The organism is Lysinibacillus sp. FW12, assembly GCF_050817245.1.
GTDB classification, from domain to species: Bacteria; Bacillota; Bacilli; order Bacillales_A; family Planococcaceae; genus Lysinibacillus; species Lysinibacillus irui.
In genome coordinates this window covers 4,092,620-4,323,305 of sequence record NZ_CP139094.1, presented here as the reverse complement: position 1 = coordinate 4,323,305, position 230,686 = coordinate 4,092,620, and the positions used below count along the sequence as shown (strand labels likewise).

The 230,686-nt window shown below is 37.5% G+C and carries 208 protein-coding genes, 3 riboswitches and 1 other annotated feature (1 of these 212 only partly in view); of the genes, 160 read left to right on the top strand and 48 right to left on the bottom strand.

Features of this window, described 5'->3' with window-relative positions:
* Positions 1–1,867 carry the 5' portion of an EAL domain-containing protein gene (locus SJW71_RS22085; RefSeq protein ID WP_312505094.1) on the bottom strand. 161 nt of this gene lie to the left of the window's left edge, so only the first 1,867 of its 2,028 coding nucleotides appear in the window; its start codon is at positions 1,865–1,867; its stop codon lies beyond the left edge, outside the window.
* Between the two features lie 186 nt (positions 1,868–2,053).
* Here SJW71_RS22085 and SJW71_RS22080 point away from each other — a divergent pair, with 186 nt between their 5' ends.
* From SJW71_RS22080 to SJW71_RS22065, 4 genes are all read left to right on the top strand, one after another.
* Positions 2,054–2,947, top strand: a complete 894-nt coding sequence (locus SJW71_RS22080) for a DMT family transporter (RefSeq protein ID WP_274795423.1) — start codon at positions 2,054–2,056, stop codon at positions 2,945–2,947.
* A 66-nt stretch (positions 2,948–3,013) separates the two neighbouring features.
* Entirely contained in the window at positions 3,014–4,735 is a 1,722-nt protein-coding gene (locus tag SJW71_RS22075) for an ABC transporter ATP-binding protein (protein ID WP_274795424.1), read from the top strand.
* Complete coding sequence (locus SJW71_RS22070; protein WP_274795425.1) at positions 4,735–6,567, top strand: ABC transporter ATP-binding protein; 1,833 nt, start codon at positions 4,735–4,737, stop codon at positions 6,565–6,567. Before SJW71_RS22075 ends, SJW71_RS22070 begins: the two co-directional genes overlap by 1 nt.
* 438 nt (positions 6,568–7,005) lie before the next feature.
* Positions 7,006–7,872 (top strand): GNAT family N-acetyltransferase, encoded by an 867-nt coding sequence (locus SJW71_RS22065; RefSeq protein ID WP_274795426.1) that lies wholly within the window; start codon positions 7,006–7,008, stop codon positions 7,870–7,872.
* 264 nt (positions 7,873–8,136) lie between these two features.
* On the opposite strand, the gene helD is transcribed toward SJW71_RS22065, so the two are convergent.
* Positions 8,137–10,365: an RNA polymerase recycling motor HelD gene (gene helD / locus SJW71_RS22060; protein ID WP_322611210.1), complete on the bottom strand. Its 2,229-nt coding sequence runs from the start codon at positions 10,363–10,365 to the stop codon at positions 8,137–8,139.
* Positions 10,366–10,535: 170 nt separating this feature from the next.
* On the opposite strand from helD, the gene SJW71_RS22055 reads away from it, so the two are divergent.
* Positions 10,536–11,252: a glycerophosphodiester phosphodiesterase gene (locus SJW71_RS22055; RefSeq protein WP_431811549.1), complete on the top strand. Its 717-nt coding sequence runs from the start codon at positions 10,536–10,538 to the stop codon at positions 11,250–11,252.
* A 94-nt stretch (positions 11,253–11,346) separates the two neighbouring features.
* Here SJW71_RS22055 and SJW71_RS22050 read toward each other — a convergent pair whose 3' ends face one another.
* Entirely contained in the window at positions 11,347–12,369 is a 1,023-nt protein-coding gene (locus SJW71_RS22050) for a DUF2804 domain-containing protein (RefSeq protein WP_274795429.1), read from the bottom strand.
* Between the two features lie 182 nt (positions 12,370–12,551).
* Here SJW71_RS22050 and SJW71_RS22045 point away from each other — a divergent pair, with 182 nt between their 5' ends.
* Positions 12,552–13,046 carry an amidase domain-containing protein gene (locus tag SJW71_RS22045; protein WP_274795430.1) on the top strand — a complete coding sequence of 165 codons (495 nt, stop codon included), beginning with the start codon at positions 12,552–12,554 and terminating at the stop codon, positions 13,044–13,046.
* Between the two features lie 95 nt (positions 13,047–13,141).
* A complete protein-coding gene (locus SJW71_RS22040) occupies positions 13,142–13,714 on the top strand; it encodes a nitroreductase family protein (RefSeq protein ID WP_274795431.1) in 573 nt (190 codons plus the stop codon).
* Between the two features lie 51 nt (positions 13,715–13,765).
* Here SJW71_RS22040 and SJW71_RS22035 read toward each other — a convergent pair whose 3' ends face one another.
* Together SJW71_RS22035 and epsC are read right to left on the bottom strand one after the other, a co-directional pair.
* Positions 13,766–15,148, bottom strand: a complete 1,383-nt coding sequence (locus SJW71_RS22035) for a dipeptidase (protein ID WP_429979694.1) — start codon at positions 15,146–15,148, stop codon at positions 13,766–13,768.
* Positions 15,149–15,412: 264 nt separating this feature from the next.
* Entirely contained in the window at positions 15,413–16,339 is a 927-nt protein-coding gene (epsC, locus tag SJW71_RS22030; protein ID WP_274795433.1) for a serine O-acetyltransferase EpsC, read from the bottom strand.
* 438 nt (positions 16,340–16,777) lie between these two features.
* On the opposite strand from epsC, the gene SJW71_RS22025 reads away from it, so the two are divergent.
* The 3 genes from SJW71_RS22025 to SJW71_RS22015 all read left to right on the top strand — a co-directional run bounded on the left by SJW71_RS22025 (position 16,778) and on the right by SJW71_RS22015 (position 19,591).
* On the top strand, positions 16,778–17,935 hold the full coding sequence (locus SJW71_RS22025) for a M20 aminoacylase family protein (protein WP_322604840.1): 1,158 nt from the start codon (positions 16,778–16,780) through the stop codon (positions 17,933–17,935).
* A 34-nt stretch (positions 17,936–17,969) separates the two neighbouring features.
* Positions 17,970–19,163: a diaminopropionate ammonia-lyase gene (dpaL, locus tag SJW71_RS22020; protein ID WP_322604839.1), complete on the top strand. Its 1,194-nt coding sequence runs from the start codon at positions 17,970–17,972 to the stop codon at positions 19,161–19,163.
* Between the two features lie 110 nt (positions 19,164–19,273).
* A complete protein-coding gene (locus SJW71_RS22015) occupies positions 19,274–19,591 on the top strand; it encodes a Rid family hydrolase (RefSeq protein WP_431811548.1) in 318 nt (105 codons plus the stop codon).
* A gap of 36 nt (positions 19,592–19,627) precedes the next feature.
* Here the strand turns inward: SJW71_RS22015 and SJW71_RS22010 are convergent, their stop codons facing one another.
* From SJW71_RS22010 to SJW71_RS22000, 3 genes are all read right to left on the bottom strand, one after another.
* On the bottom strand, positions 19,628–20,533 hold the full coding sequence (locus SJW71_RS22010) for an AraC family transcriptional regulator (RefSeq protein ID WP_274795436.1): 906 nt from the start codon (positions 20,531–20,533) through the stop codon (positions 19,628–19,630).
* Between the two features lie 138 nt (positions 20,534–20,671).
* On the bottom strand, positions 20,672–21,415 hold the full coding sequence (locus SJW71_RS22005) for an SDR family NAD(P)-dependent oxidoreductase (protein WP_274795437.1): 744 nt from the start codon (positions 21,413–21,415) through the stop codon (positions 20,672–20,674).
* Positions 21,416–21,435: 20 nt separating this feature from the next.
* Positions 21,436–22,191: an SDR family NAD(P)-dependent oxidoreductase gene (locus SJW71_RS22000; RefSeq protein ID WP_274795438.1), complete on the bottom strand. Its 756-nt coding sequence runs from the start codon at positions 22,189–22,191 to the stop codon at positions 21,436–21,438.
* A 190-nt stretch (positions 22,192–22,381) separates the two neighbouring features.
* Here SJW71_RS22000 and SJW71_RS21995 point away from each other — a divergent pair, with 190 nt between their 5' ends.
* Positions 22,382–23,506 (top strand): helix-turn-helix domain-containing protein, encoded by a 1,125-nt coding sequence (locus SJW71_RS21995; protein WP_322604838.1) that lies wholly within the window; start codon positions 22,382–22,384, stop codon positions 23,504–23,506.
* Positions 23,507–23,808: 302 nt separating this feature from the next.
* Positions 23,809–24,357 carry an RNA polymerase sigma factor gene (locus tag SJW71_RS21990; protein WP_155592487.1) on the top strand — a complete coding sequence of 183 codons (549 nt, stop codon included), beginning with the start codon at positions 23,809–23,811 and terminating at the stop codon, positions 24,355–24,357.
* A gap of 474 nt (positions 24,358–24,831) precedes the next feature.
* On the opposite strand, the gene SJW71_RS21985 is transcribed toward SJW71_RS21990, so the two are convergent.
* From SJW71_RS21985 to SJW71_RS21965, 5 genes are all read right to left on the bottom strand, one after another.
* Complete coding sequence (locus tag SJW71_RS21985) at positions 24,832–25,278, bottom strand: MarR family winged helix-turn-helix transcriptional regulator (protein ID WP_274795440.1); 447 nt, start codon at positions 25,276–25,278, stop codon at positions 24,832–24,834.
* Positions 25,279–25,301: 23 nt separating this feature from the next.
* Complete coding sequence (gene spx / locus SJW71_RS21980) at positions 25,302–25,706, bottom strand: transcriptional regulator Spx (protein WP_274795441.1); 405 nt, start codon at positions 25,704–25,706, stop codon at positions 25,302–25,304.
* A 395-nt stretch (positions 25,707–26,101) separates the two neighbouring features.
* Positions 26,102–27,667, bottom strand: coding sequence for an ABC-F family ATP-binding cassette domain-containing protein (locus SJW71_RS21975; RefSeq protein WP_274795442.1), 1,566 nt, complete (start codon positions 27,665–27,667; stop codon positions 26,102–26,104).
* 34 nt (positions 27,668–27,701) lie between these two features.
* A complete protein-coding gene (locus tag SJW71_RS21970) occupies positions 27,702–27,887 on the bottom strand; it encodes an SE1832 family protein (RefSeq protein ID WP_274795443.1) in 186 nt (61 codons plus the stop codon).
* Positions 27,888–28,085: 198 nt separating this feature from the next.
* Positions 28,086–29,132: a PseG/SpsG family protein gene (locus tag SJW71_RS21965; RefSeq protein ID WP_274795444.1), complete on the bottom strand. Its 1,047-nt coding sequence runs from the start codon at positions 29,130–29,132 to the stop codon at positions 28,086–28,088.
* A gap of 231 nt (positions 29,133–29,363) precedes the next feature.
* Here SJW71_RS21965 and SJW71_RS21960 point away from each other — a divergent pair, with 231 nt between their 5' ends.
* The 5 genes from SJW71_RS21960 to SJW71_RS21940 all read left to right on the top strand — a co-directional run bounded on the left by SJW71_RS21960 (position 29,364) and on the right by SJW71_RS21940 (position 36,758).
* Complete coding sequence (locus SJW71_RS21960) at positions 29,364–30,197, top strand: oxidoreductase (protein WP_274795445.1); 834 nt, start codon at positions 29,364–29,366, stop codon at positions 30,195–30,197.
* 125 nt (positions 30,198–30,322) lie between these two features.
* Positions 30,323–30,877, top strand: a complete 555-nt coding sequence (locus SJW71_RS21955; protein WP_274795446.1) for an NADPH-dependent FMN reductase — start codon at positions 30,323–30,325, stop codon at positions 30,875–30,877.
* A 112-nt stretch (positions 30,878–30,989) separates the two neighbouring features.
* Positions 30,990–34,772, top strand: coding sequence for a DEAD/DEAH box helicase (locus SJW71_RS21950; protein WP_431811547.1), 3,783 nt, complete (start codon positions 30,990–30,992; stop codon positions 34,770–34,772).
* A gap of 1 nt (position 34,773) precedes the next feature.
* Positions 34,774–35,529: a hypothetical protein gene (locus tag SJW71_RS21945; protein WP_407132679.1), complete on the top strand. Its 756-nt coding sequence runs from the start codon at positions 34,774–34,776 to the stop codon at positions 35,527–35,529.
* Between the two features lie 158 nt (positions 35,530–35,687).
* Positions 35,688–36,758 (top strand): glycosyltransferase, encoded by a 1,071-nt coding sequence (locus SJW71_RS21940; protein ID WP_431811546.1) that lies wholly within the window; start codon positions 35,688–35,690, stop codon positions 36,756–36,758.
* Between the two features lie 346 nt (positions 36,759–37,104).
* Here SJW71_RS21940 and SJW71_RS21935 read toward each other — a convergent pair whose 3' ends face one another.
* Positions 37,105–39,294 (bottom strand): DNA topoisomerase III, encoded by a 2,190-nt coding sequence (locus tag SJW71_RS21935; protein ID WP_274795450.1) that lies wholly within the window; start codon positions 39,292–39,294, stop codon positions 37,105–37,107.
* 234 nt (positions 39,295–39,528) lie between these two features.
* Here SJW71_RS21935 and SJW71_RS21930 point away from each other — a divergent pair, with 234 nt between their 5' ends.
* The 19 genes from SJW71_RS21930 (at position 39,529) to SJW71_RS21840 (ending at position 58,950) form a co-directional block, all read left to right on the top strand.
* Positions 39,529–40,398 carry a MurR/RpiR family transcriptional regulator gene (locus SJW71_RS21930; RefSeq protein ID WP_274795451.1) on the top strand — a complete coding sequence of 290 codons (870 nt, stop codon included), beginning with the start codon at positions 39,529–39,531 and terminating at the stop codon, positions 40,396–40,398.
* A gap of 5 nt (positions 40,399–40,403) precedes the next feature.
* The gene (locus SJW71_RS21925; RefSeq protein WP_431811545.1) at positions 40,404–41,519 is read left to right on the top strand and encodes a M20 peptidase aminoacylase family protein; all 1,116 of its coding nucleotides are present in this window, start codon (positions 40,404–40,406) and stop codon (positions 41,517–41,519) included.
* 23 nt (positions 41,520–41,542) lie between these two features.
* Positions 41,543–42,355, top strand: a complete 813-nt coding sequence (locus SJW71_RS21920; protein ID WP_322611220.1) for a GNAT family N-acetyltransferase — start codon at positions 41,543–41,545, stop codon at positions 42,353–42,355.
* Between the two features lies 1 nt (position 42,356).
* Complete coding sequence (menC, locus tag SJW71_RS21915) at positions 42,357–43,463, top strand: o-succinylbenzoate synthase (RefSeq protein WP_429979690.1); 1,107 nt, start codon at positions 42,357–42,359, stop codon at positions 43,461–43,463.
* A 38-nt stretch (positions 43,464–43,501) separates the two neighbouring features.
* The gene (locus tag SJW71_RS21910; protein WP_431811544.1) at positions 43,502–44,554 is read left to right on the top strand and encodes a YkvI family membrane protein; all 1,053 of its coding nucleotides are present in this window, start codon (positions 43,502–43,504) and stop codon (positions 44,552–44,554) included.
* 306 nt (positions 44,555–44,860) lie between these two features.
* Positions 44,861–45,478 carry a TetR/AcrR family transcriptional regulator gene (locus SJW71_RS21905; protein ID WP_431811543.1) on the top strand — a complete coding sequence of 206 codons (618 nt, stop codon included), beginning with the start codon at positions 44,861–44,863 and terminating at the stop codon, positions 45,476–45,478.
* 110 nt (positions 45,479–45,588) lie between these two features.
* The gene (locus tag SJW71_RS21900) at positions 45,589–46,731 is read left to right on the top strand and encodes an acyl-CoA dehydrogenase (RefSeq protein WP_274795456.1); all 1,143 of its coding nucleotides are present in this window, start codon (positions 45,589–45,591) and stop codon (positions 46,729–46,731) included.
* A gap of 220 nt (positions 46,732–46,951) precedes the next feature.
* On the top strand, positions 46,952–48,586 hold the full coding sequence (locus SJW71_RS21895; RefSeq protein ID WP_312505052.1) for an AMP-binding protein: 1,635 nt from the start codon (positions 46,952–46,954) through the stop codon (positions 48,584–48,586).
* Positions 48,587–48,601: 15 nt separating this feature from the next.
* Positions 48,602–49,960, top strand: a complete 1,359-nt coding sequence (locus SJW71_RS21890) for an acetyl-CoA carboxylase biotin carboxylase subunit (protein WP_274795458.1) — start codon at positions 48,602–48,604, stop codon at positions 49,958–49,960.
* A gap of 67 nt (positions 49,961–50,027) precedes the next feature.
* A complete protein-coding gene (locus tag SJW71_RS21885) occupies positions 50,028–50,240 on the top strand; it encodes an acetyl-CoA carboxylase biotin carboxyl carrier protein subunit (RefSeq protein ID WP_004225532.1) in 213 nt (70 codons plus the stop codon).
* 14 nt (positions 50,241–50,254) lie between these two features.
* Positions 50,255–51,172, top strand: coding sequence for a hydroxymethylglutaryl-CoA lyase (locus SJW71_RS21880; protein WP_322604830.1), 918 nt, complete (start codon positions 50,255–50,257; stop codon positions 51,170–51,172).
* Positions 51,169–51,951: an enoyl-CoA hydratase gene (locus SJW71_RS21875; RefSeq protein ID WP_431811542.1), complete on the top strand. Its 783-nt coding sequence runs from the start codon at positions 51,169–51,171 to the stop codon at positions 51,949–51,951. Before SJW71_RS21880 ends, SJW71_RS21875 begins: the two co-directional genes overlap by 4 nt.
* A 49-nt stretch (positions 51,952–52,000) precedes the next feature.
* Positions 52,001–53,539 carry an acyl-CoA carboxylase subunit beta gene (locus tag SJW71_RS21870; RefSeq protein ID WP_431811541.1) on the top strand — a complete coding sequence of 513 codons (1,539 nt, stop codon included), beginning with the start codon at positions 52,001–52,003 and terminating at the stop codon, positions 53,537–53,539.
* Between the two features lie 123 nt (positions 53,540–53,662).
* Positions 53,663–54,238, top strand: a complete 576-nt coding sequence (locus tag SJW71_RS21865) for a VanZ family protein (protein WP_322611400.1) — start codon at positions 53,663–53,665, stop codon at positions 54,236–54,238.
* Between the two features lie 278 nt (positions 54,239–54,516).
* The gene (locus SJW71_RS21860; protein WP_322611224.1) at positions 54,517–55,242 is read left to right on the top strand and encodes a hypothetical protein; all 726 of its coding nucleotides are present in this window, start codon (positions 54,517–54,519) and stop codon (positions 55,240–55,242) included.
* A 24-nt stretch (positions 55,243–55,266) separates the two neighbouring features.
* A complete protein-coding gene (gene ybaK, locus SJW71_RS21855) occupies positions 55,267–55,761 on the top strand; it encodes a Cys-tRNA(Pro) deacylase (RefSeq protein WP_274795463.1) in 495 nt (164 codons plus the stop codon).
* A gap of 117 nt (positions 55,762–55,878) precedes the next feature.
* Positions 55,879–56,514, top strand: coding sequence for a YczE/YyaS/YitT family protein (locus tag SJW71_RS21850; protein ID WP_274795464.1), 636 nt, complete (start codon positions 55,879–55,881; stop codon positions 56,512–56,514).
* A gap of 101 nt (positions 56,515–56,615) precedes the next feature.
* A complete protein-coding gene (locus SJW71_RS21845; protein WP_429979685.1) occupies positions 56,616–57,692 on the top strand; it encodes a nucleotide kinase in 1,077 nt (358 codons plus the stop codon).
* A gap of 58 nt (positions 57,693–57,750) precedes the next feature.
* Positions 57,751–58,950 carry a glycine C-acetyltransferase gene (locus SJW71_RS21840; protein WP_274795466.1) on the top strand — a complete coding sequence of 400 codons (1,200 nt, stop codon included), beginning with the start codon at positions 57,751–57,753 and terminating at the stop codon, positions 58,948–58,950.
* A gap of 77 nt (positions 58,951–59,027) precedes the next feature.
* Here SJW71_RS21840 and SJW71_RS21835 read toward each other — a convergent pair whose 3' ends face one another.
* The 6 genes from SJW71_RS21835 to SJW71_RS21810 form a co-directional block, all read right to left on the bottom strand.
* A complete protein-coding gene (locus tag SJW71_RS21835; protein WP_322604822.1) occupies positions 59,028–60,224 on the bottom strand; it encodes a CaiB/BaiF CoA transferase family protein in 1,197 nt (398 codons plus the stop codon).
* The gene (locus SJW71_RS21830; protein WP_431811540.1) at positions 60,221–61,381 is read right to left on the bottom strand and encodes an alpha-hydroxy acid oxidase; all 1,161 of its coding nucleotides are present in this window, start codon (positions 61,379–61,381) and stop codon (positions 60,221–60,223) included. The genes SJW71_RS21835 and SJW71_RS21830 overlap by 4 nt, the downstream gene beginning before the upstream one ends.
* A gap of 14 nt (positions 61,382–61,395) precedes the next feature.
* A complete protein-coding gene (locus SJW71_RS21825) occupies positions 61,396–62,175 on the bottom strand; it encodes an enoyl-CoA hydratase/isomerase family protein (RefSeq protein ID WP_431811539.1) in 780 nt (259 codons plus the stop codon).
* 10 nt (positions 62,176–62,185) lie between these two features.
* Positions 62,186–62,857, bottom strand: a complete 672-nt coding sequence (locus tag SJW71_RS21820; protein WP_274795470.1) for a methionine ABC transporter permease — start codon at positions 62,855–62,857, stop codon at positions 62,186–62,188.
* Positions 62,850–63,875: a methionine ABC transporter ATP-binding protein gene (locus SJW71_RS21815; protein ID WP_312505031.1), complete on the bottom strand. Its 1,026-nt coding sequence runs from the start codon at positions 63,873–63,875 to the stop codon at positions 62,850–62,852. The genes SJW71_RS21820 and SJW71_RS21815 overlap by 8 nt, the downstream gene beginning before the upstream one ends.
* A gap of 92 nt (positions 63,876–63,967) precedes the next feature.
* The gene (locus tag SJW71_RS21810; RefSeq protein ID WP_274795472.1) at positions 63,968–64,798 is read right to left on the bottom strand and encodes a MetQ/NlpA family ABC transporter substrate-binding protein; all 831 of its coding nucleotides are present in this window, start codon (positions 64,796–64,798) and stop codon (positions 63,968–63,970) included.
* 89 nt (positions 64,799–64,887) lie between these two features.
* Positions 64,888–64,993, bottom strand: a riboswitch (SAM riboswitch).
* A 122-nt stretch (positions 64,994–65,115) separates the two neighbouring features.
* Here SJW71_RS21810 and SJW71_RS21805 point away from each other — a divergent pair.
* Positions 65,116–65,619, top strand: a complete 504-nt coding sequence (locus SJW71_RS21805) for a PPC domain-containing DNA-binding protein (protein WP_312505027.1) — start codon at positions 65,116–65,118, stop codon at positions 65,617–65,619.
* A 40-nt stretch (positions 65,620–65,659) separates the two neighbouring features.
* On the opposite strand, the gene SJW71_RS21800 is transcribed toward SJW71_RS21805, so the two are convergent.
* Complete coding sequence (locus SJW71_RS21800; RefSeq protein WP_274795474.1) at positions 65,660–66,829, bottom strand: pyridoxal phosphate-dependent aminotransferase; 1,170 nt, start codon at positions 66,827–66,829, stop codon at positions 65,660–65,662.
* 96 nt (positions 66,830–66,925) lie between these two features.
* Between SJW71_RS21800 and SJW71_RS21795 the strand changes: the two genes are divergently transcribed.
* A complete protein-coding gene (locus SJW71_RS21795; RefSeq protein WP_431811538.1) occupies positions 66,926–67,720 on the top strand; it encodes a carbon-nitrogen family hydrolase in 795 nt (264 codons plus the stop codon).
* 51 nt (positions 67,721–67,771) lie between these two features.
* Here SJW71_RS21795 and SJW71_RS21790 read toward each other — a convergent pair whose 3' ends face one another.
* Entirely contained in the window at positions 67,772–69,340 is a 1,569-nt protein-coding gene (locus SJW71_RS21790; protein ID WP_431811537.1) for a PucR family transcriptional regulator, read from the bottom strand.
* 233 nt (positions 69,341–69,573) lie between these two features.
* On the opposite strand from SJW71_RS21790, the gene SJW71_RS21785 reads away from it, so the two are divergent.
* The 3 genes from SJW71_RS21785 to SJW71_RS21775 are packed head-to-tail and all read left to right on the top strand — an operon-like array spanning position 69,574 to position 73,925.
* Positions 69,574–70,986 carry an amino acid permease gene (locus SJW71_RS21785; RefSeq protein WP_274795478.1) on the top strand — a complete coding sequence of 471 codons (1,413 nt, stop codon included), beginning with the start codon at positions 69,574–69,576 and terminating at the stop codon, positions 70,984–70,986.
* A 23-nt stretch (positions 70,987–71,009) separates the two neighbouring features.
* On the top strand, positions 71,010–72,539 hold the full coding sequence (locus SJW71_RS21780) for a CoA-acylating methylmalonate-semialdehyde dehydrogenase (RefSeq protein WP_274795479.1): 1,530 nt from the start codon (positions 71,010–71,012) through the stop codon (positions 72,537–72,539).
* Positions 72,540–72,572: 33 nt separating this feature from the next.
* Positions 72,573–73,925 carry an aspartate aminotransferase family protein gene (locus SJW71_RS21775; RefSeq protein ID WP_431811536.1) on the top strand — a complete coding sequence of 451 codons (1,353 nt, stop codon included), beginning with the start codon at positions 72,573–72,575 and terminating at the stop codon, positions 73,923–73,925.
* 158 nt (positions 73,926–74,083) lie between these two features.
* On the opposite strand, the gene SJW71_RS21770 is transcribed toward SJW71_RS21775, so the two are convergent.
* On the bottom strand, positions 74,084–75,259 hold the full coding sequence (locus SJW71_RS21770; RefSeq protein ID WP_431811535.1) for an FtsW/RodA/SpoVE family cell cycle protein: 1,176 nt from the start codon (positions 75,257–75,259) through the stop codon (positions 74,084–74,086).
* A gap of 232 nt (positions 75,260–75,491) precedes the next feature.
* Between SJW71_RS21770 and SJW71_RS21765 the strand changes: the two genes are divergently transcribed.
* The gene (locus SJW71_RS21765) at positions 75,492–77,162 is read left to right on the top strand and encodes a HAMP domain-containing methyl-accepting chemotaxis protein (RefSeq protein WP_407132714.1); all 1,671 of its coding nucleotides are present in this window, start codon (positions 75,492–75,494) and stop codon (positions 77,160–77,162) included.
* A 336-nt stretch (positions 77,163–77,498) separates the two neighbouring features.
* Positions 77,499–78,452, top strand: coding sequence for an L-threonine 3-dehydrogenase (locus tag SJW71_RS21760; RefSeq protein WP_274795483.1), 954 nt, complete (start codon positions 77,499–77,501; stop codon positions 78,450–78,452).
* Between the two features lie 117 nt (positions 78,453–78,569).
* Here the strand turns inward: SJW71_RS21760 and trpB are convergent, their stop codons facing one another.
* Positions 78,570–79,733, bottom strand: coding sequence for a tryptophan synthase subunit beta (gene trpB, locus SJW71_RS21755; RefSeq protein WP_322611234.1), 1,164 nt, complete (start codon positions 79,731–79,733; stop codon positions 78,570–78,572).
* A gap of 57 nt (positions 79,734–79,790) precedes the next feature.
* Positions 79,791–79,990, bottom strand: a binding site (T-box leader).
* A 67-nt stretch (positions 79,991–80,057) separates the two neighbouring features.
* The gene (locus SJW71_RS21750) at positions 80,058–80,540 is read right to left on the bottom strand and encodes a QueT transporter family protein (RefSeq protein ID WP_431811534.1); all 483 of its coding nucleotides are present in this window, start codon (positions 80,538–80,540) and stop codon (positions 80,058–80,060) included.
* A 6-nt stretch (positions 80,541–80,546) separates the two neighbouring features.
* A riboswitch (PreQ1 riboswitch) is annotated at positions 80,547–80,591 on the bottom strand.
* A 320-nt stretch (positions 80,592–80,911) separates the two neighbouring features.
* Here SJW71_RS21750 and SJW71_RS21745 point away from each other — a divergent pair.
* The 3 genes from SJW71_RS21745 (at position 80,912) to SJW71_RS21735 (ending at position 83,834) form a co-directional block, all read left to right on the top strand.
* The gene (locus SJW71_RS21745) at positions 80,912–81,934 is read left to right on the top strand and encodes an ABC transporter substrate-binding protein (RefSeq protein WP_322604814.1); all 1,023 of its coding nucleotides are present in this window, start codon (positions 80,912–80,914) and stop codon (positions 81,932–81,934) included.
* 84 nt (positions 81,935–82,018) lie between these two features.
* Positions 82,019–83,047: an ABC transporter permease gene (locus tag SJW71_RS21740; RefSeq protein WP_322604813.1), complete on the top strand. Its 1,029-nt coding sequence runs from the start codon at positions 82,019–82,021 to the stop codon at positions 83,045–83,047.
* Positions 83,040–83,834 carry an ABC transporter ATP-binding protein gene (locus tag SJW71_RS21735; protein WP_322611238.1) on the top strand — a complete coding sequence of 265 codons (795 nt, stop codon included), beginning with the start codon at positions 83,040–83,042 and terminating at the stop codon, positions 83,832–83,834. The genes SJW71_RS21740 and SJW71_RS21735 overlap by 8 nt, the downstream gene beginning before the upstream one ends.
* A gap of 106 nt (positions 83,835–83,940) precedes the next feature.
* On the opposite strand, the gene ilvA is transcribed toward SJW71_RS21735, so the two are convergent.
* Complete coding sequence (gene ilvA, locus SJW71_RS21730) at positions 83,941–85,203, bottom strand: threonine ammonia-lyase IlvA (protein ID WP_322611239.1); 1,263 nt, start codon at positions 85,201–85,203, stop codon at positions 83,941–83,943.
* 201 nt (positions 85,204–85,404) lie between these two features.
* On the opposite strand from ilvA, the gene SJW71_RS21725 reads away from it, so the two are divergent.
* Positions 85,405–86,148, top strand: a complete 744-nt coding sequence (locus SJW71_RS21725) for a TerC family protein (protein ID WP_431811533.1) — start codon at positions 85,405–85,407, stop codon at positions 86,146–86,148.
* Between the two features lie 45 nt (positions 86,149–86,193).
* Here SJW71_RS21725 and bshB2 read toward each other — a convergent pair whose 3' ends face one another.
* The 3 genes from bshB2 to SJW71_RS21710 form a co-directional block, all read right to left on the bottom strand.
* Entirely contained in the window at positions 86,194–86,883 is a 690-nt protein-coding gene (gene bshB2 / locus SJW71_RS21720) for a bacillithiol biosynthesis deacetylase BshB2 (RefSeq protein WP_274795490.1), read from the bottom strand.
* A 13-nt stretch (positions 86,884–86,896) separates the two neighbouring features.
* Entirely contained in the window at positions 86,897–87,247 is a 351-nt protein-coding gene (locus SJW71_RS21715; protein WP_274795491.1) for a YojF family protein, read from the bottom strand.
* 647 nt (positions 87,248–87,894) lie between these two features.
* Positions 87,895–88,176 (bottom strand): hypothetical protein, encoded by a 282-nt coding sequence (locus tag SJW71_RS21710; protein WP_274795492.1) that lies wholly within the window; start codon positions 88,174–88,176, stop codon positions 87,895–87,897.
* A 153-nt stretch (positions 88,177–88,329) separates the two neighbouring features.
* On the opposite strand from SJW71_RS21710, the gene SJW71_RS21705 reads away from it, so the two are divergent.
* The gene (locus tag SJW71_RS21705) at positions 88,330–88,560 is read left to right on the top strand and encodes a hypothetical protein (protein WP_431811532.1); all 231 of its coding nucleotides are present in this window, start codon (positions 88,330–88,332) and stop codon (positions 88,558–88,560) included.
* A 46-nt stretch (positions 88,561–88,606) separates the two neighbouring features.
* On the opposite strand, the gene thiD is transcribed toward SJW71_RS21705, so the two are convergent.
* On the bottom strand, positions 88,607–89,437 hold the full coding sequence (thiD, locus tag SJW71_RS21700; RefSeq protein ID WP_322604810.1) for a bifunctional hydroxymethylpyrimidine kinase/phosphomethylpyrimidine kinase: 831 nt from the start codon (positions 89,435–89,437) through the stop codon (positions 88,607–88,609).
* Between the two features lie 169 nt (positions 89,438–89,606).
* Here thiD and SJW71_RS21695 point away from each other — a divergent pair, with 169 nt between their 5' ends.
* The 5 genes from SJW71_RS21695 to SJW71_RS21675 all read left to right on the top strand — a co-directional run bounded on the left by SJW71_RS21695 (position 89,607) and on the right by SJW71_RS21675 (position 92,547).
* Positions 89,607–90,284 carry a uracil-DNA glycosylase gene (locus SJW71_RS21695; RefSeq protein WP_274795495.1) on the top strand — a complete coding sequence of 226 codons (678 nt, stop codon included), beginning with the start codon at positions 89,607–89,609 and terminating at the stop codon, positions 90,282–90,284.
* Positions 90,285–90,359: 75 nt separating this feature from the next.
* On the top strand, positions 90,360–90,536 hold the full coding sequence (locus tag SJW71_RS21690) for a uracil-DNA glycosylase (RefSeq protein WP_274797261.1): 177 nt from the start codon (positions 90,360–90,362) through the stop codon (positions 90,534–90,536).
* Positions 90,536–90,802 (top strand): YwdI family protein, encoded by a 267-nt coding sequence (locus SJW71_RS21685; RefSeq protein WP_431811531.1) that lies wholly within the window; start codon positions 90,536–90,538, stop codon positions 90,800–90,802. Before SJW71_RS21690 ends, SJW71_RS21685 begins: the two co-directional genes overlap by 1 nt.
* Positions 90,803–90,829: 27 nt before the next feature.
* Positions 90,830–91,210: a DUF423 domain-containing protein gene (locus SJW71_RS21680; protein ID WP_274795497.1), complete on the top strand. Its 381-nt coding sequence runs from the start codon at positions 90,830–90,832 to the stop codon at positions 91,208–91,210.
* A gap of 152 nt (positions 91,211–91,362) precedes the next feature.
* Entirely contained in the window at positions 91,363–92,547 is a 1,185-nt protein-coding gene (locus SJW71_RS21675; RefSeq protein ID WP_431811530.1) for a M20 family metallopeptidase, read from the top strand.
* A 76-nt stretch (positions 92,548–92,623) separates the two neighbouring features.
* Here the strand turns inward: SJW71_RS21675 and gerQ are convergent, their stop codons facing one another.
* Both gerQ and SJW71_RS21665 read right to left on the bottom strand, forming a co-directional pair.
* Positions 92,624–92,959: a spore coat protein GerQ gene (gerQ, locus tag SJW71_RS21670; protein WP_004227629.1), complete on the bottom strand. Its 336-nt coding sequence runs from the start codon at positions 92,957–92,959 to the stop codon at positions 92,624–92,626.
* A 22-nt stretch (positions 92,960–92,981) separates the two neighbouring features.
* Positions 92,982–93,407, bottom strand: coding sequence for a cell wall hydrolase (locus tag SJW71_RS21665; RefSeq protein WP_274795499.1), 426 nt, complete (start codon positions 93,405–93,407; stop codon positions 92,982–92,984).
* A gap of 241 nt (positions 93,408–93,648) precedes the next feature.
* Between SJW71_RS21665 and SJW71_RS21660 the strand changes: the two genes are divergently transcribed.
* Both SJW71_RS21660 and SJW71_RS21655 read left to right on the top strand, forming a co-directional pair.
* The gene (locus SJW71_RS21660; RefSeq protein WP_197278966.1) at positions 93,649–93,819 is read left to right on the top strand and encodes a hypothetical protein; all 171 of its coding nucleotides are present in this window, start codon (positions 93,649–93,651) and stop codon (positions 93,817–93,819) included.
* Positions 93,820–94,035: 216 nt separating this feature from the next.
* A complete protein-coding gene (locus SJW71_RS21655) occupies positions 94,036–94,218 on the top strand; it encodes a hypothetical protein (protein WP_274795500.1) in 183 nt (60 codons plus the stop codon).
* Between the two features lie 41 nt (positions 94,219–94,259).
* On the opposite strand, the gene hemQ is transcribed toward SJW71_RS21655, so the two are convergent.
* On the bottom strand, positions 94,260–95,009 hold the full coding sequence (gene hemQ / locus SJW71_RS21650) for a hydrogen peroxide-dependent heme synthase (protein ID WP_274795501.1): 750 nt from the start codon (positions 95,007–95,009) through the stop codon (positions 94,260–94,262).
* A gap of 155 nt (positions 95,010–95,164) precedes the next feature.
* Here hemQ and SJW71_RS21645 point away from each other — a divergent pair, with 155 nt between their 5' ends.
* Positions 95,165–96,001 carry a lipoate--protein ligase family protein gene (locus SJW71_RS21645; RefSeq protein WP_312505010.1) on the top strand — a complete coding sequence of 279 codons (837 nt, stop codon included), beginning with the start codon at positions 95,165–95,167 and terminating at the stop codon, positions 95,999–96,001.
* Positions 96,002–96,034: 33 nt separating this feature from the next.
* Here SJW71_RS21645 and SJW71_RS21640 read toward each other — a convergent pair whose 3' ends face one another.
* A complete protein-coding gene (locus SJW71_RS21640) occupies positions 96,035–96,685 on the bottom strand; it encodes an RsfA family transcriptional regulator (RefSeq protein WP_274795503.1) in 651 nt (216 codons plus the stop codon).
* Positions 96,686–96,921: 236 nt separating this feature from the next.
* Here SJW71_RS21640 and SJW71_RS21635 point away from each other — a divergent pair, with 236 nt between their 5' ends.
* From SJW71_RS21635 to SJW71_RS21625, 3 genes are all read left to right on the top strand, one after another.
* Positions 96,922–97,146, top strand: coding sequence for a DUF1450 domain-containing protein (locus SJW71_RS21635; protein WP_049667962.1), 225 nt, complete (start codon positions 96,922–96,924; stop codon positions 97,144–97,146).
* A gap of 204 nt (positions 97,147–97,350) precedes the next feature.
* Positions 97,351–98,655 carry an HD domain-containing protein gene (locus SJW71_RS21630; protein ID WP_274795504.1) on the top strand — a complete coding sequence of 435 codons (1,305 nt, stop codon included), beginning with the start codon at positions 97,351–97,353 and terminating at the stop codon, positions 98,653–98,655.
* Between the two features lie 464 nt (positions 98,656–99,119).
* Entirely contained in the window at positions 99,120–104,537 is a 5,418-nt protein-coding gene (locus SJW71_RS21625; protein WP_431811529.1) for a collagen binding domain-containing protein, read from the top strand.
* 46 nt (positions 104,538–104,583) lie between these two features.
* Here SJW71_RS21625 and SJW71_RS21620 read toward each other — a convergent pair whose 3' ends face one another.
* Both SJW71_RS21620 and SJW71_RS21615 read right to left on the bottom strand, forming a co-directional pair.
* Positions 104,584–105,246, bottom strand: a complete 663-nt coding sequence (locus SJW71_RS21620) for a class A sortase (RefSeq protein WP_274795506.1) — start codon at positions 105,244–105,246, stop codon at positions 104,584–104,586.
* A gap of 77 nt (positions 105,247–105,323) precedes the next feature.
* A complete protein-coding gene (locus tag SJW71_RS21615) occupies positions 105,324–105,509 on the bottom strand; it encodes a 2-hydroxymuconate tautomerase (RefSeq protein ID WP_004231516.1) in 186 nt (61 codons plus the stop codon).
* Between the two features lie 167 nt (positions 105,510–105,676).
* Between SJW71_RS21615 and SJW71_RS21610 the strand changes: the two genes are divergently transcribed.
* Positions 105,677–106,195 carry a YwhD family protein gene (locus SJW71_RS21610; RefSeq protein ID WP_431811528.1) on the top strand — a complete coding sequence of 173 codons (519 nt, stop codon included), beginning with the start codon at positions 105,677–105,679 and terminating at the stop codon, positions 106,193–106,195.
* Positions 106,196–106,536: 341 nt separating this feature from the next.
* Here the strand turns inward: SJW71_RS21610 and SJW71_RS21605 are convergent, their stop codons facing one another.
* Complete coding sequence (locus SJW71_RS21605; protein ID WP_431811527.1) at positions 106,537–108,609, bottom strand: transglycosylase domain-containing protein; 2,073 nt, start codon at positions 108,607–108,609, stop codon at positions 106,537–106,539.
* 317 nt (positions 108,610–108,926) lie between these two features.
* Here SJW71_RS21605 and speB point away from each other — a divergent pair, with 317 nt between their 5' ends.
* The 24 genes from speB (at position 108,927) to SJW71_RS21485 (ending at position 136,141) form a co-directional block, all read left to right on the top strand.
* Positions 108,927–109,799, top strand: a complete 873-nt coding sequence (gene speB, locus SJW71_RS21600; RefSeq protein WP_274795509.1) for an agmatinase — start codon at positions 108,927–108,929, stop codon at positions 109,797–109,799.
* 205 nt (positions 109,800–110,004) lie between these two features.
* Complete coding sequence (locus tag SJW71_RS21595) at positions 110,005–110,283, top strand: hypothetical protein (RefSeq protein WP_274795510.1); 279 nt, start codon at positions 110,005–110,007, stop codon at positions 110,281–110,283.
* A 23-nt stretch (positions 110,284–110,306) separates the two neighbouring features.
* The gene (yidC, locus tag SJW71_RS21590; RefSeq protein WP_274795511.1) at positions 110,307–110,939 is read left to right on the top strand and encodes a membrane protein insertase YidC; all 633 of its coding nucleotides are present in this window, start codon (positions 110,307–110,309) and stop codon (positions 110,937–110,939) included.
* Between the two features lie 154 nt (positions 110,940–111,093).
* On the top strand, positions 111,094–111,525 hold the full coding sequence (locus tag SJW71_RS21585) for a DUF1934 domain-containing protein (RefSeq protein ID WP_274795512.1): 432 nt from the start codon (positions 111,094–111,096) through the stop codon (positions 111,523–111,525).
* Complete coding sequence (gene argS / locus SJW71_RS21580) at positions 111,525–113,192, top strand: arginine--tRNA ligase (protein WP_431812226.1); 1,668 nt, start codon at positions 111,525–111,527, stop codon at positions 113,190–113,192. Before SJW71_RS21585 ends, argS begins: the two co-directional genes overlap by 1 nt.
* 44 nt (positions 113,193–113,236) lie before the next feature.
* A complete protein-coding gene (locus SJW71_RS21575) occupies positions 113,237–113,365 on the top strand; it encodes a hypothetical protein (protein WP_322604803.1) in 129 nt (42 codons plus the stop codon).
* A 117-nt stretch (positions 113,366–113,482) separates the two neighbouring features.
* Entirely contained in the window at positions 113,483–113,872 is a 390-nt protein-coding gene (locus tag SJW71_RS21570) for a MerR family transcriptional regulator (RefSeq protein WP_274795514.1), read from the top strand.
* On the top strand, positions 113,865–115,367 hold the full coding sequence (locus SJW71_RS21565) for a class I adenylate-forming enzyme family protein (RefSeq protein ID WP_313471362.1): 1,503 nt from the start codon (positions 113,865–113,867) through the stop codon (positions 115,365–115,367). Before SJW71_RS21570 ends, SJW71_RS21565 begins: the two co-directional genes overlap by 8 nt.
* Before the next feature lies 1 nt (position 115,368).
* On the top strand, positions 115,369–117,036 hold the full coding sequence (locus SJW71_RS21560) for an acyl-CoA dehydrogenase family protein (protein ID WP_407132742.1): 1,668 nt from the start codon (positions 115,369–115,371) through the stop codon (positions 117,034–117,036).
* Between the two features lie 57 nt (positions 117,037–117,093).
* A riboswitch (cobalamin riboswitch) is annotated at positions 117,094–117,277 on the top strand.
* A gap of 142 nt (positions 117,278–117,419) precedes the next feature.
* Complete coding sequence (locus SJW71_RS21555; RefSeq protein ID WP_431811526.1) at positions 117,420–118,388, top strand: ABC transporter substrate-binding protein; 969 nt, start codon at positions 117,420–117,422, stop codon at positions 118,386–118,388.
* Positions 118,385–119,386 carry a FecCD family ABC transporter permease gene (locus tag SJW71_RS21550; protein ID WP_274795518.1) on the top strand — a complete coding sequence of 334 codons (1,002 nt, stop codon included), beginning with the start codon at positions 118,385–118,387 and terminating at the stop codon, positions 119,384–119,386. The genes SJW71_RS21555 and SJW71_RS21550 overlap by 4 nt, the downstream gene beginning before the upstream one ends.
* Positions 119,383–120,843, top strand: coding sequence for an adenosylcobinamide amidohydrolase (locus tag SJW71_RS21545; protein WP_341385542.1), 1,461 nt, complete (start codon positions 119,383–119,385; stop codon positions 120,841–120,843). The genes SJW71_RS21550 and SJW71_RS21545 overlap by 4 nt, the downstream gene beginning before the upstream one ends.
* A 12-nt stretch (positions 120,844–120,855) precedes the next feature.
* Complete coding sequence (locus SJW71_RS21540; protein ID WP_004231536.1) at positions 120,856–121,419, top strand: cob(I)yrinic acid a,c-diamide adenosyltransferase; 564 nt, start codon at positions 120,856–120,858, stop codon at positions 121,417–121,419.
* Positions 121,420–121,688: 269 nt separating this feature from the next.
* Entirely contained in the window at positions 121,689–123,923 is a 2,235-nt protein-coding gene (locus SJW71_RS21535) for a heterodisulfide reductase-related iron-sulfur binding cluster (protein ID WP_313471553.1), read from the top strand.
* Between the two features lie 198 nt (positions 123,924–124,121).
* A complete protein-coding gene (locus SJW71_RS21530; RefSeq protein WP_407132750.1) occupies positions 124,122–125,327 on the top strand; it encodes an acetyl-CoA C-acetyltransferase in 1,206 nt (401 codons plus the stop codon).
* Complete coding sequence (locus SJW71_RS21525; protein ID WP_322604797.1) at positions 125,327–126,178, top strand: 3-hydroxybutyryl-CoA dehydrogenase; 852 nt, start codon at positions 125,327–125,329, stop codon at positions 126,176–126,178. The genes SJW71_RS21530 and SJW71_RS21525 overlap by 1 nt, the downstream gene beginning before the upstream one ends.
* 56 nt (positions 126,179–126,234) lie before the next feature.
* Complete coding sequence (locus tag SJW71_RS21520; RefSeq protein ID WP_274795523.1) at positions 126,235–127,371, top strand: acyl-CoA dehydrogenase; 1,137 nt, start codon at positions 126,235–126,237, stop codon at positions 127,369–127,371.
* 177 nt (positions 127,372–127,548) lie between these two features.
* On the top strand, positions 127,549–127,803 hold the full coding sequence (locus SJW71_RS21515) for a hypothetical protein (RefSeq protein ID WP_431811525.1): 255 nt from the start codon (positions 127,549–127,551) through the stop codon (positions 127,801–127,803).
* A gap of 197 nt (positions 127,804–128,000) precedes the next feature.
* Positions 128,001–129,137: an acyl-CoA dehydrogenase gene (locus SJW71_RS21510; protein WP_431811524.1), complete on the top strand. Its 1,137-nt coding sequence runs from the start codon at positions 128,001–128,003 to the stop codon at positions 129,135–129,137.
* A 3-nt stretch (positions 129,138–129,140) separates the two neighbouring features.
* Positions 129,141–129,773, top strand: coding sequence for a TetR/AcrR family transcriptional regulator (locus SJW71_RS21505; RefSeq protein ID WP_274795526.1), 633 nt, complete (start codon positions 129,141–129,143; stop codon positions 129,771–129,773).
* Between the two features lie 93 nt (positions 129,774–129,866).
* Complete coding sequence (gene icmF / locus SJW71_RS21500; RefSeq protein ID WP_274795527.1) at positions 129,867–133,115, top strand: fused isobutyryl-CoA mutase/GTPase IcmF; 3,249 nt, start codon at positions 129,867–129,869, stop codon at positions 133,113–133,115.
* Positions 133,116–133,256: 141 nt separating this feature from the next.
* Positions 133,257–133,415 carry a hypothetical protein gene (locus SJW71_RS21495; protein WP_274795528.1) on the top strand — a complete coding sequence of 53 codons (159 nt, stop codon included), beginning with the start codon at positions 133,257–133,259 and terminating at the stop codon, positions 133,413–133,415.
* Between the two features lie 153 nt (positions 133,416–133,568).
* Positions 133,569–134,108 carry a DNA-directed RNA polymerase subunit delta gene (gene rpoE / locus SJW71_RS21490; protein ID WP_322604795.1) on the top strand — a complete coding sequence of 180 codons (540 nt, stop codon included), beginning with the start codon at positions 133,569–133,571 and terminating at the stop codon, positions 134,106–134,108.
* 440 nt (positions 134,109–134,548) lie between these two features.
* Positions 134,549–136,141 carry a CTP synthase gene (locus SJW71_RS21485; RefSeq protein ID WP_274795530.1) on the top strand — a complete coding sequence of 531 codons (1,593 nt, stop codon included), beginning with the start codon at positions 134,549–134,551 and terminating at the stop codon, positions 136,139–136,141.
* 51 nt (positions 136,142–136,192) lie between these two features.
* Here the strand turns inward: SJW71_RS21485 and SJW71_RS21480 are convergent, their stop codons facing one another.
* Positions 136,193–136,723, bottom strand: a complete 531-nt coding sequence (locus SJW71_RS21480) for a DUF2529 family protein (protein ID WP_274795531.1) — start codon at positions 136,721–136,723, stop codon at positions 136,193–136,195.
* A 155-nt stretch (positions 136,724–136,878) separates the two neighbouring features.
* Between SJW71_RS21480 and SJW71_RS21475 the strand changes: the two genes are divergently transcribed.
* The 47 genes from SJW71_RS21475 (at position 136,879) to SJW71_RS21245 (ending at position 181,440) form a co-directional block, all read left to right on the top strand.
* Positions 136,879–137,238 carry a response regulator gene (locus SJW71_RS21475; protein ID WP_274795532.1) on the top strand — a complete coding sequence of 120 codons (360 nt, stop codon included), beginning with the start codon at positions 136,879–136,881 and terminating at the stop codon, positions 137,236–137,238.
* A 665-nt stretch (positions 137,239–137,903) separates the two neighbouring features.
* Positions 137,904–138,758 (top strand): class II fructose-bisphosphate aldolase, encoded by an 855-nt coding sequence (locus SJW71_RS21470; RefSeq protein ID WP_274795533.1) that lies wholly within the window; start codon positions 137,904–137,906, stop codon positions 138,756–138,758.
* A 149-nt stretch (positions 138,759–138,907) separates the two neighbouring features.
* Positions 138,908–139,558, top strand: a complete 651-nt coding sequence (gene fsa / locus SJW71_RS21465) for a fructose-6-phosphate aldolase (protein ID WP_274795534.1) — start codon at positions 138,908–138,910, stop codon at positions 139,556–139,558.
* 65 nt (positions 139,559–139,623) lie between these two features.
* Entirely contained in the window at positions 139,624–140,910 is a 1,287-nt protein-coding gene (locus SJW71_RS21460) for a UDP-N-acetylglucosamine 1-carboxyvinyltransferase (RefSeq protein ID WP_274795535.1), read from the top strand.
* A gap of 95 nt (positions 140,911–141,005) precedes the next feature.
* Positions 141,006–141,962: a class II fructose-bisphosphatase gene (glpX, locus tag SJW71_RS21455; protein WP_274795536.1), complete on the top strand. Its 957-nt coding sequence runs from the start codon at positions 141,006–141,008 to the stop codon at positions 141,960–141,962.
* A 228-nt stretch (positions 141,963–142,190) separates the two neighbouring features.
* The gene (rho, locus tag SJW71_RS21450) at positions 142,191–143,474 is read left to right on the top strand and encodes a transcription termination factor Rho (RefSeq protein WP_274795537.1); all 1,284 of its coding nucleotides are present in this window, start codon (positions 142,191–142,193) and stop codon (positions 143,472–143,474) included.
* A gap of 122 nt (positions 143,475–143,596) precedes the next feature.
* Entirely contained in the window at positions 143,597–145,501 is a 1,905-nt protein-coding gene (locus tag SJW71_RS21445) for a helix-turn-helix domain-containing protein (RefSeq protein WP_431811523.1), read from the top strand.
* 85 nt (positions 145,502–145,586) lie between these two features.
* Positions 145,587–147,311 carry an ABC transporter ATP-binding protein gene (locus tag SJW71_RS21440; protein ID WP_407132757.1) on the top strand — a complete coding sequence of 575 codons (1,725 nt, stop codon included), beginning with the start codon at positions 145,587–145,589 and terminating at the stop codon, positions 147,309–147,311.
* A gap of 37 nt (positions 147,312–147,348) precedes the next feature.
* Positions 147,349–148,143: an ABC transporter ATP-binding protein gene (locus tag SJW71_RS21435; protein WP_274795541.1), complete on the top strand. Its 795-nt coding sequence runs from the start codon at positions 147,349–147,351 to the stop codon at positions 148,141–148,143.
* 19 nt (positions 148,144–148,162) lie between these two features.
* Positions 148,163–149,215, top strand: coding sequence for a FecCD family ABC transporter permease (locus SJW71_RS21430; RefSeq protein ID WP_431811522.1), 1,053 nt, complete (start codon positions 148,163–148,165; stop codon positions 149,213–149,215).
* Entirely contained in the window at positions 149,212–150,246 is a 1,035-nt protein-coding gene (locus SJW71_RS21425; RefSeq protein WP_431811521.1) for a FecCD family ABC transporter permease, read from the top strand. Before SJW71_RS21430 ends, SJW71_RS21425 begins: the two co-directional genes overlap by 4 nt.
* A 264-nt stretch (positions 150,247–150,510) precedes the next feature.
* A complete protein-coding gene (gene rpmE, locus SJW71_RS21420) occupies positions 150,511–150,714 on the top strand; it encodes a 50S ribosomal protein L31 (protein WP_004269457.1) in 204 nt (67 codons plus the stop codon).
* A gap of 115 nt (positions 150,715–150,829) precedes the next feature.
* A complete protein-coding gene (locus tag SJW71_RS21415; RefSeq protein WP_274795545.1) occupies positions 150,830–151,402 on the top strand; it encodes a thymidine kinase in 573 nt (190 codons plus the stop codon).
* A 167-nt stretch (positions 151,403–151,569) separates the two neighbouring features.
* The gene (prfA, locus tag SJW71_RS21410) at positions 151,570–152,646 is read left to right on the top strand and encodes a peptide chain release factor 1 (RefSeq protein WP_004269459.1); all 1,077 of its coding nucleotides are present in this window, start codon (positions 151,570–151,572) and stop codon (positions 152,644–152,646) included.
* Positions 152,633–153,493: a peptide chain release factor N(5)-glutamine methyltransferase gene (prmC, locus tag SJW71_RS21405; protein ID WP_322611257.1), complete on the top strand. Its 861-nt coding sequence runs from the start codon at positions 152,633–152,635 to the stop codon at positions 153,491–153,493. The genes prfA and prmC overlap by 14 nt, the downstream gene beginning before the upstream one ends.
* A 44-nt stretch (positions 153,494–153,537) precedes the next feature.
* Complete coding sequence (locus SJW71_RS21400; RefSeq protein WP_274795547.1) at positions 153,538–154,128, top strand: stage II sporulation protein R; 591 nt, start codon at positions 153,538–153,540, stop codon at positions 154,126–154,128.
* 101 nt (positions 154,129–154,229) lie between these two features.
* Positions 154,230–155,267 (top strand): L-threonylcarbamoyladenylate synthase, encoded by a 1,038-nt coding sequence (locus tag SJW71_RS21395; RefSeq protein ID WP_431811520.1) that lies wholly within the window; start codon positions 154,230–154,232, stop codon positions 155,265–155,267.
* Between the two features lie 156 nt (positions 155,268–155,423).
* The gene (locus SJW71_RS21390) at positions 155,424–155,921 is read left to right on the top strand and encodes a manganese efflux pump MntP (RefSeq protein WP_274795549.1); all 498 of its coding nucleotides are present in this window, start codon (positions 155,424–155,426) and stop codon (positions 155,919–155,921) included.
* 22 nt (positions 155,922–155,943) lie between these two features.
* A complete protein-coding gene (locus SJW71_RS21385; RefSeq protein ID WP_322604788.1) occupies positions 155,944–156,384 on the top strand; it encodes a low molecular weight protein arginine phosphatase in 441 nt (146 codons plus the stop codon).
* Positions 156,385–156,392: 8 nt separating this feature from the next.
* Positions 156,393–157,676: a methyl-accepting chemotaxis protein gene (locus tag SJW71_RS21380; RefSeq protein ID WP_274795551.1), complete on the top strand. Its 1,284-nt coding sequence runs from the start codon at positions 156,393–156,395 to the stop codon at positions 157,674–157,676.
* Positions 157,677–158,032: 356 nt separating this feature from the next.
* Positions 158,033–158,470 carry a ribose 5-phosphate isomerase B gene (gene rpiB / locus SJW71_RS21375; RefSeq protein ID WP_274795552.1) on the top strand — a complete coding sequence of 146 codons (438 nt, stop codon included), beginning with the start codon at positions 158,033–158,035 and terminating at the stop codon, positions 158,468–158,470.
* Positions 158,471–158,555: 85 nt separating this feature from the next.
* Positions 158,556–159,098: a TIGR01440 family protein gene (locus SJW71_RS21370; protein WP_274795553.1), complete on the top strand. Its 543-nt coding sequence runs from the start codon at positions 158,556–158,558 to the stop codon at positions 159,096–159,098.
* 55 nt (positions 159,099–159,153) lie between these two features.
* Complete coding sequence (gene glyA / locus SJW71_RS21365) at positions 159,154–160,395, top strand: serine hydroxymethyltransferase (protein WP_274795554.1); 1,242 nt, start codon at positions 159,154–159,156, stop codon at positions 160,393–160,395.
* A 285-nt stretch (positions 160,396–160,680) separates the two neighbouring features.
* Entirely contained in the window at positions 160,681–162,837 is a 2,157-nt protein-coding gene (locus tag SJW71_RS21360; RefSeq protein WP_431811519.1) for an EAL domain-containing protein, read from the top strand.
* 127 nt (positions 162,838–162,964) lie between these two features.
* Positions 162,965–163,594, top strand: a complete 630-nt coding sequence (gene upp, locus SJW71_RS21355) for a uracil phosphoribosyltransferase (protein WP_004269470.1) — start codon at positions 162,965–162,967, stop codon at positions 163,592–163,594.
* 169 nt (positions 163,595–163,763) lie between these two features.
* Complete coding sequence (gene wecB / locus SJW71_RS21350) at positions 163,764–164,885, top strand: non-hydrolyzing UDP-N-acetylglucosamine 2-epimerase (protein ID WP_431811518.1); 1,122 nt, start codon at positions 163,764–163,766, stop codon at positions 164,883–164,885.
* Between the two features lie 536 nt (positions 164,886–165,421).
* Positions 165,422–165,793: an ATP synthase subunit I gene (locus SJW71_RS21345; RefSeq protein ID WP_004269472.1), complete on the top strand. Its 372-nt coding sequence runs from the start codon at positions 165,422–165,424 to the stop codon at positions 165,791–165,793.
* Between the two features lie 36 nt (positions 165,794–165,829).
* A complete protein-coding gene (atpB, locus tag SJW71_RS21340; protein WP_322604785.1) occupies positions 165,830–166,540 on the top strand; it encodes a F0F1 ATP synthase subunit A in 711 nt (236 codons plus the stop codon).
* Between the two features lie 65 nt (positions 166,541–166,605).
* The gene (gene atpE / locus SJW71_RS21335) at positions 166,606–166,830 is read left to right on the top strand and encodes a F0F1 ATP synthase subunit C (RefSeq protein ID WP_004269474.1); all 225 of its coding nucleotides are present in this window, start codon (positions 166,606–166,608) and stop codon (positions 166,828–166,830) included.
* A 172-nt stretch (positions 166,831–167,002) separates the two neighbouring features.
* Positions 167,003–167,521, top strand: coding sequence for a F0F1 ATP synthase subunit B (gene atpF, locus SJW71_RS21330; RefSeq protein ID WP_274795558.1), 519 nt, complete (start codon positions 167,003–167,005; stop codon positions 167,519–167,521).
* Positions 167,518–168,054, top strand: a complete 537-nt coding sequence (locus SJW71_RS21325; RefSeq protein ID WP_274795559.1) for a F0F1 ATP synthase subunit delta — start codon at positions 167,518–167,520, stop codon at positions 168,052–168,054. Before atpF ends, SJW71_RS21325 begins: the two co-directional genes overlap by 4 nt.
* A 28-nt stretch (positions 168,055–168,082) precedes the next feature.
* Positions 168,083–169,591 carry a F0F1 ATP synthase subunit alpha gene (atpA, locus tag SJW71_RS21320; protein ID WP_274795560.1) on the top strand — a complete coding sequence of 503 codons (1,509 nt, stop codon included), beginning with the start codon at positions 168,083–168,085 and terminating at the stop codon, positions 169,589–169,591.
* A 46-nt stretch (positions 169,592–169,637) separates the two neighbouring features.
* On the top strand, positions 169,638–170,495 hold the full coding sequence (gene atpG, locus SJW71_RS21315) for an ATP synthase F1 subunit gamma (RefSeq protein WP_274795561.1): 858 nt from the start codon (positions 169,638–169,640) through the stop codon (positions 170,493–170,495).
* Positions 170,496–170,546: 51 nt separating this feature from the next.
* The gene (gene atpD, locus SJW71_RS21310) at positions 170,547–171,962 is read left to right on the top strand and encodes a F0F1 ATP synthase subunit beta (RefSeq protein ID WP_274795562.1); all 1,416 of its coding nucleotides are present in this window, start codon (positions 170,547–170,549) and stop codon (positions 171,960–171,962) included.
* A gap of 24 nt (positions 171,963–171,986) precedes the next feature.
* Positions 171,987–172,394: a F0F1 ATP synthase subunit epsilon gene (locus tag SJW71_RS21305; protein WP_274795563.1), complete on the top strand. Its 408-nt coding sequence runs from the start codon at positions 171,987–171,989 to the stop codon at positions 172,392–172,394.
* 71 nt (positions 172,395–172,465) lie between these two features.
* A complete protein-coding gene (locus SJW71_RS21300) occupies positions 172,466–172,705 on the top strand; it encodes a DUF1146 family protein (RefSeq protein WP_274795564.1) in 240 nt (79 codons plus the stop codon).
* A gap of 443 nt (positions 172,706–173,148) precedes the next feature.
* On the top strand, positions 173,149–174,459 hold the full coding sequence (gene murA / locus SJW71_RS21295; RefSeq protein ID WP_312504963.1) for a UDP-N-acetylglucosamine 1-carboxyvinyltransferase: 1,311 nt from the start codon (positions 173,149–173,151) through the stop codon (positions 174,457–174,459).
* A gap of 137 nt (positions 174,460–174,596) precedes the next feature.
* Positions 174,597–175,481 (top strand): stage II sporulation protein D, encoded by an 885-nt coding sequence (gene spoIID / locus SJW71_RS21290; RefSeq protein WP_274795567.1) that lies wholly within the window; start codon positions 174,597–174,599, stop codon positions 175,479–175,481.
* 37 nt (positions 175,482–175,518) lie between these two features.
* Positions 175,519–176,196 (top strand): M23 family metallopeptidase, encoded by a 678-nt coding sequence (locus SJW71_RS21285; protein WP_274795568.1) that lies wholly within the window; start codon positions 175,519–175,521, stop codon positions 176,194–176,196.
* Positions 176,197–176,352: 156 nt separating this feature from the next.
* The gene (locus SJW71_RS21280) at positions 176,353–176,613 is read left to right on the top strand and encodes a sporulation transcriptional regulator SpoIIID (RefSeq protein ID WP_004269485.1); all 261 of its coding nucleotides are present in this window, start codon (positions 176,353–176,355) and stop codon (positions 176,611–176,613) included.
* Positions 176,614–176,821: 208 nt separating this feature from the next.
* Positions 176,822–177,817: a rod shape-determining protein gene (locus tag SJW71_RS21275; protein ID WP_274795569.1), complete on the top strand. Its 996-nt coding sequence runs from the start codon at positions 176,822–176,824 to the stop codon at positions 177,815–177,817.
* 21 nt (positions 177,818–177,838) lie between these two features.
* Positions 177,839–178,672, top strand: coding sequence for a flagellar hook-basal body protein (locus SJW71_RS21270; RefSeq protein WP_431811517.1), 834 nt, complete (start codon positions 177,839–177,841; stop codon positions 178,670–178,672).
* A gap of 24 nt (positions 178,673–178,696) precedes the next feature.
* On the top strand, positions 178,697–179,536 hold the full coding sequence (locus SJW71_RS21265; protein WP_431811516.1) for a flagellar hook-basal body protein: 840 nt from the start codon (positions 178,697–178,699) through the stop codon (positions 179,534–179,536).
* Positions 179,537–179,581: 45 nt separating this feature from the next.
* Complete coding sequence (locus SJW71_RS21260) at positions 179,582–179,866, top strand: DNA-directed RNA polymerase subunit beta (RefSeq protein ID WP_274795572.1); 285 nt, start codon at positions 179,582–179,584, stop codon at positions 179,864–179,866.
* Between the two features lie 55 nt (positions 179,867–179,921).
* On the top strand, positions 179,922–180,365 hold the full coding sequence (gene fabZ, locus SJW71_RS21255; RefSeq protein WP_274795574.1) for a 3-hydroxyacyl-ACP dehydratase FabZ: 444 nt from the start codon (positions 179,922–179,924) through the stop codon (positions 180,363–180,365).
* A gap of 154 nt (positions 180,366–180,519) precedes the next feature.
* Complete coding sequence (locus SJW71_RS21250; RefSeq protein ID WP_274795575.1) at positions 180,520–180,903, top strand: hypothetical protein; 384 nt, start codon at positions 180,520–180,522, stop codon at positions 180,901–180,903.
* 108 nt (positions 180,904–181,011) lie between these two features.
* A complete protein-coding gene (locus tag SJW71_RS21245; RefSeq protein WP_274795576.1) occupies positions 181,012–181,440 on the top strand; it encodes a hypothetical protein in 429 nt (142 codons plus the stop codon).
* Between the two features lie 1,346 nt (positions 181,441–182,786).
* On the opposite strand, the gene SJW71_RS21240 is transcribed toward SJW71_RS21245, so the two are convergent.
* The 3 genes from SJW71_RS21240 to SJW71_RS21230 all read right to left on the bottom strand — a co-directional run bounded on the left by SJW71_RS21240 (position 182,787) and on the right by SJW71_RS21230 (position 184,266).
* Positions 182,787–183,548 carry a nuclease-related domain-containing protein gene (locus tag SJW71_RS21240; RefSeq protein WP_431811515.1) on the bottom strand — a complete coding sequence of 254 codons (762 nt, stop codon included), beginning with the start codon at positions 183,546–183,548 and terminating at the stop codon, positions 182,787–182,789.
* Positions 183,549–183,599: 51 nt separating this feature from the next.
* Positions 183,600–183,758 (bottom strand): hypothetical protein, encoded by a 159-nt coding sequence (locus SJW71_RS21235; protein WP_431811514.1) that lies wholly within the window; start codon positions 183,756–183,758, stop codon positions 183,600–183,602.
* An 82-nt stretch (positions 183,759–183,840) separates the two neighbouring features.
* Entirely contained in the window at positions 183,841–184,266 is a 426-nt protein-coding gene (locus SJW71_RS21230) for a YwpF family protein (protein WP_431811513.1), read from the bottom strand.
* Between the two features lie 298 nt (positions 184,267–184,564).
* Between SJW71_RS21230 and SJW71_RS21225 the strand changes: the two genes are divergently transcribed.
* Positions 184,565–184,963, top strand: coding sequence for a single-stranded DNA-binding protein (locus SJW71_RS21225; protein ID WP_431811512.1), 399 nt, complete (start codon positions 184,565–184,567; stop codon positions 184,961–184,963).
* Between the two features lie 245 nt (positions 184,964–185,208).
* Here the strand turns inward: SJW71_RS21225 and SJW71_RS21220 are convergent, their stop codons facing one another.
* Together SJW71_RS21220 and SJW71_RS21215 are read right to left on the bottom strand one after the other, a co-directional pair.
* Complete coding sequence (locus SJW71_RS21220; protein ID WP_431811511.1) at positions 185,209–187,977, bottom strand: DEAD/DEAH box helicase; 2,769 nt, start codon at positions 187,975–187,977, stop codon at positions 185,209–185,211.
* Positions 187,974–189,548, bottom strand: coding sequence for a hypothetical protein (locus tag SJW71_RS21215; protein WP_322611265.1), 1,575 nt, complete (start codon positions 189,546–189,548; stop codon positions 187,974–187,976). Before SJW71_RS21215 ends, SJW71_RS21220 begins: the two co-directional genes overlap by 4 nt.
* Positions 189,549–189,753: 205 nt before the next feature.
* Here SJW71_RS21215 and SJW71_RS21210 point away from each other — a divergent pair, with 205 nt between their 5' ends.
* Positions 189,754–190,230 (top strand): transcriptional regulator, encoded by a 477-nt coding sequence (locus tag SJW71_RS21210; protein ID WP_274795582.1) that lies wholly within the window; start codon positions 189,754–189,756, stop codon positions 190,228–190,230.
* Positions 190,231–190,444: 214 nt separating this feature from the next.
* Positions 190,445–191,275, top strand: a complete 831-nt coding sequence (locus SJW71_RS21205; protein WP_431811510.1) for a flagellin — start codon at positions 190,445–190,447, stop codon at positions 191,273–191,275.
* A 40-nt stretch (positions 191,276–191,315) separates the two neighbouring features.
* On the opposite strand, the gene csaB is transcribed toward SJW71_RS21205, so the two are convergent.
* The 5 genes from csaB to SJW71_RS21180 form a co-directional block, all read right to left on the bottom strand.
* Positions 191,316–192,395, bottom strand: a complete 1,080-nt coding sequence (csaB, locus tag SJW71_RS21200; RefSeq protein ID WP_431811509.1) for a polysaccharide pyruvyl transferase CsaB — start codon at positions 192,393–192,395, stop codon at positions 191,316–191,318.
* On the bottom strand, positions 192,395–194,308 hold the full coding sequence (locus SJW71_RS21195; protein ID WP_431811508.1) for a DUF5693 family protein: 1,914 nt from the start codon (positions 194,306–194,308) through the stop codon (positions 192,395–192,397). The genes csaB and SJW71_RS21195 overlap by 1 nt, the downstream gene beginning before the upstream one ends.
* A gap of 20 nt (positions 194,309–194,328) precedes the next feature.
* Complete coding sequence (locus SJW71_RS21190) at positions 194,329–195,885, bottom strand: putative polysaccharide biosynthesis protein (RefSeq protein ID WP_431811507.1); 1,557 nt, start codon at positions 195,883–195,885, stop codon at positions 194,329–194,331.
* Positions 195,882–196,604 carry a WecB/TagA/CpsF family glycosyltransferase gene (locus SJW71_RS21185; RefSeq protein WP_274797264.1) on the bottom strand — a complete coding sequence of 241 codons (723 nt, stop codon included), beginning with the start codon at positions 196,602–196,604 and terminating at the stop codon, positions 195,882–195,884. The genes SJW71_RS21190 and SJW71_RS21185 overlap by 4 nt, the downstream gene beginning before the upstream one ends.
* A 369-nt stretch (positions 196,605–196,973) precedes the next feature.
* Entirely contained in the window at positions 196,974–198,824 is a 1,851-nt protein-coding gene (locus SJW71_RS21180; protein WP_431811506.1) for an S-layer homology domain-containing protein, read from the bottom strand.
* 621 nt (positions 198,825–199,445) lie between these two features.
* Here SJW71_RS21180 and SJW71_RS21175 point away from each other — a divergent pair.
* The 26 genes from SJW71_RS21175 to SJW71_RS21050 all read left to right on the top strand — a co-directional run bounded on the left by SJW71_RS21175 (position 199,446) and on the right by SJW71_RS21050 (position 230,647).
* Positions 199,446–202,673 carry an S-layer homology domain-containing protein gene (locus SJW71_RS21175; RefSeq protein WP_431811505.1) on the top strand — a complete coding sequence of 1,076 codons (3,228 nt, stop codon included), beginning with the start codon at positions 199,446–199,448 and terminating at the stop codon, positions 202,671–202,673.
* 892 nt (positions 202,674–203,565) lie between these two features.
* Positions 203,566–204,087 carry a tetratricopeptide repeat protein gene (locus SJW71_RS21170; protein WP_431811504.1) on the top strand — a complete coding sequence of 174 codons (522 nt, stop codon included), beginning with the start codon at positions 203,566–203,568 and terminating at the stop codon, positions 204,085–204,087.
* The gene (locus SJW71_RS21165; RefSeq protein WP_431811503.1) at positions 204,080–205,627 is read left to right on the top strand and encodes an O-antigen ligase family protein; all 1,548 of its coding nucleotides are present in this window, start codon (positions 204,080–204,082) and stop codon (positions 205,625–205,627) included. The genes SJW71_RS21170 and SJW71_RS21165 overlap by 8 nt, the downstream gene beginning before the upstream one ends.
* A 5-nt stretch (positions 205,628–205,632) precedes the next feature.
* The gene (locus SJW71_RS21160; protein ID WP_431811502.1) at positions 205,633–206,400 is read left to right on the top strand and encodes an ABC transporter permease; all 768 of its coding nucleotides are present in this window, start codon (positions 205,633–205,635) and stop codon (positions 206,398–206,400) included.
* Between the two features lie 12 nt (positions 206,401–206,412).
* Entirely contained in the window at positions 206,413–207,669 is a 1,257-nt protein-coding gene (locus tag SJW71_RS21155) for an ABC transporter ATP-binding protein (RefSeq protein WP_431811501.1), read from the top strand.
* 31 nt (positions 207,670–207,700) lie between these two features.
* The gene (locus SJW71_RS21150; RefSeq protein WP_431811500.1) at positions 207,701–208,711 is read left to right on the top strand and encodes a methyltransferase domain-containing protein; all 1,011 of its coding nucleotides are present in this window, start codon (positions 207,701–207,703) and stop codon (positions 208,709–208,711) included.
* Between the two features lie 18 nt (positions 208,712–208,729).
* Positions 208,730–211,339 carry a glycosyltransferase gene (locus SJW71_RS21145; protein ID WP_431811499.1) on the top strand — a complete coding sequence of 870 codons (2,610 nt, stop codon included), beginning with the start codon at positions 208,730–208,732 and terminating at the stop codon, positions 211,337–211,339.
* 43 nt (positions 211,340–211,382) lie between these two features.
* A complete protein-coding gene (locus tag SJW71_RS21140) occupies positions 211,383–212,603 on the top strand; it encodes a glycosyltransferase (RefSeq protein WP_431811498.1) in 1,221 nt (406 codons plus the stop codon).
* An 8-nt stretch (positions 212,604–212,611) separates the two neighbouring features.
* Positions 212,612–213,724: a glycosyltransferase gene (locus SJW71_RS21135; protein ID WP_431811497.1), complete on the top strand. Its 1,113-nt coding sequence runs from the start codon at positions 212,612–212,614 to the stop codon at positions 213,722–213,724.
* 22 nt (positions 213,725–213,746) lie between these two features.
* Positions 213,747–215,492, top strand: a complete 1,746-nt coding sequence (locus tag SJW71_RS21130; RefSeq protein ID WP_431811496.1) for a tetratricopeptide repeat protein — start codon at positions 213,747–213,749, stop codon at positions 215,490–215,492.
* A 116-nt stretch (positions 215,493–215,608) separates the two neighbouring features.
* Positions 215,609–216,025: a sugar 3,4-ketoisomerase gene (locus tag SJW71_RS21125; RefSeq protein ID WP_431811495.1), complete on the top strand. Its 417-nt coding sequence runs from the start codon at positions 215,609–215,611 to the stop codon at positions 216,023–216,025.
* 1 nt (position 216,026) lies between these two features.
* Complete coding sequence (locus SJW71_RS21120; RefSeq protein ID WP_258860910.1) at positions 216,027–216,593, top strand: acyltransferase; 567 nt, start codon at positions 216,027–216,029, stop codon at positions 216,591–216,593.
* Between the two features lie 14 nt (positions 216,594–216,607).
* A complete protein-coding gene (locus SJW71_RS21115; RefSeq protein ID WP_431811494.1) occupies positions 216,608–217,696 on the top strand; it encodes a DegT/DnrJ/EryC1/StrS family aminotransferase in 1,089 nt (362 codons plus the stop codon).
* The gene (locus SJW71_RS21110) at positions 217,689–218,618 is read left to right on the top strand and encodes a glycosyltransferase family 2 protein (protein WP_431811493.1); all 930 of its coding nucleotides are present in this window, start codon (positions 217,689–217,691) and stop codon (positions 218,616–218,618) included. Before SJW71_RS21115 ends, SJW71_RS21110 begins: the two co-directional genes overlap by 8 nt.
* Entirely contained in the window at positions 218,602–218,970 is a 369-nt protein-coding gene (locus tag SJW71_RS21105; RefSeq protein ID WP_431811492.1) for a GtrA family protein, read from the top strand. Before SJW71_RS21110 ends, SJW71_RS21105 begins: the two co-directional genes overlap by 17 nt.
* A gap of 22 nt (positions 218,971–218,992) precedes the next feature.
* Positions 218,993–219,865 carry a glucose-1-phosphate thymidylyltransferase RfbA gene (gene rfbA, locus SJW71_RS21100; RefSeq protein WP_431811491.1) on the top strand — a complete coding sequence of 291 codons (873 nt, stop codon included), beginning with the start codon at positions 218,993–218,995 and terminating at the stop codon, positions 219,863–219,865.
* A 10-nt stretch (positions 219,866–219,875) separates the two neighbouring features.
* The gene (gene rfbC / locus SJW71_RS21095) at positions 219,876–220,436 is read left to right on the top strand and encodes a dTDP-4-dehydrorhamnose 3,5-epimerase (protein ID WP_374116341.1); all 561 of its coding nucleotides are present in this window, start codon (positions 219,876–219,878) and stop codon (positions 220,434–220,436) included.
* A gap of 10 nt (positions 220,437–220,446) precedes the next feature.
* Positions 220,447–221,457, top strand: a complete 1,011-nt coding sequence (gene rfbB / locus SJW71_RS21090; protein WP_431811490.1) for a dTDP-glucose 4,6-dehydratase — start codon at positions 220,447–220,449, stop codon at positions 221,455–221,457.
* Entirely contained in the window at positions 221,457–222,308 is an 852-nt protein-coding gene (rfbD, locus tag SJW71_RS21085; protein ID WP_431811489.1) for a dTDP-4-dehydrorhamnose reductase, read from the top strand. The genes rfbB and rfbD overlap by 1 nt, the downstream gene beginning before the upstream one ends.
* A gap of 62 nt (positions 222,309–222,370) precedes the next feature.
* Positions 222,371–223,330, top strand: coding sequence for a glycosyltransferase family 2 protein (locus SJW71_RS21080; RefSeq protein ID WP_431811488.1), 960 nt, complete (start codon positions 222,371–222,373; stop codon positions 223,328–223,330).
* A gap of 8 nt (positions 223,331–223,338) precedes the next feature.
* Positions 223,339–224,205 carry a glycosyltransferase family 2 protein gene (locus SJW71_RS21075; protein WP_431811487.1) on the top strand — a complete coding sequence of 289 codons (867 nt, stop codon included), beginning with the start codon at positions 223,339–223,341 and terminating at the stop codon, positions 224,203–224,205.
* A 25-nt stretch (positions 224,206–224,230) separates the two neighbouring features.
* Positions 224,231–225,622, top strand: coding sequence for an undecaprenyl-phosphate glucose phosphotransferase (locus SJW71_RS21070; RefSeq protein WP_431811486.1), 1,392 nt, complete (start codon positions 224,231–224,233; stop codon positions 225,620–225,622).
* Between the two features lie 87 nt (positions 225,623–225,709).
* On the top strand, positions 225,710–226,594 hold the full coding sequence (galU, locus tag SJW71_RS21065; RefSeq protein WP_431811485.1) for a UTP--glucose-1-phosphate uridylyltransferase GalU: 885 nt from the start codon (positions 225,710–225,712) through the stop codon (positions 226,592–226,594).
* Entirely contained in the window at positions 226,591–227,559 is a 969-nt protein-coding gene (gene galE / locus SJW71_RS21060) for a UDP-glucose 4-epimerase GalE (protein ID WP_431811484.1), read from the top strand. The genes galU and galE overlap by 4 nt, the downstream gene beginning before the upstream one ends.
* A gap of 92 nt (positions 227,560–227,651) precedes the next feature.
* Positions 227,652–228,941, top strand: a complete 1,290-nt coding sequence (locus SJW71_RS21055; RefSeq protein ID WP_431811483.1) for a glucose-6-phosphate isomerase — start codon at positions 227,652–227,654, stop codon at positions 228,939–228,941.
* Complete coding sequence (locus tag SJW71_RS21050) at positions 228,938–230,647, top strand: phospho-sugar mutase (protein ID WP_431811482.1); 1,710 nt, start codon at positions 228,938–228,940, stop codon at positions 230,645–230,647. Before SJW71_RS21055 ends, SJW71_RS21050 begins: the two co-directional genes overlap by 4 nt.
* Positions 230,648–230,686: the final 39 nt, after the last annotated feature.

Below are 230,686 nucleotides of genomic sequence, written 5' to 3'. Positions count from 1 at the left end.
GCTGTACCATACCGTGCATAAGCTTTTGGGTCTTTTCAGATTTTAATAGTGAATTCGTAAATGTTTGATCAATTTTCAAAGTATCTATTGGTAAAATTTGCATATATCTAAATGAACCATAGCCAGTTCCAAAATCATCTAAGATGAAGGAGATGCCTTCGTTTTCAAGCTTGCGCATTTGTTGTGCAATAGAAGTTGCAGCTTCGGCTTCTAAAGCAAATTTTTCGGTAATTTCAATTTGTAGTAGATTTGCCGGACAACCAGTTTTTGTGATCATTTCAAGAATGGATTTAGCCATATTTTTATCACGAAACTCTCGTACAGAAGAGTTAATTGATATTTTTAGATCATGTCCAGCTTTTTTCCAAAGCAATGCCTGCTCACAGGCTTTTTCGAGCATAAAGGAGCCAATGTTGTTAATCAGACCTGTTTCTTCTGCAATAGGAATTAACTCGTCAGGTGAAACAACCCCAATTATCTCGTCTTCCCAGCGTACGAGTGCTTCAACTGCTGTAATTTTCCCAGAATAAACATCAATTTGTGGTTGATAGAGTACCTTTAAATTCTTTTGATCTAGTGCTTGAAGTAAACGCTTTTCAATTAAAGCTTTACGATTTAAAGCTTTATGTGTTGCTGTTGATAAGGAAACAATTTTGTCTCCACCAGCTTCACGCACCGTAGAAATGGTAGCAATAGATGCTTTCATAAGCTGAGAGAATGTTGTTTGATCCTCTGGGTATCTTGTGATGCCACCACTAATAGAAATTGGTACTGCAATATTGCCGCTATAAATAGGATGCTGCTGTAAGTAGGATAAAAAGCCTTGAATAAACCACTCACTTAAAGGTGTGATGACAACAAAATCATTTTCATTTATTCGAGCCATCGTACTATCTTGGAAATACATTTTTATACGATTTGTAAATTCAATAATAAGGCTTTGCTCTATTTGTTGATCATGTAATTCTTTTAGCGTATAGAATTTATCAATACTTAAATAAACAAAAGAAAAGTGTCTTTCGTCATCAATCATAGTGGTAATTACTTTTTCAAGGCGATGCGCATTCATCAACCCTGTTTCTGTATCAATATAAGCGATTTTTTCCAATTGATGTTGGATGGTCTTCGATTTAGTAATATCCTTTTCAATTAAGAAAAATTGTTGTTCATTTGTTTCAAGATTAAAGGTAGGGATAGCTGTTAGCAGTACCCAATAAGATTGTCCCGTTTTTGTAATTTTTTCAACTTCCCCCTGCCACGTATGACCATTGTTTAAATTACGCCAAATAGTATTGCTAACTTTTTCACTTTCATCATTATCAGGGAACAATTGCCAAAATGTTTTACCGATAACACGCTTAGGTGTCCATTGGCTTGTTTTTAGAAATTCATTATTACATTCTAAGATAAAACCATCTTGATCGAGTGTTACAGTCATGAATGTAGCGTCTAAACCTTGCTTGAGATTTACAAATGTAGTGCAATCTGAAACAGCATTTGTCATTAATTCTGGTAGCATAAATATCATTAGAATAAAGCGCTCTCCTTCTTCTATAAAAGGCTTAGTAAGCAAAGCTGTCGTCAGTTCCATATTTGAGGTTGTCTGTACTGTAATTTTATCTAGATACGTGCTGTCCTCATTTTGTAAAATAGATTGAAATGTTTCTACAGGGAGCTGGCGTAGTAGATTTTCGTGTATAGATGGAGTAGTATTTCCTTTAACATCATTTACTGATAATTCAATCAGATGTTCAGCGCTCTTTCCCCAGATAGTCGCTTGTCCATCTTGATTGATGATAATTGCAGGAAAAGGAAGTGAATTTAAATAATGTTCATCAATCGTAAACGATTTATGCATGTGACTCATGATTATTCGATCTCCTTGGGTAATCAATATATACTAATATTATAGATAATTATCGGGAATTAGTCATTATGAATATAATTGTAAATATTTGATGATGAAAAAATATGGGTCTTTTCTCGTGAAATATATGAAAAGATTTGAAGAAAAATAACAGTTTTTAGTACGTTTATAGGAAGCAGGATTGGTATGAAACGGTTAAAAGGAATAGTATTTATTGTCTCGGGAGCTATATTATGGGGAGCAACTGGTCCTTTAATGGAGTGGTTACTTAACCATACACCGTTGACAGTTTCCTTTATGTTAACAATCCGTTTAACGGTTGCAGGTATATTACTACTTACATATTTATTGTTAACTGGAAAAAATATTTTTGGTATTTGGCAGCAAAAACTTTGGGGCAGACAGCTTATTATTTTTGGTATAGCTGGGATGCTAGGTGTACAATTTGCATTTGTTGCAGCAATTAACGAAAGTAATGCTGTACTGGCAACTCTCCTGCAGTTTTTAGCGCCTATATTTGTTGTGGCATATGTCTCTCTTAGTTTAAAGAAGATGCCACCAAAATATCAAGTATTAGGTATTATTGGTACCCTTATAGGGTTATTTTTATTACTAACGAATGCTTCATTTGAGAGTTTGCTAATTAGTCCAAAAGCCTTGCTGTGGGGGATTGCGGTAGGCTTAACATTTGCCTTTTACACATTATACCCTGCACGCTTAATGAAGGAGTGGGGAGTGTTATTAGTAGTTGGTTGGGGAATGCTCGTAGGTGGCTTCACATTAGGCTTAGTAAGCCGTGTTTGGCAGTCCAACCAATGGGGTGTTTTAACAGATTTTAAAATCCTCATATTATTAGCTGCTTTAATCTTTTTTGGAACAGTAGCCTTTATTTTGTTTTTAAGTAGTATGAAATATATTACGGCAGTTGAAACCAGTATTCTCTCCAGTATCGAACCACTAACAGCAATGATTATTTCGGTTATTGTATTCGGCACCTCTTTAGGTTTCTGGCAATTAATTGGAGTATTCGTTATGCTTGTTTGTGTAACTTGGCTTTCAGTAGCGGGTGAAAAAGCATAAATCTATTATGAAGTTAGGAGTTTTTAACTATAATAAAGTTGATTCTTACAACAAGGGGGAAAGAATATGAAAGAAGTTTTTTCCTATGTAAAACCATATAAATGGACAGCCATCTTTGCTTTATTTTTAATGCTTTTAGAATTATTTGTTGAGCTTGTGCAACCCCTCATTATGGCAAAAATTATTGATGAAGGAGTACGGGCTCAAAATCAAGGGATGATTATGCAATGGGGGGCTGTTTTACTTGCTTTATCATTTACTGCCTTTATGGCAGGAATCATCAATTCATATTTTTCATCCCATACAGCTCAAAGCTTTTCTTATGACCTAAGAAATGCCATGTTTGATAAGATACAATCCTTTACGCTAGCAACCTATCAAAAATTTTCTACTGCTTCTCTTATTACAAGATTAACGAATGATGTTACTCAGGTACAAACGGTGCTATTTATGAGCTTACGTATTATGCTCCGAGCACCACTTGCTGTTATAGGCAGCATTATAATGGCATTTGTTGTGAATGCAAAGCTGGCATTATTTTTAGTTATTGGTGCACCCATTATCTTTGTTTTTCTAATTTTTATGGTGGCCAAGGGTGTTTCATATTTTGGACGGGTACAGAAGAGAGTCGACCGTTTAAATAGGGTTTTACAGGAAAACTTACAGGCAATTCGATTAGTGAAGGCTTATTTACGAGGAACGTATGAAGCTACGCGCTTTGATGAGGTTGCTTCTCGCTTAAAAATAGATACTGTAAAAGCGTTAAGAATAATGGAATATATTATGCCCGTACTATTATTCATTATGAACATGAGTCTGCTCGCAGTCTTATGGTTTGGTACAAAGCAAATTGCGTCAGGAACTACACCGCTTGGCGATATTGTAGCTATTGTCAATTATGCGATGCGTATGACTGGCTCATTTTCAATGTTTGCATTTATTATTATTTTTTATGCACGAGCGAAAGCTTCTGCAGAACGAATGGCAGAAGTCCTTTCTATGGAAAATGAAGTAGAAGATACGTCACTTTCTGAGGAGGTAGGTCATCCTTCGCGCTATGGGGAGTTAATGTTTGAACATGTCAGTTTTACTTATCCGGGGGGAGATGCACCTGTCCTGTCAGATGTGAGCTTCCAAGTTAAGTCCGGTGAAAAATTAGCGATTATGGGGGCGACTGGTGCTGGAAAATCAACATTGTTGCAGCTTATTCCTCGTTTTTATGAAGTAACGCACGGAAGAATATTGGTAGAAGGGCAGGATGTTCAACACTGGGAATTGCAAGAGCTACGCGAAATCATTGGCTATGTTCCACAGCAATCGTTATTGTTTACTGGTAGTATTGCTGATAATGTACGTTGGGGAAATGTAGAGGCCGAAATGGATGCTGTATTACAGGCCACTATGCAGGCACAAATACATGCGTCTGTTGAAGATTTTCCAAATGGCTATGATACCAAGGTGGGACAAAAAGGTGTCAATTTATCGGGAGGACAAAAACAAAGGCTATCGATTGCTAGAGCCCTTTTGAGAAAAGGACATATTTTAATGCTTGATGATAGCACAAGTGCCCTAGATGTAAAAACCGAACAATCATTATGGGAAGCATTGAGTGAAGAGAGGGCAACAATGCTTGTTGTCACGCAAAAAATACGTACGGCTAAAGGTGCAGACCGCATTTTACTAATCGATGCGGGAAAAGTAGTTGGATATGGCACACATGAAGAGCTTTTACAAACGTCAACACTCTATAAAAAAATTGCAATCTCTCAACAGGAGGTGGAGGATTAATGGGATTTTTCCAGAAACCTTTTGGCTATGAGCCGATATTGACAAAAGATGATTTGAAGCAGGTTGTGCAGAAAAAAAAGGGACCTCGTGCATCTGATTGGAAAAGTACATTGCTGCGATTATGGAAAATTGTTGATGAACAACGAGCACTCCTCATCGTAGTACTTCTACTAGTGATGATTAGTTCGGTGTTAGCTTTGGCTGGCCCCTATTTAATTGGTCAAATGATCGATCACTATGTTATGCACGGCAAGCTTTCTGGACTAGGAAAGGGGATTGGCTTTTTAATTGGTATTTATGCCTTGTTAGCTGTCTCACTCTTCCTACAAAATTATTGGATGATCGGGATTGCACAGCAAACGATATATAGACTGCGAACAAGTGTATTTGCTCATTTTCAACGATTGCCCATTGCATTCTTTGATCGCCGTCAGCATGGCGAATTAATGAGTCGGATGACAAATGACATTGAAGCTGTTAGCTCCACATTAAACAGTTCTTTTATCCAAGTGTTTTCAAGCATACTTACGCTTGGTGGAACCGTTATTATTATGCTCAGTTTAAGCCCATTGCTGACAGTACTGACGATGACAATTATTCCACTTATGTTTTGGGCCATGCGTTGGATTACACGAAGGACAGCGCCCTTATTTAAAGAGCAGCAAGCCGCTCTTGGAGCCTTGAATGGCATGATAGAAGAAACTATTTCGGGGCAGAGGATTGTTAAAGCTTTCTCACAAGAGGAACGAATGAAAGCGGAGTTCCGTGAAAAAAGCTTGCGTCTAAGAAGAACAGGTTTTTGGGCACAGACTTACTCTGGTTATATCCCAAAGGTGATGAACTTCTTAAACAATATGAGCTTTACCATTGTAGCAGGCATAGGGGGAGTGCTCGCACTATACGGGCATGTATCGATAGGTGTTATTGTTATATTTACTGAATATGCTAGGCAATTTACACGTCCATTGAATGATTTAGCAAACCAATTTAATACGGTACTATCTGCTATTGCAGGCGCAGAACGAGTATTTGCCTTACTTGACGAACAACAAGAAGAGGAAACTGTTTCAGCTCAAAAGCATCAGTTATTGGGGCATGTGGCATTTAAGCATGTGTTCTTTAAATACGAACAAGAAGAGGAAGCTTATACATTAAAGGATGTTGATTTTAAAGTGGAGCCAGGACAATCGGTAGCGCTTGTTGGTGCTACAGGAGCTGGGAAAACGACAATTCTTCAACTTATTGCACGGTTTTATGAGGTAACAAAAGGTGAAGTATTATTTGATGGCATAAATGTGCAGCAAATAGATCGACAATCCTTACGTTCTCAGATGGCTTTTGTTTTGCAGGACCCGTTTTTATTTGAGGCTTCTGTGCGTGAAAACATTCGTTATGGTCGGCTAGATGCCAGTGATGCAGAGATTGAAGAAGCTGCCAAGCGAGCTAACGCCCATGATTTTATCATGAAGCTCAAAGATGGCTATGAAACAGTTCTTGCTGCAGATGGACGCGAGATATCACAAGGTCAAAAGCAATTGCTTTCTATAGCGAGAGCACTTATTGCTGACCCGAAAATTTTGCTATTGGATGAGGCAACAAGTAGTATCGATACTGTAACAGAAATGGCAATACAAGAGGCGCTTGATACATTAATGCAAGGACGCACAAGTTTCGTTATTGCCCATCGTTTAAATACTGTGCATAATGCCGATTTAGTTTTAGTTATGCATAAAGGCAAGTTGGTTGAAGCAGGACCTCAGCAAAAACTGATCGAATCTGGTGGTCTTTATGCACAAATGCTTCATTCATCCTCCCATCATCTTGAAGAATAAGTTAACGTAAATAAATGAATAAAAACAGAAAAACCAAACTATTACGGGACACTAAATTGGACATTTCCCACAATAGTTTGGTTTTTTCTTTAATTTATCCATTTAGCCTCTTGTTAGTTGAATTGCAAATGTTATTAATTTGAATAAATGGTATAATAAATGTAAATTATTATATAGTATGAATGATTGTATAGCTTAAAAGTAACTAAGAAAAAAGATTAAATATCTCTAATTTTGTGAAATAAGTATATTATTTTATATCTATGATTTCTAGTAAATTTCAGTCATTTCATTGAACTTTTATAGTATAAATCCTTTTATTATTCCGGTTTTTGAAGTAAAATTCTGATTAACAGCGGTATTAATATATTTTGTTGCCAGTTTATTTTCATTCTTGCTACAATAGGGCAATAGTCTGACATAGGAACGGAGTTAAAGATGAATATTTCAGTGATGACAGTGTCTTTCCCATTAGATGGAGAAACATTGAAGGAAGTAAAATTATTATGTGAAGAAGCAACAGTTCATGATTATCGAGTATACGAAACCATTATGAATGTGCCTATGGCCAGCTCTTTCGAATCAAAGGGTTTTATGGTATTGGCGTACGAGGATGATAAAGATTTGTTAGTTGGTGCTGCAAGTGCCATTGATTTAATTGGGCTTCATACATACGAATGGTCATTAGTGGTGACACCTGCCTATCGACAAAAAGGTATTGGAACGGCATTAGTTGAGAGTATCCAAGTGGGACTAGAGGAAAGAGGAGCAGAGGGACAATTAGCAGTCGTAATTGATGGCTCTCCTTTTGGGCATACATTCATTGAACAAAAAGGGTTTGCTTACAGTTTTTCAGAAGCAACCTTAGAGACTAAAGCAGAACCAGTAGCGTTACAAAATGATATTAACATTCAACCTTATGATGGTGAGGAGGCAGAACTAATCTCTATTTATGGTGAGGCGTTTGGCGATTTACCGGAAGAATCTAAGGAACTCATTGCTTTTAACACTACTACTAATGGACGAAAACTTTGGGTTGCATATCGAGATGGTGATATGGTTGGAACTGTAACGACAGCTAAGGAAAATGAAATCCAGTGGGTAACTGCTCTTGCTGTTCATCCTAATTATGAAGGACAAGGTATTGGAACGGCACTTCTTTCTTTTTCAAAGGATTATGCGAGTAAAGTTGGCGCAAAATTTGTCATGCTCGACGTAGAAATCGACAATAAAAAAGCACTATCTGTCTATGAAAAGGCTGGTTTTATGAAGGCACAACAAATTGATTATTATGTAAAACAATAGGAAAAAGGGCGATGAGTGTTAGTAAACATCAACTCATCGCTCTTTTTTAGCATAATTACCTACTATCTTCATATAATATTAATAAGCTTTAAGAAAGGAGTCGTGATCATGCGCATGCCAGCATTGCCTAAAAAGAAGTCTCCTCCAAAGGAAGCCCCTAGTTCATGGTGGAAAGTAGTAAAAGCTTATTTATCGAAAGGGAAGTTTTATAGATTACCACCAAGAAATTGATGATCGATAAAAAAGTCGCCTTCTAGCGACTTTTTAATTTTCCAATAAAAATGTATTTTTGGATGGGCCTATTAAGTACAGCTCATGCATTGCTCGTGTAAGTGCTACGTAAAGTAGCTTTCGATCAATTGGCGTATCATAGAAAGGTGTATCAAATGCAGCTACAATCACTGCATCAAATTCAAGTCCTTTAGCTAGATGACTTGGTACAACAAGCAACATTTCCTGATTAATCGATTCGTTTTCAGTTAGGAGCTGTGAGGCAATATCGCTCATTTTTAATGTCTGATACATCGTGATAGCTTCCGCTGTAGTTTTGCAAATTAAAGCGATGGAACGATGACCATTTTGACGAATAGCTTCAAAGATCTCTTTAATTTTTAAAGCATCGAAATGATCAGCTTGAATAAAACTTGGTACATTACCGTGACGAACAACTGGCTCTACCAAAGGAAGCTGTTCACTCATTTGCGCTAATATTTGGTTAGCTACTTCCATAATTTCGATGGTTGTTCGGTAGCTTTTTTGTAATGTTCTGAAACTTGCACGTGGAAACAAGCTTTGGACAGGCTCCCAAGCTGTTAATGAACGATAGCTGTGAATCCCTTGGGCTAAATCACCAACCATTGTAAACATATCTGTATCGAGACCTGTTTTTAAAGCAGCAAGCTGGAATAAACTATAATCTTGTACCTCATCGATAAAGACAACACGCATTTTCCATTCATCTGGGATGCCTTTTAGACGGGCTTGTAAATAGTATAGTGCAGCCAAATCTTCAAGTGCCCAATGTTCTTTCCGGTGTGCCTGTAAAAATTGTTGTTGTTCGAGATAATGCCATTCAGGAGCCAGCTCTGCTAAAAGTTCTGCATCAGTGAGAAGGGTGCGATAGAGTGTCTTGATATTATGTTTAGTAAAACGTCGCATATATGCCGTTGCAGTGGTTTTCGTTTCTTTTTCAATAGCTGGAATACGTTCATCGCGTTCATCGATAAATTTAGTAACAACCCGTCTTCGTTTTTCATCATCCCGAATACCATTTAAAGCTTTACCCAATGCTTCATCATACTTTTTATGAAGTGTTGCTAGGACAACTTGTTTTTTTTGACGGACATGGCTTGTTAACACCTTCTTAATATGGGCAAGGCGTTTTTCGATAGGCATATAAGAAAACTCATATAAAAACAGCTTCTTTAAATGGGAAGCACGCATGATACAGTATTTTTCAATATATACATCTTCAAATTGCTCTGCAATCTCCTGTTCTAGCTTTTGAATGTAACGTTCGATGACATCACGATAATAAAGAGAGCCTTTCATTTCAGCGATCCATGCAGTTGGCTCCTGATTTCCTCCAGCAACAAGCGATTCTAATTGCTCATTCGGATTTTGAAGTTTTAGCTTTAATTTAGTGGCGGAAAGAACGTAGTCTGTAAAAGTAGTTTGGCAAATTTTATCGACACCGAGCTCTGGTAAAACATCTCCGATATAATCAATAAATAACTTATTCGGTGCTAAAATCATGAGCTGCTCTGGATTAAAGTTCTCACCCATTGTGTAGAGGAAGTAAGATATACGGTGTAGAGCGATTGTTGTTTTTCCACTACCTGCTGCACCTTGCACAATAATTGGTTGACGAAGGTGTGCTCGGATAATGTCATTTTGCTCCTTTTGAATTGTCGAGACAATTTCGGTTAGTCGAACATCTGCTTTCCCAGCTAACGCTTCTTGCAGTAGTTCATCGTTTGTTGTTAAGTCAATATCACGTATATCGAGTAATTCGCCATTCTCAATCTTGTATTGTCTTTTAGCATAGAGATGTCCTTTATGAACTTCTCCGCGGACATCATATTCCATATCGCCAAGACGTCCATCATAATAGACATTGGCTACAGGAGAGCGCCAGTCAACAATAATGGGCTCATGGGTTTCGCGATGAAAGAGTGAGGTTTTCCCGATGTAGAGAAATTCCTCTGGATCGCCTGTCTTTTGGAAATGAATTCTAGCAAAGTATGGCTTCTTACGAACAGCTTCTAGGCCTTCCTTTTGGTTACGAGCCATTTCAAAGAATCTGGCATTTGTTAAGATATTTAAATAACTTAAACTTGAATCTAAGTAATCAAGGTCAGCCATAGATTTACGAATATTTTCCTGGGCCGATTGTAAATCTCTTTGTGATTCATTGAGTATTTGCTGCATATATCTTTGGGTATATGCCAACCGCTCTACTTCAGCCTGAAAATCTGGATGTTGTACAGTCATTTTTAGCACCTCCTAGGTACTTACAATTTCAAAGTAGATTATCATACTACTATATATAATATTTACCATCAAGTGAAAGCAGAAAAGTTAATTATGCTACTATTACATTGAGGTTTGGAAAGCTTTATTTTTTTAAGTTTCTTTAAAGGAAATAGAGGAGGTTAATGATTTTGGATATTTTTGCACATAGAGGTGTCTCGGCACACTACCCAGAAAATACAATTGCGGCATTTCAAGCGGCAGCTAAGCTTCCTATTGCGGGAATTGAGCTAGATGTTCATTTAACAGCAGATAAAGAGGTGGTAGTCATACATGATGAAACAATTGATCGTACCTCTAATGGTTCAGGCTATGTGAAAGATTTTACATTACAACAGTTACGTACATTTGACTTTGGTTCGTGGATGTCGCCGAAATTCAGCGGAGAAACGATCCCTACGCTAGGAGAAGTATTGGAGCTGTTTGCAGGTACAAATCATCGAATTAATATCGAGCTGAAGACAGATATTATTTCATACGAAGGAATTGAAGCACTTGTTCTCAAAGAGGTTGCAGCACAGCAAATGACAGAGCGAGTCATTATTTCATCTTTCAACCATGAATCCTTACAAACCGTTTCACAAATTGCGCCATATATCGAAAGTGCAGCATTGTTCGCAGAGGTTTTAGTGGATTTTACGACTTATATTGCTCTCATCCCAGCTAAAGCACTACATGTTAGTCTACCGACAGCCTTTCGCAAATCAGTTAAATTAGCATTAGCTGAAGGGGCAATCGTTCGTGTTTATACAGTTAATGATGAGCGCCATGCCCGATCTTTGCAACAGCTTGGTATACACGCGCTATTTACAGATGATCCTGAGAAAATACTTCTTGCCCTTAGCTAGAGCAATGGGGGTGCTAGGAGACATCAAGCTTCCGTGGAATAACAAGTTATTATAGTAATACCCACGGGAAGCGGCGTCTTCTATAAGATGTGTACTACCATTTAGCGCGATGTTCCTCAATGCCTCCAAGCATCTGTTGAATAACCAGTGTTTCACCATTATCGAGTAAAATGGAGCCATCATAATAACCAAATAGTTGATGTACCTCTGATTTAACCAATTTCGCATTTGTTTGAGCAACACGTTCAAAAAATGGAGAGAATGTTAGTGAGACTTGATTAGAGAATTTTGTTTTTACTTTCCAGCGCTGCATATAATCCTCGGAATCATATTGAAACAATAAATCCTCATGTATTTTTGTCATTTTACCATCCACAAAAATTGCATTTTCAGTCATGCCAGTGCCGTCTGTCCATTTACCTCCTAAATTAAGTCCAATGCGTCGTCCACGAACCCGCTGGGAAGCCATTCCCCAATTCCACAATGCCTCACGGGGCCAAATACCTCGTCCATAATCTAACACTGCAAAATTTTCTTCAGCTGAGAAATTAAAACGTCGAGTACCAATTGTGACAAAACCTGAAGTTGGTAGTATATGATGCTTACCTGTAAACTGAAATGTTTTACGATTCCAAGGGATGACAACATTTAAAGTTTCGTCTGTAGGAGGATGTTGAATAATAAGCTTTGCACGTAAAACGTCTCCATCAAAGTTTGGTATGGAAACCGATAAATGGGTTTCATTTTGAATAAATAATTGATCAATCATCATTTCGCTATTTTTAAAGGAAACGGATTCTAAAACCTGTGAAGGCATTTTTAATTTACCACCGAGGGGAATTGTAATCGTTTTTTCGAAATAGCGCTGTGTTTCATATTCAAGAAAATAAACGAAGCAGACTGCTGCATAATCTAGATGACTAATTGTAGCAGAGAAAAGGATTTCATCACCATAGACACACCAATAGTTCCATTTCTTTTTACGCATGATATGACCGCTTAAATTACTATTAATGAGTGGTTTACGTGCAAATCCGATGGCTGCTGGATTTAAATTACCCTTTTTATCGCATAAAAGAGTTGGCTGCAAAATTTCTTTCTCAGCATGCTGCTTCACATTGAACATCCCTTCTGGTCATTAAATAAAATCTACATTTCTTTAAACCTTATTGTAGCAAAAATGTTCTTGAAAATGGAAAAGAACATGCTGATTATAGCTGTTTTCAGGTAAGAATAAGAGGAAGGACCTAACTAATAGAAATATATAAGTAGACATATGATGGCATGAGGAGGGGATGTATGGCGAAAATGTATAACAGACAGGCTGCTGTTCAGTATGCCAATTTATGGTGGAATAGACGTAATCCTGCGTTTCCTAATTTTGATGTTGATTGCACAAATTATATATCTCAGTGCTTACTAGCAGGCGGCGCACCAATGCGAGGAGCACCTAGCAGAGATAAAGGGTGGTGGATGCAACAAGGGAATTGGAGCTTTAGCTGGTCCGTAGCCCACTCATTAAGATGGTATTTAGAGGGATCTACAACTGGATTAAAAGGCACGCGTGTGCAATATGCTGAGGAATTAGAGCTGGGAGATGTTATCTTTTATGATTTTCAAGGAAATGGAAGGATCGACCACTCTGTGATTGTCACAAGCATTCAAAATGGCATACCTTATGTGAATGCGCATACCTCGGATAGTATTAATCGACCGTATTTTTACGAGGACTCTACAGCCTATACACCGAGCATGACTTACTTTTTCTATCATATAGACGACAGCTTTGCATAGGAAGAGGTAGTGTTAAAGCAATCATTTTATGATAATGTGAAAGATAGAAGAGATAATTTAAATATGTTGTCTTGTGGTAGAAGGAGAATAGATATATGAGCGAACAAATTTTATCTGTTAGAGATGCAATTATGCAACGACGATCCATTAAAAAATTTAATGGTCAGCCTGTAGAGCGTGAAGATTTAATGGCTATTATTGATGATGCAGTATGGGCCCCGAATCACGGTAACCGAGAGCCTTGGCGCTTAGTTGTAGCTTGTGGAAAGGAAATTGTAGATCTGCATCATTTATTACGTGACCTGACTATTCCAAAATGGCAGGAGCTTTCAAGTGAAGATTTAGCAAAGCAAATGATGAAGTTTACATTACCAGGTGGTTATGCCTTTGTTATCGTCCCAGAGGATGCACGTCAAAAAGAGCGTCTAGAAGATTACGCTGCTGCAAGTACCTTCATTCAGAATATACAATTATTGGCGTGGGATAGAGGAATCGGCTCTTGCTGGAAAACACCAGCGTTCTTAGACAATCCAAAATTCCGTGAGGCCCTGAAAGTTCAACCAGGAGAGCGTGTCATTGCCATGCTACAAGTTGGCTATTTTGATGAAGTGCCAAAAGGTAGAGAACGCAAACAGGCTGCTGAAATTGTCACTGTGTTTGGTGAGTAACAAAAAATCCCTTCGCTAAAAAGCGATGGGATTTTTATTTGTTAGAAACTATTATTTTTGTAATTCAGCAACCTCGAATAAATAGTCACTTAAAACACGTAAGCCTTTATCGAAGTTTTCTAGATGGAAGTGCTCGTTTGGTGCGTGGAAGTTTTCACTTGATAGACCAAAGCCCATTAACACCACAGGTAATGCTAAAATTTCATCAAATGCAGCGACGATAGGAATAGAGCCACCACCACGTGTGTAAGCAGTTGGTACATTATACACTTTTTCATAAGAACGTCCTGCTGCTTGGATAAATGGATGGTCGAATGGAGTTAAGAATGGACGACCTTTATCGAATTCAGAAATGTTAATTTCCACACCAGCAGGCTTATGCTTTTCAACATGCGCTTTTAAAAGGGCGACAATTTCATCAGGCTCTTGGTTTGGAACAAGACGACATGTGATTTTAGCGCCAGCTTCAGCAGGTAAAACTGTTTTGATGCCTTCACCAGAGAAACCACCAAATACACCATTCACCTCAAGTGTTGGACGTGCCCAAGTTCGTTCTAAGTATGAAAACCCTTGTTCACCGAATAATTCTTTTACGCCAACTTCCTGTTTAACTGATTCTTCATTAAAGCCAAGTTCAAGGTAAGCTTCACGTTCTTCCTCTGTTAAAGGCAATACTTTATCGTAGAAGCCATCAACTTGAATTGTTCCATGTTCATCACGGAAGGATGCTAAAATTTCAGCTAATGCATGAATGGCATTTTGTACGCCACCACCGTAAAGTCCAGAGTGTAAATCTCCCTTAGCCCCACGAACATCAATTTGAATGCCTGTTAAACCACGTAAGCCATAGCAAACCGCAGGCTTACCAGGACCATAGAGACCTGTATCAGAAATTAAAATTAAATCTGCTTCTAATTTTTCCTTATTTTGCTCTACATAGGCTGGTAGGTGTGGGCTGCCGATTTCTTCTTCGCCTTCATAAATGAATTTAACGTTAACTGGTAAAGTCCCCGTTGTCGCAAATAGTGCCTCAATCATTTTTAAGTGCATAAACACTTGCCCTTTATCATCACTAGCACCACGAGCAAATAATTTATTGTCACGAATTGTAGGATTAAACGGCTCACTATCCCATAAATTTAATGGATCAACCGGTTGCACATCATAGTGGCCGTAAAATAAAATCGTTGGTTTTCCTTCAGCGTGTAGCCAATCTGCATAGACAACAGGGTGCCCAGCTGTTTGGGTAATAGAGATATTTTCAAGATTTAGTTTCTCAAACGCACTAGCTAACCATTGTGCGGCATGTTGGATATCTTCCTTATGTTCAGATAAAGAGCTAATACTTGGAATTCGTAAAAATTCCTTCAATTCATTTAAATGTGCTTCACGATGTTCTACAAAATAAGCATCTAATTGCTGTAAATTAGTCATCTAGCATCCCTCTTTCTAATATTTCGATAATAGAAATAGTATAGCATATCAAAACTCGAAAGTATTGATAGCTGCGATTCTGATTTTATGATTCAGAGGGAGTAATTTTTTCTTTCAGCATAGATGCCTGTTTCATATATAAAAGACACTGTTGGCTCAACAGTGTCTTTGGGAGGATCTTCGCCACCGGGGGTTAATTCGGTTTGGTGGAGATCTTTTATTTGTTAGCTCATCTATGAAATTTGTAGGGAAGATGAGTTTATATTAACTCTTTTTTGTTTTACTGCTACTAATGTTTGGTGATGGTGGTGAGTTGTAGACACGTGAATAGGGTGGGATTGAATTCATTAGCCAAATATTACTGCCTAGCACTGAATCATGGCCGATCGTCGTCTCGCCACCTAAAATTGTTGCACCTGCATAAATAACGACATTATCCTCAATATTAGGATGTCGTTTAATTCCTTTAATTGGATTACCATTTTCATCAAGAGGGAAGCTTAATGCCCCTAATGTAACACTTTGATATATTTTGACGTTATTGCCGATGTTACATGTTTCACCGATAACGACCCCTGTGCCATGGTCGATAAAGAAGGATTCTCCAATTGTTGCCCCTGGATGAATATCGATTCCTGTTAAACTGTGTGCATACTCTGACATAATACGTGGCACAATCGGTACGCCCTGTTCATATAGCTCGTGTGCAATACGGTGAATATATACAGCTACGATTGATGGATAGCTTAATAAAATCTCCTCTGTAGAAAGAGCAGCCGGGTCACCGTTGTATGCTGCCTGAATATCTGTTTGCAAAATTTTACGGATATTCGGGAATTGTGAGATTAACTTCATTACAATACGGTCCGCATCCTCTTGACACGTGCAGTTGTCTGTATCGCTATTATATTCCATATTGTAAATTAATACTTTTTCAATGATATCACGTAAATCTAATGCCGTTTCACGCAGTTTATTACTACTTACAATATTAATTCGAGTATTATCGATCGGTGGAGCCGTATGAATACCTGGGAACAGCACTTCGTGAAAATTATCTAAAATTTTATAAATTTGATTGCGCCCAACAAAGCCTATTGAATTTTCGATATCAACATATTGCCGGTTAATATCGTTTAATGAACTTGTGATTTCTGGAACTTTTTCATTTAGCCAATCATTTAAATTCATAAATAAATCACACCCTTCACTTTCATAATATAAAAATACTGATGTAATAAAAGTATATAGCATTTCATCCATTTATGAGATAGTTATTCAAATTCTTTTAACAAGTATTATTTGAGAAGAAGTGTAATAAGTCTATATACAATATTTATATTTATTTGTAGATTACTTTTTTATTTACCTCTGAAAAACTTGTAATTAAAAGGGATTCTCCTTTTGCTGTCGTTTGTTTATCCCCGCTAAAATGAACATACCTCAATATATTTATAAAATTAAATAATAACCTTATATATTTTAGAATTAACTAAAGATTAAAATGCCTGTAGAGGGAGGAGAGTATACTAAAAGTTCATTTATACAAATCACAAAGTAGGAGGATGGCAGCATGGAATTCCTTGTTGTGATAATCGGAATTATTCGATAAAAATCAGGGGGTATATGATGAGTAACGCAGAATTTAAAAAACAACTACAAGAATGGCGACAACAATTACACAGAATTCCTGAGACTGCTTTCGAGGAAGTAAAAACATCGGCTTATATAGCACAAGAACTCAAAAAGATGGGTTTAGAGGTACATGAAAATATCGGGCGTACAGGTGTTGTAGCAAGCCTTACTATTGGAGAAGGGAACGGGATTATTGGATTACGAGCTGATATGGATGCATTAAATCTAATGGAAGTGAAGAAACTTCCTTATTGCTCAGAACATCAAGGAAAAATGCATGCATGTGGACATGATGGTCACATGACTACTTTATTAGGAGCCGCTAAATTACTTTCTACTCGAAAAAACTTTAATGGTACTGTTCGATTCATCTTTCAACCTGCTGAGGAAATTGGAAAAGGTGCTCAAGCGATGATGGACGATAAATTATTTGAACGCTTCCCAGTTGACGCAATTTACGGCCTGCATAATATGCCGGGATTACCAGTTGGAACGATTCATACTAAGTCAGGTCCGATCATGGCTAGCGAAGATAACTTTGTTATTCGAATTAAAGGAAAAGGCTCACATTCATCAAGTCCACATATGGGTATTGATCCTTTAGTAATAGCAGCAGAAATTATTCTTGCACTTCAAACAGTAGTGTCGAGAAATCTAGATCCGCTTCAAACAGCAGTTGTATCATGTACAGAAATTCATTCAGATGGAATTCGAAATGCAATTCCCTCTAATGTAGAAATTAAAGGAGATACGAGGAGCTTTACTCCAGAAGTTCAAAAACTTTTAGAAGAAAGAATGAGAAGTATTTGTGAAAGTATATGTGCCATGCACGGTGCAGAGTGCGAATTTGAGTATACTCATGAATTTTCACCGACAATTAACTGGGATGAATGCAATGAAACGGCTATCATAGCAGCTAACAATGTTGTTGGTGTAGAAAATACAAACAGTGATTGTGTACCAATCATGGCCTCGGAGGATTTTGGTAAATTTATAGAGGAAATTCCCGGCTGCTTTGTATTCCTTGGAAGTAAAGATGAAGATGAAGAAGTCATTCCACTGCATAACTCCCATTACGATTACAATGACGCAATCTTAGAAACAGGTGCTGAATTCTTTGCTGAAATTATTAAACTATGTCTAGCAAAATAATAGATTGCTTACAGAGAATTGGAGATGATTAAATATGAAGTTAGTAAAGCTTAATAGAAAGAAAAAACCTAGTATTAACATTGATTTTTTAGGCGTAGAGGAAGCTCAAAAAGTGCATACATTTCACAAAAGTTTCCCACAGTATGAACCAACACCTTTAGCTGTTTTAAATAAGTTGGCTCAGGAATTAAATGTTAGCAAAGTATTTGTCAAAGATGAATCATATCGCTTTGGATTGAACGCATTTAAAGCTTTAGGTGGTTCCTATGCGATTGGACAACACTTAGCAAGTCAATTAAATATTGATCCTGCCAATGTATCTTACGACAAGCTTGTTTCACCTGAAGTGAAAGAAAAATTAGGCGAAATAACTTTTATTACTGCAACTGATGGAAATCACGGCAGAGGTGTCGCATGGACAGCAAAAAAATTGGAACAAAAATCTGTTGTGTATATGCCTAAAGGATCTTCTGAGGAAAGATTACAACATATTAAAAACTTAGGAGCTAATGCATCTATTACTTCTGTTAATTATGATGATACGGTTCGTTTAGCTGCTGAACATGCTGAGAAAAATAATTGGGTATTGGTCCAGGACACGGCATGGGAAAACTACGAGGAAATACCAAAGAGAATTATGCAAGGCTATATCACAATGGTGGTAGAAACATATGAGCAGCTTAAGGAGATAGGTGAAAAGCCTACACATATCTTTATTCAAGCTGGTGTTGGCTCACTAGCAGCAACAGTTCAAGGTTTCTTCGCAAACATTTATGGTGAAGAGCGCCCAATTACCGTTGTTGTAGAACCAGACAAGGCAAATTGTATATTTAAAACGGCGGAAGCAAATGATGGTGAACTACACTATGTAAAAGGTGATATGGATACCATTATGGCAGGGTTGGCTTGCGGTGAACCAAGTACATTAGGTTGGGAAATTTTAAAAGATTATGCTGACGCCTTTCTTTCCTGCCCAGACAACATCGCTGCGCAAGGAATGAGAATTTTAGCAGCACCGATTAAGGGTGATGTACAAGTTATTTCAGGTGAATCTGGGGCAGTTGGGGTAGGGGCTGTAAGCGAAATTTTAAGACGAAGCCAGTACGCAGAATTAAAGGAACAATTAAACCTTACTGCAGATTCAAAAATTCTATTCTTTAGCACGGAAGGTGATACGGACGCCACACATTATAAAAAGGTTGTATGGGATGGGGCATATTCAATATAAACCATCCTATAGGAGATAGCATAATGAGTATTGAAAAAGTATCAACAGATAAGGCATCAGCAGCAATTGGTCCTTATTGACAAGCAATTAAAGCTGGAGATTTTTTATTCGTGTCATGGCAGCTTACTATAAACCCTAAAACAGGAGAGTTTCCAGAAGGGGGAGTAAAAGAGCAAGCTCATCAAGGTTTTAAAAACATAAAAAGTATTCTAGCAGATGCAGGGTTTAATTTTACAAATGTAGTGAAAAAAATCATATTATTAAATAACATCAATGATTTTGCCACAGTAAATAAAATTTATATGAAATATTTTGCTGGTGATATTTTACCTGCTCATGCAGTTTATGCAGTGGTGTTTACCAAAAAATGCATTAGTAGAAATAGAGGTGATCGCATACTACAGATAAAATATATTTTCCTAAATTAAAGGTTTAAGTCCGTTGTTTAATAGGACTTAAACCTTTTAATTTGAAGGTCCGTTATTTAAAATCTTTTTTTGATAGGCTAATGGAGTCGTACGCATTATTTCTTTAAATTTGCTAATGTAATAACTCGTACTATTAAATCCTACTTGATAAGCGACTTCCGTAACAGAAAAATCACTTCGCTGTAATAAATATAAGCTTTTTTTAATGCGATAATCGATCACATAATTCAAAGGGCTCATTTTAAAATATCGTTTAAAATATCTACAGCATTCCGATTTACTAAGCTGCCCTGCACGTGCTATATCTGCTAACGTTATCTTTTCCATATAATATTGATGAATCCAACTTAGCATTCCTTTAACTCTATTGTTTTTCAATTCTTCTGATTCTATAAATTGTAATTGAAAACCACTAGCGATTAAATTCCTCCAAATAAACGTTAACTTAATTGATATATCAACCTCATATTTTTGTGGTTTTTGATCAATATATTGATATATTTGATAAATAGCATTTAAGATATTCTTTCCCCAAAGTTCATCCGTATTTATTAGGATATAGGGTAAATTAGTTGCTTCTATATACGGTTTTACATAAATATTATAGAGCTCTTGCGATAAAATATAGTGAGGAGAGACGTTTAAGCAGATAAAAGTGCAACTTGTATTACTTTTTGACATATGCAATCGACCGCTATTTATAAACAAACCATCTCCTTCTTTAAGTTCGATGTATTCCTCATTTACTTGAAAAATTCCTTCACCCTGTAAAACGGAAACAAATTGAATTTCTTCATGCCAATGAAGGGGAACGTAACCATATATATGATTAGAGTTATCGTTTGAGATGACTGATTTATAGCATGCAATGGGCATAACAAAAGTATGATGTTTTGTTAATTCTCTTAAATTTTCATCAGTTGATACAATAATCTTTTGCATAAGTATCACCTCAATACTTTTCTTTTGGATTATTATAATTAATTTTTTCTTTTTTTGTCACTTATGTTAGCTGGTTTTCAAACCTAAAAAAAAGCGCCTGAAATTCGGAAAAAACCGAATTCAGACCCTTTATGTTTATTAATGAGCAGTGTAGCCACCATCGACAAGTAGAGTTGTACCATTGACAAAGCTTGAGTCGTCGCTCGCTAAGAAAAGTACAGCTTTGGCAATTTCTTCTGGTTTACCGAGACGACCTTGAGGATGAAGGGACGCTAAATATTCTTTCTTTTGAGCATCTACTTCAGCAAGTAAGGGTGTATCGATATAGCCAGGACATACTGCATTTACACGAATGCCTTGTTTAGCGTAAGCTGTACATAAATTTTGAGTTAATAATTTTACTCCGCCTTTTGCAGATGAATAGGCTGTAGGATTTGGTAAGGCAACGAAACTATGAATGGAACCAGCATTGACAATAACGCCACCAGTTCCTTGGGCAAGGAATTGTTCAATTGCATATTTATCAGAAAGAAATACACCTGATAAATTAATATCAATGGTTCTTTTCCATTTTTCGAACGATAGCTCATGTGCCGGTGCATCATCTGCTACGCCAGCATTTGCATACATAATATCAAGTTTACCGTATTTATTAACTGTTTCCTTAATCATATTTTGAATGTCTTCTTCGTTTGTTACATCTGTTTTTATGAATAATGTATCAAAACCTGCACCATTTAATTCTTCTGAGATACTTTGACCACGGTCAGAAAAATCGGCAATGACTACTTGGGCACCTTCTTGGACAAAGAGGCGTACTGTAGCCTCACCGATACCACTAGCACCGCCTGTTACGATCGCTACTTTATCTTGTAATTTCATTTTAAAGACCACCTTTATTGTTATTTTGCAGTTGCTCCACCATCAATAACGAATTCAGCACCGGTTGAGAATGAAGATTCATCAGAAGCTAAAAATAGAACGGTTTGCGCTACTTCTTTGACAGAGCCTAAACGACCTAATGGGAACAAGTTTTTCCCTAACTCATCTTTAGAGCTTCCTATTGATGCTGATGCATAATCTGCCATACCTGTATCAATATAGCCAGGATGAATAGAGTTGACGCGTACACCATATGGGGCATATTCCATTGCGGCATCTTTAGTCATAATGCGAACAGCGCCTTTACTAGCTCCATATAATACATGTCCAGCAGCGCCTGTTAGACCAGCAATAGAAGAAGCATTTATAACAGAACCTTTATTTTGTTTAGCCATAAGTGGCATAATGTGCTTCATACCTAGGAAGACACCTGTTACATTAATGGACATTAAACGATTCCAATCAGATAGTTCGATCTCAGCGAGTGGTTTAATAATATAAATACCCGCATTGTTGAATAGGATATCTACTTTGTTAAATGTTTTTATTGTTTCGTCCGCGACTTTTTTCCAGTCATCTTCATTGCTAACATCATGACGAACAAATAATGCTTCTCCGCCAATAGCTTGAATATCTCGGATTGTGTCGTTACCAGATTGTTCATTTATATCAGTAATGACTACTTTTGCTCCTTCTTTAGCAAATAATAGTGCCGTTTCTTTCCCGATTCCTGTACCTCCACCTGTAATAATGGCTACTTTATTTTCCAGTCTCATTGCTAGCACGCACCTTTCATTATTTCGGTTTTATGGTTACCTAAGGATTCAAAAGTATTCGCATTGTTTAGCGATACTTTCATCTTACTCCTTTCAATTTGAAATACTATCCTATAAGATGCTGTATAATATAGTGAGTGAATATCCTCCATTTATAGGGGTATTTTAGTGTGAAGGAGAAGATTTTCCTATGACGCATCCGTTTCAGTCAGTTGAAGAAGTAACACTGCAGGAATTTGTGTTATTTATTAAAATTCATCATAAACAAATTGAAGAGAATACAAATATTTATCTTAATCTAGAACCTTCTATAGCCGAATCTGATCAAAAAAGGGTAGCTATGCTACTAGATTCGTTTTTACGCTTAACGACACATACAAACATTGATGAATTAAATGAAGATGATAAATCATTTTTTACTACGTGGCTTCAATCACAGCTGTCTATTATTGATAAGAAGAGCTTTAATTTATTTCAATTAATTTTTGAGAAAGCATTGATTACCTTTATGATTCAGCAAAAGAGTAGCCGAACGAACGCCATCTTAATGTATGTGCTATCAAAATTTACGTTTCTAGTACAGCTTTACTATGGGGGAGATCACAATGCTAATTATCGATCTACAGATAATCAGAAATTGAAGTATTTACAGTTACTGGATAAGCTTGATAAATTGTTGATTAGTTCCACAGGTTATCAGGACTTAGCCTATATTTTAAAAAAATGCGAAGAGTATTTTAGTTATAAAAGATGCGTTTTTTACGCTTATGTCCCATGGTCCAATCAATTTTATGGAGTTATTGGAGCAGAGCTTTCTAAGGTGCAAAGTATGAAAGGGCAGCTAACTGGGGATAACACGATACTTAGTTCAAAAAAACCCATTTATTTAAAAAACCCTAAAAATTACGTGAAGGAGGAGCATATTCAGTTATTTAATTTATCCTCCATTATTTTTATCCCTATTATGCGACGAGACCAGTTATTTGGATGGCTGACATTCGATCAGCTAGGTGAAGAATTTGATTGTACAAAAGAAGAGTTATTGCTTCTAGAAGAAGTGGGAAATCGTCTAGGGTTATTTTTATCGCGTAAGGGTGAGAAGGTAGAAAAAAATACAGAGCTACATTTAACAGAAAGGGAGTCAATGATACTTGGTTTGCTTGCTGAAGGCTATGACAATAAAAAAATTGGCGGTTTCTTGTTTTTAAGTGAGCATACAGTCAGAGATTATGTAAGTAGTCTAATGACAAAACTCAAAGCGAAAAATCGAACACAGGTCGTTGCCTCTGCTTTTCGTCTAGGACTGTTAAGCTAAACAAACACATGCACTTCTGCTAGGAGTGCATTTTTAGTATGTTGTCTACCTAAAATGTCTCAACACCTTTCTGAAAATAATTATTATTTAAAATATAGTTATGAAAATAGGGAAGTATTGTCATCTAGTTATCCGCTGCAGGGAAAGAAATATAGTAGTAAAACAATTTTTACGAATATTACAAGCAAAAGCGTTTAAGCTTACACGATTGTAATGAAATTGAAAGCCAATGCGATAGAGTGTAATACATTATTTTGCGAGAATGTGTATAGAAGCAAGAACAAGAAGCGGAGGCATACACAATGAATGAAAAATTAGAAGGCGTATACGAGGAGTACAATCGTTATATATATCACTTATGTTTAAAACTAACTCGCAATAATGTAGAAGCTGAGGATTTAATGCAAGAAGTTTGGGTTAAGGTTGTACGCTATGAAGACAGCGTTGCTGAGGTGGAGCATATTAAAGCTTGGCTGACAACTATTACAATGAATACTTTTAGAGACCGCTATCGTAAAAAAGTGCGTCGTAGTAAATATATGATGAACCAACCTGAAACATTAGACGTACCGATTTTAGATTTGGTTCCCAATAATGATATTTCAACAGAAGAAAAAATTGAAAAGGATATTGTCACAAAACTAGTCCAAGATAAAATGGAGCAATTAGATGCCATTTATCGAAAAACTTTATGGTATTTCTACATAGACCAATATTCACTTGCAGAAATCTCTACGATTATGAAAGTTTCCATAGGAACTGTGAAGTCTCGTTTGTTCCGTGCAAAGGCTCGTTTAAAAGAAATGCTCATGTCGGATACAGCTATTGTGGAATCTGTGCTACCAGCGTAATAAAAGCCGATTGGTCGCCTACCACAAGTACTTAGACAGAAGTATTCGTTCGGCTAATCAAAAAAAGATGCATTCGCAAATATTTGCGAATGCATCTTTTCATGTTGTGAAAGAAATGAGGTAACTAATAGAATAAGACCTTTTGACTGGGCTGATTTTCGTTCCGCCAGCTCCCATTTCAGGAGAGAGTCCGATGAGTCATTTCACTTTGTTCGCTCAAGGGTCTCATCTGTGAGGCATATCCCATAGAAGTGACATTGTCTCCTCTCCAATCAACTAAGCTACAAAGGCTTTATGCTCATTATAACTATTTTTAGAGAAAGGAAAGGCTCTCTATAATTAGTCACAATAACAATAAAATGAGTAAACACTTTCATTTTGTATGCGAGACCTTTGCCGAAAAATAACATTTTTTTGCGAAAGGGTAAGCCTTTTTTACCTTTTACAAAAATGCTATAGATTGTTTTGAGTTCTTTATTCTGATCGATTCGTCTCAACATCCAATAGACATTTAGAAAAAATATTTCGTAATGTTTGCAGTTCTTCTGCTGTTAGCATCCCAAACATATTGTTAATAATTTCGCTCACTTGTTGACGAGATTCTTTTAGGATATTTTCTCCTTCAGCAGTTATGACAAGTTGAGAAGCTCGTCGGTCTGTAGCGTGCTGTGTTTTTTCAATAAAGCCTCCATTAATAAGCTTTGTTGTTAACACTGTGACGCCACCAGTGGTTACTTTTAACCGCTCAGCAATAGCAGAAGGGCGTTTTGGGCCCTCCTGCGATAAGTAGTCTAAAATTAAAATATGGGATTTTGAAAAGCCGAGCACATTATGATTATTCCACTCGTTTGCCCACTTACGCTCAATAGATGAAACGACTTCAAACAATGAGGTAATGGCTTTTTGTTTTTCTTGATCCATAGAAGGTCATCTCCAAAACTGTTTTAGCTTTCTTGTGCCAATCTTGTCATCGCATTTAATTCGTATGCACGCACTTTACGTGGGATAAAACGACGGATGTCCATCTCATTGTAACCAACTTGAATACGTTTTTCATCTATTAAAATAGGGCTTCGCAACATTCTTGGGTGTGCCTGGATAATAGCGAATAGCTCTTGAATAGAAAGTTGTTCAATATCGATATTTAAGTTTTTAAAATCATTCGAGTTAGTTGCGATAATTTCATCTGTGCCATCTTCCGTCATACTTAGAATTTCTTTAAATTCTGCAAGAGTAAGAGGGTGAGATGTAATACGTTTTTCTTTATATTCAATGTTGTGATCTTTTAACCATTTAAGTGCTTTTCTGGATGAAGAACAGCTCGCTTGTGAGTAAATTGTAACTGTCATTCTTCATTCCTCGCTTTCTTTTTTAGATTATATTTTACAAATAGCTTATTAGTAAGTTAAGTGGTCTATATATATCTTACTAGTAAGCTATATATAAATCAATAGTTAATTGAAATATTTTCTCAATAGCAAAATATTTTTTTAGTTATATTAAGTATACGAAGCATACAGCAAAAGGTTTCATTTATTCAGCTTACAATGATGTAAGTATAGTGTCTTGGTGTAATGAGTTTTGGGTTACCCACGGGCTTGTCCTAGAGGAGAGAGATTATAAAATATAAATGTAAATTGTTAGTCCACTGATTATATTATGTTTAAAGATGTCTAATTATACATAGTAATTTCAAAAAAATTAAAAGAGCAGCCCCTATAATATGTGGGAACTGCTCTTGATATTAGCTTTGTTGTCCAGAAGTGAACCAATCTTGTACATTCCAAACCTTTGTTACTAGCCCGTCATAGAATTCTGGTTCATGGCTTACTAGTACGATGGTGCCTTTAAATTCTTTCATAGCACGTTTTAGTTCATTTTTTGCATCTACATCTAAATGGTTTGTCGGTTCGTCAAAAAGAAGCCAGTTAGCTTCTTCCATCATTAATTTACATAAACGAACTTTCGCTTGCTCACCACCAGATAATGAATTGAGTGGGCGTGTAATATGGTCCGTTTTTAAACCAGCTCTTGCTAAAGCGGCACGAACCTGCGCTTGTTCCATAGAAGGAAAGGCATTCCACACATCATCAATTGGAGTGATTTTCTCTGCTTTAACCTCTTGCTCAAAGTAAGATGGATAAAGGTAATCACCTCGAACCACTTTCCCACCAAGGGGATTAATTTTCCCTAGCATCGTTTTTAGTAATGTTGATTTACCTACACCATTCATGCCAACTAGCGCGATCTTTTCGCCACGTTCAATGGCAAAAGTTAGTGGAGGAAGCAATGGCTTGTCCTTATCGTAACCTATGACTAAATTTTCAGCCTCTACAACATAGCGGCCAGATGAACGTGCTTCTTTAAAACCAAATTCAGGTTTTACAGCCGTCTCTGGTCGATCAATTCGTTCTAAACGATCGAGCTGCTTAGCACGAGATTTTGCACGTCCAGTAGTAGAATAGCGCGCTTTATTTTTAGCGATAAAGTCCTCTTGTTTCTTGATAAATTCCTGTTGCTTTTCATATGCTTCAATATGCTGGCGTTTATTAATTTCAGCAAGCTCTAGGAATTTTTCATAGGTTGCTGTATACCGCGTTAATTTGGAAAACTCAAGTTGGAAAATAACATCCACTGTCTCGTTCATAAATTCTGTATCATGTGAAATTAAGAGGAATGCATATGGATAGTTTTTTAAATAGTTCTTTAGCCAAGTAATATGTTCCTCATCTAAATAGTTCGTAGGCTCATCTAGTAATAGGACTTTCGGTTTTTCTAATAACAGCTTTGCTAGTAAAACCTTTGTACGTTGTCCACCAGAAAGGGCAGCTACATCACGTTCTAAGCCAATGGCATCAAGACCAAGTCCGCGTGCAACCTCTTCAATTTTCATATCAAGAGAATAGAAATCGCCCGCATCGAGTGCATCTTGAACTTCCGCCATTTGCTCTAGCAGAACCTCTAATTCTTCAGGTGATGCTTCTGCCATTTTCCCTGTAATGTCATTTAGCTCTTCTTCTTTTTTATATAATGGTAAAAAGGCATCGCGTAGCACCTCACGCATTGTTCTGCCAGCAGTTAGTACAGTATGTTGGTCAAGATACCCATAATGTGTACCAGGAAGCCACTCAACTTTTCCTGTATCATGAATTGTTTGCCCCGTTATGATGCCCATTAATGTAGATTTACCTACACCGTTAGCTCCTACGAGTCCAATGTGATCACCTTCTACTAATCGAAACGAAACATCTTTAAAGAGTGTACGATCACCAAAAGAATGACCTAAATTTTCAACTGTTAATATTGCCATATTAGTTCCTCCAACTATCCTTCGTGTTTACATTTTATAGTTCAGCTAATTGTTTATTAAGTTCTGCTAGCTTAGCTTCCATATTAGCAAGGCGTTGCTCTGCTTTTGATACCTGATCGTTGTGCCCAGTAGACTCTAATTTTTCGATATCACCTTGTAAATTCATATAGTCCATTTTTAACTCTTTAATTTGGTATTCAATATCGCTTTTTGTTGGCATGATTATGACTCCTTTATGAGAATGTTTGTATAGCGAATGCGTGTAAAAGCGATGGAGGTTTTTTTGAGCCCCCACCGCTTATAATTTAAATCAATCGGGTTCTGATAATTTTTGAATCTGCCTATGTTCCAACTTTCACAAGAAGAGCTGGAGTGAAAAATTCTTATATATTGTATCATAATCATCTTCGAAGTAGCACTAAGTAGAAGCGATATTATGACGATCATAAGCAAAATCTAAAAGTAAAGCTTGGAGTGTTTCGTTGTTTGCTGCAAGATTGAGTTGTCGCTGCTTTCTTACAGCCCGTTCACTGCGAGCTTCATGTAAAAGGAACTCCATAACAGCATTTTGGATTTGTGATTGCTTCATTTTACGACCAAGTCCAAGATGAATGAAGCCGTTATGCTCCCGAGGGAAAGCATGTAGTAGTTCAGCTTCAGTTTGTGCAAGTGTAATGCAGGGCACACCATAAGAAGCAATTTTATAAGGTGTATAGTTAGCATTACAAATAATGACATCAGCTTTCGGTAATAGTTTAAGGAGTGCGTTTTTATCGCGAAGAATAGCGGTATTGCGACGACTTAGAACCATCATTTGCAAATCATCTGTTGCATGGCGATAGCTATCGTCAATCATAACTGTAATTTGTAGTGGGATTTGTAGTTGAGTTAAGTGTCGAAGTGTTCGGTAGGTTAAATTATGCTCGTCCCCATCTTCGAAAGCAACAACGATATGGGGAGGGTTTTCAGGTGTTTTATTGTCAGGGATGTCGTCAAACTGTTGATAAGCTTCTGGTAGTGCAAAAACAAAACTTCCGCCAATATAATGCGACGGTAAATAATCTTTAACTTCTTGATAGAGTGCTAGTAATACACAATCACAGGCTTGACCACCTTCACCAAAGTCATCGAAGTGAATAATGGTTTTACAGAAAGGTCGTAAATCTTGTACTTGCCAGCTTTCAGAGTTACGCCCATCTCTGACAATTAAATCAGGCTGAATTCCTTTAATTTGCTTAGGCAGTTCGTTAAAATGGTCAAATAAAATAGGAGAAAGACCTTCATTCATTAAAATTTGAATACCTTCATTCGAAGGAGTCTTTACAAATATAAGAACTTTCTCATTAGTAAGTAGCTTAGCTAATGTTGAAACCCGTTCAAAAGGATACAGCCCTTTATCAATACAGCTTTCAATAATGAAAACAATCGTTTTTTTTGGTTCAATTGCTTGCGTTTCTTTTTGCAAATGTATCCCACCCTTTCCTCTGTCTCTTTAAATTATGGCGAAGAAAGAACAAGTATGTGTAAAATTTAGGATTTGGTCACGATGGACTTTAGAGAATCTTCTAAATTGCTATCTTGAAGGACATCATAATTAACTTTTTAATCATCATAAAATTGGTCGATATATATAGTAAGGCCAAGATAAGGAAAGAAACATACGTTAATGTAAATTATGGAGAAGGAGGGGAGAAGCATGAGCATGCGTGCGGCGATTGTTGTAGGGGCAACAGGTTTAACGGGTTCCTCTCTTGTTGAACAACTATGTAACAATAATGAATATGTTTCAGTAACAGTTATTGCACGGAGAAAGCCAACTTTTACACATCCAAAGCTAGAAGTGAAAATTTGTGATTTTGATCAGATAGAAGAACAAGATATTGAATTTGCTCATGAATTGTATTGTTGCTTAGGAACAACTATAAAAAAAGCAGGTTCTCGTGAGATGTTTGAAAAGGTAGATTTTGAATATCCATTAGCAATTGCCTCCTTAGCAAAAAAACGTGGCATTCCTCATTTTATCGTCATCACAGCAATGGGAGCCAATGAAAATTCGCCTTTTTACTATAATCGGGTTAAAGGAAAACTAGAGCATGATTTAGTGGAGTTGGGTTTACAGAGGCTTTCTATTATCCGACCATCACTGTTAGTAGGAGATCGGGATGAATTTCGATTAGGGGAAAAGGTAGGAGAAAAACTATTAAAGTTTGCACATCCTCTACTAATAGGACCTTTTAAACGCTCTAGAGCAATTGATGCCTCACAGGTGGCTAAGGCTATGATCATCATTGCCTTATATGGTAAGCAGCAGTCAGTCACTATTTATTCGTCAGATGAATTAGCAACATGCGAGTATCCCGAAGCTTCAGAAGATACCATTTCAAGAGAGGTATTATTTAACTGGGATAAGCTACATGAAGGCGAGAAAGTAAATCGTGATGTAGTTATTAATCGAGATAAATATAAGCTTGAGGAAACAGTTATTGATAAGGAAGTCCATTTTCGGCATCGCGATCAAGAGAAAAAATAATGTAAATAGTGTTTCCGTTCCGCCTAAAGACTGAAATTGTTCCTTTCCACACTACAATTCTTTCCGAGCCACTTTTCATTTGTTACAATATTATTGTAGAAGATGAATGTGGAGGCAAAGTAAAGATGAAAATTTTACTCGTTGATGGCACAATGTTTGGTCGTAAAACAGGTGCTATTTTAGAGCAAGTGGAACAATATATTAAAGAATTAGATGCTAGTTTCGAGTTAGAAATGATGCATTTTAGTCAATATAAGCATCAAATTGTGGATGGTTCACCACTCAACGATGATATGAAGAAAATGATTCAACAATTTGAGGAAGCAGACGCTTATATTATTGCAACACCTATTTTTCAAGCGTCCATTCCAGGTGTTTTGAAAAATGCTTTCGACTTCTTACATCCTAAAACAATGCGTTATAAGCCAGTATCCATTGTTGCGAATGGAGGCACATATCAGCACCATCTTGTAGTCGAAAATCAATTAAAGCCGATTTTGGATTACTTCCGTGCTCTTGTAACGCCTAACTATGTATATACACACACATCACATTTTGATGCAGATAATAAAATTGTAGATGAAGATGTGCACAGCCGGTTACGTGAATTAGCACGTGTATTTGTTCAATATTGCGAAATGAGCAAGAATTTGCCGAAGGAAACAATTGATCAACATTAAAATAACCCTTGTACGGTGGTAAGAAATCACTGTGCAGGGGATTTTTCTTTGTAAGTATTCTTTTGGGATGTGATAAAATAAAACTTTAGTGACACAGGAGGGAGGGCTGCTCATGCAGGACATCGCTTTACTAGAAAAACAACGCTGTAATCTTATTTTGACCAATAAGGCGAAGGAAGCGGTAGAGGAATGCTCAGCAAACGAGCATGCCTTTTTTGCGTTACAAAGATCTTTTACCGTCTATATTGAAAAACGGAAAGCTAAAACAGTTGGTGAAACATTTTTATCCATCTATTTTAATGCGCAAGACAATGAAAAATTACACGATTTTCTTGCTGAGAAAACCGTTATTATGGATTGTGTGCTAAAGGTGGAAGGATTGCTAGCGACAAATATTCGTTTTGTCCATATGCGTGGGCCAATCAATACAAATCGTCGATTAGCAGCTGCCTTGCAATTTGTTACAAAACCTAACAATGGTGCAGGTATTCCGCTAGAGCTTCATACGAAAATAAGACAGCTTCCAATAGCGGAAGAACGTACAGAATATGTAAAAAAACGTATAGCTAGTTGGGAAGGCTATTTAAAAATCCAAGAACGCGATGCGACCATTGACGATATTCATAGCGAATTTAAGCAAAGCTATTTTAACGAGGATTTTACACGGTTAACCATTGTATGTCCCTACATAAAGAATAAAGAATGGAAGCAGTTAGAAGGATTAAGTGTAAGCATTCAAGGGGTTCGCGGTGAAATTGGACAAGTTTTAAAAGCGAACGCTGGAAAGCAAACAGTTGAAATTGATTTAAAACCTTTCGTTCAGGATTTAGCTCGTAAAGATCAGCTTAATCTACGCTCGAAACAAGCAAGTTTCAGTAATTTTGCGACACTAAGTCAAATTAGAAGACTACGCAACGGCTTTACAAAGCTAGAGAAGGGAGAGGCAGTGAACCCTAATCTAGAAACAATCCTGTTTGAACGGCGTCCAACAGTCCGAGCGTCCAAGCTACGAGAAGATATTGAGTTTCATAATAACTTAAATGAATATCAACGACGCGCTGTTTTAGGTGCATTATCTGTTGAGGATTTATATGTTATACAAGGTCCTCCAGGTACGGGGAAAACAACCGTGATTTCAGAGATTTGTCAGCAAAATGTAAAGGCAGGTTTAAAAACACTTGTTGCGTCGCAATCAAATTTAGCAGTCGATAATGCATTAGGACGGTTGCTATCCAATCAAGAAATTCGTATTTTACGATATGGTAGAACGGAAAGTATTGAGGAAGAAGGCAAAAAGTTTATAGAGGAAAATGTAGCTCTTCAGTGGCGGGAACAAACATTGGCGGCAATTGAAGAGGCTATATTGGTATTCCCAGAACGTGAGCAAGAGTTAAAAGCAAACGTTGAAAAAGCACAAAATGAACTAGAAAAATTAGAGCAATGGCTAGAGCAACTAAGACAGGAAATAGCTGCAAAAGAGCAAGCGGCTATTGATGAACCTATTTTACAGCAGGAAATTCAAGCATTAAAAAAAGAATTAAAAGCTGCTAAGGCGGATCAACAGTCAAGTGAAGCCCAAAAAGATCATTATGAGAAACAGCTTGCACAAATTGAACCAATTGTACAGCAGCTTGAGCAGACACTTGCAGATTATCCTTCTGTTGAGCAATTACAACGTACGATTCAAGAAACTACACGTAAAGTGGAACAACTAGAAGCGGCAGCTCAATATAAGGAATTGCAAGAACAAAAGCAGCAGCTAACACAGCAATTTCAAGAAATTCAACATAAATATGAAATCGAAAGTAATCGACTAGTTATCATGAAGGAAGCACAAAAGTATATCCATACATTAACATCCTTTGAGCTAATCGAGCGATTTTTACAACATTATCAAATTCGCCCTTCTCATGTACTGTCACATCAAATGAATCGCTTAAAACATTTAGAAGATGCCAAAGATTTAGAGGCATGGTCCACAATCAATGCGCGTCTACAAAAGGCAATTGCGAAGTTAGAGGCTTTAGTTACTCATGAAGTCAAGGAACGAGCATTTGCTAAAAGTAGATTGCAACCAGTACAATCGTTTTCTTTGCAAAACCTTACAGGTGTATTCGCACAGTTAAACACTGCGTTTCAGGATGGCCAAGCACCAGCAAATGATATGATCGAAAGTTATTTGCTTGGGCTATATATGCGTCGTGATTACGTTTGGCAAAAGGGAGTAGCACTAAAACAACAACAAGAGCATAAGGATCAGGAATACGATTCTTTCCGAAAAAATCTCATGACTTTAATTCATCAGGAGTGTGCAATAACTAGCTTTGATGTGCAAAGTTACCAACGACAGCTGCAACCATTTTTACAGCATACAGAGCGTTTACAACAATTAGCAAATACTTTTCAAATTGCTGAGGAGCCAGAAGAATCAGTTGAATATTTAAAGATACTTTCAGCACAATCTCGAGAAGCTCTACAGCAAGCAAGTAAGCAGCTAGAGACAGTGGAACAGGCAAAAGTACAACTTGTGCCAAAGCAAGCCTCACTGAAGACTGTCACATCAAGCTTACATGATATAGAGCAACAGCTAACACAAATGGAAGAGCGGATAAAAGACATTAATATAGCTGGATTGAAGAAAGAAAAGCAATTAGCAACATATACAAAACTTTTGCAATCAACGCCAGAGAGAACGGCTGAAGAGGTGATGGAAGCTATTCAAACTTCCAAACAAGCAATTGAAACATTGCACAGGCAGGAAAAACAGCTACCACTTCGCAAAAAGCTACAAGAACAGTGGCGTGAAAAACTTCAAAACGCAACAGAATATGATTTAGATGAAATTCGAAAATTGTATGTGCGTCATGCGAACGTTATTGGAACAACATGTGTAGCGTCCGCAAGTAAAGAATTTATGGAGAATTATCCTACTTTTGATGTTGTCATTATTGATGAAGTTTCAAAGGCTACACCACCAGAGCTACTACTACCAATGCTTAAGGGAAAAAAAGTTATTTTAGTAGGTGATCATCATCAGCTACCTCCACTGTTAGGAGACGATACGCTGGAGGAAACTTTAAAGGCGATGCTAGAAGAAAATCCGAATTTTGAAGGCGCACAAGAATTGAAAAATCTATTACGAGAGTCATTATTTGAACGTTTATTTAATAATCTGCCTCCAACACATAAACAAATGCTAGCACTCCAATATCGTATGCATGAAAAAATTATGCAAAGCATCACACCATTTTATGCGAAGGAGGAAAATGGTTTACAATGTGGTTTACCAGATTCAGATGCAGCAAGGGATCATGGCTTAGAGGGGCAATTTGTAAAACGACATGATCATTTACTTTGGATTGATATCCCTACTGAAAAACCCTATTTAGAGGAGCAAGTGAAGGGTGGAACAAGTCGTTATAATGAAGGAGAGTTACAAACAATCCGTCATATTTTATTAGACTTAAATGATGCAGTTAAGGTAGCAAAAGAAGCAGGACGAATACCGCAAGACGCAAAGAAAAGTGTCGGTGTCATTAGTTTTTACGGTGAGCAGGTAAAGAGAATAAATCGTCTCCTACAGCAAGAATTACAGCTACCGCATTTGCAGTTTAGAACAGGAACAGTTGATAAGTTCCAAGGTATGGAAATGGATGTTATTTTAGTGAGTATGGTTCGAAATACTCCTAAGGGGGGAGACATCGGCTTTGCAAAAGATTATCGTCGCTTAAATGTCGCGCTATCTCGTGCCCGTGAGTTACTATTGCTTATTGGCAGTGCTGAAATGTTTGCGAAACGTGCAAAACATCAAGATACAAGAGAAATGTATACTAATTTATTAAATACAGTAAAATCCTACAACGGCTTGCGTAATCATGAAGGATTGGTGATGTAGATTGTCAAAATTACAGCAACGGCTAATGCGTGAGCTTCAACAAAATCGCAATATTAAGATTGTCAAAACTGCTGAATGGTGTATTCCCATTAGGACAGTAGAAGTAATGTATGAGCCTGTGCGCCGTTCGACAATGGATGTCTTAATGACCATGCTACTAATAAGCATCCAAGAGGCTGATTTTGAAAGTACTCTTGAATTGAGTGAGCTTTTGCTTGTAGATCCATTATTTATTGAGGATTTGGTTTCTTTAATGGTTCGAGTCAACCTTATGAAGAAAGAGGATAACTATTATAGGCTAACTGAAAAAGGACAGCTGCAGCTTGAACAGGGAATCTTTGAGGAAGAGCTAGAAATAGAAAAGACCACGCTTTACTTCAGTCCTTGCCATCAATCATTTCTAACTATTGATGCAGATAATAGAGAAGAATACGATGACCTACCAGAGCTATATCGTTATATTGATAAAAAGGCAGAACAACAGGAGCAGTTTGAAGAATCACTGGTGATAGCAGCATTACAAGAGGAGAATGAAGAGGAAGTGGGCAACTCCCAAAAAGTCATCACAAAAATTGTTCAAACGGAAGCGCAACAAATTAATGATAGCCCATGTTTAGAGTTTGTTCTTTATGATAAAGAACAAGATATACTATTTGTGCGTGTGTGGAATACGTTTCTCAATCGATGGGATCATTATCTTGAGCAACAGCTTACTGACAAAGAGCAACTAACATGGCGAGAGCAATATTTGTCTTGATTCAGCAGAAGTTCAAAATCTAAAACAAAAACGAACGTGTATCGCGTTCGTTTTTTTGTGTTTTCACGATAAATTAAAAAGTCGGGTGATAATTGGAATATTTTTTCGATAAAATACTGCAAGAGTGTACATTTCAACATGGTTAAGGAGGGGACCAGATGTTAACGATTAGTTTATGTATGATTGTTAAAAATGCACAATCTACAATTGAAAGATGTTTAGATTCGGTTCAGCATATAGTTGACGAGATCAATATCATTGATACAGGTTCAACTGATCGTACGAAGACTATTATTCAGAATTATACCTCTCGAATTTATGATATTCCTTGGTCTGATCATTTTGCCAAGGCGCGTAATTTTTCCTTTAAACAGGCAACAAAAGACTATATTTTATGGCTTGATGCAGATGACGTCATAACAAAGGAAAACCAATACAAGTTCAGTCAATTAAAGCAATCTTTATTTCCTTCTATTGACGCGGTAACGATGGATTACTACCTATCACTTGATCATGATGGAGTAGTAGAGTGTAGTAAACGAAATGTTCGTCTAGTAAAAAGGGCAAGTCATTTTCAATGGGAAGGTGCTGTTCATGAGGAATTAAAGGTATCAGGTCCGTTTTATCATAGTGATATAGCTATCACACATTTGCCATTATCCAGAGATCTTTATCGTAATATTTGTATTTATGAAGGTTTACTAAAAGAGGGACATTCACTTTCAGCAAGAGACCTATTTTTTTATGCTAATGAACTAAAAACGCATCAACGTTACTTAGAAGCGATCAATCAATACAATACATTTTTGGATCATGATTTAGGAACAGTAGATGACCGTATTGAGGCTTGCTTACATGTTGGGGAATGCTATCGACGCTTACATGATGATAAACAGGCCCAGCAAGCTATTTTGCAATCTTTCTTATATGATCGACCAAAGCCAGAAGCATGTTGCCGAATGGGCCAATTTTTTATGGAACAATCGAAATATAAAGAGGCTATTTATTGGTATTCCCAAGCTCTGCAACAAGCTCCTGTTGATACGATGACGATCCAAAAATGGGCTTACTCAACGTGGATTCCCCATTTGCAATTAAGTTTGCTTTATAGGGAGTTACGGTTATTTGAAAATGCCTATCAGCATAATTCAGAGGCGCAAAAATGGAAACCAAATCATCAGGAAATAATAGAGAATGAAAAATATTTGCTCAGACAATTAAAGAGTTAACTACTTATTATGGGAATGGCACATCTATAAACAGAACATAAATAGCTTGACCAATTAACACAGATACACCAACAACAATCGTCATAAAAATCACATTCCGTGGTCTAAAATTTTTCGCTTCCATTCTAATAAATCCTCCTTTAATATAAAGAATATTCGGTCAATTCAAGATATGTTTTGAGGATTTGAGTATGCATAAATAAAAGAGCAAATTTACACTAAATGTAAATTTGCTCTTATGTTGTAGAAGATAGTGATGTTACAGCAAAAGAACGTTTAGCAAGGCGAGGGAGGTGATTTCCTTTCCTCCGTCATCCTTTCTAGGCGCAATATTTGCTCAGTTTGCTTAGTCGAATTTTAAACCTTTCAATGCTTCAGCAAGTGCATTGTTCACTGGTTCCTCATTCTTTTGTTGCTTTAAGTACTTTTGTACGGAGCGTTTATCTACCTTTCCTCCGCCTTCTTTTTTACGTCTTGCCTCAAAGGCTGATAATTTTTCACGATAGCCACATTTACAAACGAAAATTTGACCATCGCCTTCACCGCGAAGCTCTAATTTTTTATGACATTGTGGACAACGTGCATTTGTTGTACGTGAGACATTTTTACGATGACCACACTCACGATCCTGACAGACAAGCATTTTCCCCTTCTTACCATTTACCTCAAGCATTGGTTTTCCGCAATCTGGACAGGATTTAGTCGAGATATTGTCGTGTTTATATTTTTTGTCGCTGCCCTTAATTTCAGACACAATTTCTTGTGTATAATTTTTCATCTCGCTAATAAATACATCTTTTTTGAGCTTGCCCTTTGCAATGAGCTCAAGCTTTTGCTCCCATTCAGCCGTGAGGGCAGGGGACTTTAATTCCTCAGGCACTAAATCAAGTAGTTGACGACCTTTAGAAGTAATATATATATCTTTACCACCACGTTTTTCGATTAAGAAGGAATTAAAAAGCTTATCAATAATATCAGCTCGTGTTGCCACTGTGCCAAGTCCACCCGTAGATTTTAATGTGTCTGCTAGTTTTTTATCATTTGTTGCCATGTATTTTGTTGGGTTCTCCATCGCTGATAACAGTGTAGCTTCATTAAAACGAGCAGGTGGTTTTGTTTGACCAGATGTTTGGGCAAGCAATTTTATTTTTAATATATCACCTTTCTCAATTCGTGGTAGTATTTGTTCCTTTACATCATCCGTCGAGTCGTCATCATCGAAGCGATGTTCATAAACTTCCTTCCAGCCAGCTGATAAAATTGTTTTTCCGCGGGCAATAAAGCTTTCATCGCCTATTTTTGCACGTAATGTTAATTGCTCATATTCAAAAGCAGGAAGTAGCACCGCTAGGAATCGTTTCACAACAAGATCATAAATTTTACGTTCTTTATCTGTAAACGCAGAATAATTTACAAAACCTTCTGTTGGAATAATGGCATGGTGATCTGAGACCTTACTATCATCGACAAAGGCCTTTGTAGGCTTGATTGGTTTAGTAAGTAGTTTGTTAGCGATCGAACGATACTCACCGATGCCACACGCCTTTAAGCGTTCAGGTATTGTTGCCACGATATCTTGAGAAATAAAGCGAGAATCAGTACGTGGATATGTTAATACTTTATGTTGTTCGTAAAGCTTTTGCATAATATTCAGCGTTTCTTTTGCAGAGTAGCCGAAAATTTTATTGGCATCACGCTGTAATTCCGTTAAATCATAGAGGCCTGGAGCATACGATTTTTTAGGTTTCTTTTCAATATCAGCAACGATGGCATTGCTATTTCCAAGTTTCTTAACTAAGATATCAGTTTTTTCTTTATCAAATGAACGGCTATTACCGTTTGCATCCTGCCATGTAAGCTTCAAATTGTCAGTCGTTTGTGCTTCTATACCATAATAAGTTTGGGCTTTAAAATTTTTAATTTCATCCTCACGTGCGGCAATAATAGCGACCGTTGGCGTTTGGACACGTCCGCAGTTGAGCTGTGCATTAAAGCGAGTAGTTAAAGCACGAGTTGCATTGAGCCCGATATACCAATCAGCCTCAGAACGAGCTACAGCAGATGCATAGAGGTTATCATATGCTTTGCCAGGCTTTAGATTGGCAAAACCATCTTTTATTGCTTTATCGGTTACTGAAGAAATCCATAAGCGTTTAAGTGGTTTTTTAATCTTTACTTTATCAAGTATCCAGCGTGCTACTAATTCACCTTCACGTCCAGCATCTGTCGCAATAATTACTTCACTTACATCATTGCGTGTAAGTTGGCTTTTGACTGCATTAAATTGTTTACCAGTTTGTTTAATGACAGTTAATTTTAATCGTTCAGGAAGCATTGGTAAATCTTCAAGATTCCACGTTTTATATTTCACATCATAACTTTCAGGGTCAGCTAGTGTTACAAGATGTCCAAGCGCCCAAGTAACAATGTATTTATCTCCTTCAAGGAAGCCATTTCCTTTTTTAGTACACTTCAGCACACGTGCAATATCACGTGCTACAGAAGGTTTTTCAGCGATTACTACGCTTTTTGCCATTGTTAACACCCTTTCATAGTTCCATGGTTTTAAATATAGCATAGGTTGAGTGGGTTGGCAGTTTAACTGAAGCGAAATTTGTTAAATGTCGATGGAAAGATCTTTAGCAATTGAGATGATAAAACTAAAATTTCAGAAAAAATATTGAATTCAGAAAATATGTATGTTAGGCTAGTGTACATAAAAATGAAGTGAAGGCTTCAAAATATAAATAAAAAAGGATGCGCTTCTTTTATGGGGAACCAAACAATTCAGCAAATGATTCAAGAGAAATATCAAGAGTTGTCCAAAAGTCAACAAAAGGTAGCTACATTCATCTTAAAAAATTTACAGACAGTTGGAGTTCACTCCGCTTCATATGTAGGGGAAAAGGCTGGAGTAAGTGAAACGACAGTTATCCGCTTTTGTTATGCGTTAGGCTTATCTGGTTATGCACAATTGCAACGTCAAGTGACAATGCATTTATTTAATGAAGGAAATGCAAGTAGTTTGCAAAATTATTTGCAATCTAAGCAAGCTCTTTTTGAAAATCCACGTTTTTATGTAAAGACTATGGAAAAAGATGCATCTCGCATTTTAAATATGGCTAAGAACATTCATGAGGAAGATTTTAATCGAGCTTCAGTATTGCTCCATGAGAAGAAAAAAATATATATTGCAGGGAATGGCTCCTCCCATTTAGCTGCACAATGGCTTCATTTTACATTAAATCTTTTGAGACCAAATGTTGTACTGTTAAATTTTGAGACAAGTGAGGTCATACGTGCTATCCAAGAGATTGATGAGGATAGTGTAGTAATTATTTTATCGTTCCACCGTTATTTTAAAGAACCGATCCAATTTGCAGCTGAATTACAAGAAAAAAAATGTGAGATTATTGGCATTACTGATTCTCAAATTGCACCTATTACACAATATGCAACCATTACCTTTGTGAACGAACAACAACAAGAAGTGTCCACAATAGATGCTATGCCAGCACTCATAGCATTTTTAAATACTCTAATAGCTGGGATGACTGCACAAGATCATGACTATTATGAAAATCAACGCGTAAAATATGATGATTTCCAAAATAGCTTTTTAGCAAACCGATGGAGTTGACTACTATGAATCAAGTATTACAAAAGTTACAGCCACGTCTGGCAAATATTTTTAAACATTTACATGAACATCCGGAAGTTAGTTGGCAAGAACACAATACAACGCACTATATAGCAAATTTATTGAGAGAGGCCCAGATGGAGCCGCAGCTTTTTGAAGATATGACAGGACTTTATGTTGATATTGGTAAAGGAACACCTAGAGTAGGGTTTCGCACTGATATAGATGCACTTTGGCAGGAGGTGAATGGTGTCTTTCAAGCTAACCATTCTTGTGGACACGATGGTCATATGACGATGGCTATTGGAACTGCATTGCTGTTAAAGGAAATGGAGCATTTATTGTCAGGTGCTGTACGCATTCTATTTCAACCTGCTGAGGAAAAGGCACAAGGAGCCCGCGCATTTGTCGAAAAAGGTATTATAGATGATTTAGATTATTTATTTGGTGTTCATGTTCGACCATTAAAGGAATTACAGGATGGGTCATATGCGCCAGCATTATACCACGGAGCAGCAAAGCTTTTTACAGGGACCATTATTGGGGAAGAGGCACATGGCGCACGACCAGAACTTGGCATTAATGCAATTGAGGTTGGAGCAGCGATTGTCGAAGGTCTTCAAAAAATTTGGACGGATCCAACTATCTCTGCCTCTGTCAAAATGACACAGTTTAATGCAGGAGGCACCTCCACAAATATTATTCCTGGTAAAGCTAGCTTTAGCATTGATGCACGAGCCCAAACAAATGAAGTGATGCAGGTAATCACAGAGGGGGTGGAGCGTGTAAAAGCGTCTGTTGAAGCGATGTATGGTGCCAAGATTTTTTTACAGGTCGATGCTCATATAGTGGCAGCATTGGTGGATGATGAAGCCTTACAACATATGAAGGAAGCTATTATTGATGTAGTTGGGGAAAAGGCTTGTGCTCCACCAGTTGTTACACCAGGAGGGGAGGATTTTCATTTTTATACCTATGAACGTCCGAAGCTTAAAGCTACAATGCTTGGATTAGGCTGTGGGGTTACTCCGGGCTTACACCATCCGCAAATGACCTTTAATCGAGATCGGCTTTTAATAGGTGTAAATATTATTACAAGGGCTATTTTAAGAGCATTATAAAGATATAGAAAGAAGAGATAGCTATGATAGAGATAAGAGAAATCAAAACAATAGAACAACTTGAGCAAGTTCAGCAATTAGAGTTTGATGTTTGGGGCATGCCTGCAATTCCTCTCCATCAAACGCTTACCGCAGTGAAAAATGGGGGCATCGTTGTAGGTGCCTATCAAGAAGATAAATTAGTCGGTTTTAGTTATGGTTTTGCGGGTTTTCGAGAAGGCAAAAGCTATCTATGCTCACATATGTTAGGGATTGATGAAAAATACCGATCACTAGGTATAGGAGAAAAGTTAAAGTATGAACAGCGAGCTATTGCTATTGATCGAGGCTATGATTTAATGGTATGGACATTTGACCCTCTCGAAACCCGAAATGCTTATCTTAATCTATCTAAATTAAAGGGTATTTGTTATACCTATATAGAAAATTGCTACGGTGAAATGGAGGATGGCTTCAATAAAGGGTTGCCCTCTGATCGATTTGAGGTGAGCTGGCATTTAACTTCAGATTATGTGGTGAATGACATTGCAATAGAAGTAGCGAATGCAATACCAGTGGCAAGCTGTGAACTTACAAAGCAGGGTTTATTATGTTTAGAAATGACTGAAAATTTGGAATTTAAGGAAGGGATGTATACGCTACCTGTTCCTCAGGACTTTCAAGCCTTAAAAGCACAAAATCCTAGCTTAGCATTGGATTGGCGTTTCAAAACAAGAAATATACTAAAGCAGCTATTTTTAGCAGGGTATGCCGCTATTTCACTGCAGCAACAAGAATACTTTAACGAATATGTTTTCGTGAAAAAAGCAGCTTTAAATTTGGAAGGGGCAAATTAAAATGAAAATTACAGAAATCACAATACGACAACTGAAGATGAAATTAAAAGCACCGTTTACAACAAGCTTTGGCACGTTTGATGAGAGGGACTTTTTAGTCCTTGAGGCTAAAGAGGAATCAGGCTTAATTGGTTGGGGAGAATCAGTTGCCTTTCATTCACCTTGGTACAATGAAGAAACACTCCAAACAAACTGGCATATGCTTGAAGACTTCCTCATTCCTCTTATTTTAAATAAAGAGATTCATCACCCTGATGAAGTCAGTCAATTATTTGAGCCCATTCGTAAAAACAATATGGCGAAATCGACGATTGAAGGAGCAATTTGGGATATATATGCGCAGCAAACTGGCCAATCCCTAGCAACAGCACTTGGTGGTAAAAAGGAAAAAATTGAAGTAGGTATTAGTATTGGAATACAAAATTCAATCGAGGAGTTAGTTGCGTTAGTTGACGGCTATGTTAAGGAAGGCTATAAACGCATGAAAATCAAAATAAAACCAGGCTGGGATGTAGAGGTTATGCGTACATTAAGGGAAACGTTTCCTGATGTAGCCTTTATGGCAGATGCCAATTCAGCCTATCGTCTAGAAGATGCTGAAATATTGAAACAACTTGATGCATTTAACTTAACAATGATTGAGCAACCACTTGCTTCAGATGATATTATCGATCATGCTTCATTGCAAAAATTAATCGAAACACCAATTTGTTTGGACGAAAGTATCCATTCATTAGAAGATGCACGAAAGGCTGTAGAATTAGGTAGCACCAAAATTATAAATATAAAAATTGGTCGTGTTGGTGGCCTAACGGAAGCAAAAAAAATACATGATTATTGTGAGGCCCATAACATTCCTGTATGGTGCGGCGGCATGTTGGAATCTGGTATTGGTCGTGCGCACAATGTGGCCTTAACAACGTTGTCGAATTTTATATTACCAGGAGATACTGCCGGCTCTAATCGATATTGGGAAAAGGATATTATCGAACCAGAAGTAGTTGTAAAAGATGGTTACATTGAAGTACCACAGCAAATAGGAATTGGTTATGAAATAAATAGGGAAACGGTTAGTTCCTTCACAGTCGCACAGAAAACATATCAATAATTAGACTTAAGTTCATATAATAGAATAGTAGGTGTGCTATGAAAAAAAGTTGGCAGATAGGTGGAGCATTTGTAGGCTTAATTGTTGGTGCAGGGTTTGCATCGGGTCAGGAAATTATGCAGTATTTTACAAGCTTTGGCTTGTACAGTATTATAGGTGCCATTGTTGCTACACTTGCCTTCGCATTTTTAGGGATGAGTTTAGCACAATTAGGGACAGATCTACAAACAACATCACATAAAGAGGTTATCTATCATATTGGAGGGCGATATGTAGGCATTATTTTAGATATCGTTATCACGTTTTTCTTATTTGGTGTTGCTGTAGTTATGTTTGCTGGGTCAGGATCGACATTTCATCAAATGTTTGGCATCAATCCAGTGGTTGGTAGTATTTTTATGGTCGTTGTAACCATACTAACCTTACTATTAAATGTTAACAATATTATTAATTTAATAGCATTAGTGACCCCTTATTTAATGGGTATCATTTTTATTATTTTGATATATTCCATTTTTACAATGGATATATCCATCGCAGAGCAAAATGCTTTAGCGAAAGCACAACCGTCTGCAGCGTCTAATTGGCTAATGGGAGCGTTGCTTTATGTTTCCTATAATATCGCTGCTGGTGCTGCAATGTTAATTGTGATGGGTGGAACAGTAAAAGACCGCAAAGTTGCTGGCAGAGGAGGACTACTTGGCGGTTTAATGCTTGGTGTGTTAATTGTACTAATCAATATAGCCATGTTTGCTAAAATAAATGTTGTTGATGGAGCAGCAATGCCAACATTACAATTAGCAAAACAAATACACCCTATAGTAGGTGTCTTAATGTCCATTGCTTTACTAGGCATGATGTACAATACTGCGGTAGGAATGTTCTATTCATTTACAGTTCGATTTATTGCGCCAGACCATCAATATTTTAAGGTTAGTATTGTAGTTATTGGATTGATAGGTTTTGCTGCAAGCCTAGTAGGATTTACTACATTAGTTGGTAAAGTCTATTCCACAATGGGCTACTTAGGTTTCGCCTTAATTGTTGCTGTTATTATTTCATGGCTCCGTAAACTACCGAAAGTTGTATAAAAAGGAATTTTCCCTTGTGTTAATGCGAGGGAAATTTTTTTGTATTTTGTAATGAAAGAAAGATGTACATCATACAATTGATTTGTGTTTGTGAAATCCTTTAATTCTGTTTTAGGTAAAAATTATGCTCGAAATTATAGAAAAAAGCTATTTGTTGCTAGACACCAATTTTTGAGAATGCTATATTTATATTGTCATAGTATTTTTATAATTAGGAAAAAACAGAATGCTTTATGGATTTAAATACTTTTTCCTGATTATAAGGAGTGATGGAGTATAGAGCTAGATGAAGGATGATAGGTGCCTATGGTAAAAAAAACGTTAAAACAAAGAATTGTAGACGCTTCAGTTGAATTGTTTCAGCAAGATGGTTATCACAATGTAACTGTCGATCGCATTGTAGAATACATTGGGGCATCAAAGGGTGGGTTTTATCATAATTTTAAATCAAAAGAAGAACTGTTATATGAAATTCATGATGTCTTTATTTCGTATGTTATTCAACAATCACAGGATGCATATGACAAATATGATACACCCATCAAACGTCTATGTGCCATGCTACAAACGCTGACACAAGTATTCGATATGTATCAAGCACATATTACAATTTTTTATGAGGAGAGTCGCTCACTTTCAGATGAATATAGTGACACGATTCATAAAAAGCGAGACCACTATCGTGATATTTTACAAAGAGTGATAGCCGAGGGTCAAGAAACAAAAGATTTTCGTACAGAATTACCTTGTACAATTGTCACAATGGCAATTGTTGGGATGATTAACTGGACATATAAATGGTTTAAGCAATCAGGGCCATTAACAATGGAGCAAATTACTGAAGTTTTTACTGATATGGTATTACGTGCGATTGTAACGGAACAAGCAATGGAAGAAGCGAAGCAATTTATGATAAAGGGGTAGCCAGTAGGAAACGCTGGTTTTATTATTTGTTTTTACAGACCGACTAGTCGGTATTTGCTTGTCATTAAGCTACATCTACTATGACAAATTGAACATTAGGGGGATTAGGGATGAATTTTGAATTAACAAAAGAGCAAGCAATGATTCGAGACATGGTGCGTGATTTTGCTGAGAAAGAGATTAAACCGTATGCTCGTGAGGTTGATGAGACATCAACAATGAGAATAGAGAGCTTTAAGAAGATGGCGGAACTAGGTTTATTGGGTATCCCATTTCCTGAAGAATATGGTGGTTCAGGTGGGGATACGGTGTCCTATGCTTTAGCTGTAGAGGAGATTGGTCGTGCATGTGGGGGAACAGGGTTAAGCTACGCTGCTGCTGTTAGCCTAGGCGCTTCGCCAATTTACAACTTCGGTACAGAGGAGCAAAAGCAAGAATGGTTAGTGCCTTTAGCAAAGGGTGAGACATTAGGAGCATTCGGTTTAACAGAACCCAATGCAGGTTCAGATGCTGGTGGCACGCGCACCACAGCTGTTATTGATGGTGATGACTACATTATTAACGGAGAAAAATGTTGGATTACCAATGCAGGGTACGCTCGACAAATTATTGTAACTGCGGTAACTGGTAAACGTGAAGATGGAAAAAAAATTATTTCTTCTATTATTGTGCCAACAAATACACCTGGTGTAACGATTAACTGTAATTATGACAAAATGGGTGTTCGTGGCTCCAATACTTGTGAGATTGTGTTGCAAAACGTTCGTGTGCCAAGAGCAAATCTTTTAGGGGACGAAAAGCGAGGCTTTAGCCAGTTTTTAAATACACTTGATGGTGGACGTATTTCGATTGCCGCTCTTTCTGTTGGGATTGCACAGGCTGCTTATGAGAAGGCACTAAAGTTCGCAAAGGAACGTGAACAATTTGGTGCGCCTATTTCGAAGCTACAAGCGATCCAATTTAAATTAGCTGATATGGCGATGGAAATAGAGCTTGCTCGTACATTAGTACATAAGGCGGCATGGCTGAAAGATCAAAAGAAACCATTCGGCAAAGAGGCTGCAATGGCTAAACTATTTGCTTCTGAAATGGGCTTCCGTACATGTAATCAGGCAATTCAAATTCATGGTGGTTCAGGGTATATGAAAGAATACGATGTAGAGCGTCATTTACGTGACATCAAGTTAATGGAAATAGGTGAAGGTACATCTGAAATTCAACGACTCGTCATTTCTCGTCTAATTGGCTGTTAATTCTATTTAATTATGCTTCGGCATAATTTGTCCCGAATCGGCTTTGTGCTTGCACAAAGCACTCCTTTCCGATTCCACGGCATTCGCCGAAGGCTTTCACTTCTTTTAGTGGGTGTTTGGACATCCGCTGAAAGTAGCTTGAATCCGCATTTATCTCATCACCAATAGAGGTGGGAGATCTCTGCTGAAAGAAGTAAGCATAAATATAAGGGGGATCTTAATGGCAGAACTGGTGTATCAAACAATTGGTCAATTGCTAGATGAACAATCGAAAAAGTATCCACAGAATGAAGCTTTAGTTTACGCTGATAGAGATTTACGTATGACTTATGAGCAGCTAAATTATCAAGCACGACTTGTTGCGAGAGGTTTAATGGCTTTAGGAATTGAAAAGGGTGACCATATCGCGGTGTGGACAACGAATGTTCCGGAGTGGGTACAGCTTCAATTTGGTACAGGGAAGATGGGTGCGCCCATCGTTACGGTCAATACTAATTATCGTGCAAGCGAGTTGGAGTATTTACTTAAACAATCTGATGCCAAAACGATTTTTTTAATTGAAAATTATCGAGACCATTCTTTTATTAATACACTACAAGAGTTATGTCCAGAGCTTGAACATTGTGAACCAGGTAATTTGCAATCAAAGCGACTGCCTTTATTAAAAAATGTTATTTTAATCGGCGAAACTAAATATCCCGGTGTACTAAATTGGTCAGATGTATTGAAGGCTGCAGAGAAAGTGACTGAGGAACAGTTAGAACAAAGAGAGCAATCTCTACATTATGATGATGTCATTAATATTCAATATACGTCTGGTACAACAGGCTTTCCTAAAGGTGTGATGTTAACGCATTTTAACTTAGTTAACAATGCTGTCAATATTGCGGAGTGCATGCGTTTAACAGCGGAGGATCGTCTATGTATTCCGGTACCATTTTTCCACTGTTTCGGTTGTGTTATAGGAACTTTAGCTATTACAACAAGTGGGGGAACGATGGTACCTGTGCAGGAATTCTCACCGGAAGAGGTGCTAAGAACTGTTCAACAAGAAAAATGTACAGCATTACATGGTGTACCAACGATGTTCATTAGCGAGCTTAATCTACCAAACTTTGCGTCCTTCAATCTTTCGACCTTACGTACAGGAGTGATGGCAGGTTCAAATTGCCCGATAGAGGTCATGAAAGCAGTTATTGAGAAAATGGGTATGACAGATATTACAATCTGCTATGGTCAAACAGAATCATCGCCAGTTATTACACAGACGAGAACAGATGACCCGTTAGAGTTAAAAGTGGAAACAGTTGGCCGTGCATTACCCAACTTGGAAGTGAAAATTGTTGTTCCAGGTACAACGGATGAAGCGCCTAGGAATGAACAAGGCGAGTTATGTACAAGAGGCTACCATGTAATGAAGGGATACTATAAAAACCAGGAAGAAACAGAGCTTGCTATTGATCAGGAAGGCTGGCTGCATACAGGTGACTTGGCAACAATGGATGAAGCTGGTTATGTGCGTGTGACAGGTCGTTTGAAAGATATGATAATTCGCGGAGGAGAAAATTTATATCCTCGTGAAATTGAAGAATTTCTTTATACACATCCAAAAATTTCAGATGTCCAGGTTGCTGGTGTACCCGATCCTATTTACGGAGAGGAAGCGGCAGCTTGGATTATTTTGAAAGAAGGGGAGCAAGTGACCGAAGAAGAGATTCGAGAATTTTGTCGAGATAAGATCTCTAGACATAAAATTCCAAAACATATTTTCTTTATCGATAACTATCCAATGACTGCATCTGGAAAAGTTCAAAAATATAAATTACGAGAAGATTTTATGATGACCGTACAGTAAGGGGGGCTAGTGGATATGTTCAACAAAATATTAATTGCCAATCGTGGGGAGATTGCTAGACGTGTGATTAGGACATGTAAGCGCCTAAATATTCATACGGTTGCTATATATTCCGAGGCAGATGCAGAAAGTTTGCATGTAAAGGATGCAAATGAGGCTTACTGTGTTGGAAAAGCACCTGTTGCACAGAGCTATTTAAATATTGACCGTATTCTTGAAATCGCAAAAGAAAGTGGCGTAGAGGCCGTTCATCCTGGATATGGTCTACTATCAGAAAATGCAGAGTTTGCGAAGCGATGCACAGAGGCAGGTTTAGTATTTATTGGACCAAGTGCTGATGTAATAGCTTCAATGGGCAGTAAATTAGAGGCTCGTAAAACGATGAAAGCTGCTGGTGTGCCTATTGTAGAGGGAGTAGAACATCCTGTCAAAGATGTAGCAGAAGCTACTAATATCGCCGAGCGTTTAGGTTATCCAATTATGTTAAAGGCCTCGGCTGGAGGTGGCGGTATCGGTATGCAGCTTGTTGACAATGCTGAGGAACTAGCCAAGGCTTTTGAGGGAAATCAAAAGCGTGCTCAGTCATTTTTCGGTGATGGCACAATGTATATGGAACGATTTATCGCCAATCCTCATCATGTAGAAGTGCAAATTATCGCAGATCATCAAGGTAATGTCGTTCCTTTATTTGAACGTGAATGCTCTATTCAACGTAGAAATCAAAAAGTTGTAGAAGAAGCGCCATCACCGTTTATTTCTCAAGAGACTAGAGAAAAAATGCTTGAAGCATCAGTTAAGGCTGCAAAGCATATTGGCTATGTCAATGCTGGAACAATAGAGTACTTGGTAGATGAAAATCAAAACTTTTACTTCTTAGAAATGAATACAAGATTACAAGTAGAGCATCCCGTAACAGAGGAAATTACCAAGCTTGATCTAGTAGAAGAGCAATTAAAAATTGCTGCTAAGCAAGCTCTAACATTTACGAGAGAAAGTATTACTAAAGAAGGGCATGCCATTGAGGTGCGTATATACGCTGAAAATCCTTCTACGTTTTTCCCTTCGCCAGGTACTATTACAGCGCTTGAATTACCAACAGGTGAAGGGATTAGACATGAATGTGGTGTCGAAGCAGGTTCAGCCGTAACACCATTTTATGATCCAATGATAAGTAAGCTAGTAGTGTGGGGAGAAACGAGAGAAATTGCCTGTGAAAGGTTAATCCAAGCATTAAAAGCATATAAAGTCGAGGGTATTCAAACGAATATTCCAATGCTATTGAAAACTGTGACACATAATCAATTTTTAAAAGGCGATACAACAACTAAATTTGTAGAGCAATATTATTTACCACAATTAGCAGAAACAAAATAGAATTTCAATGCATTCGTGCTTCTTAGAAAGGGCGAATGCATGACTAAATAACGAGGAGCGAATGACAATGGCAACAGTAAAAGCAAGCATGGCAGGTACAGTGTGGAAAATCGTTGTAACAGAAGGTGAGAAAGTGACAGCAGGTCAAGATGTAGCTATTTTAGAATCAATGAAAATGGAAATTCCAATTGCTGCAGAAGAGGATGGCGTGGTGACAAAAATTATCGCTAATGAAGGAGATTTCATTAACGTTGACGATGATATTTTAGAAATTGAATAAGAGGAGGCCTCTTTATGCAGCTACCTAAGCATGTCATGATCAAAGAAGTGGGTCCCCGTGATGGTTTGCAAAATGAAAAAACACATATTACCACGGTAGATAAAGTACAACTAGTCAATCTATTAAGTCAAACAGGATTAAGTTACATCGAAGTGACTTCATTTGTTCATCCGAAATGGATTCCTCAATTGGCGGATGCAGTCGAAGTTCTTCGAGCTATCAAAAGGAATAAGGATATTACCTATGCAGCACTTGTACCCAATATGCGTGGCTTAGAACGTGCATTACAGGCTGAAGTAGATGAAGTTAGTATTTTCATGTCTGCAAGTGAGAGCCATAATCAAAGCAATATTAATAAAACAATAGAAGAGACCTTTCCAATATTAGAGGAAGTCGTTATAGGGGCAAAAGCAGCAAAGAAAAAAGTTCGAGGTTATATCTCAACAGTTATTGGTTGTCCCTATGAGGGATATATCCATCCAGACAAGGTACTGCGTGTAACGGATAAATTACTGGAAATGGGCGTGGCTGAAATATCACTTGGTGACACAATTGGTGTTGGTGTACCAACACAGGTTGAGTATCTTTTAGAGGAATTACTAAAAAGATATGTACCTGAAAAGTTTGCCATGCATTTTCATGATACACGAGGCACGGCACTAGCTAATATTATGAAATCCTTAGAAATGGGGATTACAAAGTTTGATAGTGCACTTGGTGGATTAGGGGGCTGTCCATATGCTAAGGGAGCTTCAGGAAATGTAGCTACAGAAGATTTGTTGTATTTATTCGATGAGATGGGCATTGAAACAGGAATAGATCGCCAGAAAGTGCTAGAGGCAGCACTCTATATTGAAGAGAAATTAGGAAAAGCTGTTGCATCGAAGCAAATGGCCATTGTCCGTAATGAAAGGAGTGCAAATCAACTATGACGCAACTTGTTCGTTTTGAATTACTGGAGGGGAGTGTTGGGCTTATTACCCTTTCGAGGCCAGAAACTGCAAATGCAATGTCTGTTCAGTTACTTCGTGAGTTGTCAGACACACTTGATCAAATGAATGGAGATCCTGCAGTGCGTGTAGTTTTACTGACAGGTGAAGGGGAAAAGGCATTTTGCGCAGGCGCTGATCTAAAAGAGCGCAAAGGGATGTCTGATCGCCAAGTAAAGCAAATCGTGCAACTAATTGGGTCGACGGTGGCAAAAGTTGAGACACTTGCACAGCCTGTCATAGCAGTGCTTAATGGCGTAGCTTTTGGAGGTGGTCTAGAGTTGGCATTAGCTTGTGATTTACGTATTGCCGCTACACATGTCCAGCTAGGTCTAACTGAAACCTCTCTCGGAATTATTCCAGGTGCTGGTGGAACACAACGGCTTCCACGTTTAATTGGCCTAGGTAAAGCGAAGGAATTGATTTATACAGCACGTAGGCTGAATGCTGAAGAAGCTAAAAATTACGGTATTGTTGAGCATGTTTATGAAGGACATGAGGTAATGGAAAAGGCACAACAGCTTGCGCTGGAAATGGCTAAAAATGCACCACTTTCTTTAGTGCAAGCTAAAGTCGCGATCAATCAGGGTGTTGAGGTAGATTTAGCTACCGGATTAAAAATTGAATCACTTGCATATAGTGCATTGATACCAACAGAAGACCGATTAGAGGGCTTGCTGGCTTTCCAAGAAAAGCGAACACCACAATATTCAGGGAAATAAAGCACTAAAATATTTCGGTGTAATTGATTGGGCAAAGGGAGGAATAAACATGAGCAATATCTCGACTGAAAATACACCACCTACAATGAAAGACAAAATTTTAACAGGTGGTTTACCAAAATATCATGATAAAAATGCACAACAAGGCAAGCTATTTGTACGTGAACGTCTTGAACTATTACTAGACGATGGTCTTCAATCAGAAGATGGACTTTATGCAAACTGTTTGGCGGGAGATTTGCCGGCAGATGGTGTTGTTACTGGTATTGGTAAAATACATGGACGCACAGTTTGTGTGTTAGCCAATGATTCTACTATTAAAGCTGGCTCTTGGGGAAAACGCACAGTTGAAAAAATGATTCGTATTCAAGAAACTGCTGAAAAGCTAAATTGTCCATTATTATATTTAGTTGATTCAGCAGGTGCACGTATTACAGATCAGTTAGAAATGTTCCCAGGACGTAGAGGTGCGGGTCGCATTTTCTACAACCAAGTAAAGCTGTCAGGAAAAGTTCCGCAAATTTGCTTACTGTTTGGACCTTCTGCAGCAGGTGGTGCTTATATTCCTGCATTTTGTGATATCGTGGTCATGGTGGAAGGCAATGCTTCAATGTATTTAGGCTCTCCTCGAATGGCTGAAATGGTGATTGGTGAGAAAGTAGATTTAGAAACAATGGGTGGCGCAAAAATGCACTGTTCAGTCTCAGGCTGTGGAGATGTGCTTGTCAAAACAGAACAAGAGGCTATTGCTTATGCTCGTAAATACTTAGGCTATTTCCCTAATAACTACGCAGAACGAAGCAAAGTAGAGACACCTAAACCACCTGCTTCATTTGATAAATCTATTGAGGAATTAATCCCTGAAAATCAAAATGTTCCTTTCGATATGTATAAATTAATTGATCGAATTATCGATGAAGATTCGTTTTGTGAGGTAAAGAAATTATTTGCACCTGAACTAATTACAGGTCTTGCACGAATTAATGGGCAATCAGTAGGCATAATCGCTAACCAACCTCGTGTTAAGGGAGGCGTGCTATTCCATGACTCGGCTGATAAAGCAGCAAAATTCATCTCACTTTGTGACGCATATAATATTCCCCTGTTATTCCTAGCAGACGTTCCTGGCTTCATGATAGGTACACAGGTAGAGAAAGCAGGAATTATCCGTCATGGTGCAAAAATGATTTTTGCTATGAGTGAAGCAACTGTTCCTAAGCTAACGGTCATTGTTCGTAAAGCATATGGGGCAGGTTTATACGCAATGGCAGGTCCAGCATTTGAACCAGATTGCTGTATTGCATTATCTAATGCGCAAATTGCCGTAATGGGGCCAGAAGCAGCGGTCAATGCTGTTTATGCTAATAAAATCGCAGAGCTTCCGAAAGAAGAGCAAGCAAGCTTTATTGCCGAAAAGCGTAAAGAGTACCAAGAGGAAATAGATGTGTATCGTTTAGCATCAGAGCTCATTATCGATGATGTTATTGAGCCGAATGATTTACGCAAAGTACTAGAAAATCGCTTAGAGCTTTATATGTCAAAATACTTATTATTCTCACAGCGTAAGCATGGGGTAAATCCAGTATAACCATATACTTAATTGAAGGGCTGTCTCCGCTATTAGGGGCAGCTTTTTCAATGTTAATTTTTTCAGCTACTTGCATGGTGTAGAGTAGCATATTAAAATATGAAAAGGAATAAAGGGAAGTGGGTGTTAAGCTTGTCTAAAAACAACATAACGGATGTTCAGGGTAATGCTAAGCTCCCATTACCATATCGAGATGTCATTGATACATATTATTTGCCATTAAAGGTCACGGGTTGGATTTTATTTAGTATTTATTCATTTATAGCTTTTTATAAGTTAGTCATTGATCGCTTAGTAAATGTCGTAGTTGTTTTATTTAAGGGTGATTATTCTATAGGTGATTTAGGCTTGTTTGATTATAGTAGCTGGCGATTAACTACGAATTTTGTTCCCTTTGAAACGATTCTCCGCTATATAAACTATTCTCAATATTTTAATTGGGATATCATAATCGTAAATCTTCTTGGTAACTTATTAATTTTTACTCCAATGGGCTTTTTATTGCCATTATTATCGAAGAAATTTCGAAAAGCATGGGTCATTATTTGTTTGGGCTTTTTCGCAAGTCTATCAGTAGAAACCATACAATTTATTTTTACGGTTGGCTCTGCTGATATTGATGATTTAATTTTGAATACAATTGGTGCATGGTTTGGTTATTTAGCTTATAAGGGCATATTGATTAGACCAAAAAAGTGAGAAAAACAGTCCTGTTTTAAGGGCTGTTTTTTATATTGGTGAAAACTTTACTGAAATAGAAATGAAAATTGTCAATGAACGAAGGTCTTTATACCTAATGAAAAAAATAATTAATATCTCTTTAGGTGGTTAGTAGTCATTTCTACTTGAATTTAATAATGAAAATTCCGATAATGAGTGTACAGAAACTGTTCAGATGTTATAGATATAGTGTTAGAAGATATGTTCATATCTAGTATCTTATTGGCATATGAAAATAGAAGGGCGAGGTGAAAACTATGAAAATATTGAATTCTATGGAGCAAGACAGAGTTTCATCGCAATATAATCGTAAAAAGATCTTGCAACGAAAAGAGGCTGGAGACGCCTATCGAAAAAATGCCATGTATTTTCAGCCAAAGAAAAATCCATTATTGCTGGAGCTTGAAAATTTACTTTTAGGGCGTACAGATCAAGACTTATATGAGCAACAACAAGAAAAGGCAAAAGAAGTAACGCCTCAACAGCAAGCAATAATGGAAGATTTACAACAAACCGAAGCTTATGTACGTGCACATGAGCATGCCTATAAAGCAGGGGCTACTGATAACATTGATTCTTCTGCTGTATCCAATCTAGAGCAAAATGACACATTACAAATTTTAGAGCAGGTACGACATGCAGCATTAGCACCGACAGAGCCTTCACCGCAAGATTTACGTGTGGTACAAAGTGTCAACGCGCAAATACAGCAAATGTTAAATAATTCGCATTCTGCAGATGACATAATAGAAGATGGTGAGCCATCTTTTGTACGTGACATGATTGAGGTAAAGGTTCCTGAACGTTTCTCCAAGGAATTGAATTTGGACCCATTTGCAGATACAATTTTCGGTAAGAACTATGAGATTACATTTAAGTTGAGAACATTCAAACAGGCCTCAGAAAAATATGTAGCTCACGTTCAAATGACGAAAAATGGCTATCGCCCAGACAAGGATCCTATGTTCTCTTTGATAGCCTGATGCTGTAGATAGGAGATTATTGACATGGCAAAGGCAAAGCATGCGAAAACAAACGCAATTCGATTATTAGAACAACAAAAAATCCATTTCGATGTGATTGAATATGAAATTGGAGACGGTCAGGTTGATGGTGTCTCTGTTGCTGAGAAAATTGGTCAGCCTGTTGCTCGTGTGTTTAAAACACTAGTAGCAAAGGCAAGCGCACAAAAGCTTTTTGTATTTGTCATTCCAGTGGCTGAAGAGCTGGATTTAAAAGCTGCTGCAAAGGTAGTTGGGGAAAAGAAAATCGAAATGCTCGCGGTAAAAGATTTACTTGGCTATACCGGCTATGTTCGTGGTGGATGTTCCCCAGTAGGAATGAAGAAATTATACCCAACAGTCATTGACGATTCCGCACAAGAGCAAGGTAGTATTATTGTGAGTGCAGGGAAAATAGGCATGCAAATTCATGTTCAGTTAGAGGATTTAATAACTGTTACAAAGGCGCAGCTTGCTCCAATTACAACTACCCATGCGTAAGAAAATGGGTAGTTATTTTTATGTATGATTAATACTGTAGCAAAAGCAAGAACTCTCTATTTTCATAGAAAATATGATACAGTAGTGCAATATCATACATAGAGAGAAGGGTACGAAATGCGGAAAATAATGGGGTGGCGTTGGGCATTCTTTATTGGAGGCTTAATTGTAATGTCACTTGGCATCACAATGTCCATAAAAGGGAAAATTGTTGGTACAAGCCCTTGGGATGTCTTGCATGTTGGATTATTTCAAAACTTTGGGCTAAGTATTGGGACATGGTCAATTTTAACAGGGCTTTTTATAGTTGCTTCAACATCTATTGTGTTGCGCGAATGGCCCAAAATAGGCACTTGGTTAAATATGCTGTTAATTGGCTCATTTATTGATGTATTTAACTGGCTATTGCCGTCAACAGATGTTTACAGTCTTCAGATTACATATTTTATCATTGGTTTATTTGTTTTAAGCTTCGGCTGTGGCATGTATATTGCGCCAAATATGGGGGCAGGTCCACGTGATACCTTAATGATGATCCTTGTTGAAAAGTTTGGTGGATCCATTAAAACAGCTAGAATGGGTATCGAGGTTTTGGTGACAATTGTAGGCTGGCTTCTAGGTGGGCCGGTAGGAGTGGGCACGGTATTAATTGCTTTAACTTCAGGCTATATTGTGCAGTATTCATTACCATATTGTCGTAAGCTTTTAATGAAATGTATTGGGAATATAGAGGGTATGAAGCCATTCTATTAAATTAAGAAGCTACTTTTATCTGTCAGAGAGAAGAGTAGCTTTTCATCTTTTTTAGCGTTCTTTCATATAATGCAGGGCAGAAGCTAAAGGAGGAACGACATTTGAATGGAAATGTAACATATTATTTTGGACACGCATTGACTGGGCAAGGTGTGAAACATTTATATAAAGAGATGATGGAAGAAGCGGAGCTTGTTTATTTTTTGCAAGGCGCGCCAACTTTTAAAGGGTCAGAACTGTTAAAAGAGCTAGGTTATTTTTATGTTAAACAAGGCTTTGCAGTCGAGTGGTTTAAGCACGCTTTATTAGAGGAGGTTGTTGAAGCCGTTTATGTAAAGGGCTGTAATAGACTTTTTGTATGGGCCTCTGAATGGAACATTGAGCCAACGCTGCTCGGTACAAAGCATCGTGTATTATCCTTTTATGATTGTTTAGAGGATGTGCAGCTTGAAAAGGTTGGTGAACAGCTAGCTACGGCAATGGAGGAGCGAGCAACATGGCGTGATAAATGTATTGCAAAGCTAAATCATGCAATCAAGCTTCATGATGATTGGGAGGTTGTCACGCAAAGCTGTATGAATTGGCAGGCATTGAATGAACAAGTGGAAAATTTAAAGACAGAGGTATTCCAATCCATTGTCTTAAATAAAACAGGCATGAGGACACATCGTTTACTTGGAACATTAACTCCTAGAGGTGCCGAAAATACAGTTGAAAGTATTACAAAGGGCATCACGACTAGATTGATGATTAAAGGCAAGCCTGGTACAGGTAAATCTTCATTAATGAAGAGCTTAGCTGATGAAGCGAATGCGAGGGGACTTGATGCACAAATCGTCTGGTGTGGTTTGGATGCAGGATCAGTAGATATGGTCATTATTCCAGAATTGAATTTTTGTATCTTTGATAGTACAGAGCCCCATGTCTTTAATCCAGAGGATGGTCGATTAGGGGATAAAATCTTTGATATTGGGCAACATTGTGCACTTTCTAATGAGGCTGAAACGGCCATTGATTTAGTACGTACCCAATATAAAGAAGCGATACAGGATGCGATGGGGCATTCAAAGCGGTATGCAGAAGCAGAATATACTGTTCGCCGGCTATTTGATAATTGTCTATCAGCATCATTATGGCGTGAAAGAACAGCGCCACTATTCGAAAGATTAACAAAGTAATTTAGCTAATGGCTTGCATGTGCTAAACTAGGAGCTAGAACAGTTTTCCTAGGAAAGGATGATACGCTTGTCAAAAGTATTGAATGCATTTTTAGATGAAAACCTACAAGCCTTACATGAACAAGGCTTATACAATGAAATTGATCCAGTAGAGGGCGCAAATGGCCCAATTATTCAGGTTCGTGGCAAAAATCTTGTTAACTTATCCTCTAACAACTATCTTGGATTAGCAACTAATGAAGAATTAAAGCGTATTGCCAAAGAGACAATTGAACAATACGGTGTTGGAGCAGGTGCTGTTCGTACAATCAACGGGACACTTGATCTACACGTTAAATTAGAAGAAAAGCTTGCTGAATTTAAAGGAACAGAAGCGGCTATTTCCTATCAATCAGGCTTTAATTGTAATATGGCAGCAATTTCAGCTGTCATGGATAAAAATGATGCAATTCTTTCTGATCAATTAAACCATGCATCTATTATCGATGGTTGTCGCTTATCAAAGGCAAAAATCATCGCGTTTAATCACTCTGATATGGATGATTTACGTGCTAAGGCAAAAGCGGCGAAAGAATCAGGATTATACAATAAGATTATGGTCATTACAGATGGTGTCTTCTCAATGGATGGTGATATTGCTAAATTACCTGAAATTGTGGAAATTGCTAAGGAATTTGATTTAATTACGTATGTCGATGATGCCCACGGTTCAGGTGTAACAGGAAAAGGGAAAGGAACTGTGAAGCATTTTGGATTAGAAAAAGAAATCGACTTCCAAATTGGTACACTGTCAAAAGCCATTGGTGTTGTGGGTGGCTATGTTGCGGGTAAGAAAAATTTAATTGATTGGTTAAAAGTACGCTCACGTCCATTTTTATTTTCTACAGCATTACCGCCAGGCGATGTAGCAGCGATTACAGCAGCTGTACAAATGCTAATTGATTCCACTGAGCTTCACGATAAGCTTTGGGATAATGGTAACTATTTAAAGGCCGGTTTAGAGAAGCTTGGCTTTAATATTGGTGAGTCTGAAACACCAATTACACCTTGTATCATTGGGGATGAAAAGCTGACTCAGGAGTTTTCAAAACGTTTATTCGAAGAGGGCGTTTATGCAAAATCAATTGTCTTCCCAACTGTTCCTAAAGGTACAGGACGTGTTCGTAATATGCCAACAGCTGCACATACAAAAGAAATGCTTGATGATGCGATTGCAATATATGAAAAAGTTGGTCGTGAGTTAGGCGTTATTCAATAAGAAAAAGGCTTCCTCAGAGATGGGGAAGCCTTTTTTTATCAGTTTAACTGGACAGATGGTAAAAATGAGAAATCACTTTATTTCGAGCCAATAATTTTTGCTGCTCTTAACTGTTGCATGTCTTCATCGGTAATATTCAAAGCTCGTAATATTTCTTCATTATGTTGTCCTAAAGTAGGAGCTGCACTTGTTAGCTGACCAGGTGTTTGTGAGAACTTAGCTGGGAAGCCTAATGTACGCATTGGTCCTGCAGTTGGATGGTCATAGGACAAGACCATGCCTCGCTCTAAAATATGTGGATCATTCAATGTTTGATCATAGGAGTAGATAGGACTTGAAGGTACACCATGTTTATCTAAAAGTGCTAGCCAGTAAGTCGCTTTATGCTTCACTAATTCGCTCTCAATTTCTTTCTCTAGTACTTTCACATGTTGAGCACGAGAATAGTTAGTGGCAAAGAGAGGATTGTTTAACCAATCAGGTCGGTTGACAACCTTAGTCGCAAAAATCTCCCACAGTTTTTGATTACCTGCACCTACTAAAATATAGTCATCCTGTGTTTTGAAGCCTTGATAAGGAGCCGAAACACGATGAGCAGTGCCTGTCCGTTCGGGTAACACGCCTTGTCCAAAGTAAGCAGCCGCCTCCCAAACAGTCCATGCAAGTCCGGACTCTACTAAAGAGACATCTATATATTGCCCCTCACCACTGCGCAGCTTATAAATATAAGCCATCAAAATCGATTGTAATGCTGTTTGAGCAGCAGCAATATCATTGACGGCAAAGCCTACTTTTACAGGTCGGCCTTCCGCTTCGCCAGTCATATGCATTAAGCCACTTAATCCTTGGGCCATAATGTCATAGCCACCTTTTTGGCTATAAGGACCTGTTTGACCATAACCTGAAATGGAGCAATAAATAAGGCCAGGGTTGATGTTCTTTAAAGTGTCATAATCAATGCCAAGCTTTTTCGTGACACCAGGTCGATAGTTTTCTACAAGGACATCTACAGATTGAATAAGCTCTTTGAATAATGCTAGTCCCTCAGCCGTTTTTAAATTGATACAAACGCCTTTTTTATTGCGATTGACCATCATATACATATGGCTTTCTTCACTAATAAAAGGACCCATTGTACGTGTATCGTCGCCATTAGGATATTTTTCGATTTTGATTACTTCCGCGCCCATATCTGCTAGGACCATTGTGCAATAAGGACCAGCTAATATTTGGGATAAATCAACAACTCTTATTCCCTTTAATGCCTGTTTCATTTATCTTCAGTCCCATCATTTTTGACTAATGTGATGTTACGTAACCCCTTGACTGAGGTCACACCAGCTAACGCGATGGAAACCTTTAGCTCATCATAAAGATTGGTCATCACTTTCTCGACACCTTGTTGTCCATTAAGAGCTAGTCCATAAACAAATGGACGTCCAATCGCAACAGCATCTGCACCTAAAGCAAGTGCTTTTAGTGCGTCCATACCACGGTACACACCGCTATCTAAAATAATCGGAATTTGTCCATTTACTGTCTCTACAATAGCAGGAAGGGCATCCAGAGAACCGATCACACCATCTAGTTGACGACCACCATGGTTGGAAACAATGATGCCATCGATGCCATTGTCGATTGCTAACCTTGCATCTTCAGCATGTAAAATTCCTTTCAATAATATTGGAAGATTAGTGCGTCGCTTTAACTCTCGAACATGTTCCCAATTGAGTGTGGGGTGGAAGACATTTTTCAGAACCCCCTGTACATAGGACTCAAATGAATCATCAGGCAATGAGGCAGTAAAAACAGGATCATTCATATAATTTCCTTTTGCATAGCCTAGCTTTAGTGGTGAAAATTGGTTGCGCACATCTTCTTCTCGCCAGCCAAGCATTACCGTATCAATCGTTAAAACGATTGCTTCAAATCCAGCTGCCTCTGCTCGTGCAGCCATACTATACGCAATTGCCTCATTTGTAGACCAATACAATTGGAACCATTTTGTTGCTGTTGGAGCAGCTTCGGCAACTTCTTCAAGCGCATAAGTGGAAACTGTACTTTGAATATATGGAATATTTAAATGTTGGGCAGCACGGACAACGGCAAGCTCTCCCTCATCGTGAACCATACCATTCATGCCAACTGGAGCAAAAAGCAATGGAGTTGGGTAGGTTTTACCAAACAAATGAATCGACGTATCAACATTAGAGACATCATTTAAAAAGCGGGGTACAATGGAGTATTTTTTAAACGCTGCACGATTGTTGTGTAAAGTTTGTTCACCCCCAGCACCTGAACGTATATAGCCGAAGGGTCCAGCTGCTATTTTTTCTGCAACAGCCTTTTCTAGGTCAGCAAAGCAAATGGGAAAGGGGGCTTGTGCAGTAATATTCTTTAACAGTAGATCGCCATCAGTCGTGTTTGTCATCGTAACTACCTCACTTATTTATTGAAAATAGGCTTTCTTTTGTGTAAAAAGGCTTGAATGCCTTCGTTATAATCGTCTGAACTAAATGAATCAAGAACGGTTTGGGCCAGTTCTTCGTTCTCTTCGTTTTCACCATCTACAATCGCCTGAATGATTTTTTTAATGCCTGCATTTGCAACGGATGATTTACTTAATAGATGCTCTGCAAAATGCAATGTGGCATTTTCAATATCCTCTGGCTCATGTAAGGCTGTGATTAAACCAATGCTTTTTCCTTCTTCCGCTGTAAAAATGTTGGCTGTATATAAAATTTCCTTTGCCTTGGCGACACCCACAATATTGATTAAGCGTTTAGTGCTTTCAAGATTATAGACAATACCAATATTGGCTGCCGTAATACCAAGCTTACTATTCGGTGTGGCCAATCTAAAATCACATGCGTTTGCTAACTCTAAGCCACCGCCAATCGCTAAGCCCTGAATCATTGCAATGGTAGGGTGCGGAAATTTATAAAGCGCATCAATGGCTTTTAAAGCTATATCGTTATAGGCTTTGGCATTGTCAGCAGCATAACGAATATCTAAAAACTCACTAATATCTGCACCTGATGAAAAGGCAACTTCATTGATACCGCGAACAATTAATAGCTTAATAGAAGGATCTGTACGTAACTGCTCAAGCTGGTCTACTATGGCTTGAAACATCGCCCTCGATAAAGAATTACGTTTATCAGGGCGATTTAACACTAACGTTGCGATATAGCCGTTTTTTTCTACGTAAATTTCAGTTGTCATCGTCATTCTCCTAGTCTTTCTTTAATTTCGCAGCAAAGCGGTTGCCGATGGATTGTATGCTTTGAACAAGGATGATTAAGATAAAGACAGTGGCATACATAACATCAACCTCATAGCGTAAATGACCATAACGGTAGGCAAGGTCACCTAATCCCCCTGCCCCCACCATTCCAGCCATTGCCGTAGCGCCAATTAAGCCAATTGTGGCAATCGTTAAGCCTAAAATAATCGATGGGCGTGCTTCACGTAATAGGACATGCCAAATAATATGGCGACGTTTTATGCCCATTGCTGTATAAGCTTCTACCACACCTGAATCCACCTCTAAAAGAGCAGATTCCATTAAGCGTGCAATATAAGGAGCTGTATAAACAACTAGTGGGACTATAACACCTTTAACACCAATCGTTGTACCAACAATTAATTTGGTAAATGGTAAGATGAAGAATAATAAAATGATAAATGGAACAGAACGAATAATATTGATGATGAGATTAAAAAGCTGATAGATAATTTTATTTTCAAAGGATTGACCTGGTCGTGTTAAAACGATTAATAGCCCTAAGGGAATACCAATTAGAATGGAGAAGAGTAGCGAGATTCCGACCATTTGGAATGTTTCGATAATTGATTTTCCAATGACATCTGACCAATCTGAAAAGAAGCTTTGAATACTACTCATTGAATTCGCCTCCTAATTCTTCTACCGCAACACCATTTTCTGTAAAATAGGTTAGGGCCTTTTGGACGATATGGGTTTCTCCATGTAAATGCACCACGATGTTCCCAACAATGCCGTTTTTTAATTCAATAATATTAGCTGTTAAAATATTCGGTTGCACATCGTACACCTTCGTGACTTCTGCTAGTAATGGCTTACCCGTACTTTCACCAAGGAATGTTAAACGAATGACACTTCCTGAAACGTTTAACTGCTCAATGAGTGAAGGGGATAAATTACGCTGAGAAATTGTATTTAAAAACTTTCTAGTAGTAAGGTGCTTCGGTTTTGCAAAAAGCTCAATAGCAGTACCAAACTCCACGACCTTACCTGATTCGAGAACAGATACCTCATCACATATTTTCTGAATGACATTCATTTCATGTGTGATGAGTAGGATCGTAATGCCTAACTCGCGGTTAATTTTTAACAACAATTCAAGGATGGCCTCGGTCGTTTCAGGATCGAGTGCACTTGTTGCCTCGTCACTAAGTAAAATCTCTGGCTCTTGTGCTAAGGCACGTGCAATAGCAACTCGTTGCTTTTGCCCACCAGAAAGTTGATTAGGATAGCTATCCAGTTTCTCTGTTAATCCTACAATTTCGGCGTATTTTGCTACACGGTTTTTTACTTCCTTGTCGTTATAGCCTAGTAGTTTTAAAGGCACGGCAATATTGTTGTAAACTGTTGCAGTTTTTAATAGATTAAAATGTTGGAAAATCATTCCTATTTTTTGTCGTGTTTGACGTAATTCATTTAGCGAAAGGGCTGTAATGTCCACATTGTCTATCAGTACTTTTCCCGAAGTAGGACGTTCCAGTAAATTGACACATCGAATAAGTGTACTTTTACCAGCACCACTATAGCCGATAACCCCATGAATTTGTCCCTTTTTCACATGAAGATTGATTCCATCCACAGCTTTAATGATCCCTTTTTTCGTCTTAAATTCTTTCGATATATTTTGTAATTGAATCATACGATATTGCTCCTTTCTCGTCCTTCTAAAAGTGAGAATCTGCTCGTTTTCTCATGAGGAATACGGCAGATTCTTCTGCTAATAGAAGCATATTACCAGCTAGGAATCACAGAACCTTTGAATTCTTCTTCAATGAATTGACGTACTTCCTCAGATTGGTAAGCCTCAACAAACTTTTTAATGGTTGGGTCGTTTTCATTTTCAGCACGTACTACAATGTAATTCACGTATGGTGAGTCAGTAGATTCTAATAGAATAGAGTCTTCTTTAGGATTAATGCCGGCTTCTAGTGCGAAGTTTGTATTAATGGCTGCTACATCTACTTCACTAAGCTGTTTAGGAATTTGAGCCGCCTCTAGTTCAATGAACTGTAAATTCTTTTTATTTTCTTCAACGTCACGGATAGAGGCTGTTAAGTCTGCACCATCCTTTAGCTTAATATAGCCAGCTTCTTGTAAAACAAAGAGGGCACGGGCCCCATTTGTTGGGTCGTTCGGTAAGCCAAATGTGGCACCATCAGGAATATCATCAAATGATTTATATTTTTCAGAGTAAATACCCATTGGATTTAAAATAGTTTTGCCTACTGGTACTAAATCTGTATCGTGATCTTTATTAAATGTGTCCAAGAAAGGCTCATGTTGGTAGCTGTTTGCATCGAGATCGCCTTCAGCTAACGATGTATTTGGTAAAACATAATCAGAAAACGACTTTAGCTCAACTTCTAAGCCTTTTTCTTTTGCTACTTTAGCTGCTACTTCTGCAATTTGCTCGTGTGGACCAGAAGTGACACCAACGACGATTTTATTTTCATCGATTGCCTCAGCTTGACCTTTACTATCTTCTTTAGAGCCACAGCCTGCTAGAGCTGCTACTAATGTAAGACTTGCTAAACCTACTAAAAATTTATTTTTCTTTTTCATGAAAATGACCTCCAAAATGTTTTTATCGGTTTTTTGAAAATAAAAAAACTCTCTTACAAACTAAGAGAGGCTCATGAAAAAGACGTCCTCTCTTATCTATCAAACGAAATTCGTTTGCAGGATTTAGCACCTTCCTTTTAAAAAGGAGGTTGCCGAGCTTCATAGGGCCAGTCCCTCAGCTACTCTTGATAAGAGATTTATAATATTTTTTTGTAATTCCGATAGAACTAATATAATTTATGGGGTATAGTAAGTCAATAAATATTTTTAAAATTTTTTATATTATTATAATTTTTTGTTATGAAAGAGGGAGAACAATGTCTGTAAGAGTAAATTATGGAATTGGTTCATTTGGCAAGGTTATTAGTGCTCGTATTCTAATGGGGACAGACATCATGGAAGGAATTGAGGCGCTCTGTGAGGAGAATCAAATAGAGTCTGCTACAATTGTAAGTTGTATTGGGAGCTTCCAAAAAAGTAGCTTTGTTTATTTAGTACCTGATGAAACATCGCACATTAAAGTCCGTTTTAGTGAAGTCATTGAAAAAGAGGGACCACTCGAATTTATTCAAGGATCTGGTGTTGTCTGTAAACGAGATGGAGGATATGAAACACATTTCCATGGTTCGATGAGTGATCAATGGGGTGTAGTATCAGGTGGACACTTTCTGAAAGGTAGAAATCCCGTTATTACAGCGGACATTGTACTGGCTGAGATTCAAGGCGTTCAGCATATTCGTAGATTGGATGAAGAAACAGGCCATATACAATTTTATCCGCTAGAGCAAGGTTTAGAGCTACCAAGAAAAATCGAAAAATAGCATGCCCTGTAGAGAATGTATGCTACAGGACATAGTAGTATTAAGCGGTAAATAATTGTAATTGTTCAATTCTGTGAATGGCTTCACGTAAGCGTTCCTCGCTGACAAGTAAGCCAACACGTATATACCCTTCGCCATATTGACCGAAGCCATTGCCTGCGGCTACTGCAATATCAGCTTTTTCTAGCAATAAATCAGCAAATTGTTCACTAGTGTAGCCTACAGGTACAGGAAGCCAAGCAAAAAAGGAGCCCTTCGGAGCCGTAACTTGCCAGCCAATTCTTTGAGCTTCTTCAATTAATACATTTCGACGACGTTCATAAGTAGCCCTTAGTTCATCTGCACATTCTTGAGAAGCTGTTAGTGCCACTGCTGCTGCTTGCTGAATTGCAGGGAATTGACTACAAAACAAATGATCTTGAACGAGATTAATAGCCGCAATAATATCGGCGTTACCAACGGCGAAGCCTATACGCCAGCCAGCCATATTAAAGGTTTTCGATAGTGTATACATTTCAATACCAATGTCTTTTGCACCCTCTGCCTGTAGGAAGCTAATAGGTTTATTGCCATCAAATCCTATTGCCCCATAAGCAAAATCATGTGATACGATAATATTATGTTCCTTGGCAAAGCGAACAGTCTCTTCGAAAAATGCCAGTGTTGCTGTACCACCTGTAGGGTTATTCGGGTAATTTAAATAAAGTAGCTTGGCTTTTTCTTTCACTTCATTAGGTAATGCATGATAATCAGGTAAGAAATTATTTTCAGCAAAAAGTGGCATAACCTCAAAATTTACATCACCTAATACTACACCTGATAAGTAGTCTGGATAGCCTGGGTCCGGTAATAGCATGGTATCACCAGGGTTTAATACGGCTAGAGGTAGCTCAACAAGACCTATTTTTGTTCCGCCAAGAATTGCTACCTCCGTGTCGGGATTTATATCAACATTATATTCCCGTTTGTAAAAATTGGCAGCTGCCTGGCGTAATTCGGCGATACCACGAAACGGCGAATATTTGTGATTTTGAGGATTGTCTGCTGCTTCCTGTAATGCTTGAATGATGTGAGGTGGCGTCGGTTGGTCGGGATTACCTTGCCCGAGATTGATGACATCACGTCCCTCCTCTAGGGCACTGTTTACTTTTTGGACGAGTGCCGCAAAAAATTGGGGAGGTAGTTGCTGTAGTTTTTTAGAGAATTCCATGCATGATCACCTTTTTCAGAATATAATAATTATTATTGAAGAATATGAAGCAAATAGTATTACTTTTTCTGTTAATTGTCTAGAGGAGGAATAGATATGAAAATAGGTTGTATTCAATTAAACGTTGGCTTTGGCAAAGTAGAAGAAAATTTTGCCCGAGCAGAAAACAAGATTCGAGAAGCGGCAGAACAAGGTGCAGAAATCATTGTGCTACCTGAAATGTGGAATACAGGCTATGCACTAGAGAAATTGCCTGACTTAGCAGATGTCAATGGTGAGCGAACGAAAGCCTTTTTGGCACACTTAGCGAAGGAACTTGGTGTACATATTGTAGGTGGCTCCGTATCAATAAAAAAAGGCGATAAATTTTATAATACGATGTATACATTTGATTGCCAAGGAGAGCTTGTAGGGGAATATAGTAAGGCCCATCTTTTCCGTTTAATGGACGAGCATCTTTATTTAGAAGCAGGGGATGAAATGAATCGTTTTGCTTTAGGAGATATTGAGGCTGCTGGTGTCATTTGCTATGATATTCGTTTCCCTGAATGGTTACGTGCCCACGCCTTACAAGGAGCAAAGGTATTATTTGTACCAGCACAGTGGCCGACACCAAGGATTGATCATTGGAAAACGCTACTACAGGCTCGTGCGATTGAGAACCAATGTTTTGTCATCGCAGTTAATCGTATTTCAAAAAAGGTAGAAAACTTTAATGGGCAATCTATGATTATTCAGCCTTGGGGTGAAGTACTTTGGATTGGTGCTGAAGATGAAGAAGTAGCGGTCATTGATGTAGACTTTTCTATTGTCGATGAAGTACGCGGAAGAATCCCAGTTTATGACGATCGTAGACCTGGACTATATCAGGATGTTGTTGTGAAAGGGTAGTGAAGAGGCACGCTCAAAAGGGAAGACAACCTGCTGAGCGTGCCTACTTTTTTAGACCTTCTCCTCAATTAATGAATTTGCCAATAGCATAAACTCAAGTGTGATGCGGTTATGTCCTTTCATAAAATTTTTACCTAATAAACCTTCAAGCTTTTTTAATCGGTGATAGAGGGTTTGACGAACAATAAACAACTGATTGGCTGTTTGTTGTTTGGAGCCATTTGTTTGTAAATACACCTGTAATGTTTCGAGTAGCTTACTATTATATTTTTTATCGTACTCAATCACTGGCTGAAGATAGTCGTAAATTACTTCCTGTAAATTCACCTGCATTTGTAGCTTATAAATTAAATGATATAAATGCAGATCATCATAAAAAAAGGAGGAAGTTTGTACTTTACGGCAAATATATAAGGTTTCTATGGCTGTTTGATAGCTTTTCGGAATTTCCTCTACGTTACAAACGACTTTCCCAACGGCTACTTGAAAGCCTTGTGTCTGTTGCTTCTTATAAAAATCAGTTTTAGGAAGTGTAGAAAAGATGTTATTTAATATGTCACGAGTTGCTTTGCTGTCTTTTGTATGAAGTAAAATAAAAATAACATAGCTCTTTCTTTCAAATAAAAATGGGATGAAGCCATGCTGTTCAAAGAGATTTCGATAATAGAGTTTACTATAGACGATATCTTCCTGTGCTTTCGGCAATGTATGGGGAGAGGCTAAAATAAAAATAGTTCCACTAGATTGTTGATAGCTTGAGTAATGTGTATCAATAAATTTAAAGATTTCCTCCTTAGAAAGTTTTTGATCAATCCAATCTGCTAAAATGGTTGCATCCTCTATATTCTTCTTTTCCTCGATATAGAATTCCCGCATTAATAGTTGCGCTAATGCCGTTGCTGTACGATCTAATATTAATAATTCAAATTCTGAGAATAGCCCATCTTCTCGATAGAGTGTTAGGTCTGCATAATGTTCATCAAAGATGAAAATAGGCTCATGTTTAAATTGTGGTGCAGATTTGTGCAATGTTTCTAATTGCTGCCGTTTTTTGTGTCCTATATTAGGATAAAAGATAGGCTCTCGCTCTTTAATAGCAAACATGATTTGTGTCTTTAATTCGTTATACATATTTTGCAAAATATCGTCTGTGTTCTGTCCTAAGACTGCATTTTTGTTCAATGCCTGTGAGTAAGATTCTAGCGAAGAAATGAGTAAATATTGCTTATTGATAATTTGGCTATGTAAATCCTGTGTAATACGAACAAAAGGAACTGCCTCATGAAAAACAATAATGGGAAACTGATGATAGTTAGCAAGTGCTATGATTGCTTCAGGAACTGTTTGAATATAGGAGCCATACTCAATACAGAGAGCGGCACATTTTTTTTGAATAAGGGCTTCTACAAATGCCGCAAAATCCTCAATGCTATGCTGTAGACTAATTCCTGTTGTTAATACTAGTTCTTCACCGACCAAAAAATCATCAACTTGCACGATTTCAAGAACATGTACCCATTTGACAATCCTTGATAATCCCTCGTAACCTGCTACAACCTCTGCCTTTTGAAAATATTTATTTTCCAAAACATCTAGTACTTTTAGTTGAAATGGACTCAATTTAGCTCCTCCTTTTGACATGATTAAATTAAAATGATTTTCTATAAATTCTGTTTAATGTTGTGTATTTTCTTATAAAATAGCAATTATTTTATTTTAAGAATATTTAGTCTATTTTACATTATGTTTAAAACATATGTATAGAATTTTACAGTTTGTCTATTACTTCAACGTTATGAAACATGTAAGATTTTTGTAAGCGATCAAGTAATCTAATAAAAGAGGTGACAGATATGGAGCAACAAACGCATTTACAAAGAGGGTTAAAAAAGCGGCATATGACGATGATTGCTATTGCCGGAGTAATCGGTGCAGGACTGTTTATGGGAAGTGGCTCGGTTATTAATTTAGCTGGTCCTGGGGCAATTTTATCGTATATATTCGCAGGAATTATCGTTGTGTTAGTTATGCGTATGCTGGGTGAGATGGCGGCTGTCAATCCAACGAGTGGGTCGTTTGCACACTATGCACATGAAGCCATTGGTCCATGGGCAGGCTTTATGATTGGTTGGCTGTACTGGTTTTTCTGGGTTATTGCCATTGCATTAGAGGCAACAGCAGCGGCAGCAATTATTCAGTATTGGTATGATGGGATTCCTTTATGGCTATTAAGTCTGTTGTTAACCGTAGCACTTACTTTAACAAATGTTGTTTCTGTCAAAGCCTTTGGTGAATTTGAGTATTGGTTCTCTCTTATTAAGGTTGCAAGTATAGTAGTGTTCCTCGGTCTTGGAGCATTTATTATTTTTGGCATTGCACCAAACTTTAATGCAGTAGGTATGACCAATTTAGTTGGGCAGGGTGGTTTTTTACCAAATGGTTTTGGTGCTGTGTTAATGGGTGTTGTTATCGTCATTTTTTCTTTCATGGGAACAGAGATCGTAGCTATCGCTGCTGGAGAATCAGATGAACCTTTAGCGGCCGTAACGAAAGCAACCAATTCCATTACTTGGCGTATTTTAATTTTCTATGTAGGCTCTATAGCGGTTGTTGTGACACTTTTACCTTGGCATTCTTCAGATATTTTAACAAGTCCTTATGTAGCGGTTCTCGATTATATTGGGATTCCTGCTGCCGCACAAATCATGAATTTTGTTGTTTTAACAGCCGTGTTATCATGCTTAAATTCAGCGCTTTATGCAACTTCACGAATGGTATTTTCTCTAGCGGAGAAAGGGGAGGCCCCAAAAGCATTTTTAAAATTAAATAAAAAAGGTGCTCCTGTAAATGCCATTTTAGCAGCAACATTTTTCTCTTATATTGCAGTTATTATGAATTATGTTTCTCCAGATAAAGTTTTTATGTTTTTACTAAGTTCTTGTAGTGCTATAACGCTCATTCTTTATTTAATCATTGCCTTTTCACAATTAAAAATGCGACGGAAGATTGAACAGGAAAACCCGGAGCTATTAAAGGTGAAAATGTGGTTATTCCCTTATTTAACGTATTTCACAATACTAGCAACAACAGCTTTATTAATTGCGATGTTCTTTATAGAGTCTATGCGCTCGCAAATTTTATTCACATGTGTTGTCGTTGCAGTTGTGATGATTTTCTATATGCTTACGCAAAAGAAAAAGACAGTTAAACAAGCCGATGAATCAAGCTCTATTTTCAGCAAGGAAGAGTTTGATTTTGAACAATAATACGATGAAGGAGTGGTCTCATTATGACAGTTCAGCAAGAAATGAAAACGCTAACACATTTTATTAAAGGTGAAGAGGTAGCCGGTACAAGTGGTCGATTTACAGAAGTGTATAACCCATCCACAGGTGAGGTCATTGCAAGAGTACCTCTTGCTTCAAAAGATGAAGTAAAGCATGCTATTCAGCTTGCAAAAGAGGCCTTCCCAGCATGGAAAAAGACATCAATAGGTAAACGAGTAGAAGTGCTACATCGTTTCCGTCAATTGTTAGTAGAAAGACAGGATAAGCTAATCAATATGATTTGTCAGGAAAGTGGTAAAACAAGGGAAGATGCAAAAGGTGAGATTGTTCGTGGTATTGAATCAGTTGATATGGCAATCAGTGCACCCCAAATGCTAAAAGGGGAGTATTCCGTCAATGTAGGTGGAAATATTAATGCTTTTTCTGCCAAATCGCCACTCGGCGTAGTAGCAACCATTGCACCATTTAATTTCCCTGTTATGGTACCACTTGCTATTACAAGTATGGCAGTTGCTGTAGGGAATGCCGTTATATTAAAGCCGTCTGAGCGCGTTCCTATTTCTGCCTTATATTTAAGCCAATTATGGAAAGAGGCAGGACTTCCAGATGGTATTTGGACAGTGGTTAATGGAGATAAAGAGGCAGTCGATGAACTATTAGAAAACAAAGAGATACAAGCAATTTCATTTGTTGGCTCAACGCCTGTTGCTGAATATATCTATCAAACTGGAACAAAACACAATAAACGAGTTGCAGCATTTGGCGGTGGAAAGAATTTCATGATTGTTATGCCAGATGCCAACTTAGAACAAACAGCCAATGCCTTTTTAGGAGCCGCATATGGTGCAGCCTCTCAGCGCTGTATGGCTATTTCAGGTGCACTTGTTGTAGGTAAGGATACGGAACAACGTTTTACAGAAATATTGAAACATAAAATATCTCAACTTAAGGTAGGGCCATATACAGAGCAAGATGTCGACTTTGGCCCAGTCATTACTAAACAATCGAAGGAAACAATTATACGTTATATCGATGGGGCAGTCACTGAAGGAGCAAATCTTGTCATCGACGGTAGACATCCAAAAGTATGCGAAACGTCTAATGGTTTTTATCTTGGTCCAACACTACTGAACAATGTGACACCAGAAATGACGATCTTTAAAGAAGAGGTTTTTGGACCAGCGCGTATTGTAGTAGGTGTAGATACATTACAAGAAGCGATTGATCTCATAAATGACCATGAACTTGGTAATGGTGTAACCATGTTTACAAGCAGTGGAGCAGCAGCACGTAGATTCCAAGAAGAAATAGAAGTTGGCATGGTAGGGGTTAATGTACCAATACCAATTCCTGTTGGCTATCACAACTTTGGGGGATGGAAACGCTCTAAATTTGGTGAGGGGCATATGTTTGGACCAGATCAAGCGAGATTCTTTACAAAAGCAAAAACCATTTCTGAACGCTGGCCAGATGAAACTGAGGATACAACAAGTTCCTTTGCTTTCCCAAGCAATAACGACGCGAAAAGCTAATGCAGTGAAAATAATAAGGAGGGGTGTTTGGCTATGACGCAGACAAATCTTAAAAGTGATGTATTAACAAAGGATGAGCAATATGTATGGCATTCAATGAAACCGTACAATCCACAAGCCACATATGTAGTGGAGAAATCTGATGGTGCCAGAATTATTGATACAGATGGTGTGGAATATATTGATGCGATGGCTGGGCTATGGTGTGTCAATGTTGGCTATGGACGTAAAGAATTAGCCGATGCTGCACATGAGCAAATGATGAAAAATGCGTATGCTCCCTTATCCCAGGGGCATTTGCCAGCAGTCGAACTAGCCGAAAAGCTAAATGACATGCTTGGTGGAGATTACGTTATTTTCTTCTCTAATAGCGGTTCAGAGGCGAATGAAACAGCTTTTAAAATTGCTCGACAATACCACCAGCAAAAGGGACAAAGCTCTCGCTATAAAATTGTCTCTCGCTACCGTGCTTATCATGGGAACTCATTCGGTGCATTAGCGGCAACAGGGCAGGCGGAGCGCAAATATAAATATGAGCCACTATCACCTGGGTTTATCCATGTTGCACCACCTGATCAATATCGCGAGTATGAAAGTGATACTATTGCCCCATTAGATTTAGCGAGTGTAAAGGCTGTAGACAAAACGATGACATGGGAGCTAGGCGATACCATTGCCGCCATGATCTTAGAGCCCATTATTACAGGTGGCGGTGTTATTATGCCACCGGAAAACTATTTAAAAGGCATTGAGGCAGTATGTAAAAAACACGGTGCTTTAATGATTGTCGATGAAGTTATTTGTGGCTTCGGTCGTACAGGGAAGCCTTTTGGATTTATGAATTATGGAGTAAAGCCAGATATCATTACGATGGCTAAAGGAATTACAAGTGCCTACTTACCACTATCTGCTACTGCGGTAAAACGCGAAATTTATGAGGCGTTTACAGGTTCTGATGCATACGGCTATTTCCGCCATGTGAATACATTTGGCGGCTCCCCAGTGGCATGTGCAGTAGCATTGAAGAATATTGAAATTCTTGAACAAGAAGCATTGTTCGAGCGATCCAAAGAAGTGGGCGCTGCCACATTACAATCTTTACAACAAGAATTGCAGCATCATTCAAATGTTGGAGATGTGCGAGGAAAAGGCTTATTGATTGGGATTGAATTAGTTGTTGATAAAGTCTCGAAAGATCCTTTAGCGGTGGAAAAGGTGAATACTGTCATTGCGAAATGTAAAGAGCAAGGGGTCATCATTGGGAAAAATGGGGCAACCGTTGCAGGGTTTAATAATGTTTTAACATTATCTCCACCACTTAATATTTCAAAAGAAGATCTGGAACGCATACTTGAGGTTGTTGTGGATAGTATAAATCAGCTGTAAATAATTGCTGTCTCTTAAGTGAAGTTTAAGAGACAGCTTTTGTATTTTAAAGCATGACAAAGGCGAGACGGATAATCAATACAGATAGAATTACGCCTGTTATTAGCAATAATAAAAGAATTCGCTTTTTTAATGTAATATTCATAAGTTTCCATCTCCTAATCCTCTACCTTAAACATATAACCCTTATAAGATTTATGAATAATCATGACGATTCCCATAAGCATGAAATTCGATAACAATGAACTACCACCATAACTTAAAAATGGTAAGGTTACACCTGTGACAGGCAGGAGACCAATCGTCATACCAATATTTTGAGTAATTTGGAAGGCTAGTAAGCTGGAAATCCCTGCGCCCATTAAAGTCATAAAGGGGTCCTTCGCTTCTACTGTAATAAGAACAATACGGTAAATAACGAAAAATAGTAGGGCAATCACAAAGGCTCCACCCATAAAACCCAACTCCTCCGCTATGGCAGAAAATATAAAATCGGTGTGCTTTTCAGGTACATAGACATTGTTGTTGAGATAACCCTTGCCTGCTAATTCCCCAGATCCGATGGCTAAAAAGCCTTGGCGAACTTGAAAAGATGAATCTGTATATTCATAGGGCTGAAGCCATCCATAAATCCTAGAAACTTGGTGTCCTGACAAGGAACCTAAAATTTTCTCTGTAAAAAATTCGTTAAATCTGACATAGAGCACTAAGATAGTACTAATTATCACTAATGGGATGGCAGTAAAAATGACAAGAAGCTTTTTTTGAATACCTGAAAAGAAGATCATTGGTAAGTTCATTGCCATATACAACATTACCATTCCTGTATCGGGTTGTTTATAAACAAGAAGGGTAGGAGGAAGGACAATAAGCCCGATTTTTATGAGTAGCCATAGATCGGCTAGATAAGAGGGGCGTACATTTTTCTCTTGATGTGCAATAATGACCTTACTCACAACAATTAAAAAGGCGAACTTTAAAAATTCTGATGGCTGGAGAGAGCCTAAAAACGGTATTTGATACCAAGATTTAGCTTGATTGATGGTCCTAGCTATACTCTCTGGTGCAATGATTAGTCCAGCCGTTAATAGTACTATCAATCCATAAAATGGCCAGCCAATCCTTTTTAATTGTTCAATATCAAGTAGGGAAATTCCAAACATGATAAAAAAACCAATAAAATAAAATATAAATTGCTTAATAATGAAGGAACTAGAATATTGAGCGAAGTTGACACTACTAGAATGGACAAAAAGGCAGCTAATACCACCTAGCAGAAGAAGACTTACTATTAAACTAACGTCCAATCTCTTGAGTTGCGACAAATGTAACACCTCCATTCTCTATATACTATAAACGTTGGGAATGCATGGAAGGTTTCAGGAAGTGAATTGGTGTTAATTAGGATCAATAGTATGAAATAAAAAGTATATTAAATTACTTATATAGAACTATCGAATGGGCAAAAACTCTTAATTCTTCGCGTAATCTTTACAAAAACATAACACTGGCTTTATATCCTCATACTATTATTATTGGTAAGAGTTGGAGAAGGAGCCAAGGATCATGCATTTTTTTCGTTTCATAAAGGTGAAGGACAAGTTACTTGTACTCATGATTGTTTGTGTATTATCGAATGTATTGCTAGGTGTGTTTAGTGTAGATTATTTGAGGAAGATGTCGTGGCATGCAAGTGAGAGTTACACACAGGGACTTGTCCCAATTGGTTTGCTAAATGAGCTTGAAGAATCACAGCGTCAACTAGACTTTATAGTAGATTCTAAGGGTGATTATCAAGAAATGACTGTCGTTTTAAAAGACATGACTATGCCTGTTGAGCAACTAGATAGCCAGGAAATCGATAAAAAAATGAGTCATCAGATCAAAAAATATAAGGCTTTGTTCAAGGAGCAGGAAAATTTGATTGAGGACTATAAGCAATTGAACCAAGGAGAGCTAGAGCAGTTTTATTCGCAGACTTTTCTACCCATAAGTCAAGAAAGTCATACATTATTAGAAGAAACACAAAATTATTTAGTTGAAAGAGCTAAAGATCGACAAAAATCTTATCAGAAAGATGTGCAATTTGGATATTGGTTACTAGGGGGTGTATGTTTAACGGTTGTGATGCTTGTCATTCTGATCGGATTTATTGCAACCCAATCAGTCAATGTGCCAACGCGCCAATTAAAGTCATTATTAAAACGAGCAGAGCAAGGAGATTTCACTGCAAATGCTAGTTATGTGGCCAATGATGAGCTTGGTGAGGTAGTATTGTCGTACAATCAAATGACTACTGAGGTGAAGCGCTTACTCCATACTGTAACGGATAGTGCTTATGAAGTAGAGGAAATGACAGGTAAATTACAAGAATCCTCAGAGCAATCATCAACAACAACGTTAAAAATTGCAAAGGATGTACAATCTATTGCTGATTCAACGGCAGCTTCTACTAGCAAATTAGCTTCCAATACGGCTTCCTTAGAGGAAGTTTTACATGATGTACAGGTCATCTTAGAGAAAGTGCAGGTCGTGGAAAGCTTCGCACATCATACAGCACGAGATGCAGAAAGCGGAACAGAAATTGTACAGGCTAATTTAGCACAAATGAAGGCTATTAAGGAGGCTGTTGAAAAATCCAATACAGCGATCTTTAATTTGGTTGAGCGTGCATCATCGATTGATCAAATGATTGAGGTCATTGAAAAAATAACAGCACAAACCAACTTATTAGCGTTAAATGCATCTATCGAAGCTGCTAGAGCAGGAGAACATGGAAAGGGATTCGCGGTTGTTGCTAATGAGGTACGCAAGTTAGCAGAACAGACGGTCCAATCAACACAAACGATTACATCCATTGTCCAGAATATCCATTTAGATTCGAGCTATGCCGTACAAATGATGGAGGGCGTGTTGGTGGCAACTGAAAAAGGTGTTGCTGTAACAGGGCAAACTGCGTCAAGCTTCGATCAAATTTTAGAAAAAGTACATACTATTAAGCCTTATATGATGGAAGTAACTGCCACTGTTCAAGAGATTGCCAATCACACAAAGACAGTAAGTGAGGATGCTGTTATGTTAACAGCTTTATCGGATACGAATACCGTGTCTACTAAGCATGTTGCTACACTAACAGCAGACCAATTGGCAGCACAGGAACAATTCAATAATTATATTAAAGAATTGCGCAAAGTATCAAAAGTTTTGCAAATAGCTGTAAAACGTTTTTCGATATAATTTATTCTCAAAGAAAAATGTTGAAAGGGAATCTCCTATGAGAAAGGGGATTCTTTTTTTGTTTGTTTATAAAATAGAGTTAACAACAAAATGTGTATCCTTCAGATGTACAAATGTGTTTTATATATTTTTGTAGCACAATATTTTTTATGAGTTCATATACTGAAAGTAAGGGATTGTTTGTTCCTTTTAAGGAATATCGTTAATATAATTGTTGTATTTTCAAAACGAACACATTATAATGAATTTCATTGAAAGTGTTATTAAATCAATGTTTATCAATATATTTTTGTACTTTCCATAAGTACAATTGTTCACATGTGGAGGTTTTGAGAAATGAAAAAGATAATTGTTACTGGGGCACTTGGTCAAATAGGTTCTGAGCTTGTAGAAAAACTTCGTGGTATTTATGGAGAGGACAATATACTTGCTACAGATATTAGAAAGCTTGAACATACTAAGGGCCCATTTGAAATATTGGACGTGACAGATGGACAAAGAATGCATGATCTAGCAAAGGATTTCGGTGCAGATACGATGATGCATTTAGCGGCATTATTATCTGCTACTGCTGAAAGAAATCCATTGTTAGCTTGGAATTTAAATATGGGTGGATTAATGAATGCATTGGAAGTTTCACGAGAGTTAAATATGCAATTTTTCACGCCAAGCTCTATTGGAGCATTTGGCCCATCTACACCGAAGGAAGATACACCGCAGGATACTTTGCAACGACCAACGACAATGTATGGCGTTAATAAAGTAGCGGGTGAGTTACTATGTGATTATTATTTTAATCGTTTTGGCGTTGATACACGTGGTGTACGCTTCCCTGGATTAATTTCCTATGTAACACCTCCAGGTGGTGGTACGACTGATTATGCGGTAGAGATTTTCTATGAAGCGATCGAACAGGGCAAGTATACATCTTATATCCAAGAGGGTACGTTTATGGATATGATGTACATGCCAGATGCTTTACAAGCTATTGTAGATTTGATGGAGGCAGATGGTAATAAGCTAGTTCATCGTAATGCTTTTAATATTACAGCAATGAGCTTTGAACCGTCGCAAATTGCAGCTGAAATCAAGAAACACTTACCGAATTTCACAATGGACTATCAGGTGGACCCAGTGCGTCAGGCTATAGCAGATAGCTGGCCAAACTCTTTAAATATAGAAGCAGCCCAAAAAGAATGGGGCTTTAAAGCAGAGTATGATTTAGCTAAAATGACAGTTGATATGTTAGAAAAACTGAAAATTAAGCTGCATAAAAAGGCAATTTCATAATAGTGTAAGCTACAGTGTTTTAGAGGTAAATCCTAATGGCAAATAATATTACAGAAATTTACTAAAATAAAGTAAAAAGAGCGATGTCCCAAAAAGGGAGATCGCTCTTTTACAATACTATTTTGTTAACATATGGAAAACTTGTTCAACGTCTTTATCACCACGACCTGAGATATTAATAATAATGCTTTCCTCAGATGGTAAAGTTGGTGCTAATTTTAGAGCATATGCAACTGCATGTGAGCTTTCAAGGGCAGGAATAATACCTTCGACCTTTGAAAGTACTTGAAACGCCTCTAGAACTTCTTCGTTTGTAACAGTTACATACTCCGCACGGCCAATTGTTTTTAAATGACTATGTTCTGGACCTGCTCCAGGGTAATCTAGACCAGCTGCAATTGAATATGTTGGTAGGGGATTTCCTTCATCATCTTGTAACACTAAACATTTGAAGCCATGTAGCTCCCCAGGCGTCCCTTCGTTTAATGTAGCAGCTTGATCGGGTTCGATTCCAATAAGACGAACGCTTTCATCTGCAATATAATCAGCAAATGCTCCAATGGCATTACTACCACCGCCGACACAGGCAAGGACGGCTGTTGGAAGCTTTCCTTCCTTTGCTAAAATTTGCTCACGACTTTCACGGCTAATGACAGATTGAAAATGTTTAACCATTGAAGGGAAAGGATGTGGTCCAACTGCTGAGCCTAATAAATAGAATGTTGTTTCATAGTTTTCTACTAAATCAGCGAACGCTTCATCAACCGCATCTTTTAAGCGGCCTTGTCCTTTATCAACAGCTACTACTTTCGCACCAAGAAGCTCCATACGAAACACATTTAATGCCTGACGTTTTGTATCCTCCAAGCCCATATAAATGGTGCAATCCATTCCGAACATGGCACAAGCAGTTGCCGTTGCTACACCATGTTGTCCAGCGCCTGTTTCGGCAATAACGCGATTTGCTCCCATACGTTTAGCTAGTAAAATCTGGCCTAATACATTATTGATTTTATGTGAGCCTGTATGGTTAAGATCTTCACGTTTTAAATAAATTTTTGCGCCACCTAATTGCTTTGTTAAATTTTCTGCAAAGTAAAGAGGGGATTTACGTCCAACGTATTCACGGAAATAGTAATCCAATTCTTTCTTAAAGTCTTCATCGTCTTTAAACTTTTGGAAATTCTCGTCTAAAATAGTTAAGACATTTTGAAGCTCCTCTGGAACAAAGCTTCCTCCAAATTCACCAAAATAACCTTTTTTCTCTACTACTGTACTCATCTTTACTCGACTCCTCTATGCTAATTTTCCATAAAAAAAAGCCACTCCAATCCTCATAAAAAGGACGAGTAACCGTGGTGCCACCTTGATTCGCATTTTTGCGCGCTCTTCTACTCCGATAACGGGGAGTGGGTCGGCCTTACATTTGGATAAGGCTGCTCTGAAGTCCATTCACAAGTACATACTACTGGTTTGCACCTACCACCAGCTCTCTTGAAGTTACAGTGCTTGCTACTACTCTTCTTCCTTGCATTTATTAGAAAGAATTGTAGAATATTTTCAGAATAGTGTCAAGAAAAAAAGACGAATCCTTAGACTCGTCTGTTAAATCAAATTTTTAAAGTGAAGACGTTTATTTAGTCCATACATAATAGGTGCACCAACTGCTAACACAACAAACTCACCAGCAGCCACTGTTAGCCAAGTCCAGAAGAATGGAAGCTCTAAGGCTAAGTTTAGTTCAAAGGCAATGATAAACATAGTGCATGTAAATAAAAATGTATTAATAATTAAACGTGCCCACATATTTTTGACAAATTTACAGATTAAAATGAACAGTCCAAGTGTGATCATAGAATGACCAACACCAAACACTAAATCGTAAATGCCAAGTGGTGAAAAAAGATTGGAGATCAATACTCCAATAATGATCCCTACGGCAAAGCGTGGATTAAAGGCCACTAGATGGTTAAAAATCTCGGATACGCGGAACTGTACTTCTGTAAAACCAAATGGTGCAACAAGCATTGTCACAGCAATATATAAAGCTGCAATAATACCACTTGCTGCTAAAAATTTTATCTTCATATTCATTTCTCCTTAGTTTTTTTTCGTGGGATGGTTACGAACCACGGTGCTTTCACACAAGTAAACATTTTATTATAGATATCTAGTAGAAGTCAAATGTCAGACTTTGTCCACAATGACCTAGCGTCGCAAAATTGTCATAAATATTTTTTACTATGTTAAAAAAGAAAACGAATAACTAAAACAGCGTAGTTTAGCGGTTTAAAGCGCCAAATTGAATGATTAGCTAAAATATTTTGTTAAATTTAAAAGTCAGAACATTCATAATGTTGTTGACGAGGCTCAATAATAACGATAATATAGCGATACATTCACACTTTGTTTGGATAAAGTGCGATAGATATTTTAGTTATTAATCGGGGGGATTATTTGTGAAGGGCAATGTAAAAAAGCTGTCATTCCTTCTATTTGGATTAGTGTTACTTCTTGCTGCCTGTGGTAGTGGTGGTTCTAGTTCAACGGATTCAAAAGGGAATGAATCAAACAACGCAAGTGAGAGCGGAAATGCAGATGATAAAACATATAAAATCGGCATTACTCAAATTGTTGAACATCCATCTTTAAATGCAGCAACAGAAGGCTTTAAAAAGGCAATTGAAGATGCTGGATTAAAAGTTGAATATGATTCACAAATTGCACAAGGAGATAACAGTCTTAACACAACGATTGCTAACAATCTAGTGAGTGCAAACGTAGATTTAATTTTTGCTAACTCTACACCTTCTGCTCAAGCAGCTGCTACAGCTACAAGTGATATTCCAATCATCTTCACTTCTGTAACAGATGCTGTTGGTGCACAGTTAATCGAATCAATGGAGAAACCAGGAAAAAATGTTACAGGTACAATCGATTTACATCCTGAAACGATTTCTAAAACAGTAGCATTTCTAAAAGAGCTTGGCGCAAAGAATGTGGGTATGGTCTACAATGCTGGTGAGCAAAACTCTGTAGCACAAGTTTCAGAAGTGAAAAAAGTTATGGGTGAGCAGGGCTTAACGGTTGTAGAAGCTTCGGCATCCACTTCAGCAGATGTGAAACAAGCAACAGAATCGTTAATTGGTAAAGTAGATGCTTTCTATATTATTACTGATAACACAGTGGTTTCTGCGTTAGAATCTGTTATTGATGTTGCTAACACAAATAAATTACCACTTATCGTAGGAGAGCTAGACTCCGTTGCACGAGGCGGTTTAGCTGCTTATGGTTTCGAATATTTTGATATTGGCTATGAAGCTGGACAAATGGCTGTGAAAATTTTAAAAGGTGAAGCTACACCTGCTGATACACCAGCACAATATCCACAAAATCTAAAACTACTAATCAATAAAAAGGTAGCGGATGATTTAGAAATTGAAATTAAAGATTCTTGGGGTGCAGAACTTCTAGAAAAGTAAAACGAAGCGGGGGAGAACTATCCCCGCTTTATCTTCATTTATAAGCGGTATAAATAAAAAAGAGATTTAGGAGATGATTCAACGATGTTTTTAGCATTATTTGGCGCAGTGGAGCAAGGAATCATCTATGCAATTATGGCACTTGGTGTATATTTAACATTTCGGGTGTTAGATTTTCCGGATTTAACGGTTGATGGAAGCTTTGTAACAGGGGCGGCAACTGCAGCAACAATGGTCTTGCTTGGCTACCACCCAATCTTAGCGACTTTAGTGGCAATTGTTGCTGGATTTATTGCTGGATGTATGACAGGAATTCTCCACACGAAAGGGAAGATTAATCCGCTATTATCAGGGATATTAATGATGATTGCATTGTACTCAATAAACCTACGTATTATGGGGTTAACTGCAGAAAATACGATAGGTCGCCCGAATATTCCACTGCTAAATTCAGAAACGATATTTTCAAAGTTTCAAACATTTTGGAGTAATTTAGGGATCGATGATGCTCTTAATAACCTATTAAAAGGCATGGGATTTCAGCATGTACCAGGTACATGGAGTGTGCTGATTGTCGTATTAATCATCACGATTTTAATTAAATTATTAGCAGACTGGTTCTTAAAGACTGAGGTAGGGCTTGCTATTCGAGCAACTGGTGATAATAAACGAATGATTCGTAGCTTCTCAGCAAATACAGATACACTTATCATTCTAGGTCTAGGACTTTCTAATGCACTTGTCGCATTTTCTGGAGCTTTAATCGCACAATACTCGAAGTTCTCCGATGTTAGTATGGGGATTGGTATGATTGTTATCGGTCTTGCTTCTGTTATTATTGGTGAAGCCATTTTTGGTACAAAAACAATTATTCGTACTACTTTTGCAGTCATTGCTGGCGCGATCATTTATCGTATTATTCTAGCATTAGCTTTACGTGTAGATTTCCTTGATTCAGGAGATATGAAATTAATTACAGCAATCATCGTTATTTTGGCACTTGTCTTACCGCAATTTATCAACAAGACTAAGGAGCGCAAACGAAAGGCGAAACGTGCTGCAGAACTTAAACCAGTAAAAACTGTAGAGCGAGGGGGAAAAGGCCTTGCTTAAATTACATGGCATTAATAAGGTGTTTAATGAAGGAACACCAGATGAAAAAATTGCACTTGCAGAAATTAATCTTCACTTAAAACCAGGGGATTTTGTGACAATCATCGGTAGTAATGGAGCAGGGAAGTCTACGATGATGAATATGATTTCAGGAGCTTTAACACCTGATTTTGGGACAGTGTCCATCGATGGTAATGATGTGACGAATTTACCTGAATATAAACGCTCGCAATATATTGGTCGTGTGTTCCAAGATCCAATGGCAGGTACAGCACCTGCTATGACAATTGAAGAAAACGTCGCATTAGCATACTCAAGAAATAAGAGCAGAGGCTTACGTATCGGTGTAGATAAAAAGCGCCGTGAATTTTTCAAGGAATCATTAGAGATGCTTGGTTTAAATCTTGAAAATCGACTTTCCGCAAAAGTAGGCCTACTGTCAGGTGGGGAACGTCAAGCATTGTCATTATTAATGGCTACATTCACGAAACCGTCTATTTTATTGCTGGATGAGCATACAGCTGCACTTGATCCATCTCGTGCAGAGTTAATTACTCGGATTACAAAGTATCTAGTGGAAAAAGATAATTTAACGACATTAATGGTCACGCATAATATGCAACAAGCTTTAGATTTAGGGAATCGTCTTATAATGATGGATAAAGGGCAAATCATTTTAGAGGTTGGTGAAGATCGTAAACATGAATTAACCATCCCAGATTTAATGGCTGAATTTGAACGCATACGTGGTGAAAAAATGAATTCAGATCGTGCTTTATTAGGATAATTGGAACGCTAAAAGGAATCGAGAACTTTCACGCTCGATTCCTTTTGTTATTATCTTAAGTTGATGACCAAATCAATTCACCTGCTAAGCAGTGAGACTCTTTATTTTAAACTAGTAAGCCAAATAGTTGAATGTCATTGTTTACTTCTTTGTATTTGAAGCCAAACTCATTCATTCGCGCTAGCAACCCTTCATAATCAGCTCGATCGCCAAGTTCAATACCGACTAAGGCAGGACCACTTTCTTTATTGTTTTTCTTAGTATATTCAAACGTAGTGATGTCATCATTTGGTCCTAGCACACTAGTGAGGAATTGGCGTAGTGCGCCTGCACGTTGAGGGAAGCTGACAATGAAGTAGTAAAGCAACCCTTCATGAATAAGCGACTTTTCCTTAATCTCCTGCATTCGTCCAATATCATTATTACCACCACTAATAATGACAACGACTGACTTACCTTTAATTTCTTCCTTATAAAAATCAAGAGCTGCAACTGACAGTGCTCCAGCAGGCTCGGCAATAATCGCATGTTTATTATATAGATCTAAGATTGTTGTACAAACTTTGCCTTCAGGTACAAGTAGTATGTCGTCTAAATAGCGACGACAAACATCATATGTGTGATGACCGACGCATTTTACTGCAGCTCCATCGACGAATTTGTCAATCCAATCAAGAGCCACCGCACCACCTTCAGCAAAAGCAGCTTTCATACTGCCCGCTCCAGCTGGTTCGACACCAATAATTTTACTAGAAGGGGAGAGGTTTTTCACGTAGGCAGAAACGCCTGACATTAAGCCACCACCGCCTATACTACCAAATACGTAGTCGATTGGTTCCTCCATGTCATTCATAATTTCAACTGCTACAGTTCCTTGACCCGCAATAACATCGAAATCATCAAATGGATGAATGAAAATTTTACCGTGTTCCTCACAGTAACTTAACGCGCTTTCGGCAGAGTCATCAAATGTATCGCCTGCTAAAATAATCTCTACATATTCACGGCCAAACATGCGGACTTGATCTATTTTTTGCTTAGGTGTTGTTTGGGGCATAAAAATGCTAGCTTGAATTTTTAATTGTGCACAGGCGTAAGCTACACCTTGTGCATGATTTCCTGCACTTGCACAGACCACACCCGCATTGCGTGCTTCATCTTCAATTTTTTTAATTTTATAATAGGCACCACGAAGTTTGAATGAGCGTACATGCTGTAAATCTTCGCGTTTAAAATAAATATTTGCTCCGTATTTCTCGGATAAATAGTCGTTTTTTTGTAGTGGCGTATGCACAACTACATCTTTTAAAAAATGATGTGCAATTAAGACATTCTCTACTTGCACGGTTCTAGTATCAGCAACTTCCATAGTATTCATCCTCCGTTATACGTTTAAAACATTCATCTATAATAGCACACTTTTTTTGCTTTTTGTGATTAATTTTTAGTAAATTCTAAATTTTCCGTGTCTATTTTAAGATGTAAGCGTTTTATCAAATAAATACAACTCTCATAACAAAAATGGTCAAGCATATACTAGATTAGCTTAGGACAAGTGGGAGGGTAAGTGGTGGAGATCATTCAAGGAATTCTATCTACATATAGGCAATTTTTTGATTGGGCCATGTGGCAGGAAGTATTGACCGACCCTGTATCTTGGGGGCTAATTTCCTCATTAATTATAATAGAAGGATTGCTGTCAGCCGATAATGCACTAGTATTAGCAGTACTCGTTAAACATTTACCAGATAAACAACGTAAACGAGCGTTAATGTATGGGATGTTAGGTGCCTATTTTTTTAGATTTTTATTCATTGGTATAGGGGTATACCTTGTAGAGTTTTGGTTTATTAAAGTGTTAGGTGCTTTATATTTGGCTTGGCTCTGTGTGGCTCATTTTCTTCATATAGGGAATGAAGATAGTGTGAAAGAAGTAAAAAAATCAGGATGGATGGTACGTTTTTTTGGCACCTTTTGGGCAACGGTCATCTCTGTTGAACTAATGGACATTGCATTTTCAATCGATTCCATATTTGCTGCCTTTGCCGTATCAGATCAAGTGTGGGTGCTTTTAATTGGAGGAATGTTAGGAATATTAATGATGAGAACGATTGCAGGTGTTTTTTTAATCATTATCGAAAAAATTCCTGAGCTCGAAGCAACAGCCTTTATAATTATTGGGGTCATTGGCTTAAAAATGTTAGTGAGTGTTGTCGATATCCATATACCACATTATTTATTCTTCTTATTCTTAGTGGTTGCTTTTCTAATCACCATGGTTGTGCATATTTTGAATAAAGTAAGAGCTTCCTAATAAAAACGTTCTGTTCTCAAAGATAAAATGAGAACAGAACGTTTTTTATTTTACATATTTGTCAGGATCAACAATATAGAATTTTTCAACATTGAGCCAGCTCTCACTCATTGGTTCACCGTCATCAATGCGTTTTTCAGTTTCCTGCATCATCCAGCCCGTTTGTGATGCATGGGCTTGTAATGCTTTTAATTTGTCCATTCTCATTTCACGAATATCGTAGACAATATGCGGTTCACCATTTTTTTCAATCGTATCATTGGCAAAAGCGCATCCAAATACTTGTGGACGAGCAGCCTTTGGCATACGGCGTACAGCCTCTACAACAGCACGCGCTGTTGCTTCGTGGTCTGGATGGACTGCAAAACCAGGTAAGAATGTGAAAATTAAAGAAGGCATTAGCTCTTCAATTAGACCTTCCACTAATTTTACCATTTTCTCATCATCTTCAAATTCAATTGTTTTATCTCGCAAACCAAGCATACGTAAATCTTGAATACCCATTGCCTCTGCTGCTGCAACTAGCTCCTTACGGCGGATTTCAGGTAAGGACTCACGCGTTGCAAAGGGTGGATTACCTAAATTACGTCCCATTTCGCCTAATGTTAAACAGGCATATGTAACAGGTGTATTCATTTTCTTTGTATAGTAGGCGATTGTACCGGCAACTGAAAAAGCCTCATCATCTGGGTGAGGGTACACAATTAAAATATGACGTTGTGGTTGTAAATTCAAATAGTCGTCCCCCTTAGTAACTAAATGGCGTTTCACTAATTTCAAGTGCAATCGCCAATTTTCCAGAATAGTCTAGTCCAGCCATTAATAAACGGCCTAAATCATCTAATTCAAAATGTGTAATGCCTTGTGCATAAACCCAACCATGAGGTAATTTTAAACCAACACGATGCGGTGCATGATCTACCACTTTAGCAAGCTCATAATTAATCTTAGCATTGCGAATAAAAGCACCTGCATTAAAGAATTTTTCATCATAGTGTGCTGCATAAGAACCGTTTGTCGTCTCAAGATGAATATAAACGTCTTTGTTGGCGAAAGAATTCAGCAATTCTTGCAACGTCTCTACTTGTACTTCTTGCATCTTAACACTCCTCTCGATCATTTCTCCTTTTAGTATAGTAAAAAAAATTCGCAAAGGGAAATTGATTGCTTTGGTATTAAAAATTCATGATTTATTTACATTGAGCCTCGGAGTTATTGCTACTTACACTTTGTTTTGGAAGTAGATAAATAAACGCCAAGATTTTTTTAGACTGGCAAGTAAAATTTAGCGAGAATGATTAACTAAACAAACTCATACATGTCTCTAATAATTCTGAGACGTCTTCAAGGTAAATGAATCATCATCTCTTAATCTATGATAAATTTTTAAGCAATATTCTTGAAAAAATTATTGTAATGTATCAATATAGGGAGTGTGAAAATAAATATGTACAAAATGTGTCGTTTTGTATTGTATCCATCTTCACATCCTAATAGATATTGCAACCATGACTTCTTCCTAAATCGTGTGTGTAGACAGCTCCAGCTGTTAGAGGGAGTATTATTTCGGTAATAACGAACTCTATCTTGGTACAATAGATGACGTTCCTTTAACAGGTATACAGGTTGCTGTGAAAAAGGAAGAAAAATGAAGCTCATTATCATAGTATAGTAAAAAACCGCGATTCTCTTTTATGACGGAGAGTCGCGGTTTTTTATTGAGTTTTTGTGTAGGCTATGTATTCGTTAGTATCGATTAAGCTTGCGCTCTATCGCATCTAAACGATTGTTCATATTTTGTAGCTGCTTATACATTTGCCTCATATAAAGATTTTGATCTTGGGTTTCAGTTGTCTTGGCCTGTGCTAATTCTTCCTCCTCCTGCAGAGCTAATATGGTGGCAAGGGTGGATAATGAGTAACCAAGTGTTAATATAATGGAAGAAATTACTTCAACTTTTGAAGAGGTGATTTCTCCTGCTAGTAATCCTGATTCTTCCGTTACGTCCTCTATCTTGTTTTTTTTCATCTTTTCCCCTCCCATACAGCTAATATATGGGATACGAAGTCCTAACGTATCTTGTCCCATTTTAACTTTAGCTGATACGTAAACAATAAAGAATCGTTTAAAGATTGTAATATTCTGAAAATTAAATAAAACTTGAAAACAGGGGAAAGAAAGGTGGCAGTGACTGCATTATTAACCTCTGTAGCATTAGATGACAATAAAAAACCTGCGTTAGTTCCCCGTGTTATCCCCGAAACGGTGGAGGAAACGAGGTTGCATGAAACTGCTTCAGAGCGAGCAAAGGCACGTGCTGAGCGTAAAAAGGAAAGTAAGGCTTTAGCCCAATTTATTTCAATAAATGACCCATGGGATTATAGGCTTGAGATGATGGAGAAATATCTGTAAAGAAAAGGGATGTCTCAAATAACTTTTGAGGCCATCCCTTTCTTAATTAAACTTCAGTTACTGTTACTTGTGGAGCACCATAACGGGATTTTGCTCCGTGCATGACAGGACCAACATAGTCATTTAGAGCCCAGCCATGTGCGATGGCAGCTGATACAAATTCTTTTGCCTCAATAACAGCATCTTTAATAGAAAGACCGTTGGCAAGGTTTGCCGTTACAGAAGCAGCAAATGTACAGCCTGCACCATGGTTATTAGTCGAAGCAACTTTCTCGGATTCTAATAGGAAGAATGTTTCTCCATCGAAGAATAGGTCTGTTGCTTTTTCTGTTGCTAGTGCTTTTCCACCTTTGATGACAACAGCTTTTGCACCTAGTTCATGGATTTTTCGTGCTGCTGTTTTCATTTCATCTATTGTTTTGGGTGTACCTGTCCCAGCTAATTGTCCAGCCTCGAAAAGATTAGGTGTTGTGACTGCTGCTAATGGTAAAAGATGTTGTATCATAGCATCTGTGTTACCAGGGTTCAGGACTTCATCTTCTCCCTTACATACCATCACAGGATCGATAACTACATTTGTTGTGCCTGATTTTGCGATAGCCTCACCAGCAATACGAATGATTTCTTCAGTTGATAACATACCTGTTTTAATGGCATCAATACCTGTAGAAAGAGCTGTGTCAATTTGCTTTTGTAAAAGCTCTGTTGGGAGTGGAGTAACATGATGTGTCCAGCCGTTCGGATCCATTGTTACGACAACTGTTAAAGCTACCATACCATATGTACCGTGCTCTTGAAATGTTTTTAGGTCGGCTTGCATCCCAGCTCCGCCTGATGTATCTGAACCAGCAATTGTTAATGTTTTTTTTAGAGTCATGTAAAAGATCTCCTTTATCGTAATTAAATTTACCATTTAGTATAGTCTGAATCTGATTCTATAAAAATAGCCAGAATATGATATTTATATAAGGTCAGTTTGAAATGACGCTTGAATTCAAGATTAATTTTTTGTACCGTTGTAAGAAGAGAAAGGGGCTTAATGGACGATGAAACAAGTATTCCCGAATGATTGGCAAGAAATACTCGCTAAAGAGATGGAAAAACCATACTATCAACAACTACGCCAATTTATAGCAAATGAATATTCCACACAAACTATTTATCCACCAATGGATGATGTAATGAATGCATTTTATACAACAGCTTACCATGATGTAAAGGTAGTGATTTTAGGACAAGATCCTTATCATGGTCCAAATCAAGCACATGGCTTAAGCTTTTCAGTTAAGCCAGGTATTCCGCATCCACCTAGCTTACGAAACATGTTTCAAGAGCTACAAGATGATATTGGCTGTCCTATTCCTAAAAATGGAACATTAACAAAATGGGCAGAGCAAGGTGTCATGCTTTTAAATACGGTTCTTACGGTGCGAGCGGGACAGGCACATTCTCATAAAGATCAAGGGTGGGAGCAATTTACCGATGCTGTAATTGATCAATTGGCAGCTAGGGAAGAACCACTTATTTTTGTGCTTTGGGGTAAACCAGCACAGCGAAAAAAACAGCTGATACGAAAATATAAAACACCTCATGCCATCCTCGAGGCGCCACATCCGAGCCCTCTAAGTGCATACCGAGGATTTTTTGGAAGTAAACCATATTCAACAATTAACCAGCAATTAGAGGAGTGGGGCAAGCAACCCATTGATTGGTGTTTAGCATAGATTGGCACAAATCGTTTGCTTTATACCCTCTACAAATCATGATACAGTTATTATAGAAGAAAGTGAGGGACGATGATGAAGGTGAATTGTTTTAAGTGTCAGTTCTTTAAAGTAACCTGGGACCCACAAACCCCACGAGCTTGTGCAGCATATGGCTTTAAAACAAAGCAAATACCATCCGTTGTCGTTAAACAATCCTCAGGTATGGATTGTTTGAAATTTGTACCAAAAGTAGAAAGTGGGAGAATGTAATGATTCCTTATCAAGCCGTTATACAACAACTTGAAAAACAATTATCTGGTGCAAAAAATGCAGGGAATGATCAACAAATTCGCGAAGCTCTTATAGCCATTCGAGCATTATGTGATGTGGTGTTAGATTCTCCAAGTGATACCGCATCAATCACACCTCCTGAGCATTTACCACAAATGCTTGTGGCAGAGTCAAAACCATCAACTTTATATACTTCAAAGATTGAAGAAGATGGAGCAAATGGTGATTCCATTTTTGATTTTTAATCCATTTTAAAGGTAGGGTAACGAGAAATGAAAAGATTTATCGTGTCAGGTGCTCTTCACGGCCTATTAGCAGTGGCATTTGGTGCATTCGGTGCACATGCGTTAAAGGAAGTTTTAGATGAATATAGTCGAGGTATTTGGGAAACCGCAGTCCAATATCAAATGTTTCATGCTACGGGCTTGCTAGTTATTGGCCTACTAATGAGCTCTAAACTATTTGGTGAAGTGAAACAATTAAATGTGGCAGGTATTTTCTTTAACCTTGGGATTGTTTTCTTTTCAGGTAGCTTATATGTATTAGCAATAAGTGGTATAAAAGTGTTGGGTGCCATTACACCGATTGGTGGCGTCCTATTTTTAATAGGATGGTTACTCATTATCTTATCTGCTCTAAAACATGCTCGCTAATGAATTATGTCTCTCTTGCACTATGTGTAGGAGAGTTTTCTTTGTTATAAACAATTACTCTCAATGTAAATCGTATTCATTTAACAAGTTATTATAGTACACTACTATTACTTGTAATATTTTGAAAATATAAAAAGTGAGGTTGTGGAAGCATGGAAAAGCTATTTACATTCATAGATCGTTATTATGATGAGATGGTAGGAATTCGTCGGCACTTACACGAATACCCTGAATTATCCTTTGAGGAAGAGAAGACGCCAGCTTATATAGCTGCTTTTCATAGAGAATTGGGCCATGAGGTTCGTGAAGGTGTAGGGGGGCGTGGTGTAGTAGCCATATTACACGGTAATAAACCTGGCAAAACAGTAGCATTGCGAGCTGATTTTGACGCTTTAGCTATACAAGAGGAAAATGATGTACCCTATAAATCTAAAGTACCTGGAATAATGCATGCTTGTGGGCATGATGGTCATACAGCCACATTGCTCGGGTTAGCTAAGGCACTTAATGCGATGAAGGACGACATAGCAGGCAATGTAGTTTTTATTCATCAGCATGCTGAAGAAGTGGCACCAGGTGGAGCAAAGCCAATGATAGAGGACGGATGTTTAGATGGGGTAGATGTTATTTTTGGTACACATCTATGGGCACCTACACCATTAGGAGAAATTTTAGTGAAAGATGGCGCAATTATGGCTGCCGCTGATAAAGTAGAAATTGCGATCCAAGGAAAGGGTGGTCATGGTGCAGAGCCACATCACTCCATTGATGCTGTAACCCTTGCCTCACAATTTGTCATCAATGCTCAACAGCTTGTTTCAAGACGTATTGATCCATTAAAATCAGCTGTGTTAACAATCGGTCATTTCGAAGCAATTAATCCGTTTAATGTTATTGCTGACCGAGTGGTACTGGCGGGAACAATTCGTACATTTGAAGAAGAGGTACGGACACAAATGGAGCGAGAGCTAGAAGCAGTATTGAATGCAACTTGCCTTGCATTCGGGGCAAGCTATGAGTATCGCTACTCAAGAGGCTATCCACCTGTTTATAATCATCAGAAAGAAACCGATTTCGTGACTGAGCTAGCTTCAACTGTACCAGGTGTAGCGCACGTAAGAACATGTCCACCGTTTATGGTTGGGGAGGATTTTGCTTATTATTTAGAAAAAGTACCAGGTACATTCTTCTTCACCGGTGCTAAAAAGCCAGAGTGGGAAACGGCCTATCCTCATCATCATGCCCGCTTTGATTTTGATGAACGTGCCATGCTGATTGCTGCAAAAACTTTAGGTAAAGCAACATTAGCGTATTTGAAAGGAAATGAAATCGAGTAAACGATAAAAAATCCGCATACGCTCATTGACCATTTGTCAGTGAGCGTATTGCGGATTTTTACACTAGAAAATACAATTATGGATTCTGATTAAAATAAGCCATTTCTTCATCATACTCAGCGAAATCAAAATAAATCATAGGGAATAGGAAACGATGATTGGATTTAAGTTCACGGATAATGACATGATCCCGTCCAGCGGCTTCCACTACACCACGCACAGTTTTTGTGTTTTTTCCCTGTTCTACTGCATGCTCAAAAGAAAAATGGAAGGTAGCTGGTTTTCCTCGATTCAATCTTAAAATATTTTCTATATAGGACTCTTCGCGACCAGGTGGTCTTCCGCTTGGAAGTGTCACTGGAGGAGGAGTCATTTGTTGTTGCGTTGTTGGTGTCCAATAATAAGGCATCATCAATTATCGACCTACTTTCTTTTTAAATTTGAGGACAATCTTGTTCAGTTGGCGAGAAAAAGCAATGAGATTTGAATCTGCCAGTATTCCACTGGCCATACCATTGTGCAGGACATTCACCTGCAGGCATGAAAAACCATAAGGAGCGGGTCGCTGGATGAAATCGTTCGCCTTGAATCACCCGTTTTGCTAACCGAATATCTTGATCACGTGCTCGTTGATAAAAATAACTTTTTTGAGTCGCTTCAAAGCCTCCTGGACGTTGATAAACCATCTGCTCAATTGTTCGAATATCACCAAAGTCTAAACAATCACCCCTTACACGATTAACACCAACATTCCCAACCATTAACATGCCTAGCTCTCCTTCACCTTCTGCTTCGGCACGCATAAGTCTTGCTAGTAGGGCTGTTTGTGCATCATTCGTCTTGATAACAGCGATTTTCATACCTCCTCGCAGACAGTATATGCACGAGGGTATTGTAGACATGTTCAATTTTGATAAGAAAGACAATCACACATCAAAGTTAGTATGCATATAGTAGTAATAACGACAAATGCCCATAAATTAATTGATAATCCTACAAGTTCCATAGTTTTTTAGATAAAACGGGTAAATAGAAAAAGATAGAAATAGGGGAACGTGAAATGAATTGCATGTGTATTCCATACATGTGAGGTGATGGGTAATGGAAATTGGGGTTTGGTTCGGGATTTTATTAAGTGCAGTATTAGCCTTTCTACTAGGAGAGTTTTATGGACAGCCACTCCATTGGTACCTCTTTATATTAATTATTGTGATTGGCTTTTTTATTCAAACGGTTATTTTAATTTTAAAGGTAAAGGATGAAAGCTCTTAAGGAAGTATGTGGAGGTTAAAATCTACTGGATAAGAAAGTGTCATCGTAGAGGGATGGCGCTTTTTTATCTTGGATCTGGCGAAGCGTTATAAGAATATATCCTCAAAAAAGATGAATCTTGCCTAGACGTAAAACTTTTACGTAGCAAGTATAGTAACTATTAACCGAGACATACTAAAGATGAAATAATATATGCATTTATGAAGGAGCGTATCCATGCGTATTTTTAGTATGTTTGTAGCCATTATTATCAGTGCTTTTTTGGCAGTAGCAATAGCAGAATACTACAATCAACCATATAATGGGTATTTGATTTTTCTGATGATTCTTACTGGATTTTTTATTCATATCATTATTTTAATATTTGAATCCGAGAATGCTGAAGAAAACGAAATTTAAAAATGCGAGTCCATAGCAGGGACTCGCATTTTTAATTGGTATTAAACAGTTAAGAATTTAACCAGTTTATCTTTATCCAGTAGGTTTCCGACGAAGAATTCACCGAACTCGCCGTAGCGTGCAGATACTTCATCGAAGCGCATTTCATATACTAATTTTTTGAATTGTAGCACATCATCAGCAAATAATGTTACGCCCCATTCGTGATCATCAAAGCCCACAGAACCTGTAATAATTTGCTTAACTTTACCAGCATAGCCTCGGCCAATCATTCCGTGAGAACGCATTAATGATTTACGCTCATCCATTGATAGCATGTACCAGTTATCGTTCCCTTGACGGCGTTTATCCATCGGGTAGAAGCATACATATTTAGCACGTGGAAGTTCAGGATATAAACGTGCACGTACATGTGGATTTTGGTACGGATCTTCATTTGATTCGCCGGCTAAATAGTTAGAAAGCTCCACAACAGATACATAAGAGTATGTAGGAATTGTAAAATCAGCTATCGCTAATTTATTAAATTCTGCTTCAAGCTCTTGTAGCTCATCCATTGTTTCACGCAATGTCATAATCATAAAGTCAGCTTTTTGGCCAACGATTGCATAAAATGCATGTGCACCTGTTTTTGCGATATCAGCTTCGTTTAGCTTTTCTAAATAAGCAATAAATTCTTCTACTGCTGCCTGACGTTCTTCAGCAGAAACAAGTTTCCAAGAAGCCCAGTCGATTGAGCGGAAGTCATGTAAAGCATACCATCCATCTAATGTAATTGCTGCTTCATTCATTATTGAAAACACTCCTTTATAAGTGAATACCATTCAAAAATTAGTTTATCATAGTTTGTACAAAATCCCTAAATTCATGATAGTAGTTCACGAATTTGACACCAACTAGAGATAATGTATGCTAAGAGAAGAGATGTAGATAGAGGAGTACCAATATGAAAAGTATGTTACAACAGCCAATTTGGCGTTTTTATGATCAATCGATTAGTGCAAAGCAAAGATCACCGTTAGAATCATTTGCGACAGATGATACGTTGTGTCAATTAGTTGGGCAATTAACTTCGCCGCCAACAATTCGTACCTGGGTTCATGAGGCTTCGGTTGTACTTGGTATTCAAGATCATCGTTTACCTTATGTTCAACAAGGTATGGAATTACTAGAGTCTAGAGGCTATCATCCTATCGTTCGTAACTCGGGTGGATTAGCGGTAGTGCTAGATGAAGGAGTTCTCAATATTTCTATTATATTGTCTGAACAAACTCAGTCACTTAGCATTAATGATGGCTATGATGTAATGGTAGATCTTGTGAAGGGGTTGTTCCCAGAAGTAGCTACTAAAATTGAGGCTTATGAAATAGTAGGCTCTTATTGTCCAGGATCTTATGATTTAAGTATTGAAGGGAAAAAATTTGCAGGCATTTCACAAAGACGTCTACGCCAAGGAGTAGCTGTTCAAATCTATTTATGTATTGAAGGGAGCGGCTCACAACGTGCTGCACTTATTCGTGACTTTTATGAGGAAAGTTTGCAACAGGCAGAGACAAAGTTTGTGTATCCTCAAATTGTGCCTGAAGTCATGGCTTCGCTTTCAGAACTTGTCGATCCAAATTTAACAGTAGAGGCGGTTGTAATTCGTCTTCAGCAACTACTTCATCATTTAGCTGAGGAAGTTCGTCCTCAATCTTTCGATAATGAGGAATTAAAGCTATACGGTTTTTATTTACAGCGTGTTTTCGAGCGCAATGCCAAAATGCTTGAACGAAAGTCATAGACTCATTATATGAAACATAAAAAAGCGATGCTGCTAATTAAGCGCATCGCCATTTTCTGATTGATAAATAGAGCTGCTTGTTACAAGGTTGCCGTTTTTCTCCATTTTGAAAACAGGCGCAATTCGCTCTTCCTCTTCATCTAATGTAACAAGTCGTCTAGCGCGATTCATAATTTGAACAAATTGCTCGTAATCCTTGCGAATCGCTCGATTTTCTTCTTCTAGTTTTGTAATAGTTTTCTCTAGCTTTTTATTTTTCTCAGATGTTACATGTACAAGCTGTCTCCATTTTGAAGATTCATTTCCTACTTCACCAGAATGCTGTAAACGTAGTAAATAGGCTATAACAATATCAAGAGAAAGAGCAGATAGTGGAATTGATTTTCCTTCTGCTGCACTACTATTTACTGTAAACATACTAGAAGCACGTCGTCTTGCTGGTGCTCCCAACACTCGCATTCTCTCTTTTCTTTCCTTCTTTGCTTCTGCTAATTGTTCCTCGTATTCTTTACGAACAACCGCATTCCAACGAAAACCACAGGCTGCAGCAGTACGGTTCAATGCATCACCAGCTTCTTCAAAGGCATTGAGCTGTGTGCTACCTTCCGTTACATGTCGAATAACCGCCTCTGCTAATAATTCATCGTTTTCTTTTAACCAAGCATCTTGTCTTACTTTACTCATTTTTTAAATCCTCCCACCTTTATTGGTAACTTGTTATTTAAGACTAGCATGACCAATCTTTTAACCTTTTATTCATCTATGTAGAAGGAAATATGCTTGAATAGAAGGGGAAAAATGCGATACAATACCCGATGTAGGTTTGTACGTATGCTGCATACTTAAATATGTGAAGGTCATGCGTTCAATAGAGCGATATTTTTGTTTAAAAATACTATATAGAAAGGGTTGTTGACAAAATGGCAAACGAATTTAAAGTTTGCGATGAATGTCAGGCCGTTAACTTAAAAACGTTAATTCCAAAATTAAAGGAAATCGATCCTGATGCAACCATCGAAATAGGCTGTCATTCTTACTGTGGTCCAGGACGCAAAAAAACATTTACCTTTGTAAATAGCCGACCTGTTGCTGCCTTAACAGAAGAAGAACTTATGGAAAAGGTTTTAGCAAAATTAAAGAAATAAGTAAAACATCATGCTATCTCTACTTGTTAGGGATAGTTTTTGTTTATTTTTAGATGGCTTTAAATATTAGACCAATAGAATTTGGGGTAAATTGGATTATAGCTGAAAAAGGTTGTTAGTATCTATAGAAAAAAGGTAATAAGTATGCTAGTCCTAGATTTATCGCATATAATAGAACTATAACAAAATGGGGGTGCTATCCAAATGACATATGCAGACGCTAAATTGCAAGAAGAGAAAGTATTTAAAGACCCTGTTCACCGGTATGTACATGTTCGAGATCAGGTGATATGGGATTTAGTGGGTACAAGAGAATTTCAGCGTTTACGCAGAATTCGTCAGTTAGGTACCACATTTTTAGTATTTCATGGAGCGGAACACAGTCGCTTTAGCCATTCTCTTGGTGTTTACGAAATTGTCCGACGTATTGTAGACGATATTTTCGTAGGTCGCCCTGATTGGGATGAAGGTGAGCGACTATTAGTATTATGTGCAGCCCTTTTACATGATTTAGGACATGGACCATTTTCACATGCCTTTGAAAATGTCTTTGAGCTGGATCATGAATACTATACAAGGCAAATACTATTGGGCGATACGGAAGTAAATGCAGTATTAAAAAAAGTAGCAGATGATTTTCCTGAAAAGGTCTCGCAAGTAATTGAAAAGACATATCCAAATAAGCAAGTGATCAGTTTAATTTCAAGTCAAATCGATGCGGATCGTATGGATTACTTGCAGCGTGATGCTTATTTTACAGGTGTTAGCTATGGTCACTTTGATATGGAGCGGATTTTAAGAGTAATGCGCCCACGTAAAAACCAAGTGGTAATAAAAGCAACAGGTATGCATGCAGTGGAAGATTATATTATGAGTCGCTATCAGATGTATTTACAAATTTATTTCCACCCAGTGTCCCGTAGCGCAGAAGTGATTTTAAATAATATTCTTAAACGAGTAAAACAATTAAGCTTAGCAGGTTATACATTTAAGCATGAACCTACACACTTTCTAGCATTTTTCCGTAATGCTATCACACTAGAGGATTATCTTGCGTTAGACGAGAGTATACTTTTTACATATTTTCAGCTATGGATGCAAGAGGATGATGCTATTCTAAGTGATTTAAGTCGCCGCTTTGTTAACCGTAAGCTATTTCAGTACATTGATTTAGACCCTGGAGTCGAGTTAGATAAATATCAAAAACTCCAAGAGCTTTTCAAACAGGCTGACTTGAACCCAGATTATTATCTTGTGCACGATACAACGGCAGATTTGCCATATGATTTTTACAGACCTGGAGAAGAAGAAGTACGAGTACCGATATTCTTAGAAATGAAAAATGGTGAGCTACGGGAGCTTTCGCGAGAATCGATTATAGTTGATTCTATTTCAGGACGTATGAAGCGAGATCATAAAATCTATTTTCCATTAGATTTTTTAGAGGATACTACTACACATTCCATTGTAAAAGAAGAAATACTAGCCTTGTTGAAAGGTCAAAAATAAAAATTAAATGTATAAAAATATGTATATAAAAGAATAAATTTTCTGAACTATTGTGAAGAAACAGTAAAAGAACTCAATTTGAGTTTTCTTTTACTGTTTTTATTTATGTATAAATATAAATCAAATGGAAAATATTTAATTTTTCATAAGTAAATAAGCCTTAATTGTTTAGAATTTGTTCAGTTATCACTAATACAATATAATTCTATAATCCTAGGGGTGGTGAAGAATGTCGATTATGTGAATCTAAAGTAATGGGCGATGACATAATTATTTATATTATATTCTTGGATAATCGTTATTGCCTATTTAATGTGCTTTTTTGCAAGGTAATCAACTTTGACGACAATCAAAATGAAGAAAAGAGGGATCGACCTATTGTTTGTAGCAATGAATATTAAAAGAATGCCTACGTCGTCAGCAAACACACAGGTATCTCTCTGGACTTAGAAAAGGAGAGAAGCATGAAAAACTTAAAAAAACTAAACATAGCAATAATTTTATTGCTACTCGTATTCCAAACAGTACTTTCGCCGATTTCAGTGTTTGCAGATGAGGGTAATGACATACGGCCAATAGAAAATACGAATACAGGTAGCGGTACTAGTGAAGAGTCAGAACTGACTAATGAAGCTGAACCGGTAGAACAACCAACAGAAACACCAGCAGTACCAGAAGGAGATGCTAGTACTGATAATGGAGCAGAGTCAACAGAACCATCACAACCAAGTAACGAAGAAGTGGGGAATGATTCTGAACCAGTTGTACCAGACGAAGAAGGTGCTACTGAGACTGGAGAGGATACAGATACTGAAACGGATGAAACAGATGAGGCAGTAACTCCAGAGGAAGAGCAGCTTGAGGAGCCTATGCAAGCTGATACACCGATGCCACTTGCATTTACACCTGAATCTATGCAAGCTGATATTAGCATGTCGTTTAAGAATTTAATACTAAATGGTACACCAATTCGAGATGCTACTGATTTAGCAAACTATTCAGGACCAAAGCCGAGAAAAGGTGATCAGGTAACTTTAAATTATAGCTTTGCAGTAGATCCAACAAAGAACTATGGAGTAGGCTCTACATTTACATTCCAACTCCCGGCCAATATGATTGAAGAATTCACATCAGGCTCTTTCAATGTTGCAAGAACAACAGAATATGCGAGCTATCATTCAACATATGACAGTGCAACAAAGACGGTAACAGTTTTCCTAGATAGTGATATTGAAGAGGCGCAAGCTGGGAATATTACTTTTGACTTCGTAGCTAAATTTGGTAATTTTGCTGATGAAGAGGAGCTTGAGCAAACACTAATTATTCCAATTGAAGGTGGAACAACAGTTAACTTACCATTTGAATTTGCACCGTTAGGTAACGGAGATTTACTGAAAAAAAGTGCCGCTGCAATTAAACGTGATGCAAATGGTAAAGTGACAATTCCATGGACAGTTTGGGTAAATACAGGTGGAGAAAAACTGAATGGGGCAAGTTTAAATGATGTACCAGATATTAAACATGCATTAACAGGAGATATTACAGTTGAGCGCTATAAAGTAGGCTTAAATGGTTTTAATCCAAATAGTCCCGGTACACCTGAGACGATATTAGAAACTGCATTTCCTATTAATTTAACAGATGGGAATTATGCATACAAAGTAACATACAATACTGTCGTAACAGCTGATCCAACAGATTCAAGCATGACGTATAAGAATACAGCTACATTGATAGGAACTAATATTCCAACAACGACAGCGGATGGCACTCAAACTGTGCAGTATGGTCCTAGCTTAGATAAAGCAAGAACTGGTGATAAATATAGGTCAGAATGGACAATTAAGTACAATTGGCTTGGTCAAAAAATTCCTGCAGCTCAAGCTATATTAACAGATACATTAACAACTTCTTCTGATACTACAGGAAAACATAAAATTGACTACACAAGCTTTAAAGTATATCGTGTGACGCTATCAAATGATGGTCAAACTGAACAATCTGCTACACTTCTAACAAAAGGTAAAGATTATACTTTAACAGAAGATGATTATGATTTTAAAATAGATTTTGACAGTCCATCAAACACTACAGGACCAAACGGTGAAGTAACATCAGCATTTAAAATTGTTTATAATACAGAGTTAGAAGATGAGTTTGTAACAGATGCCAATCAAGGTACGGTTACAAATACTGTCACAAGAGGAGATGGTGGATCAGAAATAGCCACTGTTGATCTTACACCAGAAATCTTTAATAAATCACGTGGCAAAATTGACTATGAAACGAAAACAATTGATTGGACTTTAACAATTAAGGCTGAGAAAAACTTGGATAACCTTGTTATTGAAGACGACTTTACAACGACAAATAAACCCGGAGACACATTAAAGCATACATTGACGCAATGGAGCGACTCAACATTTTATAATGTGACAGGCGCAGGCTCTTTAGATTATGCTATTACAGATAAAAGCGGCAATGCTCCAGCAGCAGGTAATGAAGGCTTTAAAGTAACATTTTCGAATACGATTCCAGCAGGAAGTACAATTACTATTAACTACAAAACAAAGTTTGATATTAAGCCAAATGGTAATGTAGCAACTATGTATCGTAATCTAGCAGAAGTTACTTGGGATGGTGTAGAAAGTACTGGTAATCAAGCTAGTAGAACAGCAGACTATTCACCTAACCAAGATTCTCCAACAAATAATAATGGTTATAAGAAGGTAAAGGTAAATAACAATACACAGGAATTTGCTTGGCGTGTAGGTATTAATATTAATAAACAAGATATTGATAGAGCTACATTAACGGATACATTAGGTGCAGGTCACTATATCCCTGTTCCAAATGGTGAAACATTAAAAGAGCAAATCACAATTACAAGATTGAATTTAACAACAGAAGAAGGTACAACAACTGGTCAGCCACAGTTGGATTCATCTAAATGGACTGTTTCCGAAACAGTAATGGATGGTAAAGTAACAGGCTTTGTTATTACATTTTCAGGACTAGATGCAAGTGAAAACAATGAAGCATATTTAGTAGAGTATACAACAAAAGATGCTGATGATATTTATGGACAAAGTAGTGGCAATGCAAGTCAATATACAAATAGTGCAGTGTTGGATACGCCACATAATGGTAATTACACATATAATGCAATAGCGACAATTAGTAATCATGCAAATGAATTAATTACAAAATCAGCAGCTCCTCGTCCAGCAGCAGATATTATCGAATGGACAGTAACAGTTAATGCTTCTAACTCTAAGCTTGGAAATATTGTATTAACAGATAAACCTTCTGCTAATCAAAAAGTATTAACAAATTCATTTAAAAAGCAAGAAATTAAGTTGAATGAAAAAGGTGATTTAGTAACTGGAAATACTATTACTATCAATGAAAATGAGATTGTTATAAATCCAGATGGCAGCTTTAGCCTTGACTTAGGAGAGCTAAACGATAAAGGTTATATTGTTACGTATTCAACTTTCTTTATGGGCGATGGCAACACTGGAGAAACTATAAGTAACGTGGCTTCTATTGGCTATGCAGGAGCTTCAGCAGCAGGCACAACTGACCAGGATGGAGATTCAAAACTCTTTAAGTATAGTTCATCGGATTCAACTGCTTCAGCTACTAGAGGTACTATTCAACTGAACAAGTTTAAAGTAAATCCTTTATCAGGAGTGCGAGAAGTATTTGAAGGCGTAACATTTGAGTTATGGAATAAAAATAATACAGTTAAGCTTGCTGAAGGTGTAACGGATGCTAATGGTAGGGTAGCATTCGAGCAAGTACGCTATGGTAAATATACTTTAAGAGAAGTGACACCAACAGGCTATGAAGAGATTCAGCCATTTGAAGTCACGATGAACGCACAATTCGATATTTTAGTTGGTGGAGAACCATATGTTGTTGAAAATATCGAAAGTGTTACTGATCCAAATGCGTGTCCTAAATTTACAATTACAGTGAACGATGCAAATGGTAATCCAATTAGCTCAGGTAAAGACATCAAATTATTGAATAGCAACGGCATAGAAATAGCTCAAGGCTCAACGGATGCAAATGGGCAATTCACAGTGAAACGACCTGACACAGGTGGTTCAGAAAAAGCTGTACAGGCGGGATTATATACTGTAGAAGTAAAGAACGGAGCAGATAGTATTGTTTTAGAAAATGCAGAGATTACTGTGAAGTATGGGGATGATTGTAAGGCTGAGGTACAGCAAGCAAAAGCTTGTCCATCAGTAACAATTACAATTAACGATGAAAATAACAGTCCACGTCCAAATGTAACAGTAACTGTAAAAGATCCGAACAATACTATACTCGCTACAGAAACAACAGATAGTGATGGCAAATTTATATTACCATCTACAACATCAGCAGGTACGTATAAAGTATATGAAGGTAAACAATATTTAGGCACAGTAACAATTGATTATACAACTGGCTGTGAGGTTGAATTAACAATAGCTAGAGCGTGTGAAACATTTACATTAACAATTAATGATGTGGATGGTAAGCCGCGGGAAAATGTAGCTATAGAGATTGTTGACAAACAAAATTCTAATAAAGCATTCACTGGTAAAACGGATGTAGATGGAGAAGTAGTATTTGATAACCTTCCACCTACAGGTCTTCCGCCAGCTGAGTATGAAGTGTATGAAAATGGTAAAAAGATTGATGAGTTTGCAGTTGATACAAACTGTGCCCATACAATCCAACCAGCACCAGCGTGTCCGCAGTTTACTGTAGAGCTAAAAGATGATAACGATGTATTAGTGCCAGCTAGTCAAAGCGTAGTCATTAAGGGCAAATCAGGTAACATCATTCCAACAAGTATAGATGTAGATGGACGCATTACATTTGTTTCACAAGATGTGCCAGCAGGTGTGTATGATGTGTTTGATAACAAAGTTTACTTAGGTGAAATTGAAGTATCCTATAAACAATCTTGTCAAACAGAGTTACAAATTGCGCCAGCATGTCCAGATTTCACATTAACAATTAACAATGCATATGGGCAGCCACGTGCAGGTGTAAAAGTTACAATTACAGGTGAAGATGGGATTGCTGTAGAGGAAAATGGTTCAACAGAATTTACAACAGAAAGCCAAGGCCAAATTGTTATTAGCAATTCAATTATCAAGCCAGGCAAGTATATTGTAAAAGAGAATGGTGAAACAATTATTGGTACAATTACAGTAGGTAATACATGTGAGGCTACAATTCAGCCATCACGACCAGTTACACCTCCAGATCCAGTTGAACCAGGAAACCCAGGTCCAAATAACCCGGTAGATCCGAATAAACCAGATCCAAATAACCCGGTAGATCCGAATAAACCAGATCCAAATAACCCGGTAGATCCGAATAAACCAAATCCAAATAACCCGGTAGATCCGAATAAACCAGATCCAAGTAACCCGGTAGATCCGTATAAACCAGATCCAAATAACCCGGTAGATCCAAATAAACCAGATCCAAGTAAGCCATCAAATCCAACACCAGGACCAGACAATCCATCTCCTTCTGATAAGGGGGATGTAACTGTACAGGATGTGATTAATCAAGGTCAGCAATTACCAGGCTTTGATCCATCAAATGCAACAAAGCAAACATTAAAGGCTTATCAAGACTTCCTTAACAATTATAATAAGCTATCAAAAGAAGATCAGTCTAAAGTAGCTCAAGCTATTGATATTAATAAAATTAAAGCAGATGCAGAGCGTTTAGAATCATTGCTAAATTCAAAAGGTAAATTACCACAAACAGATGGAGCAGATCAAACACCGTTTATATTTGTTGGCTTGATTCTTGTTATTGGTGCGTTATTGTTAATGCGTCGCCGCCAAACAAAGGCATAATTAAAATTAATAATAAAAAGCGCCTCCAATTTGGAAGGCGCTTTTATTAGGGCTGAAGGATATCCTGTGCATCTTCTATAGGATAGCTTTGCACAAAGTCTGCCTGTATAGCTAGTCGCTTCGTTCCTTTCTCTGCACAAGTAATCAATGTTAGTAATGTTTGGTCAGGAAGGTCGTCAATAATATAAATATCTGTTGCAGCAATCACTTTTTTGGTTGCCAATTTATATTCATACACATCTGTCATATCTGTTACATAAATGATGTCGCCAACTTGTGCTTGATAGAGTGGGCTAAATAGAATATCCTTATTCTCGAAATAATGACCTGCTAACGCATAGTTTCCTTGTCCAAGCTGCTGATCAGGCTTCAGTGTACCAGCCCCAGCGGCAAGGACAGCGTTGCCAACGCCCTTTAAAATAGGAAGCTGCATCTGTACATTTGGCACGATAATACTGCCTATTACAGGCATATTGCTAGCCTTTATTTGCGCTTGGAGCACCTCTGCAATAGAAAGTGATTGTACATTGTCAAACTCAAAATCTGCATGTGCTTGATTGTTTTTTTCAATATCCGTTGCACTATAATCGGCTGTATTTAATTGATCACTTAAACGGTCAATAATTGCATTTTGAATGGGCTGAATAAAAATAAGTAATAGACCAATAATCAGTATTAAAATAAGTAAGATTCGTTTGTAGTGCTTCAATCTATCACGTCCTGACATTGAAATAACAAAATCTCTATAAAAAAGGGTAGAGTGTTACTTGCTCTACCCAGTTTTTCTTATTTATCACTAAAACGTACGCCTGCAACGCCGTAATGGTTTTTAGACATTTCTTCGATAAAAACTGTTACATTTTCTGCAGGTGCATTTACCGTGCGAGAAACGGCCTCTGTTACTTCTTTGACAAGAGCACGTTTTTGTTCCTCTGTACGACCTTCAAGCATTTTCACTGTTACGTATGGCATAATATTGCCTCCTTTATAGAATAATGTTGTATAGTTAGTTTATAAGAAAGTATAAACTTCTTACTTGCGTTGAGGCATACGCGCAATGTTGAAAATAGCGTATAGTATGACAAAATAATGCGTCGATATGCTTTCCTTTATAATAGCAGAATGGAGGATATTTAAGTATGGCAAATGAAGAAAAACCAAAACAAAAAATGGGTTTTACCATTATAAAAAATGATCCAACAGATGGACATAAAGGGTTTGGAATTGGTTCACTTTCACTAGAGAATGTATCGCCCGTGATAATTGATGTAGAAGAGGGAACGGCTTCTGTTGAAATTGGTGCGATGCATGCACGTAGTGATGTAGAACGAGGTATTAAATTTACGGTAGATCGCGCTGATTCAGAGGGTGGAAAACCGTATTGGCTAGTATGGGTGACTATCGATCATAAAGAGGATGGGCCATACTATGCAGGTGTAACGGCTTGTGAAATGGTCGTTAATCGCGAAAAGCGTCGTGGTTATAAAATTTTAGCTGACCATGTAAACAAAATGGATAAATCCATGAAGCGTCAAATTATTGTAGAGCATATGGATGCACCGTCTAAAAAAGTATTGGCTACTTTCCTAAAGCAACTTAATCCTGAATTATGGAAACGTAGTGAGGAGCAATTGCGTCAAGACTTATTTGTTGAATAGTCCAACAATGATTGAACAATCTGTGACATTTTGCAATCGCTTTCGATATTAGGTTGAAAGTGGGTTTGAAACAAAGTACACTTGATGCAGAGCTTACATTTTAGTAAGCTAGGACACTTGGTATCGCGAATGTGATGAGCGCTATGCGGCATTTGAACAACCCAAACCCAAGCCAAATGCCCCATGATGCTCATACTTCGCGAACCATAAAAAGAAAAGCTTTCTGTTCCCACGGACATGTTTCCGGGGAAGAGAAAGCTTTTCTTATTTTTTTGTCTATTCGTTACTTTGTCGAGAGCCTTCATAACATAGAACGTGTAATGCTCAAAAAGGTTTCCGAATTATTGCTTATTTTTTTCATCGCCTTTAAAAAGTGAGAAAGGAAGCATATTCCAAAACTCTCCCCAAGTATTACTGTCCAGAATATCAAAGTTTGTACATTTTTCAGTTGGTACATCTTTAGATTCAACATAGACAAGACGCTGTTTAGGACAAGCATCAGTCGCTAATTTCCCTGTTTCGATATCAATGACAACGCCTTCTACACCTTTAGGTTTTTTGAAATCTTCATTTTTCGTTCCTTTGTTGACAGTTTCCATAAAGTCGATCCAAATCTGTTTTGTGGCAGCCGTGTCTTCCTTTGTTGTAAGGTTTTTACCCTGGTCGTAGCCATTCCATACACCAGCAGTTAGGCTTGGTGTGAAACCAATTAGCCATTGGTCACTATTAGTAGAGCCTGATTTGGCAGCATAAGTGTGTGTCATTCGTGAACGGATACTAATTCCTGTAGCAGGTGAATAATCACTGAACACAGGGTCGAAAATACCTGTCATCATTTCAGTTAAAATGAATGCATTTTCTTTTGAAATAGCCTTCTCAGCCTTGCTTGTAACATCTTTGTTTTCATAAATAACATCGCCATTTGCATTTTTTATGGACACAATTGTTGTTGGAATGGTTTGCTGTCCCTGCGACGCTAAAATATTATAAGCATTTGTCATTTCATATAGCGTCGTTTCAATTGTACCAAGTGCGATTGATAAATTATCTTTCGCACCAATCCCTACGCTAAAACGGTTTGCCATATCATGAAATTCCTTGAAGCCGATGTCCTCTAATGTTTTAACCGCGTATATATTATCTGAAATAGCAATTGCTTGCGCCATTGTCATATCATGATCTGCAAACTGACCATTGACGTTTTTAGGTGCATACGTTCCACGACCATTATCATAAGTAAAGGTCGTTTCACCGACATCTAAAAAAGTAAGTGGTGTGTAGCCATTTTCTAGTGCGGCCGCATACAATATCGGCTTTATAGTAGAACCTGGTTGACGTTTAGCTTGCGTTACACGGTTAAATGAGCTCACTGAATAATCACGGCCTCCAACTAATGCAGTAACAGCACCTGTTTTCGATTCCATACTAACGAATGCTGTTTGGAGATCATTCGCAGGCATATTTTTTGCAACTGCTTCTTCAGCTGCTTTTTGATGCTCCAGGTTAAGCGTCGTTTGAATCGTCCAGCCACCTTCACTAATATCGAGATTTTTCGTTTTTAAAATTTCACTGGCCTCTTGCCAAGCAACATCAAGGAAATAAGGAGCGACAGATTTTGTTGCAACCCAACTATCATTTTTTAAGACAAGCTGTTCATTTTCAGCACGTGTTTTTTCCTCTTGTGAAATAGCCCCTTGATCAGCCATAAGCTTTAAAATAACATGTTGGCGATTTGTAGCCTTTTCTAAATTGGCAATCGGCGAATAGATACTTGGTCCCTTTGGAACACCCGTTAACATGGCTGCTTCTGCAAGGGTTAAATCGCTGGCAGATTTCCCGAAGTAAAACCGACTCGCAGCTTCCACACCATACATGCCGTGACCATAGTAGACAGTATTTAAATAACCCTCTAGTATTTCGTCCTTATCATAAAAAACTTCTAATCTATAAGCATAAAGGGCTTCATTTAACTTACGTGTCCAAGATTTTTCATGGGAAAGATAAAGGTTACGTGCATATTGCTGCGTAATTGTACTAGCTCCTTGGACCTTTCCACCAGCTTTAATATCCACTAAAATGGCACCAGCAATACGTGAATAATCAAAACCGCCATGTTTATAAAAATCTTTATCCTCAACAGCAACTACTGCTTCTTTTAAATAAGGTGACATCTCATCGAGACCAACCCAATAACGTCGTTGATTTGTAAAGTGGTCCCCAATTTGGTTCTCATTTTCATCTAAGAAGATGGAGGCTTTCGGTACGGTTAAAGGCGGTGCACCAGCCACTTGAACATAGATGCGGAGAGCGACAAATGCTACGACAATTGCAGATGCAAAGGCGACAAAAAGAGTAAGGGTTTTACGGGTGCGCTTTAAACGCTTTTGCTTTCGATGATAGCTTTTTCGTTTCATCCGACTTCACCTCGTTTTCTCACAACTTCGAATTTAGCTTTAGTATGTGTTCGAACAATCATCTTTAATCGAAATTCTAACTAAAAACTATTGCACTTTATTCAAAAACATCTATACTTTTTTTGTACTACTTGAAACGCAAGCATTCGACATAAACGTCACACCTTGTAGATTTTAATCGAAATTTGCTAGACGTTCCAATAATGTATACGAGGATGAAAGGATACAGGTTTCATTACAATCCTGTAAGCCATAATAGAGGAAATTGAAGAATAGCGATGAACAAAAACATATTTTAATGATTCGGAGGGCTAGCAATGAGATTTGATGAAGCTTATTCAGGAAATGTTTTTATAAAAAGTCACCCTACTTATGAGGATGCACAAGCAGTTATTTATGGGATGCCAATGGATTGGACAGTAAGTTATCGTCCAGGATCACGCTTCGGTCCACAACGTATTCGTGAGGTATCAATTGGTCTTGAAGAGTACAGCCCATATTTAGATCGTGAGCTTGAAGAAGTTAAGTACTTCGATGCAGGTGATATTCCACTACCTTTCGGGAATGCACAGCGTTCATTAGATGAAATTGAAAAGTTCATTGAAAAATTATTAGCGGATGGCAAAGTTCCAGTTGGTATGGGAGGGGAACATTTAGTGTCTTGGCCTGTCATGAAGGCTGTTTCTGCTAAATACGATGACCTTGCGATTATTCACTTTGATGCACATACGGATTTACGTGTGGAATATGAAGGAGAGCCACTTTCTCACTCAACACCAATCCGTAAAATTGCAGAACATATCGGACCAAAGAATGTCTATTCATTTGGCATTCGTTCAGGCATGAAAGAAGAATTTGAATGGGCGAAGGAAAACGGCATGCACATTTCAAAATTTGAAGTGCTTGAACCATTAAAAGAAGTGCTACCAACATTAGCTGGACGCAATGTTTATGTAACAATCGATATTGATGTTTTAGATCCAGCCCATGCACCAGGTACTGGGACGGTTGATTGTGGTGGTATTACATCCAAAGAATTACTAGCCTCTATCCATGCTATTGCAGCAAGTGGTGTAAATGTTGTAGGCTTTGACCTTGTAGAAGTAGCACCAATCTACGACTCATCAGAAATGACAGCAAACACAGCCTCTAAATTATTACGTGAAATGATTTTAGGCTGGGTAAAATAAGTAAAATAGCGATTTGTTGGGGTTAGCTAAGGCTAGCCCCATTTTTATATTTAAGACAATAAAATTGAAACTTATTTCAATTACTTTCGTATAAGAAAAATAGAGTAAAAAGAAATAATCTAAGGACATGATTTCAATGGATAGTATCCGTACCTGAAATCATGTTTATTCCTAGCTAACGTAATAAAAATAGGGAAGGAGGAGTATGATGATTTGGTCACTTCTCATCAATGATTTATTCATCTTTGTCAGTACAATGGAATACTTTTGGCTATTAGCTTCTTTACTTTTAACTGTACTAAGTGTTCATTTGCATTTGTATTTAGTTAATAAAATAACCATTCAAGAAGTGAAGGACGAAGAGTTTGAAGTTGACTATAATATCACGAATACTTGGACTCCACCTATGTTAACGTGGTTTGTTCTTTGTATTAGAACGTCAGAAGATAATGAGGAAGAAAGTGTCTCTCCTAGTTTCATTTAAAGTTTAAACTAGGAGGAATAGCATTGTTAACATTTTTAGCACAACCTATCATTTACCTCATACATTTCATCCATTCTTTCACAGGAAGCTATGCGATTAGTGTTATTGGTATTACGATAGCGGTAAGATTAATGCTTATGCCGTTATTTATTCGATCGGCTCAACACCAAAAGCGTTCAAAAGAATTAATGACGTCAATTAAGCCTGAATTAGATGCGCTAACTGCTAAGTTTAAGAATAGTAATAACGAATCTGAAAAAATAAAGGTTCAACATCAAATTCAGGAGTTAACAGCAGGTTCTTTAAAAAGTTCGTTATTAGGTTGTTTGCCAATCATTATTCAATTACCTATATTATTTTCACTGTATTATGCGATTAAACTAGATTCAGTTATCGCAAGTGAAAATTTCCTTTGGATGAATTTAGGTACGATAGATATTGGCATTTCGATGATTGCTTGTTTGATCTATTTAATTCAAAGCTGCATTTCTTTAGAAAAAAGCCAGCCATTAAATATGAAGGTTATGGTGTTCGTTAATCCAATCATGATCCTTATTTTTAGTTTGTTCAACCCTGCGATTATTCCAATATACTGGACTGTTAGTGCTTTATTATTAATGATTCAACAATTGATTATAAAAAAAAGGTATAGATAGAATGATAAAGTCCTCTCTTAATAAAGGGAGGATTTTTAATTTTTCCATATAAACACAGCAGATGTGTTCTAGTTGACTTCTACCTTGAAAAAACATCCGTATTCATCCTATAATAAAAAGGTTATAGTAAAAGACTAAAAAGGGAGCGTCCGTTATGGCGAACGATGTAAGATCGCAAGTGAACATTAAGCTCATTTCTACAATTCATCCAAGCGATGGAGAGTCCGAAAGTTATGAAATGTGGCTTAAAGGGCAGCTACTTGAAAAAGCAGGAAGCTTGTATTTGAAATATGAAGAGGTGCAGGAGGATAAAACCATCCGCACAACGATGAAATTAGGTCAAGAGAAGGCACTCATTATGCGTGCTGGAGCGGTCAATATGCGGTTACCACTTAACATAATTGAACAACAAATGGGACATTATGAGAGTGAGTTCGGTTCCATGCCACTCGTTATAGATACGAAGAAAATGACATTTACGAAGCAGGCAGTAGGCGGAGATTTCCATGTACAGTACGATTTACTAATGGGTGGGCAATCCGTTGGCAACTATACATTAGATATTACATTTACGGAGGTACAATGATGAACGCAGTAGAACAAGTACAACAGGCTATAAAAGCAGCACTAGCTCAAGCTGTTGAAAAAGCTGGCTTAGTGGAGGCTGGCACAGAATTAACGATTCACCTGGAAACACCAAAGGATAAAGCAAATGGTGACTATGCAACTAACATTGCGATGCAATTAACGAAGCTTGCTAAAAAGCCACCACGTGCCATTGCAGAAGCTATTTTAGAAAACCTTGATACAGCTGGAACAGATATCGAAAAAATCGACATTGCTGGTCCTGGTTTCATGAATATTACCGTGCGTAAAGATTTCCTAACAGGGGTAGTTACACAGGTCCTTGAGCAAGGCGCTGACTATGGTCGTTCAAATGCTGGCGCAGGTGAAAAAATTCAAGTGGAGTTCGTTTCTGCGAACCCTACAGGGGATCTTCATTTAGGACATGCGCGTGGAGCATCTGTCGGAGATTCATTGTGTAATGTATTAGATATGGCTGGTTACAATGTCTCACGTGAGTACTATATTAATGATGCAGGAAATCAAATTAATAACCTTGCTTATTCATTAGAAGCACGCTATAAGCAAGCGTTAGGACTAGATGCTGAAATGCCAGAGGACGGCTACCATGGCCAAGATATTATTGATATCGCTGGCAAGCTTGTGAAAGAGCATGGGGATGCTATTCTTGCAAAATCAGATGAAGAGCGTTTTGCATTCTTCCGCCAGCACGGTTTGGCGTTGGAATTAGATAAATTAAAAACAGACTTAGCAAACTTCCGCGTGAACTTTGATGTTTGGTATTCAGAAACATCTCTATATGAAAACGGTAAAATTGAAGTAGCTTTAGATAAATTAAAAGCAAATGGCCATGTGTTTGAAGAGGATGGTGCCACTTGGTTCCGCTCTACAACATTTGGGGATGATAAAGACCGTGTGTTAATTAAAAATGATGGGTCTTTCACATATTTAACGCCAGATATTGCTTACCATGAGGATAAAATTGTTCGTGGCTTCGATAAGTTAATCAATATTTGGGGAGCTGACCACCACGGGTATATTCCACGTATGAAAGCAGCGATTCAAGCACTTGGCTATGATCGCGATACATTAGAAGTTGAAGTGATTCAAATGGTTCAGCTTTATAAAAACGGAGAAAAATTCAAGATGTCTAAACGTACAGGGAACGCAGTAACGATGCGTGAGCTTGTTGAAGAGGTAGGCCTTGACGCAGTTCGTTACTTCTTCGTGAAAACAGCTGGCGATTCTCATATGGACTTTGATCTTGATCTTGCTGTATCACAATCTAATGAAAACCCAGTGTACTATGCACAATATGCACATGCACGTATTTCGTCTATTTTACGTTCAGCAAATGAGCAAGGTTTTGCTGCCACAACAGACCATTTGAATCTGTTAACAGCAGAAAAAGAAATTGATTTACTGAAAAAAATCGGCGATTTCCCGAGAGTGGTTGCTGAAGCAGCGAAACACCGTACACCTCACCGTATCGCAAACTATATTCAAGAAACAGCAGCTGCATTCCATAGTTTCTATAATGCAGAAAAAGTATTAGATGCTTCAAACAAAGAATTAACAGAGGCTCGTTTAGCATTAATTACAGCTGTACGCACAACAATTGCCAACGCACTGCGTTTAATCGGCGTATCTGCACCAGAAAAAATGTAATCCTTTTTAAGCTCCTAACATGAAATGTGTTAGGGGCTTTTTTGATGGATAAAAAGCGAAAAGTGAGCGATAGATTTCTAAAAGTGACGGATAGAGCAATGAAAATGATGGATAAAGCTCCAAAAGTGGTGGATAGAGCACTGAAAATGCCTGATAAACCTACAAATGAATGAAGAGAACACTAGATTATCTGCTTCACTCTTAATTTTTCTGGAAATTTCGAAAATTTTGTTGAACTTTACGTTAACGTCAATGGTATACTGTTGCCAATTAGGAGAGGGGGGATGGCTTTGATAACAATTCAGGAGGTAGCAAAGCAGTTTAATGTGTCAACACGTACTATTCGTTATTATGAGGAACTTGGCCTTCTTTGTCCCCATCGTTCATCTACCAATCAACGAACCTTTTCAAGGAAAGAATTGGCGAAGCTCAAGCTTATATTCAGAGGAAAGCGTTACGGCTTTTCGTTAGAAGAAATTAAGGAAATGGTTTTACTGTTTGATTTTGATCGTTCGGGTATTCAGCAATTGGAGCGAACAGTTGAATACGGAGAACAAAAAATTCAAGAGATAGATCACAAAATAGCCGAGCTTACACAAATGAAGCAGGAGTTACAACAAATGCATAGCATGTTTAATGAAAAATTAGCGACTTTAAAGGGAGAGATGCACGATGAATAGTTCCAATTTGTTAGCACGTAATGCCCGTAAGTATCCAAAAAAAGAAGCCGTTATTTGTCATGGCAGAAGAGTGAATTACCTTGATTTAGATGAGCAAGTGACGCGATTTAGTCATGCCTTGCTGGAGCAAGGAGTAAAGCAGGGTGATAAGATTTTAATCTTTATGCCGAACACTTTAGAGTTTGTTGTGAGTTATTTTGCCATTCAGCGTATCGGAGCTATTGTTGTTCCAGTTAATGCGAAATTTACATTGCAGGAGGTCGAATATGTGGCGCAGCATGCCGAAGCGAAAGCCATTGTCGTTCATGAGGCCATTTTTACTGCAGTCGAGCATCTAGCTATTGTCCCAATAAAAATTAAAACAGGCTCAGAAAAAGCAGGCTGGCTTCATTATGAAACGATGATACAAGATGCTAGTACACAACTGATAGATTGTCAGCTTCATGAAGATGACGCTTCGACTATTTTGTATACTTCAGGTACAACAGGTAAACCAAAGGGTGTGTTATTTAGCTATCGTAATATATTAACAGTGGCACAAATGATAGCGGTTGAAATGGAAGTTAAGCCTGAGAGTCGGATTTTGCTCATGATGCCATTAACACACTCGGCACCATTGCATTTATTTTTAATGGCAGGCGTATTAGTAGGTTCGACAAATGTGTTAACACCAACTTTTACTCCTGATCTATTTATTGATTCAATTGAACAGGAAAAAACAACGCATTTCTTTGGTGCACCTGTTGCTTATCTATTAACAGCGCAGATGCCAAGATTGAAATCAGCTGATTTGTCTTCAATGAAGTGGTGGGTCTATGGTGGTGCACCCTTATCCCAACAAGAGGTTCGTTTCATTCAACAAGCATTTCGAACAAGTAATTTAACTTGTGTGTATGGCTTAACGGAGGCGGGACCAAGTGGCTCATTATTGTTTGGGAAGGAACATGAAACAAAGGCAGGTAGTATTGGTCAGCGGGCCCCACTTGGTACAGAATTAAAAATTGTCAATGATAATGGAGAAGATGTAAGTGTTGGTGAAGTAGGGGAAATTGTATTACTAGGTGAGGGGAATATGCTTGGCTACTACAAGGATGAGGTAGCGACTAATGCGGCCTTTATAAATGGTTGGTTGAAAACAGGGGACTTAGCTCGAATGGATGAGGACGGCTTTATTTGGATTGTTGATCGGAAAAAAGATGTGATTATTTCGGGTGGTGTCAATATTTATCCGAAAGAAATAGAAGATTGCCTATTAGGTTATGAGGGCATATTTGAAGTGGCAGTTATTGGTGTGCCACATCCACAATGGGGAGAAACGGTGAAGGCGGTTTATTCTGCTAATCAAGAAATTGATGAAAATGCTTTAAAAGAATATTTAGAGGACCATCTTGCGAAGTATAAAATTCCACGCATTTTTGAAAAAGTGAAAGCGCTACCACGAAATGCTTCAGGCAAAATTTTAAAACAATCCTTGAAGGGACAAGAGGTGAGATAGTATGAAAGTTTTACAACAGGAGAAAACGCGGCCGACGAATTTTTTTACAGATGATGAGACGCTCCAAAAAGTGATAGAAATGATGTTAGATCAAGAGTTTTTATCCTACGCAAAGCAAGAGCTAGCGGATTTCGGGGAGCTATGTGCAGGTGATATTGATGCAAGAGCGAAACATACAGATCGACAGGGGGAGCCTCGCCTTCAAAGGTATGATGCTTATGGTGAAGAGATATCAGAGGTTTGGGTCAATGATGGCTACAAAAAAACAATTGAGGAGACATATAATACAGGCATTGTTGGCTACGTGCACAAGGATATTCCGCAGCTAGGGCGCAAAGGAAATTATGTCTATAGCTTTGCGCAAGGCTATTTGCTGTCCCATGCAGAGCCAGGTTTTTATTGTCCTGTGACATTAACAATGGCTACTGCCTATCTATTAGATCATTATGCTGATGACGAAGTTAAACAGCGTTTCTTACCACATGTTTGTGCAACAGGTGATACAGAGTTATATGAAGGAGCAACATTTTTAACTGAACGTCAAGGGGGCTCAGATGTAGGGGCGAATGTTGTGGAAGCGAGAAGGGAAGGCAATGAATTCCGCCTCTATGGTGAAAAATACTTCGCTTCCAATGCCGGTATGTGTGGGGTAGCAATGGTGTTGGCACGTCTAGAAGGTGCACAAGCAGGCTCTAAAGGATTAACCTTATTTGCTGTTCCTTGGCGTAAAGAAGACGGAACGGCAAATCATCTACGTATTCGACGACTAAAAGATAAGTTGGGTGTTCGGGCAGTTCCATCTGGTGAGGTTGAATTTGATGGTGCACTTGCTTATGTTGTAGGTGAACAAAGTAAGGGGATTTATTATATGCTGGAGGCACTGAATCTCTCAAGAATTTGCAATGCCGTAGCATCGATTGGGATTATGCGTCGAGGTTTCTTAGAGGCGAAGCATTATGTGACAAATCGATATGCATTTGGCAAGCCTTTAACACAATACCCAATGATTCAAGATACATTAGGGAAATTTGCAGCTAAGCTACATGTAGAAGTAGCGACCGTTTTTGATCTTATTCAATTATACGATAAAGTAACGAATGGGCATGGAACACAACAAGATGTTATTATGAATCGTTTATATATTGCCATTATGAAAAAGGAAACGGCAGAGCAAGCGGTTCATTATGCTAGTGAAGCAATTGAATTACATGGTGGCAATGGTTATATTGAGGACTTTGTGACACCGCGCTTACTGAGAGATGCTCAAGTGTTGACGGTATGGGAGGGCACGGCTAATATTCTGGCGTTAGAGCTTATTCGGTTAGTGGATAAGTATCAGGTACATGAGCTATTTGTCAGTGAGATGGAAGAACGGTTAGAAAAATTAAAAGATAGCGCTTTGGTGCAAATTGTGAGAGAGCAATTGGTGAAACTAGCTGGGATCTTACAAATTTTTAGTGCTTTAGATGATGCCACGAAAACATTTGAAGCAAAAGATGTTGCAAAGAAAATGGCGCTGTTATATGAAAGTGTCGTAGCAGTTGAATGGGCGCAAAAATTTGGTGGAAAGTATGAAAAGCTTGCGGACGTTTATTTAGAACAGGCATGGTCATTGCGACAAATTGGAGATCAGATGAAAACCGTACAATATTTTTCTGATATTGTATAGAAGCTAGAAGTCGTCTTGAATGGGGGCGACTTTTTTTCGTTTTCATGTATAATAAAATCAACTGAATAGTATAAAGGTTCTTTACTTAAGTAAAGTGAAAAGGGAAAACGGTGTAATTCCGATGCGGTCCCGCCACTGTAAATGTGAGTTTTTTCAAAAGATGCCACTGATGATATTCGGGAAGGCTTGAAAAGACGTAATAAGCATAAGCCAGGAGACCTGCCTTTATAGTATAGACATAACAGCCTACGAGGATAGGGTGGTGGATTTTGTATCAGTTCTTTGGTGCAATGTTAACCCTTCATCATTCGTAGATGAGGGGTCTTATTTGTGTAGGAGAATTTCTGCCCAAATAAAGCACAGATCAACGAAGGAGGATTCACATGAAGAAATTTTGGAAGATAGGATTATCAGCATTTTTAACACTAGGGTTGCTAGCTGCCTGTGGCCAAGAGGAGAAAAACGACAAGTCGTCTAATGAACCGCAAACACAGCAAGAGACATCACAGGTGGACGAAGCAACTTTCCCAATGACCATAACAGATGCCATTGGCAAGGTTATAACACTAGAAGCTCCTCCAGAGAAAATTGTTTCACTTATTCCAAGTAATACTGAAATATTATTTAGCCTTGGTTTAAAAGATGAAATAGTAGGGGTTACAGACAACGATGATTATCCACCAGAGGTAGCTGAAAAGGAAAAGGTTGGTGGTATGGAATACAATATTGAAAAAATTATTGCCCTCAACCCAGATATCGTTTTTTCACATGAATCTAGCATGTCTCTTTCAGAAGCAGCGATTGAACAGCTTGAGTCAGCGGGTGTAAAAGTATTTGTCGTCAATAATGCACAAGATTTTAATGAGACATACACGACGATTGAGCAGCTTGGTCGAGCTACAGGGAAATTGCTAGAGGCTGAAGAAGTTATTGCCAACATGAAGGCAAAGGTAGAAGAAGTGCTGGCCAAAGTAAAAGATGTTGAACCAAAGAAAGTGCTAGTAGAAGCATCTGATGAGCCAGATATCTATACAGCTGGGAATGGTACGTTTATGAACGCGATGCTTGAAATGATCCATGCAGAAAATGTAGCGGCAGATGCTGATGATTGGTATAAAATTGATGCAGAACAAATTATCGCTAAAAATCCAGATGTCATCGTGGTGACATATCACTATGTACCAGATATTTTAACTAAAATACCACAGCGTGCTGGCTTCGATACAATTAATGCTGTGAAAAATAAAGCAATTGTACAAGTAGATGAAAACACAACAAGTCGTCAAGGTCCTCGTTTAGGAGAAGGTCTTGAAGAATTAGCAAAAGCGATCTATCCAGAGGTATTTAAGTGAAAAAAATAGCAGTAGCCTATTTAGTAACAGGCACGCTTCTTCTTATTAGCATCTGGTGTGGCGTAGCAATAGGCTCAGTGCATATTCCATTTGAAGTATTGTGGAATCAGGCGGTTGATGAAACAGCCGCCAATATCTTTTGGAAAATCCGCTTGCCACGTGTATTGTTAGCGGGACTAGTAGGGGCTTCTCTAGCTATTGCAGGAGCTGCCTTTCAAGGTTTGCTAAAAAATCCATTAGCAGATCCATATACACTAGGTGTTTCATCTGGTGCTTCGGTTGGTGCTGTAATGACGATCTTTTTTAGCCTATCTATTCCTATTGTAGGTTTATATGCATTACCCATTTTTAGTATGATTGGCGCTATTATCACGATGGTAGTTGTGATGAGTTTTGCTAGAATGGTAGACCGTTCATTAAAAATGGAGACATTGATATTAACAGGTGTTATTTTTAGTTCATTTTTAGGTTCACTCATTTCTTTAATGATTGCTTTATCTGGTGAAGAGCTACGCCAAGTCGTTGGTTGGTTACTTGGATCTGTATCAATGCGTGGATGGCCATATGTCCAAATGATTATCCCGTTTGTTTTGATTGGCTCACTTATGCTATGGACACAAAGAAGAGAGCTAAATGTTTTATTATATGGTGAAGAGAGAGCGAAACATCTTGGGGTTAATGTAAAGCGGAGTAAGCATTTGATTTTAGCAGGTGGGTCCATGTTAACGGGAGCGGCTGTAGCGGTTTCTGGGACAATTGGTTTTGTAGGCTTAGTTGTGCCGCATATGACAAGAATGATTTGGGGTTCTGATCATCGCCATTTATTGCCATTATCATTTTTAAATGGCGCCACATTACTGATTATTTGCGATTTAGTAGCACGAACAATTATCTTGCCCAGAGAGCTACCAATTGGTGTGATTACAGCATTTATCGGAGCACCTGTTTTCTCCTATATATTTTATAAGCAACGAAGAAGCAAGGGGGTACGGGCATGATTGTGGTCGAACATCTATCAGGTGGCTATGAAGACGTAGCAATCGTCAAGGATATAAGCTTCACTGTTGAGAAGGGGAAAATTCTAGGTATTCTAGGACCGAATGGTAGTGGGAAATCCACATTATTAAAGGTAATGAGTGGTATACTACCAGCTATTGATGGAACAATTACTATAGATGGGAAAAATATCCTTTCCTATAATGCTCGTGCTTTGGCGAAAAAGATGGCTGTACTACCTCAGCTTCATGCAAATGCTTTTTCAAACAGTGTGAGAGAGGCCGTTTCACTTGGGCGCTACCCGCATCAAACAGGTTTTTTCTCGAGTTGGTCTGAACAGGACGAACAGGCTGTACAACATGCTATGCTACAAACAGGCGTGAAGCGTTATGAGCATACTGCCATGGAATTTTTATCTGGCGGTGAACAGCAAAGAGTTTTTGTTGCACAAGCATTAGCTCAAACAGCTGAAATTTTACTGCTGGATGAACCAACGAATCATCTTGATATTGCACACCAACGTCAAATTTTAGATTTGGTTCGGCAGGAAGCTGTGGAGTGTGGTTTAACGGTAGTGATGGTCCTACACGATATGAATTTAGCCTCTCTTTATTGTGATGAATTATTGCTTATGGAAGGCGGACAAATGAGAGCACTTGGTGCACCACATGAAGTATTAGTTGCTTCCCAAATCGAAGAAGTTTATCAAGCTCGAGTGACTACCTATGCCCATCCTGAATTACCAAAACCACAAATTACAATGATGCCCTCAGCTACCGATTTTCAGGAGCGGGCTGTCATCAAAAAGGAACATTTCACCATAACAGAACATTATATTCAACTCAAGACAGAGATTCCTTTAAAAACAGTATCCTCTGCTGTTCATAATCCTGGTATCGGCTGGCATAACTGCTTATTAAATCGCTCTGTACCTAGTGATTATGTCATTAGTGATGTGAAGAGAGAAGTCAACGAGTTTTTGCGTAAGGGTAAATTTTCGCCTACAAATACGGTTGTTATGTTAACAGCAGTACCAACATCTCTAGTAGCAATGAATGAATTTTCTGCTCCTTTTGGCAGTATGATAGTAGCTGTAACAGCTGGTGTAGGGAATGCGGTTGATGTGTCACGTGTACATGAAAGACAGGATGATCCATATATTGGTACTATTAATACATGGGTCATTATCAATGGCTGTTTATCGGAGGAAGCATTTTTTCAGGCAATGATGACCGCTACTGAGGCAAAAACGAAAGCTTTACATTCAGAAAATATACGTGACGAGCGTAGTGGTACCATTGCTACAGGAACTGCTACAGACAGTCTTTTAATTGCAGCGACGCAAAAAGGAGAAGAAATGCTGTATGGTGGTCCAATTACAGAGGTTGGTAAAATGATTGCTAAAGGTGTTTATGAGACAACGGTTCAGGCAATCAGAAATTATAAAAATTCATTTTAGGAGATGAGAGAAATGAAGCTTTACACGAAAACAGGTGATACAGGGAAAACAAGTCTTATTGGAGGTCGCGTTGATAAAGATAGTTTGCGTGTTGAAACATATGGGGCGATTGATGAATTAAACTCCTTTATTGGTAAGGCTGTTAGTGAATTAGATCAAGCGCTTTTCAAGGATATTTTGACAGACCTAGAAACAATTCAGCATGAACTATTCGATGCAGGTGGGGATTTAGCCAATGTGATGAAAGAGCGCCACTATAAATTAACAGAACAACCAATTGAGGTGCTTGAAGCACGTATTGATGCATTATCCGATGAAGCACCACCGTTACAACGCTTTATATTACCAGGAGGTGCACCAGCAGCTGCTACTTTACACATTGCTCGTACAGTTGCACGTCGAGCAGAGCGTGAAATGGTAACGCTTATGAAGGAAGTTGAGGATGTGCCAAAGGTTGTTCAAAAATATTTAAATCGATTATCAGATTACTTATTTGCTGCTGCACGTGTTGTGAATGCTCGATTAAATGTAGCAGATGTAGAATATATTCGTAGCGGCAATGTCTTTAAAAAATAAAATGTAATTTAATGTTGTATCAGTGAATCTCTAGTTGTAATTGATTAGGAAAGTAAAAAATGCTACTTTGAAAAAAATTCAGGGTGGCTTTTTTTCTTGTAAAATGTAAGAATATAAAATTATCAGAAATATTTCCGTTTTATGTTGACTGAATGCTCACTCATTTATTAGAATAGGAATATAATGATAAAGTGACGTACATTTCCGTATGAACTAGCAAATTTTCCACAAAGAGAGAAAATGACGACAAACTAAAGGGGGGACCAACCATGAGTCCATTATTAATTGCTAACATTGTCTTAACAGTCGTGGTTGTGCTTTATGCAGTAGGATTGTTCTTCTATCTGTTAAAAACACGCTATAAATATGTGCAATTGGGGAAAAAGGTTGAGTTTGATGAAAGTGTTAAGGAACGACTTCGCTATATTATGGTCAATGTATTTGGTCAAAATAAGCTATTAAAGGATCCAAAAAGTGGATTAATTCACGTTATGTTTTTCTATGGGTTTTTAATGGTACAGCTAGGTGCTATTGATTTAATCTGGAAGGGGTTAGCACCAGGATCACATCTGCCATTAGGCATATTCTATGGTGTCTTTACATTCTTCCAAGAGCTTGTGGTTTTAATGATTTTAATCGCAGTAGTGTGGGCATTCTACCGACGCTATGTGGAAAAGCTAGTGCGTCTAAAGAGAGGATGGAAAAACGGTCTTGTATTAATTTTCATTGGGGGATTAATGGTATCAACATTACTTGCCAATGGTATGGGGTTAATTTGGCATGGTGAAGGATTAACGTATACAGAGCCAGTTGCTTCTAGCATCGCTGCTATTTTTGGTTTCTTACCTACATCAGTAGCTGCTGGAGTATTTTATGTCATGTGGTGGGCACACCTTTTAATTTTACTAACATTCCTTGTGTACGTTCCACAATCTAAGCATTTCCATTTAATTGTAAGTCCGCTTAACGTTTACATGAATCGTTTAGATCGCACAGGTACATTAACACCAATCGATTTTGAGGCTTTAGAAGAAGCTGGTGAAAACGCTGAAAGTGAAGAGGATATGCCTTCAATTGGGGTTGGGCGCATACAGGACTTCACGCAAAAGCAAATGCTAGATTTGTATTCTTGTGTAGAATGTGGGCGCTGTACAAATATGTGTCCAGCAACAGGAACAGGAAAAATGCTATCTCCAATGGATTTAATCGTAAAACTACGCGATCATCTAACATTTACTGGTGCTGTTGTAACGAAGCAAAAGCCTTGGGTACCATATCAATTCTTTGCCAATACAAAGGGTAATCAACTTGCAATGGCTGCTGGTGCTGAAGGTGCTGTGATTGAAGATATTTACAGTCCATCTTTAATTGGCGATGTCATTACTGAAGAAGAAATTTGGGCTTGTACGACTTGTCGTAACTGTGAGGATCAATGTCCAGTAATGAATGAGCATGTTGATAAAATCATTGACCTACGTCGTTATTTAACAATGACGGAAGGGAAAGTAAACCCAGATGCGCAACGTGCTATGACAAATATCGAGCGACAAGGAAACCCTTGGGGCTTAAACCGTAAAGAGAAAGAAAACTGGCGTGACCTTGATCCAACAATCCATATTCCAACAGTAAAAGAGCTGAAAAAATCTGGTGAGGAAATGGAGTACTTATTCTGGGTTGGCTCGATGGGGGCATTCGATAACCGTTCTCAAAAAATTGCTTTGGCGTTCTGCCGCTTATTAAACGAAGCTGGTGTGAAGTTTGCAATTTTAGGTAATAAAGAGAAAAACTCTGGGGATACACCTCGACGTTTAGGCAATGAATTTTTATTCCAGGAGCTAGCTACAGCAAATATTGATGAGTTTGTTAAAAACGATGTGAAAAAAATCGTAACAATTGACCCTCATGCTTACAACATCTTTAAAAACGAATATCAAGATTTTGGCTGGAAAGGTGAAGTTTATCACCATACCGAATTATTAAATCAGTTGATTGAAGAAAATCGTCTAGCGCTAAATTATGAGGTGCATGAAACAATTGTTTTCCATGATTCTTGTTACTTAGGACGTTATAACGATGTCTATGATGCTCCGCGTGAAATCTTACGAGGTATTCCAGGCGTGAAGCTTGTAGAGATGGAACGAAACCGCGAATCAGCTATGTGCTGTGGTGCTGGTGGAGGCTTAATGTGGATGGAAGAGCATGTCGGTAACCGCATTAACGTGGCGCGTACGGAGCAGGCTCTTGCAACAAATGCATCTGTTATTTCCTCTGGATGTCCTTACTGCTTAACAATGCTAGAGGATGGCACAAAGGCAAAAGAAGTGGAAGATTCAATTGGAACATTTGATGTTGCAGAATTACTAGAGCGATCAGTGTTTGGTGAAAAAGTGAAGGCTACAGAACAATCTTCTGAAGAAGCAAAAGAAGATACACTTGAAGAAGTCGTAGCGTCAGTAGAAAACATTCAACAAGACGAGAATGTTGAAGCAAACGCAGAAAAATGATCACTATTGCAGAAATATTTTAGTTATCTGAAAAATATAAATTGCACAATAAAAAATTGTTTTGTAGAATAAGATTAAATAGAAATGGGAGTTGAAATAACAAACTCCCATTTTTTATCGATAGGAGTCGAGCGAGCGTTCAGTCAATAAAATGCTTCACTACTTCATCGAGTACGTAAAACAAAAGGGGTGTTTTACTTGAATAGAGCTGTAATTTTAGCAGGAGCAAGAACAGCATTTGGTAAATTTGGTGGTTCATTATCGCCATTACATGCAAGTGATTTAGGGGCAATTGCAATAAAAGGTGCCTTAGAGAAAGCAAATATTGCATCAGAAGAAGTCAATGAAGTGATTTTAGGCTCTGTATTACAAGGGGGACAGGGGCAAATTCCTTCTCGACAGGCAGCAATAAAAGCCAATTTACCAATAGAGGTAAAAACAGAAACAATTAATAAAGTTTGTGCGTCGGGGATGCGGGCTGTAACATTAGCCGATCAATTGATTCGATTAGGGGACGAAGAAGTGATTGTTGCTGGTGGAATGGAGTCTATGTCCAATGCTCCGTACTATCTATTAAATGGTCGAAATGGTTTAAGAATGGGAGATTCCACAATGGTGGATGGCATGCTATATGATGGTTTAACTTGTGCTTTCGATAAAGCAAGACCACATATGGGGAGCTATGGCAATGCGACGGCTCAAGAGTTTTCACTAAGCCGTGAGGAGCAGGACGCTTGGTCAGTACGCAGTCATGAACGTGCTCTTGCAGCAATTGACAAAGGATATTTTGCTGAAGAAATCGTACCTGTAGAGATTCCTCAACGCAAAGGCGAGCCGCTTATTGTCGATACAGACGAAGCACCAAGAGCAGGTACATCCTTGGAGGTACTAGCGAAGCTGAAACCAGCCTTTGATAAGGATGGCACAATTACAGCAGGTAACGCACCTGGCGTTAATGATGGTGCATGTGCCCTTGTTGTTATGAGTGAGGAACGTGCAGCACGTGAAGGCAGAGAGCCCTTGGCAGTAATCATTGGGCACGAAGAGCTAGCAATAGAGCCTAAAAATTTCCCGCAAACTCCTGGTCTTGTTATTAATAAATTGCTGAAAAAGACTAATAAATCATTAGCTGATATTGATTTGATTGAAATTAATGAAGCCTTTGCAGCAGTTGCTTTAGTTAGCAAGCAATTAGCTGATTTAGATGCAGAAAAGGTCAATGTAAATGGCGGTGCAGTTGCTTTAGGTCATCCGATTGGGGCGTCTGGAGCACGTATTATTTTAACGCTTGCACATGAATTGAAGCGCCGTGGTGGGGGTATTGGCATTGCAGCAATTTGTTCAGGCGGTGGTCAAGGAGATGCAATTATGATAGAAGTACCGAAAACAGGGGGACTGAACTAATGGGAATTCAAAAGGTAATGGTCATTGGTGCAGGGCAAATGGGCTCTGGCATTGCACAGGTTTGTGCACAAGCAGGCTATGAAGTGAAATTAAACGATATCAAACAAGAATTCTTCGAGCGTGGGATTGGGGTTATTACAAAAAATCTTTCACGTGATGTAGAAAAGGGTCGTAAAACGGAGGATGAGAAGGCGGCTATTCTAGGTCGAATTACTATGTCACTAGATTTACAGGATGCTAGTGATGTAGACATTATCATTGAGGCAGCTGTAGAAAATATGGACATTAAGCAATCCATTTTTAAGCAACTTGATGAAATTGCACCTACACATGCTATTTTAGCTACGAATACATCTTCACTGCCAATTACAGAGATTGCAGCGGTAACAAATCGTCCGGAACAAGTAATTGGGATGCACTTTATGAATCCGGTACCTGTTATGAAGCTTGTAGAAATCATTAGGGGATTAGCAACAGCGGATGAAGTGTACAAAGCTGTTGAAGAGATGACGATTAAGTTATCAAAAACACCAGTGGAAGTAAATGACTTCCCAGGTTTTATTTCAAATAGAATCTTGCTTCCGATGATTAATGAAGCAATTTATGCACTTTATGAAGGCGTAGCTACGAAGGAAGCAATTGACGATGTTATGAAGCTTGGTATGAATCATCCAATGGGACCATTAACATTAGCAGACTTCATTGGCTTAGATACTTGCCTTTACATCATGGAGATTTTACATGAGGGTCTAGGAGATAGTAAATATCGTCCTTGTCCACTGCTTCGCAAGTACGTAGCAGCAGGCTGGCTAGGGAAAAAATCAGGAAGAGGCTTTTACGTATATGAATAATCCTATGGGGATGGGGTTATAGATGCAACGGACAACTTAGAGGGGTGACATTATAGATGCATTTGCAATTTACAGATGAGCAAATTATGATGCGCGATATGGTTCGTAATTTCGCTCAAGAAAAAATTCAACCATGGGTAGAGCGAATGGAGGCAGGGGAATTCCCCCGAGAGATTCTTCAACAAATGGGTGAACTAGGATTAATGGGGATTACAACACCAGAAGACTTAGGTGGATCTGGTATGGATTTTACATCGTATATTATTGCGATCAATGAACTATCGAAAGTAAGCGCTGTAATGGGGGTTATTTTATCGGTGCATACATCGGTAGGTACAAATCCTATCATTTACTTCGGGAATGAAGAACAAAAGAAACGTTATGTACCTAAGCTTGCAGCAGGGGAATATTTAGGGGCGTTTTGTTTAACAGAGCCGAGTGCAGGTTCGGATGCTGGTTCATTACAATCAAAGGCAGTAAAAGATGGCGATGAATACGTCATAAATGGCTCAAAAGTATTTATTACAAATGGTGGTGAGGCTGATGTGTATATTGTCTTCGCATCGACTAACCCTACTGATAAAACACGAGGTATTTCGGCCTTTATTGTCGAAAAAGGAACACCTGGCTTAATTATTGGAAAAGATGAACAGAAAATGGGCTTACACGGCTCACGTACTGTTCAATTAACATTTGATAATTGTCGTATTCCAGCTGACAACCTACTTGGGGAAGAGGGGGAAGGCTTCAAGATTGCGATGGCCAATTTAGATGTTGGACGCATTGGTATTGCAGCACAGGCATTAGGTATTGCTGAAGCAGCACTAGAAGCGGCCACTGCTTACGCAAAAGAACGTGTACAATTTGGTAAACCAATTGCTACACAACAAGGGGTTGGCTTTAAGCTAGCTGATATGGCAACAGCGGTTGAATCAGCAAAACTATTAGTCTATCGCGCAGCAGATTTACGTGCAAAAGGTTTACCTTGTGGAGCGGAAGCCTCAATGGCTAAACTCTTTGCATCACGAACAGCCGTACAAACTGCAATCGAAGCTGTTCAAGTATTTGGCGGCTATGGCTATACAGAAGATTATCCAGTAGAACGCTACTTCCGCGATGCAAAGGTCACAGAAATCTATGAAGGCACAAGTGAGATTCAAAGATTAGTCATTAGTAAACATTTACTGAAATAAAGCCTGATGTTAGGTTATGTTGATGAATTAATGGAGGAGAAAGTCGCTCTGTATAATGGGGAAATCGATCAAATAAGTGTGGACACTCCGTTCAGAAGTGAGAGAACTCCGCTTAAAGAAGGGGTAGAACCCTATTATGGGAGAAATGCACTCAAAGGAAGTGGAGACCCGCTCTAAGTGAGAAACCCGCTCAAAGAGTGTGGCAACCCGCTCCAAAAGGTGAGAAATCCGCTCAAAGGAAGTGGCAACCCGCTCCAAAGTGTGAGAAATCCGCTCAAAGGAAGTGGCAACCCGCTCCAAAAGGTGAGAAACCCGCTCAAAGAGTGTGGCGACCCGCTCCAAAGTGTGAGAAATCCGCTCAAAGGAAGTGGCGACCGGCTCCAAAAGGTGAGAAACCCGCTCAAAGAGTGTGGCGACCGCTCCAAAGTGTGAGAAATCCGCTCAAAGGAAGTGGCAACCCGCTCCAAAGTGTGAGGAATCCGCTCAAAGAGTGTGGCAATCCGCTCAACGAAAGCACCGACCCGCTCCAAAAGGTGAGAAACCCACTTAAAGGATCGAAATCCTTCAGCCGACATAACAGCATACAGGTAGCTACAGAACAGAGTCTAATTAAAAAGGGGAAATGGACAATGAACTTTCAGTTAACAGAAGAGCATGAACAATTACGTGATATGATTCGTGATTTTGCGATAAATGAAGTGGCGCCAACAGCGGCAGAACGTGATGAGAATGAAGAATTCGACCGTGCTATTTTCGATAAGATGGCAGAGCTTGGGTTAACGGGTATTCCGTGGCCTGAGGAATATGGTGGCGCAGGATTTGATTACCTTGCGTATGTCATTGCTGTCGAGGAATTATCACGTGTTTGTGCTTCAACAGGGGTAACGTTATCGGCACATACGTCATTGGCAGGCTGGCCACTTTACAAGTTCGGTACAGAAGAACAAAAACAAAAATATCTTCGTCCAATGGCTGAAGGAAAACATATTGGAGCTTACGGCTTAACAGAACCAGGATCAGGTTCAGATGCAGGCGGCATGAAAACATATGCAAAACGTGATGGCGATGATTATATTTTAAATGGCTCAAAAATCTTTATTACAAACGGTGGAGTAGCGGATACATATATTGTATTTGCTGTTACTGATCCAGAGGCAAAACATGGTACATCAGCATTTATCGTGGAAGCTGGATTCGAAGGTTTTTCTGTAGGTAAGAAAGAGAAGAAATTAGGGATTCGTTCATCTCCAACAACAGAAATTATTTTTGAAAACTGTCGTGTGCCAAAAGAAAATCTACTAGGTGCTGAAGGGGAAGGCTTTAAAATTGCTATGACGACACTAGACGGTGGACGTAATGGTATTGCGGCTCAAGCTGTAGGAATTGCGCAAGGAGCACTTGATGCAGCAGTTGACTACGCAAAAGAACGTGTACAATTTGGTAAACCAATCACTGCCAATCAAGGTGTATCCTTTAAATTAGCAGATATGGCTACTCAAATTGAGGCTTCTCGACTTCTTACATACCAAGCGGCTTGGTTAGAGTCTAATAACCTACCGTATGGGAAGGCATCTGCAATGGCGAAATTGATGGCTGGTGATACAGCAATGAGTGTAACGACAGAGGCGGTTCAAGTATTTGGTGGCTATGGTTATACAAAAGATTATCCGGTAGAGCGCTTTATGCGTGATGCCAAAATTACACAAATTTACGAGGGTACGCAGGAGATTCAACGTCTAGTAATCTCGCGTATGTTAACGAAATAATCGATGACTGAAAAAGATAAAAGGCCCCAAGTACAGTCAACCGTAAAAGATGAAAATTTAATCGCCATTCGTCGTGAACAAATGATTCAGGGAGCTATTAAGTTATTTAAAGAAAAAGGCTTTCACCGTGCTACGACGAGAGAAATTGCAAAAGCTGCTGGCTTTAGTATCGGTACGTTGTATGAGTACATTCGAACTAAAGAAGACGTTCTTTATCTTGTATGTGATAGTATTTATCACCATGCGATGGAGCGACTTTCGAGTTACGAGATTAAAGCGGGAACTATCGATGAGTTAAAAGAAATGATTCGAGAATATTTCCTGCAAATTGATAGCATGGTTGATGAGCTAACAATCATGTATCAAGAAACCAAATCATTATCAAAAGAAGCACAACGCTATGTATTTAGTAAAGAATTTGAAATGGTTGCTACATTTGAGCGATTGCTACAGCGTTGTGTACAGTCTGGAGAATTAACAATGACAGACAAGCAAATCCATTTAGCAGCCAATAACTTAGTTGTATCAGGACAAAGTTGGGCGTTCCGCAAATGGGCATTACATCGTCAGCATTCAATTGAAGAGTTTATTGATATGCAAATTACATTGTTTATTTCAGGCATAAAGGGGTTCTAATATTTCGTAAGGGGTTTGTCGGTAATTGCATACAGCGACATTGCAATTGCCGGCTTTTTTCAATTCATTAAGGGGAGAGAGTGAGGATTTCATATGACAAAGGTAGAAGTATATCGTCCAAAAAATCATGTACGTTTTGTGACAGCATCGAGTCTTTTTGATGGACATGATGCTTCAGTCAATATTATGCGACGCATTTTACAATCGAGCGGTGTGGAAGTAATCCATTTAGGTCATAACCGCTCGGTTGAAGAAGTCGTGAATGCTGCGATACAAGAAGATGCACAAGGTATTGCTGTTTCTTCTTATCAAGGCGGACATATGGAATACTTTAAATATATGTATGATTTACTGCGTGAAAAAGGAGCACCTCATATTAAAATTTATGGCGGTGGTGGAGGGGTAATTTTACCTCGGGAAATAAAAGAGCTTCATGCATATGGCATTGCAGGAATTTTCTCACCAGAGGATGGCCGTGTATTAGGGCTACAAGGAATGATCAATGAGCAAATTAAAGGAACAGACTTTCCTACTGCAACAGGTAACTATTTAGAGAAATTAGAGGCATTAACAACAGATACGCCAGAAATTTTAGCAAATTTAATAACAGCAGCTGAGTCAAATGATGATGAAGCTACGAAAGAAATGTTGGATGAGGCACGAAAGCGTTCTAAAGGTACACCTGTAATGGGGATTACAGGAACAGGTGGAGCAGGGAAATCTTCTTTAACAGATGAACTAATTCGCCGATTCTTAAAGGAATTCCCAGATAAACGTGTAGCCATTCTGTCCGTTGATCCAACAAAGCAAAAAACGGGTGGGGCATTACTTGGGGATCGAATTCGCATGAATGCTATCTTCAATAACCGTGTTTACATGCGTAGTTTAGCAACTCGTGGCTCACGTACGGAATTATCAGCTTCGATTGGTGATGTTCTAGATGTTGTACGCGTAGCAGGCTATGATTTAATCATCGTAGAAACAAGTGGTATTGGTCAAGGTGATGCTGAAATTACAAAATACACGGATCTATCTATGTATGTGATGACAAGTGAATTTGGTGCACCAACACAGCTTGAGAAAATCGATATGATTGATTTTGCAGATGTTATTGCTATTAATAAATTTGAGCGAAAAGGCTCAGAGGATGCATTACGCCAAGTTCAAAAACAATATCAACGTTCAAGAGAGCTTTGGGAAGAATCACTTGATGCTATGCCAGTATACGGTACGATTGCTAGTCAATTTAATGATAAAGGGACCAATGCATTATTCGCAGCCTTAGTAAATATTATTAATGAGAAAACAGGCTACAATTGGGAAACGAGCTATGAGCAATTTGCTAAGACACAAAAGCAAGATGTTATCATTCCAAATGACCGTCGTTATTATTTACGGGAAATTACGGATACAGTTCGTGGCTATCATAAAAAATCAGAACAGCAGGTGGCATTTGCCCGACGTCTGTTCCAATTAGAAGGGGCCATGGCAGCAGTTAAGGAAAAGGCGCCAGATGATGCTCTTGTAGCATCGCTTGCTTCTTTAGCAGAAGGTGTTAGGGACGAATTAACAGCAGAATCCAAGCGTATATTGGATAATTGGCAAGCTTTAAAAGAAGCCTATGCTGGCGATGAGTTTGTGACAAAAGTTCGTGATAAAGAAATTCGCACAATCTTAAAAACAACCAGTCTTTCTGGTACGAAAATTCCAAAAGTAGTATTGCCAAAGTTTGAGGACTACGGTGAAATATTGCGTTGGGTTTATAAAGAAAATGTGCCTGGAGAATTCCCATATACAGCAGGAGTTTTCCAATTCAAACGTGAAGGTGAAGATCCAAAGCGTCAATTTGCTGGTGAAGGCACGCCAGAGCGAACAAATAAACGCTTCCACTATTTATCGAAGGATGATGATGCAAAGCGTTTATCTACAGCATTTGATTCTGTTACATTGTATGGGGAGGACCCAGATTACCGACCAGATATTTATGGTAAGGTCGGCGAATCAGGTGTATCAATCTGTACACTAGAAGATATGAAAAAGCTTTATGCAGGCTTTGATTTATGTGCTCCTTCTACATCTGTTTCCATGACAATTAATGGTCCAGCACCTATTATTTTAGCCATGTTCATGAATACAGCAATTGATCAACAAGTACAATTGCGTGAGAAAGAGTTAGGACGTACTTTGACAGTTGAAGAGTTTACGGAGACACGTGAGAAAACATTGCAGGTTGTGCGTGGAACAGTGCAGGCTGATATTTTAAAAGAAGATCAAGGGCAAAATACATGTATTTTCTCAACTGAATTTGCTTTACGTATGATGGGTGATATTCAGCAGTACTTCATTGATCATAAAGTGCGTAACTACTATTCAGTTTCTATTTCCGGCTACCATATTGCAGAGGCTGGAGCAAATCCTATTTCTCAATTAGCCTTTACCTTAGCAAATGGCTTTACGTATGTAGAGTATTATTTAAGTCGAGGCATGAATATTAATGACTTTGCACCAAACCTATCGTTCTTCTTCTCAAATGGATTAGATCCTGAGTATACAGTTATTGGACGTGTTGCTCGCCGTATTTGGGCAATTGTTATGCGTGATAAATATAGTGCGAATGAGCGTGCTCAAAAGCTGAAATATCATATTCAAACATCTGGTCGTAGTCTACACGCACAGGAGATTGATTTTAATGATATTCGTACAACACTACAGGCATTAATGGCTTTACAAGATAATTGTAACTCATTGCATACTAACGCCTATGATGAGGCTATTACTACGCCTACTGAGGAATCAGTGCGCCGTGCGATGGCTATACAAATGATTATTACGAAGGAACATGGTTTAGCGAAAAATGAAAATCCGCTACAAGGTGCGTTTATTGTAGAAGAGTTGACAGATCTTGTAGAAGAAGCGGTCCTTGAAGAATTTGATCGTATCAATGATCGTGGTGGGGTGCTAGGTGCGATGGAGACGCAGTACCAACGAGGTAAAATTCAAGAGGAGTCCATGTACTACGAAATGCTAAAGCACTCTGGTGAGTTACCGATTATCGGTGTCAATACTTACTTAAATCCAAATCCACCTTCAGATGCAGATATAGATAATATGGAAATTGCCCGTGCCTCAACTGAAGAAAAGGAAACACAAATTCACAATTTACAAGCATTCTGGAAGGCGCATGAAGGGGAAAGTGAAGCAGCTATTGCACGTTTACAAGAAGTTGCTGTCAATAACGGCAATATTTTTGCTGAGCTGATGGAAACAGTAAAAGTAGCTAGTTTAGGACAAATTACGAAAGCCTTATATGAAGTAGGTGGACAATATCGTCGTAACATGTAATGGTAGTTCAAAACTTCATCATTTCTAATAGTTTTATTTAATTTTTGTAACTCAAGCATTTAGTGTCTAGTCTTTAGATTAGGCACTTCTTTTTATTTTCGTTATAATAGAAATGTAAAAAAAGGGGAGGCGCGGTAGAGGATGAAAGCAGTAATTCACTACATAATTATATTAGCTTTAGTATTGGGAGCCTTTTTCCTGTATAATAAGCAAATTGGCGCTATTCCTTTACTACTATTATCTGTCTATTTGTTTTATCTTGGAATAAAAAAAATGCGTAATATAAAAAACAGTAATTGAAGCTAGCAAAGGGGCTAAAACTTTGTATATAATGGGTATTATGCTTATTGTATGGAAAGTACCTTTTGCGTGGCCTTTTTTGCTGCGCTTGGAAAATAAAGCACCATGTAATTTTAATACGTCCATTGTGATGAGGGAAAGGAAGTGCACGAATTGAATTTTCGTGAAATGACAAAGGAACAATTAACAGAAGAATCGTTAATTAACTTAGCTTATGCAGTTTTAAATGAAAAACGTGCCTCAGTGTCTTTTAATGATTTGCTAAAAATAATTCAAGAACTTGTAGGCTATAGTGATGAAGAAATGAAATCCCGTCTACTACAATTTTACACAGATATCAATATAGATGGCCGTTTCTTATATAATCAAGAAACAGGTTGGGGCTTACGTGAATGGTTTAAAGTTGAGCAAATTGAAGAAGAAACAGCACCTTCAGTTAAGACTCAAAAGAAAAAATCTAAAGCTGCGTTTGATGAGGATGAGGACCTTGATGATGTAGAACTAGATGAAGAGGATATTGATTTTGACGAAGACTTCGAAGAGTTCGTTGATGAAGAAGAACTTGATGAAGAAGAAGAGGATAAAGAAGATATCGATTTTGATGATGATGAATTAGAAGACATTGATGAAGAGATCGATGAAGACTTTATTGATGAAGAAGAAGAGTTTGAGGAAGAAGAGGAAGAGATCTAATACAGTACTCTTAGAATTTTCTTTCTTTTAAGCTCAATGTAAAAAATCTTGACTTCTACCACGGTTCCGTTTAATCTTTTACTTGGGCTCCTTAAAAGAAGGAGAAAGACCGTGTATATAATACGCTCCCCCTGCAAACCTATGCAGGAGGAGCGTTTTTTTGTTTTTAACTTTTATTCAGTTTAGTTCTCCCATGCTTTTAATACAGCTATGAATATAAATGTTTTTATTTATTCATGATGTAAGTAAACGGTACTGAATAGTTGTTAGAGTTTTAAGGTTTAAAGGAAAGTGAAAAGAGATAGAACCGATTACAGCTTCGAATCGACTACGTTTTGTAGACATTCTCGGCTTTTCTTTTTTTAGGGTATTAGAATGTAAGTTGTTTTGAACCCTAAATGATTTAGTGATTTAAGTACATCATAAGGAGGAATTTATTCATGACGAAGTATATTTTTGTAACAGGTGGGGTTGTATCATCTCTTGGAAAAGGGATTGTTGCAGCATCTCTAGGTCGTTTATTAAAAAATCGCGGTTTAGAAGTTACGATTCAAAAATTTGACCCATATATCAATATAGACCCAGGTACAATGAGCCCTTATCAACATGGTGAAGTATTTGTAACGGATGATGGTGCTGAGGCTGACTTAGACTTAGGACACTATGAACGTTTCATTGATATTAACCTAGGAAAACATTCTACAGTAACTTCAGGCCGCGTTTATCAATCTGTTTTACAGAAAGAACGTCGTGGAGATTATAACGGTGGAACAGTTCAAGTAATTCCTCATATTACAAACGAAATCAAAGACCGTATCCAACGCGCTGGTCGTGAAACAAATGCAGACGTTGTTATTACAGAGGTTGGAGGAACAGTAGGTGATATTGAATCATTACCATTCCTTGAAGCAATCCGCCAAATGAAAACAAATTTAGGGCATAACAATGTAATGTATATTCACTGTACACTTATTCCTTATATTAAAGCAGCTGGTGAGCTTAAAACAAAACCTACACAACATTCTGTAAAAGAATTGCGCTCTTTAGGAATCCAGCCAAACATTATTGTTGTACGTACAGAACAAGAAGTACCACAAGATATGAAAGAGAAATTAGCATTATTCTGTGATGTTCAACCACATGAAATTATTGAATCTCGCGATGCTGAGCATTTATATGAAGTACCATTAAACCTTCACGCACAAGATATAGATGATATCGTTCTTGATCATTTTGGTATTGAAGCTCCAGAGGCAGATATGGAAGAATGGCGCGAACTTGTAGAAAAGGTGAAGAACTTACCAAATAAAAGAAAGGTAGCATTAGTAGGGAAATATGTAGAACTACAAGATGCTTACATTTCAGTAGTTGAGGCATTAAAGCATGCAGGTTATGTATATAATTCTGATATTGAAATTGACTGGATTAATGCAGAACACGTAGATGCAGATAATGTTGCTTCACTTTTAAAAGGTGCAGACGCAATTTTAGTACCAGGTGGCTTCGGTGATCGTGGTGTGGAAGGCAAAATTTTAGCGACACAATATGCACGTGAAAATGATGTACCTTTCTTAGGTATTTGTTTAGGTATGCAATTGGCCACAGTAGAATTTGCTCGTAATGTCCTTGGCCTAAAAGGTGCACATTCTACAGAGCTTGATGCCAATACAGAGTATCCAATTATCGATTTCTTACCTGATCAAAACGATAGTGTTGATATCGGTGGTACATTACGTTTAGGATTATATCCATGTAAATTAAAAGATGGCTCTAAAGCAAGCACAGCTTACGGCAAAGAGCTTGTTTATGAGCGTCACCGTCATCGCTATGAATTTAATAATGAATACCGTGAAGCAATGGAAGCAGCTGGTCTTGTCTTCTCAGGTACAAGCCCTGATGGCAAATTGGTTGAAATTATTGAGCTACCAGAAAACAATTTCTTTGTAGCATGTCAATTCCACCCAGAGCTAGTTTCACGTCCAAATCGTCCACAACCATTGTTCCGTGATTTTATCGGCGCAACATTTAAATAAATTAAAAAGAGTTGTCTCGTTTATTGAGACAACTCTTTTATTTTGAATAGCTTACAGTTCTTCCTCGTCAAAGCCGAGCATTTCGTCATAAGCAATTTTTACTGCCTCGTATACAAAAAGGCCAGCCATTGCATGAGGAACAACAATTCGTTGTCCTAAATCATTTGGTAACAACCCGCCTTTGACACGTGTAGAGATATACGTATAGGCCAAATCTGCAAGAGGATTTTCTGCATCGGCTAGTTCACTAGCTACAGCAGCAAAAGGAATAAAACGTTTATTTAATTCTTGGGCTAAAGCGAGTGCCTCCGGATCTTGTGCACTACGTGTAAAAATACAAACGCGGTCGGCTTCTGTTAAGCTTGTATCCGAAGTCCATGGAGCTAGCTTGTTAAATGGTTCAACTGCTTGGAGTGCATTGAACTCTACAACTTGCATTTCACCAAAGCAGATGAAATATACGTGACCCTCACCAATGGCTGCTTGTGCAAGTAGCCTTGCTGTCTCCTCGATGGCATCCTCTTCATTTTGGGTTATTCTTTGTAATAATCCACTTAATTGTGTTGTTAGTATTTTTGACATGTTTCCACCTCTATCAATATTATAGAGGTGGAAAAGATAGAAAGCAAAAGCAGATAATTTATAATACTAGAAGGTATTAAGCTGAAAAAGGAGAATTATACATAATAACGAAAGTATTTGTGTAAGACTAAAAATAAAAAAGGGCGGAATGCGATGTGAAACGATTACTTATTGTCGATGATCAGCAGGGGATTCGTTTACTTTTAAATGAAGTGCTGAAAAAGGAAGGTTATATTACATATTTAGCGGCTAATGGTTCAGAGGCATTAAAGTATGCAGATGAGCAAAAAATGGATTGTGTTTTATTGGATATGAAAATCCCTGGTATGGACGGTATTGAAATTTTGAAGCGTTTAAAAGAAAAGTTTCCAAAGCTCCCTGTCTTTATGATGACAGCCTATGGCGAGTTAGATGTGGTAAAAGAAGCTTTAGAATTAGGAGCAATTCGTTACTTTACAAAACCATTTGATATTTTTGAAGTACGTGATGAGGTAAATAAAGCTTTACAGGTGTAAAAAGCAGGCAGTGGACACACGGCCTGTTTTTTTATGTTAGTTGCGTTGCACTCCGCTTTCGTGTAGAAAATAATAGCCCCTGCTTTTCAGGGGCTTGGCCTCCGTTTCGTTTCACTGCACTGCGGCTGACACTGTCGCTACGTTGCACTCCGCTTTCGTGTAGAAAATAATAGCCCCTGCTTTTCAGGGGCTGGCCTCCGTTTCGTTTCACTGCACTGCGGCTGACACTGTCGCTACGTTGCACTCCGCTTTCGTGTAGAAAATAATAGCCCCTGCTTTTCAGGGGCTGGCCTCCGTTTCGTTTCACTGCACTGCGGCTGACACTGTCGCTTCGTTGCGTTGCACTGCACTCCGCTTTCGTGTAGAAAATAATAGCCCCTGCTTTTCAGGGGCTTGGCCTCCGTTTCGTTTCACTGCACTGCGGCTGACACTGTCGCTACGTTGCACTCCGCTTTCGTGTAGAAAATAATAGCCCCTGCTTTTCAGGGGCTGGCCTCCGTTTCGTTTCACTGCACTGCGGCTGACACTGTCGCTTCGTTGCGTTGCACTGCACTCCGCTTTCGTGTAGAAAATAATAGCCCCTGCTTTTCAGGGGCTATTATTTTTGCTATGATTGAGGAGCATATTTATGTAGAAAGAATAGTCCTATGAGGAGGATTTTTAGTATGGCATTAGTATCTATGAAAGAGATGTTAATTAAAGCAAAAGCAGAGGGTTATGCTGTTGGTCAATTCAACATTAACAACCTTGAATGGACACAAGCAATTTTACAAGCAGCAGAAGAAGAAAAATCTCCAGTGATTCTTGGTGTTTCTGAAGGCGCAGGTAAATACATGGGCGGATTTGTCGCTGTTGTTCACATGGTAAAAGGTTTAATGGAATCTTACGGTACGACAGTTCCTGTAGCGATTCATCTTGACCATGGTTCTAGCTTTGCAAAATGTAAAGAAGCAATTGATGCAGGCTTTACTTCCGTGATGATTGATGCATCACATCACCCATTTGAGGAAAATGTTAAAATTACTTCAGAAGTAGTAGAATACGCACATGCTAAAGGCGTTTCTGTTGAAGCAGAATTAGGAACAGTTGGTGGGGATGAAGATGGCGTAATCGGTGGTATTATTTACGCTAATCCAGAAGAATGCCGCAAAATGGTTGAGCTAACTGATATCGACTGCTTAGCACCAGCACTTGGCTCTGTACATGGTCCTTACAAAGGAGAGCCGAACCTAGGCTTTAAAGAAATGGAAGAAATCTCTAAGCTGGCAGATCTACCACTTGTATTACACGGTGGTACAGGTATCCCAACAAAAGATATCCAACGCTCCATTTCATTAGGTACAGCTAAAATCAACGTCAATACTGAAAATCAAATTGAAGCAACAAAAGTAATCCGTGAAATTCTTGACAATGACAAAGTGGTTTACGATCCTCGTAAATTCCTTGGTCCAGCACGTGAAGCCATCAAAGCTACGGTTATTGGTAAAATTCGTGAATTTGGAAGTGCACAAAAAGCATAATTTTTGCATTTAATATGTTACAAAAGCATAGATAAATACACATAATAAGAGAAGTGTTGATGCTTTCAATCGACCTTCTCTTGTTTTTGAAATAATGAAAATTTGGAAAATAACTAATAATATAAGAAAAATGATCAGGAGGAAATATAATGAAATTTTTCATTGATACAGCAAATTTTGAAGAGATTAAAGAGGCACATGCATGGGGTATCTTATCAGGAGTTACAACAAACCCATCGTTAGTTGCTAAAGAAGAAAATGTTTCTTTCCATGATCGTCTACGTGAAATCGCTGAGCTAGTTGATGGCTCTGTGAGCGGGGAAGTTATTGCGCTTGATGCAGAAGGAATGATTAAAGAAGGTTTAGAATTAGCTGCGATTGCTCCAAACATTACAGTGAAACTACCAATGACACCAGCAGGATTAGAGGCATGTCGTTACTTTGCAAACAAAGGTATTAAAACAAATGTGACATTAATCTTTAGTGCAAACCAAGCATTAATGGCTGCGCGTGCAGGTGCTACATACGTATCACCATTTATCGGCCGTTTAGATGACATTGGTCAAAATGGTGTAGAACTAATTGAAACAATTGCTGATATTTTTACAATTCATAATATCGATACGCAAATTATTGCTGCCTCTGTTCGTCATCCACAGCACGTTACGGCTGCAGCATTAGCGGGCGCACATATTTCAACTACTCCGTTTAAAGTATTAAAACAACTTTTCCACCATCCATTAACGGAAAAAGGAATTGAAGGATTTTTAGCGGATTGGAATAAGAGAAAAGGCGAATAATAAGAATATACAGTGTGAGCGAATTGCAAAAAATACTACTTTCCAATCATGAGGGAGAACGCAAAATGGATGTTTATAAAATTACTGGCGAAAATCGTCTTCAAGGTACAATTAAAGTTAGTGGTGCAAAAAATAGTGCAGTCGCCTTAATTCCTGCATCAATTTTGGCGAACTCTCCAGTGACTATTGGAGGGATACCCGAAATTTCAGATGCATGGACATTAAAGGCTTTGTTAGAGGAAATTGGCGGGGAAGTTTCGTTTGAGAATGGTAAAATGACGATCGATCCAACCGATATGATTGCATTGCCGTTACCAAATGGTAACGTTAAAAAGCTACGCGCTTCCTATTATTTAATGGGTGCTATGCTTGGTCGTTTTAAGAAAGCAGTTATTGGATTACCTGGAGGCTGCTTTTTAGGACCACGTCCAATTGATCAACATATAAAAGGCTTTGAGGCATTGGGAGCTAAAATTACCAATGAACATGGGGCGATATATTTACGCGCAGATGAATTGATAGGGGCAAAAATTTATTTAGATGTGGCCAGTGTTGGAGCTACAATTAATATCATGTTAGCCGCAGTCCTTGCAAAGGGACGTACTGTCATTGAAAATGCTGCAAAGGAACCTGAAATTATCGATGTAGCGACACTTCTAACGAATATGGGAGCTAATATTAAAGGTGCAGGTACAAGTGTCATCCGTATTGAAGGTGTGGAAGAATTACACGGTACCGAGCATACGATTATTCCAGATCGTATTGAAGCTTCTACATTTTTAATTATGGCTGCAGCAGTTGGTGACGGTATTACTATTGATAATGTTATTCCACTGCATTTAGAAGCTATTATTGCCAAGCTTCGTGAAATGGGTGTGAAAATTGAAATCGGGGAAGAAAGCATTTATGTGCCTAAAACAGACCTCTCAACATTACAAGCGGTGGATGTCAAAACCTTGGTATATCCAGGATTCCCGACGGATATTCAGCAACCACTTGCTGTGTTAATGTCACAAGCATTCGGTTCCTCAAAAGTAACAGATACTATTTATACAGCTCGATTTAAGCATATTGATGAACTTCGACGTATGAATGCAGATGCTCGAGTAGAAGGAAACACGGCTATTATTAAAGGGCCAAGTAAATTGCATGGCTCAACCGTAACAGCTACAGATCTTCGCGCTGGTGCAGCTTTAGTATTAGCTGGTCTCCTAGCGGAAGGTGAAACAGAAATTCATGATATCTATCATATTGAACGTGGCTATAGCTCACTTATTGAGAAATTACGTGATTTAGGCGCTGATATTCGACGTGAAACCATCATGGCACGCGTAGCTGAGACAAAGGAATAATGAGAGCTAAAAGTTTTCATCCAATTATGTTACAATAGAGGTAATTTGAATGTTTTGGCACGTATAAGATGCCAATAACGGGAGGCAAAGCAACAATGGAACGTAGTTTATCGATGGAAGTAGTACGAGTAACAGAAGCAGCAGCAATCGCATCCGGGAAATGGATGGGGCGCGGTTTAAAAATTGAGGCAGATGATGCAGCAACAACAGCGATGCGCAAAATGTTCGATACAATTCCAATGCATGCTACAGTAGTAATTGGTGAAGGTGAAATGGATGAAGCACCAATGCTTTATATTGGTGAAGAACTTGGTTTACGAAATGGCGGTCCACAGGTAGATATTGCAGTGGATCCACTAGAAGGTACAAATATTGTGGCAAAAGGTACAAATGGTGCAATGACAGTACTTGCGATTGCAGATAAAGGGAATCTGTTAAATGCTCCAGACATGTACATGGAGAAAATTGCCGTTGGACCAGAAGCTGCTGGGAAAGTAGATATCAATGCTTCTGTCACTTATAACTTATTACAAGTTGCAAAAGCTAAAAATAAAGATATTTCTGATGTTGTCGCTACTCTTTTAGATCGACCACGTCACCAAGCAATTGTTGATGAAATTCGTGAAGCGGGTGCACGTATTAAATTTATTCAAGATGGCGATGTTGGTGCAGCGATTAATACTGCTTTTGATGAAACAGGTATTGATATTATGTTTGGAACAGGTGGCGCACCAGAGGGAGTTATTGCAGCTGTCGCGTTAAAATGCCTAGGTGGAGATTTCCAAGCAAAACTTGTACCAGAGGATGAGGAGCAATTAGAACGCTGCACAAAAATGGGTGTAGATGTTGAAAAAGTTCTTTATTTAGATGACCTAGTAAAAGGTGACGATGCTATTTTTGCAGCGACTGCTGTAACAGATTGCGAGCTTTTAAAGGGTGTTCAATATAAAGGTGCTTATGCCTTAACGCATTCAGTAGTTATGCGTGCTAAATCTGGTACGGTTCGTTTTGTTGAAGGCCGTCACGCTCTTGAGAAAAAACCTAGATATTAATGATATTTTCTTCTAAAATATACCTAGTACATCTATTGTGCTAGGTACCTTCTTCTTTAATTAACCATCCAATATTTTGTAAGGCGAAGTTTCGTTTTATGGTAGAAAGTGTACCAGTAGTTATTATTAAACTAAGGCACCATATAAGCGTTAACAGAGCCTATCGTAAAAACTTCAATGAAAACCCCAATAATGTATTATATTTTGAAAAAGACTGGAGTTGTGCATATGTCTGCATTGACAATCGCTCAATTAGAAAACATGACGTTAAAAGAGCTTTACGCCCTTGCACGCCAATATAAAATTTCATATTATAGCAAGCTAACGAAAAAAGAATTAATATTTGCTATTTTGAAAACGCGTTCAGAGCAAGAGGGCTATTTCTTTATGGAAGGCGTACTAGAAATTGTTTCGCAAGAGGGCTTTGGCTTCCTTCGACCAATCAACTACTCTCCAAGTAAAGAAGATATTTATATTTCTGCATCCCAAATACGTCGCTTTGATCTACGTAATGGGGACAAGGTGTCAGGAAAGGTGCGCCCACCAAAGGAAAATGAGCGCTATTATGGCCTATTACAAGTAGATGCTGTTAATGGCGAAGATCCTGAAGTGGCGAAAGAACGTGTTCATTTCCCTGCATTAACACCTTTATATCCGAATCGACAAATTAAGCTAGAAACAACACAACGTAATTTATCGACACGTATCATGGATTTAGTTGCACCTGTGGGCTTTGGCCAACGTGGTTTAATCGTTGCACCACCAAAGGCGGGGAAAACATCTTTATTAAAAGAAATCGCGAACGCCATTACAACCAATCATCCTGAAGCAGAGTTAATTGTCTTACTGATTGATGAACGTCCTGAGGAAGTTACAGATATTGAACGTTCTGTCAATGCAGATGTTGTCAGCTCAACTTTCGATGAAGTGCCAGAGAACCATGTAAAAGTGGCAGAGATTGTATTAGAACGTGCACGACGTTTAGTGGAGCATAAGCGTGATGTCATTATTCTAATGGACTCAATTACACGTTTAGCGCGCGCTTATAACCTAGTAATTCCACCAAGTGGACGTACACTTTCAGGTGGTATTGATCCGGCGGCTTTCCATAGACCGAAACGTTTCTTTGGTTCAGCTCGAAATATTGAAGAAGGCGGTAGCTTAACGATTTTAGCAACAGCTTTAGTCGATACGGGTTCACGGATGGACGAAGTAATTTATGAAGAATTTAAGGGAACAGGTAATTTAGAGCTCCATCTTGATCGTCAGCTTGCAGAGCGCCGTATTTTCCCTGCGCTTGATATTCGTCGTTCAGGTACACGTAAAGAAGAGCTTCTTCTTGAGCCAGAGCAACTTGAAAAGCTATGGGCTATTCGTAAAACGTTTTCAGATGCGCCTGATTTTGCAGAGCGCTTCCTGAAAAAAATACGTACAACAAAATCGAATGAAGAATTTTTTGAAAAACTTAACGAAGATATGAAGAAAGCAACAAAGGGTAAGGGGCTTTTATAAAATAGCAATCACCATTGACAAGAAATCGTCAATGGTGATTTTTTTGTATTTTAAAAGATTGTTGATATTGATAATCATTATCAATATACTGGAGCTATAACAACTGTTGAAAGGAGACGAAGATGAACTATGATGCCTACATGCTTCTTTGGCAAAATACATTCCTTCAAGTGAAGCATATCGAATACATAAATAAAGCAGAAGTCCGAATATCAAAAGTATTAACCTCTAGCACATTTCTTATTGTCACAGCAGGCGATGCACAGGTTGTTATTGATGAACAGCCTTATCATGTACAACGCTTCACTATTTTTCACATCGGAAAATCTCAATGTCTTCAGATTACTGCGCAGCATAGAGTTAGTTACTTTCTTATAGGTTATAAAGGCAGTGTCATGTACAGAGATGCTTTTTTACAGCATTTACAAATACAATACCAACCTTTTCAAACATGCTTTTCTTGTGTACCTGCGAACCCAATCATCATTCACAACATTCTTCAGGATATGTATAGTAAATGGAATTCTGGCTCTATTCAAGAGCATCTATCAGTTAAAGCTTCGATGTATGAGTTTATTTATCTTATATTTCATGAAATGGCTGATGGACAAGGCACTCCACATGAAGTGGATAAAGCTGAAGTAGCACACTTGTATATTAAACAACATCTTCATCAACCATTATCTGTGCAAACATTAGCAGATATGCTTCATATCAGTACGCGTCATCTTTTACGTATTTTTAAAGCTCGTTTTGGGGTGGGACCACAAATTTATTTACAGCAAATGAGAATAGAGCAAGCAAAAAAATACTTGCTGACCCATCATTATGGCATAAAAGAAATTGCTATTTCACTAGGTTTTGAAGATGAATACTATTTTAGTCGAGCATTTAAAAAGGCGACAAATATGGCACCAAGCAGTTTTAGGCTGAAATATGCAAGTTCTATGTCCGAAATTGCCATTACAAATGAGAATCGTTTTCAATACAATAAGAATCAGCTCGCGCAAGCAAAACGATTTGAGAATGGAGAAAATGAATTCATGAGGCAAAAGATGATTCAGCATATCAAAATATCTTTTTTATTAAGCTTGCTAGTTTTATTAGCAGCATGCAATGAAGATACTAGTCAAACTAAAGAGGAGCAACAAACACCGACACCACTTACTCCAGAGACTAGAATTGTGATGGATGATAGTGGACGCAAAGTAGAAATTCCGATGAGAGCAGAGAGAATCGTAACAGATTGGTATCTTGGTCAAATTTTAGCGTTAGATATTGTACCCGTAGGAGGAGTAACGGCTAACCTCGATTATGCTGCCTTTTTAAAGCAACATTACAAGAATGGGGAAATTACCAATATTGGTACGGATGGTAAGGTGTCATTAGAAAAGGTTTTGGAGTTAAAACCAGATTTAATCATTACATGGAATCCAGAAGATGTAGAGAAGTTCGAGAAAATTGCACCAACCCTTGTATTCGCTGAAGATGCTCATCCATCAGCAACTGAAGAAATTAAGGCGATGGGTAATTTTTTAGGAAGACAGGACGAGGCTGAAACATTTACAAAAGAATTTGAAGATCGTATAGCAAAAGCGAAGCAAAAAATTAATGATGTGATTCCAGATGGAGCAACATTTACTATTTTTGAAATGTTTCAAAAAAATGCATCAGTTGTTGGAAATTCAGGCGTATCAGGCGGTAGAGCACTCTATCAAATCTTGGAAATGAAACCTCAAGGAAAGGTGCAAGAGTTATATGATTCAAAGGAAGCGAGTGGTGGGCGTTATGAGATTTCCTATGAGGTAGTAGGAGACTTTGTAGGTGACTATAACTTCATGATTAACTTCTTTTACAAAGATAAGAAGTTACCGGCCACATGGGTAAATTTAAACATTGTAAAAAATAATCAAATACTAGAGCTTCCATCTGAATTTTATTTTGCTTCTGATCCGCTTTCTGGCTTACATCAAGCTGAGGAACTGGCTGACAAAATAGCTAACTTTACGAAGGCTCAGCAACAATAATTGTGAAAACTGGGAGCTATCTGTATAAAACAGATAGCTCGTTTATTAGATTGGGCGAATGATATCGCAAGAGGAGGCAGCAACAATGTTATTACAGCGTTTTTTTTCCTATTATAAGCCCTACAAAGGTTTATTTATTTTAGATTTTAGTTGTGCGATTTTAGTGGCATTAATCGAGCTAGCATTTCCGATTGTATTAAATAAAGTAATTGATGATATTCTCCCTGATGGAGAAATGAAGTGGATTATTATGGCAAGCTTATTGCTGTTTGCCTTATACATCTTCAACTCCATTTTACATTTTATCGTATCGTATTGGGGACATATGCTGGGAATAAATATTGAAACAGATATGAGAAAGGAATCCTTTAGTCATGTGCAAAAACTTTCCTTTAGGTATTTTGATAATAATAAAACAGGACATCTAGTTTCTCGCTTAACGAACGATTTAATGGATATTGGTGAGCTTGCTCACCATGGTCCAGAGGATATCTTTATTGCGGCAATGACGATTATTGGGACATTCGGTGTCATGTTCTATATTGATCCAACTTTTACGATTCTCATTTTCTTACTTGTACCTATCATCTTAATTTTGACGATAATTTTTGGGAAATTAATGTCTAAAGCATTCCGCCAGATGTTTGGGGATATAGCAGATTTCAATGCTCGCGTTGAAAATAATGTCAGTGGCATTCGTGTTGTACAAGCCTTTACCAACGAAGAGCATGAGATTCAACGTTTTAAAGTAAATAATGAAAGATTCCGTATGACTAAGTTGTTTTCTTATAAAGTTATGGCTTGGAATGAAGCCATTTCAGGCATTCTCACGAAGGTTTTATCATTATTTACATTATTTGTTGGAGCATTTTTTGTATTAAATGGCCATTTAACTAACGGTGATTTCATCGCATTTATTTTACTTTCAGGTATCCTTTTAGGGCCAATAAACAAAATTAATATGTTTATAGAAAGCTATCCAAAAGGCATGGCAGGATTTAGACGCTATATTGAATTCCTTGAAACAGAGCCTGAAATAGCAGATCGTCCAGAGGCAAAAGCAATCAATGAAATTGAAGGAGAAATTATATTCAAGGATGTCTCGTTTGGCTACACAGATAATTATCGTGCTTTACAGCTAATGAACTTAAGGGTTCGCCCTGGTGAAACAGTGGCACTCGTAGGACCCTCGGGTGCAGGGAAATCTACAATTTGCAGTTTATTACCTCGGTTTTATGAAGTAAATGAAGGCTCTATTAAAATTGATGGCATTGATATCCGTGATTTTAAACTGCAATCGTTGCGTTCGCATATAGGGATTGTCCAACAGGATGTCTTTTTATTTGATGGCACTATTCGTGAAAACATTGCCTATGGTAATTTACATGCGAATGAAGAAGATATTTGGAATGCAGCACAACGAGCACAGCTTACCGATGTCATCCAAACTCTTCCTGAGGGAATGGATACATTGATTGGTGAGCGTGGTGTGAAACTATCAGGCGGGCAGAAGCAAAGATTATCGATCGCTCGTATGTTTTTGAAGAACCCCGAAATTTTAATATTAGATGAAGCAACATCAGCATTGGATACAGAGACTGAACAAGCTATCCAGCAAGCGTTAAATGAGCTAGCCATTGGACGTACTACATTAGTAATTGCCCATCGTTTAGCAACGATTAAAGATGCAGACAGAATTGTAGTTGTCACGAAAAAGGGTATTGTTGAAGAAGGTACACATGAGCAATTAATGGAACGAAAAAATGCTTACTATGGCTTGTATACAGCTCAATTTGGTTTACAAATATAAGGGTGATAGTGCGCTCGAAAAAGAAAGGAAGTTAAAAATGGCAGTACTAGAAATAGATCGTGTTGCGATAGGTTATCCCTCAGCGCTCATCGTCAATGATTTAAGTGTGAAGATTCCTAAAGAACAAATCTCCACAATTATTGGTCCAAATGGTTGTGGTAAATCTACTTTATTAAAAGCTGTAGCCCGTGTACTTCGAACACAAAATGGAGCAATCTATTTAGATGGCAAAGCTATTCACCAATTAAAGACAAAAGAAGTAGCGAAAAGGATGGCTATTTTACCTCAAACGGCAACAGCACCAGGAGGGTTAACGGTTTTTGAGTTAGTATCATACGGTCGTTTTCCACACCAAGTAGGATTTAGGAATTTACACAAGGAAGACTATGAATATATCCATTGGGCAATTGATGCTACAGGGCTGAGAGAATATAGTGATCGACCCATTGAAGCATTGTCAGGTGGTCAGCGCCAAAGAGTATGGATTGCCATGGCATTGGCACAAGGCACAGATATTTTAGTACTAGATGAACCAACAACTTATTTAGATTTAGCACATCAGCTTGATATTTTATTGCTGCTTCAAAAGCTAAATAAAGAAGAACGACGAACAATTATCATGGTATTGCACGATTTGAATCATGCTTCCCGTTTCTCGCATTTTCTGATGGCCATGAGAGAGGGCAATTTAATCGTGAATGGCAGTCCAAAAGAAGTGATGACAAAAGAAAATTTACAAACCGTTTTCAATATCGACGCAGAAATGGCTGTTTGTCCATTTAGTAAAAATCCAATTTGCTTATCTTATCAGCTGCACGACATGAAGGTATAAAATTTGAGGAGGAAATAGTATGACTACGTCGACAGAAGTAGGGGAGCTCAACGAAATACAAAAGCTCCAGAAACGATCTCATCCGATCCGTGGAGCAGTAGCCCTAATTGTTGGAATAATTGGATTAATATTTACCATCGTTTTATCGATTTCCTTTGGTGCTGCGGATATTTCATTGGGTACTATTTGGACGGCAGTTACCCAATATTCCCCTGGATTAACAACACATCAAGTTATTCATGATATTCGCTTACCTCGCGTACTTGGAGCTGCATTAGTGGGCGCGAGCTTTGCAGTAGCAGGGGCGATCATGCAAGGGATGACACGCAACCCGTTAGCAGACTCGGGATTACTAGGCTTAAATTCAGGAGCTGCCTTGATGCTAGCAATATGCTTTGCCTTTTTCCCTGGTCTACCTTATATGTATTTAATTTTATGGTCCTTTGTAGGAGCAGGTCTTGGCGTTCTCATTGTTTATGGAATTGGCTCACTGTCTAATGGTGGCTTAACACCAATGCGACTTGTTCTAGCTGGAGCTGCTGTCAGTACATTGCTTGGCGCACTAGGGGAAGGGATTGCTCTTTACTATCGCATTGGACAAAATCTAGCTTTTTGGTATGCGGGTGGGGTTTCGGGCACAAAATGGAGTCATCTACAGATTTTATCTCCATGGATACTTATCGCCATGATTGGTGCACTTACTCTATCACGTTCGATTACTGTGCTGAGCTTAGGCGAAGAAATTGCTGTTGGACTTGGGCAACGTACGGCTGCTGTAAAAGTATGGGGAATGATGATTGTTTTAATTTTAGCAGGAGCCGCAGTTTCTGTTTTAGGGGCAGTTGGTTTTGTAGGATTAATTATCCCTCATTTAACAAGATACATAGTAGGTCATGATTATCGTTGGATTATTTCCTGCTCAATCCTATATGGGGCATTGCTTGTAGTACTAGCTGATCTTATAGCACGTATGCTCAACCCACCATACGAAACACCTGTTGGCGCGCTTATTGCCTTTATCGGTGTACCTTTTTTCCTGTATTTAGCACGTAAGGGAGGAAAAGAACTATGAGTAATTGCTATTTAACACCAAGTCAAATTAAGTTAAAAAGAAAAAATATCTCCATTATGGTGATACTGATAGTTTTAATCTTCATTACCTTTATTATTAGTATGAATACTGGTGTCATTAAGCTAACACCTTTGGATATTTTGTGGACGCTTTTAGGACAAGGAGATGCACAACAACAAGTAATTTTATTTGAGTTCAGGCTACCTAGAATCGTCATTGCTGTATTCGTAGAGATGGGCTTAGCAATTTCAGGAGCTATTTTACAAGGTGTTTCAAAAAATGCTTTAGCAGATCCAGGGATACTAGGAATTAATGCTGGTGCAGGCCTGGCTGTCATGCTCTATGTATCATTTTTTCCTATTACAAAAGCAGCGCCTGTTTATTTACTACCAGTATTGGCTTTTATAGGGGCAGGTTTAACTGCGGTTATCATTTATACACTTTCTTATAGAAGGCATGAAGGTATTACACCGATGCGCTTAATTTTAACTGGGGTAGCAGTAGCGGCAGGGATTAGCTCTGCTATGATTGTACTAACATTACGTCTGTCACCAGAAAATTATCAATTTGTAGCAACATGGCTAGCAGGGAGCATTTGGGGTTCAAATTGGCTATTTGTGTTTTCATTGTTACCTTGGCTAGTTATTTTATTGCCTTTTGTTTTTGTAAAAGCAACGGTATTAAATGTTTTGAATTTAGGTGAATTAACAACTGTGGGGCTTGGGGCATCCATAGAAAAAGAGCGTCGTTGGTTGTTAGTAGCTGCTGTTGGCTTAGCAGGTGCTAGTGTTTCCGTAAGTGGAGGGATTGGTTTCGTAGGGCTGATCGCACCACATTTAGCTCGACAGCTTGTTGGAGCTAAGCATCAGTTTTTACTACCAACCGCAGCACTGTTAGGAGGCTTTCTAGTTTTAATGGCGGATACGGTTGGTCGTTCTATTTTAGAACCATCAGAAATTCCAACTGGGATTGTAGTAGCTGTTATAGGTGCGCCGTATTTCTTGTATTTGTTGGCAAGATTGAAGGAATAAATATGATTACACAATATTGCTTCAAAGTACGAGATGAAAAATAGTGTTAGTAGACTGTGATTATCGAGAATCTCGAGAATAGGAATAACCAGAAGTGTTGTTTTTAATATTTTTTTCTTGAAAAGAATAATTCGACTATGCTATACTTCATAGGTATGTAACGTGTACATATATAGCTGATGTTTCGCTCATATTCGGGCTATGTAAGGTACAGTTCGATAATACTCTGTTCCAGATGGTTCAGGGCGAGAGGAGAAAACGAATATGAAACAAGGAATTCATCCAGACTACAAAGAAGCAACAGTAACTTGCTCTTGTGGGAACACTTTCAAAACTGGTTCAGTAAAAGAAAACATCGTTGTCGAGTTCTGCAACGAATGTCACCCATTCTATACTGGCCGTCAAAAATTCGCGTCTGCTGATGGTCGCGTGGATCGTTTCAACAAAAAATACGGTCTTAAAAACTAATGTTAGTTTAATACCTGCCAAGCATGCGCTTGGCAGGTATTTTTTTCAGAAAATAAACACGTTGATGCAAGTCTTTTCAAAATCCAGATTGAAATGAAGAAAGGGAGAAGACAAAATGGCACAGCTATATTTTAAACATGGTGCAATGAATAGTGGGAAATCGATAGAAATTCTAAAAGTTGCCCATAATTATGAAGAACAGCAGAAGCCTGTGATGATGTTTACTTCAGGTTTAGATACACGTGATGAGGTTGGCTTTGTTTCAAGTCGAGTAGGATTACGACAACAGGCCATTCCTGTATATGAGGATACAAACATTTTCGAACTAGTTAAAAATAATGTCGTCAAGCCATATTGTGTGCTTGTAGATGAAGTTCAATTTCTAAAAAAAGCCCATGTTTTACAACTAGCTAATATTGTGGATCAATTGGACATCCCTGTGATGGGCTTTGGATTAAAAAATGATTTTCAAAATGAGCTATTTGAAGGTAGCCAATACATGCTTACATATGCAGATAAAATTGAGGAAATGAAAACAATTTGCTGGTTCTGTCATAAAAAGGCGACAATGAATTTACGAGTAGATGAAAGCGGTAAGCCAGTCTACACAGGGGATCAAATTCAAATCGGTGGGAATGACTCGTATTATCCCGTTTGCCGAAAATGTCACGCACATCCATCACTATAAAGCATGTGACCACGCTAAGAAAAAGTAGCATACATGCGAAAATTTCCTTATACTAAGTAGTGGAAATAAGAAATGTAAATTAGCCATTACGCCTAAGCGTCATTTTGATTGTAGCTGCTTCTCCTTAAAGAAGGAGCTTCTTAAAAAACTAAATAGAGGTGAAATCCATGTTTGATCGATTACAAGCAGTGGAAGATCGCTATGAAAGGCTAACAGAGCTTTTGAGCGATCCAGATATTGTTAATGACAGTAAGAAATTACGTGAATATTCTAAAGAACAATCAGATATCCAAGAAACAGTGGATACTTATCGTGAATATAAAAGTGTTAAAGAGCAGTTAGTGGATACACGTGAAATGTTAGATAGCGAAAAAGATCCTGATATGCATGAAATGGTGAAGGAAGAATTTAACCTATTAAAAGCACAGCAGGAAGAGCTAGAAGAACGTTTACGTATTTTATTAATTCCAAAAGATCCGAATGATAATAAGAACGTTATTATGGAAATTCGTGGTGCAGCTGGTGGTGACGAAGCTAATATCTTTGCGGGTGATTTGTTCCGTATGTATTCTCGCTATGCAGAAACACAAGGCTGGAAAATTGATATTATGGAAGCTACACCGAACCCAATGGGCGGCTATAAAGAAGTAATCTTTATGATAAACGGACAAGGAGCCTATTCAAAATTCAAATTTGAAAATGGTGCCCACCGTGTACAACGCGTCCCTGCTACAGAGTCACAAGGTCGTATTCATACATCGACAGCAACAGTAGCGTGCTTACCTGAAGTTGAAGAAGTAGATGTTGAGATCCATGAAAAAGATATTCGTGTAGATACATTTGCGTCTTCAGGTGCAGGTGGTCAATCCGTAAATACAACGATGTCTGCTGTTCGTATGACCCATTTACCAACAGGTGTGGTAGTTTCAATGCAGGATGAACGTTCACAAATTAAAAACCGTGAGAAAGCGATGAAAATTCTACGTGCCCGCGTTGCAGATATGTATATGCAAGAGGCGCAAAAGGAAATTGATGCTACACGTAAATCTGCTGTTGGCTCAGGTGACCGCTCTGAGCGAATCCGCACATACAATTATCCACAAAACCGTGTAACAGACCACCGTATCGGTTTAACGATTCAAAAGCTTGATCAAATCGTTGAAGGTAGACTAGACGAAATTATCGATGCACTTATTTTAGAAGAGCAAGCATCGAAGTTAGAGCGATTAAATGATGACCTATAAAAATGTGATGGAGGCCCTTGAGTGGGCTTCTTCTTTTTTAGTGGATAACGGTCGTGAGCAAACAGCAGCGCGTATTGTCATGCAACATGTACTGGGTACTAGTTATTCAGAGGTCATGTTACATTTACAGGAAGAATTAACAGCGGAGCAGCAAGAGACATTTAAAGCACTTCTAGAAGAACATGTAAGTGGGCGTCCAGTTCAATATTGTGTTGGTAGTGAGGAATTTTATGGTCGTTCCTTTTTAGTTGATGAATCGGTCCTAATTCCTCGCCCTGAAACAGAGGAATTAGTACTCGGAACAATCAATCGCTTGCCAAAACTTTTTCAACATCAAACATTGAAGCTAGCCGATATCGGTACGGGCAGTGGAGCCATTGCCATTTCAATGAAGCTAGAATGTCCAGAGTTAACGATTATTGCCACAGATTTATCAGAGGATGCATTAGCTACCGCACAAAAAAATGCCCAGCGCTTAGAGGCGGATATTGATTTCAGATTGGGCGATTTAACCGCTCCGCTTGCAGGAGAGAAATTCGATATTGTTTTATCCAATCCACCGTATATCGCCTTTGATGAAGCGCAGGAAATGTCGAGTGTTGTGCTTGAGCATGAGCCGCATAGTGCGCTATTTGCGGAGGAAGACGGTCTTATTTTATATAGAAAATTAGCTGAACAATTACCCTTTTATATGAATAGCCCAGCATTAATAGGTTTAGAAATCGGTTATACACAAGGAGAAAAAGTAGCTAAATTCTTTCAAGATAGTTTTCCACAGGCTACAGTTTCAATAGAAAAAGATATTAATGGTAAACCTCGAATGATTTTTTGTGAGATTCATGTATAAAGTTTCTTGAACTTGCCAACAATGTTGAGCAAGGAGGGATTTTTATGTTAAACGAATACAAGATTATTAGATTACCTAAACAAAATATCTTTCTAGCTTTTGCTAGATTAGTAGTAGTGGCGATTGCTTTGCAACTATGTATTTTATATATTCCATCATTAGTAGGCTTTGCAAAGGAAGCTATGAATGATGAGCAAGAAAAGGATTTTCGTATACGCATTATTGCAAACAGTAATACGACACAAGATCAGCGAGAGAAAGAGCAGCTTGCGGAAGATTTAAAGCCTTACTTTATGCAAGTTGCCACTGCTGGATTTGCAGGGAATGAGCAAATTCTTTCTTTAAAACAACAAATCGAAACAGAATTGAATGAAAATTATCCACAGATGGATACACAAGTTGTAGTTGGGGATAACTTATTTCCACCGAAAAGACAAGGTGCTGTTCTATATCCACAGAATGTGTATCATTCCATTGTCGTTAAGATTGGTGATGCGCGTGGGGATAACTGGTGGTGCAGCATCTTCCCATCCATTTGTGAGCCAGAAAAAGAAGAAGTAAAAGTGGAAGAGTCCGAAGAAAAAGAGCAAGTAACATTCTTTATATGGGAATGGATTAAAGGACTTTTTGAATGAATTGTGCACAAATTCAGATAACTTATACACATTTTTTAATAAGTTATAAACAATTTGTGGATAATTCAGTAAAAAACAATAATTGAAGGTAGGTTGTAATCATGGAAACTGTTTGCAAGGTTGTGGACAGTAATGTGAATAGTCAGATTAATTATACACAAGCTGTGGATATCTTAAATGCAGGAGAAGTAGTAGCATTTCCGACAGAAACGGTTTATGGCCTAGGAGCAGTTGCGACAAATGATCTGGCAGTTAAAAAAATATTTGAAGCGAAAGGACGCCCTTCAGATAATCCTTTGATTGTGCATGTTGGTACAAAAGAAGAAGTAGAGATTTATATCGAGCATATTTCAGAAGTAGCTAAACAATGCATGGATTTATTTTGGCCTGGACCGTTAACGCTTGTGATGCCAGCGAAGCCCAACGTCTTAGCTAAAAGTGTCACAGTTGGATTATCAACAGTCGGCATTCGAATGCCTGATCATCCAGTAGCGCTTGCTTTATTACAACAACTTAAAAAACCTCTTGCAGCGCCAAGTGCTAATCGTAGTGGTAAACCAAGTCCTACAGAAGCAGTCCATGTTTTAGATGATTTGGGAGGGTACATACCTTATATTTTAGATGGAGGCTCTACAGGCATAGGTTTTGAATCTACTGTGCTAGATGTTACACATGAGCCACCAGTCATTTTACGTCCAGGTGGCATTACAAAGGAAATGCTTGAGGCTAAGATTGGTCCTGTTATTCAACCGAACAAAGTTGAGCAGAAGTTAGACACAACTCCTAAGGCACCAGGAATGAAATATACACATTATGCACCGAATGCTCCTGTCTATTTAATAGACTGCCAATTGGAGAAAGTTAGGGAAGCGGTTAAGCAACTGCAGCACGAAGGCCATGCCGTAGCTCTACTTGCACCAGCTAATTTTGAAAATAGTGAGGCTGATTTTTACTTCTCTATTGGAGAAATGGGCAGTAAACAAGAAATGGGAGCCGCATTATACAATGCACTAAGAGCATGTGATAAAACAACCGCTACCATTATATTAGCAACAACAACCTCAACAGAAGGCGTAGGAGCAGCCATTATGAATCGACTGGAAAAAGCCTCTGGAGGTAAATGGTATTCATCTAAATAACAATGATTCAATTACGTTAGCGACAAAAGACATTGAAAATTTCATGTGTTTTGTCCTTTTTTTGTTCATATAAGAAATTCTATAAGAGGCAATTATGATAATAATGTATTTGCTAGCATAAAATGATAAAATATTAGGGAGCGAAGGAGTGCGTTCTTGCAGGGAATTCTTGCAGGTATATTAACGTCTGTTGATGTGATTGGTCTATATGTTTTGCTGCCAAATGTTAGGTATCGCTTATTTTTATCACTATGGACGGCTGCATTGCATATGCTTTTTCCATTATTAGGATTTGAATTAGGGAGTTATTTAGTACGTTTTCTTTTAGAATGGGGACAATGGATTTCAAGTATTTTATTATTTTGTATTGGTATGCATTTACTATTATTCTCTCATCGAGATGAAAAAGTAACGATTTCTCCAGTACTTTTAGCTGTGACTGCAAGCCTAGATACCTTTTCAGTTAGTGTTTCTTTTGGTATGCTTAACTTAGAAAAAACAATTTTTATCATGAGTGCAGGGTTAAGTGCTCTAATTTGTGCTTATGGGTCATTAGTCATTGCACGTAGAAGCCAAGTCTTTTTTGGTAATAAAATTCAAATAGTTGCTGGGATTATATTCATCATCATGGGTATTCTAGCTATTCAACAATAGATCAAACTGGAGAGTGATAAGTGTGAAAATATTATTTGTTTGTACAGGCAATACTTGTCGCAGTCCAATGGCAGAAGTCATTTTAAAACATAAACAAGTAGACAATGTAGAAGTACGATCAGCAGGTATTTATGCAATGCCAAATGCACACATGTCAGCACATGCGCAACAAGTACTAAATGAAGCCCAAATGTCACATCAACATTTAGCAACTCAATTATCATTTGCTGAAATAGAGTGGGCTGACTTGATTTTGACAATGACATCTGCTCATAAAGACACCGTCATTTCTAATTATCCAGGATCCGAATATAAAGTGTATACATTGAAAGAGTATACAAATGAAGGTAGTCTCGAAAATGTAGTAGATCCTTATGGGGGCAATAAAGCAATATATGAAGCAACATTTGCAGAATTAAAGGAATTGATTGATCAACTAATTAAAAAACTAGAAAAGAATTGAGGGGCCCTATGAAAAAACAATTTGGTTTACGACTTAAATTAGTGTTGTTTGTTAGTGTTCTTGCATTAATTACCTACAGTGTCAGTTTTATATTCATTGAGTTTTTACAACCGACTTTTTTCCCTGAAACTAATGGAAAATTGTTTCAAGTGATTACTTACACATTAGGTATTATATGGTCAGGTATATTGGCTGCTATTTTTAGTGTGATTTTAATCAAACCTTTACAGCAGCTTGAGCATTCTGCAACTCTTGTGGCAGAAGGGAAAATTGGACAGGATGTGCAAATGCCTAGAACAAATGATGAAATTCGATCAGTAGCAGAGGCCTTCCAACTAATGGTGTTAAATTTACGTCAAATGGTGGAAAGTATTGATCATAACTTCCAACAAACAAATCAGTCCATTATTCAACTCTCTGATGAGGCAGGAGTGGCGACAAAAAAGGCAGAAGGTATTGCCTCTACAGTGAAGCATATTTCTGCTGGTGCAGAAGCATCTGCAACAGCGGTACAAGATACTGCTGAAGCAATTGAGGATGTACGAGCACTTGCGACTGAAGTAAATAGTAGAGCAGAGGCATCCGCATCGCAATCAAAAGAGATCCTACATAATTTAACGACAACAACAAAAGCCATCGAAACACTAGTAAATAGTATCCAGCAAATTGCAACGGGTAATAATGAAGCATTAAAAAGCATTCATGCATTAGAAGAAAATGCTGGCCAAGTAGAACGCATTATTAGCTTAGTCGGAGACATTGCGGCACAAACAAATTTATTAGCATTAAACGCCTCAATCGAAGCAGCACGTGCAGGAGAGCATGGAAAGGGCTTTGCGGTAGTAGCGGAAGAAGTACGTGGTTTAGCTGATGAAAGTGCGAAAGCAGTCCAAGGCATTACAGCTTTAATCCAGTCCATGCAGCAAAATGTAGAAGTAGTTGTTAAACAAATGAACGAACAAGTGGCTTTTGCAACAAAGGAAGCTGATCGTGTTTCTGAAACAACGACAGCAGTAGAAGGAATGGCATCTAATGTCCATGAAATGGCGACAGCAATTGTTGAGATTTCTACTTTAATTGAACAGCAAATGCATAATATTGAAACGACAGCACGACAATCACAGGAAGTCGCAGCCATAGCAGAAGAAACATCAGCGGGAGCACAAGAAGTTCGAAGTGCTGCTGAAGAGCAAGCCCATGCAATTGAACAGGTTGAACATCTTGCGCAAAGTTTAAAAAAGCAATCAGAAGCATTGCATAAAATGATTCAACAATTTGATAGACAAGCATAGTCCTATGGGCTATACATAATTGCGATGAAAATCGGATTATGTATAGTCTTTTTTTCTTCCCTTTTGTCAGTAGTAAACTTCTATCTAAAAGTCGCCTTTATGTCCACTGTAAGTAAAAAGCTGAAAAAACTTTAGTAGATGGAATATTACAACAAAAGACTGTTATCCGAACTTATTAACACGATATTCACATTATCCACAGAAAAATAGGTTTAAAAGTGAATATTTTTATGTTAATATACAATAAACGTTCGTCTTTCGTGGGAAATCAACGTAAAAATACTAGAAAAATCATGTTATTATTCGAAAAGAAGTGGTACACTAAGGTTGACTATAATTCGAAAAGAGGGAACCCAGTGAGAATAGCAATTTCTTCTGATCACGGAGGCAATAACTTACGTCGTGAGATTATGCAGCTATTAGATGAACTTCAAATTAGCTACGAAGATTTTGGTCCACAATCTGCGGATTCAGTAGACTATCCAGATTACGCAAAACCAGTTTCAGAGGGTGTTGCTAATGGAGAATTTGATAAAGGAATTTTAATTTGTGGTACAGGAATTGGTATGTCCATTGCTGCAAATAAAGTGAAAGGCATTCGTTGTGCATTAGTGCATGATGTATTTAGTGCCAAGGCAACACGTTGCCATAATGATTCAAATATTTTAGCGATGGGTGAACGCGTCATTGGTCCGGGCCTTGCAAGAGAAATTGCACAAACTTGGCTAGAGACAGATTTCGAAGGTGGCCGTCATGCACGCCGCATTGAAAAAATTACAGAACTAGAGCAATAAAGATTTATTATTCCGTGAATGGCATTCGGAAAGGATGTCATTCATGGCATGATTTTAATGAATATAGATGAAGGAGCTGAGCTTAATGGTTGTAAAACAAATACGAACGCATTTGACTCAGTTACTCAGTGAATTTGAAGAGCAAGTCACTTTACGACCCCATACAATTTTTGTCGTAGGATGCTCTACATCTGAAGTGATTGGTCAGAAAATTGGCACAGCGGGTGCATTGGAAATAGCTGAAGCCATTTACGAGCCGTTACAAGAATTTGCATCAAAACACCAGCTATATTTAGCATTCCAAGGTTGTGAACATATTAACCGTGCTATTACGATGGAGGCATCAGCAGCTGAAAAGTTTGGCTATGATCCAGTAGCGGTAGTCCCAATACGTACGGCAGGTGGGTCAATGTCCGCTTATGCCTACACAAGATTTGCAAGCCCAGTGGTTGTGGAAACAGTCCAGGCACATGCTGGTATTGATATTGGACAAACATTAATTGGTATGCATTTAAAAGCGGTAGCTGTTCCAGTTCGAACATCAGTAAAAATGGTGGGCGAAGCAGTTGTCACAATTGCTACAACACGTCCGAAGCTAATTGGCGGAGAACGTGCAGTATATAAATAATTACCACTTTTATCTGTGGTATAGATAAACGATACTTTAGGAGGCTTTTTCTAACATGGCATATGAAAAATTAGCAGTACAAGACAAAGCAGTATTAGATGGAATTCTTGCAGAGAAAAAACGTCAACAAGCAAATATTGAATTGATTGCATCAGAAAACTTTGTATCAGAAGCAGTTATGGAAGCGCAAGGCTCTGTACTGACAAATAAATACGCTGAAGGCTATCCGGGTAAACGTTACTATGGTGGATGTGAACATGTAGACGTTGTAGAAGATATCGCGCGTGACCGTGTGAAAGAAATCTTTGGTGCGGAATATGCAAACGTCCAACCTCACTCAGGTGCGCAGGCAAATATGGCTGTGTACCACACAATTTTAGAACCAGGTGACACGGTTCTTGGTATGAACCTTTCTCATGGTGGTCACTTAACACACGGATCACCAGTAAACTTCTCTGGTATTCTATACAATTTTGTGGAATACGGTGTAACAAAAGATACGCAAGTAATTGATTATGAAGATGTACGTCAAAAGGCATTAGAACATAAGCCAAAACTTATTGTTGCAGGTGCTTCAGCTTATCCACGTGAAATCGATTTCTCTAAATTCCGTGAAATAGCAGACGAAGTAGGCGCATATTTCATGGTTGATATGGCGCACATTGCTGGTCTAGTTGCGGCTGGCGAACACCAATCACCAGTGCCATATGCTGATTTTGTTACATCAACAACACATAAAACATTACGTGGACCTCGTGGTGGACTAATTCTTGCTTCAAAAGAATGGGAGCAAAAACTAAATAAATCTGTTTTCCCTGGTATACAAGGTGGTCCATTAATGCATGTTATTGCAGCTAAAGCTGTAGCATTTGGCGAAGCATTACAACCAGAATTTAAAGACTATGCGAAGCAAATTAAAGCGAATGCAAAAGCGTTAGCTGAAGTTCTAATTGCTGAAGGTGTTGAAATTGTATCTGGTGGTACAGATAACCACTTATTACTACTTAATGTTAAATCTCTTGGTTTAACAGGTAAAGTTGCTGAGCATGCACTAGATGAAGTAGGTATTACAACGAATAAAAACACGATTCCTTACGATACTGAATCTCCATTTGTTACTTCTGGTATTCGTATTGGTACGCCAGCTGTTACTTCTCGTGGCTTTAAAGAGGAAGATATGAAAGAAGTTGGAGAAATTATTGCAGCTGTTCTAAAAAATCCTGAAGATGAGGCAGTTAAAGCGGAAGCAAAAGAGCGCGTGAAAGCATTAACAGATAAACATCCATTATACGCATAATATAATAATAGGGCTGTGTTTAGAGTATATTTTTTACTTTAAACACAGTCTTTTATTTTTCGGAAATATAGGGTTAAACTGTAAAATGCATCTTTTTTCTAATAAAGTAGAATAATCCTCTTATTTTTGAATAAATTTACATAAAACAGGTATAAAGGGATATATTATAGTATGCTGAGGACAAATAATGTCCTAGAAAAGAAGTTTTTTTTCACAAAAGTGAAAATTTAATTAAATTTTATGTACAATGGAAATGGGATGAAGTGATAGAGACGGAGGGGTTGGATGGTCACTAAATCGTTAGACATAGATCATGATGTTTTATTAAACAGCATTCGCAAGTTAGGGGATAATTCGAAAGAAAGTTACGTTATTTTTGATGCAACCAATTGTCAGTGCATACTGGAATGTAGTGATTCTTTTTGTACGCTTACAAATGCTTCGCGGTCACAAATCCTAAATACTAATTTTTTTTCATGGCTTTCTATGGATGAAGAAAAGACAACCATTGAAATGATGAAAGAAAAAATACATAACGGCATAATGGTACAAGCGAAGCTTACTCATAATACCATTAATAAACACCCCTTTTGGGCGGAAATACAAGCATTACCATTTTGTAATGAGGCAAATGTAACGCAATTTGTTCTAGTACTTGTGAAGGATGTTACCTATTATCATACAGAAGATTTCTTTATGCGTTTAGAAAATGATATGTACAAGGCGATTGAAAGAGATAGCAGCTTTGAACAAAAAATGAAAATGATATGCCGTGGACTTGATGAATTTTTCATGCCGAATATTTCAAGTATGGTTCTCATTAAAAAGGACGCAAAACAATTGCAAGTATTTACAGGTGAGGATGAATCACGATGTGTACCAAAATGTTGTGAAAACAATGAATTTTTTACGGAAATTATGCAGTCAGAAACATCTACGTTCATTGAAAATTTAGATGAAGTAGATATTCCTGTAGAACATAAAAAATATGCAACATTGTCTCAAATGCCATATGGTTGGTTTATACCAATACGCAATCAACAACGGCAAGTGATAGGACTTTTTTCAATATTTGGTCAAAAAACGTTAAGTGACCAAAAGTTTTTGAAAAATATGTTTCGGAAAATGGGGGCACTAGTTGCCTTAGCTTTTTCGTATGCGAAGACGCAGAAAAAAATATGGGGTTTAGCCTACACAGATATTACAACGGGTTTACCAAATCGCCACAGCTTCGTTAATTCTCTCGAAAAAGTAGTTGAACAGGGTCAAAGTGGCTTTATTAAAATATTAAAACCAAGTGAATTTCACCAAGTAGTCGAATTATACGGACGGGAAGTTGGTGATGAACTTTTAAGACAACTTGCCAAACGACTTGAGCAAGACAAGCCTGAATACCATGAATATGTTGCTAGATTTACAAGTTCTAGTCTTATTATGTCTACAATAGCACAGCATGAAAATTTACAAGATTACGAAGTGCGGATAAAGGAAACAATTCGTCAGCCATTTGTTATTGGAGGAAAGCAAATCTATATAACGTTAAAAACAGGTATTGCTTCTTATAATAATAGTACAAAAATCAATGATGCAATCCGTTTTGCTGACAATGCTCTCTCCTTTGCTATCGATAAGCCAGGTACACATACAGAAATATTTACGACAGAGAAAAATGATGCACTTGTGCAGAAAATGACCATTTTAAACCATTTATCTCAAGCGATTAAAAATAAAGAAATTACTGTCCATTTACAGCCTAAAGTAGATTTACGTAATGGCGAAATTAAAAGTATTGAAGCTCTAGCACGTTGGATTTCTCCTAAGCTAGGTTTTGTTTCACCAGCAATCTTTATTCCAGTAGCAGAAAGTGTGGGAAAGGTTCGGGAAATCGATGTTCAAGTTCTAGAAACTGTACTCTCATGGCTTTCACAGCGTCAACGGTTAGGAAAAAAATTAGTGAGAGTAGCAGTCAATATTTCACCAGATCATTTTTACTATCCACATTTTGTTCAGGATACAGTAAAACTAGTTTGGAAATATAAGATTGATCCTAGTTATATCATTTTAGAGGTAACAGAAAATATTGGCCTAGTAGATTTCCAATCTGCCTATAAAATTATTCAAGAGCTAAAGAGCTATGGCTTTAAAACATCAGTAGATGATTTTGGCACAGGTTTTTCATCATTAAGTTATTTGCAACAATTACCGTTCACTGAATTAAAGATTGATCGGAGCTTTATTAATGCAATTGAAGATGCTGCAACACTGGCTATAGTGCGCTCTATTATTCAACTGGCATTAAATTTAGGGATGACATCAGTAGCAGAGGGGATTGAAACAGAAGAACAGGTTGAAATTTTACGTACGCTTGGCTGTACTGTGGGACAAGGGTATTTCTACTATAAACCAATGACAATTGAACAATTAGATACAATCCTTGAATAATAACTTATTTTTGTCAAAAGAACTATAACAAAAGGAGTAGTCCTAAATTTATTTTTGAGGCGACTCCTTTTTTCTGTTATACTAGTTGAGATAAAAATGAAATCCGAACGGTTAGGAGAGAATCCCTTTGAGCAAAGTCTATGTATTTGATCATCCACTAATCCAACACAAGTTAACTTATATTCGTGATAAGAACACAGGAACTAAAGAATTTCGTGAGCTAGTAGACGAAGTAGCGACACTTATGGCGTTTGAAATCACACGTGATATGCCTGTAGAAGAAATTGAAATTGAAACACCTGTAACCATTGCAAAAACAAAAGTACTATCTGGTAAAAAGCTTGCTATCGTACCAATTCTACGTGCAGGTATCGGCATGGTAGATGGCGTATTGAAGCTTATCCCAGCTGCAAAAGTTGGACATATTGGTCTTTATCGTGACCCTGAAACATTAAAGCCAGTTGAATATTATGCAAAATTGCCTGCAGATGTTGAAGAACGTGATTTCATTATTGTAGATCCAATGCTAGCAACTGGTGGTTCAGCAGTGGAAGCTATCCATTCATTGAAGAAACGTGGAGCTAAAAACATTAAATTCATGTGCTTAATTGCCGCACCAGAGGGCGTAAAAGCTATTCAGGAAGAACATTCGGATGTAGATATTTACATTGCTGCTCTTGATGAAAAATTAAATGATCATGGCTATATTGTTCCTGGTCTAGGTGATGCAGGAGACCGCCTATTCGGTACAAAATAAACATCAATACATGAAATTCCTTTATTTAGGAGAAACTAATAACTTGTGAAAGCGTCCTTCAAATTGAAGGGCGTTTCATAGTATGTTTGGGCAAGTACATCTCTTGATAGCAATCAACGGATGTGGCTAACCTTCTCATACAATAACAAAAAGGACGGTGCAGATCGTTTTGACAAAGAAATGGAAAGTAATGACGATTTTTGGTACAAGACCAGAAGCAATTAAAATGGCTCCTCTCGTTTTAGAGTTACAAAAGTATCCAGAGCAAATAGAATCTATTGTAACCGTAACAGCACAGCATCGCCAAATGCTTGATCAAGTACTAGAGACATTTAAAATTACACCTAACTATGATTTAAATATTATGAAGGATCGTCAAACATTAATTGATGTCACAACAAACGCTTTACAGGGCTTAGATAAAGTAATGAAAGAAGCACAACCTGATATCGTTTTAGTACATGGTGATACAGCGACGACTTTTATTGCCAGCTTGGCGGCATTTTATAATCAAATAGCTATCGGACATGTGGAAGCTGGTCTTCGTACGTGGAACAAATATTCACCGTACCCTGAGGAAATGAATCGTCAACTAACAGGTGTGATGGCTGATTTGCATTTTGCACCAACAGAGGTATCTAAAAAGAATCTACTAGATGAAAATAAAAACCCAGATACTATTTTCGTGACGGGTAACACAGCTATTGACGCATTAGCAACAACGGTTAGCGAGCATTACACTCATCCAGTATTAGAAAAAATAGGTGAGGATCGCATGATTTTATTAACGGCACACCGTCGAGAAAATTTAGGTGAGCCAATGCGTCATATGTTCAAAGCGATCACAAGAATACTAGCAGAGCATGAGGATGTACAAGTTGTTTATCCTGTGCACATGAATCCTGCTGTAAGAGAAATTGCCAATGAAATCTTAGGTGATAATAATCGTGTACATTTAATAGAGCCACTTGAAGTGTTTGATTTCCATAACTTTGCAGCCAATTCATATATGATCCTAACGGATTCAGGAGGCGTGCAGGAGGAAGCCCCATCATTAGGGAAACCAGTGCTAGTGCTTAGGGATACAACAGAACGTCCAGAAGGGATTGCAGCTGGAACATTAAAGCTAGCAGGAACAGAAGAGGAAACAATTTATGCCTTAGCTAAAGAGTTACTAACAGATAAAAACGCCTACGAAGCAATGGCAAAAGCATCAAATCCTTATGGGGATGGACATGCATCTAAGCGTATTGTAGAGGCATTGCTAGGATTTTTACTAAAAACTAATTAATGTACTAATTTTTATTGTGAAAAATAAGTCTAATGTACCTATTGGAATGGGTAAGCTAATTTACGAGCATAATCATGTCGTAAATTAGCTTTTTTAATGCGTCAAGAAAATAGGAGGTTTTGAAACTATGAAATTTCATACACAAATTTGTCAACAATTTGACAAGAGTATAGAGGCTGTGAAGTTTTTCTCCTTTACCAATTGACTTCAAATATCACCTATTGTATGCTTACAAAGGGTAAGAATGATAAGGGTTTCTGTTCATAAATAGGACGTTGAAACACTTGTTATATCAACTTTCTACTAAATTGACAGTTCAAAATAAAACTGTCGATTTGCAACGTTTTGTGCGTTTCGGTTTTTACCGAGTCGGTAAGGGGTGTAAGTTATTTTTGGGCATTTACACCTGTAATTGAAATGACTCTCCCATTACTATTCCGCTGTGAGTAGTGCTTTTCACTGCTCTTTTCTGATTTCACATAGTGGTCAGCAAACGTTTTCATTACTCGAAAAAATGATTCAGGAGATTACAACCAATGCTAGATTTGCATCACATTTTTGCTGTGCAGAAGAGGGCGTTATTTTTTTTGCTTGCACTCTGCGCATTAGGCTGGGGATTCACTCCCTATCAAACTGTTTTTGCGGGCATCGCAGTAGGTGCATTTTTTGGTACGTATAATTTTTGGATTTTAGTTCGCCGGATGGAAAAGTTTGATCGATCCATTAGTGAAGGGAAGAAAATAGGCTCACTTGGTACAGCGCTTCGCTTTGGATCAGGTGTTGCGGCAGTCGCAATAGCCATTTCGTTGCCAAACTATTTTCACTTAATTAGCACGGTTATAGGGCTAATGATTCCGTACGTTTTTCTCTTTGTCGAGAGAATTGTGTCACATGTAAGGAACCGCTAATGTGCTTTAAATTAGAAAGAGAGGTGAAAAATAACAATGAATCACGGAGCTCCGTTACTAGAAGTCGGTTTTTTAACATTTAACTTATCGACAGTTATGATGTTACTAGTTGCCGCAATTATCGTATTTTTAATTGCTTTTATCTCAACTAGAAGCCTAAAGTTAAAACCTACTGGTATGCAAAACTTTATGGAATGGATTATGGATTTCGTTAAGAATATCATTAAAAGCAACATGGACTGGAAAACTGGTGGTCGATTCCACGTGTTAGGTATTACGCTAATTATGTTTATCGCAGTATCTAACTTACTAGGTCTTCCATTCTCAATCGTCTTTGATCATGAGCTATGGTGGAAATCACCAACAGCTGACCCAACAGTAACGATGACGTTGGCAGCAATGATTTTAGTCTTAACGCATTTCTATGGTATTAAAATGAAGGGTACAGGTCATTATGTTGGTACATTCTTCAAACCAATGTCATTCATGTTCCCACTTAAAATAGTAGAAGAATTTGCAAACACATTAACATTAGGTTTACGTCTTTACGGTAACATTTACGCGGGTGAGATTTTACTTGGCTTACTTGCAGGATTAGCATCATCAGGTGCCGTGGGATTCATCGGAGCAATCGTTCCTATGATGGCATGGCAAGGTTTCTCAATTTTCATCGGCTTCATCCAAGCCTTTATCTTCACAATGTTAACAATGGTTTACATGGCTCATAAAGTGAGCGATGACCATTAATATAAAGCATATATCCTATGCTTGAACCACAAAAAAACAAACAATTCCAAGGAGGAAATTTTCAAATGACAGGTTCATTAGGTTTATTAGCAGCAGCAATCGCAATCGGTTTAGGTGCACTTGGTGCAGGTATCGGTAACGGTCTTATCGTTTCAAAAACAGTAGAAGGTATCGCTCGTCAACCAGAAGCTCGTGGCGTTCTTCAAACTACAATGTTCATCGGGGTTGCATTAGTTGAGGCCCTACCGATCATCGCAGTAGTAGTAGCATTCATCGTAATGAACAAATAATTCAGTTGAACACTGAATTTTACTAGTGGCGAAGCAGGATTCTCCAGATGAAACTTCGCCCTTCATTTTGGAACTGATAAAAGCTATGTGTAAATATAGCTTTTTAAAATAGGTAGTTTTTTAGTTAATAAATTATGTTGAAGTTAAAGCTCTTGAAGGGAGTGAAACAATCGTGTTTTTAGATAATCTTGTACTAGGTGCAGGCGCTGGATTTAATAGCGGAGACATCATCGCAACATTAGTTATCTTCTTAGTATTAATGTTCTTACTTAAGAAAGTAGCTTGGGGTCCACTTATGGGCATCATGCAACAACGTGAAGAATTAGTAGCGAGTGAAATCGAAGCAGCTGAAAAAGCGCGCAAAGAATCGCACCAATTTTTAGAAGAACAAAAGAGCCTTCTTAAAGAAGCTCGTACGGAAGCACAATCGATTGTTGAAGGCGCTAAGAAGCAAGGCGAACTACAAAAAGAAGAAATTCTTACTGCAGCTCGTAATGAAGCAAACCGCTTAAAAGAATCAGCTTTACGTGAAATTGAGTCTGAAAAAGAAAAAGCTATTGCAGCTGTACGTGATGAAGTCGTTTCATTATCTGTACTTGCAGCATCTAAAGTCCTTAGCAAAGAGATTTCTGAGGCAGACAACCGTGCTCTAATTGAAGAGACGATTGCGAAGGCAGGGGAAGCTCGATGAGTAATTCAACTGTAGCAAAACGTTACGCTCAAGCGCTTTTTGAATTAGCGCAACAAAAAAACATGCTTACTGAAGTTGGAGCAGACTTAAGCGAACTAACAAAAGTTATTAAAGAATCTCCTGATTTTTTAACGCTTTTAAATGCGCCTAAGTTCTCCATCGAACGTAAAAAACAAATGGTAGCTGAAATCTTTGCTGGGGCAACACCAGAAGTTTTACACACAGTTCAACTTTTAGTTGAGAAAAAACGTGTAAACGAGATGAAGCTAATTGCTAATGCATATGCTGAACTTGCTGCACAGGCACAAGGCACTGCAGATGCAACAGTATTTTCAACACGTGCACTTTCTCCAGAAGAAAGCGCTAATATTTCGGCAGCGTTCGCGAAACTTGTTGGAAAACAATCATTAAACATTACAAACGAAATCGATCCATCTTTACTTGGTGGTATTCGTGTTCAAATCGGTAACCATATTTATGATAGCTCAGTAGCAAATAAACTTGAGCGTCTGAAACGTGAATTAATCGGTTAATAATTTAGAAATGTGAGAGGTGACATACATGGGCATCAAGGCTGAAGAAATCAGCAGTCTGATTAAACAACAGATTGAGAATTATGAATCTGAACTTAAAGTAAGCGAAGTTGGTACAGTTATCCGTATTGGTGACGGTATCGCTCTTGCTCATGGCCTCGACAACGCCATGGCTGGAGAGCTTTTAGAGTTCTCTAATGGTGTTATGGGTATGGCTCAAAACCTAGAAGAAGGTAACGTTGGTATCGTAATCTTAGGTCCATACACTGACATCAAAGAAGGCGATGAAGTTCGTCGTACAGGTCGTATTATGGAAGTACCAGTTGGTGAAGAACTAATTGGTCGTGTTGTAAACCCACTTGGTCAACCAGTGGATGGACAAGGTCCAATCAACACTACAAAATCTCGTCCAATCGAAAGTCCAGCTTTCGGTGTAATGGCTCGTAAATCAGTACACGAACCACTACAAACTGGTATTAAAGCGATTGACGCATTAGTACCAATCGGTCGTGGTCAACGTGAGTTAATCATTGGTGACCGTCAAACTGGTAAAACATCTGTAGCTATAGATACAATTCTTAACCAAAATGACCAAAACATGATTTGTATCTATGTAGCAATCGGTCAAAAAGAATCAACAGTACGTGGAGTTGTAGAAACTCTTCGTAAACATGGCGCTTTAGATTACACAATCGTTGTGACAGCTTCTGCTTCTCAACCAGCTCCATTACTATTCTTAGCACCATTTGCTGGTGTTTCTATGGCAGAAGAATTCATGTTACAAGGTAAACACGTTTTAATCGTGTACGATGATCTTTCTAAACAAGCATCAGCTTACCGTGAACTTTCACTTCTTCTACGCCGTCCTCCAGGTCGTGAAGCTTACCCTGGTGACGTTTTCTACTTACACAGCCGCTTACTTGAACGTGCTGCGAAGTTAAACGAAACATATCAAAATGGTTCAATTACAGCTCTTCCATTCGTTGAGACACAAGCTGGGGATATCTCTGCATACATCCCAACTAACGTAATCTCAATTACTGATGGACAAATTTTCTTACAATCTGACTTATTCAACTCAGGTGTACGTCCAGCGATCAACGCCGGTCTTTCTGTATCACGTGTAGGTGGATCTGCTCAAATTAAAGCGATGAAAAAAGTTGCAGGTACGCTACGTCTTGACTTAGCTGCATTCCGTGAGCTTGAATCATTCGCACAATTTGGTTCAGATTTAGATAAAGCAACACTTGCTAAACTTGAGCGTGGTAAACGTACGGTTGAAGTTCTTAAACAAGACCTAAACAAACCACTAAAAGTTGAAAAACAAGTTGCGATCCTTTATGCATTAACTAAAGGTCATTTAGATGATATTCCAGTACAAGATATCGTTCGCTTTGAATCTGAATTCTTAAGCTGGTTAGATTCAAACCACACAAACGTTTTAGATCATGTTCGTACTACTAAAGAGCTTGCTCCTGATGCGGATTATGAAGCAGCAATTAATGCATTCAAAAAAACTTTCGCTAAATCAGAATAAGTTCAACGAGTCACTTGATTAAAAAACAGAAGGTGGTGAAATACCAGTGGTAAACTTACGCGAAATAAAAGGTCGTATTACTTCAACAAAGAGTACGAAGCAAATTACAAAAGCGATGCAGATGGTTTCTTCTTCTAAGTTACGTCGTGCAGAGCAAAATGCTAAAGCTTACGTTCCATACATGGAAAAAATTCAGGACGTAGTAGGCGCAATCGCTTCAGGGACAAAAGACAGTGGACATCCAATGTTAACTGCTCGTCCTGTTAAGAAAACGGCTTACTTAGTCATTGGTTCTGACCGTGGTCTTGCGGGTGCTTACAACTCAAGTATCCTACGTCAAGTACAACGTACAATTAACGAGCGTCATAAATCAAAAGACGAATACGTTATTTTAGCAGTAGGTCGTGTTGTTCGTGACTACTTTGTGAAACGTGATCATAATGTCATCAGTGATGTTGTCGGTCTTCCTGACCAACCAACATTTGCTGATATTAAAGAAATCGCTCGTAATGCTGTTGGTATGTTCATTGATGGTACGTATGACGAACTTTATATGTACTATAATCACTTTGTCAGCGCTATTGCTAGTGAAGTGACAGAGAAAAAACTTCTTCCATTAACAGATATTGCCCCTGCAAGCGGTAATGCTTCTTACGAATTTGAACCATCTGGTGAAGCAATTCTAGAAGTGTTACTTCCACAATATGCGGAAAGCTTAGTTTATGGCGCATTATTAGATGGAAAAGCAAGTGAACATGCTTCTCGTATGACGGCTATGAAAAATGCAACAGATAATGCAACTGATCTTATTTCAGACCTTTCTTTGCAATATAACCGTGCACGTCAAGCGGCGATTACACAAGAAATTACAGAAATCGTTGGTGGAGCTGCAGCCTTAGAATAGGCAAGCAGCTTCCCAATGTCGTATAAGAATACGATAGGAGGGTACACAGTAATGAATAAAGGACATGTTATTCAAGTAATGGGTCCAGTTGTTGACGTAAAATTCGACAATGGCCAATTACCAGCAATCTATAACGCATTAACAGTTAAGATTGAACGTCCTAATGAAGAACCAACAATTCTTGCATTAGAAGTTGCGCTTCATTTAGGTGATGATTCTGTTCGTACAATTGCGATGTCATCTACTGATGGCTTACAACGTGGAGCAGAAGTAACAGACTCAGGAAAAGCTATCTCAGTACCAGTTGGTGAAGTTACACTAGGTCGTGTATTCAACGTACTTGGAGAAGTAATTGACTTAGGTGAAGAGATTCCAGCTGACGCACGTCGTGATTCAATTCACCGTGAAGCACCAACTTTCGAGAACCTTTCAACTTCAGTTGAAATTCTTGAAACAGGTATCAAAGTAGTAGACTTACTTGCACCATATATTAAAGGTGGTAAAATCGGTCTATTCGGTGGTGCCGGTGTAGGTAAAACTGTATTAATCCAAGAATTAATCAACAACATCGCACAAGAGCACTCAGGTATCTCTGTATTCGCTGGTGTAGGTGAGCGTACTCGTGAAGGGAACGACTTATTCTTCGAGATGAGCGATTCAGGCGTTATCAAGCAAACAGCGATGGTATTCGGTCAAATGAACGAGCCACCTGGTGCACGTATGCGTGTAGCTCTAACTGGTCTTACAATGGCGGAATACTTCCGTGATGAGCAAGGCCAAGACGTGCTTTTATTCATCGACAATATCTTCCGTTTCACACAAGCAGGTTCTGAGGTTTCTGCCCTATTAGGTCGTATGCCTTCTGCGGTAGGTTACCAACCAACACTTGCAACTGAAATGGGTAAACTACAAGAGCGTATCACATCTACGAACAAAGGATCTGTAACTTCTATCCAAGCGATCTATGTACCAGCCGATGACTATACTGACCCGGCTCCAGCTACAACTTTCGCCCACTTAGATGCAACTACTAACCTTGAGCGTAAATTATCAGAAATGGGTATTTACCCTGCGGTTGACCCACTAGCTTCGACTTCTCGTGCATTATCACCTGAAATCGTAGGCGCTGAGCACTACGCAATTGCTACTGGTGTACAACGTACAATCCAACGTTACCGCGAATTACAAGATATCATTGCGATTTTAGGTATGGATGAGTTATCTGATGAAGATAAACAAACAGTAGAACGTGCTCGTCGTATTCAATTCTTCTTATCACAAAACTTCCACGTAGCGGAACAATTCACTGGTCAAAAAGGTTCTTATGTACCTGTAAAAGAAACTGTTCGCTCATTCAAGGAAATCCTTGATGGCAAATGGGATCACCTACCAGAAGATGCTTTCCGTCTAGTTGGTTCAATTGATGAAGTAGTTGAAAAAGCGAAAAGCATGGGCGTAGAGGTTTAATACTAGGGACGAGGAGGAAAAAATATGAAGACAGTTCTAGTCAATATTGTCACTCCCGACGGCCCAGTATACGATTCTGAAGTATCAATGGTAATCGCTAAAACAACTTCAGGAGAAATCGGTGTTCTTGCAGGCCATATTCCAATGGTTGCTCCACTTGCTATTGGTGCAGTGAAGCTTAAAAAAGAAAACGGTTCGACTGATATTGTTGCTGTAAGCGGTGGTTTCATTGAAGTTCGTCCAGAAAAAATCTCAATTTTAGCGCCGTCTGCTGAAATTGCTGAAAATATCGATGTTCAACGTGCTAAAGAAGCCGTTAAACGTGCTGAAGGACGTCTTCAAGGTAAACAAGACAACATTGATTTCAAACGTGCTGACCTAGCATTAAAACGTGCGTTGAATCGTATCAACGTTCATGAGGGTAATATCTAATTCATTTTTAACGGGCAGATATAGCATCTGCCCGTTTTTTAAGGTGACCTAGGAGAAATGGAGGAGGAAACATGGAAGTATATGAAGCGATAGGACAAGAAGCTTTGTTAGGTATTTTATCTCATATCTTTTTTATCGCAATTACTTTTTATGCATTACAGGCTTTTATGTTAGAGAAAATATTTAAGAAGAATCGAGTTTTTCAAATTCAGCTTATTTATATTTTATTAAGTATTGCAATCGGTACAACTGTATCCAATTTCTTTCTTCAACTATCTAATTGGTCTGGCAAACTTCCCTACTTATTTTAAAGCAGTGAACCGTCTATATTAATGAAGATGGTTTACTCTACATGTTTCAAAGGACTTTATAACCCGATTTGTGTGGCCCTTTGAACTATGTAATAAACGTGTTCAACGTTAATTGGGCTTGCCCAAACCGTTTAAAATTACCTGGTATTTGCTATAATCATCGCCCACTCTAAAAAAATGTGAGAAAAGTTGTTTTTTATTCATATATCTTGGGGTATGTATTAGAAGCGAACTGGTTATTGGTCATTCACAAAAAAAAATTGGTAGCGTACAATAAATAAATAGCAAAATATCTAATAATGGCTTAAAATAGTGATTTGGACGCTTGAACGAGCGTTAGAAAAGTTGTACTATAGAGTTGTTTGTTTACTGATTATGACATTATACTTCTTTTTAAAATAAAAATTCGATAGGTTAATAGATTGAATTCGGAGGGACATAGGGTGGATAAAATAATAGTGACTGGCGGCCAAAAACTACAGGGAAAAGTACGTGTAGAGGGCGCAAAAAATGCAGTGTTACCAATCCTTGCGGCAGCTTTACTTGCTTCAAAAGGAGAAAACGTAATTAAGGAAGTCCCTAATTTAGCAGACGTCTTTACAATAAACGAAGTACTTAAAAGTTTAAACGCAGCAGTTACATATATACCTGAAGATAATGCCGTGTATATAGATGCATCAAAAGAACTTTCAAGTGAAGCTCAATTTGAATTTGTTAGTAAAATGCGTGCATCCATTTTAGTAATGGGCTCTTTACTTGCTCGTAATGGATATGCTCGTGTTGCTCTACCAGGAGGCTGTGCAATAGGTTCTCGCCCGATTGAATTACACTTAAAAGGCTTTGAAGCAATGGGTGCAAAAATCTCATTTGGTCATGGTTATGTAGAGGCGAAAACAGAAGGTCGCTTAAAGGGGGCTAATGTATATTTAGACTTCCCAAGTGTCGGTGCAACAGAAAATATTATGACAGCTGCATCTCTAGCAGAAGGGACAACTGTCATTGAAAATGCAGCGAAAGAGCCTGAAATAGTAGATCTTGCAAACTTCATTAATAGTATGGGAGGCCGTGTAATCGGTGCAGGTACCAATACAATTCGTATCGAAGGAGTCGATACATTATATGGAGTAGAGCATCATATTATTCCCGACCGTATTGAAGCTGGTACATTTATGGTAGCAGCAGCTATTACTAAGGGAGATGTAGTGATTGAAAATGCAGTACCAGAGCATATGACAGCTTTGATTGCTAAGATGCGTGAGATGGGTGTAGAAATTACAGAGTTGGATGAAGGAATTCGTGTACGTGTTCCACATACATTAAAAGCTGTTGATATTAAAACGATGCCACACCCAGGTTTCCCAACAGATATGCAATCACAAATGATGGCTTTAATGCTAACTGCTGAAGGTACGAGTATTATTACAGAAACGGTATTTGAAAATCGTTTTATGCATGTTGAGGAGTTCCGTCGCATGAATGCTGGTGCTAAAATAGAGGGACGCTCTGTGTTTATCGAGGGGCCAGTTAAACTTCAGGGAGCTGAAGTGATGGCAACGGATTTACGAGCTGCGGCTGCACTAATTTTAGCAGGACTTGTATCTGAAGGAGTAACACGAGTTACAAAGCTTCATCATTTAGATCGTGGTTATGTAGATTTCCATGGCAAATTAGCCGCTCTTGGTGCTAATATTGAACGTATTACTGAAGAAGTTGAAACAATTGAAGAAATTACGGTTGAATTACCTACAAACTAAGCTCATTTCTAAACCCTTTGCTGTTTAAGCAGAGGGTTTTTTTGTTTTCTCATAACTAAATAAAGTCTAGCATATTATTCCTTATGAAAAAATGGATGATTAGTATAGGTGTCCTTTGTTTATTGGGAGTATTATATATGCTTCCTGTAGTAGGGTTGAGTGAAAGAAGAGAGGCAGTGAAACCTCCAACTAGTGATGATAATGCCTGTGAAATATTTATAGAAGTGGAGGGACAAAAGGAAAAAATCCCTTTGGAGACGTATATTACAGGTGTTGTTGCAGCCGAAATGCCTGTTTCCTTTAAAAAAGAGGCATTGAAAGCACAGGCGATTGCTGCACGCACCTATGCATTGAAAACGACAAATTACGGTAAAACAGCCATTGCTCCAACTGTAGCAAGACAGGTTTTTTACGATGAAGAGCAAAGAAAGGCGAATTGGGCTAGCAATTTCCTGGGAAATGAAAAGAAAATTGTCGAAGCCATCAATGAAACGAAAGGACAAGTTCTTCTATATAATAATGAACTAATTACAGCTATGTTCCATTCGACGAGCAATGGGAAAACAGAAAGTGCTTACGGTTATAGTGGTAATAATGTTCCATATTTACAAAGTGTTGCAAGTGTATCAGATCAAGCTTCACCAAAGTTTACTGCTGAGCAGGAATGGACATTAGCACAATGGAATAAGCTTTGGCCCGTTCAATGGCAAGCTAGTGATTTTAATCGTGTCCAGCTATTTTACAATGACTCGGGGCGAGTAGATCGTTTGCAGTTAGGGAATAATGTTTGGACGGGAAGAGAGGTACGAACAATACTCGGCATTCCATCTACTGATTTTACAATTAACTATAATAACACGACAAGAAAGGTTCATGTAAAAACTCAAGGCTATGGGCATGGAGTGGGAATGAGCCAGTATGGAGCAGAAGCAATGGCGAATGAAGGGAAAACCGCAGCTGAAATTTTACACTATTATTATCAAGATATTGAAATAAAAAAAATAGATGCATGTTTAAAATAGCTTCTAGTTGTTCACACTGCAACTAGAGGTGATGAAAATGAGAGAGGATAAAAATAATAAAGCTTCTCAAAACCAAAATCCAAATCAAAAGGAAAATGGTCAATTACAAAAGAAACCTTGGTTTTGGCCAGTAGTTTACACAGGTGGTGCACTGGTTCTAGCAGGATTGTTATTTGGTTACAATAGTCTCGTATCAAAAGTAGAAGAGGCGCCGTTACCAGATTTAGCTGAAGTAGATCCAGGTCCTGTAGTGGAAACAAATGCACTTACGGAAAACATGAAGTATCCATTCAAAGAAGAGAGTTTTAGTAAAGTACAAGTTTTACAAGAATTTTACGAGTTAGAGGCAAATGAAGAGTCTCGCGAAAATGCACTAATGGTATTTAATCAAACATTTACTACTTCTTCTGGTATCTCTATTGCTATGAATGGTGAAGAATTTGAAGTACTAGCTGCTATGAGTGGTAAAGTACTAGAGGTAAAACTAGACGCATTTACGGGTAATAAGATTGTGATTGAGCATCCAAATGGTATGCAAACACATTATAGCTCTGTAAAGGATATCGCTGTGAAAGAAGGCGATGAGGTTACACAAGGTCAGACATTAGGAAAAGCGACTGACAACGAGTGGAATCAAGCGGCTGGCGTCCACATGCATTTCGAAGTTCTTGAAAACGGAAAATATATTAATCCGAAAAAATTACTAGCTTTTTAAGACAAAAAGCTAGTAACGCATAAAAAATCAGCATTTTATCAGGAAAATGCAAAACGTGTTCTGAATAGCTTTGTCCTTACATAAGGTGAAGAAATGCGCAAATGTGCATCTGATTGCCAAAGCATTTTGTGAAATTGTGTGGAAAGGACGAAGAACGTGCATGAGCACATTCGGAAGCGCTGCATACGCCTCGGTGAATTACTGATTGAGACGCGTGAGACTGTGCGTGTCCTCGCGAAAATGACTGGTTATTCAAAAAGTACGGTGCACAAGGATTTAACAGAGCGATTGCCAACAATTCATGAAGGATTAGCTGACCAAGTGAAAGAAATACTCGCCTACCATAAGGCCGTACGTCATATTCGCGGAGGAGAAGCAACGAAAAACAAGTGGAAAGAAAGAGCGAGTCAAGAATGATTCGTTCTTTTTTGCTGTTTGGACAAGCTTAATAGGCAATTTATAAGGAATAGTAAAACTATATTATAGCCGTTCACAACCTAAAAAGAAAACAGTCTTATTCACTAAATTTAGGTGAAATTACCAATAGTATATGATAAAATATTCTAGATAAAGAGATAAAATGAACGTTATGTAGTTGGAACTGGCGGGAAGGAGAAATTATAGAATGTTTTCGAAAGATATTGGCATTGACTTAGGAACTGCGAACGTATTAATCCACGTTAAAGGTAAAGGAATCGTCCTAAATGAACCATCTGTGGTGGCGATTGATAAAAAGACAAACAAAGTATTAGCGGTAGGGGAAGAAGCTCGCCAAATGGTAGGGAGAACGCCAGGTAATATCACAGCAATTCGCCCACTAAGAGATGGAGTCATTGCAGATTTTGATGTGACAGAGGCGATGTTAAGACATTTCATCAATAAGCTAAACGTTAAAGGATTTTTGGCAAAGCCGCGAATTTTAATTTGCTGTCCAACGAACATTACAAGTGTTGAGCAAAAAGCAATTCGTGAAGCAGCAGAAAAATCTGGCGGTAAAAAAGTATATTTAGAGGAAGAACCAAAAGTAGCTGCAATCGGTGCAGGTATGGATATCTTCCAACCAAGCGGCAATATGGTAGTCGACATCGGTGGCGGGACTACAGATATAGCAGTCCTATCAATGGGTGATATTGTAACAAGTGAATCCATTAAAGTAGCAGGAGATGTGTTTGATAACGATATTTTGCAATATATTAAAAAAGAATATAAATTGCTAATTGGTGAACGTACTGCAGAAGCAATCAAGATAACAATCGGTACTGTTTTCAAAGGTAGCCGTGATGATACGATGGATATTCGTGGTCGTGACATGGTAACAGGCTTACCACGTACCATTTCAATTCATTCTGAGGAAATCGAACGTGCTTTACATGAATCAGTAGCAATGATTGTCCAATCAGCAAAAAATGTTTTAGAAAAAACACCACCTGAGCTATCAGCTGATATTATTGATCGTGGAGTGATTATTACTGGTGGCGGTGCATTATTACACGGAATGGATCAGCTATTAACAGAAGAGTTAAAGGTACCTGTCTTTATTGCAGAGCGACCTATGGACTGTGTGGCTATTGGAACAGGTATAATGCTAGAAAATATTGATCGAGTGCCAGCTTCCTTATAAAAATAAATTGAGGTGATTTCTTTGTTTAAAGGGTTTTATACAGTTGCAACAGGTATGATCACGCAACAAAGAAGAACAGAATTATTAACTAATAATTTATCCAATGCGAATACACCAGGATTTAAGGCAGACCAATCCACAATCCGCTCGTTTCCAGACATGTTGATGTCTAGCATTGGAAAAACAAATGCTCCTGCCAATCAACAAGCAGGCGCCGAATATATGAGTCAAGTAGGAGCTTTAAATACAGGGACATATTTACAAGAAACATTGCCAAATTACATACAGGGCCAAATCTATAGCACTGACTTTACAACGGATATGGCGTTGATTGATGGGAACTTACCACAAAATGAAGATGGTGTGTCGGGCTCAATTTTCTTCCGATTAGAACATCCAGCTGGTGGCGAGGCCTATACACGTAATGGTAATTTTACATTAGATGGTCAAGGCTATTTAGTAAATGGTCAAGGTTTATACGTACTTAATGATGTGGGACAGCGTATCCAGCTACCAAATGACGATTTTCGCCTTGCTGAAAATGGAGCCATTTTTGTAAATAATCAGCAAGTAGCACGGGTTGGCGTATCATATGCTGCTAATCCGAACATGCTACTTAAACAGGATAATGGCCTTATTCGTACAGAAAATGGCGAAAACTTACCAACAGCTTATGGAGCAAATGGTGTTTCCTTTACACTTCGTCAAAACTTTTTAGAAGGTTCGAACGTAGATTCTGGTCGCACAATGACAGATTTAATGACAGCCTATCGAGCATTTGAAGCCAATCAAAAAGTATTACAGGCTTATGATCGCAGTATGGAGAAAGCTGTTAACGAAATCGGGAAAATCTAATGAGCGAACAGGAGGCGTTTTATAATGCTACGTACAATGATTACGGCAACGAACACAATGGGTCAATTACAAAATAAAATGGATACGATTAGTAATAATATTGCTAATAGCAATACAACAGGATTTAAAGCAAAGGAAGCATCCTTCAATGAATTACTTTATCAGCAATTCAATAATGATAAGCAGGATCGTGCTGAGCGTCAAACACCTGTTGGTATTCGCTATGGAGCGGGAGCAATGCTTGGACAAATCAAGTCCAATGAAAAGCAAGGTTCATTACAAACAACTAATCGAGATTTAGACTTAGCTTTTACAAAAGCTAAACAATATTTCAATATTTTAATGCCAAATGGTGAAAATGGTACCGAAACAGTGTATACTCGACAAGGTGACTTTTATTTATCTCCGTTAAACAACGGAACAGTGATGTTAGTAACAGCTGATGGTTATCCTGTAGCCGATGCGGCAGGACAAGCCATTACTTTACCAGATACTGTTCAAAAGTTTGCCGTTCGAGATGGTGGTGTATTAGAGGCATCTTATCCAAATGGCGATATTATTCGTACGGATTTAGCTGTAACAGAATTCCAAAAGCCACAGTTAATGGAGCATATAGCTGGTTCTTATATAGGATTGCCAGACAACCTAGCTGAACTTGGCTTTACACAGGCAGAGGTTCTAACAGAGCTAGTTGGTGCCAACCGTCAGCAAATTGGAATGCAAAGTGGTACATTAGAAATGTCCAATGTAAACCTCTCAAAGGAAATGACAGAACTAATAGAAACACAACGTTCTTATCAATTTAATGCAAGAGCGGTTACATTAGCAGATCAAATGCTCGGACTAATTAACGGCATTCGATAAAAAGTCATCCAAAACACTAGTAAGGAATGAAGAGGAGTACAATCTATGACAAACGATTCACGTCGACGTTCTGTGCCGACACAAGAAACCGATACGCAACCAGAAAAGAAAGAACGCCGCTCAAACGATGAGCAACGCGAAGTTCGATGGGTGCAAATCCGACTGATTCCGATTTGGCTACGCATTGTAATTGTTCTCATCTTAGTCGTTGTTGCCGCAGCAGTAGGCGCAATGTTTGGCTTCAGTGTTATTGGAGAAGGCAATGCTATGGATATTTTCAAAAGAGAAACATGGCAACATATATTTGATATTATGAATGGTAAAGAATAAATTTTATTCTTTACCTTACTTTGTGTATACATACTAATTTTGAGGGGGAAATGACATGTTAACAGCAGAACAAATTCAAGCTATTTTACCGCATCGCTATCCTTTTTTATTCGTAGATCGCATTGTTGAATTAGAAGAAGGGAAACGAGCAGTAGGGTTAAAAAATGTTTCGATTAACGAAGACTTTTTTAATGGGCACTTCCCAGGTTATCCTGTGATGCCGGGTGTATTAATTGTAGAAGCATTAGCACAAGTTGGTGGAGTTGCTTTATTAAATGCAGAAGAATTTAAGGGGCGATTAGCATTTCTAACAGGCGTAGATAATTGTCGTTTCAAACGCCAAGTAGTACCTGGCGACCAGCTTAAACTAGAAGTAGAATTCGTAAAACTTCGTGGTGCGATGGGTAAAGGACATGGTATCGCAACAGTTGATGGAGAACTGGTATGTGAAGCCGATATTTTATTTGCGATTGGACCAGAGCAGCCTAAACAAGCTTAATTTGCATTTGTAGACCAAAAGATATAAAATAGATAAAGTCAAGTCTAAAATTGATTAGTAGGTTCTTAAATTGCGATGGCGATAGTAAAGCGATTGTAAATTAAAATAGATATATGTAATTTTTAGGTTTTACAAACGTAGGAGGATTATTAAGATGTATAAGGAATTGTCTTCAGGTATTAAAATTAGCATTACTCGTTCGATTTCGACATCTTTTGAAACATACTTAGCAAGTATCGGTTGGGATGAAGAGCGCTTTTCCATGGAAGACTTCATTGCAAGCTGGCAAACCTATTTTCAGGAGAATGCCGCATGGATCGAAAAAATCCCTGCTGATACATTGATGAGTGCACAGTTTCATGAAGAGATGGCACAAAAAATCGATGAGGTTATTGCCAAAATTTTAAATGAAGAACCAACAGAGCAGCAAATTGAAACAATCGAAGCATTGCAAAAGGAGCTAGGCACAAACTATAGCTATGACTGCAAAGCAGAGGCAGCATACATTGAACAAGTATTAAAAGAAAAACAAAAATAGTTTGTACAAAAATCGGATAGTTCCCTCCTTTCTCGGGCAATCTATGATGGATCACAAATACACACGATGTATTTGATGACATAGACCTAAGAAAGGAGGTTTTTTACTATGTGGAAAATGTCATTTTTAGCCATTATCCTTGCAACTGTATTCCTTGGAGGATGTAACTGGGGAAATAATGCAGTAGAAGATCACCCTGTAAGAGACGTCGAAAATGACGTTCGTCGTGGTGTAGACGATGTTGAGGATGCATTAACTCCAAATGATCGCGACGACAATGCATACGATCGTAATAATGTGAATGGAAATGGTGTTGATCGAGGTACTGTCAATGATAATACAACATTGCCAGAAGCAACAACACCAGGGTCAAACGCCGATATCAACAGCACAAACGGCTTTGATAACACACCAAATGCAAATGGAGTAAACGGTGTTGAACGTAATGACAACATAAACAGCAACAATAATAATGATGTTGTCGACGATAAAGTCAACGACACTGAAAAGTATCGTGACGGCATGAACAACCGATAATATAAAAAAGAGTGTTTCCTTAACGGAAAACACTCTTTTTTCGTTTACTTTAGGTGAGTAGAGCGGAGTCGGAGTGAATACCCGCGGAAGGAGAGTGAATACCCGCGGAAGGAGAGCGAATCCCCGCGGAAGAAGGAGGAATACCCGCGAAGAGAAGTGAACACCCGCGGAAGGAGAGTGAATACCCGCGGAAGGAGAGCAAATACCCGCGGAAGGAGAGTGAATACCCGCGGAAGGAGAGTGAATACCCGCGGAAGGAGAGTGAATACCCGCGGAAGGAGAGTGAATACCCGCGGAAGGAGCGAATCCCCGCGGAAGAAGGAGGAATATCCGCGAAGAGAAGTGAATCCCCGCGGAAGGAGAGCAAATCCCCGCGGAAGGAGAGTGAATCCCCGCGGAAGGAGAGTGAATACCCGCGAAGAGAAGTGAACACCCGCTGAAGAAGGGTGAATCCCCGCGGAAGAAGAGTGAATACCCGCGGAAGGAGAGTGAATCCCCGCGGAAGGAGAGTGAATCCCCGCGGAAGAGAAGTGAATCCCCGCGGAAGGAGAGCGAATACCCGCGGGAGTAGAGTGAATACCCGCGGAAGCAGGAGGAATACCCGCGGAAGGAGAGTGAATACCCGCGGAAGGAGAGCGAATCCCCGCGGAAGGAGAGCGAATCCCCGCGGAAGAGAAGTGAATACCCGCGGAAGGAGAGTGAATACCCGCGAAGAGAAGTGAACACCCGCGGAAGAAGGGCGAATACCCTCGGAAGGAGAGTGAATACCCGCGGAAGCAGAACGAATACCCGCGGAAGGAGAGCGAATCCCCGCGGAAGGAGAGCGAATCCCCGCGGAAGGAGAGTGAATCCCCGCGGAAGGAGAGCGAATACCCGCGGGAGTAGAGTGAATACCCGCGGAAGCAGGAGGAATACCCGCGGAAGGAGAGCAAATACCCGCGGAAGGAGCGAATCCCCGCGGAAGGAGAATGAATACCCGCGGAAGGAGAATGAATACCCGCGGAAGGAGAGTGAATACTCGCGGAAGGAGAGCGAATACCCGCGGAAGGAGAGTGAATACCCGCGAAGAGAAGTGAACACCCGCTGAAGAAGGGTGAACCCCCGCGGAAGGAGAGTGAATCCCCGCGAAGAGAAGTGAACACCCGCGGAAGGAGAGTGAATACCCTCGGAAGGAGAGTGAATACCCGCGGAAGGAGAGTGAATACCCGCGGAAGGAGCGAATACCCGCGGAAGAAAGGGGAATACCCTCGGAAGGAGAGTGAATACTCGCTGAAGAAGTGAATACCCGCGGGAGAGGAGTGAATACCCTGAAAGCAGAAAAAGTTCCCTGAGCAGAACCCTTAAAATCAATAAAACCTTTCCATATGATCCAATAAATTTTCAGGTAAATGATAAACTCGATTTCTATAGGTACCTGTATAAGGAAACTGAAATTTCCGAAGTAATCGTGTGGCTGTATCACTAGAATGAATACCGAAAAATGTCCTTAACTGTTGGTTTGTAATGTTATGACTAACTAATAAACGATAATCTAATAAGGCTTCAGCGAAAATTTTTATACTACTATAATGACAATATGAACATTTCCATGTACCACGCTGGAAAGACATCGCATGTTGATAGGAACAGTTTGGACACAAAACACCGTGTCGAATTCGTGATGGGGCAATTGATGTTTGCATTCTGGGAGCTGTTTGCTTGGAAAGAAGCATCTGAACCAATTGAGTCAATTGATCCTCAGTTATTATTTTTTGAGGGTATTTTTTGAAAAGCAACTGAAGATGTTTATGAAGACCTGATACATGAAAAATAGGTAAAGCATTAGATGGGTTGATAATGATTGCTGAAGGATTTGCTATAACAACGGCACCTTCAATAGGGAGGGGGTAATTTGCAATTAGACTTTTCAAAAATCGAATATGACGCTCAGTTTGAGTAAGTGCATTCGGAAAGCCTTCAACTGTTCCATCTACCTTTGTACGTGTGCATTGATGTGTGAGTTGATCAAATTCAAGACGGCCATGAATGTTTTTGATCTCTAAAACGAACAAAAATTGAGGGCAAATAAAGAGTGTATCTAGCTGATGAACATGCTCAGCAGCATTCATAAAATGTAAATTATGTAATACATAAAAGTTATTTGGACATATTAATTCATATCATTCACGATCAACTTTTTGCTCACCAGCAAAACCTGCATCTAACCGTCGATATTGCTCTTGAAAATAATGAAATTCAACATCATCCTTTAAAAGACGCCTCATTAAAGCTTCAAGCCATAATAACTTTAAAGGTTTTTCTCTTCTTGCAATAATCACAATAGATTCCTCCTTTTTTAAATTGTATTTTACATAATAACAATCACTTGTCCAATAAAAAACGATACGAATTTTCGCATCGTTAGTCATTTTTTAATTTTGGTCGCTGCTTCATATCTTTCGTAAAACGTTCAAGTAAATTTTCTAGGGAAACACCTTCAGCAAGGAGCTCTGAAAGCAATTGTTCAGCATATTTAGAGCGTTTAATTTTGAGAGTACCTTTTAACAGGACAGAAACATGATCACCGATTTCTTGAACAGTATGTACAATTACCTGGAAAGGAGCGGGTTCATTATCTGGGAATGAAATAACCGCGCGTACATTGAAGACAGTATTATTCGCTAAAAGCTCATCAAAGGTTGAGCGATATTGTTTAGCTAGATACAATTCAAGTATCCAAGATTGATGGCTGTTCTCCTGATTAATAATGATGCCATCGACTAAAGGGAATGGTTGCACGCCATCTTTCGTGACAAGGTCAAAGGAAAGCATTTTAAATGTTTTCATTATGTATATTCCTCCTAAGTCTGTCATTCTTTTAGTATAACACATGAAGTAACGGTTGTTTGTTATGCGCACCTGTTACGTTTTTTTTAAAACTGCGAAATTGTCGATTTCATGAAATAGCATTTGCCATTACAGTCTAAAGCATTCGGCTAGAAAATTAATAAAAATTACCAAAAATAAAAATGCTAATTTACCCAATTTATGCTTTAAAACTTATGGAAATTAACAATTTTAAATTTTGTCATAACTAGGATCGTTTTGTAAGATAAGAGCAATCAAAAGCAAAGGAGGTGAATACATGAATCAAGTCGGATTGGTTGGAAGGTTTACGAAAGATCCAGTGTTACGTTACTTATCAGGAGATCGAGTACAGACTCACTTTTCACTCGCCATTAATCGCAACTTTAAAAACAGTCGTGGAGAAGTAGATGCCGACTTTATTTTCTGTACAGCTTGGGGAAGGCTTGCAGAGCATATCGTCAAATATTGCGGTAAAGGCTCATTAATTGGTGCAAACGGCCGAATTCAAACAAGGTCTTTTGTTAATGAAGAAAGCACTAAGATTTTTATGACAGAGGTAGTGGTAGAAGATGTTCGATTTTATCATCTTAAACAAAGGGATAGTGACGAAACAACTCTTATACCGCCACAACCACCGAATGGACAGGAAAACTTAAAAGACTTTGTATTACCATAGCAAGTTTAGCTTTACATACGGGGCAAGAGAAAAAATCATTACCTGAGTCCGCCATTCTCCTTATATCCTTGCACCGTAGCAACAGAAAGGAATGATGTCTACACAAATTATTAAAGCGTTGCTGAAGACCGCACAGCAATGGGGTTTCAATACAACTAAATAAGAGTTATGAAGTAAGTAGGGAAAAGAAGTAACAAGATTCACTAAAAGAGCGCCAAGAACAATTTTGCTCTTGGCGCATCTAATTAGTATATATCTAGTGTTATTAAATCACGAAGTTCTTGGTCTTCCAATTCTGTTAACCACTGGCTTGATTGAATAAGTTCTTCGGATAATGCAGATTTCTGCACAAGCATTTTGTCTATTTTTTCTTCAATTGTGCCGATTGTTACAAATTTATGGACTTGCACAAATTGTGTTTGCCCAATGCGATAAGCACGGTCTGTCGCTTGATTTTCGACAGCTGGATTCCACCAACGATCAGCATGTAATACATGGCTAGCTGCTGTTAAATTTAGTCCGGTACCACCAGCTTTTAAAGAGAGAATAAATATAGGGAAATCTCCTGCCTGAAAAGCCTCCACTAAGCGGTCACGCTGCTGCTTAGGCATGGCACCGGTTAAAAACGGTGCGTCAACATTGATTAATTCACTTAAGCAATGCTGTAGCAATTGTCCCATTCCGATATATTGTGTAAAGATGAGACATTGCTCCCCATTGTCCACAATTTCAGCTGCCATTTGTACAATGCGTTCTAGCTTGGTTGAACGTGCAAGCATTGTTTCGGCATCCTCGAAAGGTTCCTTTAAATATAAGGCAGGATGATTACATAGTTGCTTTAATTTACTAAGCATCTTTAAGACGCGTCCCTTTTTCTGAAAGCCTGTTAACTGCTCTAGCTGATCAAGCGTCTCTAAAATATAGCCTTCATAGAGAGAAGCTTGCTCAGCGGTTAATGGGCAATACTCGTTTGTTTCTAGCTTATCTGGTAAGTTCAGCTGTAAATGTGGATCGCGTTTTGTACGTCGTAATAAGAATGGCTGAATTTTAGCTCGTAGCTTTTGCTTATGAGATTCAGATTCATCTCGTTCAATAGGCAAAATAAATTCCTCATTGAAGCGACCAAAGCTACCTAAATAACCCTTATGAATAAAGTCAAATATAGCCCATAGCTCAGATAAACGGTTTTCTACAGGTGTTCCAGTTAAAGCAATGTGATGGTCTCCGAGTAACTTACGAATGGCTTTTGATTGTAATGTCTGCATATTTTTTATATTTTGAGCTTCATCGAGTACAACCGTTGCCCAATCAATATTTTGTAAAAACTCAGTATCCTGTGACACCGTACCATAGGTTGATAAAATAACATGTGGCTTTTCTATTGCCACTAACTGTGTAAAATCTTCATCCTTTGCTCGATTGGTCTGATAATGCGTATGCACATTTAGGGAAGGTGCAAATCGGGCGAGCTCTTTTTGCCAGTTACCGAGCACGGATGTTGGACAAATAATAATGGACGGCTTTTTGTAATCATCTGCTTCCTCATAAATATGAAGTAAGTAGGTAATTAATTGGACCGTTTTACCAAGACCCATATCATCTGCTAGACACGCCCCAAAACCTTGTTGGCGCATAAAGACTAACCATTCAAAGCCCTCTAGTTGATAGGGGCGTAATTCGGTTTGTAAAGAAGATGGAATCGGTACAGCGGGCAAACCTTTCTTCTCCAAAAGCTGTTCCATATACGCTTTTAATGATTGTTGTATTTCCAAGGCGAAGATAGGATCGTCTCTCATGGCATCATCAGCATCTTCCTCTTCAAGAGGTGTAGACAAGTCCTCTGGCAATTCTCTAAATAACAATTCTCGTACAGTCCAACTTTCATCTTCTGCCTGCTGCATTAATGCACGCATTTCTTGCATCCAATGGGCGTCAACTCGGAACCATTCAGTACCAATGCGAATAAATTCACGTTTCTCATCTACTAGCTTTTTAAATTGCTCAGCAGAAATTGTTTGACCGTTCATAGAGAATTGCCATTTAAATGTTAAAATATCATCTAATCCAGCCACTTTTTTCGTTGAGACATTGCTAGTTGCTACACGGACACGTATTTTGGATTGCTTTAAGTCCTTTAACCAGGCTGGTAGGACAACATCGAAACCAAGTGCCTGTAATCTAGCGAGGTCTTCGCGTAAAAATAATCGCACTTCTGGATCTTCTAGGGTCACCCGTATAAAAGTATCACTGCTGATATCATCGTTAGAAAGTAAATCTGCTATTTGCTGTTGTTGCTGCTGAATTTCAGTTGCAAACATTCGCCATTTTGCAGGAAGTGCATCCTCTATAGGTAAGAATTGCTTACGAATAGCAGGGGTCCAGTAGTTTTTGGTTGTTGCAGTGCTTAGGACTGTTTCTAATAACCAAACATCGGAATCCTCCTCGGGTTCACTTAAGCGTAATGAAATGGATATTCCTCCAGCTTGACGCGTCTGATCTAATGGCCAGCCACCACGCAAGAAAAAGGGTAGTAGCTTTGGTAAATCAGCTATTATTAACCCAACTTGAGCCAGCTTTTGCTGGACGGCTGTTTCTAATAAAGCTGTATCTATGTCCTCAATAGGAAAGGTTAGTGAAGAAAAATCTTCTGCAATGACAGCGTATGACCAAAGTGATGGCTCATGCCAGTATTCCTGTAAAGCCAATACCTTCTCTAGCCAAGCTTGACTTTCTTCATTTGCACCTAGCCAACTGATAAAGGGATGCTGGAAGCTTGATGAAAAAATATCAAGTAACTCAGCAGTAGAAACTTCAATCGTAAAATCAGCTCGATTTGTTAATAAACCATAGATATTTGCTTCATAAGTAAAGAATAGCGAAGAAATTAATGTATCTACGTCGATTGTTGAACCATTTGCAGTAAAACCCTGCAACGTAAAATATCCTTCCCGAGCTACATCAATACGGAGCTGTTGTGTTTTGGAAAAAGGGGAAGGAGCATTTGTTGTCATCATACTAAGTTTCCTTTCTCAATTTCTTCTTGTAACGCACGTAGTCGTTTATATTCTGCACGAATCGTTTGCATGTATGTTTCAAAATAAGCCGTTTTGCCAGCTCGTTTTGCAGCACTACGCATACTTTTCCAAATACGCACAGCCTGCTTATAATTCATGCGAGATTTCTGTCCAATTTCGGCCATTGCATAGACATGATATAAAGGTAAAACAGTAGCAGGTTCAATTTGTAATACATCCTTTAATCCACACATTTCTAAATAGGATAGGGACGAAGGATTTAATTGATGGAGAGCAGCCCACTCGCGATAACGACCTTTTTTTATTAGAAAGTTTGAGAACGGCTGAAGCCCATATACACCAAAGGCACTGTATAGCGTTGCTTCTTCTTCGTCAGTCAGCTGAATATCATCGAACAAAAGTTGAAACTGCCTTACGTACTGTGCTCGCTGAACAACAGGTACGACATCCTGTAGAAACGTTCCTGTCAATGGGAGCATTGCTCGCAAAATGACTGCTAATGAATTAGATTCGCCCGCACGTTGAGCAAAAGTAGCCAGTTCAAATAAATCCTGCATTTGCGGTAAAGAAATTTGTGCCAAACTTTCGAGTAGTAACTCCTCTTTTTGTAAAAGCACATAAAATAATAGCCTTAATGATTGCAAAGAGATTTCAGCAGACGGGTTTTCAAGATTATTTAAATAATCTAATTCCTGTTCACGTCGAGGCTTCTCATAAAAAAGCACTGCCCAAAGCAGCATGTATAGACGAAGTCGATTGGCGAACAGCCCTTGTCGTTCTAATAAAAATTCTCTTATGAGCAATTGAATGCCATCATAAAATGGGTCCGTCGCAAAAAGTCGAGATCGATTCGTGAGCTCTGTGAGGATGCTCTCAAATGATTGGGTACTTTGCTCGATAAAGTACTTCATATAAGGTGTATCTAACGAATGTCCAGGTGTTTCATTTAAATGTCGCCATATTGTATTAAAAATGGCCAACTCCATAAAGAGCTTATAAAGGGGCTGCCATTCACGCTCAAAGGGCATATGTCGACGAAGACGCTCTAATGCATCTGTTCTAACCGCAGAGAGACCGTAGCCTTCTAATACTCTGCCAGGTGGTAATAAGCGCTTCATTACCTCATCTACCATTGTAGCCCAGCTTTGAGGGCTACGTTCATCAGCTAAAGATTTTAACTGAACAGATTTTTGAGCGCGCCAAGCACCCGACCAATTTTGAACGGAATCAAAGTATTGGTAGAGAGCGAGTAGTGCACCAACCTGATGTCGGCACCATTTGGTTTGTGGACAGCTACAATATAGCTCTTCTTTGGAAAAATCAATTTCAACAGAAGCGGGTCTGACATCCTGAACACTTGCATATAATATAGAACTTGCTCCATTAAAACGTTCAAAAACAATGGATTTATTTCTTACAGAAAAGACAGCACGACGCACTAGTTCTTCATCTTCAGTAGAGGAAGGATGTAACGCTTGTTCAGCTTCTTTTAATTTAGTCAGCACAAATGCTTGATGTTCCTTAGCTAATTGCGAGATCGACAATGCCATAACCTCACTCCTTTCATCATGTATAGCTATGTTTAACATTGTGAGTTGTAAAAAAGGAAAAAAAGACTGTCCTTCCATTATACGATTAAAATGCAGTAATGATAAGCTGAATGATCAGAAAGAAAAAAAGGAAAGAAAGATAGTTAACAAGGCTTTTGATTTATGTTAAAATCTGAATAATCAGATAACTAGGGAGGGATGAAGGATGATGCAAGTTCAATACATGAAGCCGTTTTATACAAAAATTACTGGAGACAAATTACGTCTCGTATTTGCTTATCAATATTTCTCTATTTTAAAAGAGAATGAGATTTTCCATTTCATTCCCATAGAAGGTAAAGAGATGATTATCAACATGAAGACACAGCAAATTGAAAATTTATCTGAGGTATTTGTGTTCCAAAAAGGGAATCGTTTTATCCGATTACCACTTTATCAACTACTGCTCATTACCAATGTTCATGAACATCTAGCACCAATTCTTGAAAGCGCTACGCCGAAGCAACAGATCCCAATGGTGTCTACAGTAACGGTTGGCGAGATTGATCAGCTTATCGCAGAGCTAGAGGAGAAAAATTACGATCATTTAATCGATCAAGCATTATTAGAAAACGATAAAGCACTCTTTTTCGAACTTCTACAGCAAAAGAACCATCAACTTGGAGGGTTCAAAATTGAATAGATGGAACCGCCAGTAAGCACCTACTTTTCATAAATGAGAAGCAGGTGCTTTTATTTCTCATTATATAATTGCGCTCTGACTAGCGGAGTGTTGAATCTATGGATGTACAACTATAAATTGTAAAAAATAATTAAAATATTAGAAACAATTACCAAATAATTGATTAATAGTATAAAGGATAAACCGATATAAATGACAATAAGGTGGTGATATCATGCTTGGGAAGTGGTCAGCTACAGGGATGTCGATCCTCAATAATATGAATCGGCATTATGGAGCGATGAGTAAGGCGATGCTACGTATTTCTTCAGGCTATCGAATTAATAGTGCGGCGGATGATCCAGCAGGATTGGCGATTTCTGAGAAGATGCGAGCTCAAATTCGGGGCTTGAATATGGCAGCTAAAAATATACAGGATGGCATTTCTCTTGTGCAGACGGCAGAGGGGGCATTGAATGAAACTCATGCGATGATTCAGCGGATGCGCGAGCTAGCAGTGGAGGCGGCAAATGATACGCTAACGGATGAGGATCGTCAACAGCTAGATTTGGAATTTCAAGAATTAAAGAAGGAAATTCAGCGTATTTCTAAGGATACAGAGTTTAATACGAAGACATTACTGAATGGAGATCATGAAAAAGATGGTATTAAAATTCAGGCAGGGGCTAATGCTGGGCAGCATATTGAATTATTTATCAATGGAATGGGGTCTGAAGCACTTGGCTTGAAGGACGTTTCGATTGCTACTCGTGAGGAAGCGGATCAAGCTATTTCTTCCATGGATGATGCTTTAAAGCGCGTTTCCACTGAACGATCTCGTTTAGGTGCTTACCAAAACCGTTTGGAGCATGCCTACAATGCTAATGTTAACACCGCAGAGAATTTACAAGCAGCCGAGTCCCGGATTCGGGATGCAGATATTGCGAAAGAGATGATGAATATGGTTAAGGCCCAGATTTTAATGCAGGCAAGTCAATATGTTTTGGCCATGCATATGCAACAAGCACAATCCATTTTAAAATTATTAGAAGTCGGAAAAAAATGATGAATTTCAATTACTTTTGAAATTCATCATTTTTTAATGTTTATTTTGCAAAAGCTTCGAGTGCTAATTTAGCGGTTGCTGTTGCTTCAGTTTGTAAAGGTAGAACGGCCTGACGCATGTTTTCTTGAACCGTTGTATAAGATTCAAGGATTGAGACAGCTTGTTCAAATAATGTTACACCATTCCAATTATCTACTTCAACATGTCCAACAACGGGTTGGCCGACAATGTCAGCAAATGCATCGATTTTTGGATCGTATGAAATCGCAATAAAAGGTGTCGCGTAAATGGCAGAGAAAATTAAGGAATGGAGACGCATACCAATTAGTAATTGAGATTGTCCAATCACGGCAATTTTCTCCTCAATCGATAATTCAGCAGGAGCAGTTATACTCGTTTCTTTCATCAGCCCTGCTACTTCCTGTGAAGTTACAAAATCATGCTCACCATGCATCGGTAAGAAGACAATTTGCTCACCTTGACGCGCTAACTCGTCTAGGCTGTGAGCAATTTTTTCTTTGTACGCTACTGTTGATGGCCAGTCACGAACACTGACAGCGATATAGCTTTTAGGTGCTAAGGCAACTTTTTCTAGCCAGTCACAATGAAAGTCACTACCGTTAAGCCCCATAACAGGATCAGGTACAATCGTTGTCTCTTTGCGCACACCAATCTCAGTTAAAAGAGCTTGAGAGGCTTTATCTCTTACTGTAATTTGCTCGACCTTATTAAACACTTTTCGCACAATGAATTTACTTAGTGGATGATTGATCGGCCCCATACCTTGGGCGTAAACAAATACTGGCTTCTTCAACCATTTAGCGATTTGAATAACGCCTGCATAGTAAGGAATGGTTTTCATTCCTGTCTGATCCTGCATAAGACTACCGCCGCCGCTAATAAGTCCATCCGCCGTTTTCAGCAGTTGGCGAATTTCTTTCATCTTCCAACGATTAACGGCTTTGACACCGTATGTTTGCTCAGTAGCTGCTGGGTTATTCGATAATACTGTGATCTCAATATCACTCTGCCATTTCTTTAAAGATTGGATAATGGACAGCAGAATAGCATCATCACCGACATTATCAAATCCATAATAGCCAGATAAAACAACGTGCATTATGACCACCTCGCGATTGCCTTAGAAACCCAACGATAACCAATTTTAAAGATAAAGATAAATACTAATCCAATTACAAAGCCAAGAGATACGCTGTATAAAGTACGTAATACTGAAACAGCTACAGGAATGTGTAAGTGTGTAAAAGTATTCACAATAGATAAGAATCCAATGACACCTGGTACAAGTAGGATGCTACCCCATTTGCGGTTGATGCCCATTACATATAACGCTAATACAAAGAATGGGAAACCAATTAAGAATTCCTTCGTTCTTGGTCGTACGTATAATGTATTTTCTAACCATTGTCTAAACGCTAATTCTAAATCACTAACTGAGCCAGAGTTACCCGTTCTGCTAATGTAAAATAATCCGATACCAGCCACCACAATTAGTAGTAGCACATGCCAATATTTTAATTCTTTATTTAACAATGTTACGGTATTAGATAACGATTTTTTAATGTTTTGATCAGCTAATCGGTTGATCTCAATTAATGTAAATAGTAAGACGCCCATAATTGGAATCAGATAAACGAGCTTCACGCCTTTGAACGTAGCAAAGCCTGTCATAAAGGCATTACCATTTAATAAACCAATAACAATGACAATCCCGATAAGGCTAATAGCTACTGCCTTCAAGTATTGCACAAGTATTTTAGACATTTTCGTAGAACCTTGTGCCGATTTAATCACGGCATAGGTAGGTGCTAGGACTGCAATAATAAGTGCAAATGCTTGTAAGAATAGGGTACTTTTCAGAATAAAGTATGCAATAGCAAGAACCGCCATAAATCCAGCTGCCGCTATACGTAGAGGCATCCATTTAACTAATTCTGAAACGATAAAGGTAAATAAAATACCTGCTAATAATACAGCTGCTGTTACCCATGCTGGTACAGCTACCTTATCAAACAGCTTTGGCTCGCCAGGTTGGAAATGATCTGGCATGGCGTCATGAACACCATTTAAGTAGTCAATTGTTTCTTCTACATTTTCTTTGGCATTGCCAGATGTTTTAATATGATAGAAAATCGAGCGAATATTACGCTCTTTGACAGCTCGTGTTGTGCGGTCAATACTTGCATTTAACTTTAATTTTGTCTCTTTGTTGACGTTGATACTGTGCAAACGAATCATATCATAATCGGTCATTTGAGCGATTTTACTCTCGCCTTTAAGTGGGTTACTTTCAATTGTATAGAAGTAATAGCCAGCATCACTTAATTTTTCAACTAATTGATTGCCTTTTTCTTGTCCAGAGCCAATTGCTTCGTCACCTTGGCCAAGCAAGCGGCCAGCAGAAGCTTCCTTTAAAGCTAGTAATTGATCGACTAACTTTTTGTTAGCAACTTCATTATCTGCATTTTCAACTTTAAAGATATGAGCTAGTCCATGCTTACTAATCATGTCAATAGCGGGCTGATCGTAGCCGATTGGTGTTTTTAAATCAAAGTTATGGTTCGAAGTTGGAAGGAAATAAAAAGCTTCATCTCCGATTTGCACTTCTTCTGGTTCCATGCTATCCATGATAAGCCTTCGGTAGCTTTCATTGTCAGGCACTCGAATATAGTAGCCACTCTTTGCAATATCAACAGCATCTTTATAAGGTGTAAACAATAATTGTGCTGCTAATTCGTTTTCTTCATAAATTGTAATTAAATTTTGTTTTTCCATTTCCTTTAATGTTAAAGGCTCTAGACTTACTGTATTAAGTCCAGCCTTCTTTAAAGAGGAAAGAATCTCATCCATTGTTAAATCGCTATTTTTATCTGCGGTTTGTATTTCATCATAAGGAATGACAATTTCATAAGCATCATTTGATTGCTCAGCATTCCACCTCATCATAATACCTGTAGAGGAAACGACGAGTAAAAGAACAATGATTCCCCAAAGCCATTTCTGTTTCGACATAAGTGTCCTACCTCTCTTATTTATGAAAATCTTTTTCCGATAACAGGGATTTTCTTTAAATCTTGTTTATGAATAGCTTTCATTAGCCATAGTAGCAGGAAGTAAAGAACTCCTCCAACGATAATGGCAACTGTTAAATAACCCATTGCCGCCATTCTTGACCACTGTGTAAAATTAAGCCAAAGTGTTGGTAATCCAACTGCTGCCCCCATAACAATCGAAGCCACAATCATTTTCACCGTATTTTTTCCAAGGACAGTGAAGCGAATCGTACGATAAATAAAGACAGAATTCACAATAAATAACACAAAATACACAAGCAAAGTTGCATAGGCAGCGCCATCTAAGCCGAATGCTTGAATAAAGAAGATGTTAGAAAATATCTTCAGCACAACACCGCTCAAAATAATGAGGGCGCCTGCCTTGGCAGCATTCATTCCCTGTAAAATACCCGTTCCTAGCAATGTCAGGGAAGTAAAGACAGAGCTTAGGTTAATGATCGCTAACATTAAGCCTCCCTCTAAGTCTTTGAAAAGTGCTAGATTTAAAGGCAAGGTTAAGGCTAGCAGTCCTATCGCAGCTGGCCATGAAATAAGATGTGTCATACGATGTGTTTGTTCAATAATGCCACGAGTTTCATCCAATTTACGCTCTGCAAGCTTTGTTGTAATAAGTGGCACCAATGGCAAGATAATGGAAGAAGCAAAAACAGTCGTAATTTGAACTAATGTCAGTCCTCGTCCATAAATCCCGTACAGGTAGCTAATTTCACTCGCATCTGCTCCAGCATTTCTCAATCCATATGTGACCGTAAAAGAATCAACAAAGTTAAAGAGTGCCATTGTAACAGAACCAATCGCAATCGGAATCGAGATTTTTAAAATCGTTTTACTATATGTGGAGAAATCCTTACCTGAATATTTCTCCTTGCTCGTCACTTTTACCGAAGAACGGAAATATTTAAAGAGTAAATAGAAAAGTGAACCGAGTGCACCAAGAACAGAGCCGGCCATAATGCCACCTGCGACAATGTCATTTGAATAATCCATCGCAACTAGGAAATACGCAACAATTAAAATTAACGCAACCCGTACTAACTGCTCAATCACCTGAGAGATGGCAGTAGGTCGCATATCTCCGAAGCCTTGGAAAAATCCTCGATAGACAGCCATATAGGGAGCAACAAGTAATGTCAGGGCAACAATGATTAGCGCAATCTCTGTTGAAGGGCCACCGAGTGCATTCGCTATTTGCTCTGAAAAGCTATAAATGATTGTAAAACTAATGACGCCAAAGGATAGTGCAAGGATTCTTGCCGTCACATATATTTTCTTAATTTTGGCAGTATCTTCACTCGTTCTAGCTTCCGCAATCAGCTTAGAAATAGCGATCGGGATACCCGCAACGGATAGATACAGTGCCACCATATAGACAGGATAGACAAGACTGAAAATACCAAGTACTTCATCACCCGCAATATTTTGAAGCGGTATACGGAAAATACTGCCGATTACTTTCGAAAGTAATGTTGCAATGGTTAAGATGAGTGTACTTTTAACAAATGTTGACTGACTCATTTTGTTTTGCCCTGACCTTTAAGCTTTAATGCGAAAACCTTTAAAGCAAAGCGAGGAAGCACAAGCATTCTACCAAAACGGCTTGGCTGGCGCAGCAGTCGATAGAGCCATTCAAGGTTAAGCTTTTGCCAAATAACGGGCGCACGCTTTACAGTTCCTGCAATAACATCAAAGGAGCCGCCTACGCCAATAAATACGCCCTTTGAAAACTTCTCAAGATTTTCCGTAATCCATTTTTCCTGTCTTGGTACACCTAACGCTACAAACACAAGATCGGGCTGTAGTGTAGCAATTTCATTGGCAAAATCATTGTTATTCCAATCAAAGTAGCCATCATGATAGCCAACAACATCCACATTCGGATAGTTTTTATTAATATTGGCAACGGTCTTTTCAATTGTTTCTTTTTGTGCACCTAATAAATAAATTTTAAAACGCTTTTGCTGACCAACTTCCAGCAGTCGTACCATCGTATCATAGCCTGTTACACGTTCAGGAAGTGAATCTCCCAGTATTTGTGCAGCTTTCACGACACCGATGCCATCCGCACAAATATAAGTTGCCTGCTGTAAATAACTCATCACAGTAGGGTTCTCATTTGCCTGCATGACAACTTCTGGATTGGCTGTCACAACGAAAGTTTTTTCTTGCTGTTCAATACGATTAACGAGTAAATCTACAAACCCTTGCTGACCAATATGTAAAAAGGGTACGCCCATAATCGTTACATGCCTCATATAGTGTTCAAACCTTTCTGTAATTCCTTTTTCACTGCAATCTATCATACCATAAAAGCAATATTGACAGGAAATTTTCGTGAAGGGTTTAACGGTGATGAATGGGGGTATATCAAGGACAAATGAATGGAAGGCGAAAAGAATGTCAATAGTCATAGAGGGAAAGAACCTAGTGCTTAAAATAAAATTTCGTTATCAAGATATGCCTAAATTCCCACTAAATTTTAGGAGAAAAATTTAATATCCATTCCCTAAAATTTCGAGTTTCTTCTATTATATAGTGGTAAAAACGTTGAACGAAAAAATAGCTTAAAAAGAGTGCGAAACCATATCGCACTCTTCACAATCGAATTATTTTTTTACAATATAATCGCCATGCACCCAGCCTGTTTTTCCGTTGTAGATAACCTGATACCAGGCATCCTTTTTAATGAATTCACCCTTATCATCGACAGCACCGATAATAAAGCCATTCGGTTTAACTGTCCCTAAAATTGTACTTGTAGTAGATGGCTCACTTCTAACATTGAGGGTAATAGTCATGTTGACAATTTGTAGACCATTTTCAAGGCTTACATAATCATCAAAGACCCAGCCCTCTTGGCCGTTAACATTTACTTTCAACCAACCACCATTTTCGCCAAGTACCTTGAAGGATGTATCCTGTGGCAAATTCGTAATAATTGAAGCATTATCCGTCGTAGTCGGGTACGTTCTCATATTGAGATTGATCGTTGCCTTTCCAGTAGCCCCAGCTAAGCCTGGATCTAGCGCATATTGCTTCGATGGGCTCGGTAAGGATGGAGCAGAAGACTGACTTTGATAAGCTGGCACATCAAACACTAAATTGGTAGTCGTATGAGCTCCAATTAATTCGTAGATATCGTATATTTTCTTCGCCTGAATCACTGCCCACATTACATGTGTTGCATACTGATGCACTGTTGGATTATCTGGATTCCAGCGCATTTTATAGAGCGTATCCTGGCCCTTACTAATATACTGATCCTTTACAAATTGTGCACCACCAATAATGGCATCTTCAACAGTAAACCAGCCATTTGTATAGGCACGCTCAGCACCATATTTATTCGCATCAGCATCAATAGCGCCAATACCGTAAGCATTATATGTTTTCTTGATTTCCGTTAATTTATCACGATTTTCAGCTGTCACCATCATCGGTTTACCATTTGTATCTAAACCAACCTCAACGCCTTTGATTAGTGTAGAGCCACCATTCGCTGTTTCATGAAGGGCATGGGATACCAAATAAATGGCATTGATATTGTTATCAACACCCGCCTGAATAAAGGCTTCAGCTGTCCCCGCTAAGCTTCCTTTATTCGCAAGTACCTTGTCATTCAATTCCTTTGCATTCAGGTTGTTCACTACAGTAGATAATTTTAAAAATTGATAATATGATGGGCTATCCTGCATAAAACTTTTTGGGTGTACATAGTATGACACTAGTGCCTCGCTAGCCGTGAAAATACCAGCACCATCGACCTTTGGATTATTCTTTGCCTGCTTACTGACAACCGTTGAATAATCGTGTGAGTAGTTCGTCGTAGTGTACTGCTTACCACCTGTTTCAGGTGCTTCTAGATGGATTAAACGATAGAGCACGGTAGCTGCCTCTGCACGAGTTGTTTGGGCAAGAGGTGCAAATTGGTTATTAGGCTTCCCGACAAGTAGTCCTGTTGTTACGACAGCTTGTACATCTGCATAGGCCCATTTGGCAATACGAGCATTATCACTAAACGTAATAGGGGAGGAAGATGTGGTGATGTTTTGATAAGTGAGAGCTCTTTTTAACATAGCCGCCATTTCCTGACGATTAATATGAGCGTTCGGGTTAAATTTGCCTTGCTCATCACCTTTAATCAGACCGTGATAGCTTGCTTGCTCGATGACTCCGTAATACCAGTCACCTTTCTTCACATCTGAGAAGGTTCCTTGACTAGAAGCCGCTGGTAAGTTAAGTGTTCGAACTAGAAAAGCGGCAAATTCAGCTCGAGTCACAGCATCATTCGGACGATAATTGCCGAATTCATCACCTTTCATTAAATCGTGGGTAATTAGATAGTTCATTTCATTGTAGGCCCAGTGCTTAGAAATATCTTCTGCTGAAGCGGAAGTAGGTGCAAGATATAACATACCTGCAAGCACTGCCCCGTATAGAGGAAATTTACGTTTCATTTTTTTAGCTCCCTTCAATAGCTGATGATGTTCTATCAAACTATTAAAAGTGTAGCATAAAAAAAGGAAATCTATCATTACAACATAAGGACAGATAGCTTGATCGCATAAATAATAGAAGAAACTTATAAAGAAGAAGAAGGGAAGGCACAATTCGCTAAAAAACGTCTTTTATATTTCTGTTTCTTTACAATTATAACTAAATTATTACGGGAGTCTTTAATTTTTGACAATTTAGTAACCATTCCAGAAAATGCTTGGTTATTATTGAGAGTAAGGTATAATAGGTAACGGAACTATATGTTACCAATACAATTGAGGGGATAATTAGTTGGAATGATATTGGTATCTATTAAATACCATGGTAAAAAAATCTTCTATAACTAATTTTATGTCCCAGTGCTTGAATTTTGGAAAAGATAGTGTTATATTATTGTAGAAAGTGAATAAACTTACTAGAATGGTATTCTACTACGCTTTTTCTAGTAAATTTACTAACAAATTTGCTTTAGTTTTGTATTATTCAAGAAAGCTATAATACATACATTTAGGTAACTAGGCGGTACTATAGTTTTCATTGGATTAATATCAATTTAAGGAATTTTAGGGAGGAATACATTAATGGCAAAGCAAAACAAAGGCCGTAAGTTCTTCGCGGCATCAGCAACAGCTGCATTAGTTGCATCTGCAATCGTACCTGTAGCATCTGCTGCGCAAGTAAACGACTACAACAAAATCTCTGGTTATGCTAAGGAAGCAGTTCAATCTTTAGTAGACGCTGGCGTTATCCAAGGTGACACTAAAGGGAACTTCAACCCACTTAACACAGTTACACGTGCACAAGCTGCTGAAATCTTCGCAAAAGCTTTAGATTTAACTGCTAGTGGCGATGTAAACTTCAAAGACGTGAAAGCTGGCGCTTGGTACTACAACTCAATTACTGCTGTTGTAGAAAACGGTATTTTTGAAGGTGTAAGCACAACTGAATTCGCACCAAACAAATCTCTAACTCGTTCTGAAGCTGCTAAAATTTTAGTAGAAGCTTTCGATTTAGAAGGTGAAGCAGATCTTAGCCAATTCGCTGACGCTTCTCAAGTAAAACCTTGGGCTAAAAAATACTTAGAAATCGCAGTAGCTAACGGCGTTTTCGAAGGTACTGACGCTAACAAACTTAACCCTAACAGCTCAATCACTCGTCAAGACTTCGCTTTAGTATTCAAACGTACTTTAGACAAAGTTGAAGGTGAAACTCCAGAAGAAGCAGCATTTGTTAAAGCTATCAACAACACAACTGTTGAAGTAACATTCGACGAAGAGGTTACTAACGTTCAAGCGCTTAACTTCAAAATCGATGGCTTAGAAATCAAAAACGCTTCTGTTAAACAATCAAACAAAAAAGTAGTTGTTTTAACAACAGCTTCTCAAACAGCTGAAAAAGAGTATGTTTTAACTCTTGACGGCGAAACAATCGGCGGATTTAAAGGTATTGCTGCTGTAGTTCCAACTAAAGTAGAACTAGTATCTTCTGCAGTTCAAGGTAAACTTGGCCAAGACGTTAAAGTTCAAGCTAAAGTTACTGTTGGCGAAGGTCAATCTAAAGCTGGTATCCCTGTAACTTTCAGTATCCCAGGAAACACAAATGATGCTGTTCACCCAACAATCGTAGGTGAAGCAGTAACAAATGAAGAAGGTATCGCTACTTACTCTTACACTCGTTATAAAGACGGTGTTGATGAAGTAACTGCTTATGCAACTGGTGATCGTTCTAAATTCTCACTTGGTTATGTATTCTGGGGTGTAGATACAATTCTTTCAGTTGAAGAAGTAACTACAGGTGCTACAATTAACAACGGGGCTAACAAAACTTACAAAGTTACTTATAAAAACCCTAAAACTGGTAAACCAGAAGCTAACAAAACATTCAACGTTGGTTTTGCTGAAAACATGAACGTAACATCTGATAAAGTAGCAAACGCTACAGTGAACGGTGTTGCTGCAAAACAATTAAACAACAATACTGCTCCATTAACAGCTCGCGTAACTACAGATTCTAAAGGTGAAGCTACATTCACAGTTTCTGGTACAAACGCAGAAGTGACACCTGTAGTATTTGACTTAAATACTACTACAAATGAGAGTGCAAATCTTTACAAAGCTTCTTTATTACAAGCTTCTGCTTCAAAAGTGAAATTTGCAGCAGTACAAGCAGACTACACTATCGAAGTAACTCGTGAGGGTGGCGAAGTAGCAGCAATTGGTTCAGATAATGGCCGCGAATACAAAATTATCGTAAAAGATAAAGATGGTAAATTAGCGAAAAATGAAGTCGTTAATGTAGCATTCAATGAAGATTTAGACCGTGTAATTTCAACAGTTACAGATGCTAAATTCATTGATACTGATAATGATGTATACGTTACTGAAAACAACGGTAAACAAATTTCTGTGAAAACAAATGAAAAAGGTGAAGCTACATTTGTTATCGGTTCTAGTAAAGTAGATGACTATGCAACACCAGTTGCTTGGATTGATATCAATACTTCTAATGCAAAAGAAGCTACTCTTGATGAAGGCGAACCAAAAACAGTTGCGCCAATTTCTTACTTCCAACGTGCTTACCTTGATGGAGCATCAGTTAAATCTTACGATAATAATGGTAAGAAACAAACTAAATTTGAAGATGGTCAAGTAGCAACATTTAAAGCAGAATTAGTAAACCAAAGTGATAAAGTAATTAAAGCTACTACTAAATCAGTGTCGTACACAGTGTTTAACACAGGTGCAAATGATGTTGTTGTTTCAGGAAAAACTGTTTCACCAAATCGTAGTATTACATTATCATACCCAGGTGAGTTATCTTCAGAGAATTTAGCAGTTCAACTTGCTAATGCTGAAAAATCATCATCTGTACGTGTGATTGCTACTGGTATCGCTATCAACCCTGCTGATGGTAAAGATTTTGCATTTACTGCTAAAGAAGCAACTGCAACATTCACAGCAACAACTGATGTAACAAACAACTACATTGGTCAAGTTGTATCTGTTAATAAAGCAGACAAAACTTTAACATTTAAAGGTAAAAAAGCTATTTCACTTAAAGATGCTAAGTTTGTAACTGAAAACAATGCTACACTTGCAGATTTAGATGCATTTGTTGCAGAATTAGAAAAGTATTCTACAGGTGTTGAAGTACAATACAGTAAAGATGCTGATGGTAAAGTAACATTTACTATCGTGCGTGCACTTATTGGTGGTACATCTGCTGATAAAGTTGCTGTTGATCAGTATAAATCTAATTTAACAAAAGCTGTTCAAACAGTTGCTTATGTTGCTGGTACACCTGCAACTACAACTATTGACGCTGCTTCCCTTAATACAATGGGTAACACGTTGACAGTAGATGGTAAAACATTCACATCTTATTGGGGTGGAACTGTAACATCTGAGTCAAACGACTTTAACAGCTTAGCTGATTTAGCATTCAAAATTAATCGTAATACAACTGTAAAAGCTTCTGTAAATGGTTCAGTGCTTACATTAACAGTTGATAAAGATGGTACTTTTGATGTTGTTCTTAACGGTACTACAAAAACTAGCCAACCTGGTGTGCTAGGTAAAGCTCAAGAAGTTACATTTACATTCTCTGATGCATTAAACGTTGCAAATGGAGATGCAGTAACTGTTAACGCTACTACTGGTACTGTAGCTTCTACATCAAATGGTAAGAAAACTGTAACTGTGAAATTTGCAGGTACAGGAGTTACAGGTCCTATTACTACATTCACAGTAACTGATACTACTAAAAAGAACCAAGTAATTGTTCCTGCTACTGGTATAGTTATTGAATAAACTATAATTTTAAGCAAAAGGACTTTGTGGATTCTCCACGAAGTCCTTTTGCATTTTTAAATAGTTTGTGAGTGATTTTATAGAGTTTTTAGAGGATGTTAAAAACACCCGTACCTAAATTCAAGACTTAGCACCACACTACCTCTATAGAGATTTCCTGCGAATAAAAAATTCGGTCACTTTACATTGAATTGTAAATATCACTTCATCTTCGCTATATAGAAGGCAGATTAATTAGTGGACAAATCAAAGTAGATGTAGGAAAAATACCCCTTCAGATATAAAGGTATGACTAAAAATACTTTTTGGACTTATATAGGTAATGGCCACATACAAAATCAGAACTAACAATAATCTACTTGTGTGTATGTATACATTGAAAACTCTAGCAATGGCACTCCACTTCACTACTTTGGTTTATTATACTCGCTTGCTTTTATCTATTTTCATGTAAATGGATTTATTTTCTTTCATGCCATTTATTCCTTTAAAGTATCCTTCTTATATTATTCCTATTTAACTTCAATAATTTCTCACCATTATTTATTTCATCTTGTTGTGTATCAGTGAAAATATATTTACCTAATTTAAGCGATTAACAGGTGTTCCTTTTAATCTGGCGTTAAAAAACTTGTTAGTCAAACAGACATAAAAGTTAAATTGTTCGCAATTAAGCACTTTTATGGAACTCATTGGTTATTTACCTTTTCATAGTAAGTACCATAAAGTACTTTTGAATAATCAAATGTAACTATTTTGGTTGTATAAGAAATTTTCTCTTTTATTCAGAGATATTTTTAATAGTTGGAGTTATATCCTATATGTGGATGTAATTTTATAGTATAATAACTCTATGTGCAAAAATACATAATTCGAGGAAGGTAGACTTATAATGACATTCACGGAATCAATAAGAAAATATATTTTGTCAGGGATTGTCGCGTTAGTTGTAGTAGGACTAATAGTGGCGAGTGTTTTAGCAAGCAAACAAGACGAAGATTTTTTGATGTCTGAGACTTTATATAATCAAGCCATACAATTACAAGCAGATAGTGATTTAGAAGGTTCAATAACAATGCTTTCAGAAGTATTAAAAAAGCAGCCAAATTCAGAAGTTGCTAATTATGTAGCAGGTCTAACAAATGCCCGAAATGGTGATTTTAAGCAAGCATCGATATATGTGCAAAAAGTTTTAGATATTAATCCATATAAGGTTGAAGACCCAAAATTTATGCTTCAATTGGGAGAAATATTTTTAGGTGCAGAGAAATTTGAAGAAGCAAAAATCGTGTTATTACGTTGTCAGGAATCACAATGGACATTGGAAGATATTCCAGACTATCAAGAGTATGTAACAACATTATTAGCTCAAATTGAAAATTCGCAATCAAAGGAAGGTACGGATAATGAGTAAGTTTTACGAAAAAGTTGCCTATCGTGATGTTGAGGAGGATATTCAATCACAAAAATCTATGGATAAGTGGATTTTTGGGTTACTTCTTATTGTAATTGGATTGGTACCATTAATAGTTATGGGGAGTGTAATAGAGATCCAGTCACCATTGATTTCAAATGTTAGTGCATTAATGGGGGGAGCAAAAGGTGACCTGTTTACACACTATAAAGCACTAGCTGTTGTTGGTATTACGGTGTTAGCAGCATTACTATTTATGGCAAAAGTTTTATTTATGGATGGCAAAATCCTAAAAACAAAATTGAATTATGCATTGGGAGCATTTGCAGTAGCAATTGTGTTATCAACAATATTTTCACCAAACATTTCGATTGCATTACATGGTCAATACAATCGTTCAGATGGTGCAATTAGCTGGCTATGTTATTTAGCGTTGTTTTTTATTGCGATGAATATTGAATACCCAAAAAAGGTAGTTAAATATGTAACATATGCTTTTACACCATTAACAATCATTAATTTTATCATTATTATTTTCAATTTTACAGGTAATGATCTTTTACAATATGCATGGATGAAGAAATTAGTAACTTTATTTCTGCCAAGTGATGTGAACCTTTCAGAAGGTTCTCATTTAGTAGGAACATTAAACCATGGTAACTATATGAGTGGGATGTTTGCAATTATAGCGACTATGTTTTTAGTGAATAGCGTTGTAGGTAAAAATATGCTTGATAAAATTTCTAGTTTTGTTTTATCAATTTTATCAATATTAATTGTACTAATGTCTCTATCAACGAGCGGTTTCTTAACAATGATTGTCATGTTACCTTTCATTTTATGGATAGCATTTAAGCATGACAAAAAAGTGTTTGCTTTAGGGCAAGTAGTTGTATTTTGTATGGTTTCCGTAGCAGGAGTTCATGTGCTTGCAAAAGAGAATGCTAAAGTATGGGATGAGTCATTTGGTTTCTTTATTTCAAATAATCCATATCAAGAAAAATCATTATCTTTTAGTAGTGACATGTTTAATTGGGATAATCGTGTATATGCTGCGGATACTCAATTTGAACTGCCATCTCCTGCTGAGAGTGGCGTGGGTGCAGGTTCCGGACGTGTTTATATTTGGTCATATATAATGGATTTAGTAAAGGACCGACCAATTTTAGGCTATGGTTTAGACACGTTAATTTATAATTTCCCACACTATAATAAAGATGCAAGAGCCAATCTTGAAACTCAAGAAGTAATTGTAGATAAACCTCATAATATGTATCTGGGTGTTTTATATGGGACAGGAATTGTTGGTTTTGTCGCATTTTTAGCACTGATTGTAATTGTAGTAGTAAGAAGCTTAAAGGTAGTTTTTAAGGGAAAGACTAGCACTATTGTATTAACCGTAGCTACTTTAGCATTTTTGTGTCAAGCCGTGTTTAATGATACATTGCCAGGAACAGCTGCGTCGTTATTTATAATTTTAGGTATCATGCAAAAAAAAGCAAGCGAGGATGTAACATCTGAGCATATCGATGAGGTATAAAAATTATGAGTAATATAAGATTATTAATAGATTTAACTTTAAAAGACTTTAAAAAGAAATATATAGGTTCATATTTGGGTATTCTATGGGCTTTTGTTACACCAATTATTACAATTGGTGTTTTCTGGTTTGTATTTGAGGTTGGGTTTAAATCTGCTCCAGTGGATAATTTTCCTTTCATCTTATGGTTATCCTGTGGAATGATACCGTGGTTTTTAATATCGGATATACTAAATAATGGAACAAACTCTGTTATTGAGAATGATTATTTGGTAAAAAAAGTAGTTTTTAAAGTTGAGTTATTACCCCTGGTTAAAGTACTTTCTGGATTAGTTATACACTTCGCTTTCATTATCTTTGTTATTGGGATATTTCTCTCTTATGGATATTCGTTAGATTGGTATAGTTTACAGATAATTTACTACTGTTTTGCAGTATGTGTTTTAGTAACAGGGATTATTTTTATTTCATCTGCTTTAATAATATTTTTAAAAGATATAGGTCAAATAATAAGTGTGATTTTACAGTTTGGTTTCTGGCTAACACCTATATTTTGGTCCTTAGAACAAATTCCAGAAAAGTACAATTTTTATTTAAAATTAAATCCCTTTTATTATATTATCAATGGTTATAGAGAGGCGCTTATATATAAAACATGGTTTTGGGAACATCCTTATTTAACTATTTATTTTTGGATTATAACAATTATCATGTTGATAATAGGTGTAATTATTTTTAGAAGATTGCGTCCGCATTTTGCTGATTCATTATAAGGAGCAAATAGAATGGAAAATGAAATTGTTATTAGTATAAAAAATCTTACAAAAGATTATAAGTTATATGAAAATAAAATGGACCGTTTGAAAGAAGCTATCTTTATAAATAAAAAAAAATATTATAAAGAGTTCTCTGCTTTAAGAGACGTATCGTTAGAAATAAAACGTGGAGAAACAATTGGGCTGATTGGTAAAAATGGTTCTGGAAAATCTACGCTTTTGAAAATACTTACAGGAATTATAACCCCAACAAGTGGAGAGTTAGAGGTTAAAGGTAAAATATCTGCGTTATTAGAGCTTGGGGCGGGGTTTAATCCAGAATACACAGGCCTTGAAAATATTTATTTAAATGCTACAATTCTTGGATTCACAAAGAGGCAAATAGATGATAAGCTTCAGGAAATATTGGATTTTGCTGATATTGGTGATTTTATATATCATCCAGTAAAACTATATTCGAGTGGTATGTTTGTTAGATTAGCTTATGCAGTACAGGCATGCATAGATCCAGAGATTCTAATAGTTGACGAAGCATTAGCTGTAGGAGATGCGGCATTTTCTCTAAAATGCATGAATCATATGAAAAAATTGGTAGCGAAAGGTGTTACTGTGATTTTGGTAACACATGATGTTCAGGCTATTCGTAGTTTTTGTAGTAGAGTTATTTGGCTTCAACACGGTGAGATCATTAAAGAAGGAAGCCCAAGTGAAATAACATCAGAATATGTAAAGAGTTTATTTTTAGAAGAAAAAGCTGAAAGCTTGGTAAATGCTAAAAAGGTAAAAATTAAAGAAAAAGAACCTAAAAAAGAACTAATTAGATGGGGAAATCATAAGGTTGTAATTAGGGATTTCAATATTTTTAATCAGGTAGACGAGGATACGGATATTCTATATTGGGGCGAAAGAATCTCAATCAAGTTTATAGCTGAAGTAATAGATACTGATATAGATTTTGAAAATTTAGGATTTGCTTTTAGCTTTAGAAACAAACATGGTCTTGATTTAATTGTATCAACGACTTTTGATGAAGGCATTAGCTTTGGAAATTATTCAAAAAATAAATTTATTGAAGTACAATTTGACCTTGAAAATATTTTGACACCTGGTGATTATTCATTAGTGTTATCAGCAGAAGATAGAAGCAATAATAATCCGAGTTATTACGATTTTATCGAAAATGCTGTTGTTTTTAAAGTTCTAGGGAATAAAAGGTTCTTTTCATTAGTACAACCTCAGATCAAACAACATGTGAACTTCAAGTAGTAATTTATGATGAAGGGGAAATTAATTAATAATGAGTAAATTAGATATTAATAGTAATGAGTATTGGGATGAGAGATTTATTAATGATTGGGAAGATTTGGAAGGTCATCAACAAACAAATTTTTTTGTGGATATATTAATTAATAATTTACCGGAATGGATGAATAGTACTCTACAGGATGTAACAGTATGTGATGCAGGGTGCGCAGAAGGTCAAGGAACCAATATCTTCAAACAGAAATATCAAACTATTGATATTGATGGGATAGATTTTTCAGAAGTTGCAATTGAAAAAGCTAAAGGATTATATCCAAATATCAGATTTTTTAAGGACGATATTTATAATCTATCAAAATGTTATGATATCATTTTCATTTCCAATGTTTTAGAACACTTCAATAATCCATTTGAAATAGTTAAAAAATTATTAGAGAAGACAAAACAACATCTAATTATCATGGTTCCATTTCAAGAGGTAGAGCGCCTAAGTGAACATTTTTATACTTTCAACTATGATAGTTTTCCAATAGGAATAAATGAGTTTGTGCTTTCTTATTTTAAAGAAGTTGACTGTCGTTTAATCCAAAACAGTTTATGGGATGGGAAGCAAGCTGTTGTTATTTATACTAAGCAAACCTTATTAACTGAAAAGAATAATATAAGTTCTATAGTTACTTTAAACTCTGATTTAGAGTATATGAAAAATGTAAACGAGAGACTTCATGAGCAAAAAAAAGAAATCTTACAATTAAGTGGTTGGGGAAGTGAGCTTTCAAGGGAAGTAAAAGATAGAGATAGTTTGATTGGCGAATTAAATATGAAAATTGAGCAGATATCGGCGTTTGTTCAAAAACAACAAAGTGATCTAGAAGAAAAAGACCAATTAATTCTTAAACAAAATCAAAAAATTAATGAAGTTTCCTTGTGGGGGAAATCTTTATACGAACAAATTCTCGAGAAAAATCTTATAATTGAAGAATTAAATAATAAAATTGAAGAAGTCTCAGCTTATATAAGAGGGAATATCAATGGCACAGATTAGTAAAGTGGTGAAAAAGTAATGACTAATAATGATAAAATAGATATTCAAAAATACTTAGAATTACACAAAAGATTAAACGAGCTTTATTATCAAAATTCTTTAGACTACAATAATAGACTCGAAGTAGTGCAGTCTACTAAAGCATGGAGATTAATGTGTTTAGCACGAAGAATTAATGAGCAATTTTTAAAGGGAAATTCTATTGAAAAAAAACAATTTTTACAATGGTTGAAACTAAAAATATTAAAGAAACCAGTGCCGAAAAATTTAGAATTAGCAAGATTTAGTCCCATTCAATTACAAAACATAGAACAATATAAAATTCCAGACTATAATTTGGAACAGTCATCAGGCAGTAAGTTATCTAATATAGACCATAGTGAATTATTTGCGGCATATCCTAAACAAATTGATTTATTTAGATTTCCTGTGATTGAATGGGATTTCAGGTGGCAACGTCCTCAACAAATCTCTGTTCAATTCGAAAAAAATGGGCATAGGGTATTTTATTTTTCAATTGAAACCTATGGTCTAAAAAATATCCAGCCAACGTATGAAGAGATAGCTAAGCATACTGTAATTAAAGAATTACAGCCTAATATTTATTGGGTGAAATTATGTACAAATAATCCTTTAAATGCTTATAAGGATAAAATTGAAGAAGAAGACCTTCAAATTATTAATCAATCTATAGAATATTTAAAGATAAAATTTAGAATTGGTGCAACATATTCTATTCTGGATTTACCATTCTGGGCGAACGTTTCGTTAAATCTAGAAAATAATATTACAATTTATGATTGTATGGATGATCATGAAGGTTTTTCAACAAATTCAAGTGAAATGTTATCCAATGAAGAAAAATTAATATATTCATCAGATATAGTATTAGCGTCCTCGCAAAGGTTGTATGAAAAAGTGATACAAAAAAACCCCAATACTCTTCTTGTCCGAAATGCAGGAGAGTATAATCATTTTTCAAAAAAGACTACAGATTTTGCTAATGAAGTGAAGAATTTAAAGGGGCCAGTTATTGGATACTATGGGGCTATCTCAGAGTGGTTCGATATTGGACTAATTGAAAAATTAGCAAAACGTAATCCAAGTTGGACTTTTGTTTTGGTAGGGAATACTTTTGGTTGTGATGTTTCTCAGGTAGAGAAAATGCCAAATATTATTTTAACAGGCGAAGTAACATATGAAAGCTTACCTAGTTACTTATATAAGTTTGATGTGTGTTTAATCCCATTTTTAATAAATAATTTAACATTAGCTACGAACCCTGTGAAAGTATATGAATATTTGGCTGCAGGTAAACCTGTTGTTTCAACAAAACTACCTGAACTAGAGTACATGAAAGAATTAGTTTATTTGGCTGATACAGTAGAAGATTTTGAGAAAAGTATTAAACAAAGTTTAATTGAAAATAATAAAAAATTAGTGGAAGAAAGAAAAAAATATGCTGCTATTAATACATGGGAAACTAGATATCAAGAAATAAAACAATTTATAACAAGTAAACAGCCAAAGGTAAGTATAGTTATTGTTACATATAATAACTGGTCATATACAAAGCAATGTTTAGAAAGTTTGATTCGTAACAATGAATATTCAAACTTGGAAATTATTATTGTTGATAATAATTCTACAGATGAGACAAAAATACAATTAGCCCGAATTGTAAATCCTAATATTAAAGTTCTGTTCTCTCCAGTTAATCTAGGATTTGCAGGAGGAAATAAAGCAGGCTGTAATTTAGCTACGGGCGAATATATTATTTTATTAAATAACGATACAATCGTCACACAAAATTGGATTGAAAAACTTATTAAGCCTTTAAAAGAAAATACTCATATTGGTATGGCTGGCCCAGTTTCAAATTCTGTGGGAAATGATCAAATGTTAGATTTTTGTATAGCAAACCCTATTTCCGGTCCATCTGAATTATGGCTACAAGATTTTAATCGATTTAATAAAGGGAAATTTAGATATACCGATTTATTAGGTTTTTATTGTGTAGCTATAAAAAAAGAAGTTTATGAAAAAGCTGGGGATTTAGATATAAATTATGGAATCGGAATGTTCGAAGATGATGATTACTGCGAGAAAGTAAAAAGTTTAGGTTATAAATTAGTAATAGTTGAAGATGTTTTTATTTATCATCATGGTAGTGTTAGTTTCAAAAAATTACAGTCAGAGCATTACAGGAATATTTGGGAAAAGAACAAAAGCTATTTTGAACAAAAATGGAATAAAGACTGGATGATGCCCAAACCTCCAAATTCATTGTTCTTAAATTTAGTTGATTCATCATCTATTGCTACTAAGGTTAAAGAAATACAAAAAAATCTTATTGTGATTATCGGTGAATGGTCTAATGACAATTTATTATTTAAACAATTTGTAGAAAACAAAATTAAAGAAAATCAGTTAGTGATAGTTGTTACAAAACTTTACAATGGGGAAGAATATCACGGACTTAGAAAAGTGACAGAAAATCTATATATAACTAATACAATTGATCTTATATCAAAAGTTACATTCCATGAAAAAATTCAATTTAATGATTTTATTGATGCAAGTATATTGAATGCTATTAAAGAATCGAAGGGAAGTGTAACAGTATAACAGATTTAGTGCAATCTGAAAAAATTAACAGGGGTAAATTTTAATGGAGTTAATAGCGAAAATTTCAAGAGTATTACAAAATAAACCAGAGATAATACAAAGGAAGATTATCAACAAATTGCCTCGTAATGTAAAAGGGAAAGTACTAAGGTTTCCAAAAGAAAGTGATTTAAAAAAACAAATACTTAATGTTATAGAAGGGAATAAAGGGAAGATTTTTATTTTCCCTTCTCCCTCTTGTCCATGGGGATATATGTTTCAAAGACCTCAACAAATTGCTAGAGCATTAGCAAAAGAGGGGAATATTGTTTTTTATATAGTAGACACATCATTTCCTTATGAGCCAGATTGGTATGTTCGGGGCTTATTAGAAATAGAGCCTAATTTATATTTATTCAATGATAACAAGGATGGAACAACTTTAATAAAAAGTTGTGCAAACGAGCAAGTCTTTGTTTGGCAATATTGGCCACACCAATTAAAAACAATTAATAATTGGGAGGGGCTTTATACGAATCTATTTAAAATATATGATTGCATAGACTATATAGATACATTTGATACCTATGATAACATTTTAAAGGATTTTGAGAAGTCTGTTGTAGATTGTAATTGTCTATTAGCTACAGCAAAATCAATAAAAAATGATTTATCTATATTTAATAAAGATGTTTTATACTTGCCGAATGCTGTTACGATAGAAGATTTTATGAATTATGATTTATTTGATTGGCCAGAATTAGAAAAAGTGAAAGCAGCAGATAAAAAAATTATTGGTTATTATGGTGCAATTGCTGAATGGTTTGATTTTGATACAGTAAAATATATAGCAAAATCTAATCCAGATTGGACTATTGTATTAGTAGGAGAGGTTTATCCTACAGTTGAAATGCAGGTAGAAGAACTTAAGCAAATAGGTAAAGTAGAAGTATTGAAACGAGTTTCATATAATAAAATCCCACATTTACTAAGCCTGTTTGATGTAGCAATTTTACCGTTTTTAATTAATGAGATTACATTGAGTACTTCTCCAGTTAAAGTTTTTGAATATTTAGCAGGAGGAAAGTGTGTAGTTAGTACACCCTTGCCAGAAGTTTTAGAGATTGAAGGCGTCTTTATAGGAGATACTAAAGAAGAATTTGAAAAGCAAGTCAAAGTGGCTTTGAATATAGGAGCGGAAATGAACCATCTTGAAAAACTTCGTAACGTAGCCGAGCAACATACATGGCAAAAACGTGTAAAAAAAATAAATGAAATTATTTGAGAGGAAACATGATAAAAGTATTAATATTTGATCGAATGAATTCTTCGAAATTTCCTGGTGGAGATACTGTACAGATTAATGCAATAAAAGATTTTTTAATTAACCATAATTTTAAAGTTACAGTGAGTGACAATCCATTAGAAAATTTAAGTAGCTATGATTATGTTTTTATTTTTAATTTAACCAATCCATTAGAAGCTTATTTATGTATGAAAGCTTGTGAAAAATATAGCAAGCCATATATTGCATTTCCAGTTTATTGGAATTTAGATTCGTTGAAAATGCCAGTTCAATTCAATATAAGAATGTTAGCAAAAAAAATTATGCCTGATTTTTTAAAATCTTATATAAGGGCTTTTAAATTCTTAAAAAATAATAAAGGAATTATAGACTTTTTTAACATTAAAGAAACAGAGTTATTTAATATAAAACAGTGTATCAAAAATATTTTAAAAAATGCATATTATGTTTGCCCTAATTCATATGCAGAATGGAAACATTTAAACGATAATTTTAAATTAGATCAATTAAATAAAAATGTTAAGGTAATTTATAATGGTGTAGATCTAAACAAATTAGAGAAAATTGAACAAGAAGATTCTATAAAAGAAAAATATAATTTACCTGAAAATTATATTTGCTGTGTGGGTGGCATTGGCCCAAGGAAGAATCAACTAAACTTAGTAAAAGCAGCCAACTTAGGAAATATAAATATTGTTTTAATTGGTAAAACATCATTTGGTTATGAAGACTATTTTAAAACTTTGAGAACAATATCTGGATCCAATATATATTATTTAGAACACCTCCCTCAAGAAGAAGTTTTTAAAATATTGAAAGGTAGTAAAGGTCATATTCAACCTAGTTTTATAGAAACTCCTGGTTTGGCTTCTTTAGAAGCACTTACTTTAGGATTACCCATAGCAGTATCGGATACAGAACCTACCAAGGAATATTTTTTGTGTAATGCAGAATACTGTAATCCTTTTTTTGTAGAAAGTATATATGAAAGTTTGGAAATGTTATTGCAAAGACCTTTAGAAAATAATATTGAATGGGTATCGCAATATAGTTGGGAAAATGTTTTAATAGAGCTTTTACCTTTATTAAAAAATTTATGATATGCAAAAAGGAGTTAAATAAATGAAACAAGCTTCATTAAAATATTTACTAAAAGGAAATATGGGGGATATTACCCTGATAATCATTTGTTACTTTTTGAGCCTTAGATATATTTTCCCGGGGTATTTCAATCCTGTTTTACCTCATCATTCAGATCAAATTGATTATTATAGAGACTTTCAAGGAAATACATTCTGGGATTTTTTTGTTTCATCTAGAGTAGTTGGAGATTTTTTATTAAGTTTAGTGGGTATGGTGAGCTACAAATCAATATTACTTTTCGGTATTGTAATAACTATTCTTAATATTTGTTTGATATTTAAGATTTACCAAAATATTACTGGTAAAAATATAAGTACATATTTAAAACTTTTATTTTTATTATTAATTTTTTCTCATCCGACATTTTACATAAATTATACATATGATATCTTTAGTACAATTGCACTTTTCTTTTTCTTAGTAGCTATTTTAGTTTGGTATAAGTATGAGATGAATTTAAGAAAGTCATTACTAGTAAGTTTATTTATATTATTATCACTATTGACTAAAGAAACTTATGGATTATCAATTATAGTATTTTTCATTTTCCAATTTTTCATTAATAAATATAATAAAAGAAAATATGCAATTTACTTAGCAATTTCAAGTATATTATTACTGATACTTACGTTAATTAGAAGTAAAATTATTGGAAGTGCATTTGTAAGTTTTAGTCCAGATAAAGACTCTCCATACTTTGTTTCTTACGATATGATCTCCTTATTAAAAACATTTTTTTATTATTTAAAAAGTGGAGTTAATTTCTATATTATTTTAATCATTTTTTTAGTGTTTGTGTTATCTATATTCAAGAAAAAATTTATACTGGAAATAATAATGATGTTAGTAATAGGTTGTTCAGCATATATTCCTTATTCGGTATTACCTAATCATGTGGTGCCACACTATGTTTGGGTTGCAGTACCATTAATAAGTTCTGTTGTATTAGTTTTATCTTCTATTGATATTGATAGAAGAATAGTAAATAGTATTTTAACTTTGATTTTAATACTGAATTTTACAACCACATTAGGATACAAAAATGATTATACGGATAACATGTGGGCAGTCTATCCAGAGAATGTTAATAATAATATATACAAAAGTTTAAATTTCGTAAAAGAACATATTGAACCAGAAGATAATGTATTGATTACAGGACTATATAATACTGAAGAAACTTGGTATAAATCTATGTATTTTGTAAAAGATACTTTCGATATTAAGGTGAATTTAACTGTGCTTAATACGGGAATAGAAGATGATACTAATTATACAAAGTTGAAAAATATTGGGAATGTAAATATTGAAGAATATAATAAAATCTTTGTTTATGATACTAACGGTATTTTGAAAAAATATTATGTTAATTCAAATTCCGAAGAATTAGAGTTTATTAAAGAAAATAGAGCGCAAATTTTATACCCTGAAATTAATACATTATTAAATCAACTTGAGGAAAATGATGATTGGTACTTGAACATGGAGTTGGGAAAAAAATACTTGAACATAAAAGATTTTGCAAATGCGGAATTATTTTTACTTAAGGCAGTGGAAAAGGCAAATGGTGGAAATCCATATCCTAGTTATTTTATGGGACAATTAAAAGAAAGTATGGGGGATTATACCACAGCTTTATCTTATTATGAACAGGCTATAAAAATTGATGATAATAATAAATATTTTTTTGATAGCTTAGAGCGAGTGAAGGCCTTATTAAAATAGTGTGGTAATTATGTTTATTTTTTGAGAGTATCAAGCAGAGAGATATCTGGTTACTAGCATAAAACTCTAATAAATGGAAGTTGTATCTTAGAAATTAGTAGATAAGGGGCATAGTGATGAACTTAAGTAGAATTTTAGAGATAGATATATTAGGAGACGATCGCGGAAACCTATCAGTTATAGAAAACCAAGTTCATGTACCTTTTGAAGTAAAAAGAGTGTTTTATATTTATAGTACAAAACAAGGGGTATGTAGAGGCTTTCATGCACATTATAAAACTAGACAAGCATTAATTAGCGTTTCAGGTTCATGTAAAGTATTTTTAGATAATACAATTAGAACAGATGAAGTACTTTTAGATGCACCTAATAAAGTCCTAATTTTGGAACCAAACGATTGGCATGAGATGTATGATTTCTCAGAAGATTGCGTGCTTTTAGTGCTTGCCTCAGAATTATATGATAGTAAGGATTATATTAGAGATTATAATAAATTTTTAGAAGTTTATTCTAAAAAAACACAGGAGGTGTAATATGGGGGAATTTTATAAGCACTCCCACGCTTTAATCGAAACCAAAGAGATAGGTGAAAATACTCGCGTCTGGGCTTTTGTACACATTTTAGAAGGTGCTAAAATTGGCGCTAATTGTAATATTTGTGATCATTGTTTTATCGAAAATGATGTGGAAATAGGAGACAATGTAACTATAAAATCAGGGATCTACATTTGGAATGGAGTTAAAATTGAAAATAATGCATTTTTAGGGCCTAATGTAGTTTTTACGAATGATTTAATGCCACGAAGTAAGCAATATCCGGAGTCATTTATGAAAACTTTAGTTGCAGAAGGAGCAAGTGTAGGTGCTAACAGTGTTATTATAGCTGGAAATACTATTGGCAAGTTTGCAATGGTAGGTGCTGGTTCAGTTGTAACAAAAGATGTTCCTGCGTACTCATTAGTATTTGGTAATCCAGCGAAATTTAAATATCATATTTGTGAATGTACAGAGAAACTACATTTTATTTCTGAAAAAGCTGAATGTAATTGTGGCAAAATATATAAAAAAGTTCTTACTGGAGAAGTGATACAATTAAAATGAAGGGTGAATAGTAAATGATTCAATTTTTAGATTTGAAAAAAATGAATGAAAAGCATTATGATGCCATTAGCCATGCATTAGATAAGGTTCTAAAATCTGGTTGGTATATACTGGGTAACTCTGTAAATGAATTCGAAAAGAAATTCGCAGACTTTTGTGGTACAAAATATTGTATTGGCGTAGCGAACGGATTAGATGCCCTTTCTTTAATAGTAAAAGCCTACGATATTGGAGAAGGAGATGAAGTCTTAGTACCTTCAAATACTTATATTGCTTCTATTTTAGCTATTTCCTCTAATGGTGCTACACCTGTTTTAGTAGAGCCTACTTTAAGTACATATAATATTAATCCTGCTAATATTGAAAAGCATATTACCAATAAAACAAAAGCTATTATGGTTGTGCATTTATATGGACAAAGTTGTGACATGGCTCCGATTATTGACATTGCAAAAAAATATAATTTAAAAGTTATAGAAGATTGTGCTCAAGCGCACGGTGCAATTTATAGAGGTGAAAAAGTAGGGAATCTTGGAGATGCAGCGGGTTTTAGTTTTTATCCAGGTAAAAATCTAGGCGCACTGGGGGACGGTGGGGCGATAACAACCAATGATGAAGCCTTATATACAAAAATAGTAGCTTTTAGAAATTACGGCTCTCATAAAAAATATGAAAACTTATATAAAGGCATTAATAGTAGACTTGATGAAATTCAAGCTGCTGTCCTTTCGGTAAAGTTAGATTTTTTAGTTAGCGAAAATAATGATAGACGTAAAATAGCAAAATATTATTTGGATAATATTAATAATAGCAACGTAATACTTCCATTAGTTGAAGTTGATACCCAGCATGTATGGCATGTTTTTGTAGTACGAACAAAAGAACGTGATAGACTTCAAAAATATTTGCTCGAAAACTCTATTCAAACAATTATTCATTATCCTATCCCACCTCATAAACAAAAGGCCTATAAAGAATGGAATCATTTAAGTTTTGAAATATCCGAGAAAATTCATAGTGAAATTTTAAGCTTACCAATAAGTCCTGTAATGACCATTGAAGAAGCCAAGAAGGTTGTAAAGGTAATTAATAGTTATGAGTAAAAAGACTTTTTCTATTTTAGTTCCAATTTACTTTAATGAATTAAATATTCCATATACAGTACCAAGGCTTCAATCACTAACAGAACTATTCCCAAGTTACGATCTTGAATTTGTTTTTGTTGATGATGGTTCTAAAGATGACTCTTTAAAATTATTACTGGAAGAAAGGAAAAAAGATGCCCGTATTAAAGTAATAAAGTTAAGTAAAAATTATGGATCAATGCAAGCAATTCAGGCAGGATTAAATTACGTTTCTGGAGACTGTGTAGGTATTATTTCAGCAGATCTTCAAGATCCTCCAGAGTTATTCAAAGATATGATTAAGTGTTGGGAACGAGGCAAAAAAGTAGTAATGGCAACGCGAACTGATCGTGAAGAAAGCTTTTCTCAAAAACTTTTTTCAAACACTTATTACTACTTGATGGATAGATTTGCAATTAAAGGTTATCCAAAAGGTGGTTTTGATTTTGTTCTAATCGATAAACAAGTTGTCCAGGAATTAGTTTTAATTAGCGAAAAAAATACAAATATTATGAGTTTAATTTTTTCACTTGGCCATGATCAAGACTTCATTCCATATATTCGACAAGAAAGAAAACATGGTAAATCACGTTGGACTTTATCAAAAAAAATTAAACTTTTTGTTGACTCATTTGTGAGTTTTTCTTATGCACCGATCCGCTTTATGACAGGGATTGGGTTTACAGTTGCCTTATTAAGTTTTATCTATGCATTATTTACAATTGTTGCATACATAGCTGGATATGTAGCTGTACAAGGTTGGACAACTATTGTAGCACTAATTACCTTATTACAAGGAATTATTATGATGATGCTCGGAATAATTGGAGAATATTTATGGAGGATCCTAGATGAGACTCGAAAAAAACCTGGTTTCATTGTAGATGAAGTGTATGAATAAGGAATTTATTCGTTTTTTATGTGTTGGTGGTTTTAATACAGTTGCAACTTATTGCGTTTATCTAACGTTACTCTCATATATAGAATATAATTATGCTTATGTCATTTCTTATATCAGTGGAATTGTTATCTCGTTTCTATTAAATGCAAAATATGTTTTTAATGTTAAACTAACGTTTAAAAAGGCAATTGGATATCCAATTGTGTATATCGTTCAATATATAATAAACGTGATTGTACTTAATTTATTAGTTAAAAATAATATTGTTAATGAGGTTATGGCACCTATTTTAGTTATAGTAGTTTCAATACCATTAACATTTCTATTATCAAAATACATTTTGAAAAAATAAGTAATTGCAGGAGAGGAACATTTTGAAGGGAATTATTTTAGCGGGAGGAAGCGGTACACGCTTATACCCCTTAACTCGCTCAGTATCTAAACAATTATTACCGATTTATGACAAACCAATGATTTATTATCCGTTGTCAGTACTGATGTTAGCTGGCATTAAAGATATTCTAATTATCTCAACACCTGAGGATACCCCCCGTTTTGAGCAATTATTAGGTGATGGGCAAGATTTGGGATTAAACTTATCATATGCTGTCCAACCGTCACCTGATGGCTTAGCTCAAGCATTTATTATCGGAGAAGAATTTATAGGCTCAGAGTCTGTTGCTTTAATTTTAGGAGATAATATATTCTACGGACATAAATTTACAGCAATGTTAGAACGAGCTGCTTTAAGAGAAAATGGAGCTACAGTTTTTGGCTATAATGTTAAAGATCCAGAACGATTTGGAGTTGTTGAGTTTGATAATAAGGGTAAAGCAATTTCTATAGAAGAAAAACCTGAATTACCTAAATCTAGTTATGCTGTAACTGGGTTATATTTCTATGATAATCGTGTAGTAGAAATTGCAAAGTCTATCAAACCATCTCCTCGTGGAGAGCTTGAAATTACGGATATAAACAAGGCTTATTTAGAATCCGGAAATCTTCATGTGGAATTATTAGGTCGAGGTTTTGCATGGCTCGATACAGGAACACATGAGTCGCTTTTAGAAGCATCAGCTTTTATCGAAACGATAGAAAGACGACAAAGTTTAAAAGTAGCATGTTTAGAGGAAATTGCTTTTCGTAAAGGGTATATTTCAAAAGAGCAGTTATTAGAGTTAGCAGAACCGTTAAAGAAAAATGGATATGGTCAATATCTTATTTCATTAGCAAATAAAAAATTATAAGGGGTCCTTTATGGTGGGATTTATTAAGACAAAGTTATTAGATGCATATCTTTTTGAGCCAAAGGTATTTGGGGATAATCGAGGCTTCTTTATGGAAACTTATAACGCCCAATTATTTGAGGATAATGATTTCACATTTAACTTTATACAAGATAATCATGCACTATCAAATGAGAGTGGTGTTTTACGAGGTTTGCATTACCAATTAGAGCCATTCGCTCAAACGAAGCTTGTAAGAGTTACCAGTGGTGCCGTTTATGATGTAATTGTGGATATTCGTCAAGGGTCTCCGACGTATGGTCTATGGGAAGGATTTATATTAAGTGAAAGTAATAAAAGGCAATTACTTATTCCACAAGGCTTTGCCCATGGTTATTGCACTTTAGTTGAAAATACAGAGTTTCTTTATAAGGTAGATAATTATTATTCTCCAGAGCATGATCGGGGGATTGCTTGGGATGATCCAGATTTGAATATAGACTGGCCAACGTCAAATCCAATATTATCTGACAAAGATACAAAGCATCCTTATTTAAAGGATTTAGAACGCCAATTTATTTATAAAGGTTAGGAATGATAATATGAAGATTTTAGTTACAGGTGGAGCAGGTTTTATTGGTAGTAACTTTGTTAACTACATGATGGAAAAATATCCTGAGTATTCGATTGTTAATGTTGATGCTTTAACATATGCAGGTAACTTAGAAAATTTAAAGCCATCTGAAGGCAAGCCAAATTATCAATTTGTCAAGGCTGATATAACAGATACAGAGACGATGGATCAACTAATTGGTGATGGTGTAAATGCTGTTATTAATTTCGCTGCAGAATCACATGTTGACCGTAGTATTACAAACCCTAGTATTTTTGTGCAAACAAATATTCAAGGGACACAAGTATTATTGGATGCAGCCAAGAAGTACAATGTGAAAAAATATTTACAAGTATCAACTGATGAAGTATATGGCTCATTGGGGGAGGGTGGTTATTTTACTGAACAAACACCACTAGCTCCAAATAGCCCTTATAGTGCAAGTAAAGCTGGAGCAGATATGCTTGTACTTGCATATCATGAAACATTTGGTCTACCAGTAAATATTACACGTTGTTCTAACAATTATGGTCCATTCCATTTCCCTGAAAAACTAATTCCTTTAATGATCATTAATGCTTTAAATGATAAAAAACTTCCTGTCTATGGTGATGGTAAGAATGTTCGAGATTGGCTACATGTAACAGATCATTGCAGTGCTATTGATTTGGTTTTACATAAAGGCATGAATGGTGAAGTTTATAATGTAGGTGGACATAATGAAAAAACGAACTTAGAGGTTGTTAAAGAAATCTTAAAGCAGCTTGATAAGCCAGAATCATTAATCCAATATGTAGAAGATCGTTTAGGTCATGATCGACGTTATGCCATTGATCCGACGAAGCTTCAAAAAGAGTTAGGCTGGGAGCCAACGTATACATTTGAAACAGGTTTAAAAGAAACGGTACAATGGTATCTAGATAATCAGGCCTGGTGGGAAAATATCATTTCGGGAGATTATCAAAACTATTATCAACAACAGTATGGTGGTAAATTGTAATGAGGATTATGGTAACAGGTGCTAATGGACAACTAGGTCAGGAGCTTGTTAAACAATTATCAGATAGTGAATACGATTTGTTTGCATTTACTAAAACTCAGTTAGATATTACAGATATAGAGAGTGTGTTAACTGTATGTGGTGATATCAAACCCCATATTATTATTAATGCTGCTGCCTATACAAATGTTGATGGAGCAGAAACTAATGAAGAGTTAGCTTTTCAAGTAAATGCTGTAGGGCAGCGGAATTTAACTGTTGCAGCAGAAAAAGTTGGAGCAAAAATTTGTTATATTAGTACTGACTATGTTTTCAATGGACAAGCAACGTCTCCATATAATGAGTATATGAATGTGGATCCATTAGGAGTGTATGGACAATCAAAGTATGCAGGTGAGTTTTTAACACAAACGCTTCACACAAAGTACTTTATTGTACGTACAGCATGGGTTTATGGAGAATATGGTCCTAACTTTGTGAAAACCATGCTAAAATTAGCTGAGGAAAAATCCGAGCTGGGTGTAGTTTATGACCAAGTTGGATCTCCTACTTATACAGTTGACTTAGCAGAGTTTCTAATTGAGCTAGTACAAACTGAAAAATACGGTATCTATCATTGTACAAATAGTGGAATATGCTCTTGGTATGAATTTGCCCAAGAGATATTTAAATTAGCTAAAAAAGATCTCAAAGTTGATCCATTAACGTCAGATCAATTCCCAAGACCTGCAAAGCGTCCAGCTTATTCTGTCTTAGGCGATTTGTCGGTTCGAATAAATGGCTTTACTCCTAGGAGAAATTGGAAGGAAGCTTTAGGTGAATATATAAACAAAAATAACAATCTCCTTTAGATTGTTATTTTTGTTTATAAAGCTATAATTAAAATGTATTATAAAAGGAATAGAGGGGTAATTTGGCTAGTATAGCTGTTCAAATCGTTACATATAATAGTGCGGATTATATAGCAGATTGTTTAGATTCAGTAATTTTGCAATCGTATCCAGTTGAGAAGATAATAGTCATTGATAATGATTCAAATGATTGCATTAAAGACATTGTTTCTCATTATTCGAATGTTTATTTTGTTCAAAATAGCATAAATAGCGGATTTGTAGGTGGTCATAACCAAGGTTTAAATTATGCTGAGACAGATTATGTTTTAGTATTAAATCCAGATGTAATATTAGATAAATATTATATAGAACATATTATAAAATTTATGCAGCTTAATGAAAAGGTTGGTGCTGCAACTGGTAAATTATATAGAGATTTAAATTCACACATTATTGACAGTACAGGAATTAATATAAAGAAAAGTCGTCGTGCAGTTGATCGGGGAAGTGGGGAAGTAGACCAAGGACAATATGATGATATGATAAATGTTTTTGGAGTTTCAGGTGCTGCTGCGGTTTATAAAAGAGCAATGGTTGACATGATTTCAAGAGATGGGCAATTTTTTGACGAAAGTTTTTTTGCTTATAAAGAAGATGTTGATGTTAGTTGGAGAGCAAGGCTAGCAGGTTGGGAAATATGTTTTGTCCCTAAAGCCATAGCAAAACATGAACGCAGTTGGAAGGATAATAAATCAAGGAAGGATATCTCCCTTAAAACCAGAAAACATTCCTATATCAATAGACATTTTTATGTAATTAAAAACGATAACATATTTTACTTTTTATTGCATTTTCCTTTTATTTTACTATATGAAGCATCTTGTTTAGTTTATATTCTCCTAAAAGAACGAAAGCTTTTCTATGCATATAAACTTCTTTTTATAGAGTATAAAAGTCTAAAAAATAAGAAAGCGTTTATACAATCATATAGAAAGGCTCCTTCGAAAAAGATTTATCAATATTTTAAAGGAATATGGTAAAAATTAAAATGGATTTAAGTATAGTAATTGTTAATTATAATACAAAAAAGCTAACAATTGATTGTATTCAATCAGTTTTAAAATCAAATTTAAGTTTCCAATATGAGATTTTTGTAGTAGATAATGCTTCTTCAGATGGGTCTGTAGTACAAATTCAAAATCTATTTCCGCAAGTGCATACGATATCTAATAAAGAAAATGTCGGATTTTCCAAAGCTAATAACCAAGCAATAAGAGAGTGTAACGGCCGTTATGTTTTATTGCTAAATTCTGATACTATAGTGAATGACAATACATTAGATAAAATTATTTGTTTCATGGATAGAGAAACGAATATTGGTGCTGTTGGATGCGAAGTAAATTTAGCTGATGGTACATTGGATAAGGCTTGCCATAGAGGCTTTCCAACTCCAGATGCGTCCTTCTATTATATGATAGGTTTAGCTCAAAAATATCCAACTAGCCCTAAATATAATAGCTATCATAAAAGCTACCTCAATATGAAAGAAATACATGACATTGATTGTTTAGTAGGTGCATTTATGATGGTAAGAAGAGAAGTAATTGAGCAAGTGGGGCTTTTAGATGAAGAATTTTTTATGTATGGGGAAGATATAGACTGGTGTTATAGAATTAAAGAAGCAGGATGGCGAATTGTTTATAATCCAACGGTATCTATTACTCATTATAAGGGTGCTAGTAGTCGAAAAAAGCCATTTAAAATAGTTTATGAGTTCCATAGAGCCATGTATATATTCCATAAAAAGCATTTTGCAAAAAAATATAACTTTTTTGTTAATAGTGTAGTTTATACAGGAATTACATTAAAGCTAACATTGGCTACAATAAGTAACCTTTTGAAAAAAGTACATTAAATATAAAGTTAAATAGGTGATTAAAGTGATAAGAGGAAAAGAGCGCTTTATAACACAGCTATATATGACAACAGATTTCATCTTTATTCAATTAGCATTTGCTGTTGCATGGTATTTTCGCTTTGTGATTAATAAAGAGCAACAAGGGTCGTATTTGCCACTAACTGATTATTTTATTTGGAACATTGTTTACTCGGTGGCATTTTTGGCTATAGGCTTTTTGATTGGCTTATACGTACCCAAAAGAAAAATGAAGTTTGCAAAAGAAATTTCCAAAATAATCCAAGTGCAAATTTATAGTATGTTTATTTTGTTAAGTGTTTTATTTATTGTTAAAACGATCGATATTTCAAGGATGTTCTTAATCATCTATCTACTTGTAGGGTTTTTGATAATTGTCGTATATCGCTTTTTTGTTAAGCAACTATTAAGAGCCATGAGAACAAAAGGCTTCAACCAACAGTTTGTGTTAATTTTAGGAGCGGGATCAATAGGAAAAAGGTATATAGAAAACTTAGATAACCATCCCGAATATGGGCTACAAGTAATTGGTTTTTTGGATGATTTTAAAGAAATCCATAGAGAACAAAAAGTATTAGGGAAGATTGAGGATCTTCCAACAATTTTAGAAAATAAAATAATTGATGAGGTAGTTATTGCACTACCTTTAACAGTTTTCTCTAAATATCACCAAATTATAGAAGCCTGCGAAAAGGCAGGTGTACGAGTATCGATTGTGCCAGACTTTTATGATATTCTGCCTGCAACGCCACACTTTGAACGTTTTGGTGATTTACCAGTCATCAATGTTCGGGATATACCATTAGATGAATATATAAATAGAGTACTGAAGCGAATATTTGATATTGCATTTTCGTTATGTACAATAATTGTTATCTCACCATTGTTATTGTTTATTGCTCTTGGCGTAAAATTAACCTCTCCGGGACCTATTTTATTCAAACAGGAGCGCGTGGGCCTAAATAGAAGAACGTTTTATATGTATAAATTTAGATCGATGAAACACATGTCTGTAGAAAACTCTAATACACAATGGACGGTGGAAAATGACCCCAGAAGGACTAAATTTGGTACTTTCCTGCGCAAAACTAGTCTTGATGAATTTCCGCAATTCTTTAATGTGCTGAAAGGTGACATGAGTATAGTTGGACCTAGACCTGAGCGACCTTATTTTGTGGATCAATTTAAAGAAGAAATTCCTAAATATATGGTAAAGCATCATGTGAGACCTGGAATAACAGGATGGGCTCAAGTATGTGGATTGCGCGGAGATACTTCCATTGAAGACCGAATAGAGCACGATATTCAGTATATTGAAAATTGGACTTTATTATTTGATATTAAAATAATTATGAAGACAATTATCAATGGCTTTGTAAATAAAAATGCATATTAAATTAAAATGCCAATAATTTTTGAATTTAACAGTGTTGAAAAACAATCATTTAGAATTCATGTAAATTTCTTTAGGAAGTGACGCGCAATGAAAAAAATCCGTAAAGCAATAATCCCTGCAGCTGGGCTTGGTACACGTTTCCTTCCTGCTACAAAAGCAATGCCTAAAGAAATGTTACCGATAGTAGATAAGCCTACGATTCAATATATTGTAGAGGAAGCCATTGCATCAGGGATTGAAGATATTATTATAGTTACAGGAAAAGGTAAACGAGCTATTGAGGATCATTTTGATAATGCGTTAGAGCTTGAAACAAACCTACTTGAAAAAGGTAAATTTGATATTCTTGAAAAGGTGCAGGAATCTGCCAATGTTGAGATTCACTATATTCGGCAAAAAGAACCACTTGGTTTAGGGCATGCCATTTGGTGCGCCCGTAAATTTATTGGTGATGAGCCTTTTGCTGTGCTGCTTGGTGATGATATTGTAAAAAGTGAAGAGCCCTGTTTAAAGCAACTCATGAATCAATATGAAAATACTTTTTCAAGTGTCATTGGTGTACAAGAGGTAGCCGATGAAGACGTTCATCGTTATGGTGTAATAGATCCGGTAAGCCGTGACAACCAATTAATGCAAGTCACTAAATTTGTTGAAAAGCCAGCATTAGAGGAAGCACCATCCAATTTTGCAATTATTGGACGCTATATATTGACCCCAGAAATATTCCGCTTCTTAGATGAAAAGAAGAAGGGGAAAGGTGGGGAAATTCAATTAACCGATGCCATTGAATCTTTAAATGGTATCCAAAGAGTTTTTGCCTATGCCTTTGAAGGAAGACGTTATGATGTTGGTGAGCAATTAGGATTTATAGAAACAATTATTGATTTTGCATTGGAACGTGATGATTTGAGTGAAGGTATAAAAGAATTTATTTTAAAAAAAGCCAAAGAGTTAAGTGGTGAAACGATATGATACTAGTTGTTGGTGGTGCCGGTTATATTGGTAGTCATTTGGTGAAAGAATTAGTAAAAAGTCAAGATGTTGTTGTACTAGATAATCTGAGCACAGGTCATTCTTGGGCAGTAGACACAAGAGCTATTTTTGTACAAGGTGATTTGGGAGATCCTACTACTGTTCAATACATATTTAATACATATAAAATTGAAGCAGTTTTACATTTTGCAGCCTGTAGCTTAGTTGGTGAGTCTGTAATTAATCCTCTGAAATACTATGAGAATAATGTTGTAGCTACATTAAATTTATTAAAAATGATGAAGCAATATCAAATTAATAAGTTTATTTTCTCTTCTACTGCTGCAACTTATGGGATGCCAAATGTTGATGACATCGATGAAGAAACGCCAACTCAGCCAATTAACCCATATGGTCAGTCGAAGTTAATGGTTGAGCAAATACTCGCCGATTTCGCACATAGTTACGGATTGAAATATGTTGTTTTACGATATTTTAATGCGGCAGGGGCTGATGAAACAGCTGAAATTGGCGAAAGTCATGATCCAGAAACACATTTAATTCCGATTATCCTTCAGCATTTAGGAGGACATCGAGACTACATTTCAGTATTTGGCACTGACTATGATACACCTGATGGGACTTGTATTAGAGACTATATTCATGTTACTGATTTAGCTAACGCGCATTTATTGGCACTTGAGGCATTATTAGAAAATAGGATTGCAACAGCAACATATAATTTGGGAAATGGTGACGGTTATTCAGTGAAGCAAATTATTGAAACGTGTGAGCAAATTACTGGGAAAAAGGCGAATGTACAGAATGTTGAACGACGTCCGGGTGATCCTGCTAAGCTAGTTGCCAATGCGGATAAAATTTATGCTGAATTAGGTTGGAAGCCCCGATTGGACATTCAAGATATTATAAAAAGTGCATGGATATGGCATAAAAAACAATTCTAATTACCAATTCGACATGGTTCGAGTTGGTTTTCTTTTTTCTATATGTCATAATATACATATCAAAATTTACCTTAAGAAGAGAGGATTCTATAGTGTTGACAGAAATTGTTAAAACAACATTGTTAAATTGTTCGCTAAATAATAGTGATCTTATTCAATATAAAGATCGTGTAAAAAAAATCCATAACACTTTGCCACAATATCCTCTAACAGGCTGGATAGATTCACCGCTAGAGAATCATGAAGGAATGCTGACTTCTATTGAACATGTAGCAAGTGAAATAAGGGCTTGTGCTGATGTTTTGGTTGTTGTAGGTGTGGGAGGCTCTTTCTTAGGTGCACGTGCGATACAGGAGGCTTTAATGCCTTATTTTGGTCTGGCTAAGAGCGGAATCGAAGTTGTCTACGTAGGTCTTAATATGAGTGGTGCCTATATTAAAGAGCTTCTCGCTTATTTAGATACAAAACAAGTATATGTTAATGTTATTTCAAAGTCAGGTGGGACAATGGAACCTGCACTTGCTTTTCGTGTCATGCGTTTATATATGGAAGAGCGTTATGGTGAAAAGGCAACAGAGCGCATTATTGTAACGACTGATGCAGATAAAGGTATATTAAAAGGAATTGCCGATAAGGCAGGCTATCGTCAATTTGTCATACCTGCTGATGTGGGAGGACGTTATTCTGTTTTAACTCCTGTAGGTTTGCTACCTGTAGCTGTTGCAGGTGTAGATATTCGTGCTTTAATGAATGGTGCTCGTCATGCTGCAACAGAGCTAGAAGAGGAAGATTTGGCATATAATGATGCCTACAAATATGCGGTGATGCGTCATATTCTCTATGAGCAAGGCTATACGATTGAATTACTTGCTTCATTTGAGCCAGGTCTCAATAAATTTCATGAATGGTGGAAGCAATTATTTGGTGAAAGTGAAGGGAAAGAGTATAAAGGGCTTTATCCTTCTACTGTCAACTTCTCTACCGACTTACATGCAATTGGGCAATTTATTCAAGAAGGTAGTCGCGTCATGTTCGAAACATTGTTACACTTCCATGAGATTGAAGGCGATTTAGCTGTACCTTTTGATGCACGGAATGAGGATGGCTTAAATTATTTGTCGACTCGTACTTTTAATGAGATTAATGCTATTTCTAAGCAAGGAACAGCCCTTGCACATGCTGAAGGCCAGGTGCCTGTTATTCAACTAGAATTGCCAAAGCTCGATGCTTATCATCTTGGTTATTTGATTTATTTCTTTATGAAGGCATGTGCGATGAGTGCCTGTTTGCTAGAGGTTAATCCATTTGACCAGCCAGGTGTAGAAGCCTATAAAAGTAAAATGCTAGAGTTGTTGAAAGAAGAAAAGGTGATAAGTAAATGATGAATGTTCAAGAATTAATTAATTGCTGGTTAGCTCAGCCGCTTCCAAGCTATTTAGCTGAGGAGCTTACCACTATTTCTTCTGATGAACAGGCCATTGAAGATCGTTTTTATCAATATGTATCATTTGGGACAGGTGGCATGCGCGGTTTACTAGGAGCTGGAACGAATCGTATGAACATTTATACGATTCGCCGGGTAGCAGAAGGTCTTGCTCGTTATATTGAGTCTAATGGGGAAGAAGCTAAACAGCGTGGCGTTGTACTGGCGTATGATACCCGCCATTTTTCCTATGAATTTGCCTGTGAGACTGCAAGTGTACTAGGAGCACATGGAATTCGATCCTATATATATAAGGAAGCTAGACCAACCCCTCAGTTGTCGTTTACAGTTCGTAAATTAAATGCTTATGCCGGTGTCGTAATTACTGCAAGTCATAACCCAAAACAGTACAACGGCTTTAAAGTATATGGTGAGGATGGCGCACAGCTAACACCAGATTTTGCAAATGAGATTATCCACTATATGAACAAAATAAAGGATATTTTTGCTATTAAAGAAGAAGAGCTTGCTTTATTAGAACAGCAAGGATATGTTACATGGCTTGCGAGTGATTTAGATAATGAGTATTTAACAAGTCTTTCAACTTTAAAGAGCAATCAAGATATGGCTTTAAATATGAACATTGTCTATACACCATTGCATGGAGCTGGTTTGGTGCCAGTTAGTGAAGGATTACGGGCATTCGGCTTTCAACAGGTACACATTGTAGAACAGCAAGCTGTGCAGGATGGAGAATTTCCAACAGTTCCATATCCAAATCCAGAGGAATCAAAAGCCTTTGAGTTAGCTATGAAGCTTGGTGAACAGGTTGGGGCAGATTTATTGCTAGCAACCGATCCAGATGCTGATCGTTTGGGGGTAGCTGTTAAAAGTGGTAATAGTTATGTGCTTTTGACAGGGAATCAGCTTGGTGCGTTATTGCTGCATTATATATTGTCGACAAAACAACAACACGGTACATTACCTCAAAATGGAGTTATGTTAAAAACGGTTGTTACTTCAGAATTGGGTGCTCATATTGCTGAAAAATATGGTGTAGCGACAGTAAATACATTAACAGGCTTTAAATATATTGCTGAGAAGATTGCAGAGTACGAGCGAACGGGTGAGTATTCGTATTTATTCGGCTATGAGGAAAGTTATGGGTATCTAATTGAAACTTTTGTGCGAGATAAAGATGCCGTGCAAGTTGCATTGAAGGTTGCAGAAATGGCTGCTTTTTATGAGATGCAAGGTCATACATTGCTTGATCAGCTTGACAATTTATATAAGGAATATGGTTACCACAATGAAGCACTGCTTTCCCAACAGTTTGAGGGTAAAAACGGGCAAGCAGAAATGGAAGTTATGTTACAACGTTTACGTGACAATATGCCAAAAAAAATTGCTAATTTGGCAGTGCTTCGTACGGAAGACTATTTAGTAGGACAAGCTGTCTTAGCAAACGGAACAATAGAAGGGCTTACTCTTCCAAAAGAAAATGTAGTAAAGTTAATTCTTGAGGACGATTCATGGATTGCTATTCGTCCTTCTGGTACAGAACCGAAATGCAAGTTTTATATTGGTGTAGTAGGCGAAACCGCAGAACAGACACAGCAAAAGCTTGAGCAAGTGAAGCAAGCTGTGCTGGAGATAGTAAAGTAGAATAAATTTAATTAGCGCTCCTTATTTAATTAGCAAAAT

Bases quoted from the DNA above. Each gene is read 5' to 3' on its own strand.
- SJW71_RS22080 (WP_274795423.1), top strand. From the start codon at position 2,054: ATGAAACGGTTAAAAGGAATAGTATTTATTGTCTCGGGAGCTATATTA.
- SJW71_RS22075 (WP_274795424.1), top strand. From the start codon at position 3,014: ATGAAAGAAGTTTTTTCCTATGTAAAACCATATAAATGGACAGCCATC.
- SJW71_RS22070 (WP_274795425.1), top strand. From the start codon at position 4,735: ATGGGATTTTTCCAGAAACCTTTTGGCTATGAGCCGATATTGACAAAA.
- SJW71_RS22065 (WP_274795426.1), top strand. From the start codon at position 7,006: ATGAATATTTCAGTGATGACAGTGTCTTTCCCATTAGATGGAGAAACA.
- helD (WP_322611210.1), bottom strand. From the start codon at position 10,365: ATGACTGTACAACATCCAGATTTTCAGGCTGAAGTAGAGCGGTTGGCA.
- SJW71_RS22045 (WP_274795430.1), top strand. From the start codon at position 12,552: ATGGCGAAAATGTATAACAGACAGGCTGCTGTTCAGTATGCCAATTTA.
- SJW71_RS22040 (WP_274795431.1), top strand. From the start codon at position 13,142: ATGAGCGAACAAATTTTATCTGTTAGAGATGCAATTATGCAACGACGA.
- SJW71_RS22035 (WP_429979694.1), bottom strand. From the start codon at position 15,148: ATGACTAATTTACAGCAATTAGATGCTTATTTTGTAGAACATCGTGAA.
- epsC (WP_274795433.1), bottom strand. From the start codon at position 16,339: ATGAATTTAAATGATTGGCTAAATGAAAAAGTTCCAGAAATCACAAGT.
- SJW71_RS22025 (WP_322604840.1), top strand. From the start codon at position 16,778: ATGAGTAACGCAGAATTTAAAAAACAACTACAAGAATGGCGACAACAA.
- dpaL (WP_322604839.1), top strand. From the start codon at position 17,970: ATGAAGTTAGTAAAGCTTAATAGAAAGAAAAAACCTAGTATTAACATT.
- SJW71_RS22010 (WP_274795436.1), bottom strand. From the start codon at position 20,533: ATGCAAAAGATTATTGTATCAACTGATGAAAATTTAAGAGAATTAACA.
- SJW71_RS22005 (WP_274795437.1), bottom strand. From the start codon at position 21,415: ATGAAATTACAAGATAAAGTAGCGATCGTAACAGGCGGTGCTAGTGGT.
- SJW71_RS22000 (WP_274795438.1), bottom strand. From the start codon at position 22,191: ATGAGACTGGAAAATAAAGTAGCCATTATTACAGGTGGAGGTACAGGA.
- SJW71_RS21995 (WP_322604838.1), top strand. From the start codon at position 22,382: ATGACGCATCCGTTTCAGTCAGTTGAAGAAGTAACACTGCAGGAATTT.
- SJW71_RS21990 (WP_155592487.1), top strand. From the start codon at position 23,809: ATGAATGAAAAATTAGAAGGCGTATACGAGGAGTACAATCGTTATATA.
- SJW71_RS21985 (WP_274795440.1), bottom strand. From the start codon at position 25,278: ATGGATCAAGAAAAACAAAAAGCCATTACCTCATTGTTTGAAGTCGTT.
- spx (WP_274795441.1), bottom strand. From the start codon at position 25,706: ATGACAGTTACAATTTACTCACAAGCGAGCTGTTCTTCATCCAGAAAA.
- SJW71_RS21975 (WP_274795442.1), bottom strand. From the start codon at position 27,667: ATGGCAATATTAACAGTTGAAAATTTAGGTCATTCTTTTGGTGATCGT.
- SJW71_RS21970 (WP_274795443.1), bottom strand. From the start codon at position 27,887: ATGCCAACAAAAAGCGATATTGAATACCAAATTAAAGAGTTAAAAATG.
- SJW71_RS21960 (WP_274795445.1), top strand. From the start codon at position 29,364: ATGAGCATGCGTGCGGCGATTGTTGTAGGGGCAACAGGTTTAACGGGT.
- SJW71_RS21955 (WP_274795446.1), top strand. From the start codon at position 30,323: ATGAAAATTTTACTCGTTGATGGCACAATGTTTGGTCGTAAAACAGGT.
- SJW71_RS21950 (WP_431811547.1), top strand. From the start codon at position 30,990: ATGCAGGACATCGCTTTACTAGAAAAACAACGCTGTAATCTTATTTTG.
- SJW71_RS21940 (WP_431811546.1), top strand. From the start codon at position 35,688: ATGTTAACGATTAGTTTATGTATGATTGTTAAAAATGCACAATCTACA.
- SJW71_RS21935 (WP_274795450.1), bottom strand. From the start codon at position 39,294: ATGGCAAAAAGCGTAGTAATCGCTGAAAAACCTTCTGTAGCACGTGAT.
- SJW71_RS21930 (WP_274795451.1), top strand. From the start codon at position 39,529: ATGGGGAACCAAACAATTCAGCAAATGATTCAAGAGAAATATCAAGAG.
- SJW71_RS21925 (WP_431811545.1), top strand. From the start codon at position 40,404: ATGAATCAAGTATTACAAAAGTTACAGCCACGTCTGGCAAATATTTTT.
- SJW71_RS21920 (WP_322611220.1), top strand. From the start codon at position 41,543: ATGATAGAGATAAGAGAAATCAAAACAATAGAACAACTTGAGCAAGTT.
- menC (WP_429979690.1), top strand. From the start codon at position 42,357: ATGAAAATTACAGAAATCACAATACGACAACTGAAGATGAAATTAAAA.
- SJW71_RS21910 (WP_431811544.1), top strand. From the start codon at position 43,502: ATGAAAAAAAGTTGGCAGATAGGTGGAGCATTTGTAGGCTTAATTGTT.
- SJW71_RS21905 (WP_431811543.1), top strand. From the start codon at position 44,861: ATGGTAAAAAAAACGTTAAAACAAAGAATTGTAGACGCTTCAGTTGAA.
- SJW71_RS21900 (WP_274795456.1), top strand. From the start codon at position 45,589: ATGAATTTTGAATTAACAAAAGAGCAAGCAATGATTCGAGACATGGTG.
- SJW71_RS21895 (WP_312505052.1), top strand. From the start codon at position 46,952: ATGGCAGAACTGGTGTATCAAACAATTGGTCAATTGCTAGATGAACAA.
- SJW71_RS21890 (WP_274795458.1), top strand. From the start codon at position 48,602: ATGTTCAACAAAATATTAATTGCCAATCGTGGGGAGATTGCTAGACGT.
- SJW71_RS21885 (WP_004225532.1), top strand. From the start codon at position 50,028: ATGGCAACAGTAAAAGCAAGCATGGCAGGTACAGTGTGGAAAATCGTT.
- SJW71_RS21880 (WP_322604830.1), top strand. From the start codon at position 50,255: ATGCAGCTACCTAAGCATGTCATGATCAAAGAAGTGGGTCCCCGTGAT.
- SJW71_RS21875 (WP_431811542.1), top strand. From the start codon at position 51,169: ATGACGCAACTTGTTCGTTTTGAATTACTGGAGGGGAGTGTTGGGCTT.
- SJW71_RS21870 (WP_431811541.1), top strand. From the start codon at position 52,001: ATGAGCAATATCTCGACTGAAAATACACCACCTACAATGAAAGACAAA.
- SJW71_RS21860 (WP_322611224.1), top strand. From the start codon at position 54,517: ATGAAAATATTGAATTCTATGGAGCAAGACAGAGTTTCATCGCAATAT.
- ybaK (WP_274795463.1), top strand. From the start codon at position 55,267: ATGGCAAAGGCAAAGCATGCGAAAACAAACGCAATTCGATTATTAGAA.
- SJW71_RS21850 (WP_274795464.1), top strand. From the start codon at position 55,879: ATGCGGAAAATAATGGGGTGGCGTTGGGCATTCTTTATTGGAGGCTTA.
- SJW71_RS21840 (WP_274795466.1), top strand. From the start codon at position 57,751: ATGATACGCTTGTCAAAAGTATTGAATGCATTTTTAGATGAAAACCTA.
- SJW71_RS21835 (WP_322604822.1), bottom strand. From the start codon at position 60,224: ATGAAACAGGCATTAAAGGGAATAAGAGTTGTTGATTTATCCCAAATA.
- SJW71_RS21830 (WP_431811540.1), bottom strand. From the start codon at position 61,381: ATGACAAACACGACTGATGGCGATCTACTGTTAAAGAATATTACTGCA.
- SJW71_RS21825 (WP_431811539.1), bottom strand. From the start codon at position 62,175: ATGACAACTGAAATTTACGTAGAAAAAAACGGCTATATCGCAACGTTA.
- SJW71_RS21820 (WP_274795470.1), bottom strand. From the start codon at position 62,857: ATGAGTAGTATTCAAAGCTTCTTTTCAGATTGGTCAGATGTCATTGGA.
- SJW71_RS21815 (WP_312505031.1), bottom strand. From the start codon at position 63,875: ATGATTCAATTACAAAATATATCGAAAGAATTTAAGACGAAAAAAGGG.
- SJW71_RS21810 (WP_274795472.1), bottom strand. From the start codon at position 64,798: ATGAAAAAGAAAAATAAATTTTTAGTAGGTTTAGCAAGTCTTACATTA.
- SJW71_RS21805 (WP_312505027.1), top strand. From the start codon at position 65,116: ATGTCTGTAAGAGTAAATTATGGAATTGGTTCATTTGGCAAGGTTATT.
- SJW71_RS21800 (WP_274795474.1), bottom strand. From the start codon at position 66,829: ATGGAATTCTCTAAAAAACTACAGCAACTACCTCCCCAATTTTTTGCG.
- SJW71_RS21795 (WP_431811538.1), top strand. From the start codon at position 66,926: ATGAAAATAGGTTGTATTCAATTAAACGTTGGCTTTGGCAAAGTAGAA.
- SJW71_RS21785 (WP_274795478.1), top strand. From the start codon at position 69,574: ATGGAGCAACAAACGCATTTACAAAGAGGGTTAAAAAAGCGGCATATG.
- SJW71_RS21780 (WP_274795479.1), top strand. From the start codon at position 71,010: ATGACAGTTCAGCAAGAAATGAAAACGCTAACACATTTTATTAAAGGT.
- SJW71_RS21775 (WP_431811536.1), top strand. From the start codon at position 72,573: ATGACGCAGACAAATCTTAAAAGTGATGTATTAACAAAGGATGAGCAA.
- SJW71_RS21765 (WP_407132714.1), top strand. From the start codon at position 75,492: ATGCATTTTTTTCGTTTCATAAAGGTGAAGGACAAGTTACTTGTACTC.
- SJW71_RS21760 (WP_274795483.1), top strand. From the start codon at position 77,499: ATGAAAAAGATAATTGTTACTGGGGCACTTGGTCAAATAGGTTCTGAG.
- trpB (WP_322611234.1), bottom strand. From the start codon at position 79,733: ATGAGTACAGTAGTAGAGAAAAAAGGTTATTTTGGTGAATTTGGAGGA.
- SJW71_RS21750 (WP_431811534.1), bottom strand. From the start codon at position 80,540: ATGAAGATAAAATTTTTAGCAGCAAGTGGTATTATTGCAGCTTTATAT.
- SJW71_RS21740 (WP_322604813.1), top strand. From the start codon at position 82,019: ATGTTTTTAGCATTATTTGGCGCAGTGGAGCAAGGAATCATCTATGCA.
- ilvA (WP_322611239.1), bottom strand. From the start codon at position 85,203: ATGGAAGTTGCTGATACTAGAACCGTGCAAGTAGAGAATGTCTTAATT.
- SJW71_RS21715 (WP_274795491.1), bottom strand. From the start codon at position 87,247: ATGCAAGAAGTACAAGTAGAGACGTTGCAAGAATTGCTGAATTCTTTC.
- SJW71_RS21710 (WP_274795492.1), bottom strand. From the start codon at position 88,176: ATGAAAAAAAACAAGATAGAGGACGTAACGGAAGAATCAGGATTACTA.
- thiD (WP_322604810.1), bottom strand. From the start codon at position 89,437: ATGACTCTAAAAAAAACATTAACAATTGCTGGTTCAGATACATCAGGC.
- SJW71_RS21695 (WP_274795495.1), top strand. From the start codon at position 89,607: ATGAAACAAGTATTCCCGAATGATTGGCAAGAAATACTCGCTAAAGAG.
- SJW71_RS21690 (WP_274797261.1), top strand. From the start codon at position 90,360: ATGAAGGTGAATTGTTTTAAGTGTCAGTTCTTTAAAGTAACCTGGGAC.
- SJW71_RS21685 (WP_431811531.1), top strand. From the start codon at position 90,536: ATGATTCCTTATCAAGCCGTTATACAACAACTTGAAAAACAATTATCT.
- SJW71_RS21680 (WP_274795497.1), top strand. From the start codon at position 90,830: ATGAAAAGATTTATCGTGTCAGGTGCTCTTCACGGCCTATTAGCAGTG.
- SJW71_RS21675 (WP_431811530.1), top strand. From the start codon at position 91,363: ATGGAAAAGCTATTTACATTCATAGATCGTTATTATGATGAGATGGTA.
- gerQ (WP_004227629.1), bottom strand. From the start codon at position 92,959: ATGATGCCTTATTATTGGACACCAACAACGCAACAACAAATGACTCCT.
- SJW71_RS21665 (WP_274795499.1), bottom strand. From the start codon at position 93,407: ATGAAAATCGCTGTTATCAAGACGAATGATGCACAAACAGCCCTACTA.
- SJW71_RS21660 (WP_197278966.1), top strand. From the start codon at position 93,649: ATGGAAATTGGGGTTTGGTTCGGGATTTTATTAAGTGCAGTATTAGCC.
- SJW71_RS21655 (WP_274795500.1), top strand. From the start codon at position 94,036: ATGCGTATTTTTAGTATGTTTGTAGCCATTATTATCAGTGCTTTTTTG.
- hemQ (WP_274795501.1), bottom strand. From the start codon at position 95,009: ATGAATGAAGCAGCAATTACATTAGATGGATGGTATGCTTTACATGAC.
- SJW71_RS21645 (WP_312505010.1), top strand. From the start codon at position 95,165: ATGAAAAGTATGTTACAACAGCCAATTTGGCGTTTTTATGATCAATCG.
- SJW71_RS21640 (WP_274795503.1), bottom strand. From the start codon at position 96,685: ATGAGTAAAGTAAGACAAGATGCTTGGTTAAAAGAAAACGATGAATTA.
- SJW71_RS21635 (WP_049667962.1), top strand. From the start codon at position 96,922: ATGGCAAACGAATTTAAAGTTTGCGATGAATGTCAGGCCGTTAACTTA.
- SJW71_RS21630 (WP_274795504.1), top strand. From the start codon at position 97,351: ATGACATATGCAGACGCTAAATTGCAAGAAGAGAAAGTATTTAAAGAC.
- SJW71_RS21625 (WP_431811529.1), top strand. From the start codon at position 99,120: ATGAAAAACTTAAAAAAACTAAACATAGCAATAATTTTATTGCTACTC.
- SJW71_RS21615 (WP_004231516.1), bottom strand. From the start codon at position 105,509: ATGCCATACGTAACAGTGAAAATGCTTGAAGGTCGTACAGAGGAACAA.
- SJW71_RS21610 (WP_431811528.1), top strand. From the start codon at position 105,677: ATGGCAAATGAAGAAAAACCAAAACAAAAAATGGGTTTTACCATTATA.
- SJW71_RS21605 (WP_431811527.1), bottom strand. From the start codon at position 108,609: ATGAAACGAAAAAGCTATCATCGAAAGCAAAAGCGTTTAAAGCGCACC.
- speB (WP_274795509.1), top strand. From the start codon at position 108,927: ATGAGATTTGATGAAGCTTATTCAGGAAATGTTTTTATAAAAAGTCAC.
- SJW71_RS21595 (WP_274795510.1), top strand. From the start codon at position 110,005: ATGATGATTTGGTCACTTCTCATCAATGATTTATTCATCTTTGTCAGT.
- SJW71_RS21585 (WP_274795512.1), top strand. From the start codon at position 111,094: ATGGCGAACGATGTAAGATCGCAAGTGAACATTAAGCTCATTTCTACA.
- argS (WP_431812226.1), top strand. From the start codon at position 111,525: ATGAACGCAGTAGAACAAGTACAACAGGCTATAAAAGCAGCACTAGCT.
- SJW71_RS21575 (WP_322604803.1), top strand. From the start codon at position 113,237: ATGGATAAAAAGCGAAAAGTGAGCGATAGATTTCTAAAAGTGACGGAT.
- SJW71_RS21565 (WP_313471362.1), top strand. From the start codon at position 113,865: ATGAATAGTTCCAATTTGTTAGCACGTAATGCCCGTAAGTATCCAAAA.
- SJW71_RS21560 (WP_407132742.1), top strand. From the start codon at position 115,369: ATGAAAGTTTTACAACAGGAGAAAACGCGGCCGACGAATTTTTTTACA.
- SJW71_RS21555 (WP_431811526.1), top strand. From the start codon at position 117,420: ATGAAGAAATTTTGGAAGATAGGATTATCAGCATTTTTAACACTAGGG.
- SJW71_RS21545 (WP_341385542.1), top strand. From the start codon at position 119,383: ATGATTGTGGTCGAACATCTATCAGGTGGCTATGAAGACGTAGCAATC.
- SJW71_RS21540 (WP_004231536.1), top strand. From the start codon at position 120,856: ATGAAGCTTTACACGAAAACAGGTGATACAGGGAAAACAAGTCTTATT.
- SJW71_RS21535 (WP_313471553.1), top strand. From the start codon at position 121,689: ATGAGTCCATTATTAATTGCTAACATTGTCTTAACAGTCGTGGTTGTG.
- SJW71_RS21525 (WP_322604797.1), top strand. From the start codon at position 125,327: ATGGGAATTCAAAAGGTAATGGTCATTGGTGCAGGGCAAATGGGCTCT.
- SJW71_RS21520 (WP_274795523.1), top strand. From the start codon at position 126,235: ATGCATTTGCAATTTACAGATGAGCAAATTATGATGCGCGATATGGTT.
- SJW71_RS21510 (WP_431811524.1), top strand. From the start codon at position 128,001: ATGAACTTTCAGTTAACAGAAGAGCATGAACAATTACGTGATATGATT.
- SJW71_RS21505 (WP_274795526.1), top strand. From the start codon at position 129,141: ATGACTGAAAAAGATAAAAGGCCCCAAGTACAGTCAACCGTAAAAGAT.
- icmF (WP_274795527.1), top strand. From the start codon at position 129,867: ATGACAAAGGTAGAAGTATATCGTCCAAAAAATCATGTACGTTTTGTG.
- SJW71_RS21495 (WP_274795528.1), top strand. From the start codon at position 133,257: ATGAAAGCAGTAATTCACTACATAATTATATTAGCTTTAGTATTGGGA.
- SJW71_RS21485 (WP_274795530.1), top strand. From the start codon at position 134,549: ATGACGAAGTATATTTTTGTAACAGGTGGGGTTGTATCATCTCTTGGA.
- SJW71_RS21480 (WP_274795531.1), bottom strand. From the start codon at position 136,723: ATGTCAAAAATACTAACAACACAATTAAGTGGATTATTACAAAGAATA.
- SJW71_RS21470 (WP_274795533.1), top strand. From the start codon at position 137,904: ATGGCATTAGTATCTATGAAAGAGATGTTAATTAAAGCAAAAGCAGAG.
- fsa (WP_274795534.1), top strand. From the start codon at position 138,908: ATGAAATTTTTCATTGATACAGCAAATTTTGAAGAGATTAAAGAGGCA.
- SJW71_RS21460 (WP_274795535.1), top strand. From the start codon at position 139,624: ATGGATGTTTATAAAATTACTGGCGAAAATCGTCTTCAAGGTACAATT.
- glpX (WP_274795536.1), top strand. From the start codon at position 141,006: ATGGAACGTAGTTTATCGATGGAAGTAGTACGAGTAACAGAAGCAGCA.
- rho (WP_274795537.1), top strand. From the start codon at position 142,191: ATGTCTGCATTGACAATCGCTCAATTAGAAAACATGACGTTAAAAGAG.
- SJW71_RS21445 (WP_431811523.1), top strand. From the start codon at position 143,597: ATGAACTATGATGCCTACATGCTTCTTTGGCAAAATACATTCCTTCAA.
- SJW71_RS21440 (WP_407132757.1), top strand. From the start codon at position 145,587: ATGTTATTACAGCGTTTTTTTTCCTATTATAAGCCCTACAAAGGTTTA.
- SJW71_RS21435 (WP_274795541.1), top strand. From the start codon at position 147,349: ATGGCAGTACTAGAAATAGATCGTGTTGCGATAGGTTATCCCTCAGCG.
- SJW71_RS21430 (WP_431811522.1), top strand. From the start codon at position 148,163: ATGACTACGTCGACAGAAGTAGGGGAGCTCAACGAAATACAAAAGCTC.
- SJW71_RS21425 (WP_431811521.1), top strand. From the start codon at position 149,212: ATGAGTAATTGCTATTTAACACCAAGTCAAATTAAGTTAAAAAGAAAA.
- rpmE (WP_004269457.1), top strand. From the start codon at position 150,511: ATGAAACAAGGAATTCATCCAGACTACAAAGAAGCAACAGTAACTTGC.
- SJW71_RS21415 (WP_274795545.1), top strand. From the start codon at position 150,830: ATGGCACAGCTATATTTTAAACATGGTGCAATGAATAGTGGGAAATCG.
- prfA (WP_004269459.1), top strand. From the start codon at position 151,570: ATGTTTGATCGATTACAAGCAGTGGAAGATCGCTATGAAAGGCTAACA.
- prmC (WP_322611257.1), top strand. From the start codon at position 152,633: ATGATGACCTATAAAAATGTGATGGAGGCCCTTGAGTGGGCTTCTTCT.
- SJW71_RS21400 (WP_274795547.1), top strand. From the start codon at position 153,538: ATGTTAAACGAATACAAGATTATTAGATTACCTAAACAAAATATCTTT.
- SJW71_RS21395 (WP_431811520.1), top strand. From the start codon at position 154,230: ATGGAAACTGTTTGCAAGGTTGTGGACAGTAATGTGAATAGTCAGATT.
- SJW71_RS21380 (WP_274795551.1), top strand. From the start codon at position 156,393: ATGAAAAAACAATTTGGTTTACGACTTAAATTAGTGTTGTTTGTTAGT.
- SJW71_RS21370 (WP_274795553.1), top strand. From the start codon at position 158,556: ATGGTTGTAAAACAAATACGAACGCATTTGACTCAGTTACTCAGTGAA.
- glyA (WP_274795554.1), top strand. From the start codon at position 159,154: ATGGCATATGAAAAATTAGCAGTACAAGACAAAGCAGTATTAGATGGA.
- SJW71_RS21360 (WP_431811519.1), top strand. From the start codon at position 160,681: ATGGTCACTAAATCGTTAGACATAGATCATGATGTTTTATTAAACAGC.
- SJW71_RS21345 (WP_004269472.1), top strand. From the start codon at position 165,422: ATGCTAGATTTGCATCACATTTTTGCTGTGCAGAAGAGGGCGTTATTT.
- atpB (WP_322604785.1), top strand. From the start codon at position 165,830: ATGAATCACGGAGCTCCGTTACTAGAAGTCGGTTTTTTAACATTTAAC.
- atpE (WP_004269474.1), top strand. From the start codon at position 166,606: ATGACAGGTTCATTAGGTTTATTAGCAGCAGCAATCGCAATCGGTTTA.
- SJW71_RS21325 (WP_274795559.1), top strand. From the start codon at position 167,518: ATGAGTAATTCAACTGTAGCAAAACGTTACGCTCAAGCGCTTTTTGAA.
- atpA (WP_274795560.1), top strand. From the start codon at position 168,083: ATGGGCATCAAGGCTGAAGAAATCAGCAGTCTGATTAAACAACAGATT.
- atpD (WP_274795562.1), top strand. From the start codon at position 170,547: ATGAATAAAGGACATGTTATTCAAGTAATGGGTCCAGTTGTTGACGTA.
- SJW71_RS21305 (WP_274795563.1), top strand. From the start codon at position 171,987: ATGAAGACAGTTCTAGTCAATATTGTCACTCCCGACGGCCCAGTATAC.
- SJW71_RS21300 (WP_274795564.1), top strand. From the start codon at position 172,466: ATGGAAGTATATGAAGCGATAGGACAAGAAGCTTTGTTAGGTATTTTA.
- spoIID (WP_274795567.1), top strand. From the start codon at position 174,597: ATGCTTCCTGTAGTAGGGTTGAGTGAAAGAAGAGAGGCAGTGAAACCT.
- SJW71_RS21285 (WP_274795568.1), top strand. From the start codon at position 175,519: ATGAGAGAGGATAAAAATAATAAAGCTTCTCAAAACCAAAATCCAAAT.
- SJW71_RS21275 (WP_274795569.1), top strand. From the start codon at position 176,822: ATGTTTTCGAAAGATATTGGCATTGACTTAGGAACTGCGAACGTATTA.
- SJW71_RS21265 (WP_431811516.1), top strand. From the start codon at position 178,697: ATGCTACGTACAATGATTACGGCAACGAACACAATGGGTCAATTACAA.
- SJW71_RS21260 (WP_274795572.1), top strand. From the start codon at position 179,582: ATGACAAACGATTCACGTCGACGTTCTGTGCCGACACAAGAAACCGAT.
- fabZ (WP_274795574.1), top strand. From the start codon at position 179,922: ATGTTAACAGCAGAACAAATTCAAGCTATTTTACCGCATCGCTATCCT.
- SJW71_RS21250 (WP_274795575.1), top strand. From the start codon at position 180,520: ATGTATAAGGAATTGTCTTCAGGTATTAAAATTAGCATTACTCGTTCG.
- SJW71_RS21245 (WP_274795576.1), top strand. From the start codon at position 181,012: ATGTGGAAAATGTCATTTTTAGCCATTATCCTTGCAACTGTATTCCTT.
- SJW71_RS21240 (WP_431811515.1), bottom strand. From the start codon at position 183,548: ATGAATGCTGCTGAGCATGTTCATCAGCTAGATACACTCTTTATTTGC.
- SJW71_RS21230 (WP_431811513.1), bottom strand. From the start codon at position 184,266: ATGAAAACATTTAAAATGCTTTCCTTTGACCTTGTCACGAAAGATGGC.
- SJW71_RS21225 (WP_431811512.1), top strand. From the start codon at position 184,565: ATGAATCAAGTCGGATTGGTTGGAAGGTTTACGAAAGATCCAGTGTTA.
- SJW71_RS21220 (WP_431811511.1), bottom strand. From the start codon at position 187,977: ATGATGACAACAAATGCTCCTTCCCCTTTTTCCAAAACACAACAGCTC.
- SJW71_RS21215 (WP_322611265.1), bottom strand. From the start codon at position 189,548: ATGGCATTGTCGATCTCGCAATTAGCTAAGGAACATCAAGCATTTGTG.
- SJW71_RS21210 (WP_274795582.1), top strand. From the start codon at position 189,754: ATGATGCAAGTTCAATACATGAAGCCGTTTTATACAAAAATTACTGGA.
- SJW71_RS21205 (WP_431811510.1), top strand. From the start codon at position 190,445: ATGCTTGGGAAGTGGTCAGCTACAGGGATGTCGATCCTCAATAATATG.
- csaB (WP_431811509.1), bottom strand. From the start codon at position 192,395: ATGCACGTTGTTTTATCTGGCTATTATGGATTTGATAATGTCGGTGAT.
- SJW71_RS21195 (WP_431811508.1), bottom strand. From the start codon at position 194,308: ATGTCGAAACAGAAATGGCTTTGGGGAATCATTGTTCTTTTACTCGTC.
- SJW71_RS21190 (WP_431811507.1), bottom strand. From the start codon at position 195,885: ATGAGTCAGTCAACATTTGTTAAAAGTACACTCATCTTAACCATTGCA.
- SJW71_RS21185 (WP_274797264.1), bottom strand. From the start codon at position 196,604: ATGGGCGTACCCTTTTTACATATTGGTCAGCAAGGGTTTGTAGATTTA.
- SJW71_RS21180 (WP_431811506.1), bottom strand. From the start codon at position 198,824: ATGAAACGTAAATTTCCTCTATACGGGGCAGTGCTTGCAGGTATGTTA.
- SJW71_RS21175 (WP_431811505.1), top strand. From the start codon at position 199,446: ATGGCAAAGCAAAACAAAGGCCGTAAGTTCTTCGCGGCATCAGCAACA.
- SJW71_RS21170 (WP_431811504.1), top strand. From the start codon at position 203,566: ATGACATTCACGGAATCAATAAGAAAATATATTTTGTCAGGGATTGTC.
- SJW71_RS21165 (WP_431811503.1), top strand. From the start codon at position 204,080: ATGAGTAAGTTTTACGAAAAAGTTGCCTATCGTGATGTTGAGGAGGAT.
- SJW71_RS21160 (WP_431811502.1), top strand. From the start codon at position 205,633: ATGAGTAATATAAGATTATTAATAGATTTAACTTTAAAAGACTTTAAA.
- SJW71_RS21155 (WP_431811501.1), top strand. From the start codon at position 206,413: ATGGAAAATGAAATTGTTATTAGTATAAAAAATCTTACAAAAGATTAT.
- SJW71_RS21150 (WP_431811500.1), top strand. From the start codon at position 207,701: ATGAGTAAATTAGATATTAATAGTAATGAGTATTGGGATGAGAGATTT.
- SJW71_RS21145 (WP_431811499.1), top strand. From the start codon at position 208,730: ATGACTAATAATGATAAAATAGATATTCAAAAATACTTAGAATTACAC.
- SJW71_RS21140 (WP_431811498.1), top strand. From the start codon at position 211,383: ATGGAGTTAATAGCGAAAATTTCAAGAGTATTACAAAATAAACCAGAG.
- SJW71_RS21135 (WP_431811497.1), top strand. From the start codon at position 212,612: ATGATAAAAGTATTAATATTTGATCGAATGAATTCTTCGAAATTTCCT.
- SJW71_RS21130 (WP_431811496.1), top strand. From the start codon at position 213,747: ATGAAACAAGCTTCATTAAAATATTTACTAAAAGGAAATATGGGGGAT.
- SJW71_RS21125 (WP_431811495.1), top strand. From the start codon at position 215,609: ATGAACTTAAGTAGAATTTTAGAGATAGATATATTAGGAGACGATCGC.
- SJW71_RS21120 (WP_258860910.1), top strand. From the start codon at position 216,027: ATGGGGGAATTTTATAAGCACTCCCACGCTTTAATCGAAACCAAAGAG.
- SJW71_RS21115 (WP_431811494.1), top strand. From the start codon at position 216,608: ATGATTCAATTTTTAGATTTGAAAAAAATGAATGAAAAGCATTATGAT.
- SJW71_RS21110 (WP_431811493.1), top strand. From the start codon at position 217,689: ATGAGTAAAAAGACTTTTTCTATTTTAGTTCCAATTTACTTTAATGAA.
- SJW71_RS21105 (WP_431811492.1), top strand. From the start codon at position 218,602: ATGAAGTGTATGAATAAGGAATTTATTCGTTTTTTATGTGTTGGTGGT.
- rfbC (WP_374116341.1), top strand. From the start codon at position 219,876: ATGGTGGGATTTATTAAGACAAAGTTATTAGATGCATATCTTTTTGAG.
- rfbB (WP_431811490.1), top strand. From the start codon at position 220,447: ATGAAGATTTTAGTTACAGGTGGAGCAGGTTTTATTGGTAGTAACTTT.
- rfbD (WP_431811489.1), top strand. From the start codon at position 221,457: ATGAGGATTATGGTAACAGGTGCTAATGGACAACTAGGTCAGGAGCTT.
- SJW71_RS21075 (WP_431811487.1), top strand. From the start codon at position 223,339: ATGGATTTAAGTATAGTAATTGTTAATTATAATACAAAAAAGCTAACA.
- galU (WP_431811485.1), top strand. From the start codon at position 225,710: ATGAAAAAAATCCGTAAAGCAATAATCCCTGCAGCTGGGCTTGGTACA.
- galE (WP_431811484.1), top strand. From the start codon at position 226,591: ATGATACTAGTTGTTGGTGGTGCCGGTTATATTGGTAGTCATTTGGTG.
- SJW71_RS21050 (WP_431811482.1), top strand. From the start codon at position 228,938: ATGATGAATGTTCAAGAATTAATTAATTGCTGGTTAGCTCAGCCGCTT.